This is a genomic window from Rhizobium sophoriradicis (assembly GCF_003939025.1).
GTDB classification, from domain to species: domain Bacteria; phylum Pseudomonadota; class Alphaproteobacteria; order Rhizobiales; family Rhizobiaceae; genus Rhizobium; species Rhizobium sophoriradicis.
On the sequence record NZ_RQIH01000012.1, the window covers coordinates 1 to 230,686 of the forward strand.

Here is a 230,686-nt window from a genome sequence, read left to right on the forward strand (position 1 = left end):
GCGATATCCGCTCCCACTGCTCGTCCCGAAGGATCAGACGATCCAAAACACCCATGACTGCCTCCAAAAGACAGTCTTGAATCTGATTTGCTCAGCCTTGGGAATCCCAAGAGTCCACACCGCCTAGGGTGGGGCAGCCCGTCGAGATAACCGGACAGCCGTGGCTCAACGCCGAGTCAGAACGGAGTTGGTCAAAACGCTGAAGCCGGCGCAAGGCCGGCCTCTTTCTTATCCCTATTGACGACGCTCAAGGCTGCTGCGGCGGCGCAGGCACCGCGTCCTGGCCCTGCTCCTGCTCCTGGTCTGGCTCCAGCCCCTGGTCTTGATCCGGAGCGTCCGGCCCCTTGACCATCTGGCCGTTGACCGTGACCGCGCCGTCGCGGCTGACGCTGATGTCCCAACGCGAACGACCGTCGGGATCGGTCTTGGCAAAGCCCTTCACCATCATGATGCCGAAGGAGACCTGGTTGAGATCGGGATCGGTCTTGGCAAGTTCCTGAACTGCCGCGATCGTCTTGTCGAGATCGCGCGCCAGGATCGTCGCCTCCATAGAATAGTCCTTTTCGGTGTCGACCCGGCCTTCGATCTTGCCCGTCATATCGACGTCATAAACATCCGACTTGGCGCTGATCTTCGGGAACTCCACCTTGAGAAGGCCGTCGCGGAAGAGCTTCTTCGCCATCTCCTCGCCGGTCTTCTCGGGTGCCTTGTCATTGAAATCCACCGCCATCAGGTCGTTGCCGAAGCTTGCGAAATCCAGGTTCGGAACAGCGACCTGAAAATCGAAATTGGTCGGCATGAATGTCGCGTAGTTTGCCGGCATTCGCGGCGTGTCGAGGCTGATCTCCTGCGCGTTCATGCCGAAGCCGAAACGCATGGCGTCGCTCGGGCCCTCAATGGCGAGGTTGTAGTTGAATGCCTTGGCGCCGCCCTTGCCCATCTCGTTCGTGACGGACAGGTCGTTGACCCCGATCGTCTCGCTGAACAAGGTCAGAAGCGGAAATGCTTCCTTCGCTATTGTCTTTATCTTGTCGGTATCTTCCGAGCTCAATTCCTTCTCATCGAGATGGTCGAGCATGAAGAAGACCATCTCGCGAATCTGCTTCGCCGGCAGGCCGTTCACCTTGGCATCGACATTGATTGAGCCGGCACGAATTTCGATGGGCGGCATTTGCAGGCCGGAAACCTGCTCGACAAAACCAGACATCGACGCGCTGCCGACAAAATCGATGCGTCCGTTGCCGCCTGCACTGTCCGTCGAACTCAGCTTCTGGTCCATGCTGGCGATGGCGGCATGAACTTCCTCGGTTTCAGACTTGCTGGCGACCTTGACGTCCTTGACCGCGAAGGTGCCTGAGCGCAGATAGCTGATTGTTGGGTCGAAAACACCGCTATAGACGATCGAAGCGATGGAATAGGTGAAATTCGTTGTTTTCTGATCCGGGTCTTTAAAATGGCCGGAGACGTTGAAACTGTCGTCACCTTCGATATTCCAAAGCCCATTGTCGAGCGGCGTGGCGAATGTCGAGAACGGGGTAAGACCGTTGATGGTGAAGGTCGCCGGATCGACTTTTGCAAGCAGCTTCGCCAGATCATAGATGATCTCGTAGCGCGTGCCCGCCGGATTGACGGTGATGAAGCCGCTCTTCGCCAGATCATCTGGAAGCAACTTTGTCAGAGTGTCCCTGACGGTGTTGGCGCCATCCTGATTGATCTCCACGGCCTCGGCCGTGGTAAAAACGCAAAGGGCAAGCAAGCTCGTTGCCGTGACAAGTTTGAGACGCATAGTCTGGTTTCTCCTCAGCCGCTTTTTGAGCGGCCATCCAAAGATGCGAAGCCCGGCGATGTCAAGCCAAGTGGCCCTGGACGGACGCGGTTTTGAAGTGATTTCATGAGGTTCGTATCTTTGAGCCGAAGCCCGGCCTACGCTTGTTGATGTCGCCGGGGCTCATTCCCAGCCATGGCCGGTGACGCCTGCGAGGGCGGCAGCCTCGCCGCAATCAGCAACTTGCGTTTCCGAGCGACTTATAATATAGGCCACCGGTCCGTGTAGACACCCTTGGAGGCAACGCGGATGAGGATGGGGAAACCCGCCTCTGGTTCGACGGAACAAGGCTTTTGCCCGCCGACGAACTCTCCAAATAACCTCGAAAGGAATAGCCATGAGCCAGGAAACTTACGAGCTCAAGGCCGAGGCGCGCGAACGGGTTGGTAAGGGGTCCGCCCGTGAACTTCGCCGCAACGGTTTCATTCCCGCTGTCATCTATGGTGACAAGCAGGCCCCCATTGCCATCGCTCTCAACACCAATGAGGTGACGAAGCGCATCCACGCCGGCGGTTTCATGACGACCGTCGCGACCATCGAAGTCGACGGCAAGAAGTACAAGGTTCTGCCGAAGGACTACCAGCTCGATCCGGTCCGCGATTTCACGATGCATGTCGATTTCCTCCGCGTCTCCGGCAACACTCAGGTGACCGTCGAAATCCCCGTTCACTTCATCAACGAAGAGAAGTCCCAGGGCCTCAAGGTCGGTGGCGTTCTGAACATCGTCCGCCACTCGGTCGAAGTTCATTGCCCGGCCGATGCGATCCCGGAATTCTTCGACATTGACCTCAGCGGCAAGAAGATCGGCGATAGTATCCACATTTCGGAAGTCACCCTGCCGAAGGGCGTGACCACGGTCATCGACCGCGACTTCACGATCGCGACCATCGTCGCTCCGGCTGCCGGTGTCGACGAAAGCGCCGAAGAAGGCGAAACCGAAGCCTGATCGCTTCACTCCATTTATAATACATATGGCCCGCCTCCCCCAGGAAGGCGGGCTTTTCGTTGCCCGCAGACCCCCGTTTCAGCAACATTTAACATATTCGTGAAAGCATGCCTCGTCAGCTGCGAAGAAGCCGGCCCGAACGCGCGACAGCAAATATGGCTGGCCTGGGGGAGTAAACGGAACCATGAACAATTCCGTTGAGAACAGGTTTTTTGGGATTGTTTGCGGAGCGCTGCTTGTTTTTGTCGCTCCTCTCTTTGTTCTCTTTCTTTTTCTTTCTTCGGAGCGGGCCGACAAGGAAATACGCGACCATATCTCGGTTCTTCTTGTCGCCAACGCCCAGGCGCTGGCAAAGCCCCTCTGGGACCTCGATGAAGAAAGCGTCACTCAGATCAGCGCGACGGTCGTTTCCCAGGGCGCCATCGTCAAGGTCGAAGTGCGCGACCAGTCAGGCCAGCTCGACGTCAGCCAGTCCACCATTCCCCGCTCCTTCGACGGCAAGCTCGTGCAGGTGTCGCGTGCCATCATCTACAACACCGTCGATGGCCCGAAGAATCTCGGCAGTATCAGCGTCTACTATCCCACTATCGGCCTGTTTTCCGGTCTGAAGCAGGAAGAGGTCGTCTTCATTTCGATCTTCATCTTCGCAGTTCTGACCGTTTTCGGCACCGCGTTGATCGGCAACCGCTTCTTCGTCATCCAGCCGCTGATGCGGCTGACGGCAGCGATCGAGGCCACCCGCCAGCTCGGCTCCCGCCATCACGTCGACTGGCAGTCGAACGACGAGATGGGACGGCTCGCCCGCAGCTTCAACGAGATGCAGACCAAGCTCGAAAGCGAGGAGAAGGAGCTGAAGCTCGCCCATCGCCGCGCCACCGATATCTACAATCTGACCCCCGCCATGCTCTTCTCGCTCGACGAGGAAGACCGCATCACCGCCGTCAGCGATTATTGGCTGCTTGCCACCGGCTATAATCGCGCCGCCGTCATCGGCCGCAACTTCGCCGATCTCGTCACGGCAAACACCCGCGACAAGTTCGTCAAGCGCCGCCGGGCCGAGAGCGGCATGGCGGTTACCGTCAAGTTCGTCTGCTTGGACGGCCGCACCATGGACGTCCTTATCATGGAATCGGAAGCCGGCGCCGGTGCTCAAGATCGCCTCTCCCTGTCGGTCATGACCGATGTGACCGAGCTCAAGGCGTCCGAGGACCGCAACCATCGCCAGGCAATCACCGATCACCTGACCGGGCTTCTCAACCGCCAGGGTTTTGAAGCCGTGCTCGACAGCAAGATCGCTGCGGCAGACGCCGCCGGCCAGGAGCTCGCCTGCCTCTTCGTCGATCTCGACCGCTTCAAGTGGATCAACGACAATATGGGCCATGCCGCCGGCGACAGGGCATTGATCGAGCTGGTTGCGCGCCTGAAGACCCATCTTGCTCCCTTCGACGAGGCGGCTCGTCTCGGCGGCGACGAATTCGCCATCCTGCTGCCGGCGAAGGACGCCGAAAGGCGCGCCAAGGCGATGTGCGAGCAAATCGCCTCGGTCTTCGAAACGCCATTTGCCCCGGACATGCATCTGAGCGCTTCGATCGGCATCGCCATCTATCCGCATCATGCCGCGACCGCAGCCGAGCTGCTGCAGAAATCCGACATGGCGATGTATGCCAAGAAACGCGACGGCAAGAATGGTGCGCAGCTCTTCGACAATGCCATGCTCGACCGCGCCCGCAGCCGCGCCGAAATCGAGGCCAATATCGAAGCCGGCCTCGTCGACAACTGGTTCGACGCTTTCCTGCAGCCGATCGTCAATCTGAACGGCCGCGGCATTGCCGGTTTCGAGGCGCTGATGCGCCTCAACCATCCGCAGAAGGGCCTGATGCCGCCGGCCGAGATCATCAGCGTCGCCGAAGAAACGGGAAAGATCGTCCGCGTCGGCAACGTCATCATGGAGAAGGCGATCGCCAACCTCGCGAAAATTTCCCGCATATCGGGCATGCAGGACACCTATATCGCCATCAACTTCTCGCCGCTGCAGTTCGAACCGGCGCTGCCGGCCCGGCTTGCCGCGATTGTCGGCCGCCACGGCATCCGCCCCGAACGCATCGTCGTCGAGATCACCGAAGCAGTGCTGATGCATGACAACCCTGAGATCCGCATGATCGTCACGGAGCTTCGCCGCTTCGGCTGCCGCATCGCGCTCGACGATTTCGGCACCGGCTATTCGTCGCTGAGCTACCTCAACCGCTTCCCTGTCGACATCATCAAGATCGACCAGTCCTTTACTCGCGCGATCAATGACGGCGACGATGACGTGCGCCAGAAGAGCCGCATGCTGATCGAAGGCATTACCACCCTCTCCCACAAGATGAACTGCACCGTCATCGCCGAGGGCATCGAGACCGAAGAGGAATGCCGCACGCTCCACCAGATGGGACTGGACTATGGCCAGGGCTACCTCTTCCATCGCCCGCAGCACGCAGCCAAGCTCATCGAGGAACTGATGATGCCGCAATCGGCCGTCGCGCGCGCCTCATAAACGAAGAACGAAGGAGATGATCCGATGAAAAAGCTCCTGCTTCTTGCATGCCTGGCGCTGCCCTGCGCCGCCCATGCGCAGACGATCAATTTCACGACCGAGGATTACGCCCCCTTCAACTATCGCGAAGGCAAGGAGATCAAGGGTGCGACGGTCGAGCAGGTCGAAAAGGTGATGGCCGCGATCGGCGTCGACTATACGATCGAGGTCTTGCCCTGGGCGCGCGCTTTCGGTCTCGCCCGCACGGCGCCGATGACCTGCGTTTTCGCCACCGCCCACAACAGCGCCCGCGACCCGCTGTTCAAATGGATCGAGCCGCTGCTGATCGATCGCAATATCCTGATCACCCGCAAGGGCTCGGGCGTCACCGCCGGCAATCTAGACGAGGCGAAGAAATATACGATCGGCACACAGCGGGAGGACTACACCGAGACGACCCTGAAGGAGAAGGGCTTCACCAAGCTCGACGTCGCCAGCGACTTCAACGCCACGCTGCGCAAGCTGCTGAGCGGCCGCGTCGATATGATGCCGATCTCCGAACTCTATTTCGACAAGCTGAAGGCCGACCAGCCAGTGGAGATGGTGACCGTGCTCTCGGCCCAGCCGATGGGCATTGCCTGCGAAAAAGGCTTTCCGGACGATCTGCGCGCCAAGATGCAATCAGCGCTCGACAAGCTGATCGCCGATGGCGAACAGAAAAAGATCTTCCTGAAATACGGCATGAACCTGTCCGACTGACGCAGCCAGACGGGCCGATGCCCTTTCCGCTTGACTTTGCTCCCATTTCCGGGTGGTGAACGCAGAACAACAAGCAAGGAATGACAGGCCATGCTGATCATCGCGGGTCTCGGCAATCCCGGCGCCAAATACGCCGGCAACCGTCACAATATCGGCTTCATGGCCGTTGACGCCATCCATCGGCGCCACAGCTTTTCGCCCTGGTCGAAGAAGTTCAGGGGCGAGATCGCCGAAGGCGAACTCGCCGGCGAGAAGGTGCTGCTGATCAAGCCGCAGACCTATATGAACCTCTCCGGCGAGGCGGTCGGCGAGGCGATGCGCTTCTACAAGCTCCAGCCGGCCGACCTTGTCGCGATTTATGATGAGCTCGACCTTCCCGCCGGCAAGGCGCGGCTGAAGACCGGTGGCGGCCATGGCGGCCACAACGGCATCAGGTCGCTGGACGCCCATTGCGGCAAGGAATACCGGCGGCTGCGCCTCGGCATCGGCCATCCCGGCGTCAAGGAAATGGTGCAGAACCATGTGCTCGGTGATTTCGCCAAGGCCGACAAGGTCTGGCTCGAACCACTTCTCGACACGCTGGCCGACAATGCCGACATGCTGGTGCGAAACGAGGATTCGCAGCTGATGAACAAGATCGCGCTGGCGCTCGGCGGCAAGGCCGAGGAAGAAAAGCCGCGCAAGGAAGGCAAGGACAGCGAGAAGAAGCTGGCAGGCCAGTCGCATATCCGCCAGGCCCGCAGCAGCAATCAGCCGAAACTCCCCGCCACCGGTCCCATGGCCGAGATGCTGAAGAAGATGTTCGGCAATAAGGGGGAATGAATCCGATGCCGGACCAGGACCTCGCCATCCGTCCCGCAACTGCCGGCGATCTTCCGGGATTGACCGTCCTCTACCGTCATTTGAACCCGACAGATCCGGTTCTCGACAAGGCCCTGGCCGAAGAGCGCTTCTCCGCCATCCTCGCCCAGCCCGGCATGACCCTATTCATCGGCTTTGCCGGCAATCTCGCAGCCGCCACCGTGACGATGATCGTCGTGCCGAACCTGACGCGAGGCGGCGCCTCTTATGCGCTGATCGAAAATGTCGTCACCCATGCCGACCATCGCCGGCGCGGCTATGCCGGTGCCGTCATCGGCCATGCGGTGGAACAGGCCTGGAGGGCCGGCTGTTATAAGGTGATGCTGCTCACCGGCTCGAAGAACCCCGCCACGCTGCGCTTCTACGAGAATTGTGGCTTCGTGCAGGACAAGACCGGCTATCAAATCCGCCGACTCTGAGCCCCGGCTATTCCTCGGGCTCCGTCGTGAACATCAACGGAAAGCCCATCTCCTTGGCAAGGTCGATGCCTTCCTTGGCCTTGGTTTCGGCGATATCCTTGGCGCAGACCACGACCACGCAGGAACCGAGCTTGTGCGCCGTCATCATCACCCGGTAGCCGGTCTCCTCGCTCATGCGGAAGACAACCTTCAGGATGACGATGACGAATTCGCGCGGCGTATAATCGTCGTTGACGAGGATGACCTTGTAGAGCTTCGGCTTGTCCAGCTTCGGCTTCACCTTGGTCTTCGGTTTTAGGGCAACGTCGTTGTCACTCATCGGAAAATCCACCCGTTGATGACATGGTCAGGAATCTTCAAAACAACTAATCATTGTCGATGACGAATTTTCGACGGTGCGCCGTGGCTGCCCTCCTCGATCAGGAGGAAATTGGCCGCCGGGTTGAGGCCGGATGTGCGGCCGGCAGGAGCGACCGTGCATCTGACGAAATCCGCAATGCATCGAAACCGCGATCGGCCTCAAAATAGGCCGGCGCCGTTCCTTGGGCAAGTGAGCAAGGTTAAAAGCTCGCTAAGACTTGACCATATTGCTCCTTTATCCCATAGGCACCAGCAAGAAATTCAAGAACAGCAGGTTTTAGCCATGGGCTTCAAATGCGGCATCGTCGGACTGCCGAACGTCGGCAAATCGACCCTCTTCAACGCGCTCACCAAGACGGCGGCGGCACAGGCGGCGAATTATCCCTTTTGCACGATCGAGCCGAATACCGGCGAAGTCGCCGTACCCGATCCGCGCATGCGCAAGCTTGCCGATATCGCCAAGTCAAAGGAACTTATCCCGACCCGCATCTCCTTCGTCGACATCGCCGGCCTGGTGCGCGGCGCCTCGAAGGGTGAGGGCCTTGGCAACCAGTTCCTCGCTAATATCCGCGAGGTCGACGCCATCGTGCATGTGCTGCGCTGCTTCGAAGACAGCGATATCACCCATGTCGAGGGCCGCATCAATCCCGTTGCCGATGCCGAGACGATCGAGACCGAGTTGATGCTCGCCGATCTCGAAAGCCTGGAACGCCGCACCGAGCAGACGCGCAAGCGTGCCACCGGCAAGGACAAGGAATCGATGGCGATGCTGCCGATCATGGAAGCGTCGCTGAAGCTGCTCAACGAGGGCAAGCCGGTGCGCACGCTGCTGCCGACGCTCGATGCCGAGGAGATCGCCATCCTCAAGGGCCTCAACTTGCTGACCTCGCATCCGGTGCTCTATGTCTGCAACGTCGCCGAAAGCGACGCCTCGACCGGCAACGAATTCACCGAGGCCGTCGCCGCCATGGCCAGGGAACAAGGCGCCGAAACCGTCGTCATCTCGGCGGCGATCGAGGCTGAGGTCGCTCAGCTTCCCGAGGATGAGGCCAAGGAATTCCTCTCCGCCCTCGACCTTGACGAGGCCGGCCTCGACCGGCTGATCCGCGCCGGCTACAAGCTGCTCCACCTCATCACCTATTTCACCGTCGGCCCGAAGGAAACGCGAGCCTGGACGATCGAGCGCGGCACCAAGGCGCCGCAGGCCGCCGGCGTCATCCATTCGGATTTCGAGCGCGGCTTCATCCGCGCCAACACCATCGCCTATGACGATTACATCAAATATAACGGCGAAGTCGGCGCCAAGGATGCCGGCAAGGCGCGCGACGAAGGCAAGGAATACGTCGTCCAGGACGGCGACGTCATCCATTTCCGTTTCAATACCTAAATAAAAGAGCGCTGCCGCCTTAACCCGGCGGCAGCCTGTTTGCGATGGCCGGCGGCAGTGTCCTGAGCACCAGCCGCCGAAGCGGCATCCAGCCGGTGCCGATGATTAATACGATTGCGCCGACAATGATCAGCGTGGTGAAGATGTAGGTGTCGACCGTGGCGCTTCCCTGCCGGAAGACGCCGAAGATCGCAACACCGAGCGACAGCAGTCCCGAAGTGACGAAGGCGCGGCGATCGATGATGAGACCGAGCAGCATCAGCGCCGCCACCGTCGCAACGACGACGGGTGTCCGCGACGACATGTTCGCGACGTCGACAATACGAGTATCTGCTCCGAACGACAGCAGGGAAACGGTGCTATAGAGCAGCGCCGGCGCCGCGCCGAGATGCAGCCAGAAAGCGATATCCGAACGCGTCGTCCGCCGCAGCCGGTCGCCGAGATCGAAATAGAGCGCCAGCGCAAACAATCCGACCGCGCAGATCAGGGCAACCAGCGCCAGCACGGCGGGATGATCGAGGAAAAACGCCGGATTGCCGCTTGCCCACTGTGCCAGGCGCAAAAGCAGGGTGAGGACGAAGGCAAGCACCGACATGATGCAGAGCGCCAGCGAAAGCGGTACGCGGTAGCGAGCATAATAGGCGCCGAGAATGATCGGGAAACCTGCGACGAACTGCGTCGCCTCCGCTCCGAAGGATGTTGCGGTCGGCGTCCACGGCGGGAAAAATCGCGACATCAGCAGGCAAGTCCAGCAGAACAGGGCGATCGTCAGGCTGACGGCCGGCAAAGCGAGCCGCTGGCGGCGCACCAGGATTTCCGAAAGGACGATGATCGCGGGCAGCACGGCATAAAGTGCAGAAAGCCCCCAGAGGCCTGCGAGCGCCACAACGACGCCGATGGTGATCAGCACGTCGTGAAAACCGCGCACGAAGCGCGGCGTCTCCGTGTCCGACCATGCCGGTCCGTCGGCGGCTGCCGGCTGCGGCTCGACAACCGCCACGCCGCGCTCGGTCAGGAAGGGCAGAAGCCGTCCGCCTGCCTCCGGCGAAATCAGCCCCTGGCGCGCAGCCTCGTCGAGTATAGACTTCAGTCCCGTCATGCCGGTTTATCTCCCCGGAATCATTGAGCTCACGCGGATGCTATTGTAAGCACTAGAGCATGATGCCGAAAAGTGTGAGCGGTTTTCGGGCGACACCATGCTCTAACTCTTTAATGTAGAACAGGATTCAGATTTCTAGGCCGATTCGGCCTAAAATCATTCTGTTCTAGGCCCTGCATATGGTGGAGGAGCGAATGTCGGCAGAAAAGTTTTTCTTCGAAGATTTCCCACCCGGCCAGCGCTTCGCCCTAGGTCCGAAGCCGGTGCTTGCCGAGGAGATCATCGAATTTGCCAGGGAATTCGATCCGCAGCCGATGCATCTCGACGAGGCCGCCGGCCGCGCCAGCATCCTCGGCGGGCTCGCCGCCTCCGGCTGGCATACGTCATCGATGCTGATGCGCATGATGGCCGACAGCTACATTCTGAACGCGCACTGCGAGGGCGCTCCGGGCATCGATCTGATGGAATGGCGAAAACCGGTGCTGGCCGGCGACACGCTGGACGGCCACTCGACCGTCCTCGAAGCCCGGCTGATGCGCTCGCGCCTTGGCATTGGCATCGTCAAGTTCCGTCATGTGGTGGAAAATCAGCGCGGCGAACTCGTCTGCCTTTCGGAGAATTCGGTCATGATCCGCACGCGCCCTGAAGACGGTATGGGTCCGGAGGTGTCGCGATGAGAATGTCCGAGCTTTACGCCGTCGGCGAGAAGGCCGAGATCGGCAGATACACTTTTACCGAGGAAAACATCATCCGCTTCGCGACACGTTATGATCCTCAGCGTTTTCATGTCGACAAGGAGGCCGCGAAAAATACCCTCTTCGGCGGCCTCTGCGCCTCCGGCTGGCACACCACCGCCGCTTGGATGCGAACCTTCCTCGCCTTCTGGCAAAGGCAAAGCGTCATGCTCGCCGAAAAGGGCCAGACGTCACCCAAGCTCGGCCCCTCACCCGGCTTTCAGAAACTACAATGGCTGCGGCCCGTCTTTGCGGGCGATGTCGTAACCTATTCCGTCGCCTTCCTCTCCAGCCGGCCGCTCGCGTCGCGGCCGGGCTGGCACCTCAACACGATCCTCTGCGAAGGCGTCAATCAGAATGGCGAGGCTGTGATGCGCTTCGAGAGCGGCGTCCTCGATTTCGACTGACGCCGCTGGTGCCGGGGTGAAGAAGGATCAATGCCCGGAGAATTCGACCAACGTGTGCACGACGACTCCGAGCTCTTCGAGCTTCCTGCGGCCACCGAGATCGGGGAGATCGATGACGAAGCAGGCGCCGACCACCTCCGCGCCGATCTGGCGCAGCAACTTCGTAGCCCCCACCGCCGTGCCGCCTGTGGCGATCAGGTCATCGACCAGGATCACCTTCTCGCCGGGCTGCACCGCATCGCGGTGCATCTCCATCTCGTCGACGCCATATTCGAGGCTGTAGGCGATGCGCACGGTATCGTGCGGCAGCTTGCCCTTCTTGCGGATCGGAACAAAGCCTGAGGAAAGCTGATGCGCCACCGCACCGCCGAGGATGAAGCCGCGCGCCTCCATGCCGGCGATCTTATCGATCTTCGTGCCTGCATAGGGCTGAACAAGTTCGTCGACCGCCCGGCGGAAAGCGCGGGGGTTGCCGAGCAGCGTGGTGATGTCGCGGAAAATGATGCCGGGCTTGGGGTAATCGGGAATGGAGCGAATGCTGGCTGCAAGCTCCGAAATCGTATTTTTGTCCATCGAAAGTCCATATCTGCGAGGCATGAAACCAAAGCGCGCCGCGTCAAACCTGATTCAAGCGACGCGCTTTAGCGCATTTTTTTTGCGTGCTGTCCCGAAAGCGTGGCACACCTCCGGGCGACATGCATTAGAGCATGACGCCGAAAAGTGTGAGCGAGTTCGACGACATCGTGCTCTAACTCATTCGTGTTTCACCCGCACCCTATCAATTGGCGGGAGCGGAACAAACAAAAAAGGCGGCTCGCAAGCCGCCCTTCGAATTCAGAATGGAACGCTCAGTGTTCCTTGTTGGCGTAGATCGAGCGCTTCGTCAGATAGATCAGCACCGTAAAGATCGCCAGGAAGACCATGACCATGAAGCCGGTGCGCTTGCGCTCTTCGAGATGCGGCTCGGCAGCCCACATCAGGAAGGCGGTGACATCCCTCGAATACTGTTCGACGGTCGCCGGCGCGCCATCGTCATAGGTCACCTGGCCATCGGAGAGCGGCTTCGGCATGGCGAGAACGGCAGCAGCATTGAAGTAAGGGTTATAATGTCCACCCTGCGGCACCTGGAAACCCGCCGGCGGCTCTTCATAGCCGGTCAGCAGTGCGTGGATGTAATCCGGGCCGCTTTCCTGATACTGGGTGAAGATGTCGAAGACGAATTGCGGGAAGCCACGCTCGACTGAGCGGGCCTTGGCGATCAGCGAAAAATCGGGCGGAGCCGCGCCATTGTTGGAAGCAGCCGCGGCTTCAGCATTGGGGAAAGGCGACGGGAAGTAATCGGAAGGAACCGCCTTGCGGGTAAACATCTCGCCGCTGGCGTTGGGACCATCCTGGACTTCATAATTCGCGGCGAAGGCCTTCACCTGCGCCTCGGAATAGCCGAGTTCGCCGAGCGTGCGGAAAGGCACGAGCTTCATCGAATGACAGGCTGCACAGACTTCCGTGTAGACCTTGAGGCCGCGCTGGAGCTGGCCCTTGTCGTAGTGGCCGAACGGACCGGCGAAAGACCAATCCTCCTCCTTCGGATGCTTCAGCGGATAATGCGGCGTCTCACCTTCGGCGTGATGGGCCGGAGCCGCACCGTTGGCGGGCGCCTCCTCGGCCAGAGCCGCGCCGCTGAGACCGGCAACGACAGCGAGCGAGAGAATGCTTGCAACAAGCGTTTTCATGTATCTGTTCCCTTCCGTCGCGCGCTTACGCATTGGCCGCTGCGCCGGCGGCAGCTGTCTTGTTGCGCTTCTCGAGCACCGCTTCGGTGATCGAGTTCGGGATGCGGCGCGGCGTCTCGATCAGGCCGAGCACCGGCATGGCAACCAGGAAAAAGGCGAAGTAGAGGAGCGTGCAGACCTGAGAGATCCAGACGAAGTCACCTTCCGCCGGCTGCGATCCGAGCCAGCCGAGGATGATCGCGTTGATCACGAACAGCCAGAAGCAAAGCTTGTACCAGGGACGGTAGACCGCCGAGCGAACCTTGGACGTGTCGAGCCAGGGCAGGAAGAACAGCACGATGATCGCACCGAACATCACCAGCACGCCGCCGAGCTTGGAGTCGATCGGGCCGATGTTGAAGGTGATCGAACGCAGCATCGCGTAGAACGGCAGGAAGTACCATTCCGGAACGATGTGGGCCGGCGTCTTCAACGGGTCGGCCGGGATGTAGTTGTCGGCATGGCCGAGGAAGTTCGGCATGTAGAAGACGAAATAGGCATAGACCAGCAGGAAGACCGATACGCCGAGCGCATCCTTCATCGTCGCATAGGGCGTGAAGCGCACCGTGTCCGTCTTCGTCTTGACCTCGACGCCCGTCGGGTTGGTCTGGCCGGTGACGTGCAGCGCCCAGATGTGCAGGACGACGACGCCGGCGATCATGAAGGGCAGCAGGTAGTGCAGCGAGAAGAAGCGGTTCAGCGTCGGCTGTTCGACGGCAAAGCCGCCGAGCAGGAACTGCTGGAGCGATTCACCGATCATCGGGAAGGCCGAGAAGAAGCCGGTGATGACGGTCGCGCCCCAAAAGGACATCTGGCCCCAGGGCAGGACGTAGCCCATGAAGCCGGTCGCCATCATCAGGAGGTAGATGACGACGCCGAGGATCCAGAGGATTTCACGCGGCGCTTTGTAGGAACCGTAATAGAGGCCGCGGGCGATATGCAGGTAGACGGCGACGAAGAAGAAGGATGCGCCGTTGGCATGCATGTAGCGCAGCAGCCAGCCGTGGTTGACGTCGCGCATGATCTTTTCGACGGAGTTGAATGCAATCATCGTGTCGGCGGCGTAATGCATGGCGAGCACGATGCCCGTCAGGATCTGCACGACCAGCATGACGGAGAGCATGGCTCCGAAGGTATAGGCATAGTTCAGGTTTCGCGGAACCGGATATGCCACGAAGCTGTCATAGACCATGCGCGGCAGCGGCAGGCGCGCATCGACCCATTTCTCGAAGCCGGTTGATGGTTCGTAGCTGGAATGGCCACTCATGAATCAGTCTCCCCTCAACCGATCTTGATTTTGGTATCGGACACGAATGAAAAGGTCGGGATCGCCAGGTTCTCAGGCGCAGGACCCTTCCGGATGCGGCCGGCCGTGTCGTAGACCGAGCCATGGCAGGGACAGAACCAACCATTGTATTCGCCGGCCTGGCCGAGCGGAACGCAGCCGAGATGGGTGCAAGTGCCGATCATGACGATCCAGTTTTCCTTGCCCGCGCCGCCCGAACGGTCGACACCCGTCGCCTGAGCTTCGGCGGGAAGGTTTGCATTGCGGGCAACAGGATCCTTGAGGTCGGCCAGCGGAACATCGGCTGCGGCCTTCACTTCCTCAGGTGTACGATTGCGGATGAAGATCGGCTTGCCGCGCCATTTCACGGTCAAGGACATGCCGGGCTCGAGGCTTGCGACATCGACCTCAATAGAAGCCAGCGCCAGCGTCGACGCATCCGGGCGCATCTGATCGATGAACGGCCACGCAACCGCAGCGGCGCCCACAGCACCCGCCATACCGGTGGTGAGATAAAGGAAATCACGGCGAGTGGGCTCTGTCGAAGCCTCGCTTGTCGTTTCGTGTTCGCTCACGGCTTAACCATCCTCTGCGCAATTATCGCGGAATTCCGCCCTGCCCCCTCTGCCGACGAATCGATCCAGACACAATTCGGCCATAGATTCCCCGGCAATCCGGCGCGTTCTAAGCTTGATCGCAAATTATGTCCAGCCTTGACAAGGGCACGAGGGCACAATGTCGCGGGAAATTTCCGATCAATTTTCTAAGGCAAACACCAGCTCGCGATTATGCTGCATTGCAACAAAAAAGCCGGCGTGATAGGCGCATCGGCAGCCAAGCCAGCGAGCCGGACCAAAGCGAATGAGAGACACGATTTTCTGCGTATTCAGCGTCCTCACCACGTTCGTCCTCGCCATTGTCTCGCTGCGCTACGTCACGAATTTCTATCTGCTTTCCCTCTTTTACAGCTTCCAGGTCCATCTGGCTGTGGCGGCAGCGGCCGCTTCCCTCGCAGCCCTCCTGGTCAAGCGGCACTGGTATGCGCTGCTGACGCTCGCCGTGTCGCTGGTCCTTGCCGTCCATGGCGTGGTGATGGCGCGCGAATTCGTCGAGGCCGCCGTCGAGGAGAGCCGCCCGGCTATCTTCCGGCTGATGTCCTTCAACATCGAGAACGATAATTTCGCAAACGGCCCTGCAATTGCCGACATGGTCATCGCCTCGGGCGCTGACGTCGTCAATATCCTCGAGGCCGAGCCGCTGCTGTCCGAACTGCCGCGGCTCCTGAAGACCTACCCCTATTACGTCGGCTGCGGCATCGGCATGGAGCAATGCGATACGCTCGTCCTGTCGAAGCGCCCGCTCATCGAGCCCCGCATCCGTAACCTCGGCCTCCTCTGGCGCAACCGGCTGACGATTTCGACCATCGATTTCGACGGCCGGAAGGTCAATTTCCTCGCCGCGCACCTGACCAAGCCCTATTACGACGAATTCCACGGCCTGGAAATTGCAGATCTTGCGGAGGTTATTCCCTCCCTGCCGGGACCGCTCGTGCTCGCCGGTGATTTTAACACTTCGATCCTGGCGCCTGACGTGCAGTCTCTTATGCGCAGCCAGGGCCTGGGCACGGTGTCGCTGGAACCCGCGACATGGCCGATCGCAGCAGGCCCCTTCGGCATTCCGATCGACCACATCTTCAGCAAAGCGCCCCTGCGGCTGAAATCGGTCCGCCGCATCGCCGACAGCTATGGATCAAACCATTTTGGCCTCATGGCGGAATTCGCCATCGACCCCTGAGCCGAGATCCTCGTCCGCCGCGAGGAAGCCGCCGGACTGCCGCGCCCAAAGTTCGGCATAGAGCCCGCCCTGGCGAAGCAGTTCGTCGTGGCTGCCCTCCTCGATGATCCGGCCGAGATCGACGACGATCAGCCGGTCGAGCGCAGCGATCGTCGACAGCCGGTGGGGGATCGCAAGCACGGTCTTGCCCTCCATGATCCGATGGAGATTGGACTGGATCGCTTCTTCCACTTCCGAATCGAGCGCCGACGTCGCTTCGTCGAGAACCAGGATCGGCGCGTCCTTCAGCATCACCCGGGCAATGGCGATGCGCTGCCGCTGGCCGCCCGACAATTTGACGCCGCGCTCGCCGACATGTGCATCGAAGCCTCTGCGGCCCTGCTGGTCCTGCAGGCGGGCGATGAAATCGATGGCTTCGGCGCGCCGCGCCGCCTCGATCAGCCGCTCCTCGCCGGCGTCCGGCCGTCCGAACAAGATATTGTCGCGCACTGAACGATGCAGCAGCGAAGTATCCTGGCTGACAACGCCGATCTGCATCCGCAGCGTTTCCTGGGTTACGGCCGATATGTCCTGGCCATCGACGAGGATGCGGCCCTCCTGGAGGTCGTAGAGCCGTAGCAGCAGGTTCATCAACGTCGATTTTCCCGCGCCCGAACGGCCGACAATCCCGACTTTTTCGCCCGGGCGGATGGTCAGGGAGAAGTTCTCGACGACCGGCTGCTGATCCTTGCCATAGCGGAAGGAGACATTCTCGAACCGAATGCCGGGCTGGCGGATCACCAAGCTTTTCGCATCGGCGCGGTCGACGAGCCCGAGTGGCTGGGAGATCAACTCGGCGGCATTCTGGATGGTGCCGAGATTGCGCATGATGCCGTTGAACTGCGTCATCAGCCGTCCGAGCAGGAAATTCAGCCTCAGCACCAGTGCCAGCGAGAATGCCACCGCACCGGAACTGACCATGCCGCGCAGCCAGAGATCTACGCTCAAGCCTGCCATCGTCACGATCATCAGGCCGGAGAGCAGCGCCATCGAGGCCCTGACCCCGGTGATGAACCGCGTGAAGCGCAGCACCGTATCCTGATAGATATCGAAGCCCTGGCGCATGTAGCGGTCGCTCTCTTCGTCGCGGGCAAACAGCTTCAGCGTCTGCATATTGCTGTAGGAATCGACCATCCTGCCGTTCAGCATCGATCCGGCTTCCGCCGTCTCGCGGGAATGATGGCGAATCCGCGGGACGAAGTGGCGGGCAAGCAGGCTGAAGGCGCATAGCCAGAACAGCACGACGGCGGCAAGGGAAAAGTCCAGCCGGGCGACCAGCACCAGCGTCGTGACCGCATATATTCCGACAAACCAGACGCTTTCCATCAGCGAGGTGACGAGATCGCCGGTTGCCTGGCCGGCCGACCAGACCTTGGTGACGATGCGCCCGGAAAAATCGCTCTGAAAGAACGACAATGATTGCCTTGAGACGTGGAGATAAGATTGCCAACGTGCTAGATTGTAGAAGCCCGGGGTGATCACCTGCTGATCGACGAGGGCAATCAGAAAGGCGACGACGAAGCGCACCAGCCCGATCAGGGCGAGCATGCCGAACAGTTCGCCGCCATGGGCCGCGAGAAGACCGCTCCAGCCGGCACCGGGCGTAATACTGGCGAGAATATCGACGAGGCGTCCGACGAACCAGAAAAGTGCGGCTTCGATTGCCGCCGATGCGCCGCCAAGTATGAGCATGGCGATGAACGGCATCCTCGTCTGGCCGATATAGAACCAGATGAAGCCGAGCGTTGCCTGCGGCGGCTGAAGATTGGCGCGCGGGCGGAACGGATCGATCCAGGTCTCGAACAGGCGGAAGATGGGTCGCAGAAACATGGAAGCGATATAGGCGGAATGGGCAGAGCGGCAAAGGGAATGATAAGGGGTCGCAATCTTATATTTTTGTAATGATCGGTAACATCGGCGGCATCGCCATTGATTGCTCGCCAACCGGTCACAATCTGACGATAGGATCGCGCTTCAACGGAGGGAAGGCCATGGAAACGAAAATGCTCGATGCGCATATTCCGCTTCCGCTCGCAGCAAGGTTGGATGCCCTGGCCGCCGACCTGGCGCTGCCGCGCGATCTGATCGTCGCCGAGGCCATCGCCGCCTGGCTCGACACCGAGGAACGCCGCCGCATCAGCACGCTGCGCACGCTCGCGGCCGCCAACACCATTGTGGTCGTCGAACATGACCGGGTGATTGACTGGGCTGACAGTCTTTGAACAGGGGAAACGGCGCCCTGTTCCCTATTGGCAAGTAGAAAACAGTTTAACAACTCAAAAGGCCCTCCCTGCTCTCCCAGGGAGGGCCTTTTGATCATTCCGCCGCCTCTTCCGCCTCTTCCGCATGATCGGAGAGGAAGCCGCCGGACTGACGGTTCCAGAGATCGGCGTAGATGCCGCCATTTTCGATCAGTTCGGTATGCGAGCCGGCTTCGATGATCCGGCCCTTGTCGAGCACGATCAACCGGTCCATCTCGGTCAGCGTCGACAGCCGGTGGGCGATCGCAATCACCGTCTTGCCTTCCATCAGCGCGAAGAGGTTTTCCTGGATCGCTGCCTCGACTTCAGAATCGAGCGCCGAGGTCGCCTCGTCGAGCACCAGGATCGGCGCATCCTTCAGGAAGACGCGAGCGATCGCGATGCGCTGCCGTTGGCCCCCGGACAGCTTGACGCCACGTTCGCCGACCTGCGCGTCGAGCCCTTGGCGCCCCTGCATGTCGACGAGCCCTTCGATGAACTCCCAAGCATTGGCGCGCTTGGCGGCCTCGATCACTTCGGCGTCCGTCGCCTCCGGTCGGCCGTAGGCGATGTTGTCGCGGATCGAGCGATGCAGTAGCGAGGTATCCTGCGTTACTACCCCGATCAGCGAGCGCAGGCTTTCCTGTGAGACGCCGGATATATCCTGGCCATCGATGGTGATGCGGCCGCCCTCCAGGTCGTAGAAGCGCAGCAGCAGGTTCATCAGCGTCGTCTTGCCGGCACCGGAGCGCCCGACGAGACCAACCTTCTCGCCCGCCTTGATGTCGAGCGACAGGTTGTCGATGATGCCCTTGCTCTTGCCGTAGTGGAAGCGGATGCGTTCGTAGTGGATTGCGCCCTTCTTCGCCGTCATGGCAGGCGCACCCGGCTTGTCGACGATGTCGTGCTGCTTGCTCATCATCTCCATGCCGTCGTAGACCGTGCCGATATTCTCGAACAGGGCCGAGACTTCCCACATGATCCATTGCGACATGCCATTGACGCGCATGGCAAGACCGATGGAGATGGCGATCGCACCGACCGAAATCGCACCGTTCAGCCAGAACCAGATCGACAGGCCCGAGACGACAAAGAGCGCGACGCAGTTGTTCACGTAGACGCTGATGTGGAAGAGCGTCACCTTGCGCATCTGCCTGTGCACGGTCTGCAGGAACTCGTCCATGCCCTGCTTGGCATAAACCTCCTCGCGGCCCGCATGCGAAAACAGCTTGACGGTGGCGATGTTCGTGTAGCTGTCGACCACGCGTCCCGTCATCATCGAACGTGCATCCGCCTGCTGCGCCGAGATCTTGCGAAGCTGCGGCACGAAATAAGAGACGATGCTGATATAGATGGCGAGCCAAACGAGGATCGGGATCATCAGTCGCCAGTCGGCGGCCGCAATGACGATGATCATCGTCAGGAAATAGCTGACGACGTAAACGAAGACGTCGAGGACCTTCATCACCGTTTCGCGCACGGCAAGCGAGGTCTGCATCACCTTTGTCGCGACACGCCCGGCAAACTCATTGGCGAAGAACGTCATGCTGTGGCGCAGCAGGAAGCGGTGCATCTGCCAGCGCGCCATCATCGGGTAATTGCCGAGCAGCATCTGGTGCATGATGAGGGAATCCAGGCCGGCCGCCAGCGGCAGGCCGACCAGCACCAGCACCGCCATCCAGAACAACTTGTGGCCTTCCGTCTGCAGGAAGGTGGCGCGGTCGGCATTGGTCAGCCAGTCGACGATGTCGCCAAGAAATTGAAAGAGCGCCACTTCGCCGACGGCGATCGACGCCGTCAGCAACGCCATCAGGCCGAGCCAGGGTGCTGCCGGCTTGCTGTAGTGCCAGCAAAAGGCAAAAAGACCTTTGGGCGGAGCGACAGGCTCCTCGCTCGGAAAGGGATTGAGTCGCTGTTCGAACCAGCCAAACATGAAATTGCTCCGAAACATCAGCGTCTCGGCTCCCGGCTTCGCGCCACCTGAGCGCACTGCAAGCACATATGGGAACCGAACGTTCAAGGGGCGAGGCTGAAACAGCCGCACAATGGATCAAAAGGGGATTTCAGGAAGAAACGCGCACTAGCGGCGCCATGTCGCCTTGATCGGCATCACGGCGGGAAAGCGCATAATGAGCAAAATATTCATGTCGGCCCTCCCTGCTGGCGATTGAAGACGTGCATCGATAACGCGAAAATCGCGAAATTTCCAGCCCCTTAATGGCGTAAATTGACCGTATCTGGGCCAAAATGCGCCCTGTTGCAGCAGAATGCCGGTTGCTTTAGGTGTCTCGCATCCCGACGAAACAAACGGCGCATCATGACCGACCTCAGACTGGCACTCTACCAGCCGGATATAGCAGGCAATACCGGCACGATCCTGCGTCTTGCCGCCTGCCTCGGCTTCGCGGTCGATCTGATCGAGCCCGCCGGCTTCGACGTTTCCGATCGCAACCTGAAACGATAGGGAATGGATTATATCGCCGCCGCCGCGCTGACCCGCCATGTCAGTTGGGATCGCTTCGAAGCATGGCGCGCCACGACCAGCCGCCGCCTGATCCTCGCTTCGACCAAGGCAGCGGATCGCTACTCCGATTTCACCTTCCGTTCAGACGACATCCTGCTTCTCGGCCGGGAAAGCGCCGGCGTCCCGGACCATGTGCATGAAAGGGCCGATGCCCGTATCCTGATCCCTATGGTCGAAGGCCAGCGCTCCATAAACGTCGCCGTCTCGGCCGCGATGATCGTCGGCGAAGCGATGCGCCAGACCGTCTGGACTTGAGCGCGGCCAGCGCGGAATGGGCCCAAGCCCCGGAATGCGTCGGAAATTGGCATTGCCAATCCGCCGGATCGGCCTATATTTATTAGCCGGGCAATCAAAAAATATCGCAGGACGGCTGCGATTTCAGCGGCTTGGAGAGGCGTCACTCAAGCCTGGTCTCGCCAACAGATGAAGGAAGAATAAAAACTAAAAATGGATTCCACGGTCATCATGATCAACCTGCTCGGCGCCGTCGCTTTGCTGCTGTTCGGCCTTGCGCAGGTCAAGGAAGGCGTAACCAGGGCCTTCGGCGCCCGGCTCAGAACAGGACTTGCGACCGGCACGCGCGGTGGTTTTCGGTCCTTTATATCAGGCCTAGTCGCAACCGTCGCTCTACAGAGCTCGACGGCAACAGCATTGATGACTGCCTCTTTCGTAGAGCGTGATCTGATCAGGCCGCGCATGGCGCAGATCGTCCTGCTCGGCGCCAATGTCGGCACCGCCATCACTGCCTGGATTGTCGCCACGGGGATTGAATGGCTCTCTCCTCTGCTAATCCTTGTAGGCATTGTTCTTTGCCGCAGCCGTTCCGGCACGAGCAGCGGCGGCGGTATCGCGCTTGTCGGGATCGGGCTGATGTTATTGTCGTTGCATCTGCTCGGCCTTGCGACGGAGCCGATGCGCACCTCTCCGGCTCTTGCCGCTTTCATCGGCCTGTTGGACGGCGCACTGCCCGTCGCGCTGTTGTTTTCGGCGGCACTTGCGTTCGTGTCGTCGTCGAGCCTCGCGGTCGTGGTCCTCATCCTGTCGCTCGCCTCCGCCGGCCTCATCTCCGCCGAGCTCGTCATCGTGCTGGTGCTCGGCGCCAATCTCGGCGGCGCAATCCCGCCCGTCGTCGCGACCTTGGGCGGCCCGGTTTCGGCCCGGCGCGTGACACTCGGCAATCTCGCCGTCCGCACGCTCGGCTGCCTGATCGCCTTGCCGCTGGCCGGCTATGGCGCCGACCTCATCCAGATGCTGCCCTTCGGCCCGGCTAAGCTGCCGGTCGACGCGCATCTCGCCTTCAATCTTCTGCTGGCCGCTCTCGCCTGGCCCTTCTCGAGACCGCTCTCCACTCTGATGACCCGGCTGGTGCCGGATCAGGCCGAGCCGGACACCGCCCCAAAATATCTGGATGCCCATGAACTTTCGACGCCTGTCATTGCTCTGACCAGCGCCACCCGCGAGGTGCTCGGCATCGGGGACCTCATTGAACGCATGCTGATGCGGGTCTCCGAGGCGTTTGAAGACAACGATTCATCCAAGCTTTCGGAAATTGCGGCCCTCGAAGAGCGTGTCGACAAGCTGCAGCAGGCGGTGAAGGTGTATCTCTCCAAGCTCGGTCGCGACGGCCTCAGCGACGAAAACGCCCGCCGCTCGATCGTCGTCATCGATTATGCGATCAATCTCGAACATATGGGCGACATCATCGAGAAGGGCCTGGCGGAACAGGTGGCGAAGAAGATTTCGCTCGCCCTGAAATTTTCCGAGGACGGCCACCAGGAACTAAGGAAGCTGTTCGATCTGACAATCGACAATCTGCGTGTCGCCCAGACCATCTTCGTCACCCGCGACTTCAATCTCGCGCGTCGGATGATGGAGACGAAGGTCGAGGTGCGCCGGATGGAAAAGCAGTCGGCCGAACATCATCTCGAACGCCTGCGCGACGGCCGTGCCGACAGCCTGCAGACGAGCTCGCTGCATCTCGACATGCTGCGCGACTTGAAGCGGATCAACGCCCATATCGTTTCGGTAGCGCATCCGATCATGGATGAAAGCGGCCTACTGATCGAAAGCCGCGTGCGGCCGGCAGCCGAGTGAGGGTCAATCGGCCGAAGGCAGGCGGCGCATCGTGAACTCGATCCGGTCGCCGTCGAGCTGGCGCCAGCTCTCCACCTCGGTCCAATAGGCCGCTTTCGGATATTCGTCGAACCATTCGCGCGCTTTGGCGCGTGCGTCGATCAAGCCGAGGCAATATGTCTGACGCACGAAATGGTCTTTCTTGCGGGTCGGATTTTCCGCCCGGTGTTTCGCCATTCTGCGCTTCAGGCCGTCGAAGGACGGAGGTCCTGGAATTTTCGCCATCAAACCTACCTCTGCAGAGGAAAGGTAGTATCGAAATCGCTGATTTGCGAGTCGAATCTTGGCTGCCATGCCCGTGCCCGCCGGCTTGGCGAGATGCGGCACCACCTGCTAAACCGGAGGTGCAATCAAGAATGAGCGAGTCGTTTCCCTAGCGGAGGTCGGCCGCTGGAGGCGCAAATGGAAAGACCGGAACTGCCGATCGGCTTGCCCGACGATATCGAGGAGAAGAAGGAGGCCGCCCGCAAGTGGTTCGAAGGGCTGCGCGATACGATCTGCGCCTCCTTCGAGGCTCTTGAAGACGCATTGGAAGGTCCGCTCTCCGATCAGGAGCCCGGCCGCTTCGTCGCCAAGGATTGGTCGCGCGAAAACGGCGCCGACGGCGGCGGCCGGATGTCGATGATGGAAGGGCGCGTCTTCGAGAAGGTCGGCGTCCACACCTCCACGGTGTACGGCGAATTCTCGCCGGAATTCCGTGCGCAGATACCCGGCGCCAAGGACGATCCGCGTTTCTGGGCCTCCGGCATCTCGCTGATCGCCCATCCCGTCAACCCCAATGTCCCGGCCGTGCATATGAACACCCGCATGGTGGTCACCACAAGCCGCTGGTTCGGCGGCGGCGCCGACCTGACGCCGGTGCTGTCGCGCCGCCGCACCCAGGAGGACGAGGACAGCCAGCTCTTCCACAAGGCGATGGAGATCGCCTGCCGCAATCACGCCGTCGCCGACTACCATGCCTACAAGGCCTGGTGCGACGACTATTTCTTCCTGAAGCACCGCAACGAGCCCCGCGGCATCGGCGGCATCTTCTATGACTGGCTGCATTCGAGCGAGGAAACCGGCGGCTGGGACGCTGATTTCGCCTTCACCCGCGATGTCGGCCGGGCCTTCGCCATGGTCTATCCGAAGATCGTTCGTTCCAACTTCAACAAGCTGTGGACGGAAGCCGATCGTGACGAACAATTGATCCGTCGCGGCCGATACGTCGAATTCAATTTGCTGTATGATCGCGGCACGATCTTCGGCCTGAAGACCGGCGGCAACGTCGAGTCCATTCTCTCCTCGCTGCCACCCGTCGTACGCTGGCCGTGAGACTGTGAGATCTCATCGATAAATTCGAACCGAGGGACCTTCATAAAAATTCAGTGAGTCCTAACTTTATATGTACGTGCGTAACAATCGGAGGAGGATTGTCATGACGACACAAAGCGGCTCGCCTGCGTCGACGGATGTCCAGGAAACATTCCGTGCCATCGACACACCCGAGTTCCTGATACGCATCGCCGAGAAGCTGCGGGCCAAGAGCGGCTCGGATCTGCCCCTGTCCTGCTTCATCGAGCAGGTCAAGTTACAGCTGGCCGGCGGAAAGTCGCCAGAGGAACTGCAGAACGACGCGGCCAACAGCAACACGCCCAGCCATCTCTCGGATTGCTACAAAGCCTGGGCGATGCCCGACTGAAAGACCTTCTCCGGTCGTCACCATCGCGCCGGCCGGAACCTTCCCTTCCTCCGTACATTTCATCAATCGCGCGCAAACGCGATGGCCGTTGTGTTTCAGACAGAGGAGAAGACCATGCGACTTTTCGAATGCGGAACGCTTGTTCCCGGCTGCGCTTGGCACACCCGGGCGGATAATGACGCGGAAGTGGTCCGCCGCGCCGTCGAGCACCTGAAGACCGCTCACGGCGAAACCACGATACGCGAAAACATGGTTGACAACATCAAGGCCCGCATCCGCGACGAAGCCACCGCCGCCTGACGGCCGGTGGCCGAGTCCTGGCACCAACGACGATAGCAGCGCCGCGTCCGCCGGACGCGACGACGGGTCATCTATTGCAAGCGTTCCCGCAACCTCGCGAGCAGTGCTGCTCGATCGGAAGCGAAATTCTCATCCACCCACTGATTTTCCAAGCTGCCAAGCAGTTCGCCAACGCGCGGGCCCGATGGGATGCCCGCCGCGATCACGTCTGCGCCATTCACCGGAAACTGCGGCTTTTTCCATTTCATGGCCCGATCTAGGAGCTTGCCGAGCCGCGCCGAGCGCGCCATCTCGCCGAGGTCGCCCTCGGCCTTCCCCCGTGCGACGCCAAGCGCCAGCTTCAGGCGCGTCATGATGCCTTCCGCACCGTTGCGGTAAAGCAGCTGCTCGAAGGCGGCCGACGACATTTCGTCGTTGACCGGTGCCGTCATCGCCCAGGCCTTGAGAGTGGCAGCTTCAGCATTCGAGAGCTTCAGCCGGGCCGCAAGCGCCTCCAGCCGCGCCGCGTCGGGCGGCACGATCGCGGCAAGCCGCAGCAGCGGATCGGGCGCCCAGCCGAGCGCCTTTTCGGTGGCGACCAGCGAAGGGATTGCATCGATCCCCCATCGTTCCGATTCCGGCAGGATCTCCGTCAGCACCGCCACCTGCCGCATCCAGAGCAGCGCTCGGCCGGGATCGGCGGCGCCAAGCAGTTTTCTGAGCTCCGACCAGACGCGTTCGGCCGACAGCGTCTTCAGTTTCGAACGCGCCGCCGCGCAGGCCCTCAGACCTTCGGCATCCGGGCGCCCGGAACCGTAATAGGCAAAGAAACGGAAGAAGCGCAGAATGCGCAGATGGTCCTCGGCGATACGCTTTGCCGCATCGCCGATGAAGCGGATGTTGCGCGTTTCTATATCTGCAAGCCCGCCGACGAGATCGACCACCTCGCCTCTCGCATCGGCATAGAGCGCGTTGATCGTCAGATCCCGCCGCTCGGCATCGGCCTTCCAGTCGGTGCTGAAAGCGACTTTGGCATGGCGCCCATCGGTCTCGACGTCGGTTCGAAGCGTCGTCACCTCGAAGGGCTTGCCGTCGATGACAAGCGTCACCGTGCCGTGCTGCAGGCCGGTCGGCACCGCCTTGATACCGGCCGCCATTGCCCGCTCGATCACGATCTCGGGCGTCAGCGTCGTGGCGATATCGATATCGCTGACCGGCAGGCCCATCAGGCTGTTGCGCACCGCCCCGCCCACAACCCGAGCTTCCCCGTTATCGGCCCCATCATCGTCGTTGAGAAGCGCAAGGATCCGGCCGAGCGCCGGGTCGCGGAACCATGCTTGGTCGGCAAGGCCGGTCATGCATAAAGCCTTTCATAGAGCGTGCGGACGATGCCGGCGGTGATGCCCCAGATCATCCTGGTTTCAAAGGGCATGCGGTAGAAATGCCGGTCGATGCCGTCGATGACCCGCTTGTCGCGGCTGTGATTGGCAGGGTTCATCAGAAAGGAAAGCGGCACTTCGAACACATCGTCCACCTCCGCCGGATTCAGCGTCAAATCGAAGCCCGGTGTCACGACACCGAGCACCGGCGTGATGCGGAAGCCCGTGGAGGCCAGATAGTTCGGCAGCCGCCCGACGGTTTCCACGAAGGAGCCGGGAAGGCCGATCTCCTCCTCCGTCTCACGCACCGCCGCCATTTCGGGCGAGATATCGGCGGGATCGATCGAGCCGCCGGGAAAGGCGATCTGTCCGGAATGTTTGCGCAGTGTCGCCGTGCGTTTGGTGAAGATCACCTGCGCCTCCTCGCCGTCGTCGACGACGGGCACGAGCACTGCAGCATCGCGCAGCTTGAAGGTCTCGACCTCGGCGACAATATCGGGGTTGAGGACATGGTCTCCATGATCGCGCCAGGCATGGTCGACCGGTCCGCCATTCTGATTGAGCGCACGGCGGCGGAATTCAGCTGCGGAAAACAGCGGATAACGGTGGGTGATCGCATCGTTCATCGGGAAAGCGCATCCAGTTCGTCGGCCGGCATCACCGGGAAGACCTCGCCGGCGGAGCGGATCGCAAACATCGCCCGCCCCCTCACGTCGAGGATCTCACCGAGTGCGACCAGTTCATACATCACTGCACGCGACACAAGCGCCTCCAGCCGCCCGCGCATATGCAGATAGGGTTTCAGTTCGGCATTGCCGCCTGCAATGGCGAAACGCAGCCGATGCTCTCCTCCCGCCTCCACGACATCGCCGACATTGGTGCGAAATGTCAGCACCTGTTTGCCTTGCCCCTCCGTCACGCTCATCTCCACAGCGATGAACGGCGCGTCGACGACCCTTATCCCGACCTTTTCCACAGGCGTTACGAGATAGGTCTTTTGGTCCTCGTCCTTCCTCAAGACCGTCGAAAACAGCCGCACCAAGGCTGGCCGGCCGATCGGCGTGCCCATGTAGAACCAAGTGCCGTCGGCCCTGATCTCCATGTCGATATCGCCGCAGAAAGGCGGATTCCACCGGTCGACCGGCGCAAGTCCACGTTTTTTACCGCTGTGTTCCTCGGACGCGCGCGAAATCAGTGCGGCAAGTCCCGCCGCATCCGTCTGTCCGCTGATTTCCTCGGCTGCCATTCTTCCGTCCCGGTTTGTCCTTAACGAAGTGAAGTCACGAGATAGTCATTCGCAACGAACTTGTCAGCCCGTCGCATCTCCATAACTCTATCGAGTATGAGGCAGATGTATAAGTCCGCCGATTCGCTGCCGAATGAATTCAGCCGTTGGAGATGCCCATGGGTATGATGAAGACCGAAGCCAGCCTCGATGAAAAGGCGATCGTCGCCGCCGCCGAGAAGGCGCTCTCCGATATCGCCGCCATCCGCACAGAAGTCTCTAAGGTGATCTTCGGTCAGGAAAGCGTCGTCGAGAACACCATTCTCGCCGTGCTCTCCGGCGGTCATGCCCTACTCGTCGGGGTGCCCGGCCTTGCCAAGACGAGGCTGGTGACGACGCTCGGCGAAGTGCTCGGCCTTGCCGCCAACCGCATCCAGTTCACGCCCGACCTTATGCCTTCCGATATTCTCGGCTCCGAAGTCATGGACCAGGACGACAGCGGCCGCCGCTCCTTTCGTTTCGTCAAGGGCCCGGTCTTCGCCCAGCTCCTGATGGCCGACGAGATCAACCGCGCATCGCCGCGTACCCAGTCGGCGCTCCTGCAAGCGATGCAGGAATATCATATCACGATTGCCGGCCAGCGCTATGACCTGCCGGCGCCCTTCCATGTGCTCGCCACCCAGAACCCGCTGGAGCAGGAAGGCACCTATCCCCTGCCCGAAGCCCAGCTCGACCGTTTCCTGCTGCAGGTCGACGTCAACTATCCCGAGCTCGCCGCCGAGCGCCAGATCCTGCTCGAGACGACAGGCCTCGGCGAAACCCGGCCGCAGGCGATCATCGATGCGCAGCGGCTGATCGAAATCCAGACCCTGGTGCGCCAGATGCCGGTTGGCGAGACGGTCGTCGACGCCATCCTTTCGCTGGTCCGCTCTGCTCGCCCCGGACAGGGCAATGCGTCTACGGACAAGAACGTCGCCTGGGGTCCGGGCCCTCGCGCCGGCCAGGCGATGATGCTTTGCGCGCGCGCCCGGGCGCTTTACGAAGGCCGTCTCGCCCCATCTCTCGACGATGTCTTGGCGCTGGCCGAACCCATTCTCCAGCACCGCATGGCGCTGACTTTCGCCGCCCGCGCCGAAGGCATGTCGGTGCGCGACGTCATCGCCGGACTGGTGAAGCAGGCAAAGGGATAAGGAAGCCGGACGCGTGGCATCTATCGGACAGATCGTCAACCCGACGTCAGGCAGCGATGCCCTTTCCCGCGCCAGGCAGCGGGCCGCGCTGATGCCGGACTGCCTGGTGGAAGCCAAGCGCATCGCCAACACGGTGATCGCCGGCTGGCATGGCCGCCGCAAGCGTGGTATCGGCGAGAATTTCTGGCAGTTCCGTCCCTATGCCGAGGGTGAGAGCCTGTCGCGCATCGACTGGCGCCGTTCCGCCCGCGACGACCATACCTATGTGCGCGAGCGCGAATGGGAGGCAGCGCATACGATCTGGCTCTGGTGCGACATGTCGCCTTCGATGATGTATAAGTCGAGCTACGGCAGCGCCTCCAAGGAAAGCCGGGCGCTGGTTGTCATGCTGGCGCTGGCCGAAATCCTGTCTCGCTCCGGCGAACGCATCGGCTGCCCCGGCATCATGGAACCCGCCTCCACCCGCAATGCAGCAGAACGCCTCGCCTCCGCGCTGATGCACGCGCCGCTGACCGGCGGCCTGCCGGAAACGGGGATGATCCGCGGCTGGAGCGACCTCGTCCTCATCGGCGATTTCCTCGACGACGCGCCGGCGATCATGGAGCGGCTCGGCCCGCTTGCCCGCCGCGGCCTGCGCGGCCACGTGGTCGAGATATCGGACCCCGCCGAGGAAATCTTTCCCTATAGCGGCCGCACCGAATTCACCGATCCCGAGACCGGCGCCAAGCTGATCTCCGGTCGCGCCGAACATATCCGCGAGGCCTATCGCAACGCCTACCTGGCCCGCAGGGAGAGCCTCGGCCAGTCGCTGCGCCATCTCGGCTGGACCTTCACGACCCATCGCACAGATCACCTCGCCTCCGAAGCGCTGGTCGCGGTGCACATGTATTTGTCCGGCATGCCGGCCAAGGCGACGCATGGAGGGCAGCTATGAACGCCCTTCCCTTCGCTTTCGCCTATCCCGCCATTCTCGGCGCCCTCATCGCCCTGCCGGTGATCTGGTGGCTGCTCAGGCTGACGCCGCCACATCCGAAGAGCGAGATCTTTCCGCCGCTGAAGATCCTTGCATCGGTGCTGAAGCGCGAAGAGACGCCGGCCCAGAGCCCCTGGTGGCTGACGCTGCTGCGCATGCTGCTCGCCGCCACCATCATCTTCGCGATCGCCGATCCGGTCTTCAATCCGCGCACCGGTTCGCTCGCATCGGGCGGCCCGCTCGTCCTCTTCGTCGACAACAGCTGGGCCGCCGCACCCGATTGGGAGCGCCGCGTCCAGACCGCCGACGCGCTGATAGACGATGCCGAATCCGCCGGCATGCCGGTGTCGATCGCATTTACCGCCGATCCGACCAACGACGCCGTGCCCGGCACCGCCGCGGCCGCCCGCGACAAGCTGCGCGCCGCCGAGCCGCGGCCGCTGGTGCCGGACCGCGAGCGCGCCTTCCAGGCGCTGCGCTCCGCCCTGAACGGCATCAAGCCTGGCACCCTCGCCTTTCTGACCGACGGCGCCGCCGCCAAGGCCGACGACGCCACGGTACGTCAGCTAGCCGAACTCCAGCCCACTGATCTGCGCCTGATCGAGGGGGACGCCGCTCGGACGATTGCGATCACCTCGGCCAACAATACGGCCGATGCCATGACCGTCAAAGTCACGCGCCTCAACCCTTCGCATGCCGCATCCGTAGCGCTGAACGCCGTCGATAGCCAGGGCCGCTCGATCGCCAACGGCAGGGTGGACTTCCGTCCGGGCCAAAGCGTGGCAACGAGTTCGATCACCGCCCCCTTCGAGATGCGCAACGATTTCGCGCGCATCAGCGTCGACAATGGCGCGACGTCAGGCGCGGTCCATCTTCTCGACGACGCATTCAAGCGCCGCCGTGTGGTGCTGCTGTCGGGAGCAAGCGGGGATGAGTTCCAGCCGCTGCTGTCGCCGCTCTATTATATCCAGCGGGCGCTGCAGCCCTATGCGGATCTGATCCAGCCCGGCGATTCCGATCTTTCGGTCGCCATCCCGAAACTTCTCGCCAGCAATCCCTCGATCATCATCATGGCCGATATCGGTCGGCTGCCGGAGGACACCTACGAACCTCTGACGCGCTGGATATCGAATGGCGGCATGCTCTTGCGCTTCGCCGGTCCGCGCATGGCGGCAGCACCTGCCGACGACCCGCTCATTCCCGTCATTCTGCGGCAGGGAGAACGGGCGCTCGGCGGCACATTGTCCTGGAGCGAGCCGCAGTCGCTGGCCGAATTTCCAAATTTCGGGCCTTTCTCGGGCATAGCGCGTCCTGCCGACGTCGTCGTCAAGCGGCAGGTGCTTGCCGAACCCACGCCCGATCTTGCCGAACGCACCTGGGCGAGCCTCGCCGACGGCACCCCGCTCGTGACGATGAAGCAGCTCGCATCCGGCCAGATCGTTCTGTTTCACGTCACTGCCGAAGCGACATGGTCGGATCTGCCGATTTCGGGTACTTTTGTCGACATGTTGCGTCATCTCCTCCAGATATCGCGCTCGGGCGGCGTGACCCCGGAGGCCCGCGGCAATGCGCGTGTGGCCGAGACTCTGCCACCGTTCCGCATGCTGACGGCCAAGGGCACCCTCGTCTCCGAGACAGGTTCAGCGCGGCCGCTCACTCCAAAGGCCGGAACGGTGCCGACGGCAAATTTCGACAATCCGCCCGGGCTTTATGGTTCAGAAGAAGGTTTCACCTCGTTGAACGTGCTGCCGGAGGAGGCCGAACTGAAGCCGCTCGACACGGCAGGGACGACTGCCGTGCGCGAAGGCTTGATCGGCGGCGAAAGCTGGTCGGCAAAACCCGCGCTCTTTCTCGCCGCCTTTCTGCTGCTGCTGGCCGACAGCCTGATCGTCCTCTTCATGAACGGCGCCTTCTCGCGCTTGCGCCCGGCTGTCCGCACCATGAGCGTGATCGCAATCGCGCTCGGCGCTGGCTTCCTGCTGCAGCCCGGCACGCTGCACGCCAACGACTCTCAACCCGGCGACGACCTCATCTTGCAGCGGCTCGACAACACCCACCTCGCCTATGTCGTCACCGGCGAACAGGAGGTGGACAATATATCCGAGCGCGGCCTCGAGGGCCTCACCCAGTTCCTGACCTTCCGCACGACGCTGGAGCCGGCGCCGCCCGTAGGCATCGACCTCACCAAGGACGAACTCGCCTTCTATCCGATCATCTACTGGCCGGTTTCGGCAACGGCGCCAATGCCGTCATCGGCGGCGATCAGCCGCATCGACGCCTATATGCGCAACGGCGGCACCGTGCTTTTCGATACGCGCGATCAGATCAGCGCATTGGACAATGGCGGCAACGTCAGCGCCAACGGCCAGAGGCTGCAGGCGATCCTCGCCAATCTCGACATTCCGCCACTCGAGCCGGTGCCATCAGATCACGTGCTGACGAAATCCTTCTACCTCCTGTCGAGCTTTCCCGGCCGTTACGCCGGCAGCCCTCTATGGATCGAGGCCCGGCAGGGCGGCGGCCGTGAAGCGACCGAAAAATCGGCAGCGACGGCCGACGGCGTTTCGCCGATCCTGATCACCGGCAATGATTTTGCCGGTGCCTGGGCGGTCGACGACAACGGCGTGCCGATGCTGCCGACCGTGCCTTCCGACGAAGGGCAGCGCGAATATGCCTATCGTTCCGGCGTCAACATCATGATGTATATGCTGACCGGCAACTACAAGACCGACCAGGTTCATGTTCCCGACCTCCTTGAACGGTTAGGACAATGAGATGACCTTCGACTTTTCACCTTTTCTGCCCTGGCCGGTTCTGGCCGCGCTGGCCGCCATCGGCGCGATCATCGCCGTCTTCGCGATCTGGCGTGGCATCCGCGGCGCCTGGATCAGGACGCTGGCGGCACTCGCCCTGCTGACCGCGCTCGCCAATCCGGTGCTGCTGCAGGAGGACCGGGATCAGTTGTCGACGATTGTCCCCGTTCTCGTCGACCGGAGCCAGAGCCAGCAGACGCCTGACCGGGTCAAGATGACCGACGATGCGCTGGCAGCCCTGAAGGGCCAGCTCGCCCGCTTTCCTCAGATTGAGCCTCGCTTCATCGATGTCGAAGGCGACGTGAATTCCGACGTGCCGTCGACGCGCCTGTTCGAGGCGATGGCGGCCAACATCGCCGATGTCCCGCCGTCGCGCATCGGCGGCGCCATCATGTTGACCGACGGCGAAGTCCATGATGTTCCGGCCGCCAATCAGGCGCTGGGATTCGACGCGCCAATCCATGGCCTCATCACCGGCAAGGCCAACGAATTCGATCGCCGCATCGAAGTCATCAAGGGGCCACGCTTCGGCATCGTCAATGAGGAGCAGCAGGTCGTGCTGCGCGTCTTCGACGACGGCCCGAGCCCCGGCGGCACCGCCGACGTCACGGTGAAGCTCAACGGTGATGAACTCGCCACCCTGCAGGCGACACCCGGCCAGGATACGCCCTTCTCCTTCAAGGTGCCGGGCGGCGGCAGCAATGTGCTCGAATTCTCGGTCGCAGCACTACCCGGCGAAGTCACCACCGCCAACAACCGCGCCGTCCACGTCATCGACGGCATCCGCCAAAATCTGCGCGTCCTGCTGGTCTCCGGCGAGCCGCATGCCGGCGAACGCGCCTGGCGGAACCTCTTGAAATCCGACGCCTCGGTCGATCTCGTCCATTTCACCATTCTGCGCCCGCCGGAAAAGCAGGATGGCACGCCGATCAACGAGCTGTCGCTGATCGCTTTCCCGACACGCGAGCTCTTCATCGATAAGATCAAGGATTTCGACCTGATCATCTTCGACCGCTATCAGGACCGGGCGAATGTGCTGCCGATGCTCTACTACGACAACATCGCCCAATATGTGGAGAACGGCGGAGCGCTGCTGATCGCCGCCGGTCCGGAACATGCAAGCCCGGAATCGATTGCGATGACGCCGCTCGCCTCCGTGCTGCCTGCAGAGCCGACGGGCCGGATGATCGAGAAAGCTTTTTACCCCCGCCTCTCCGAGGAAGGCCGCAAGCATCCCGTCACCCGCGGCCTGGACGGCTCGGGTGAGGACCCGCCGCATTGGGGGCGCTGGTTCCGCAGCGTCGACGTCGAGCGGCCGCAGGGCGAGACGATCATGCTCGGCGCCGACAACCACCCGCTATTGGTGCTGAACCGCGCCGGCCAGGGCCGCGTCGCCATGCTGCTCTCGGATCAGGGCTGGCTCTGGGCCCGCGGCTTCGAAGGTGGCGGTCCGAACGTCTCGCTCTATCGCCGCGTTGCCCATTGGCTGATGAAGGAGCCGGCGCTCGAGGAAGAAGCGCTGACAGCGCGCGCCTCCGGCCGGACCCTTGAAATCACGCGCCAGACGATCGGCGACAATCCGGGCAACGCCACCGTTCGCTATCCCTCCGGCAAGACCGAAACCTTGCCGCTGACCCAATCCGAACCGGGCCTCTATAAGGCAGAGAAGCGGATGGACGAGATCGGCCTCTTCGAAATCCACAATGGCAAACTGTCGACCCTTGTCCATATCGGCGCCGTCGACGCGCCGGAATTCAAGGCGATGATCTCGACGACCGATGTGCTGAAGCCGGTCGTCGACAGGAGCAAGGGCCTGGTGACCCGCGTAGCCAGTGGAAAGGGCGCAATCAGCGTGCCGCCGATCCTACCGGTCCGCGGCCAGGTTCGCGTCTCCGACAATGATCGCATGATGATCCGCATGACCAGCGAGACGGTCTTGAAGGGCATCAATACGCTGCCGCTCTTTGCCGGTTTTGCCGGCGTCGGCATACTGCTGCTCGCCTTTGGCGCCATGTGGTGGCGCGAGGGGCGCTAATCGCATGCGAGAATTCGAGTTCACCGCTGCGCCTTCGCCGGAGGAGCTTGCGGCGATCACAGATGCGCTTTCGGCCTTCAACAAGGCCGATGTCGGTCCCGCGGACCGGCGGCCGCTTGCCATCCTGATCCGCGATACGGACGGCAAGGTCACCGGCGGCCTATCCGGCTTTACCGCCTGGGGCTGGCTTTTCACCCAGATGCTCTACATCCCCGACACGTTGCGCGGCACTGGCATTGCGGGCAGGATCCTTGCACAGGCGGAGCAGGAGGCGAGAGCCCGGGGGTGCCGCGGCGCCTGGATCGACACGTTCAGCCCGCAGGCGCTGCGCGCCTATCTGCGCCAGGGTTATGAAGTCTTCGGGGAACTCGAGGATTTTCCCAAAGGCCGCACGCGCAGCTTTCTCCGGAAGATGCTCTGATCACCCGCGCCAGGCGATCACGCCCTTCAGCCGTTCATGCGCGCCCTCGGCGATCGGAACGACGAGCACACGACCGGGATCGACGGGGCCCGGGAAGGTAAGCGCATTATAGGCGACCTTCTCGAAGCCGAGCGGGCCATAATAGGGCGGATCGCCGACAAGGATGACGGCTTCCGAACCCTTGCGCCGCGCCGCTTCCACCGCAATCCGCACCAGTTCCCGGCCGATTCCCATATTCTTGTGCGAGGGGCGCACGGCAAGCGGGCCGAGAAGATGGCCTTTCACCGCGCCGGCCAGAACCGGCGTCATCCGCACGGAGGCGATCGTTTCACCGTCGTCGGCGCAGATGAAGGAAAGCGACAGGTCATGCGGTCCCTGCTCGCGAATGCGTGCGGCCGCCCGCGTGAAGCGGCCGGGGCCGAAGGCTTCTTCGTTGATGTGTTCGATGGCGGCGTCATGGGACGCGTCTTCAGTGAGGTAGACGAGATCGTGCTTGTACATGATGACAGAAACCGGATGGACAGATTGATGGGTCTCGAAAACGCCTTCGGCGTTCGGGAGCATCAGCGTCGTCGCGGGTTTCTGGAAATGAACATCAGTCAGAGATCCTAAAATCGTGAAAAGGCCGATAGCAGGAAAAATTTCCGTCGTCCAACGCAAAATGCACACCTGCAGCGCTCTGAATGATGCTGCGCGCGAACGGCGTGACGCACTGTTCAACCTTTATCACCTGCAAAGCCCCGCTATCTCAGGTAACTTCGGCTCCGACACGCAATCAAAGGAATGAAAATCATGGGAATGCTGGTGGACGGCGTCTGGCATGATGTCTGGTACGACATGAAGGAGAGCAATGGCCAATTCAAACGCCAGCCCTCACAGTTCCGCAATTGGGTGACGGCAGACGGCGCGGCCGGCCCCACCGGCAGCGGCGGCTTCCAGGCCGAGCCCGGCCGTTATCATCTCTACGTTTCGCTTGCCTGCCCCTGGGCGCACCGCACGCTGATCTTCCGCAAGCTGAAGAAGCTGGAGGAGCTGATTTCGGTTTCGGTCGTCGATCCGCTGATGGTCGAAAACGGCTGGGAGTTCAAGATCGGCGACGGCGCCACCGGCGATCACCTCTTCGGCGCGGCGACACTATGGCAGATCTACGTCAAGGCGAATCCACACTATTCCGGCCGCGCGACGGTGCCAGTCCTGTGGGACAAAAAAACCGGCACAATCGTCAACAACGAATCCGCCGAGATCATCCGCATGTTCAACAACGCCTTCAACGGATTGACCGGCTCGGAGGCAGATTTCTATCCGGAGGATCTGCGCGCCGACATCGATGCGATGAATGCCATGATCTACGACACCGTCAACAACGGCGTCTACAAGGCGGGCTTTGCCACCGCCCAGGAAGCCTATGCAGAGAATGTCGGTCAGTTGTTCGAAACACTCGACAGCCTCGACGAGCGCCTCGGCAAGGGCCGCTACCTCTTCGGCGACAGGCAGACCGAAGCGGACTGGCGTCTGTTCACGACGCTGGTGCGTTTCGACGCAGTCTATGTCGGCCATTTCAAGTGCAATATCCGTCGGATCGCCGACTACCGGCACCTGCCAGGCTACATGAGAGATCTCTACCAGACGGCAGGCGTCGCCGAGACGGTGAACCTGAATCACATCAAGCAGCACTATTACCGCAGCCACAAGACGATCAACCCGACCGGCATTGTCCCCGTCGGTCCGGCGCTCGATCTCGAGAGCCCGCATGGTCGTGCAAAGCCCGACGCGGCCTGAGGCCTTTCACCAACGATGGTCGGGCTGCTGCTCGCCGCGAAGTTCGGCGAGGCGGCGATATGTCGCCTCGGTCGTACCCTCGGGCAGGCTGTCGAGGGAAAAGAAGCCGCTATCGGAAATCTCCCAGTCTGGCGGACGCGGTGCCGTCTGCTCGACGGTTGCCCGGTAGAACACGACATGGTCGCGCCGGGTGGTTGTCGTGTTGAAATAGACCTGGATCAGCTGCGGCTTGCCGATGATCCTGAGGTTGCCCTCCTCGCGCAACTCCTTGGCCAGCGCTTCCTCGACCGTCTCGTTGCGTTCCAGCCCGCCGCCCGGCATATGCCAGCCGCCGACATAGCTGTGGCGGACCAGAAAAATCCGCCCCTCCGCATCGAAGCAGGCGGCTCTGACACCCATCGTCATGCCCCGGGCGAAGGAGAAATAGACATGCAGGAGGCGCAGGGCCGTCCTGATGTGAAGGGGCCGGTTTTCTTTATCCACCATCGCTCCGTTTCAGCTCTTCATCGCGCCGGATGTGTTTGATTTGTCAATAAGCTGGTCTATGTCTCGTAGCATGTTCAAGCTCGCCCATATTTCCGACGTCCATCTTGGGCCGTTGCCCCGTCTTTCCATTCAAGAGCTGTTTTCAAAACGCATAACGGGCTTTGTGAACTGGCATCGAAATCGGCGCAAGCACCTTTTCGGCAGCACGCTCGATCTGCTGCTCGATGACATCCGTGCCCATCAGGCCGATCATCTGGCCGTCACCGGCGACCTTGTCAATCTGGCGAGCGGCATCGAAATCCGGGCCGCGGCCGCCTGGCTGCGCGCGCTCGGCGATCCCGCCGAAACATCGGTCGTTCCCGGCAATCACGACGCCTATGTGCCGGGCGCCTATGAGAAATCGATGCGGGCCTGGTACGACTATGTCCGTGGCGATCTCGCCCCGGCGCAATGGCAGGAAGACCGGCATATCTTTCCCTATCTGCGCGTCCGCGACAAAGTCGCGATCGTAGGCTGCTCGACGGCGGTCGCCACCCCTCCCTTTGCCGCCTCCGGCTTCTTCGGCGCCCGCCAAGCCCGCGATACGGTGAACATGCTGCGCGCGGCCGGCGAAGCCGGTCTCTTCCGCGTCGTCATGATCCATCATCCGCCGATCCGCGGCGCCACGACCTTCTACAAGCGGATGATCGGCATCCGCCGCTTCGCCGCGGTGATTTCCACCGGCGGCGCCGAACTTGTATTGCATGGCCACACACACCTGAACACGCTGCACTGGCTGCGCGGCCAAGTGCAGCCGGTGCCCGTCGTCGGCATCGCATCGGCCTCGCAGGGACCCGGCAGCATCAAGCCGGCCGCAGCCTACAACCTCTTCTCGATCGACGGCTCTCCCGGTGCCTGGCAGCTAAGCGGCGAGCGCTTCAGCCTGAACCGGGCCGGCGACGCGGTGATTCCGGAAAGCGTTGATATTTTCGCGCCTTAGCGACTGATCCGGACTCCTTTTATTCAGCACTTGAATCGATCTGCGAAGACATCGGATCATCGTCGCAACATTTGCCATAGAGGTTTCTTACCCTCTTGGTATTTTCGGCGGTAAGCGTACAATCCGCGCAACTGCATCGCCAAACGGAGCCCGCTCATGATCTCCTCCTTCCATCGCCTTGGCAGAATCTCGCTGGCCGCCGGCTTCGCTTTCGGCATCGCCACGGCGGCCTTCGCGGTCGGCGGCGGCAACGACGACACCAACCCGCCGCCGAAGACCGAGACGACCAAGACCTGCACCGGCGGCAAGGTCTGGGACAAGACCAAGAAGGAATGCGTCACGCCGAAAAAGAACAGCTTCAACGACGACGATCTCTACAATTTCGCTCGCGAATTTGCCTATGCCGGCCAGTATGAGAACGCCATCACCGTGCTCAATCTCGCCCGCAACCAAAACGACCCGCGCATCCTGAACTATCTCGGCTATTCCAACCGCAAAGCCGGCCGCATGGAGCTAGGCATGTCCTATTACCGCAAGGCGCTTCAGGCCGATGAGAACTACATCCTCGCCCGCTCCTACATGGGCATGGCGCTGGCCGAGCAGGGAGACATCCAGGGCGCCCGCGTCCAGCTCGTTGAAATCCGCGATCGCGGCGGCGAAGACACCTGGGCCTATCGCGCTCTGCTGCGAAGCTTGAACGGCTATAAGACATATTGACGCAAGCTTTGCGGGCTAGATTACGAAAATTCCCTGGGAAAGGGGACTGCAAACGGCCGGTTGCTTGCGAAGTGGAGGAGAGTTGTTCCATAAAGCGCATGCATTACCGGCGACAATAAAGCCGGATTCGCGTCCGATCGCGGAAGCGTCGCCCGAGAAAACACTGTGAGTGCTCCTGGATAGACAATGCGTCAGCCCGCAACGACCATCGACCTCCGCCGCGATCTAGTCGGCCTTCTGCCGCGCCTTCGCCGCTTCGCAATCACGCTCGCGGGCGAGGCGACTGCGGCCGACGAACTTGTCCAGGCCGTCTGTCAGCGGGCTATCTCAAAGGGTCATCAGTGGAGCGGCGAAGGCCGGCTGGAAAGCTGGATGTATACGCTTGCCCGTCAGCAATGGGGCGACGACAGCCGCAAACGCAAGCCTAAGGCTTCCGTCCGCGGCAATGTCACAGATTTTAGAGAGGCCGCGCGCGAACGCTCGGCCTCGGTCGATCCCGACGCCATTCATCGCATGATCGCCGATATGCCGGACGGCGTCTCCTCGATCTTCCTGCTCGTCGACGTTGAAGGCCATAGCTACCAGCAGGCGGCCGACATCATGGGCATCCCGGCGGCAACCGTCGCCTCGCAGCTCGCCACCGCAAGGCTGCATTTCGCCGGCCTTGCCGGCACCCACCCGATCCACAGGTACTGAATTGCTCGATCTCAGGAAAATGTCGCTCGAAGCCCAGCTCACCGCCCTCCTCGATGGCGAAGTCTCGCCCGAACAGCGCCACGAACTGGAGCAGCGCCTGGCAAATGACGAGAATGCGCGCCGGCTGCATGAAAAACTGCGCCACGGCGCCGACTTCGGACGCCGCCGCCTCGACGACGTCCTGAAGGAGCCGGTGCCGCTCGCCCTCGTCCGCTCGATCAAGAGCACGCAGCCGCCGAAGACGCCGATCGCCCAGCGCGCCACGCGCCCGCAGGTGAAGCTGGCGCCGAGCGGCCCGCAGGCGCTGGCCGCCGCCCTCATCCTCTTCGTCCTCGGCTGCGGCATCGGCTACTTTGCAGGCACCGCCCCGGACGCAGACGAAATCGCAACCACGACCTCAACCTCAGCGCCGGCCAATACCAGCGACTGGCTCAGCGATGTCACCGCCTATCAACGCCTGCTGATCCGCCAGCCCCGTCACCTCGTCGAAGTGCCCGCCTCGCAGGCAGAGGAAATCTCCAGCTGGCTGACGACGGCCATCGGCGTGCCCTTCCGTGTGCCGGATCTCAGCGCCAAGGCATGGACCTTCCAGGGCGCCCGCGTCATTCTCGGCGACAACCGCCCTGTCGGCCAGCTCGTCTACTCCAATACCGACGGCGACATCATCTCCATCTGCTTCCGCAAGGACGCGCAGCCGCCCGAGACCGACGACTTCAAGGAAACGATCAAGGACGAGATCGGCCTCGTGACCTGGCACAATGCCGGCACCTCCTACGTGCTCGCTGGCCCCTCCGCCGAAGCGACCCTCGGCCAGCTCGCCATGGAAATCGCCACGGCGATCTGATGCGAGCTGTCTTCTGTGGCGAATGGTTACCGCTGGCGGAGATGAGGTGACACCATGGCAAAATCGACCATCAGTATCAGCCTCGCCACGTCTTTCAGGCTCCTCCGAGGTCGAATTATCTTGTGTGACGATAAGGCTTGCCCCCTCTTCTCCCCAGCGAGCGGGGAGAAGGTGGCCCGAAGGGTCGGATGAGGGGGCCGCACGGCACACCAGTCATTGCCCTTCGCTTGCGCTCAGCGCATTCGCTCCTGTCGTCGCTCCCCCCTCATCTGCCTGCCGGCATCTTCTCCCCGCCGGGGAGAAGCAGACTCGTGGCGACGTTTCGCCCCTCTGACACTTCGGTTGTCGTGTCGGAATGAGCCGACAGGATCGCCGACTGCATCCTCAGGCCGCGCCGTACCGAGACGATCGCGGCCTGAAGCCTATTTGATCAGGCCTTGCCGGCCTTCACCTCGAGCACCCGGTTGGCGGCCGAGACGATCGCCTCCAGCGAGGCCGCGACGATGTTGGTATTGATGCCGGCACCGAAGAGCTTGCCTCCTGGATACGAGGTCTCGACGTAAGAGATCGCCGCCGCGTTCGAGCCGTGCTGCAGCGAGTGCTCGGAATAGTCCTCGACCGACATTTCGATACCGAGGTAATGCGACAATGCATTGATGAAGCCGTCGATCGGGCCGTTGCCGCGCCCTTCGATACGCTTGATCTCGCCATTGTCCGATATCTCAGCCGCGACGACCCGCTGTCCCTTGCGCTCCGTATCAGGATAGGTGTGATGGTCGACGAACTTGAGACGAGCTTCGGGCTGCGTCACGTATCGCTCGATGAAGCGCTCGTAGATGCGCCTTGAGGGAAGCTCCTTGCCCTCGACGTCGGTGATGCGCTGGATGTCCTCTCGGAACTCGACCTGCAGATTGCGCGGCAGGTTGAGCCCATAATCCTGCTGCAGGATATAAGCGATGCCGCCCTTGCCGGACTGCGAGTTGATGCGGATGATCGCCTCGTAGGAGCGACCGACATCGCGCGGATCGATCGGCAGGTAAGGCACTTCCCAGACCGGATCGTTGGCGACCTGTGCAGCCTTCATGCCCTTGTTGATCGCATCCTGATGCGAACCGGAGAAGGCCGTATAGACCAGCTCGCCGACATAGGGGTGGCGCTCGGAGATCGCCATCTGGTTCGAATATTCGAACACCTCCTTGATGTGCTCGATGTGCGAGCAGTCGATGCCGGGATCGACGCCCTGCGTGAACATGTTCAGCGCCATGGTCACCACGTCGACATTGCCGGTGCGCTCGCCATTGCCGAACAGCGTGCCTTCGACGCGGTCGGCGCCCGCGAGCAACGCCAGCTCGGCAGCGGCAATGCCGGTGCCGCGGTCGTTGTGCGGATGCAGCGAGACGATCAGGTTCTCGCGGTTGTCGAGGTTGCGGCACATCCATTCGATCTGGTCAGCATAGACGTTCGGCGTCGCCATCTCGACGGTTGACGGCAGGTTTATGATGAGCTTGTTGTCGGGCGTCGGCTTCACCACCTCGATGACGGCGTTGCAGATCTCCAGCGCCACTTCGAGCTCAGTGCCGGTAAAGCTCTCGGGAGAATATTCGAACCGGTAGCCGCCGCCCGCCTTGGCGGCCATATCGGTGATCATCTTGGCGGCGTCGACGGCGATCTGCTTGATGCCCTGGACATCCTTGGCGAAAACGACGCGGCGCTGCAACTCGCTGGTCGAATTATAGAAATGCACGATCGGCTGGTTTGCCCCTTCCAGCGCTTCGAAGGTGCGGGTGATGAGTTCAGGCCGGCACTGCACCAGCACCTGCAACGAAACGTCTGCGGGAACATTGCCCTCCTCGACGCACCAGCGGGCGAAGTCGAAATCGGTCTGCGAAGCCGAGGGGAAACCGATCTCGATTTCCTTGAAACCCATCTCCAGCAGCAGATGGAACATGCGCGCCTTGCGGTCGTGGCCCATCGGATCGACGAGCGCCTGATTGCCGTCGCGCAGGTCGACCGAGCACCAGACAGGCGCCTTGGTGATTGTTTTCGTCGGCCAGGTGCGGTCGGGAATGCTTACCTGCGGATAGGGCCGGTATTTCAGCGCGGCATCGGGCATGCCCTTGGCACCTGCGGAGGATCGGCTGGTGGTGTTGTCCATTGTCTTGTCTCCTCGTCCCGGCATTTGTCCCGCCTCTTAGCCGATCGCATCGGGCTTGGCGATAAACAAATGCGGACCTTCGTCGGTCGTTAGGTCAGTTGTGAAAGTGAGTCGCGAGGAGCGATGGCCGGGCGGGCTTTCGGCCGCCGGGCGCTCCTCAAAGGACCCGGCAACCGCGCGTAAGGCCGAGGAGAAGAAGCGAGGTCAGGGCGCGCGAGACGTCACGCAGGGCGATTCGGCCGCGTGCAATCGTGTCGGAAATCTTGGCGCCAGAGCTCTTCATGGCCGCGCTTATAACCTCGGCCAGCAAAGCTGGCAAGCCCTCGCGACTCGCCGGCTTCCTCTACCCCTGCTGAGATCGATCTTTTGATATCTTCACCAGCCGCGACAGGGCGAGCATCAACCCGCCGGCGATCAATCCCCAGAAGGCGCCTGAGATGCCGCCGAAGGAGACGCCGGATGCCGTGACGAGAAAGGTGATCGCCGCCGCCTCGCGCGATTCGGGCGCCTGGAAGGCCGACATTGCCGAGGACGAGAAGGCGCCGACAAGCGCCAGCCCCGCCACCGCCTCGATCAGAACAGGAGGCGCCAAGGCAACGAAGGCCGTCACCGCGCCGGCAAGCAGCCCGAGGACGATGTAACCGACGCCGGCGATCAGCGACGCCCAATAGCGCCGCTTCGGATCCGCATGGGCGTCCTGCCCGGCGCACATGGCAGCTGTGATCGCAGCCAGATTGACCGCGTGGCCGCCGAACGGCGCCGAAAGCAACGAGAAGAAGCCTGTGACGGCAAAGAGCGGACCGGGCTTCGGATCGTAATGATTGACCTTCAGTACCGCGATGCCGGGAATATTCTGCGAGGCCATTGTGACGATGAAGAGCGGCAGCGCGATCGAGATGAAAGCGGCGAGGCTGAACACCGGCCGGACGAATTCCCCAGCCGGAACCAATGACTGTTGCAGCGAACTGAATGGACCGTCGGGAATATCGACACCGAAGGCTAGCACCAGCACGAATGCTGCGAGTGCCGCCGGCACTGCCCAGAGCCGCTTGAAGGCGCCGACGACGATCCAGGCGAGAACGATCGGCAGGCCGAACAGCGGATTGAAGCCGATTGCCTTCACCGGCGCAAAGCAGAGGCCGATCAACACGCCTGATAGCATCGCGTTGGCAAGCGGCGCCGGAATGGCGGCGACTGCCCGGCCAAGCGGCTTGAACAGCCCGGCGATGACGATCAGCACGGCGCAGATCAGGAATGCTCCGACCGCGGCATTGAAGCCGCCCTCAACCGACCCGGTACTTGCCAGCAACGCCGCACCCGGCGTTGACCAGGCGATGCTGATCGGCAAACGCGTCGCGGCGCTCAGCACGATCGCACAGACGCCCATGGAGATCGACAGTGCCATCAGTCCCGAGGCCGCCTGAACCTCTGTCGCGCCGACGGCCTGCAACCCATGCAGCACGACGGCGAAGGAGCTGGCGGAACCGACAAAAGCGGTGAGCAGGCCCATGAAAAGGGCCTGGACAGAAAAATCTTTGAGCATGCCGGACTCGCGAGCTGCGGGAATGGCGCATGGAGCATGATGGTTGCGCCACGCGCAAGTCCGGATTCGGGCCTTTCCGTCCAGCCGCTAGTCTTCGAGGGCCACCAGTCTTGCCTTGCCCGAAAAACAAACCGCCCTCGCCTGCGATCACAGGCAAGGGCGGCTCTCAATAGCTTCGACTCGGAAAACTTAGATATCGGCCTGCGACGTCACGATCCGCGAAACGAGGCCATAGTCCTTCGCCTCTTCGGCCGACAGCCAATAGTCGCGGTCGGTATCCTTGGCGATCTTGTCGAGCGGCTGGCCGGTGGCTTCAGCCATGATCTTGTTCAGACGCTCGTTCATCTTGATGATCTCGCGTGCCTGGATCTCGATGTCGGACGCCATGCCGCGCGTCCCGCCCGACGGTTGGTGCAGCAGGAAGCGCGTGTTCGGCAGGCAGAGGCGCTGCTCCTTCGGAGCGGCGACATAGATTAGCGCGCCGGCGGAGGCGACCCAGCCCGTGCCGATCATCCATACCTTCGGCTTGATGAACTTGACCATGTCATGGATGGAATCGCCGGATTCGACATGGCCGCCGGGCGAATTGACATAGATGCGGATGTCGTCGTCGCTGGCTGCGGCAAGCGCCACGAGCTGCGAGCAGACTTTCTGCGCCAGTTCCTGATTGATCGGTCCATAGATGAAGATCGAACGCGACTTGAAAAGATTCGCCTCCGTTTCCTTGCCGAGCGGCAGTTCCTTCGTCTTGTCGTCCTGTTCTTCGTCGTTCATTCGAACCTCTCGGAGATGAATTCGGGTTCCTCGCACATAGTGCGACTCAATGCCTAAAACAATGCGGGAAAAACACAAGGCACCGAAGCGGTGGAGATATCCTTAAGAAGCCGCGCGCCGTTCCGCAAGCCTTACTGAAATGTAACGGTGGAAGGCTTTGAAAAGCCTGAATCGCTTCCTACCTCACCCCTCACGCGGCAGAGCCGTACGAAATAACAGGAGACAAGACATGTCACCCGAAGAACGTCAACTGCTGACCGCCCTGTTCGACCGCGTGCGCACCGCTGCGGCCACGCCGCGCGACAGCGAGGCCGAGGCCCTGATCGACCAGGCGACGCGGCAACAGCCCTCCGCCACCTATTATCTGGCTCAGGCCGTGATCGTTCAGGAAAAAGGGCTGGAGGCGGCCGCCAACCATATCAAGGAACTCGAGGAACACGTCCGCCAGCTGGAAGCCGCCAGCAGTGAACACCGCCAGGCCGAACAGGGCGGCGGTTTCCTGAGCTCGATCTTCGGCAACACCCAGACGCAGCAGCCCGCCCCGGTTCCGTCCAGTCCTGCCAATCCCGGTCCCTGGGGCCAGCCCTCCCGCGGCTATGACGAACCCCGCGGTTATGACAGCAGCGCTCGCCAGCAGCAGCCGACCGGCCCCTGGAGCCAGCAGGCCTATGCGCCGTCGGCCGGCGGCAGCTTCCTGCGCGGCGCGCTCGGCACGGCAGCGGGCGTTGCCGGCGGCATGCTGCTCGCCAACTCGCTGAGCGGCATCTTCGGCAACCACATGTCCTCGCTCGGCTGGGGCTCGCCCTTCGGCGCCAATCCTTTCGGCAACGCCAGCGCGCCCACTGAGGAAACCGTCATCAACAATTATTTCGGCAATGACGACACCAGCCAGGCATCCGACAATGCCGGCAATAACAACGACGACGACAATCTGCAGCAGGCGGATTACGACAATGGCGACGACTACAGCGATGACTCGTCCGGGGATGATGTCACCGATGTTTGAGAACGAGCGCTGAAGCGTTAACGGCCAGCGGTCAGACAAGGACAGCGGCTGCCGCACCCTCGCCCGGCCCTTCGCTTGGGCTCAGGGCGTTCGTCGCTGCAATCGATTCACTGGATCGATTGCTCGGGCTTTGCCCGACCGCAGCTCACCCACGGCCACGATAGGTGGCAACACCCTGCTCCGGTAGCCACACGCCTTCCGGCGGCTGGCCCGTCTGCCAGAAGACGTCGATCGGGATGCCGCCGCGCGGATACCAGTAGGCACCGATCCTCAGCCACTTGGGATCGAGCAGCTCGACGATGCGCTTGGCGATATAGATCGAGCAGTCCTCGTGGAAGGCGCCGTGGTTGCGGAAGGAATGCAGGAACAGCTTCAGCGACTTCGATTCCACCAGCCATTCGCCCGGGATATAATCGATGACGATATGGGCGAAATCCGGCTGACCGGTCATCGGGCAGAGCGAGGTGAACTCAGGCGCCGTGAAGCGCACCACGTAGTCGGTGCCTGCATGGTTGGACGGTACTTTTTCAAGCACTGCCTCTTCCGGCGATTTCGCGGTTTCGGTCTGCTGGCCCAGCATCGACAGGCTGGAAACATCTGTATTCGGCATCATGCCTCCTTGACGACTTTGACGCGGATGCCATGGGCCTTTTCGCCCTCCGGCTCCACATGAATGGCTATTTTGGCGCCCTCATGCACTCTCCTAATGGCATCCTCAAGGCGGTCGCATATATCATGCGCCTGCCGCACGGACATTCCCTCGGGCACCACCATGTGAAAATCGATAAAAGTAACGGTACCCGCCCGCCTGGTTTTCAGATCATGCACGCCGATCGAGCCCGCCGCATGGGTGGCGATCGCCTGCTTGATCGCCTCCTCCTCCTGCGGCTCGACCGCCTGGTCCATAAGCCCGCCGATCGATTGCGAGATCACCTTCCAGCCCTGATAGAGAATGTTGACGGCAACAAGGATGGCAAGCACCGGGTCGAAGATCGCATAGCCGGTCGCCAGCGCCAGCAGCAGGCCGACGAGCACGCCGACGGAAGTGACCACATCGGACATGATATGCTGCCCGTCCGCGGCGAGTGCCGCCGAGCGATGTTTGCGGCCCGCCCGGATCAGCAGCCGCGCCCAGACAGCGTTGATAAGGCCGGCTGCCAGATTGATCGCCAGACCGAGCACCGGCGCGTCGAGCATGCGCGGCTCGGAGAGATAGCCAATCGCCTCGTTGACGATCAGCAGGGCGGCGACGACGATCAGCACGCCCTCCGTGACGGCAGACAGATACTCGGCCTTGTGATGGCCGAAGGGATGGTCGTGATCGGCCGGCTTCTGCGCATAGCGGATGACGAAGAAGGCGAGGAAGGCCGCGACGACGTTGACCGTCGATTCGAGCCCGTCCGACAGCAGCGCCACCGAGCCCGTCACCCACCAGGCCGCCATCTTCAGCCCCATGACGCCGAGCGACAGCGGGATCCCCCACATCGCCAGCTTCCGAACCGTAAGATTGCCGTCGTCGCTCATAACGTCCTCCTGCGGTTGCGAATGAATTGCAGGGTCTAAGCCATTGAAACGCAAAACCGCCCACGCGATGTCGCGCAGGCGGCCCAGTTGAGGGTGATATGGGCGATGATGAAGGATTTGTCAAAGAGAATGACGCATCCTTCACAGCTGTTACCGCCCGGCCTAGAACGCAGCTACAGCAAACTATACGGGATCAGAAGCGGGATCGGCGACAGGCTGCGGCCAGCGCAAGAGGGCGGCCTGGCCTGCCGGCGTCAGGGTGTAGATGCCCTTTTCGATGCGCTCGAACCATCCGTAGACGTTGTCGCGCAGGATTGAGCCGGCATTGGCCGCAAGCGCCTTCATCTCCCGCGGCCGCTGGAGCCCCTGCTCGAGAGCCGAGGCGCAGAGCAACGCTTGCTGGCGATAGGCGGTCATGATCGGTGCGCGCGAACCGCCGCCGACGGCCGGATCGCCACGGCGGCGTTGGTGCTCCCTGACAAGGCGCGAGCGCCGCTTCGGATTGGTGCGTGGCATCGGCGAGACCGAACTGACGATGATGCTGACCTCACCGCCATCGGAGACGCCGAGCATGCCGATGCCGAGGCGCCGGCAGAGGTCGCGGTAGCGCCGGTCGGTCTCCCGCCCTCGGCCTTTGGCGGAGACGCGGGCCGCGATCCAGACTTCGTCGCTCATCGACGCCCGGTCGACCACCTGAAGCAGCAGTTCGAGATTGAAGGAGAGCTTGAGTTCGCACACGACCACGACCGGCGGCTCGCTGTCGCTTAAACCCACGAGATCGCATCCGCCGACCTCACCCTTGACCACGTAACCGGCCGCCTCCAGGAAGGCTTTGACCGGCAGGTAGAGCGAGGTTTCCATCAGAAAATCACGCCTCAGGCGGCGTTGAGGTCGGCAATTTCGCCATGGCGTGCAAGCAATCGCGGCGAGGTAATGTCGCCGGTCTCCTCATCCACGATCACGGCATAGGCCGCGACGCCGACGAAACGCTCGGCCATCGCCGAGGCGATCTTTTCCGCGCTGACGGCATTCGATGCCTGGCGCATTTCGCCGGGCACGAGATTGCCGCGGTTCTTGCGGTAAGGGAGCACGATAAACTTCTCGGCATTGGCCACAGCGATAATTCCCGGTTGATCGTTCCGGAAATGTTCTGATTTGCCCGATAAAGTCAACCGCCCTTCCCGCTGGCAGGAAGGGCGGACAGAATGGCCGTCAGGCAGCCTTGGTCTTCACCTTGCGCGCCAGATGCGCCACGACATTCTCGATCATCCGCATGCCGGCATCGCCGCCGAGCGTCATGATCGACTCCGGATGGAACTGCACCGCGGCGATTGGCTCCTTGGCATGCTCGATGCCCATGATCGTGCCGTCCTCGCTCTCTGCCGTGATGATGAACTCGGCCGGCAGCGTCGAGGGATCGGCGAAGATCGAGTGATAGCGGCCGACCGTCACCTCCCTGGCAAGGCCGGAGAAGACGATGCCCGGCTCCAGCACGCGGATTCGCGAGGGCTTGCCGTGCATCGGCAGCGCCAGATGACGCAGTTCCCCGCCATAGGCTTCGGCGAGCGCCTGCAAACCGAGGCAGACGCCGAAGATCGGCAGGTTGCGCGCCCGCGCCTTCTTGATCGTCGCTTTGCAGTCGAAATCCTTCGGCGTACCGGGCCCGGGCGACAGCACGACCAGATCCGGGTTCAACCGGTCGAAAATCTCCTCCGGCACCGGCGTGCGCACGGTCGAAACCGTTGCCCCGGTCTGGCGGAAATAATTGGCGAGCGTGTGGACGAAGCTGTCCTCATGGTCGATGAGCAGGATGCTGACGCCCTTGCCGACGCTTGCGACGTCGCGCTGGATCTTGCCGGAATTGCCGGTCTTGGCGTCTCGGATGGCGGAAAGCATGGCAGAGGCCTTCAATTCGGTTTCGGCTTCCTCTTCCTCGGGAATGGAATCGTTGAGCAGCGTCGCGCCGGCGCGCACCTCGGCGATGCCGTCCTTGATGCGCACGGTGCGCAGCGTCAGGCCGGTGTTCATGTCGCCATTGAAGCCGACCATGCCGATCGCTCCGCCATACCATGCACGTGGGCTCTTTTCATGGCTCTCGATGAAGCGCATCGCCCAGAGCTTTGGCGCGCCGGTGACGGTCACCGCCCAGGCGTGGCTCAGGAAACCGTCAAAGGCGTCCATGTCGTCGCGTAGCCGCCCCTCGATATGGTCGACCGTATGGATGAGGCGCGAATACATCTCGATCTGCCGGCGGCCGATCACCTTGACGGAACCCGGTTCGCACACACGGCTCTTGTCGTTGCGGTCGACGTCCGAGCACATGGTCAGCTCGGACTCGTCCTTCTTCGAATTCAAAAGCTTCAGGATCTGCTCGCTGTCGGCGATCGGATCGTCGCCGCGCTTGATCGTGCCAGAGATCGGGCAGGTCTCGATGCGGCGGCCGGAGACGCGCACGAACATCTCGGGCGAGGCACCGACCAGATATTCCTGATTGCCGAGATTGATGAAGAAGGAATAGGGCGACGGATTGATCGCCTTCAGCCGCTTCGAAATGTCGGAAGGCTTGCTTTCGCAGCGCTCCATGAACTTTTGCCCCGGCACGACCTCGAACAGATCGCCCTTGCGGAAACTCTCCTTGGCCTTGGTGACGAGTTCGGCATATTCGCCGGGCCGATGGTCGCTCTTCGGCGGAATGGCAACCGTATGCTGGAAAGGCTCCGGCGCGATCTGCTCGGCCTTGCCCTCGGTTGTCACGCCGCCTTTCTCGAAATCATAGCGGTCGATCCAGGCTTTCGCGGCATAGTTATCGACGACCAGGATCTCGTCCGGCAGGTAGAGCACCATGTCGCGCTGGTCGGAGGGCCGCGTCAGCTTCAGATCGATCGCGTCGAACTGGAAGGCGATGTCGTAGCCGAAGGCGCCGTAGAGCCCGAGGCTCGCATCCGCCTGCGAATAGAAGAGGTCGGTGACGGCACGCAGCACCGTGAAGACCGTCGGCATCTTCGAGCGCTCCTCCTCGGTAAACACCCGGTCCGGCGTCTTGACGGAAAGGTCGAGGCGGCGGGCGGAGGAAGCGCCGAGCACGAGGTCGGGTACCGCCTTCAGCCGCTCGGTCACGAAGCCAAGAAGCACCTCGCCGCGTTCGTTGTAGGCTTCGATCCAGACGTCACGCCCGAAGGAAGAGATGCCGAGCGGCGGATCGACGACGGCGGTATCCCAGCGCGTATAGCGGCCCGGATATTCGTAGTTCGACGAAAACACCGCGCCGCGACGCTCATCGAGCTTGTCGACATAGGAAGAGACCGCGTCACTGTAGGGGATCGCCCGCCGCTGCCGCGTGACTGTTATCCCGCCCTTGGTCTCGTAGATTTCCGCACCATCATCCCGCAGGATCGTTACCATAGTTCCACTCCGTTATCGGGCCCGGACGACAGGCGGCGATAAAACAAAAACGCCGCCTCGAAGTTTCGGGCGGCTCACTCGTCGTCGTCTTTGGACACGATTGGTCGAGGCCGCCTCAGCGAGCCCACCACCAAACAGCAATGTTCAAAGACTTGATCATGGAAAATTGTTAGCCTGAGATCAGCCGCCGCGCAAGAGGCGATCGCACGAATGAAAAGGGCGGCCCGAAAGCCGCCCCTCCCCCAGCCTTGAAGGACATAACTGGCTCAAAAGGTCTTGGTGAGCGAGACCTTGAATGTGCGGCCCGGCTCGGAATACCACTCCCGCGGCTGCGACGCCGTCGCCGAGCTGAGATTGACGTCGCGCACGGCGAGCGCGTTATAGTGCTCCTGGTCGAAGATGTTGTAGACACCCGCTTGAACGCGCAGGCCCGGCAGCTGTTCCGGCGTCCACCAGCCGGTCAGATCCACAATCGCATAGCCGGGCGCATCGAAGGTCGAGTCGGCGGTGTTGCTGACGGGTGTATTGAGGTGGTCGGTCAGCATGCCGGCCGAAAGCGTCGAGGAAAGGTCGAAGCCGAAGGTCTCATTGCTCCAGCCGCCGCCGACGATCGCCTTGAACGGCGCCACCGAGCGCAGGCGCTGCGTGGTCTCCTCGTTCCTGCCATAGGCATAGGCAAGCGACGCATGCAGATTGATGCCGTTGTTGAACGTCTTGACGGCGCTGGCTTCGATACCCGAGATCGTCGCCGCTGCCACGTTCGTGTAATTGAACTCCGTGAAGCCGGTCGCGTCGACGCTCGTCACCGTCTCGATAAAATTCTGGTAGCGTGTGTGGAAAAGCGCGACCCTTCCGGTAACATCGCCCGTGTCAAAATTGGCGCCGACTTCGATGCCGCGGCCGATCTCCGGCTCCAGATCAGGGTTTCCGAGCTGGGCGTACCGGCCAGTGGGGTTGTAGAAGCGGCTGTAGAGTTCGTCGACGGTGGGCGCACGGAAGCCGACCGCCAATTGCATGTAGAGCTTTACATCAGGCGTCAGGTCATATGTCGCAAGGATCTTCGGCGACAGGGCGGCTTCCGTTCGGTCGCGAAGATCGCCGAAACGAGTAAGGCCGGTATTGTTGGAAAAGCCGCCGCCGGTCGAGGGATCGTAGTTGAACCAGTCGAAGCGGAAGCCGGGTGTCAGCGCAAAGCCGGTATTGCCGATTTCGATCTGGTCTTCGACAACTAGCCCAAGGTTCCGGCTGTCCACATTGGGCACTTCCGCCTGATTGTTCAGCGACGGGCAAGTCGTCGACGTGGGGCACAGAGCCCAGCTATATTGGCTCCAGCTGGAGACGCCGACATCGAGGCCAACACGAACGGAGTGGCTGAGGCCGGAATATTCGAAATCCTTCGTCGCCGTGCCGCTGAAGCCCCAGGTTTCGTTTTCGACCTCGTTGTTGCGGCCATAGGCAACATTGGCGGTCGTACGGCCCCCGCTGCCCGCCTCCTTCTTCAAATCCTGCCAATAAAGCGTGGCGCGCGCACTGCTGAAGAACGCGTCGGAAGACTGCGCTTCATAATCGTAGTCGAGCGATACGCGATCGCGGTCACGCTGTTCGCGACCGTCGTAATTGTCGATCATGAAATTGCGAGGGCTGGTTCCTCCCTGAAGGTGGCGCAGGTCGGTTTCCAGGTCGCGGCGGAAGCGTTCCGCCGTCAAGCCGATGCGATGACCGCCTTCCAGCTCCTGACGCAGCTTGAAGAGCAGATTGTTCTGATCGAAATCGGCAGGATTCGCCTCGGTGCGAAGAGCACCGTAAACGTCATTGTTGCCCATGTTCGCCCGCTCATGGCCCTTGCGGTAGCCGCCCTGAAACAGGATCGAGGTGCCGCCGATCTTCTTGGCAGCGGCAGCCGAGCCGGAAAAACTCCTGTCTTCGCTATCATAGGTCGACTTGACGATCGCACCCCAGTCGCGGCCCTCAGGGATCAGATCCTCCGGTTCCAGCGTATTGAGCACTATGGCGCCGCCGAGCATGCCCGAACCGCCCTTGCTCGAATCCGCGCCGCGCACGATATCGAGCGAAGAAAGCGAATCGAAATCGAAAGTGTCGCCGCCGCCATTGGCGTTAGCAGGCGCAAAAGCACCCTGACGCGAGCTGTTCGAAATATAAGGGATTGGAATACCGTCGACCGTGGTCAGGATGCGAGCACCGGAAAGTCCGCGCAGGTTGAAGCCCGCATCAGCGCGCGAATAGTTCACGCCCGCATCGACGCTGCGGCCGATATCGTCGAAATTGGTGACCTGCTTCTCTTCCAGCTGCTTGGCAGTGACCTCGGTCGCGAGCGGCGTATCGGCAACCCTGCCCGGCGCCACGCGTTTGCCCTTGACGACGATCTTCTGCAGCACGGTGCTGTCATCCGACGTGGCTTCCGGCGTCGTGACCGGAGCGCTTTGCGCGAAAGACTGCGAAACAGGAAGAACAGCTGCAACTGCCGTGCAGACCAATAGAACCGAGCGCCAATGCCGGACGATCATAACCTACCCTCTAAAAATGATTACCGGGCTGGCTGGTCGTGGCGCGTCGAACGCTCGATGGGCTGGCTGGGCTATTGCGGATAAGACGGAGGAGAAATCCGCCTTCTTTTTGCCGCATAAAAAACATGAGAAACATTGTCAACATAATAGACCAGTTTATGTTGAAGATCATTTTCAAGTTTTAATGATCTTCCAGGACGTTGCGCAATTGCAACGAAACCCGCCATAATGCGTTATCCCTTCCACTATCGACACCAGGGAATCGGATGCGTTGAGAAAACTTTCGATACTGGCGATCCTTCTCGCCGCTACCGCCTTTCTTGCTGGCGCCCGCCTGCCCCCGCATGGTCCCTTACCCCAACCTCGACCCGACACCGGGGCTGCAACCAGTCCTACTCCGCTTCCCGACAACACTGAACCACCCGCGCCGGCGGATGTGCCCGCGCCGCAGCCGAAGCCCGATGTGAAGGAGCCGGAGACACCGGCGGCTGACCAGCCATCGGCGCCCCAAACCGAACCAGGAAAGTCGGAACCGGCAAAGCCGGAGCCGGCAGAACCGATGCAAGGCCCGCCGCTGCCGCCGGGCGGGCTTAAAAGCCCGCAGACGCCGGCGGAGGAGAACAAGCCGCCTGCCGAGCAGACGCTCGAAGAGCAGCATCTGACGATCGAACCCGAAAGCGACACCGAACACGCAGTATGCACGGCCGAACTCCGAGCCTTGGGCGTCGTCTTCAAGGACACGCCGCGCATCGACAACGGCAACGGCTGTGGCATCGACAAACCGATCATCGTCTCCGAAGTCCTGCCCGGCATTGCGCTCAAGCCGGAGGCGACGATCCGCTGCCCGGCGGCACTCGCTCTCGCCCGCTGGCTGAAAGATAGCGTCATCCCGGCCGCCTCCGCCGCCCTGCCGGAACAGGGGCGCCTCACGACCGTCAACCAGGCAACGTCCTATATGTGCCGCCTGCGCAACGGCGCTGAAACCGGCAAGATCTCCGAGCATGCCCGCGGCAATGCCATCGATATTGCAAGCTTCCATTTCGAGAAAGGCGAAGACGTCGCCGTCCGCTCCCGCCGGGAGGACCCGACGCTGACCGGCGCCTTCCAGCGCACCGTCAGCGCCGCCGGCTGCATCTATTTCACCACCGTGCTGGACCCCGAAAGCGACGCCGCTCACGAGACCCATTTCCATCTCGATGTGATGGCAAGGAAGGGCGGCTATCGCTACTGCCATTGATCATTCAAGCGTCTGCGATTCCGCTTGAATCAGGTCGTCCAGTCACTAAACTTCAGCATGAAGAACCGGCGGAGTGCCTATCATGACCTTGTTGAGCTTCCAGATAAACGATTCAACGGTTTCCCGTCTGGATCGCCTTGCCGAGAAGCGAAAGCTTTCGCCGGCCCAGGTGGCGGCCATGGCGATCGAGGAATTCATCGAGCGCGAGGAGTGGCAGCTTGCGGAAATCGAAGCCGCAGTTCGCGAAGCCGATCAAGGTGACTTCGCCTCCGATGAGGAGGTCGCCGCCGTTCTGTCCAAATATGCTAGCAACCCTTCCAAAAAATGAGCCTGCGCATCAAATGGACCCACAGGGCGCTCGCCCGGCTTGATCATATCGGCGCGTACATCGCCCGTCACGATCCCGGCGCAGCGAGCAGGGTGATCATCCGTATCCGATCCATCGTGGAAAGCCTGCCGGATCATCCATTGATGGGAAAAGCTGGCCGCGTTGCGGGCACACGGGAGATGGTGCTAAGCGATATCCCCTATATTGTCGCTTATCGGGCGACAAAAAACGAAATCGAAATTCTGACAATCCTGCACACATCTCAGCGATGGCCGAAGAGCTTCTGAACGCTATTTCACATATTGGGCCAAGCTCCGAACGAGCCCTCCACGGATCAGAACAACCCCTCTATATAGCCCTGGTCGTTCAGGAAAATCCGCTCCGCCGATGGTGATTTCGGCAGGCCGGGCATCGTCATGATCTCGCCGGTAATGGCGACGACGAAGCCGGCGCCGGCCGAAAGCCGCACCTCCCGCACCGAGACGATATGCCCTTCCGGCGCGCCGCGCAGGTTTGGATCGGTGGAGAAGGAATATTGCGTCTTCGCCATACACACCGGCAGCTTGCCGTAGCCCTGCTCCTCCCAGCTCTGCAGCTGATCGCGCACCGCCTTGTCTGCCGTCACTTCGCCGGCATGATAGATCTTCGAGGCAATGATCTCGATCTTCTCGAACAGCGAAATATCGTCACCATAGAGCGGCTGGAATTTCGCCTGGCCCGATTCGGCCAGTTCCACCACCTTGTGTGCCAGTTCCTCGATGCCAGCCGAACCTTTCGCCCAGTGCTGGCAGAGTATCGCCTCGGCGCCGAGCCGGGAGACAAATTCCTTCACCGCCGCAATCTCTGCGTCGGTATCGGAGACGAAATGGTTGATCGCGACGACCACGGGAACGCCGAAACGGCGCACATTGGCGACGTGCCGGCCGAGATTGGCGCAGCCCTTCTTCAGCGCCGCGACATCTTCCGTGGCGAGCTCCTCTTTTTTCACCCCGCCATTCATCTTCAGCGCCCTGACGGTGGCGACGATGACCGCCGCATCCGGCTTCAGCCCGGCCTTGCGGCATTTGATGTCGAAGAATTTCTCGGCGCCGAGATCCGCCCCGAAACCTGCTTCCGTCACGACGTAGTCGGCAAGCTTCAGCGCCGTCATCGTCGCCGTCACCGAATTGCAGCCATGGGCAATATTGGCGAAAGGGCCACCATGCACGAAGGCGGGATTGTTCTCCAGCGTCTGCACCAGGTTCGGCTGCATCGCATCCTTGAGCAGCACCGCCATTGCGCCGTCGGCCTTTAGGTCGCGCGCATGCACCGGCGTCCTGTCGAAGCGATAGCCGATGATGATATCGCCGAGCCGCCGCTCCAGATCTTTCAGGTCGGTGGCGAGACAGAGGATCGCCATCACCTCGGAGGCGACGGTGATGTCGAACCCGCCTTGGCGCGGGAAGCCGTTGGCGACGCCGCCGAGCGAGGAGACCATGCTCCTGAGCGCCCTGTCGTTCATGTCCATGACTCGCCGCCAGGCGATGCGGCGGATGTCGATATTCTCTTCGTTACCCCAATAGATGTGGTTGTCGATCATCGCCGCCAGCAGATTGTGCGCCGAGGTGATCGCATGGAAATCGCCGGTGAAATGCAGATTGATGTCCTCCATCGGCACGACCTGCGCATAACCGCCGCCGGCCGCTCCGCCCTTGACGCCGAAGCAGGGACCGAGCGAAGCCTCGCGTATGCAGATGATGGCCTTCTTGCCGATCCGGTTCAGCCCGTCGCCGAGCCCGACGGTCGTGGTCGTCTTACCCTCGCCTGCCGGCGTCGGGTTGATCGCCGTGACGAGGATCAGCTTGCCATCTTTCTTGCCCGCCTGCGCCGCGATGAACTCGGCGCTGACCTTGGCCTTGTCGTGACCGTAAGGCGCGAGTTGCTCGACCGGTATGCCGAGTTTCGCCCCGATCTCGAAGATCGGCTTCTTGGCCGCCGCACGCGCGATTTCGATATCGGATTTGATTGACGGCATGGATGCTCCCCTCCCGAGCTCCGCGGCAGCGGAGCCGACATTTCCTCTTCATCGGGATAGCGAAATATCGGCAGGGTGTGAATAGCGCCGCGCCTTGCGGCTGCCACGCTCGGTGTTTATCTCGCGCATAACGATTGCCGTTCACAGGGTGAAAATATGAAGTCACTGGAACTCATCATCGAGCGCGTCATCCTGTCGAGCCGTTGGCTCCTCGTCGTCTTCTATATCGGTTTGGTGCTGGCTCTCGCCGTCTATGCCGTTTCCTTCGGCTATAAGTTCCTGAAGATCGCCTCCGGCGTCTTCGACCTCGACGAGGCCGAGATGATTCTTGCCATGCTCGGACTGATCGATGCAGCCCTCGTCGCCAGCCTGATCGTCATGGTGATGATCTCGGGCTACGAGAATTTCGTAAGCCGCTTCGATGAAGCAGGCGAGGCCGACAACGAGGTCTCCTTTCTCGGCAAGCTCGATTCCGGCAGCCTGAAGATCAAGGTCGCCTCCTCGATCGTCGCCATCTCCTCGATCCACCTGCTGCAGGTCTTCCTCAACGCCGACAAATATGCCGACGGCAAGATCATGTGGCTGACCCCACCTCGCCTTCGTCGCCTCCGCCGTCATGCTCGGTTTCCTCGAGAAGCTGATGAGCGTGACGTCGAAGAATGACCTGAAGGACAAGGGTTAGCCGCCCGAGGGGGCCGCAGCGGGCGCCTGGGCTGGCGGATGGCCATGGCAGACAGCCTCGGCCGGTGCATCCGGCGCGCAAAGCGGCATGCCGGGCCATTCGTTGTAAGCCAGCATGTCCGTCATCAGCCTCATGCGCAGTGCTTCCGCAGGCGGTACGATCTTGATGCTGTCGGGTGTGGCGCTCATCATTTGATCAATCACGTCGTCGTCAACGCCCATTTCCTTCAAATAGGCCGTCAAGGCAGCGCTGCTCTTCTTTCCGAGCTTGGTGGAACTGGTCTGCCCCGCCACCTTGCGTCCTACCTCTTTGCGAGAGATTTCCTTCTTCTTGCCGTTCACGATCTTGTATTCGATGCGGTAGGAAATGCGCATCCTGTTATAGATCGTCGTAATCTGGTGAACGCCGATCAAAGCCCATTGCGATGAGACGCGCGAGGTGCCACCGGCAAAGGCCAGCGGACAGGCGGAAAAGCAGTATGCACCGGCCGAATAGGTGTAACCGATCGAGCTGCCGTCCTTTGCGATAGCAGCGTCGCAGCGCGGATCAGCAGTTGGGCAACCTTTCAGCCGCGTGCCGCCGACCGCCGTTTCCAATCCGGCCTTGCGGATCATTCGGCCCATTGCATAGGCTGCATCGACATCGCCGCCCTCCGAACGGAAGACGACCGGCAGTTTTCGTCCGCTCGCCGCCTTGAGAATCTTCTTCAGTCGAGCCGGCGTATCGGAGGTTATTTGTCCCTCCGCCGATATCCATTCCGGACAGTTTTCCTGGCAAAGAAGACTGCGCACAATGACGAAGCGCATGGGCGGCTGCACAGCCTGCTTCTGTTGCTCGGCGGCCTGCGACGTTGCGGCCGCAGCCGGCAAGATCACAAGAAGAAAAGCAAGTAACGGCAGGAAAGACAGATATTTCAGACAAAAGCTATTCGCAAAGCGCACGATTAAACCGTCCCGGCTATACATGGTAATAGACTTAGCAACTGCATTGATCGGCAGCAAGGCGGATTTCGGCGCCCCTCGCCGCCCAGGCCTTTCGGCATGATTCTCTACCTGTCCGGCGTCGCAGATATCTACAGCTGTCCCGCATCAGTAGAAGTCAAAAATACCACAGCGCTACTAGCACAAGCGGCAGCTCAACCGACGCGCGCGGGATTGTGACTATTTCTTCACAATTTGAGTTAATCGGCCTGCGCAAGCGCGATAAGGACTAGCATCCGCCGGCATTTTTGTATTTGATAGCGTTAACATTGCGGCTGCCGGAGGCGTACAAATGTCTTACATGACCATCTCTGAAAGACAGTCGTTGCTTTCGGCGGAGCTTACGGTAGCAGGAACGCGTGGCCTTTTTGCCCAGGCGCTCGGCAGGGTAGCTACGGCCTTCGGATTGTCTCATGCGACGCTGATGCACGCCCCCTCCCCGGAAGACCTCCTGCTGAAGCCGCTGTTGATCGAGAGTTCGCTTCCCGCCGCCTATGTCCGCGATTTCGACCGCGCCAATATGATGCGTGGTTGCCCTTTCGGCTTGCGGCTGAGGGAATCGGCCGTGCCGCTGGCCTGGCACCTCAACGATGCCGTCAATGGTCAGGCCTTTCCCGCCGAACTGCGCGCCCTGATGCTGCACCATGCGATACCGGCGGGCGTTGCCATGCCGACCATTGCAGTCGACGGCCGCCGCCTGGTCTTCTGGTTTTGCGGCGAACGCGCCGCACTCGGCCAGAGCGAGGTCAACGAGCTGGCGATCATCATCCTCCACGCCCTCGACGCATATAACACCGTCAGACGCAACGAGGAAAGCGCCCATAATGCGCTGTCGGCGCGTGAACTCGAAGTCGTGCGCTGGACCGCACAGGGCAAGACCTCAATCGAAATCGGCCAGATCCTGGCGCTGTCGGACCATACGGTGAATGCCTACATGACGAATGCGATCAAGAAACTTGATTGCGTCAACCGCACCCAATTGGTAGCAAAAGCAATTCGATTGAAGCTGATCAACTGAGGATCAAACGAGAGTCAGCACGTCGTCCGCCCATATCGGCGTCACCGATGCGGATTCGTTCGGATGCTCGGTGCCTATCGCCTTTCAGTTTCCGGCCGCCTAACGATCGAGCACCGAACGGATTTCCACCAGGTTCGAGCGCACCCTCAAGATGTAGAAGCCCATGGTGGCGAGATGGCTCGGCATGATCCACCCATCCTCGCGCCCGTTCGAGATGATCGCCGGCTGGACGCGCAGCGCCGCCTGGAACTGCCGCATCGTGCCGCCCCAGACTGCGCCGAGATTGCGCTCCTGCACCACCTGCGAGAAATCCGACTGTGCGGCGGCAAGAATGGCGTAATAGGCGTAGAGCTGACCGTAGGCGAACCAGAACCGGTCGTCGGCGCGCGTATCGAACCAGCCGCGATTATGGTTCTCCGAGCGCTCGGCTAGCATATCTGAGGTGCCGCCGAGATCGTTGGCGACACGGTCGATGAACTGCATGAGATTGTCGGCGCGACCGTCGAAAATGACGTTGCAGGCGGAAAGATCGGTGTTGAATTTGCGCAGGCTGCCGATTGCCGAGCGGTAATAAGAGGGCGTCGGAGTCTTTGGCCCGAAAGGATTGAACCCGAAATACCAGCTATGTTCGTCGAACTGCAGATTGCCGCGCGCGCTCTGCAGATCATTGTTGATGCCCGACGTCCCACGCACGCGCCCGAGCGTATCGACGAGTTCCGCCGAGGTTCGCCGGACTGCCTGGTTGATGCCGCGCTGGAACGACGCCTTGTTGTCGAGGAAGGGCGTGTGATCCCAGTCGATCCCGAAGAAGCCCATCTTGTAGAGCAGCATGGAGGAGATCCATGCATTCTGATTGACGTTGAAATCGGTAAGATCCGCTGTGACGTCGACGATGGCAGAGCGCTGGCAGGTCTTGGCGGCGACCGCCACACTGCCCTCGGCGGACGGCAGTTCCTGCCCGGCGGCAACCTTGCGTTCGGAAAGCCGGTACTGATCGACGAAAGCGGTGTTGAAATTCGACCAGACCTGCGTCTGCCAGAAGAAATAGCCGTAGAGCACGACGAAGAGCGCGACGAACGCGATGATCGGCAACCGGATCAACCAACTCCGGCGCTGATACCAGCCATGCGCGGCGAGGAAGGGCCAGAAGGCCCAGGCAAAAAACAGGCGGGCCCAACGGCCGATCGTCTGGCCGATCAGCCTGAAAAAACCGGCTATCCGGTCAAGCATCGTCGTCTCCTGTCAGGCGAGGCGAACACTACAGCGCCGCGCGTCTTTTCAGACGCGCTAAGGACGCTGTAGCACTTTGAGTTGCTGCATAATTCCTTAAATCGATCCCGATTTAAGGAATTATGCAGTAGGACATCGCCGCCCCGTTGCATCCACATATGCGCTCGATGGGCCGAGCACAACACGAGCCCGTCGATTTTTACGAATGAAAGCAGCGCGAACCCCGCGCTTCACGGCTCAGGAGCGCAGAAAAGGCAGGCTGAAGCGAAAGGGCCGGCGGACCGTATCGATCAATGGCGCCCCTGGTGCTTCGGGCGATGGTTCGGCATAGGCGGGAAGCCGTCTCGCGACTTCGAGAGCGGCGCGGCCCTTGCGCCGCTCCAGATCCTGGGCGACCAGCATGCCCTTCTCGAACAAGCGGATCGGCGCGGCGATATCCGGAAAGAACTCCGGCTTGATCCTGGCCTTCATGCCCGGCCTGTCGGTATCGACCTGCGCCTGATAGATGATCAGCCGCTCTTCGACATCGATCATCAGCTTGTACAAAAGCACGTTGCAGACGGCGATCTGGCTGTTCATCGCATCGACGAAGGCCTGAAACAGGCTGATAAAGCGCTCCCGCCGCTGGCTGTCGTCGCGCATCTCGTGCTCCTCGGTGGAGATACGCTCGGCCTCCGCCTTCAGCGCCCGCCGCTCCGCCTCCATCTGCTCCCAATGCGCTCTGTTGCCGTAGACGCCGATGCGACCCTGCGTCGTCAGCGCCTTGGCGTTGAGCTCTTTCATCCTGAGACGGGCGATATCGATGGAATCGACCAGCCGGCGGCGGTGCTCAACGACGCTGACGAGATTATGTTCGGCCGCCTTGTGGCGTTCGACGAGCGCGGAGCGCTGTGTGGTGATCAGCCTTGCAAGCGCGTCCGATTTCACCAAAAGATCGAGCAGCCGCTCGATGACGGGCGCCTCGCGCACACGTTCGGTATACATCCGCCACATCCGCTGGCGCGACGTCCAGCCGGCCATTTTCTCGCGCATCGTCAATCCCCGGAAACTGTCGAGGTCTGCCGACACTTCCGCCGTCAGCCGGTCGAGGGAGAAGACGAGCTCGGCCAGCAGAGCGTCCAGCGCGGCGCCATCTGCGATATGCTCTTGAAAGCGCACATTCTGTTCGAGGAAGACCTCATCGGCCGAATGTTTTTCGTCGCTGTCAAAGGCACGGATGCAGGCTGCGCAATAGGCTCCATCGGCCGCGATCTTTTCGGCGAAGCCGCCCGCGGTTTCATAACGGCTGTCGAATGACGGGGCTTTGCGCACCTGATTTCTCCAGGGAATCTGCTGTCTGCAGGCTAGAGCATTTCCTGGCTAGATTGAAGCATTCTGCCGGAGCAGGTTTTCGTCAGGGCAGAGGCGATTGGCGATGGGCATACCCCAAGGTACGTCCGAGCCGATCGCCTCTGATCCTGGCGGAAGATGCCCGGCCCTTCGGGTTGGCTGAAACGGGCCGGCTGATCGACCGGCCGGCTTGGCCGTAGAGCTGGGCTACGACGCGCGCCGGCCGGTCGACCATCCGACTCCGTGTGAGCCAACAGACTGCTTCAATCTAACCAGGAAATGCTCTAGTCGCTTACGGCGACAAAGAAAACAGGCTCCCCCTCAGACCGGCTCCGCGATCCAGGCGCCGTTCATTTCGTCGTCCCAGTGCCTGCGGCAGAGCGAGACATATTTCTCGTTACCGCCGACATCGATCTGCGCGCCCTCGTGCAGCACCTTGCCGTGGGCGTCGAGCCGCACAACCATCGTCGCCTTACGGCCGCAATGGCAGATCGTGCGCACTTCGCGCATCTCGTCAGCGATCGCCAGCAACTCCTGCGAAGCCGGAAACAGTTTGCCCTGGAAGTCGGTCCGGAGCCCATAGACCATGACAGGGATGCCGAGCCGATCGACGACACGGGCAAGCTGCCAGACATGGACGGCCGTCATGAAATGCGCCTCGTCGACGAAGACGCAGGAAATCGGCGCCCCGTCGCCGCACAGTCCGGCGATGAGCTTGAACAGATCTTCGTGCGGCTCGAAGGGGATGGCGCTCGCTTCCAGCCCGATCCTCGAGCCGATGACGCCCCGGCCGGCGCGCTCGTCGAAGGCCGCAATCAGCTGCACCGTACGCATGCCGCGCTCCTGATAATTGTAGGAGGCCTGCAGCAGCAGCGTCGACTTGCCGGCGTTCATCGTCGAATAGTTGAAATAGAGTTTTGCCATCCGATGTCTCCTTGCTCAGCTTATTGAAAGCTCACAACGGCAAAGAAAAGCCCCGTGACGGCGCTAATCACAGGAATCCATGCAAAAACACCCCTGAAAGTCACCAAAACGCGGCGCTGCGAAAAAATCGCCGACGTCGCAATCAAATAGGTCGATACGCCGCAAACGCACTGAGGTCGCTTGTCAAACTGGGTTATTGGTGATTGGCTTGGGGACCTAAAGACTGGGAGTCTAAAATGAAAACAACAAGCACATTCAAACTCGTCACCGCGACCGCCGTCGCCGCCCTCTCCGTTGCGACCGCCGCCTTCGCCGCCGACCCTGACAGTTGCTCCACCGTCCGCTTCTCGGACGTCGGCTGGACTGACATCACCGCCACCACCGCCACCGCATCCGTCGTCCTGAAGAGCATCGGCTACCAGACCGACGTCAAGGTTCTCTCGGTGCCGGTCACCTATACCTCGCTGAAGAACAAGGACATCGACGTCTTCCTCGGCAACTGGATGGAAACCCAGGAAAAGGACGTCCGTCCCTATCTCGACGACAAGTCGGTCGAATCCTTCGGCCCGAACCTCGTCGGCGCCAAGTATACGCTCGCCACCAACGCCAAGGGTGCGGAACTCGGCATCAAGGACTTCAAGGATATTGCCGCCCATAAAGAAGATCTCGACGGCAAGATCTATGGCATCGAGCCGGGCAATGACGGCAACCGCCTGATCATGGACATGATCGAAAAGGACACTTTCGGCATGAAGGGTATGGAGGTGGTCGAATCCTCCGAACAGGGCATGCTCGCCCAGGTCGCCCGCGCCGACAAGGCAGGCAAGCCCGTGGTTTTCCTCGGCTGGGAACCCCACCCGATGAACACCAACTTCAAGCTGACCTACCTGAGCGGCGGTGACGACATCTTTGGCCCCGACTTCGGCGGCGCCAAGGTCTTCACCAACGTTCGCGCTGGCTATCTCGAAGAATGCCCGAATGTCGGCACCATGCTGAAGAACCTGAAGTTCTCCCTCGACATGGAGAACCAGATCATGGGCAAGATCCTGAACGATGGCGAAGAGCCTGAAGCAGCCGCTTCCGCATGGCTGAAGGCCAATCCCTCCGCGCTCGAGCCCTGGCTCGCGGGCGTCAAGACCCGCGACGGCCAAGGCGATGCGCTCGCAGCCGCCAAGGCCGGTCTCGGCCTTTGATGATATGAATGGGGCGGCTTTCCGCCCCGTTTCATTTTGTCCGATTGTTGATTTTTTCTGGATAGGCGCGAACCTTGAATTGGATCACCGACTTTAAGATTCCCATCGGCCCCGGGGCCAAATCCTTCGTGGACTGGTTGACCTCGAATGGCGAGTGGTTCTTCAACCAGCTGGCATTCCTGCTGTCGAGCGCCATAGACGGCCTGCTCTTCCTGCTGCAGAAGCCTCACCCGCTGATCGTCATCGCTGCCATCACCGGCATAGCCTTCTGGCTGCGCCGGTCGATCGCGGTTGCGGTCTTCACCTGTTTTGGGCTGCTGCTCATCGTGAACCAGGACTATTGGAAGGAGACGACGGAGACGCTCGCCCTGGTGCTCGCCGCCACCTTCGTCTGTATGGTGATCGGTATCCCGCTCGGCATTGCCGCCGCCCGCCGCCCCTGGGTCTATGCCGCCATGCGCCCGGTGCTCGATCTCATGCAGACGATCCCGACATTCGTCTATCTGATCCCGGCGCTGATCCTCTTCGGCCTCGGCATGGTGCCGGGCCTGATCGCAACCGTCATTTTCGCAATTCCCGCCCCCATCCGGCTGACGCGCCTCGGCATCATCTCGACGCCGCCATCCCTCGTTGAAGCCGCTGTCGCCTTCGGTGCGCGGCCGATGCAGGTGCTGCGCAAGGTCGAGCTTCCCTTTGCCGCGCCGCAGATTATGGCGGGCCTCACCCAGACCATCATGCTGTCGCTGTCGATGGTGGTCATTGCCGCGCTTGTCGGCGCTCCCGGACTTGGCGTGCCTGTCGTGCGTGCGCTGAACACCGTCAATATCGCGAAAGGCTTCGACGCCGGCTTCTGCATCGTCATCCTGGCGATCATTCTCGACCGCATATTCCGCGCAGGGGACGAAGGAGACGGCGCATGACGGCGATAGACTTTAAGAATGTCAGCATCATCTTCGGCGACCGGCCGGAAACGGCGCTTGCCATGGCCGACCAGGGCAAAACGCGCGATGAGATCGGCGCCGCAACCGGCCTCGTGCTCGGCGTCGCCAATGCCTCACTGACTATCGAGGAAGGCGAGATCCTCGTGCTGATGGGCCTCTCCGGCTCCGGCAAGTCGACGCTGCTGCGCGCCGTCAACGGACTTGCGCCCGTGGTGCGCGGCGATGTTTCGGTCTCGACCTCCACCGGCCCCGTCAACCCTTACCGATGCAATGCCAAGGCGCTGCGTGGCCTGCGCACCCACACCGTCTCCATGGTGTTCCAGCAGTTTGCCCTTCTGCCCTGGCGCACCGTCGCCGAAAATGTCGGCTTCGGCCTTGAACTTGCCGGCATGCCGGAGACCGAACGCAAGCAGCGTGTCGGCGAGCAGCTCGAACTCGTCAACCTGACGAAATGGGCCGACCGTAAGGTCAACGAACTCTCAGGCGGCATGCAGCAGCGTGTCGGTCTTGCCCGCGCCTTTGCCACCGGCGCGCCGATCCTGCTCATGGACGAGCCTTTCTCGGCGCTCGACCCATTGATCCGCACTCGACTGCAGGATGAGCTCCTGGAGTTCCAGCGGCGGCTGAAGAAGACAATCCTGTTCGTCAGCCACGATCTCGACGAGGCCTTCCGCATCGGCAACCGCATCGCCATCATGGAGGGCGGCCGCATCATCCAGTGCGGAACGCCGCATGACATCGTCAGGAACCCCGCCGACCAGTATGTCGCCGATTTCGTACAGAACCTCAATCCGATCAACATGCTAACTGCCGCCGACGTCATGCAGCCTGGCCTCGGCCAGACGGCCGCCGGCATGAGCGTCAGCGCCACGGCCCGCGCAGCGACCCCGCTCGTCGATGTTCTTGATGCGCTTGCCCGCCAACCGGGCAGTATCGGCATCGTCGAGAACGGCGCCATCGTCGGCACCGTCTCGGCTCAGGATATCGTCGCCGGCCTCACCCGCCATCGCCGCAAGCAGGACGCTTGATGTTTTCAATCCGCTTTGCCACATAGCGGATATGAAAGATCAGCCCTCGCCCATACGCGAAACCGACGATGAAGCCCGCAAGCTTGCCCGCGTGCTGTTGCGCTCCGCACGGCACGCGGCCATCGCCGTTCTCGATCCCGAGACCGGTTTTCCCTTCGCCAGCCGCGTCTTGCTCGCCACCGATATCGACGGAGTCCCGGTCATCCTCGTTTCGAGGCTTTCGGCACATACGAAGGCGCTGGCAAAGGACCCACGCGCCTCGTTGCTCACCGGCGAGCCGGGCAAGGGCGACCCCCTCGCCTATGGTCGGCTGACGACCCAATGCATGGCGGAGCCGGTCGAGAATGGTCATCCGTTCCACGAGCGCATCCGCACGCGCTTTCTCGATCGCCATCCCAAGGCAAAACTTTATATCGATTTTCCCGACTTCCTCTTCTTCCGTCTCAAACCGGAGCGGGCGAGCCTCAACGGCGGCTTCGGCCGCGCCTACCATCTCGACGGACGAGACCTCATCATCCAATCGCCGGCAAACGAGGAGATCGCCGCCAAAGCGGCCGAAACAGTGCGAGATTTAGTAGAGCGCCATCCCGACGTGGCAGCGATGCTTGCAGTGCGCCTAAATGCCCCGGAATCGGCTTCTTGGCGCATCTGCGGCATCGATCCGGCGGGTTTCGAGATCATTTCCGGGGACTTATTGGTGCGATACGAATTCGAAACTCTCGCTGTGGATTCCGATCACATTTGTTCAAACATATCTAAAATAGCATACTCGATACCTTAAATTTAGGTATATACAATCTTCGAGCCCAATTGCTAGTTTTGGCCGCCAGCTCGGCAGACGGCCTGTCCCCGACAGATGATGTACGTTTTGCATTAGGAAGATAACAATATGGAAACCCTTGATTTGGCTGACCACACGAATGTGGCGGCAGCGCTATTGTCAGCTATGGCCAACCCTAAAAGATTGCTGATCCTGTGCAGCCTGGTAAAGGGCGAAGTCGCGGTCGGCGTGCTTGCCGCACAAGTCGGCCTCAGCCAGTCGGCTCTTTCACAGCACCTTTCGAAACTGCGCGCGCAGAAGCTGGTCAAGACCCGCCGCGACGCCCAGACTATCTATTACTCAAGCACATCTGAGCCGGTTATGAAGATCCTGGCGACGCTGGAAGACATCTACCTCGTTCCGAGCAGAAGCAGATCCGCGGCCTGATGATAGCGCTGACATGACCATCGGCTACGCCGGTGGCGCACGGGAAGCCTCCCGGAAGCCACGGCAACGATATTTCAGCACGTGAACCTTAACGGCACGACCGGCAAATCTCGCGATTTGCCGGTCGTTCCTTTTGGCGAGTTCTTTCTGAGCTGAAGCATGTGAGGTGTTGACGCGTTGAGATGCCCTGATAATTTGACCGGGCAGTAAAAATTCGGGCGACAAGCCCCTTCGGGAACGGCCGACGACGGCCAGGAGAACAGCATGTCCAACCGCCTCAATGCACCGAACGATCTTCGCGCCTTCTGGATGCCGTTTACGGCAAATCGCCAGTTCAAGAAGGAGCCGCGGCTGTTCGTCGGCGCCAAGGACATGTATTATACCACCCATGACGGCCGCCAGGTATTGGACGGCACCGCCGGCCTCTGGTGCGTCAACGCCGGCCACTGCCGTCCGAAGATCACCGAGGCGATCCGCGAGCAGGCGGGCGAACTCGATTACGCCCCTGCCTTCCAGCTCGGCCATCCCAAGGCCTTCGAATTGGCGAACCGTCTGGTCGACATCGCCCCGGAAGGCATGAACCATGTCCTCTACACCAATTCCGGCTCCGAATCCGTCGAGACCGCGCTCAAGGTGGCCCTTGCCTATCACCGCGTAAAGGGCAACGGTTCGCGCTTCCGCCTGATCGGCCGCGAGCGCGGCTATCACGGCGTCAATTTCGGCGGCATTTCCGTCGGCGGCATTGTCGCCAACCGCAAGATGTTCGGCACGCTGCTCACCGGTGTCGATCACATGCCGCACACCCACCAGCCCGGCAAAAACAACTTCACTCGTGGCGAGCCCGAGCATGGCGGCGATATCGCCACCGAGCTGGAGCGTATCGTCACACTGCATGACGCCTCGACGGTCGCCGCCGTCATCGTCGAGCCGGTGGCCGGCTCCACCGGCGTCCTCATCCCGCCGAAGGGTTACCTGCAGAAGCTGCGCGAGATCTGCACCAAGCACGGCATCCTGCTGATCTTCGACGAAGTCATCACCGGTTTTGGCCGCCTCGGCGCCCCCTTCGCCGCGCAATACTACGACGTCAAGCCCGACATGATCACCACCGCCAAAGGACTGACCAATGGGGTCATCCCGATGGGCGCCGTGTTCGTCACCTCCGAGATTCATGACGCCTTCATGAATGGCCCCGAGCACATGATCGAGTTCTTCCACGGCTACACCTATTCCGGCAACCCCATCGCGTCTGCCGCAGCCCTCGCCACGCTCGACACCTACAAGGAAGAGGGCTTGCTCACGCGTGCCGCCGAACTTTCCGACTATTGGGCAGACGCGCTGCATTCGCTGAAGGACTGCCCCAACGTCATCGATATCAGGAACACCGGCCTGATCGGCGCAATTGAACTCGACCCGATCGGCGGCGAGCCCACCAAGCGCGCCTTCACGGCTTTCCTGAAGGCCTATGAGAGCGGACTGCTGATCCGCACCACCGGCGACATTATCGCGCTCTCCCCGCCGCTGATTATCGAAAAGCACCATATCGACGAGCTGTTCGGTAAGCTCAGGACGATCCTTCAGAACAACATCTGAAGACCCGCCGGAAGGTCCGCCCAAGGCCCGCGGACAATACTCTCGCGGGTCTTTTCGCCTGAAGATGCAAAGCCTCAGCTTACAGAGGCGACGGAAAGGCAGATCGCGAATTTTTTCAAGAGCTGGCGATCGAAATGCCCTTCAGCGCCGAGCATCCATTTCAGTGCCTCGCTGGCGCTCCATGGCGCCTTATACGGCCGCACCGAAGTGATGGCGTCATAGACATCGCAGATCGTGGCAATCCGCGAATGAAGGCTCACCTCGCTGCCGGACAAGCTGCGCGGATAACCTTTGCCATCGATGCGCTCGTGATGATTGAGGCAAACGTCGAGAACGATCTCCGACATGCCCTCCTGCCGCGACAGGATCGCATGCCCTTTCTCCGGATGGCCCCGGAGCAAGCTGATCTCATCCCTTTCCAGCGGCCCTGCCTTGTTGAGGACTTCAAGCGGAATTTCAAGCTTTCCGACGTCGTGCAGCAAACCCGCGGTGCCGAGCATCTGGATTGTATGTTCATCGAGCGCGAGATGGCGGCTGAAAAGGATCATCAGCGCGCTCACCGAAATGGAATGCAGGAAGGTCACTTCGTCTTTTGATTTCAGGCGGGTGACGCTGAGGAAAACCGAAGGGTTCTCATCCATCGACTTGGAGACCGAAGAAATCACCGGCGTCAGGTGATCGACGCTCACTCCGTCGCCGTTGCGCAGCCGCCCGAAAGCCTCTTCCAGCAACTGGACGGATTTCTGGACGGTCTCGCGCGCCGCCTGGATGTCGATCTCGATGTCACGGGCCGGCAGCCCGTTGGTGTCGAGCCCCTTGCTCGTATTGATGACGACGCTGACGGTGCCGCATTTACGAATTTTTGCGGCATCGACTTCGCGCCGCAGGGAAAATCTGCGCTTGGACAAAAGCGGATCCTGCCACAGGCCCTCGACAGCCTCTACAAACATTCCGATACGCACCTGACCGGCATCGATACGCTTGAGCATCCAGATCTCTATCTATGTAATTTTTATGCAGTCTCTTTTATGCGCCGTATTTGAGTATCGTGCGATCCTACTGTCATTGGCCAAACTAACGGTTAATGGGAAAGCTAAAGACAACCTTATGGAGGTGGTTTCGTTCGGCGAAGGCCCTGGCCTTTGGCGACCTCGACTCTGAAAAATCCCTGAAAATGTTGGAAATGATCCGATCAAGCCGCGTTTTCGGTCGGATAGACCGTATTTTCCGTCCATATTGTTATGAACTTGCGCAATCTCATCAAAATTCCTAGAAATCTCGCTATGAGCTTCCTCGAGTCAAACATGGCCGGCGGGCTCGCTGATCGCGCCGTTACCGTTCGTCCTTGGCACGGCCCCGAAGGGCCGTTGAATGATCGGGTAAACCGGCGCGGCGCCTCATCGTGGGTCGAAGACCCCATCCAAGGAGACAGACAATGACTCTCAAGACATTGACGGCGACCCTCGTCGCGTCACTCGCCTTTGCACCGCTTGCGCATGCCGATATCACGATCGGGCTGATCGCGCCGCTGACCGGACCGGTCGCCGCCTATGGCGATCAGGTGAAGAACGGCGCTCAGACCGCCGTCGACGAGATCAACAAGAAGGGCGGGATTCTCGGCGAGAAGGTCGTCCTCGAACTGGCCGACGATGCCGGCGAACCGAAGCAGGGCGTTTCCGCCGCCAACAAGGTCGTCGGCGACGGCATCCGCTTCGTCGTCGGCCCGGTGACATCCGGTGTCGCTATCCCGGTATCGGACGTCTTGGCTGAAAATGGCGTCTTGATGGTCACCCCGACGGCAACCGCCCCCGACCTGACCAAGCGGGGCCTCACCAATGTGCTGCGCACTTGCGGTCGCGACGACCAGCAGGCGGAAGTCGCCGCCAAATACGTGCTGCAGAACTTCAAGGACAAGCGCATCGCCATCGTCAACGACAAGGGCGCCTATGGCAAAGGCCTCGCCGATGCCTTCAAGGCGACGCTGAACGCCGGCGGCGTTACCGAAGTCGTCAATGACGCGATCACGCCCGGCGACAAGGATTTCAGCGCGCTCACCACCCGGATCAAGTCCGAGAAGGTCGATATCGTCTATTTCGGCGGCTATCACCCGGAAGGCGGCCTGCTGGCCCGCCAGTTGCATGATCTCTCCGCCAACGCGATGATCATCGGCGGCGACGGCCTCTCCAACACCGAATTCTGGGCGATCGGCACGGATGCGGCGGGGGGCACGCTGTTCACCAATGCGTCGGACGCCACGAAGAGTCCAGACTCCAAGACGGCTGCCGATGCGCTCGCCGCCAAGAACATTCCGGCCGAGGCCTTCACGCTGAACGCCTACGCTGCCGTCGAAGTGCTGAAGGCCGGAATCGAGAAGGCCGGCAGCGCCGAGGATGCCGCAGCCGTCGCCGCCGCCCTGAAAGACGGCAAGGAGATCCCGACCGCCATCGGCAAGGTCACCTACGGCGAAGCCGGCGACCTGACCTCGCAGAGCTTCTCGCTCTACAAGTGGGAAAGCGGCAAGATCGTCGCGGCCGAATAAGCCACGACATGAAAGACTGCGATCGGGCGCCATTCGGCGCCCGGTTTCGTTTGTAGGCATCGCATGTCGCGGCAGATCGGTTATAAGTTTCGGAATCGGTTGCAATGTGAGCGGTGCCATGACCAGCAGACTCGAACGTCTCATCGACCAGGGTGTAGGCCGCGTGCCCGCCGACATCGTGCTGAAGGGCGGCAGCTTCTTCGATCTCGTCACCGGCGAAGTCGTCCGCTCCGACATCGCCATCGGCGCCGACCGCATTGTCGGCACATCAGGCACTTATGTGGGTGAAACCGAGATCGACATATCCGGCCGAACGGTCGTTCCCGGCTTCATCGACACGCATCTGCACATCGAATCCTCGCTCGTCACACCGCATGAATTCGACCGCTGCGTCCTGCCTTATGGCGTTACCACGGCGATCTGCGATCCGCACGAGATCGCCAATGTGCTCGGCACCGCCGGCATCGAATTCTTTCTGCAATCCGCGCTCGAGACGATCATGGACATCCGCGTCCAGCTCTCTTCCTGCGTGCCGGCGACCCATCTCGAAACGGCAGGCGCCGACCTGCCGATCGAACGCCTCCTGCCCTTCCGCCATCACCCGAAGGTCATCGGCCTTGCGGAATTCATGAATTTCCCCGGGGTGATCCACAAGGATCCGGTTTGCATGGCCAAGCTCGATGCCTTCCAAGGCGGCCATATCGACGGTCATGCACCGCTTCTTTCCGGCAACGACCTCAACGGTTATCTCGCAGCCGGCATCCGCACCGAGCACGAATGCACGACCGCCACTGAGGCGCTGGAAAAGATCCGCAAGGGCATGCATATCCTCGTGCGCGAGGGCTCCGTGTCGAAGGATCTCGCCGCACTGATTCCCATCATCACCGAGCGGCTTTCACCCTATCTCGCGCTCTGCACCGACGACCGCAATCCGCTCGACATCGCCGAACAAGGCCATCTCGACCACATGATCCGCACGGCGATCGCCAACGGCGTCGAACCCCTGGCGATCTATCGCGCCGCCTCGATCTCCGCCGCCCGCGCCTTCGGCCTGCGGGATCGCGGCTTGGTGGCGCCGGGCTGGCGCGCTGATCTCGTGGTTCTCGACAGTCTGGAAGGTTGCCGCGCCGACATGGTCTTCTCGGCCGGCCGCCGCGTCAGCGACGCGCTCTTTTCCACGCGCAAGCCGGTCGCCCCGATCGGCCTCGACAGCGTCAAGGCCCGCCCGGTCAACGCCGCCCATTTCGGTGTACCGGTCGCCGAAGGCGAGACGCCGGTGATCGGCGTCACGCCTGGCAAGATCATCACCGAGCATCGCCGCTACCGGCTGCCCGTCAAAGGCAACGAGACGGCGGTCGACCTTGCCAACGACATCATCAAGGTCGCCGTCATCGAACGCCACGGCAAGAACGGCAACCACGCCAACGGCTTCGTCCAGGGCTTCGGCCTGAAGAAGGGCGCGATCGCCTCTACTGTCGGCCATGACAGCCACAATATCTGCGTCGTCGGCGTCAGCGAGGATGACATGGCGCGCGCCGCAAACCGCCTCGGCGAAATCCAGGGCGGCTTTGTCGTCGTGGAGGATGGCAAGGTCACCGGCGAAATCGCCCTGCCCATCGCCGGCCTGATGAGCCTTGAGCCTTACGAAAATGTCCGCGATACGCTGCACGATCTGCGCAAGGCCGCCTTCGCGCTCGGCGCAACCCTGGAGGAACCCTTCCTCCAGCTCGCCTTCCTGCCGCTGCCCGTCATCCCGCACCTGAAAATATCCGACCGCGGCATGGTCGATGTGGACAAATTCGCGCTGATCGGGTGAGAGTATTATTGGCAAATTCCGCAGCAGCGCCTATTTTTCGGTATTTCTGGAGCTGATCATGACAAAGCTGGAACAGATTGAAAAATCCGTGACCGTCGACAAGCATGAGTTCGAGGCCTTTTCCGCTTGGTTTGAAGCCCTTCAGGCTGAACGCTGGGATCGGCAGATGGAAACAGACGCAGCAAGCGGCAAGCTCGATCATTTCGCGGAGAGGGCCTTGGCCGATTTTCGTGCCGGAAAGACAAGACCGCTTTGAAACACCACGCAACTCCCTCCTTCTGGGAGGCCTATGACGGCTTGCCTGAGCAGGTGCGGAAGCTGGCCGACGAAAATTTCGATCTGCTCAAACAAGATCCCAGACATCCATCCCTGCATTTCAAGCGCGTCGGCCGCTTCTGGTCGGCACGTCCTGGAGAGCTTTAGCCGTCAGGGATGGCGACGACGTCGTCTGGTTTTGGATCGGCTCTCATGCCGATTACGACAAGCTTCTGAAGTAACCCGTCAAACCCGCGCACAGAACCCGTCCAGCGCCGCAAGCTTCACCGTGCCCGCGCCTCCCATCGCTTCAAAGCCCGGCATCTCGAGCGATTGCCTGACCAGCATACCCTCAGGCAGGCGAAATTCCGCCGGTTCGCGCGTCAGGTTGAAAACGAACAGCAGTTTTTCCCCGCCCTTTTCGCGGGTGAAGGCGAGCAGGTCCTGGTTGGTGCCGACAAAAGTCATTTCGCCGTCGATCAGCGCTGGGTGGCTCTTCCGGAAGGCGAGCGTCCTGCGGTAGTGGTGCAGCACCGAGTCGTAGCTGTCCTCCTGCGTATCCACGGAAAGCGCAGCCTGCTCATAAGGCACCGGCAACCAGCTCTTTTCCGCCGAGGTGAAGCCCGCATGCGCCTTGCCGGCTTCCCAGGGCATCGGCGTGCGGCATCCGTCGCGGCCCTTGAACGCCGGCCAGAAGCGGATGCCGTAGGGGTCGCGCAGATCCTCGAAGGCGAGCTCCGCCTCCGGCAGGCCGAGCTCCTCACCCTGGTAGAGGCAGATCGAACCGCGCAGCGCCGCAAGCACCGAGATCGCCAATTTGGCGATGACGGGCCGCTCATCCGCCGTCAGCGCAAAACGGCTGACATGACGCATGACGTCGTGGTTTGAAAAAGCCCAGCAGACCCAGCCATCGGTCACCACCTCCTGGAACGCTTCGACGCAACCGCGAATATGCTCGGCCGTGAACTCCGGTCCGAGCAGGTCGAATGTGTAGCACATGTGCAGCTTGTCGCCGCCGCTCGTATAGGCGCCAACCGTCTTTAGCGAACGCGCCCCATCGCCGACCTCGCCGACAGTCGTGCGATCCTCGTACTGGTCGAGCAGCGCCCGCAAGCGCTTGAGGAAATCGACATTTTCCGGCTGGGTCTTGTCGTAAAGGTGGTTCTGCATGCCGTAAGGATTGCTGTCTGGGGCATCGAGGCCGGCGTCATCCTCGTCGGGCTCATGCGGTGGATTGCTTCTGAGCTGCTTGTCGCAGAAATAATAATTCACCGTATCCAGCCGGAAGCCGTCGACGCCGCGGTCGAGCCAGAACTTCACCGTCTCCAGCACCGCATCCTGCACTTCTTCGCTGTGGAAGTTGAGGTCCGGCTGCGAGGTCAGGAAGTTATGCTGGTAATATTGCCGGCGTACGCCATCCCATTCCCAGCCCGGCCCGCCGAAGATCGACAGCCAATTGTTCGGCGCCGTCCCATCCGGCTTCGGATCGGCCCAGACATACCAGTCCGCCTTGGGATTGGTCCGGCTCGACCGGCTCTCGACGAACCAGGGATGCCGGTCCGATGTGTGCGAGATCACCTGGTCGATGACGACCTTGATGCCGAGCCGGTGCGCCTCCGCCATCATCTCGTCGAAATCGGCGAGCGTCCCGAAGATCGGGTCGACGTCGCAATAATCTGACACGTCATAGCCCATGTCGGCCATTGGCGACTTGAAGAAGGGCGAGAGCCAGATCGCATCGACACCAAGACTGGCGATATGCGGCAGCCGGAGGGTAATGCCCTTGAGGTCGCCGAGGCCATCGCTGTTGGTGTCTTGAAAGGAGCGCGGGTAGACCTGATAGATCACCGCGCCGCGCCACCAATCTGCATTCCCGCCTGCCTGCAATGCCATCGGCTACATCTCCTGCTTCGTTTGCGCTCGCAACACTAAAGCGGACGGGGCAAAAGACAACCACGTGAAGCCTGGAGCAGCGGCCCAAAACGGTCCGCGACAGTTCGTCGCGATCCGGCAAGAGGAGGGCGCATATAGGCTTGTCCACAACCGGAATCCGGCCTCCGGATTTGGGGTTGCAACGCAAAGCCTTTGCGATAAGGTGCGCACTGACCTGCACGTAAGAGGTCAAATGTCGGGAACAGATGTCTAATAAAGGCGCAAAGCCTAGAAAGGTGGACCCACGATGAACCAGTTCACGAAAAAAATTCTCGCCTCCGCAATGCTTGGCACATTGCTGGCGTTTTCGGCGCATGCGGCCACGCTCAACATTCACAATGGTGGCGATCCGCAGTCGCTCGATCCGCAGAAGCTTTCCGGCGATTGGGAGAATCGTATTGCCGGCGACATTTTCGAAGGCCTCGTCACCGAAGACGCCAAGGACAATCCGATTCCCGGCCAAGCCGAAAGCTGGACCATTTCGCCGGACGGCAAGGTCTACACCTTCAAGCTTCGCGACGGAATCAAGTGGTCCGATGGCCAGCCGGTAACGGCAGGAGACTTCGTCTTCGCCTTCCAGCGCCTCGTCGACCCGAAGAACGCCGCCGATTATGCCTATCTGCAGTTCACCATCAAGAACGCCGAAAAGATCAACAAGGGCGAAATCACCGACCTCAACCAGCTCGGCGTCAAGGCCATCGACGACAAGACGCTCGAAATCACACTGGAAAATCCGACCCCCTATTTCATCAATGCGCTGATGCATTACACGGCTTACCCGTTGCCCAAACACGTCGTCGAGGCCAAGGGCCAGGATTGGGTCAAGATCGGCAACATTGTGACCAACGGCCCCTATAAGCCGACCGAATGGGTTCCTGGTTCGCATGTTACCACCGTCAAGAACGACCAGTGGTACGGCACCAAGGACCTGAAGATCGACGGCGCCAAGTTCTTCGTTCTGGAGGATCAGGAAGCCGCGCTGAAACGTTACCGTGCCGGCGAATTCGATATCCTCACCGATTTCCCGACCGACCAGTACGAATGGATGAAGAAGAACCTGCCGGGCCAGGCGCATGTCGCCCCCTTCTCCGGCCTCTATTATTATGTCGTCAATTCGCAGAAGCCGCCCTTCAGCGACAAGCGCGTCCGCCAGGCGCTGTCGATGGCGATCAACCGTGAAGTGATCGGCCCGCAGATCCTCGGCACCGGCGAACTGCCGGCCTATTCCTGGGTTCCGCCGGGCACCGCCAATTACGGCGAGCCGGCCTATGTCAGCTGGAAGGACCTGCCTTATAAGGACAAGGTCGCCGAAGCCAAGAAGCTGCTCACTGAGGCCGGCTTCGGTCCGGACAAGCCGCTTCGCGCCGTCCTCAGCTACAACACCAACGACAACCACAAGCGCATCGCCGTGGCGATCGCCTCCATGTGGAAGCCGCTGGGCGTCGATGTCGAGCTCGTCAATGCCGAAACCAAGGTGCATTACGACCAGATGCAGCGTGGCCAGGTCGAAATCGGCCGTGCCGGCTGGCTCGCCGATTACAACGATCCGGACAACTTCCTGAACCTCTTGGTAACAGGCGTGCAGATGAATTACGGCCGCTGGAGCAATCCCGACTACGACAAGCTGATCAAGGACGGCAACGCCGAAACCGATCTGAAGAAGCGCGCCGAGATCTTCAAGAAGGCCGAGCAGCTGGCGCTTGATGAGTCCGCCGCCCTGCCGATCTACTACTATGTCTCGAAGAATGTCGTGTCGCCGAAGGTCGAAGGCTTCGTCGACAACATCCAGGACATCCACCGCACCCGCTGGCTGTCGATGAAAGAGTAAGGGAAAACGGTCCTTCCCGCCCCGCGCGGGAAGGACCGGCCCACGACCATGATTAAATACGCCCTCCGTCGATTGCTATCGACGATCCCCGTTCTGTGGATCGCCGTCACAGCCTGCTTTTTTGTTTTGCGCCTTGCCCCCGGCGGCCCGTTCGATGGCGAAAGGCCATTGCCGCCGGTGATCCTGAAGAACCTTGCGGCCCACTACAACCTCGATAAGCCGCTGATCCAGCAGTACCTGATCTATGTCGGCGACCTGCTGCGGGGCGATCTCGGCCCCTCCTTCGCCAGCGAGGATTTCACCGTCGCTCAGCAGATCATGATCGGCCTGCCCTATACCTTCACCATCGGCACGGCAGCCTTTCTGATCGCCATCATCGTCGGCGTGGCCGTCGGCTGTCTTGGGGCGCTCTACCAGAACAAGGCGCCGGATTATATTCTCGGCGCGCTCATTCTGGTTGGCGTCGTGCTGCCGAACTTCCTGATCGCGCCGATCCTGCAGCTCATCTTCGGCATTCACCTCGCCTGGTTTCCGGTCGGCGGCTGGGGCGATGGATCGCTGAAGTTCCTGATCCTGCCGATCGTCGTTCTGGCCCTGCCGCATGCCGGCCGCATCTCGCGCATCACGCGCGGCTCGATGATCGAGGTGATGAACCAGAACTTCATCCGCACCGCCAAGGCCAAGGGCATCGGCCCGCGGCTGACCGTCATGCGCCACGCGCTGAAACCGGCCATGATGCCCGTCGTTTCCTATCTGGGTCCGGCGGCAAGCTATCTGCTCACCGGCTCGCTGGTCGTCGAAAGCATCTTCGGATTGCCCGGCATCGGCCGCTATTTCGTCAACGCAGCCCTGAACCGCGATTACGGCATGGTTCTCGGGACGGTCATCTTCTACATGGTGCTGATCGTGTTCCTGAACCTTCTCGTCGACATCGCCTATGCCTGGCTCGATCCGAAAGTGAGAAACCGATGATCCTCAACCCCGCAAAACGCGAGCTGCTCGCCCAGGAGCTTCTCGAAGCGGAAGGCCTGGCGCCCGAAGGCCGCTCTCTCACCAGGGATGCGCTGCGCCGCCTCGGACGCAACAAGGCCGCCGTTCTGTCGATCGCCGTCTTGGCGCTCTTGATCCTCGCGGCCTTCGTCGGCCCCTGGTTCATCCCTTTCAACTACGAGGATCCCGACTGGGCCGCTTTCCGCATCCCGCCCTCGATCGAGACCGGCCATTATTTCGGCACCGACCCCAACGGCCGCGACCTCCTTGCCCGCGTTCTCTACGGCACCCGGATCTCGCTTGCCGTGGCGCTGACGGCGACCGTCGTTTCCGTCGTCATCGGCGTGCTCTACGGCGCGATATCGGGCTACATTGGCGGCAGGCTGGATGCGATCATGATGCGCTTCGTCGATATCATGTATGCGCTTCCATACATCCTATTCGTCATCCTCCTGATGGTGATCTTCGGCCGCAACGTCTACCTGCTCTTTGCCGCGATCGGCGCGCTGGAATGGCTGACCATGGCCCGCATCGTGCGCGGCCAGACGCTGTCGATCAAGCATCGAGAGTTCATCGAGGCGGCCCGTGCCTCGGGACAGCGGCCGTTCAAGATCATCGTCAAGCACATCATTCCGAACCTGGTCGGCCCGGTGGTCATTTTCGCGGCGCTGACCGTGCCTGAAATCATCGCCACCGAAAGCTTCCTTTCCTATCTCGGCTTCGGCGTGCAGGAGCCGCTGACCTCGCTCGGCACGCTGATCGCCGAGGGAACCGACGCCATGGAAAGCATGCCCTGGCTGCTGATTTTCCCCGCCAGCTTCCTCGAGGCCCTGCTGCTCAGCCTGCTCTTCATCGGCGACGGCCTGCGCGACGCGTTCGACCCGAAGGATCGCTAAGCATGCCCCACGAAACACAAAAAGACATCCTGCTCGAACTCAACGACTATTCGATCACCTTCGCGACGCCTGACGGCGAGGTGAAGGCGGTTTCGAATATGAACCTCACCGTCCGGCGCGGCGAGCGCGTCGCGATTGTCGGCGAGTCCGGCTCCGGCAAGAGCCAGACCTTCCTCGGCATCATGGGTCTGCTGGCCAAGAACGGCGCCACGACGGGACAGGCACTGCTCGAAGGCAAGGACGTCCTGTCGCTAAAACCGCGCGAACTCGACCAGATCCGCGGCAAAGACATGGCCATGGTCTTCCAGGATCCGATGACCGCGCTCAATCCGGCGCTGAAGATTTCGAGACAGCTGACGGAACAGCTGGAGGTTCACCGCGGCCTGACGGCACGCGCCGCATCGGACGCAGCGCTGGACATGCTGAAACGCGTCGGCATTCCCGACCCGACCCGGCGCTTCCACCTCTATCCGCACGAACTGTCAGGCGGCATGCGCCAGCGCATCGTCATTGCCATGGCGCTGCTCACCAAACCGAAGCTGCTCATCGCCGATGAGCCGACGACGGCGCTCGACGTCACCATCCAGGCGCAGATCCTCGATCTCTTCAACGATCTGACCGCAGAAATGAACACGGCGCTGATCATGATCACCCACGATCTCGGCGTCGTCGCCGGCCTTGCCGACCGCGTCGCCGTCATGTATGCCGGCCGCATCGTCGAGGAGGCGCCGGTCGACGAGCTCTTCGACAACCCGGCCCATCCCTATACGGCGGCGCTGCATGCCTCCATCCCGCGACCGGATCAGGATGTCGACGACCTCGTCGTCATTCCCGGCCGCCCGCCGAACCTGCAGCACCTGCCGAAGGGCTGCAATTTCTCGCCGCGCTGTTCGCAGGTCCAGAACGATTGCATCGACCGTCCACCGCCGCTCGAGACGCTGGCACCGCGCCACTGCGCCGCCTGTTACCACCCGTTCCCGCGTCGTGAGGAGTTGCTGAACCATGGCTGAGCGATCGCTGCTGAGGGTCGAGAACCTGACGACCCAATTCGAACTGCCGGCAAAAGGCCTGTTCAAGCCGCCGGTCTTCCTCACGGCCGTCAACAATGTCAGCTTCGATCTCGCCGAAGGTCGCACGCTCGGCATCGTCGGCGAATCCGGCTGCGGCAAGTCGACACTCGGCCGCTCCATCCTGCGGTTGTTGAAATCGCAAAAGGGCCGCATCCTCTGGCAGGGCCGCAATCTTCTCGACCTCAGTGAAGAGGAGATGCGCGCCGCACGCCGCGACATGCAGATCATCTTCCAGGATCCGATCGCCTCGCTCGATCCGCGCATGACCGTCGGCGACATCATCGCCGAGCCGCTCACCGTCTTCGAGCCGAAGCTTTCGAAGGCCGAGCGCACCGAACGGGTCCGCCAGATCATGAGCGCCGTCGGCCTGGTGCCGGAGATGATCAATCGCTATCCGCATGAATTTTCCGGCGGCCAGGCGCAGCGCATCGGCATTGCCCGCGCCGTTGTCACCAATCCGAAGCTGATCGTCTGCGATGAGCCGGTTTCGGCCCTCGACGTCTCGATCCAGGGCCAGGTGATCACGCTTCTGCGCAAGCTGCGCAAGGAGTTCGGCTTGACGCTGATCTTCATCAGCCACGACCTGTCAGTCGTGCGGCTGATCTCCGACGATGTGCTGGTGCTCTACCTCGGCCGTGTGGTGGAGGCGGGCGACTGCGCCACCGTCTTCGACCATCCGGCCCATCCCTATACGCAGGCACTCTTTTCGGCGGCGCCGATCCCGGATCCGAAGCTTGCGCGCCTGCGCACCCGCATCCGCCTGCAGGGCGATCCGCCCTCGCCGCTCAACCCGCCGAAAGGCTGCGTCTTCTCGCCGCGCTGCTGGAAGGCGACCGACATCTGCCGCACTGAAATGCCTGCGATCGAGGAGGTTCGCCCCGGCCAGAAGGCCGCCTGCTACCATATGGACAGGCCATAATGAAGCGATGACCGCATGAAGCGGTCTTCGCTTCGATGACAGATCTCGCCCCTAATACGTCATCCTTTTTGGGAGTGAACTGTTCCGAAAACGGACTTATTTCGGAATCTATAGTCTCCGATAACAAAGATTTAGATGCGGATATGCTATCCCTTCTTCGCCCAATCATGGGCGGGGGAACGCATACATGAAATCGAAAGTCTCTGGATTGATCGCGCTTGCCGCCGCGATCATCGCCGCCTCAGCCGTGCCGTCGCGCGCCGAAGATCTGAAATTCCAGCTCACCAACGGGACCAGTTCCGTCCTGACGCGCTTCTACAGCTCGCCGACCGGCGTCAATAGCTGGGAAGAAGATGTCTTCGGCGAGAATGTCCTCAATCCGGGCGAGACCGTCAACATCACCATCGCCGACGGCCGCACCGTCTGCAAATACGACATGCGCTTCGAGTTCGACGAAAACTCGGACCTCGACACGACCGAGGATACGCAGGACCTTTGCGCGCTCGGCAGCTACACCATCCACGAATAATCAACCTTCGCCGGTACCCGCCTTCGCCTTGTCCGCGAAGGCGGGCTTTTCATTTCCGGCGATACCGGCGCCCACAACATCAATGCTTGTCACTCCGCCCGGCTCCGCGTATCAGCGGATGAAACGTCAATTCAAAGCGATAGAGCGGCCTGTCGGATCAGTGGCGCTCATGCCGGGAGGACAAGGTGAGCGGAAGACGGTTTCTATCGATCGGTGAATGCATGGTGGAGCTCTCGCAGGCCGGTGACGGACTGTTGCGCAAGGGCTTTGCCGGCGATACTTTCAACACCGCCTGGTATGCCCGCGCCTGCCTTGGCCCCGACTGGTCGGTCGATTATTTCACCGCCCTCGGCGACGACACCATGTCGGACGAGATGGTCGCTTTCATCGACAAATCAGGCATCGGCACGAGCCTGATCCGGCGCATCAGGGGCAGGACGCCCGGCCTCTATATGATCAGTCTGAAGAACGGCGAGCGCTCCTTCAGCTACTGGCGCGACAGCTCGGCCGCCCGCAGCCTTGCCGCCGATCCCGACCGCCTGCGCGAAGCGGTGGAAGGCGCCGACCTCGTCTATTTCTCCGGCATCACCCTAGCCATTCTGCCGCAAGAGGATGCCACGACACTGCTCGCCGAAATCCGCCGCGCCAAGGCGGCCGGCAAGCTTGTGGTCTTCGACCCGAACATCCGTCCTCGCCTCTGGTCGAGTTACGACGTGATGCATGCGACGATCAGCGAAGGCGCCCGCTCTTCCGTGCTGGTCATGCCGAGTTTCGACGACGAAGCCGCGCATTTCGGCGACGATTCCATCGAGGCGACGATTCAACGCTATCGCGCCCTAGGCGCTGCCAATGTCGTCGTCAAGAACGGCGCGGACGGCGTTCGCTTGAATTTCGCCGGCGAGGAGACCTTCGTTCCGGCCGAGAAAGTGGAGACAGTGGTCGATACGACCAGCGCCGGCGACAGTTTCAACGGCGCCTTTCTCGCCCGCTATCTGGAAACCCGGGACGCGCCGGCCGCCGCCAGCTTCGCCGCGAAAGTGGCGGCCCGCGTCGTCAGCGAACACGGCGCATTGGTGGCAAGGGAAAAGCTCGGATTGAGCGGGCGCTAAGCCCGCGCATGACGACCACCATAGGAACGCCATGCGCGGGCGCTCCCCGCGGTATCGGCGTTACCGCCGCAGGTATCAAGCAATCAGGACTTCGTCGGCCGATCGGACTCGCGAACCGCCTCGTCATGATACCAGCAGCTGTCGAGCGCCGCGTCGCAGACATCGGCTGCCTCGCGCTCCATCAGCCGGGCGCGTTCGAACCGGCTGGGGGTCCGCGCCGGCTTGACGGGGAACTGGTAGATCATTGCGGATTCACGATGGAAACCGGTGGGCATAAGATCGCCTCCATTCCGTTCGGCGCATCAACATTCGACATCGCGACCTTAGCACGATGCACATAGTTTACGCAAATTGCACAAAATATATGCATGCATATATTGTGATTGATCGATATGCTGTCCCCGCGGCGAGCGTCCGCCTATTTGTTCAACACTTCATCACCTCGGGCTAACGCCGGAATTTTCATCCGGTTCCAAAGCCCAAAAATCCGTTTTCGCGCTGAAAGCGGGCATTTCGGTCACAGAGAATGCGTGTCGGGCGGCTGATGTGCATATTTTCTTGTCAAGACAGCCGAACTGGCACGCTATGTGCTTTTAAAGGTGCATCCCCTGGCGGTTGGATGCGCTTACGCGCGGAGATCGTCTCCGGATTTGCTCACCTTCGTAGCATTGAGAGAGTCACGATGACAAAATATAAGCTCGAGTATATTTGGCTCGATGGGTACACTCCGGTACCGAACCTGCGTGGCAAGACGCAGATCAAGGAATTCGACGCATTCCCGACGCTGGAACAGCTTCCGCTCTGGGGCTTCGACGGTTCGTCGACCATGCAGGCCGAAGGCCGTAGCTCCGATTGTGTGCTGAAGCCCGTCGCCATCTATCCCGACCCCGCCCGCACCAACGGCGTTCTGGTCATGTGCGAAGTCATGATGCCCGATGGCGTCACACCGCACCCGAGCAACGCCCGCGCCACCATCCTTGACGATGAAGATGCGTGGTTCGGCTTTGAGCAGGAATATTTCTTCTACCAGAACGGCCGTCCGCTCGGCTTCCCCGAGCAGGGCTACCCGGCTCCGCAGGGCCCCTACTACACCGGCGTCGGCTATTCGAACGTCGGCGACGTCGCCCGCGAAATCGTCGAAGAACATCTCGACCTTTGCCTGGCTGCCGGCATCAACCACGAAGGCATCAATGCCGAAGTGGCCAAGGGCCAGTGGGAATTCCAGATTTTCGGCAAGGGCTCCAAGAAGGCCGCCGACCAGATCTGGATGGCGCGCTACCTGCTGCAGCGCCTGACGGAAAAATACGGCATTGACATTGAGTATCATTGCAAGCCGCTCGGCGACACCGACTGGAACGGTTCGGGCATGCATTGCAATTTCTCGACCAAGTACATGCGCGAAGTCGGCGGCAAGGCCTATTTCGAAGCGCTGATGGCGCAGTTCGAAAAGAATCTGATGGACCACATCAACGTCTACGGCCCGGACAATGACAAGCGCCTGACCGGCAAACACGAAACGGCGCCGTGGAACAAGTTCTCCTACGGCGTTGCCGACCGCGGCGCTTCCATCCGCGTGCCGCACTCCTTCATCAAGAACGACTACAAGGGCTATCTGGAAGATCGCCGCCCGAACTCGCAGGGCTGCCCCTACCAGATCGCTTCCCAGGTTCTGAAGACGATCTCGGAAGTTCCTCTCTCCGGCTCGGCTTCCGCTGCAGCTTAACCTCCCAAGCGGCGCCGGTCCCGGACCGGCGCCGTCATTCTTTCTGCCTGAGAAACATGATCGGCCGCTGACATATTCGCGGCGAACGCGCCGCTAAACGCCTGCAAATGCTGGGATGCGGCTGTAATATTTCCATCATGGTCATGCCTCAAAATAGGCAGGCGGGAATCGCCGTTCCGGAACCCCGCTATGGGGCTGAGCGTTGTCATATCACTGCGACGCGGATGGAAATCACGACATGCTGCAACGTCCGGCAAACACTTATAGCGGCGAGAGCTGGGCCAATGCCGCGGCCGCCGGAAATCTGCCGGAACGGCTGGTGATCGTCACCGACGCCTGGCACCCGCAGGTCAACGGCGTCGTTCGCTCGATCGAGAACACCAATCGCGAACTGGCGAAGATGGGCGTCGAGGTGTCGATGGTCACGCCGGAGCGCTTCAACAGCATCCCCTGCCCGACCTATCCCGAGATCCGCCTGTCGATCGCCAGTTACCGCCGCGTCGCGCGCGAGATCGAAAAGCATCATCCCACCTATGTGCACATCGCCACCGAAGGTCCGCTGGGGCTGACCGCCCGCCGCTGGTGCCTGCGCAAGGGCATGCCCTTCTCCACCAGCTATCACACCCGCTTTCCGGAATATGTTTCCGCCCGCCTGCCGATCCCGCAGAGCTGGCTCTATGCCTTCGTGCGCTGGTTCCACAATGGCGGCGCTGGCTGCATGGTCGCGACACCGAGCCTTGCCCGCGATCTGTCGGCCCGCGGCATCAAGAACCTGATGCCCTGGACCCGCGGCATCGACGCCACGCAATTCCATCCTATGCCGCTCGAACAGGAGCCATTCGGCCTCCCTCGCCCGATCTTCATGACGGTTGGCCGTGTCGCGCTGGAAAAGAACCTGCCGGCCTTTCTCGATCTCGACCTGCCCGGCTCGAAGGTTGTCGTCGGCGATGGCCCGGCACGCGCCGAACTGGAGCAGCGCTATCCGAATGTGCATTTTACCGGCGTAAAATTCGGCGAGGACCTGGCCAAAATCTATGCCCAGGCCGATGTCTTCGTCTTTCCCTCGCTCACCGACACCTTCGGCAACACCATCCTCGAGGCGCTGGCATCGGGCGTACCGGTCGCCGCTTACCCCGTCACCGGTCCGCTCGACATCATCGGTGAAGAGAGCGAGGTCGGCGCGCTGGATTCGGACTTGCGCACGGCCTGTCTGGCCGCCCTCTCCGCCTCGCGCGAAAGGGCGCGCGCGCTTGCCATGCAATATTCCTGGGAAGCGGCAACGCTGCAGTTCATCAACAATATCCGCGCCGCCAATGGCGTCATCACGCCGAAATGGAAGAAGGCTTGGCAGTTTGCCAAGTCGCTTCCGAGAAGCCGAAAGCCCGGCGAAACCGCCGGGCCACTGCCGTCCGCAGATTGAAGCAATTCCAGCAAATTTGAAGCGGTTAGCTGAAATCGCGTGGAAAGAACGCTGATCGATTTACTTGTGCAAGGCGTTATGCAGCGTGTCGTTCGCGACCTTGATTGCACTGCGGACCGCTGGCGTTTCGGTGATCGCATTCAGCAGTAAAAAATCGTGGATCGTACCGTTGTAGCGGATCGAGGTGACCTTGACGCCGGCCTGGCTAAGCTTGCGGCCATAGGCCTCGCCTTCGTCGCGCAACACATCGTTTTCATCGGTGATGATAAGGGCCGGCGGCAGGCCATTGAGCTGCTCGAGCGATGCCTGCAGCGGTGAAGCCGTCGGTTCCTTGCGCTTGGCCTCATCAGGCAGATAGGCGTTCCAGAACCACTTCATCGCTTCCTTGGTCAGCCACGGGCCATTGGCGAACTCATTATAGGAACCATTGTCGAAATTGGCGTCGGTGACGGGATAGAAAAGCACCTGCTGGTCGATAACGGGGCCGCCGCGCTCCTTGGCAAGCAGCGTCACCACGGCCGCCATATTGCCACCGACGCTGTCACCCGCGACCGCAAGCCTGCCGGCGTCGACATTGAATTCCTTGGCATGTTCGGCGACATATTTGGTCGCGGCATAGGCCTGTTCGATCGCCACGGGATAGCGGGCCTCCGGCGAGCGATCGTAATCAACGAAGACGACCGCGGCATCGGCGCCATTGGCAATCTCGCGCACCAGCCGGTCATGCGTGCCGGCATCACCCAGCACCCAGCCGCCGCCATGGAAGTAGAGAATAACCGGCAGCGTACCCTTGGCATGTTCCGGGCGGACAATGCGCAGCTTGATGCTGCCGGTCGGGCCTGATTTGATCACCTTGTCTTCTTCCTTGGCCGCCAGCTTCTTGACATCGCCCTTCTGTGCACCCGCCAGTACATTGCGGGCATCGGCCGGTGTCAGCGTGTAGATCGGCTGGCCGCCGGCCAGGCTATCGATGAACTTCTGCGTTGTCGGCTCGAGCACCGGGTCGGCCAGTGCGCCGACGGCGGAAGCTGCCAGGAGTGCTGCTGCGGAAACTGCGGTCTTGATACTCGACATTGTCTTGTCCTCTCAGTTTTTGAATGTTCGTCCTGAACACAGCTTTTATATCGCGCACGATCATTTGTCGCACAACCTGAATTTTGGCATGCCTGCCATGCATAAAGATCGCTTCCGATTATTTGCCGCACGATATAATATCAGCTGCTTTCGGAGATGCCCCATGCAGGATCCGCTGAAGCTCGACGTTTTCATCTGCTTTGCCGTCTATACAGCGAGCCACGCGCTGAACCGCGTCTACAAGCCGCTTCTTGACACGCTCGGCCTCACCTATATCAGGCGCGAACGCAGCCGCGAGGACGAACGCGTCGTCGTCATTCGTCTGAGCGAAGCCGGCATTCGCCTTAAGGAAAAAGCGATCGGCATTCCTGGCTGCATCGCGGAAGCGAGCGGCCGTGACGCGGCGGATCTCACCCGGCTCCGGGCCGAGATCGTGGCGCTGCGCGAGGCGCTGAATGGAAGCGTGGTTTAGGTTCAGACGATCGTGATAGGTCGGGCCGTGTGGCACCCCCCTCTGCCCTGCCGGGCATCTCCCCCACAGTGGGGAGATCGGCTGGGGGCGATGACCTCCCCCAACGACGAGCGTCACAGTCCGAGGAAACGGTAGATGGGCGCGAAGTTGGGGCCACTTGTCGATCCCCCCTTGTGGGGGAGATGCCCGGCAGGGCAGAGGGGGGTGCCTCAACCACGACGCAAACGGATATTCCTCAAAGCACCAACAGGCGCCCTACGTCCGCCTCTTCTTGCCTTCGTACGGATTCTCAGCCGAACGGAAATGGATGCGGATCGGCACGCTCGGCATGTCGAAATCGGCGCGCAGCCCATTGATCAGATAGCGCGTATAGGATTCCGGCAGCGCGTCGGAACGGGTGCAGGAGATCATGAAGGCCGGCGGGCGGGCCTTGACCTGGGTCATGTATTTCAGCTTGATGCGCCGGCCGGACACGGCCGGTGGCGGATGCTGGATCTGCTGCGTTTCCAGCCAGCGATTGAGCCGTGCCGTCGAGATGCGCTTGTTCCAAACCTTGTCCGTGTCGATGATCGACTGCATCAGCTTGTCCAGTCCCCAGCCGGTCTGGCCGGAGATCGGCACCGCGCGAATGCCGCGCGCCTGCGGCAGCAGACGGTCGGTCTTTTCGCGCAGGTCGGCAAGCACCGCCTGCCGGTCCTCGATCATGTCCCACTTGTTGAAGGCGAGAACGGCGGCGCGCCCCTCGCGCAGCACGAGATCGACGATCTGCAGGTCCTGTTTCTCGAAGGGGATCGTCGCGTCGAAGACGATAACGACCGTCTCGGCAAAACGGATGGCGCGCAGAGCATCGGCGACTGAAAGCTTCTCCAGCTTCTCGGTGACCCGGGCCTTACGGCGCATGCCTGCGGTGTCGAACATCTTGATGGTGCGGCCGCGCCAATCCCATTCAACCGAGATGGAGTCACGGGTGATGCCGGCCTCCGGCCCGGTCAACAGCCGGTCCTCGCCGAGGAAACGGTTGATCAGCGTCGACTTGCCCGCATTCGGCCGGCCGACGATCGCCACCCTGAGCGGCTTGGTGTCGTCATAGATCGGCTCTTCGTCCTCGCCGTCGGTCTCGTTTTCACCCGGCGGAATATCAACATCGGTAACCGCGACATCCTCTTTGGCATAGGCGCGGTCCTTGCCGATCGCCTCGACGATCGCGTCGCGCAGGTCGAGCATGCCCTCTCCGTGCTCGGCCGAAATCGGCGTCGGCTCGCCAAGCCCCAGTGTATAGGCGTCGTAGAAGCCGCTGTCGGAGCCGCGCGCTTCGGATTTATTGGCGACGAGCACCACCGGCTTGCCGCGCCGGCGCAACATTTCGGCAAGAGCGGTATCAACAGGCGTCAGCCCGTTCTTGGCATCGACGACGAAAAGTGAAAGATCGGCCTCATCGATCGCCGCCTCCGTCTGGGCGCGCATCCGGCCCTGCAGACTTTCCTCGTCGGCCTCTTCGAGGCCGGCCGTATCGATGATGGTGAAGTTCAGGCCCATCAGCCGCGCTTCGCCCGGCCGACGGTCACGGGTCACGCCAGGCGTATCATCGACGAGCGCAAGCTTCTTGCCCACCAGGCGGTTGAAAAGCGTCGACTTGCCGACATTCGGACGACCGACGATGGCGACCGTGAAACTCATTCTTTTTCCTTAAAACTCAGCCCTGCGCGGCGGGCGCCTTGCCGGATGCGGTAATGAGATCAAGCATCATCTGGGCGCGATTGGCAACAGGACGCGGGCTTTCGGCGTCGTCGACAATCGACTGGAACCATTGCCGCGCCTGCGCCATGTTGCCGGCTTTATAGGAGGCCAGACCAAGCGCTTCACGCGCCGAATGGCGGAAGGCATTGCCCGGCACCGCCATTTCCTCAACCGCGGCCGAAACCTGCTCATAGGAGCCGTTCTCGATCAGCAGCCAGCCGGCACGCATCCTGGCGGCGTCGCGCACGGCGGCCGGCACACTATTGTCCTTGCCGATCTCGTTGAAGGCGGTGATCGCCGCGCCGGCGTCGCCCTTCTGCGCCTGGACGGTTGCGGCCCGCATGCGCGCCAGCACCGGATAGGCGCCATGGCCTTCCTTCTCCAGCTTGCCGAGCGCGGCCAGCGCCTCATCGTTCTTGTTCTCGTCGGCAAGCTTCATCGCCGCCAGGAACTGATCGCCGGCGCCGGAGGAGCGGGTATCGTCCCAATATTCAAAGAGAACCTTGCCGGCGGTGCCGACGACGATCAGGACGGCAGCGACGATGATATAGCGGCCGAACCGGCGCCAGACGCCCTTCATCTGGTCGGACCGCAATTCCTCATTGACTTCACGGATGAAGCTGTCGTCGTTGAATGCCATTCTTATCTCCGGCCGCGGCAATACCCATAGGCTGTGCGCTACGCACATGCCGGGCCTTCTACCCCATTTTGCCGCGGTTGTAAGGGGGATATGAAAGATTCGTTACATCACAAGCGGCGAAACGCCGATCAACCATTCGTGCAGCTTCCAGATGATCAGCGCCCAGGCAACGACGCCGATGAAAACACCATAGAGATCGTATTTGGCCGAGACGAAGGGGCCCAGCGTGATCTCGCCTGCGCGCTCGCGCCGCTTCAGGGAGATGCGCAGGATGACGCCCCAGGCGAGAAAAGCGGCAAACAGCAGGACGGACGATGTCTCGCCATTGGCGAGCAGATGCGCCAGCGCCCAGATCTTGACCGACAGAACCATCGGATGTTTCGTTTTGGTGGCAATATGCCCCGCCGGCAGCAGCGAGGCGACGAGACAGATCATCGCGATCAGCATCAGCGTGATCGCGATATGCGCCGTCCAAACCGGCGGGTTGTAAAGCATGCCGGTTACCGTGCGCGCCTGCCCGAACCCGTAGATCAAGAGGATCAGCGTGGCGAGACTCGCGATCGAATAAGCGGCCCGCCAACCCTTCTCGCCGAGGCTTGCGATCATCGACTGGCGAAAGCCCGGTGCCACCACCCGCACCAGATGCACGCCGAGGAAAAGTATGATGCCGATGATAAGCAATGTCATTGCGGGTCCCTTCCGTGCAGTTTGTCATGGCTTAGCGGCTGACGGGAAAAAATACCAGTTGAGACCGCAGCTTCGCCGCAATTCTATCCGAGGGAAACCGCGATCAAATTGTCGCGGTGTCCATGTCCCGTCTTCTCCTCTCCACCTGCCTGACGGCTTCGTTCCTCCTCCCTGTTATCGCCGAGGCGGCTGACCGGCCGAAACAGCTCGTCATCATTTCCTTCGATGGCGCCCACGACAATGCGCTCTGGCTGAAAAGCCGCGAGATGGCGGCGAGAAATGGCGCCCATTTCACCTATTTCCTCTCCTGCACCTTCCTGATGAACGAGGCGGCGAAGAAGGCCTACCAGGGGCCCCACCAGAAACGCGGCAAATCGAATGTCGGCTTCGCCCAGAGCGACGACGAGATCCGCGAGCGCCTCGGCAATATCTGGCACGCCCATCTCGAGGGTCACGACATATCCAGCCATGCCTGCGGTCATTTCGACGGCCGCCTCTGGAGCGAGTCCGACTGGTCGGCCGAATATGCGACCTTTCATGCAACTCTGAAGAACGCCTGGAAGAGCGTCGACCTCGACGAGCCGGCCGGCTGGCAGGACCTTGTCGATCACGGCATCAAAGGCTTTCGCGCCCCCTATCTCTCGGCAACGGCAGGCGCCGATATGATCGCCGCCGAAAAGAAGGCCGGCTTCACTTACGATGCAAGCCTCGTCACCAAAGGTCCGGCCATGCCAGTCGAAGAAGACGGCATCATCCGCTTCGGCCTGCCGCTGATCCCCGAAGGCCCGAGCGAGAAGCCGATCATCGGCATGGACTACAATCTCTTCGTGCGGCACTCGAAGGGCGAGGAAGACAGCGCGGATTCGAAGGAATTCGAGGATCGCGCCTATTCAGCCTTCTCCCAGGCCTTCGACCGCCAGTACAACGGCAACCGCATCCCCCTTCAGCTCGGCTTCCACTTCGTTGAAATGAACGGCGGCGCCTACTGGCGCGCGCTGGACCGTCTGGTCAGCGACGTCTGCCACCGCGCGGACGTTGCCTGCGTCAGCTATTCCGAAGCGATCCCGATGATCGAGGCGCGAGGGAAACTGCAGCAGACGTCGGGTTTGTGACCGACGCGTTTATATTACCGGGACGGCGTTCCCTGCCGCCGCCTCATCCGGCCCTTCGGGCCACCTTCTCCCCGCTCGGGAGAAGAGAAAGGCGTGGCGAGGTCGCGGTTTCCCCTTCTCACCAGCGGGAAGAAGGTGCCCGTTAGGGCGCATGAGCGAGCCGCACGGCACAGCGGGCATTCAAGCCACGACCCCACCCGTCTAGCCTCACCCATCAGCCATCAACATGAACAACGCCAGTTTCCCGCTCCAGATAATGCTGGTCGATCGCCGGCAGAGGTTCGTCGTCGATAGCAGCCTCGAAGGCCTTGAGGCGCTTGTGGATGGAGAGTAGTTCGATGATCGTCGTCCAGGAGTTCACCAGATACTGGAACGAGTTGCTGACCTGGCCGAAGGCGGTCGAGATCTGCTGGAAAATGCCGTAGGTGATCGTGCCAGCAACGATCGTCGGGACCAGCATGAAGACCACGAAAAGCGCGTCAGCCTGAATGTAGAAATAGCGGGCGACGTTGAAATACATGTAGTGGAAATACATGCGGAAATAGTTTCGCCGAACATTGTTGAAGAGCTCCCTGACCGTCAGCGGTTGCGCCCTCTCCGCATGATCCTCGCCGTAGACGAGTTCCTTACGATAGGCGGCTTCGACGCGTTGATTCCGGAAGTTCAGGCCCGGCAGCTTGATACCGGCAACCGCCAGGAGCAGCGTGCCGAATGCCGACCAGAAGAGCGCCAGCCAGAAGAGCGAATTTGCTAGAGGGCCGATGACCGGCAGTTCGGTCACGTAGTGCGAGAGGGCCAGAAGAATCGGAAGAAAGACAACGAGCGTCATCACTGAGTTGATGAGGCTGATGCCGAGACCTTCGAGCGTGCTCGAAAAGCGCATCGTATCTTCCTGAACGCGCTGCGAGGCGCCTTCAATGTGACGCAGCTTTTCCCATTTCGACATGTAGAAGTCGTTCATCGCCGCGCGCCAGCGGAAGATGTAGTGGCTCGTAAAGAAGTCGGTCATGATCGACACGAACATGCTGAGGAATGCGATCTGACAGAAGACCCACATCAGGCTGTAAAAATTATCGACAGAAATGCCCGGCTGCTTCGACAACGCGTTCTGGAGAAGATCGCCGAAGGGCCGGCGCCAGTTGTTGATCACGACCGTGATCTGGACGCCGAAATAGGTAACGAAAATGATGAGCGCCGACCCCCAGATCGACCACAGCTTCCAAGGATGGTTTCGCGCTATCAGATGCCATGCGCCACAGAAGATCACCGCCGAGAGGAAGAAATAGCTGTAGAACCAGACATTCTCGGGCAGCAGGAAGAAAGAAAGGTCAATCGGCTGCTGCTCTTCCGCAACCGGCACAAAGCCGAGCGACGCGCCAAGGCCGGATGCGAAAAAATACCAGCCGAAGATTGAAATCAGCGTCCACACGACAAGCGAAATGAAGAAAGGTTTCGGCTGGGGAAAAAAGGAATGAAACACGGGGGGCTTTGCTTTCCTGAACTGGGAGTCTCGGGAGTGTCGTCGAACACTGATTGTGCCGGAAACTAAGGCAGTTCGAAGGAAGCAGCAATGGCTTCGACCCATTGTTACGCAGATGTAATGGGTTAAGCGATTTTCCTGATGACCGGCATCACCAGCGCCGCACAGACCAGAAGTGCAGCGGCGGCGATCACCGTCGGGACGGTGAAACTGCCTGAGCGTTCGGCAATCCAGCCGGCAACAACAGGCCCGACGATCTGGCCGAGCCCGAAGGCGGCGGTCATCATCGCCAGAATTCGCCGCGGGCTTTCCGGTGAAAGCTTGCGGCCGATCTGCAGCCCGTAAGCGGTGATCGCCAGGAAGGTCGCGCCGAACAGCGCGCCGCCGATCAGTGGTGCGACCGAAGGCGGCAGCGCCACGGTCGCAAGCACACCGGCCGCTTCAATCACAAGCGCCGCGATATAGACGCCGCCAAGCCCGAGTGGCCTCACCAGCGGCTTCCAGGCAAACAGCGCCACCGCCGCCGTCAAGCCGGCGATGAACCAGCAGAGGAATTCAACGAAGGCTCCCGTTGCCGAGAGTCGGGCGATGGTGACGAGGAAGGTCGCCGTGATGACATAGCCGAATCCGAACAGGCCGTAGGACAGGGTCACCAGTACCATCGGCCGGCTCCAGTTGAGCGCCGGCTCCCTGCCTGCGCGCGCCGATTGCGCCGGTGCCGCGGGCAACAGCAGGAAAACGACGACCAGGCTGATTGCACAATAGATTGCCCCGCCGATCCAGTCGGCGCGCCAGCCGCCCGGCCCGTCGTGAAAGCCGAGGCCGACCAAAAGCACCATTACCGAGGACAGCGCGATCCCCGCCCCCGGCCCGCCGAAATGCGCCGCCTGCACATGGTCGTTACCGGCCGCCGCCCCGTGACTGAGCACGATCGACGAGGTGAAAACCATGGCAAAGGCGCTGGCGAGGCCGGCGAGAAAGCGGATGACGGCGAAGACCGCGACGGAATCGGTGGTGGCCATGGCGGCAAGCAGGATTGCGGTGGCAAGCAGCGCCGAGAGCGCCACCAGCCGCTCGCGCCCCGCCGCCCAACCATAGGCCGCAAGCACGGCGCCGACGAGATAACCGACGAAATTCGCCGAAGCGATGAAGCCTGCATCCGCTGCCGAAAGCGGCACGCCGCTCATCATCCCGGGCAAGATCGGCGTGTAGGAGAAGCGCCCGAAGCCCATGGCCGCCGCCATCGCAACAGCGCCGGCAACGGCGGTGGCAACGAGGTTCGGCTGGGAGCGAGGCGGGCGGGAGAGCATGCAGCGCTTATCGCGCCGCAGTCGCTGCACCGCAAACGACTATTTCTGATCGATCGATCAATTTCCGGAAAGCTAAATAAATCGACCGCTTCCCTAGCTCACCGCACTCAGTCGATCTCGGCCAGGGGCGAAACTGCTGGTGCATTCAGGACCGTTCCATCCACCGCGAAGTGCGATCCGTGGCATGGACAGTCCCAGCACCGTTCCAGGGAGTTCCAGTGCACGTGGCAGCCGACATGCGTGCATGCGGCAGATCGCCTGTGCAGCGTGCCATCGTCGCTGCGGAACGCCGCGATCTTGGTCATTCCTTTGCGGACGATAGCACCTTCTCCCGGTCGCAGCCGATCGACAGACTCGACTTCGCCGGGCGCGACATACTCGGCGAAATTCTTGATCATTGTCGCGTTCTCGGCAAGGTAATTGCCGACGGCGCTCACCGTCTTCCGGGACGGCTCGTAAAGTTCCCGCCAGGGACTGTCGCCGCCGAGAATGGCCTCGGAGATCAGGAGTGAGGCCACCACGCCGTGGGTCATGCCCTCGCCGGAATCTCCGGTGACCACAAATAGCCGTTCGTTGCCGGGATTGCGGCCGATGAAGGCGGCATAGTCGATTGTCTCCATAACCTGCCCGGACCATCGGTGGGTTTCGGCCCCGAGATCGGGCACCAGTCCTCTGATCCAGGATGTCAAAGCGGCGAAGCGATCGTCAGCGTTGTCGGCGGTGCCCGTCTTGTGGTCCTCGCCGCCGACGATAAGGAAATCGCTCTCGTCATCGCCGGGATGAAGGCGGACATAGTGGTAGGGGTCCTCGGTGTCCCAGTAGAGACCATCCGGTACGATGCCGCGCGCAATCTCGAACGCCATTGCGTAGGTTCGATAGGGCGCCTGCTTGGTAATGGAGTGCGACCCTATCGTTGATTGGCGAGTTGGTCGCCACGATGGCCCACCTGGCGGTCACGGTGAGGCCGGAGTTCGTTCCCACGCGCACCCCGCTGTCGGATTCCTCAACCTTATCGACGATCGTCTCGCTGTAGAGGGTGCCGCCGCGCGCCCGAATTCCGGCCGCCAGACCGCCAAGATATTTGAGCGGATGGAATGTCGCCTGATCCGGATAACGCAGGGCGGGCGTGTCCGCATGCCCGGAAAGCGGCAACCCCGCGACTTCCTCGACCGCGATGCCTATCTTCAGGCCCGCCTCGAGCTCACGCCGGAGATCGGCTTCCTCCCCTCCAGCGGCGGGAAAGAGAAAGCCGTCGAGCCGACGGAAGTCGCAGGCTATGTGTTCCGCGGCCTGGATCGCCTCGATGCGGGCGATCGCCGCCGAGTGGCTCTGAAAATAGAGCCGCGCCAGCTCCTCGCCACGCAAGCCGATGAGTTCCGAAAAGTAGTCGTCGCATACCGACGCAAGGTGTGCAGTTGTGCGGGCCGTCATGCCGCCGCCGATCCGGCCTCGGTCGAGGACTGCAACCTTTTGCCCCGCGGCAGCCAGCTCGTACGCGATCGACATGCCTGCAATTCCAGATCCGACTATGACGACGTCGAAGTCTTCGTTGCGGGCGAGAGGCGCTGCGTCGGGCGCGACCTCGATGCCTGACCAGAGAGACACGGTCCGTTCGTCGCTCGCATTCATGGCGGAGTTTCTCCTAGTCCTATCCGCGGTAAATGGGCGGATGAACCGAATGTTCCGGGCGGAGCCTCAGACCCGGCAGGAGCCAGGGACTCCACGATTATTTTAGCATTCTATAATATACCGTTGAGAGTTGTTGTCATTGACGCAAATCGAGTGCTCATGCCGAATACGTCGGCTGCTATGCTCTCAGGGCACCGCAGTTCTTTTCCGAAAAAGGCGACCTCACCAAGTATTTGAAGTCGCTCCAACCAACTCCATGCGTGACGGCAGTGTGGTTTCCTACGCCCGCCCGTCCGGCAAGGTCAAAATCACCGGTCCGTTCCGCGTCGCTACCACCGTGTGCTCATATTGCACGGTCGGCGCCTTCGGATCGGCATAGAGGGTCCATGCATCGTCGCCGCCCTCGGCCCATGTCGCGCCGAGCGAAAGGAACGGCTCGACCGTAAAGACGAGACCGTCCGTCATGACGCGCTTTTCCGAAGGGTCCGGCCAGGTGGAGAGCTCGGCCGGCTCCTCGTGCAGCGAACGGCCGACGCCGTGGCTCGCCAGATTGGCAACCAGCGTATAGCGGTTCCTCTGGGCGAAAGCGCCGACGGCGGTGCCGATCTTTCCCAGCGGCTCACCCGATTTCACCTGGTTGAGCCCGACCCAGAGCGCCCGCCTGCCGTCGCGGCACAGCCGTTCGATCTTCGGCTTGACCGGCGGCATCGCAAAGGAAGCGCCGGTATCGGCGAAGAAGCCATCCTTCTCAGCCGAGACGTCGATATTGATCAGGTCGCCGGCCTGGATGACGCGTGGCCCTGGAATACCGTGGGCGATTTCTTCGTTGATGCTGATGCAGGTGGCGCCAGGAAACTGGTAGCAGAATTCCGGCGCCGAGCGCGCGCCGGCATCCTCAAGCACCTTGCGGCCGATCCGGTCGAGCTCCAGCGTCGTCATGCCTGGTTCCATCGCTGCCGCCATCACCTGGATGGCGTTGGCGCAGATCCGGCCGATCTCCTTGAGCTTTGTCAGTTCATCGTCGTTTGCGATAACCATTCGTCTCTTCCGGCCTTGCGCGGGCGCGGCGCGGCCGCCTCAAGCCGTGGCTTTCGCCCCTTCGCCCCTTTCAGTCAATGCCTTTCTGACGATCGGGGCGACTTTCGTCCCGTAGAGCTCGATGCCGCGCATGATCTCAGCATGCGGCATCAGGCCGATCGCCATCTGCAGCAGGAAGCGGTCGTTCCTGAAAAGCCTGTGATGAGCGATGATCTTTTCTGCGACCGCCTCGGGATCGCCGACAAAAAGCGCGCCGTTCGGCCCACGCGACAGATCGAACTGCGCCCGGCTGGTCGGTCCCCAGCCGCGCTCGCGGCCGATGCGGTTCATCACTTCCGCCTGCGGCCCGTAAAACTGCTCGGCGGCGGCCGCGGTCGTATCGGCGATGAAGCCGTGAACATTGATGCTGGTCTTCAGCTTCGCCTGATCCTGGCCTGCGCGCCGCGCCGCCTCGCGGTAGAGATCGAAAAGCGGCGCAAAACGGCGCGGCTCGCCGCCGATGATGGCGAGCGCCACCGGCAGTCCGAGCGCGCCGGCGCGCGCCACCGATTGCGGCGTGCCGCCGACCGCAACCCACAACGGCAGCGGATCCTGCAGCGGCCTCGGATAGACGCCGCGTCCGCGGATCGGCGCGCGAAGCTCGCCCTCCCATTCCACCGTCTCGCTGTTGCGCAGCGCCAGGAGCAGATCGAGCTTCTCTTCAAAAAGCTGGTCGTAATCCTCAAGGTTATAGCCGAACAGCGGGAAGGACTCGATGAAAGAGCCCCGCCCCGCCATGATCTCGGCCCGGCCGTCCGAAATAAGATCGAGCGTCGAAAACTGCTGGAAGACGCGCACCGGATCATCCGAGGAAAGCACGGTGACGGCGCTGGTCAACCGGATGTTTTTGGTCTTGACGGCCGCAGCCGCCAACGCCACCGCAGGGGCTGACGCCGCATAATCCGGCCGGTGATGTTCGCCCAGCCCAAAGACATCGAGCCCGACCTGATCGGCCAGCTCGATCTCCTCGATAAGATGTTTTAGCCGCTCGGCCCCCTCCGCTCCCTTGCTGCGGGAGGGATTGGGATTGACGTCGGCGAAGGTGTAAAGGCCAAGTTCCATGGTCGCATCCCGTTGTGTTCTGCCTGGAAATAAGGATCGGCGAGCGGCAGCGCAAATACAAACTCTGGAACGGAATGTTCGAGAGTTTCGATAGTGCGGCGTCCGATAGCCGCGTAGGAAAGAGTCTTTGCGCCGTGGACACGGCGCTGCTGGATTCCTGTGACAGGCACAGGAATGAGGGAGCAAGGGGATCAACCTGCGCTCCATATCCTCTATCATTCAAAGCGTAATATGCAGAGCCAGATCAGGGCGAAGAGGGTCGTTTTGGAGCACTGCGGACACCAAGAACTCCCTCATTCCTGTGCCGGTCACAGGAATCCAGTAGTCGCGCGTCCGCGCGACGAGAGAATCTTCACAGACCCAGCAGGTGAAACGAAATCTCCTCCCATTCAGGATTCTCCCGCTCGATCAAATTGAGCTTCCACTGCCGCGGCCATTTCTTGATTGTCTTCTCTCGCGTGATCGCGGTCGTCAACAAATCATGCTCCTCGAACCACACCAATGTCTTTACGCCAAACTTCCACGTAACGCCTGGCGTCAGTTCGTTCTGATGCTCGTATAGCCGACCTGCAAGGTCACGCGTCACGCCAGTATAGAGCGTGTCATTGCGGGCAGATGCGAGGATGTAGACGTAACCCCTCATGCCGGTAGATTGGCACAGGTAGCATCCCGCGTCGACAGCAACACCTGCCCACCCGAATCCCTATTCCAATCTGAAATTCAACGACTTCCAAGCCTCAACGGAATCATCTTCCAAGCTGCTTCACATCGCACGCGAAGCATGAGGGCGGCGCGGCCTCCACCACGCAGCCCTCGCCGCTTCACATCCTCGCCAGCAGTTCCGCCAGCTGATCGGCAGCCTTTCCCCATCCCGCGTGGAATCCCATCTTCTCGTGCTCTTCCTTGTCCTCGGCGCGCCAGTGCAGCGCCTTGGCCGTATACTTCGTTCTGCCATTGCCGAGATCTTCGAGCAGGATGACGCCGGTGAAGAAAGGTTTTTCAGCGGGCACCCAGGCGCTGGTATAGGCGTCGGTGAAGACGATCTTCTCGTTCTCGACGATCTCGAGATAAACGCCGTGGTTCGGATACTGATTGCCCTCGGGATCTTGCATGACAACGACACTGGAGCCGCCGGGGCGCACGTCGAGCGTCGCTTCTGCAACACCCCAGGGGCTCGGGACGAACCATTGTTTCAGCAGATCGGGATCGGTCCACGCCTTGTAGATCTTCTCGCGCGGGGCGTCGAATTCGCGAACCAGGGTGAGTTCATGTTGCGTGCTTGCGGTCATTTCGACATCTTTCCATTTGAGTGAAACTTGTTTCCTGTCAGGTTGTTACAAGGACGTGTCGAACTTCGCCGTTCCGACAGCGCGCCAATTTTTCCTGATTTAATTTGCGATCGGCTGCGTGGGCTCTTCCTGCATCTTGTCGATCTGCCGGCGGATATGAGCCGCCTCGGCCGCCGAATGGGCAAGCGCGATGGCATGGTCGAAAGCCTCGCGCGCCTGGCGGGACAAGCCAAGCTGCTTCAGCAGGCCACCCCGCAAACCGTGATAGTAGAAATAGCCGCCGAGCTTCTCGCCAAGCGGATCGATGAGATCGAGCGCCTGCTGCGGCCCGTGCAGCTTGGAAACAACGACCGCGCGGTTAAGCGTCACGACAGGCGAAGGCTGCACCCGCTCCAGCGCGCGGTAGAGCAGATCGATCTCGACCCAGTCAGTATCCTCGGCACGTTTCGCGCGGGAATGGATGGCGGCAATGGCCGCCTGAAGCTGATACGGGCCGGGCCGGCGGTGCCGCAGCGCCTTGTCGAGCAGCGCCAGGGCCTCGTTGATGAAGGGCTGGTTCCAAAGTGAGCGGTCCTGATCTTCAAGCAGCACGATTTCCCCCTCGGCGCTGAAGCGCGCCGGCCGGCGCGAAATCTGCAGGAGCATGAGCGCAAGCAGCCCCATCAGTTCCGGTTCCGCCGGGAAAATGTGCAGCATCAAGCGCGCCAGCCGGATCGCCTCGTCACTGAAGGTTGCGGCCTCCTGCTTAGGGTCGGCCTGACTGTAACCCTCGTTGAAGATGAGGTAGATCATCGTGCTGACGATTGAAAGTCGCTCGGCCCTTTCCTCAGAGCTCGGCGTTTCGAACGGCACCCCTGCCTTGGCGACACGCGCCTTGGCCCGGGTGATGCGCTGCTCCATCGCGCTTTCCGAAACCAGGAAAGCGCGCGCGATCTGCTGCACGGAAAGGCCGGACACGATGCGCAGGGCCAGCGCGATCTGCTGGGTGGCCGGCAGATCCGGATGGCAGCAGATAAAAAGAAGCCGCAGAATATCGTCGCGATAATTGGAATCGTCCAGCCGCTCGGCGATATCGCTTTCGGCATCCTCGGTATCGGAAATGACATCCTCGTCCGGCAGCGCCTGGAGCTTCGTCCGCTTGCGCACCGCATCGATACCGCTGTTGCGGCCGACGAAGATGAGCCAGGCTGTCGGATCGCGTGGCGGTCCTTTCTCCGGCCATGTACGGATCGCCCTCAGGCATGCCTCCTGGAACGCCTCTTCCGCGGTATCGAGATCGCGGAAATAGCGCAGCAGCGCGCCAAGCGCCTTCGGGCGCGCCGAGGCAAGCGCAAGGTCGATCCAGGCAATATCGGTCATGACGCAGCATCTCCCGGCCTGAAGACGTAGAACGGCCGAATTTCGTAAGAGGTGGAACCGGGATTGACGGATGAAAGCTGCTTCGAGAAGGCGACGGCCTCGTCGAGGCTTTCGAAGTCAACCACATAGAAGCCGAGAAGCGCCTCCTTCGTTTCCGCAAAAGGCCCGTCGATGACCAAGGGCTCGTCCTTGCCTTTGCGCACGGTAGTCGCCGCCGTCGTCGGCATCAGCCGGCCGACAGGGCCGAGCTTGCCGGCTTTCGCCAGCGGCTCCTGCACGGCGTAAAGTCTCTCCATGACGGCAGCCTCTTCCTCCTCGGTCCAGGCGAAGACGGTTTCCTCGTGAGCGTAACAAAGGATTGCATAAAGCATCGGGTCACTCCTCTTTCCGAATGACGAAGGAGTAACCGCTTAGCCGACAGGTCGCATCAAAAAATTATCAAGAAAGAAGCGCTGATAGCCAGGCCCGACCCGCGCACACAAGGCAGCGCTATCGCGCGGTTCCGATTGCCTCACCCGTCGCTCAGGGTCCGCCGGACCGCATTCTTCCAACCCTTGAGCTTGGCCGCCCGCACCTTCTCATCCATATCGGGCTCGAACCGCCGGTCGCGTTTCCACGTCGCAGAAAAGCCGTCCCTGTCCGGCCAGACCCCTGCCCGGCTGCCGGCGAGCCAGGCGGCACCGAGGGCCGTCGTCTCGAGAATCACCGGGCGGTCGACGGGGGCATCGAGCAGGTCGGCGAGGCGCTGCATCGTCCAGTCCGAGGCAACCATGCCGCCATCGACGCGCAGTACGGTATCGTCGCCGCTGTTCTTCCAATCCTTCTGCATGGCCTCGAGCAGATCGCGGGTCTGGTAGCAGACGGCTTCGAGCGCGGCCCGCGAAAGCTCCGCCGGGCCGCTGTTGCGCGTCAGCCCGAAGATGGCACCGCGCGCCTTGGCGTCCCAATGCGGCGCGCCCAGCCCGGTAAAGGCGGGCACGAGATAGACTTCTTGCGTCGGATCAGCCTTTTCGGCAAGCGCATTGGTCTCGGCGGCGCTGCCGATGATCCCGAGCCCGTCCCGCAGCCATTGCACCGCTGCACCGGCGATGAAGATCGATCCCTCGAGCGCGTAGGTCGTCTCACCGTTCAGCCGATAGGCGATGGTGGTCAGCAGCCGGTTTTTCGAGCGGACCATATCGGCGCCGGTATTGAGCAGCGCGAAACAGCCGGTGCCATAGGTCGATTTCAGCATGCCCGGTGCAAAACAGGCCTGACCGATGGTCGCGGCCTGCTGATCGCCGGCAACCCCGAGAATCGGGATCGCGGCGCCGAAGATATCGGCGTCGACCGTTCCGAAATCGGCGGCGCAATCCTTGACTTCAGGCAGCATGGCGGCCGGCACCCTGAGAATATCGAGCAGATCCTCGTCCCAGCTATTTTCGGCAATATTGAACATCAGCGTGCGCGAGGCGTTGGTCGCGTCGGTGACGAAGCTCTTGCCGCCGGTCAGGCGCCAGATCAGGAAGGCGTCGATCGTGCCGAAGCAGAGATCGCCTCTGGCGGCGCGCGCCCTGGCGCCCTTGACGTTGGCGAGCATCCACGACAGCTTCGTGCCGGAAAAATAGGGATCGAGAATAAGACCGGTCTTTTTCGTGAACAGCCGCTCCAGATCCTGCCGTTTCAGATTGTCGCAATAGCTCGCCGTGCGGCGGTCCTGCCAGACGATCGCGTTGTGGATCGGCCGGCCGGTCTGGCGCTCCCAGACGACCACCGTTTCGCGCTGGTTGGTGATGCCGAGCGCTGCAACATCCCTCGCCGTAATCCCTGCGTCGCGCAATGCCATGTTGACGGTGGAGACGACCGAATCCCATATCTCCTCGGGATCGTGCTCCACCCAGCCGGAGCGCGGATAGAGTTGGGTGAATTCCTTCTGGCTCTTGCCGGCAACATGCATGTCGCCATCGAAGACGATCGCCCGCGTCGATGTCGTTCCCTGATCGATCGCCAGAACATATCCACTCATCAAACCCCTCCTCAAACATATCATTATCGTTGCAAATCAATAGGACACGGATACGGATGAGAAAAGCCAATAAAGCGGAATTGCCAGCCTGCCGACTTTGGGCATAACCTCGCCGGCGACGCTGCAACGCAGCATCCGCCCCAGGGAGAAAAACATGAGCAGATCAGTCGTCGTCACCGGCTCCACCAGCGGCATCGGTCTCGCGATCGCCACCGCCTTCGCCGAAGCGGGTGACAACATCGTCATCAATGGCTTCGGAAATGCCGATGAAATCAAGGCGATCGTCGAACGGCTTGAATCAGTATCCAAGGGACGGGCGATCTACCATCCGGCCGACATGACCAAGCCCGCTGAGATCGCCGACCTGATCGAAACGGCGGCGAAGAGCTTCGGCACCGTCGATATCCTGGTCAACAATGCCGGAATCCAGCATGTCGAGAAGATCGAGGATTTCCCGATCGAAAAATGGGACCAGATCATCGCCATCAACCTTTCGAGCTCCTTCCACACCATGCGCGCCGCGATCCCGCTGATGAAGGCCAGGAAGCATGGCCGCATCATCAACATCGCCTCGGCGCACGGGCTGGTCGCCTCCCCCTTCAAATCCGCCTATGTCGCGGCAAAACATGGTATATTAGGCCTGACGAAGACGGCGGCGCTGGAGCTTGCCGAATTCGGAGTGACGGTCAACGCCATCTGCCCCGGCTACGTGCTGACGCCGCTGGTCGAAAAGCAGATACCCGATACCGCCCGGGCCCGCGGCATGACCGAGGAGCAGGTGAAGAGCGAGGTCATCCTCAAGGCGCAGCCGACGCGCGAATTCGTCAAGGCCGAAGAGATCGGCGCATTGTCGCTCTACCTCGCCAGCGATGCCGCCCGGCAGGTGACCGGAACGCACATCTCGATTGACGGTGGCTGGACGGCGGCATAACCATTTGGAAAAACAACCGGGAATATCATGAACGACAGCATCCGCTTCATCCTGAACGGCGAGGATATCGCGCTCACCGATGTCGGGCCGACCGAGACGCTTCTCGATTTTCTGCGGTTGAAGCGGCGCCTGACCGGCACCAAGGAAGGATGCGCCGAGGGCGATTGCGGCGCCTGCACCGTGCTCGTCGGGCGGCTCGCCGACGGCAAGCTCGCCTATGAAGCCGTCAACGCCTGCATCCGATTCATGGGCTCGCTACACGCCACCCATGTGGTGACGGTCGAACATCTCGCCGGCCGGGACGGCGCGCTGCATCCGGTGCAGCAGGCGCTCGTCGACTGTCATGGCTCGCAATGCGGCTTCTGCACCCCGGGCTTTGTCATGTCGCTCTATGGACTGTGGCTGACGAAGGAAAATCCCGGCCGCCGCGAGATAGAAAAGGCGCTGCAAGGCAATCTCTGTCGTTGCACGGGTTATGAGCCGATCGTCAAGGCCGCCGAGCAGGTGAGCCTGACGCGGCCGAGCGCGCTCTTCGATCCGCTGCAGCGGACACGATCGGAAATCATCGCGCGGCTCTGGGCTCTGCAGGCGAGCGGCACCATCCGGATTGCCAGTGGCGAAGGCCGGTTGATCGTTCCGGCGTCTGTTCAGGCTCTGGCGGAAGTCCTCTCTGAGGAACCCGAGGCGGCCGTCGTTGCCGGCGCGACCGATGTCGGCCTCTGGGTGACGAAGCAGATGCGCCGGCTGAGCCCGGTCGTTTTCATCAATCATCTGAGCGAGCTGCAGTCGGTCACGGAAAGCGAAGACGGCGTCACCATCGGCGCCGGTGTCAGCTATACCAAGGCCTTCGAAGCGATTGCCCGGAAAATTCCGGCGCTCGGACGGCTGATCGACCGTATCGGCGGCGAGCAGGTCCGCAACATGGGCACGATCGGCGGCAATATCGCCAACGGTTCGCCAATCGGCGACAGCCCGCCGCCCTTGATCGCACTCGGCGCGACGCTGACGCTGCGCTCGCTGGAAGGCCGGCGCAAGATGCCGCTCGAAGATTTCTTCATCGCCTATGGCAAGCAGGACCGCAGGCCCGGCGAATTCGTCGAGAGCGTATTCGTGCCCTATCCCAAGCCCACCAGCCACTTTGCCGCCTACAAGATCACCAAGCGGCGCGACGAAGACATCACCGCCGTGCTCGGCGCCTTCCTGCTGACGCTCGATGAGGCCGACGTGGTCACCGACATCCGCATCGCCTTCGGCGGCATGGCGGCAACGCCGAAACGCGCCCGAACAGTCGAGGCTGAACTGATCGGCAAGCCATGGACGGAAGCGACGATCGACGCCGCCCGCCCCGCCTTCGACAGCGACTACCAGCCGCTGACCGACTGGCGCGCTACGGCCGAATACCGGCAACTGACGGCGAAGAACCTGCTGACGCGGTTCTATCTGGAAACCGTGGGCGCGCCGGCGGAGCTGAAGCGGTTCGAGGAGGTGGCGTGATGGATTGTTTCGCTAGCCAGCCTCCGGCAGTCACCACTTTGCCCCTCACCCTAACCCTCTCCCCGCCTGCGGGGAGAGGGGACGTGCCCTGCGAGAAGTGGCGAGAAACGGAGACGGCGCGGCATGTCCCTTCTCCCCGCAAGCGGGGAGAAGGTGGCGGCAGCCGTATGAGGGGCCACCGTCAAAACGGTGCCGGCAACCAAGGACGCCGCTAATGGACAAGTCCACCTTCGAAGACCCCAAAGTCGTCATCTCCGGCCCCATGCACGGCTCGCTGCGCCATGATTCAGCGCATAAACATGTCACCGGAAGCGCCGATTATATCGACGATATTCCCGAACCCGCCGGCTTGCTGCACGGCGCGCTCGGCCTCTCCGACCGGGCGCATGCCGAAATCATAGGCATCGATCTTTCCGCTGTCGCCGCCTATCCCGGCGTCGTCTGGGTTTTCACCGGCAAGGACGTTCCCGGCGTCAACGACACCAGCTCCAACGGTAGCCATGACGAGCCGCTGCTCGCTGAAACCTTAGTGCAGTTCCACGGTCAGCCGATCTTTGCCGTCATAGCCGAGACGCGCGACGCGGCGCGCCGCGCCGCGCGGCTGGCGAAGATCGACTATCGCGACCTCCCGCACTGGCACGATATCGACGGCGCCCTTGCCAATGGCGGCCCCTTAGTGATCACCCCGATGACGCTCCTCCGCGGCGAGCCGGAAACGGAAATGTTGAATGCCGCCATGCGGCTGAAGGGCCAGATGCGCATCGGCGGACAGGAGCATTTCTATCTCGAAGGCCATATCGCCGTGGCGATTCCCGGCGAGGACGACGAGGTCACCGTCTGGTCCTCGACGCAGCATCCGAGCGAGATCCAGCACATTGTCGGCCACGTGCTCGATATCCCGTCGAACGCGGTCACCGTCAACGTGCGCCGTATGGGCGGCGGCTTCGGCGGCAAGGAAACGCAGGGTAATCAGTTCGCAGCCCTTGCCGCGATCGCCGCCAAGAAGCTCGGCCGTGCGATTAAATTCCGCCCGGACCGCGACGAGGATATGAGCGCCACCGGCAAGCGTCACGATTTTCTGGTCGATTACGACGTGGGCTTCGATGCCGAAGGCCGCATCCACGCCGTCGACGCCACTTACGCGGCCCGCTGCGGCTTCTCCTCGGATCTGTCGGGACCGGTAACCGACCGCGCCCTCTTCCATGCCGATTCCAGCTATTTCTATCCGCATGTGCATCTCCAGTCGAAGCCGCTGAAAACGCACACGGTCTCCAACACCGCCTTCCGCGGCTTCGGCGGCCCGCAGGGCATGCTCGGCGCCGAGCGCCTCATCGAGGAGATCGCTTATGCCCTCGGCAAGGATCCGTTGGATATCCGCAAGCTGAATTTCTACGGCCAGCCGGGCTCCGGACGCACGCTGACGCCCTACCATCAAGAGGTCGAGGACAATATCATTGCCCCCGTCGTCGAAGAGTTGGAGAACACGTCAGACTACCGGGCGCGACGCAACGCCATCATCGGCTTCAACCGCGACAGCCGCTATATCAAGAAGGGCATTGCCCTGACGCCGGTGAAATTCGGCATTTCCTTCACCATGACCGCCTTCAACCAGGCCGGTGCGCTCGTCCACATCTATCAGGACGGCTCGATCCACCTGAACCATGGCGGCACCGAAATGGGCCAGGGCCTCTATACCAAGGTCGCGCAGGTGCTGGCCGACAGCTTCCAGGTCGATATCGACCGGGTGAAGATCACCGCGACGACAACCGCCAAGGTGCCGAACACCTCGGCCACCGCCGCCTCCTCCGGCTCGGATCTGAATGGCATGGCGGCCTATGATGCCGCCCGCCAGATCAAGGAACGTCTGGTCGCCTTTGCCGCCGAGAAATGGGAAGTGGCGCCTTCCGACATTGTCTTCCTGCCCAACCGGGTGCGGGTCGGTGAAATCGAGATCCCCTTCCCCGATTTCATCAAGCAGGCCTATTTCGCCCGCGTCCAGCTGTCTGCCGCCGGCTTCTACAAGACGCCGAAGATCCACTGGGACCGCAAGGCCGGCCGCGGCACGCCTTTCTTTTATTTCGCCTATGGCGCCGCCTGCACCGAAGTCTCGATCGACACGCTGACCGGCGAATATCTGATTGACCGCACCGACATCCTTCACGATGTCGGCCGCTCGCTGAACCCAGCAATCGACCTCGGCCAGGTCGAGGGCGCCTTCGTGCAGGGCCTGGGCTGGCTGACGACGGAAGAACTCTGGTGGGATGACAATGGACGGCTGCGCACCCATGCGCCGTCCACCTACAAGATCCCGCTCGCCTCCGACCGCCCGAAGATCTTCAACGTGCGCCTCGCCGAATGGTCGGAGAACGCGGAGGCCACCATCGGCCGCTCCAAGGCCGTCGGCGAACCGCCCTTCATGCTGGCGATCTCGGTGCTGGAGGCGCTGTCGATGGCGGTCGCCAGCGTGGCGGATTACAAGGTCTGCCCCAGGCTCGACGCCCCGGCGACGCCGGAACGGGTGCTGATGGCGGTGGAGCGGATGAAGCGGGTGTAGGATGGCGGCGAAATATGTCCGATCCCGAAGACATTAGGAAAAGACGTCCCGGCAAAACTCTGCAAGCTCGCAAATTACGTCAAACCGAAACTGAAGAGGAATATCGGCTTTGGGGCGATCTGCGAAATCCACAGTTGAATGGCTATAAGTTTATGCGACAAGCCCCACTTGGGGCCTACATCGCCGACTTTCTATGCCGCGAAGCGCGACTGATTATCGAAATCGATGGATTTCAACACGCCGACAATATGTCCGACATTACTCGGACCTTGTGGCTAAACCAGGCTGGATATTCAATCCTCCGATTTTGGAATCATGAAATAACCCAGGAGCGAAGAGCAGTCCTCGACACGATCCTTGCCGCACTTGAAAGGCGAATAGTCCAGCGCGATGATATCCTCCGCTTCTATCCTGCGATCATTCGTACCGGGAAATTGAGAACGTAATGCGCTTGAACCAAGCCCCCTCATCCGACCCTTCGGGCCACCTTCTCCCCGCTGGGGAGAAGAGGGAACAAGGCTTTTGCGCATCGCTCAAGCAAACCGCTGAACCTGCAGAAACTACATGTAAAAGCGTAGATGGGATCGACAAAAGCGCGGCATTCTCCCTCTTCTCCCCAGCGGGGAGAAGGTGGCCCGAAGGGTCGGATGAGGGGGTCTTCGCGGCATACTCCATAGGTCACGGAGCGATCCCATGACCGACCTCCCCGTCTTCCTCGCCGCCCACCCCGACGCAATCCTCATCGACATCACCAGCACGCAAGGCTCCACCCCACGCGAGGCCGGGGCCTTCATGCTCGTCTCGCCAACCGCGCTGTGGGGCACGATCGGCGGCGGACAGTTCGAATTCATGGCGATCCACAATGCACGGGAGATGCTGGCGGGAACCGGCGGCGCGACCAGCATGGATATCCCGCTCGGCCCCGAAATCGGCCAGTGCTGCGGTGGGCGTACACAATTGCGGTTCCGCCGGCTGACGCCGACGTTGAAAGACGAGCTCGACGCCACACGCGAGATCGAGCGCCTGCCCGAGGTGCTTCTCTTCGGCGCCGGCCATGTCGGCCGCGCGCTGGCCGCAGCTCTTGCGCCGCTGCCGCTGTCGGTAACGGTGGTCGAAACCAGGCAGGAAGAGCTCGCCAATCTGCCGGCTGCGACGAAGACCCGCCTGGTGCCGATGCCGGAGGCGCTGGTGAAGGATATACCGGCCGGCGGCGCGGTCGTCATCCTGACGCACGACCATGCGCTGGACTTTCTCATCGCCCGTGAAGCGCTGGCGAGGGAGGATCTCGCCTATACCGGCATGATCGGTTCAGCGACCAAACGCGCCACCTTGGCAAGCTGGCTTTCCCGCGAAGGCGGCGAACGCGCCTGGATGGAGCGATTGACGCTGCCGATCGGCGGCTCGGCGGTCAGGGACAAACGCCCCGAGGTGATCGCCGCAATGACCGCCGCCGAAATCCTGACGGCGCTGGCGGCCTATCGCTTGCAGGCGTCCTCGTAGAACGGATCGCGGCCGTCGAGGAAACCAAGATCACGCTTGATGCGATCAGGCGCAGCATCGAGGTCGAGGCGGGGCAGCTGGCCGAAACGGCCGACCAGCAGTCCGGCAACACGCTTGAACACACCCACGCTTGGCTGCGAGCGCTTTTCGTCGATAGCAAAGCAATCCATGACATCACCTCGTCAGTTTGATGGTATGGGTTGCAGTTTGCCGCCAAAAATGCTGCAATTCCAAATCGAACTACCGTCTGCGTGCATCAAGAGAACTTATCCATGAAGCTTTCGAAACAGTTTCCGCTGAATGCGCTGCGCGTCTTCGAGGCCGCCGCCCGGCTCGGTAGTTTCACCAAGGCCGGCGACGAGCTCGGCATGACGCAGACGGCCGTCAGCTACCAGATCAAGCTCTTGGAGGAGAATGTCGGCGAGCCGCTCTTCCTGCGCCGGCCCCGACAGATCGCATTGACGGAGACCGGCGAACGGCTGGCGCCGAAGGTGACCGAAGCCTTCGCCATGCTGCACGACGCGATGGCGACGGCGCGCGACAGTGTCGAAGGCACGCTCGCCATCAGCTCTACCCATACGTTCGCGTCAAAATGGCTGGCGCCGCGCCTCGGCTCCTTCCATTTGAAGCATCCGGCGATCGCCGTGCGCTTTCAGGCGAGCTCTGATATCATCGACTTTTCTCGCGAGCAGATCGATGTCGCCATCCGCTGGGGCGACGGCAATTGGCCGGGTCTGACCCTGCACCGGCTGATGGGGCTGGAGTTCACACCGATGCTGAGCCCGAAGCTGGCGGAAGCGGCCGGCGGCATCAGGGAGCCGCGTGATCTCCTGAAATTCGATCTCTTCGATGCCGGTGACATCTGGTGGAAACAATGGTTCGAGGCAGCCGGCGTCACCGAGACGGATCTTGATCGCCGCCCGCGCAATCAACTCGGCTCCCAGGCGGTGGAAGCCGACGCGGCAATGTCGGGACATGGCGTCGCCATCCTCAACCCGGCCTTCTATGCGGCCGAAATCGCGCTCGGCCGGCTCTATCAGCCCTTCGAGTTGACCCGCAGCGACGGCAAGGCTTACTGGCTTGCCTATCCCGAAAACCGCCGTAACCTACCGAAGATCAAGGCCTTCCGCAACTGGATCCTGGAAGAGATGAAGGCGGCCGGCCATTAGATCATCACAGGGACCCGGTTCACCAGCCGGGTCCACTGTAGTGATACTCGTCTCAAAATCCCATCTCCGGCGCATAAAAACAGCGCGGCGTATCCTCGTTCGGAAACAGACAGAGATGATAGTCGTTGTCGCCGGATTGCATCGCCTTCGTCATCGGCAGCAGGAAGACATGCGCGTGCGTGACCAGCCGGTGGTCGCCCGGCAGCAACGTTACGCGATATCCGCCCGGCGTCACCGCCACGCTTTTCGAAGGGATCATCTGGCAGTCGCCATTATGACTGTCGCCGTTGCAACAATAGGGGTCATAACTCCACCCCGAGGGTGCGTCGTGAGCCGTCGCCAGCGACGCATATGCAATCATCACACACGTCAAAATGCTGCGCATGGCATCTTCTCCGTCGATGAATGCGCCGCCGCTGATCCACTGTTCTTATTTCATTCCGGCGGCCTTAAACATAACTGTAACCGAATTGTCATGGTTTCAAGACCTGCTGCATGAGCAGACCGAGTATAAGCCGGAGATAATGCACAGCCTTCTCGGCATCTTTTAGGCACAGGAGCATATCGACGATGCGGACACGATCGGCAGCTTCGACAAAACCGCCGATGAGTTGATCGCTGTAGAGCGCGGTGATCATATCATTATTGCCCGCGTTCCCCACCGTTGCCGAATTGGCGTCCTGTGCGGCTCTTCAATCTCCTCTTCCCTCCCCGTCAAAATTTCCGCAAAGTCGCGAGTCGGAGGAAGTTAGGGGAATTCGATGTATGAATATGCCATAGCATGGGAATGGCTGGCCTTCGCGGCACGCTGGTTCCATGTCATCACCGCGATCGCCTGGATCGGATCGTCTTTCTATTTCATCGCGCTTGATCTCGGACTGGTGAAACGGCCGCATCTGCCGCCCGGCGCTTATGGCGAGGAATGGCAGGTCCATGGTGGCGGCTTCTATCATATCCAGAAATATCTGGTGGCGCCGGCGCAAATGCCCGAGCACCTGACCTGGTTCAAATACGAAAGCTATTTCACCTGGATCTCCGGCTTTCTGATGCTCTGCATCGTCTATTACGGCGGCGCCGACCTCTTCCTCATCGACCGGCATGTGCTCGACATCAGCCCGCCGGTCGCCATCGCGATCTCGCTGGCATCGCTGGCGTTCGGCTGGCTCGTTTATGACCTCCTCTGCAAATCCCCGCTCGGGCGCAACACCTGGGGGCTGATGGCGGTGCTCTATGTCGTGCTCGTCTTCATGGCCTGGGGCTATACGCAGCTTTTCACCGGCCGCGCCGCCTTCCTGCATCTCGGCGCCTTCACCGCGACGATCATGTCGGCCAATGTCTTCATGATCATCATCCCGAACCAGAAGATCGTCGTCGCCGACCTGATCGCCGGCCGCACGCCCGACCCGAAATACGGCCAGGTCGCCAAGCAGCGATCGCTGCACAACAACTACCTGACCCTGCCCGTCATCTTCTTCATGCTGTCGAACCACTATCCGCTCTCCTTCGGAACACAGTTCAACTGGGTGATCGCCGCGCTGGTCTTCCTGATGGGCGTCACCATCCGCCACTGGTTCAACACCACCCATGCCAGGAAAGGCCGGCCGACCTGGACCTGGATCGTCACCGTCATCCTTTTCATCCTGATCATGTGGCTTTCGACGGTGCCGAAGCTGCTGACCGGCGAAAGGGATACGGCGGCGGTGGCGCCCGCCTTCCAGCAATTCGCAAGCGATCCGCATTTTCCCGCCGTCAAGCAACTGGTCGCGACACGCTGCTCCATGTGCCACGCCGCCGAGCCCGTCTATGAGGGCATCGTGCGAGCACCGAACGGCGTCGAGCTCGAAAACGACGCTGATATCGCCGCCCATGCCCGTGAAATCTATATACAGGCCGGCCGCAGCCATGCCATGCCGCCCGGCAACATCACCGATATCACGCCGGACGAACGCAAGCTGCTCGTCGCCTGGTTCGAAAGCGCAGTCGAAGGCAAGAAACAATGACGACGACACTCCTGCGCGGCCGCCTGCTGTCCTTTCATCGGGCGCCGCTGAGCCTGGCCGACAGCCAGAGCTATCTCTACCAGGAAGATGGCGGCCTGCTGATCGAAGACGGGCTGATCGCGTCGGTCGGCACTTATGCCGACGTGAAGGCGAAGGCAGCCGCTGACGTGGTGGAGATCGACCACCGCCCGCACCTCATCCTGCCCGGCTTCATCGACATGCACCTGCATTTTCCGCAGATGCAGGTGATCGCCTCCTATGCCGCCAACCTGCTCGAATGGCTGAACACCTATACCTTTCCCGAGGAATGCCGTTTCGTCGAAAGCGCACATGCCGAGCGGATCGCCACGCATTTCTACGACGAACTGATCCGCCACGGCACGACGACGGCGGTCGCCTATTGCTCCGTGCACAAGACCTCCGCTGACGCCTTCTTCGCCGAGGCGATGAAACGCAATATGCGCATGGTCGGCGGCAAGGTGATGATGGACCGCAACGCCCCGCAGGGCCTGCTCGACACGCCCGAGATGGGCTATGACGAGACCCGCCAGGTGATTTCGGACTGGCACGGCAAAGGCCGCAACCACGTCGCCATCACCCCGCGCTTCGCGATCACCTCCACGCCGGCGCAGATGGAGGCGACATCAGCCCTTGCCCGCGAATTTCCCGACCTGCACATCCAGACGCATCTTTCGGAAAATCACGACGAAATCAAATTCACCTGCGAGCTCTATCCCCAGGCGATCGACTATACCGACATCTATGCCCGCTACAGCCTGCTCGGCCCGAAAAGCCTCTTCGGCCACGCCATTCACCTCTCCGAACGCGAAGCCGATGTCATGAGTGAGACGGCTTCGGTCGCCGTCCATTGCCCTACTTCGAACCTCTTCCTCGGCTCCGGCCTGTTCCCGCTGAAGGCGCTGGCGCGGCGCGACAAGCCGGTGCGCATCGGTGTGGCGACCGATATCGGCGGCGGCTCCAGCTATTCGATGCTGAAAACCATGGACGAGGCCTATAAGATCCAGCAATTGCTCGGAGAACGGCTGAACCCGCTGGAAAGCTATTACCTGATGACCCGCGGCAATGCCGAGGCGCTGTCGCTGGCCGACCGGGTCGGCACGCTGGACCCCGGCACCGACGCCGATCTCGTCGTCCTCAATGCGGCCGCGACCCCGGCCATGGCGCTGAAGCTGGAAGCGGTGAAAACCCTGCCCGAGGAACTTTTCCTCCTGCAGACGATGGGCGACGACCGGGCGGTCGCCGAAACCTATGTGGCCGGCGTCGCGTCAAAAAAGACCCTCCAGGCGAACTTGCAAAAATCCGCCGATCTTCCCATAATTTCATGAGGAGAAACCTCATGGACCTGACTGTTTCATTGCCGGATGAACTGGCGAGCTACATCAAGAGAAAGATCGAATCCGGCGGTTACAGCTCTTCGAGCGACGTCGTGAGCGAAGCCCTGCGGCTGCTTGAGGAGCGCGATAGTGCAAACACCCGCGAGGCCGAACGCCTGCGGATTGCGTGGCACGTTGGAATGGAAAGCGGAGATTTCGCCCCTCTGGACATTGATGCCGTGAAGGCCGAAGGGCGCCGGCGGTTTGCCGCATCCAAAGCCTGATCGATGGCCGCAGTTTTTTATTCGAGCCGAGCCCGCTCGGACATGCTGGACATTTGGCTGTGGATCGCCAGCAGCAGCGGCCAGACCATGGCCGATACCATCATCGACCGCATCGAACAGCGCGTTTCCTCTCTGGGACGACATCCACAAATTGGTCCGAAACGACCGGAAATCGCCAGGGATGCCCGGGTGCTGGTGGTCGAAAGATGGCTCGTGCTCTACTCCTGCGACCGCGACGACGTTCGTATCATACGCATCATCGACGGAGCGAGCGACCTTCGCGATATCGCATGGGAGGAATGATCCCACTATCCGCCATCGGAGCCGGCATCGATCTTCGAATTTCCCGTAACGCTCCCGCGATTTCCATGTTACGCCGGATCGCCGAATTCAGATGTGAAGGTTCAATTCATGGCCACTCCGCTCACGATCGCCGATCTGAAAGAACTCGCACGGCGCCGCGTGCCGAAAATGTTCTTCGATTACGCGGATTCGGGCGCCTGGACGGAGTCGACCTATGCGGCGAATGAGAGCGATTTCAGCCGGATCAAGCTACGGCAGCGGGTGATGGTCGACATGACTGACCGCACGCTTGAAACGACGATGATCGGCCAGAAAGTGTCGATGCCGGTGGCCTTGGCGCCGACCGGCCTGACCGGCATGCAGCATGCCGATGGCGAGATGCTGGCGGCGCGGGCAGCCGAAGAGTTCGGCGTTCCCTTCACACTGTCGACCATGAGCATCTGCTCGATCGAGGACGTCGCATCGGTGACGACGCGCCCCTTCTGGTTCCAACTCTACGTGATGAGGGACAAGGATTTCGTCCTCGGCCTGATCAACCGCGCCAAGGCCGCCAAATGCTCAGCGCTGGTGCTGACGGCCGATCTGCAGATCCTCGGCCAGCGCCACAAGGACCTGCGCAACGGCCTGTCGGCGCCGCCGAGATTCACCCCGAAACATCTCTGGCAGATGGCGACCCGGCCCTTCTGGTGCCTGGATATGCTGAAGACCAAGCGCCGCACCTTCGGCAATATCATCGGCCATGCCAAGAACGTCTCCAACATCACCTCGCTCGCCGCTTGGACGCACGAGCAGTTCGATCCGCGGCTCTCCTGGGCCGACGTCGCCTGGATCAAGGAACAATGGGGCGGGCCGCTGATCATCAAGGGCGTGCTCGACCCGGAGGACGCCCGGGCAGCCGCAGACACCGGCGCCGATGCGATCGTTGTCTCCAATCATGGCGGCCGCCAGCTCGACGGCGCCCCCTCCTCGATCAGCATGCTGCCTTCAATCGTCGATGCCGTCGGCGACCGTATCGAAATCCATCTCGACGGCGGCATCCGCTCCGGCCAGGACGTGCTGAAGGCCGTGGCACTCGGCGCGAAAGGCACCTATATCGGCCGCCCCTTCCTCTACGGGCTCGGCGCCATGGGCAAGGAGGGCGTCACGCTGGCGCTCGGCATCATCCGCAAGGAGATGGACATCACCATGGCGCTCTGCGGCAAACGCGACATCAACGACGTGAACACGTCGATCATATCGAGGCAAGGCTGAAGCAGAGGTATCGGCGAAAACCCGCCACACACCCAATATGCAATTCAGGCTGGCGGCGGGGCATGGCTCGCATTGACCTGAAGGATCGCGAAAATCACGAGATAGAGGGCGAGCGCCAAACGCTGCTGCCAGACGATGCGGCGCGATCCGGCAATCCGCTTCTCCAGGCCAGGCGGCGTCGGGTCAGGCTTGCGAAGCTGCATCCGGAACAGCAGGTCGTCGACGGCGGCAAGACCGGCGGCCTCTGTCTCGTGGCTCGCCGCGAGGCGAAACAACAGCGCATCGAAGAGGAGATGGATCGCCAGCGCAAGCACAATCCCGCAGCAAACCAGCATCAGGAGCCAGCTGAGCGTTGGGGCGAAACCTCCATATCCCCCGGTGATCGGGCCGGCGATCAGCGGCAACAGTGCTGTCAGCCCGCAGAACAGTGAATTGCGGCGGAGATCTCGCGCCGCCGCGGAGGCCGCGATTTTCCACGGCGTCATTGCACGCCCTCCTTCGCAGCATGGATACTTTCCACCGGCAGATAAATACGCCGCCCGGCGCGTTCGATCAGTTGCAATGCTTCGGCTGGGTTTTCGCAACGGCGGCTGGTAACCAGCCAACCTACGATGACGCAGGCGCTCCGCTGAAAACCCAGCGCGCAGCAGACGAGGACCGGTCCCTGGTGCCGCGCAGTCTCGATGACATCAGCCGCGGCTCGCGCCTGGACCTTGTCGAGGCCGGTAAGATCGAGGGCGGGAAAACTGCACCAGCGTGCAAGCGTCCCGTTCGGGCGCTGCAGTTCGCCGGTGATGTCGATCACAGTGGCAAAACGGTTGGCCTCGTGGCGACGCGGAAAACGGCCGAGATGGACGCCATCGGCGATCGCCACGGATGCCGGCATTTTGCGCGTCCAGAGCCAAACATTGATGACAGCGCCGAGCCGATAGGGTGCCAGCAGCCAGCGGCTGGCAAGCGCGGCCCGGCCATCGGCACGTTTCAGGAATATTTGCGGCCCGGCGCCGAGATATCCGACGGCGACGATCGCCAGCGCAACGGCCGGCCAGAGCAACAGAAGTGCAGCGGGCGATAGAGGAGTACAGAACACTGTGAGGCCGAGAAACGCGACGGCACCGCACAAATAGCAGAGGCCGAGACGGCGCGACTTCGGATCGCCGCTCAAAGCGAAATTCGCAAGAGGGGAACCGGCATCACGCGGAAAAAGCCAGGCGGCAAACAGACCGAGCAGCATGCCGGTCGGTATGTCCATGACGTGATGCTGCCACGTCGTCAGCACGGAGGCGCCGATCAGGAAGCACCAGAAGTGCCAGAGAAGCCGCGCCCGGCGCGGCAAGCGGCAGCGCAGATGATCCCAGATCACCAGCAGCAGCGCGACGTGCAGCGACGGGGCCTGGTTGAACGGTTTATCGAAACCGCCGAGGACGGCGAACATGAAACCGGGGAGACCGCTCGTGGCCGGCCGGACGAAGATTGCTTCGAGCGGAAACGCGATAAAGCAGGCGATCGCTATGATCTGGATCGTCAGATAACGCCTCGCGAGCATATCCACATCGCGCGGCGTCGTGTTGATGAACAGGCAGAGCGCGTAGAACAGGTTGATCGACCAGTATGGGATGATCGTCCATGCCAGGAACGGAATGGCGCTTTCCCATCCAAAGGCGATGTTCGGCACATGAGCGCGCTGCGATGCCAGCCAGTTGGCACCGCCATAGGTCAGATAGAAGAACGGCGCCAGGAAGACGAGCCAGAGCGCCGCCCGCTTCGCGACCGGCCCTGCCTGGGAAAGAGTGGAACCTGCCTGCCCCAACGGCTTGCCCTCAAATTCTTTCCGCCAGCGAGACGGTGAAAATGCCCCACTGGTCGATGCGCTGTTCGATCTTGCGGAAACCGGCTGCGGCGACCAGCTGGTCCATTTCTTCCTGCGTCCGCCGCCGCATCACCCATGCTTGGCCGCCGCGGTGGGAGGTCAGGGCGCGGGCAATCATCTCCAATTGCGGATGCCATGGCTGGTTGGTGTAGACAAGCAGACCACCGGGCCGCATCGCGCGGGCGATCCCGTCGAGCGAAGCGGCAATCATCCCATTGTCGGAGAAAAGCTCGTAAAGGCCGGAGACGATTGCGAGATCCGGAGCCGGCGTGATTGCAGCCAGCCCCTCGCCGTCAAAGGCATCCTGCTGGCGAAAGCTGACGAAATCACCGAGGCCGCGCGTGGCAATGCTGTTGCGGCCGGCATCGACATTGATGGGGAAATAATCCTGCAATCGCGCACTATCGGGACGCACGGCAGCCGCCTCGATCGCGTCAAGGACATAACGGCCGTGCCCGGCCGCGATGTCGAGCACATGGGTGCTGCGGTCGGCTGCTTTCAAACGCTGCAGCCCCTCCTCGATCAGTTCCTGCAAATGCAGCTTGCGCTGCCTGATGCCGCGCCAGCCGATCGCCTCGAGGAACACCTTGTCGATCAACCGCCCGCCGGGACCGAGTCCCCGCGGCTGGTTCTCATAGACATAATCGAGCGTCGAGCCGGAATCGAAACCGGTCTTGACTCCCGCCTTTATGCCGTCCGACACCAGCGCACCGAGCCTGATGTTGAGACGGCTGAGCGCCCAGTAGATGCCGCGTGGGGACGTGGCGTCGAGAGGGCTCGCGAGCCGGTCAGCCTCATCCTTGGTATAACTCTGGATATGAGCGGTAGTAAGGTCGGCAGGCGCCCGGGGCTCGGAAAACCGCGCATCGATAAAACGGCGGACCTCGGCGAGCGCAATCGCGCGATCCTTCTCACCGAGTGTGTCATGGTAGAAACCAGGAAGCACATGCCGCTCCTTGATGCGGCTGCCGAGATTTTCGTAGAACCGGTGCTGCGGCGCGTGTCGCACCACCCAGTCACTGCCGGAGATCAGCAGCTGGGTCGGAACGGTGATGGCGCGGGCGTCGTCGACGACGCGGGCTGCCGCTTCATAAAGCTGCAACAGAATGTTGGAGGCAATCGGCCGGGTAATCAACGGGTCGGCTTCAAAGGAGGCGATGCGCTCGGGATCGTGGGTCAGAAACCTGGCCTTGACGTAGGAATTGACGAAGAACGTCCCCTTGAGCTTTTCCCAGAGCGCAATGCCTTGCCTGGCGAAAGGCACATAGAGCTTGACGCTGAAGGCCGGTGAGGCGAGCACGAGCGCACGGATCAGCGGCGCATAGTCGTGCACCCAGGAGGTGGCGAGGACCGCGCCGACACTCTGCGCAATGACGGCAATGTCTGTAACGGCAGTCCCGCTTGTCTCGCTGACATGGCGGACGAAGCAATCGAGATCACGCACCGACGCAGCGAAGGATGGCGAATAGCCGCGTTCTCCCGGTGAACGCCCGTGGCCGCGTGCGTCCCAGGCGTAGAAGGCAAAATCATCGAGACCGAGCTCGGTGGCGAGATGCGCGACCCGGCCGCTATGCTCGTGGCCGCGATGGAGAAGAATGATTGCGCCCTTCGGCGCAGCGCCGGTCGCAGGCCACGTCCGATAAAACAGTCGCGTGCCATCGTGCGACACGAATTCGGATTCACGCATCGGCCTGGCCGTCAAGGACGGTTGCCAACTGTCGGCAGCTTGCAGCACGGTCTACTCCAATTCTGATCGCTTGATGGGTTGCAACTACTGGCGGAACAATGATTTGCATTCATTGCAAAAGTCTAGTCGCAAATGTAAGCCCTATACGCGAGCCGATATGAAGTATCCGCTTCCCCACAAGGACGACGTTCTGCACTGCCGGGGCCGGGATTGATTTTCTGATGCCACGAAACTCCACCGAGGTAGCATGTCTGTTTATCAATTGAAGTCCCGGTTCCAGAATATCCTTCGTCCTCTGGTGCGCGCGATGGCGGCGCGAGGCGTCACGGCTAATCAGGTGACTTCAGTTGCCGCCGCCGTCTCGGTTGCACTTGGTTTTTTTCTGAGCGTTGTTCCGCTTCCGCAGCTGTTCCTGCTGGTGCCCGTCTGGTTTCTCCTGCGCATGGGCCTCAATGCTATTGACGGCATGCTCGCGCGCGAACATGGGCAAAAGAGCATTTTGGGCGCCTATCTCAACGAGATCGGCGATGTCGTGTCGGATACTGCCCTGTATTTGCCGTTTGCGCTGATCGATCCGAACGGCGCGATGCCGGTCATGGCGGTGATTTTCCTCTCGGTGCTGACGGAATTTGCCGGCGTATTGGGTCAAACCGCCGGCGCCAGCCGGCGTTACGACGGGCCACTGGGCAAGAGCGACCGTGCGGTGCTTTTCGGCGCGCTCGGAATCTTTGTCGCCGTTGGTGGCACGTTTGCAGCATGGACTATGTGGCTTTGGGCGGTGGTGGCTCTGCTTCTCGTATGGACCATCATCAACCGTATCAGCGCCGGTATTCGCGAGGCGCGCACCGCCGCCCGATAGGAAGCGGAGCCGATCTGCCGCCTGTTTCCTCTGACAACGCTATGCGGGAACTGCGTCGAACGCAGCCCTCTTGCGAGTTGCTTGGCAAGCACATCTTCTGGTCCCTCCCGCCTGTTAACCGCACCTTAAATAAAGGTTGTATTGTTCTGGCCCCCTATTGAAAGCACAAAAGCGGTGCTTTATGTTTTTGTCCATGGCATCCACGAGCAAAACATCGCATCCCTCACTTTTGCGCTACATGCTGGCGCCTGACGATCAGGCCCGGCAGGCGCTCGACGACACCATTGTCGCCTATCGCAGGATGAACGACATCCTGACCGATCTCATCGACGACAAAGCGGGCGCCAATCTCGTCGTCCTGCATGATCTCGCCTATGAAACCGTTCGCGAGCAGACGGGCCTGCCAGCCCGGCTGGTGACGCTCGGCCTTCGTGATTTCGCCGCCAACAGGGGCGTCATCCCGGAACCGCTGCAGCTGCCGCTCGACGACAAGCTCTTCGCCATCAAAGGCCCCTCGGACCTGACCATCGCCACGGTGCACGGACGCGTTGCCGTGCCCTTCGATGTTGCCGGTTACTCCAGGGGATGGGAGAGTATTTTTCCCGCATACCTTGTAGCGAACCATGATCGCTACGAGATTAACATCGGCGTCACGCCGAATTCCGCTCGGATGGAGGAAAACATGACGAATGAAGGCATTCTTTCACGCATGGGTCGCCTGATCGCGGGTATCGCGAACGCAGCGATCGATAAAGCGGAAGGCGTCAACAAGATCGCGGTGATCGAACAGGCGATCCGCGAGATCGATGCGGCTGCGGAGGAAGCCCGCACCGACCTCGGCAAGGCACGCGCCGAGGAATACCGCATCCAGAGCCGCAAGGACGAAATCGTCGAAGACATGAATGCGCTCGATGAGAAGATCCGCCTCGCGGTCTCCTCCGGGCGCGACGATCTGGCAAAGGCCGGCGTCGCCCGTCAGATCGATCTCGAATCCCAGATCGCCGCGCTCGACAAGGCGCTGGCCGATGCGAGCGAGCAGGTGGACGAGGGCCAGAAAGCCTTGCAGGCGGTGCTCGCCACGCGCCGCGAGGCCGACGCTCGCCTGGCCGATTTCAAGCGCAGCATCGCCAGGCACCCCGAAGAGGCTCTCGCCGGCCACAACAGACCGACGCCGGGCGCGGATGCCGCCCGCGCCGCCGCGGCGGTCTCACGTCTGACCGGCGTTCCATCAGCCGAAAACGCCCATAGTTCCGAACTGGACGAACTCGACCGATTGCACCGCGAGCAGGCGATCGAAGCCCGCCTTGCGCGTTTCAAGGCGGATAACCGGTAAATCAGATGGGACTTTTTCTCGCTCCTGAATGCCTTCCTTTTGCGATCGCCGCCGCCGTGCTTGCCGGCCTGACCGTGATCGAGATGCTCGCGACCGTCATGGGTTTTTCGATCACGGAGCTTCTCGGAAAACCGGATCTCCACGGCCATGACGGCATTGCCGGCTACCTCTCCTGGCTTAATGTCGGCGGCGTTCCCCTGCTTATTCTCCTGATGATGGCGCTCGGCTTCTTCGCCATTGCCGGCTTTGCCGTACAGGCGGTCGCCGGCGCTTTCTGGGCTCCGCTGCCCGCCGCTGTCGCCGTCGTTCCCGCCTTGACGGTCACCTTCCCCATGGTCAGGGCATCGAGCCGGACGGTGGCGCGGATCGTCCCGCACGACGAGACTTATGCCGTCGATCTCGATACGCTCATCGGCCGCACCGGAGAAGTGTCCCTCGGCCCGCTCGATCAGGGACTGCCCGGTCGCATCCGGATCAAGGACCAACACGGGAACTGGCATGTTCTGAGAGCCAAGGCTGCCAAGGGCCAGGACCCGTTGAAGATCGGCACGCAGGTTCTTCTCGTCGATCGCAAGGCTGATGTGTTTATCGCCATTCCCGCACTCGCCGATCCGGCCGGAGCGGACAATCAATCTTTCAGGGAGCAGCCATGATGTACGACATTCTTCTACCGGCCGGCATTAGCATCGTTCTGATCTTCGGCATCGGCTTTGTCCTCGCCTCTCTCTACACACGCTCCAGCCGTGACGAGGCCTATGTCCGCACCGGTCTCGGCGGTCAGAAAGTCGTGCTCGACGGCGGCTCCGTCGTCCTGCCGATCTTCCACTCGATCGCCAGGGTGAACCTGAAGACGCTGCGCCTCGAAGTCCGCCGCGGCGAAGGTGATGCGCTGATCACCAAGGACCGCATGCGCGTCGATATCGGCGCTGAATTCTATGTGCGCGTGAAACCCGACGGCTCCTCGATCGCGCTTGCCGCGCAGACGCTCGGCAGCCGCACCAACGATGCCGAGGCGCTGCGCATCCTGATCGAAGCTAAATTCGTCGACGGCCTGCGCTCGGTGGCGGCGACGATGAACCTCGACGCGTTGCAGGAGCAGCGCATGGATTTCGTCAAGGCGGTGCAGGAAGCCGTCGGCGCCGATCTCCAGTCGAACGGTCTCGAGCTCGAATCCGTGTCGCTGACCCGCCTCGACCAGACCGATATCAAGCATTTCAACGCCAACAACTTCTTCGACGCGCAGGGTCTGGCGGCACTGACGCGCATCACCGAGAGCCGCAAGAAGGAGCGCAACGAGATCGTCCGCGACACCGAAGTCGCCATTGCCCAGAAGGACCTCGAGGCTCGCCAACAGTCGCTCGCCATCGAACGGACGAAACGCGAGGCCGAACTCAGCCAGGAACGCGACATCGCCAACAAATCCGCCGCGACGCGCGCCGAAACCGCCCAGCAGGAGCAGGCGGCAAAACGCGCCGAAGAGGAAGCCCGTATCGCCTCTGAACAGGCGATCGCCGAACGCGAGGCAGCCGCCAAGCAGGCGCGCGAAAGCGCGAACATCGATGCGGCCCGCGCCGTCCAGCAGCGCGATACCGAAGCCAAGCGCGACCTTCAGATCGTCGCCCAGGAAAGCGCCATCGCCGTTGCCAACAAGAGCCGGGAAGAGTCCGAGGCGAAAGCGGCTGCCGAAACGGCCCGCGCCACCGCGATCGCTGCAGAGGAAAAGGTCGGCACGGCCAAGGCGATCGAGATCGCCGAGCGCGAAAAGCAGATTGCCGTGATCGACGCACGCAAGAAGGCCGAAACCGAAGCGACCGCCGTCACCGTCGGCGCCGAGGCCGAGAAGCAGGCTGCGATCGACCAGGCGGAAGCCATCAAGACGCTCGCGACCGCAGAAGCGGACGCGGCCATCATCAAGGCCAAGGGCATTCTCGAAACCGGCCGGGCTCAAGCCGAAAGCGAGGCCTTGCTCAACGAGGCCCGCAACAAGCTCAGCCAGACCATCATCGAGTTCGAAATCACCCGCGAGCGCATCCGCATCATTCCCGAAGCGCTGGCCGAGGCGGTCAAGCCGATCGAGAAGATCTCCGACATCAGGATTTTCGACACCGGCGGCATGCTCGGCCGCAGTGGCGCGAACGGCGACAGCGGTATCGGCATGGGCGACGGCCTGGCGGGTCAGTTGCTCGCCTACCAGGCCAACAAGCCGATCCTCGACAAGCTGTTGAAGGAGGCGGGCTTCGAAGGCGATAACGCGATCTCATCCCTGCTTGGCAATCTTGATGGCGCCAAGCCCGCGGCCCCACACGTCGTTCCGGCCGCACCCGCCGCCCCCGCGCAGGCGGCTATCGCCGCTGCACCTCCGAAGGAGTAATCCGCTATCGCGCGCGAAGGCGGCCGGCTACCGCAGCCAGCCGGTCGCCAGCGCACTCGCCCAGTCTGGCCGGCGGTTTTGAGCCGCCAGCCTCGATATCGCAAGATTGTCATAGGCGACGTTGCGGAACTGCCACGTCCATCCCGCAGACGTCTTTTCCAGGATGGCATAGCCGGCCAGAGGATGGCCGGCTTCGACCCTGTGGTAGCAGGGCTGATCGTCGTCATAGGCAGGGCAGCCGACGCTACCGGGGTTGACGATCAGCCGGCCGTCGGAGAGACGGACGGCGCGAGGAATGTGCGTGTGCCCGCAAAGGATCAGAGGCAGGTCTATGCCCTCAGCCAACGCCTCGATCGCTTCGATCGGCTTCGGGAAAACGATACCGTCCGGCGAGACTGACTCCAGCCAGTAGAAGTTGTCGTCTTTCGGCGTTGCATGGCAGAGATAGGCCTCGCCGCGATAGACGGCATCGAATGGCAGGCTGCGCAGCCAGTCGAGCTGGGATGGCGACAATTGCCGATAGGCGGCGGCATCCGAGGCATGCATGGAAGCCGGATCCTGCTCAATGAGATAGCGGTCGTGATTGCCGCGCACCGACGTCAGGCCGAGCGGCATCAGCAGATCCGCCGTCCGGCCGGCCTCCAGCGGACCGCTGAAGACATCGCCGAGATTGACGATCTCCTCGACGCCTTCGGCGCGAATATCCGCAAGCACCGCCTCGAGCGCCAGATGGTTGCCGTGGATATCGGCGATCGCGGCAAATCTCATCTAGCTACCTCGATAGGTGGAGTAACCATAGGGTGAGATCAGCAGCGGCACATGATAATGCGCCGTGACGTCGGCAATGCCGAAACGGATCGGCACCAGATCGAGGAAAGCCGGATGCGGCAGGGGCGTGCCGCAGGCTCTGAGATAATCGCCGGCGTGAAAGACCAGTTCGTAGGTTCCCACGTGGAAATGTTCGCCTGATAGAATCGCGCCGCCATCGATCCGGCCGTCGGCATTGGTCTTGACCGTCTTCAAATGCCTGCGGATCTCGCCCTCGAGCTGGAAAAGGTCGATCCTGAGGCCTGCTGCCGGCTTGCCGAGGGCGGTGTCGAGAACATGCGTGGTCAGTCCGGTCATGAGGCTGGCTCTTTGATGACGAAGGGGATTTCGAAGAAGAATTCCTCCAGATTGTTGCCTGGCCCGTCGCGATCGACGACCAGGAAATCTGAGGTCTGGCCAAGCGCCATCAGCGGATGATGCCAGACGTTGCGGCGGTAATTCACCCCCTGGTCCCCGCGCGCGAGAAACACCTGCGGCCGGCCGGGGCGCCCGCCTTCATCCTCTGAAACGACGACGAGGAAGGGCCGGCCGGAAAGCGGCGAGAAGCTCTGGCTGCCGAAAGGATGACGCTCCATCATATCGACATCATAGGGAAAGCTGCGCGGCTGGCCGCGAAACAGATTTATGATGACGCGCGCGCCCTCGCCCGCCGCCTCGGCTGCGGCCAGCGCATGAAAACGCTCGGTCGTGCCGCCATTGATGAGCCGCATCGAGGCTGGATCGGCTTCGATCACCTCGCCGAACGGGGCGAAGGTCGATCTGGTCAATGGACGGATGTCGAGAAATTCGGGCAACGGCTTCACTCGCCTTCGGCATGCCAGTGACGAATGGCATCGATCTCGACAAGAAGTTCCGGCAGCGTGCGATAGGTTGCCTCCCAGATGTCGGAGGGATCAAGGGCGAAGACGTCTTCGAGGATACGGTTGCCGGTACCGCAGATTTTCGTCCACGGCAAAGTGGGATGCTCGGTGGCAAATTCCGGATGGGCTACGAGCAGGCGGGATGCAGCCGCGCCGATGGTGAAGTGGCAGAAGGCAACGGCCTTGAAAGTGAGATTGTCCTCGGCGAAGGCCGCCTCATCCATTCCGCCGACAAAATACAATGCTTCGGCGGCCGCCTTCTGCATTTCATTGAGATAGTCGATAGCACGCGGCTCGCTCATTCACCCTCCGGCAACATCGATGTCAGGCGCAGCAGTGCGATCCGTTCGACCTGCGCCGTTGCGGTCGCGAATTCTTCATCCGGGCCATTGCCGATCCGGGTCTCGAAGGCCGAAAGGACGTCGTCCTTGCCGAGCCCTTTAACGGCGATGATGAAGGGAAAGCCGAATTTTTCGACATAGGCCGCATTGAGTTCGCTGAAGCGGGCATGCTCGGCCGGGCTCAGCCGGTCGAGACCGGCTCCCGACTGCTCCTTGCGGCTGTCCTCGGTGAGTTCGCCTGCGATCGCCAGGCGCCCGGCGAGATCCGGATGGGCTCGGAGCACGCCGAGACGCTCTTCTCTGCTTGCCGCGCGGAAGACGGCGGCAAGCGCCGCATGCACGCCTGATGCCGTCAGCGGCTCTATTACGCTGCACTTGTCATAGGCACGCTCAGCGATGAAAGACGAATGCTCGAAGACGCCGCCGAAGCGGGAAACGAAATCCTCGCGCGACAGCATCAGAGCGCGTCCGGCTGATGGTGCTTGTGCCAATGTTCGGCAATCTCGATGCGGCGCGGAATCCAGACCTTGTCGTGCTTCAGCACATATTCGATGAAGCGCTTCAGCGCCGCCGCCCGGCCGGGCCGTCCGACAAGGCGGCAATGCAGGCCGACCGACATCATCTTCGGGCTGCCCGCCTTGCCTTCCTCGTAAAGCGTGTCGAAGGCATCCTTCAGATAGGTGAAGAACTGATCGCCGGCGTTGAAACCCTGCGGCGTGGCAAAACGCATGTCGTTGGTTTCGAGCGTATAGGGAACGATCAGGAATGGTTTGCCGTCGATGCCCTTGACCCAGTAAGGCAGGTCGTCGGCATAAGAATCGGAGGAATAGAGGAAACCGCCCTCCTCCTGCACCAGTCGAAGCGTATTGTCGGAGGGCTTGCCCTGATACATGCCGTAAGGCCGCTCGCCGGTCAGTTCGGTGTGCAGGCGCACGGCTTCGAGAATATGCTTGCGCTCGAGATCCTCGGGGAAATCCTTGTATTCCAGCCAGCGGTAGCCATGGCTGGCGATCTCCCAGCCCGCCTCCTTCATCGCCGCGACGGCTTCCGGGTTGCGGGCCATGGCCAGCGTCACGCCGTAGACGGTCGCCTGCACCTTGAGATCGGTGAACATCCGCCAGAGCCGCCAGAAGCCGGCGCGCGAACCATATTCGTAGATCGATTCCATATTGAGATTGCGCTGTCCCGGCCAGGCAGCGGCGCCGACGATCTCCGACAGCAGGTTTTCGGACGCGGGATCGCCGTCGAGGATAGAGCTCTCGCCGCCCTCCTCGTAATTGATGACGAACTGCACGGCGACGCATGCCTCTTCAGGCCACTTCGGGTCGGGCGTCTGGCGCCCATAACCGACGAGATTGCGCGGATAAGTCTCGGATACCATCAAATCACCTTCTGAAAGGACGGGGAACGGTATCATCCGCAGCCGGAATGTCGAGACGGAAACTGCGCGGCAGAATTTATCTTTTCGTCACAATCACTTAGCTCGACGCATCGTCAAGCGATCCTGCGCGCGCTAACCTTGCCCATGGGGTGCAGCGAGTGGACGCGGAAGGGACCGCCAGTGCCCTCTTCGATCATCAATGCCACGTTCGAGACCATCACCGGCTCCTTCAGGACGGGCTCGAAGATCGTTCGCAGCGCCGCTTCGATGCGGGGCATGTCGATCGCGTTGATCGAGCCTGTCACCGGCATATGGAAGCGGAACTCGTCCATGACATAAGGGTTGCCCCAACGATGCAGATTGGCGAATTGCGCCGCCGATAATCCATCCGGATCGCTGCGCTCGATGTCGGCCTCGCTCAGCGGCGCCCGGTAGCGATCGAACTCCTGGACGATCGCCGAAGCCAGATACTGGATCTGCTCACAAGGAGCGCTCGGCATCAGGCTGTAGAAACTGCCGAGCCGGGCAATTTCGAGACGTGAAATCTGGAAGGGAGCGAATGTCCCGGCAAAACGCATGAGATCGCGCAGGAGTTGCGATTCGGACATATCGCCGGACAGATGGAACGGCGCTTTCAGAACGCCGTGGAAACCATAACGCCGCGGCACCGCGGTATGAAAGGCGATCTCGTGAATGCCGAGGCCGCGGACGGCCGGAGGCTCCAGCATATCGCCGGAAAATACGTTTCGACCGAGCCAATTGGCGGCCACAAGCGACAGCGGGTCGCTCGCCGGAGGCGTGAAGCAAATGGCATAGCGCATGCAATTTCCTCCATCAAGAAGTGAGCGCCGATGAAATTGGGCGCTGCCGATGCGCAAGCAGATAGGTGATTTGCATGACAGAATAACGAAACGCAGCTGTATCCAATTCGCGTCTAACGTGAAGCCACAGCGATATGACTTGAAATCGCAAAGCTTTCCGGCAGCAAAAAACCGCAATCTGTATCGTCTGCGATACAAACTGCCGCCTCCGCCAGCCGGTGGGCAAGACCGAAGCTGACCTTGAAACCGCCGGTCAATGCGATGAGCCGCGGGTGGTCGGGATGGCGGCCGATCATCGGATCGCGGTCGATGGCTTTCGGGCGAAGCCCCGCCCAGCGTTCGACGATCGGCGCGTCGCGAAGGATCGGAACGATGGCGCGCGCCGCCTCGATCAGCGCGTCGAGCTGGGCATCGGTGGAAACGGGATCGTCGAAGCGGTTCTCGCTGGTACTGCCGATCGCCGCATGCCCGCCCTCATGCGCGACGACGTAGAGACCGTCGAGGAAGATCGTCGGCAGCGCCGGATCGATCTCCGCCTTCAATAGCGCCGCTTGCCCCTTGACCGGCTGGCCGAGAGGCTGTTTCAGCCCCGGCGTCAGATCCTGCAGCAGGGGAAAAGACCGATGGCCGGCGGCCAGGATGCAGCGGCCGAAGGTGACGGTTTTGCTGCCTATCGCGGCCGTGCCTCGGTCCGGATCGAGATCGGCAACATCGGCGTTTTCCATGATGCGCACATGTTTTGCTTGCTGCAGGAAGGCGACGAGCACTGAGATCAGCGAGCGGGGAGCGACGCGGCCGGCAAGCGTGTCGTGCACAAAGCCGCTCTCGCCGGCAGAGGCCTCGACCCAGCCGTCTACATCGGGCCTGTCGAGCACATGCCAGTGGAACCGGCGCTCGCCTGCCCGCCAGTGGCGCTCGGCGTCCTCGGAATGGCCGCGGGCTATACGGTTGAGATGCGGTTTCGGCAGCGGGATCAGTCGTCCGGACCTGTTGTAGCCGGCGGAAAGCCCTGTTGCCGCTTCGAGCGCCGCGATTTCGGCTTCGAGCGAGACCAGCGCATCGAACTGGAACTGCTTCTTCTGCGACCAGCGGTCCGGCATATGCGGCATCAGCGCCCCGAGCAGGCCGCCGCTCGCACCTCTGCCCAGCCTGCCGGCGTCGGCAAGAAGGGTGCTGATCCCGCGCCGCTCGGCATGGACGGCCGCCCAGAGGCCCATGATGCCGCCGCCGACGATCAGCAGGTCGCAAGAAGATTGACCGGACGCCGGCACAGGACTATCGGCTTTTTCCATGACAGACGTGAACCCAGATCAGATTGGCGCTGGCGCGCCGCAGCCGCTCGAATGGCGCGACGGCGATATGCCCTATTCCACCGCCTTTGGCGATCATTTTTATTGCCAGACGGATGGACGGCTGGAATGCGGCCACGTCTTCCTCACCGGCAACGGCCTGCCGGAGCGCTGGAGCGGTCGGCAGACATTCGTGATCGGCGAACTCGGCTTCGGCACCGGCCTGAACTTCGCCGAGACCTGGCGGCAATGGAAGCAGCATCGCGCCGCCGGCCAGCATCTGCATTTCATCTCCTTCGAACTCCATCCGATGCACGGCGAAGAGATCGGCCGGGCGCTCTCGCACTGGCCGGAGATCGATGCCGAGCGCGAAGCGCTGACCGCGGCCTGGCCACAAGCGCCTAATGGGACCGTCTCGCTCGACCTCGACAACCAGACGCGGCTCAGCGTCGTCTGCGGCCCGGCCCTCGACGGCGTCATGACGGCGAAGCCGGGCTTCGACGCCTGGTATCTCGACGGCTTCGCCCCGTCGCGCAATGGCGACATGTGGTCGGAGGAACTGATGCGGCGCGTCCATCAAAAGACCACGCCCGGCGGCACTTTCGCCACTTACGCCGCGGCCGGCTTCGTACGCCGCAATCTCGTCACTGCAGGTTTTGCCGTCGAGCGCCGCCACGGCTTCGCCGGCAAACGTGAAATGCTATGCGGCGTGAAGGCGGCCTGCGCCTAGAAGCCGAGCGCCTAAAATCAACGTTTTGTAATGGCGATTTCCCATATTCATCCTATCGCAAAGATTGCAATTGGCGTTAAGACGGTCTATCGGCAAATCGAATTCGAAGGGCCCGACATGGAGAATATCGTTCCAAAGACCGTGCGACGACGCTGAAAAGCTCTCAAGCTTCAGCGAACCTTCAGCCGTGCAGTCAAAGGGAACGACCCATGTCCATAAAATCGGCAGCGCTTGCCGCACTCGCCTCCGCATATAAACTGAACGGCCTCGGAGCTGTCCCATCCGTCATCCGGTCAACAAAGCCTGAATTCGGCGACCTCCAGTGCAATGAGATGATGCGGCTCGCCAAGGCGACTGGTAAGAACACGCACGACCTAGCCGCCTCCGTCGCTGCAGCAGCGCGCAATGACGTCTTCGACGAGGTTTCCGTCGCAGGTCCGGGTTTCGTGAATTTCCGGTTATCGAACGAGACCATTGCCGCGGAGGCATCAGCGATGCTGGGAGATCCCGCGCTTGGCGCGGAGAAACAGCGGCCAATCCGTACCGTCATCGACTTCGGCGGCCCCAATGTCGCAAAGGCGCTGCATGTCGGCCACCTCCGGTCATTCGTTATCGGTGAAAGCCTTCGCCGCATCTTGTCCGAGATTGGACATGACGTGATCTCGGACATTCACCTCGGCGACTGGGGTCTCCAGATGGGCAAGCTCCTGTACGGCGCTGCCATCGCTTCCGGCTGGCAGCACGGAGATCCCGTGCCTTTCATCAAAGACTTCTCCTTCGACGAAATGTCCGTCGAGGAGCTCGGAATACTCTACAAGTCCGGCAATGCGGCTAGCGAGGACGAAACCGCGCTTGCCGTCGCCCGATTGCTCACGAACATGCTCCAGGACGGCCATCCCATCCTCACGGCTGCGTGGAAGCGCATGCGGGAGATTTCTCTCGAAGCGGTGTCAGCCACGGCCGAACAGCTCGGCGCGCATTTCGACCTGCTTCTGGGCGAAAGCGACGCCCACTCCGAGATCGCTCCCATGCTCGATGACCTCGTGTCACGTGGGCTCGCCCGGGAGAGCGATGGAGCGCTGGTCATCGAGGTCTCCGGCGAAGAATTGCCTGACAACGCCCCGCCACTTCTACTCCGGAAGAGCGATGGTGCCGCGCTATATGGCACCACGGATCTGGCGACGCTGCGGCGGCGGGTGCGGGACATCGGCGCGCAACAGATCATCTACTGCACCGACGACCGCCAAGCGCTTCACGTCGGAAGCGTTTTCTCGGCTGCACGGGTGGCAGGATATGCCAACGGGATTGAGCTGAGACATGTAACCTTCGGTACCGTCCGGGGATGGAATGGAAAGCCGTTCAAAACCCGGGACGGTTCCGCGGCGGCGCTCGGCGAGATGATCGAGCTGGCGCTTGCGAAGGCCGCCGAGAAAGTAAAGGACAAGGATTCAGCAACTGCAGTCGGCCTCGGCGCGCTGAAATTCACCGACCTCTCCATCCCGAGAAAGACCGGATACGTCTTCGATATCGACAGGATGACCTCGTTCGAGGGGAGGACGGGGCCTTACCTGCAGTACGCATACGCGCGGATCTGTTCGATCCTCAACAAGGCGGCCTTAGCAGGCATCGTTCCAGGCGTCACCATCTCGGTCAGTCATCCGTCGGATCGGGCGGTGCTGGTCGAATGCCTCTGGTATCCCCATTCCTTATCCGAGGCTGCCCGGCGGCTTGAGCCGTTCGAGATCGCCGAGCGGGCATACCAAGTGGCCGACACCTTCAGCCGCTTCTACACGGACTGCGAGGTGCTGACCGGAGAAGATCCGCCTGCACGTCTCGCCACCTGCAAGTTGGTAGCGCAAGTGATCGGGAAGTGTCTTGAACTTCTCGGAATGGAAACTGTGCGGAGGATGTGACCGATGCCACCTGTCCGTGAATTGCGAAAGATCAGTAGCTCGTACGTCCCGGCTGCTGGTCGTCCTTGCCGAGCCACTGCCGGATCTTTTCTTCCAGCAGTTCGGGGCTGATCGGCTTCGACATGTAGTCGTCCATCCCGGCGTCGAGGCAAGCCTCCCGGTCGCTTTCGAGCGCATGGGCGGTGACGCCGATGATCGGCACACGCTGGCCCTGCCCCTTTTCCCTTTCGCGGATCGTCCGGGTTGCCTCATGGCCGTTCATGACGGGCATCGAGACATCCATCATGATGATGCGCGGCGTGTGGCTCTCCCAGGCCGCGACTGCCTCCAGCCCGTTATTGACAACAAGGAAGGAAAGCCCGGTTCCCTGCAGGATCTGGGTGAAGACGATCTGGTTGACCTCGTTGTCTTCGGCGACGAGCACGTCGACGAATTCCGCCGCCCGCTTCTGCGACGCAGCCGCAGGCACCGGCGCCGGCACGGCCGTTTCGGCCTGCAACCGGGTGATTTCGGCCTGCGAAGCCTGCTTCACGCGCCGGACGCGAACCACCTCGACGACGGTGTTACGCAGCACGTTGGCGCGCGCCGGCTTCATCAGATGCGCCTGGCCGTTCAGCGCCGCGAACTCCTTTTCCGTGCCCGAGATATCCATCGACGTCAGGAAAATGATCGGCAGCTCGACAAAGCGGGGATCGGCGCGGAGCCGGCGGGCGACATTGGCGCCGTTCACGTCGGGCATGTGATAGTCGAGTATGACGGCATCGACGGTAACACCGAGATCGGCCGCCGCCTCCAGGATCGCAAGGCCGGTCTCGCCGCCTTCGGCAGCGACGCCGTCGAAGCCCCAGAGCGAAAGCTGCTCGGTGAGGATGCGCCGGTTGACCTCATTGTCGTCGATGACGAGGATGCGCGCGCCCTGCACGTTGATCGGCAGCGGCTTCGGCTCGAGGTGGGCGGCCGCTACCGCGAAGGGCAGTTTGACGGTGAAGACCGAGCCCTTGCCCCATTGGCTCTCGACCTTGATATATCCGCCAAAGAGGTCGACGAGCCCGGCCGTGATCGCAAGTCCGAGGCCTGTTCCCTCATGCCGCCGGGTCGAGGAAGCGTCGACCTGCGAGAACTTGTCGAACACCGATTCCAGCTTTTCCTGAGGAATACCGATACCCGTATCTTCGATCCGGATATTCGCCATGATCTCGCCGCCGACGACGGTCTCGAAGCCGACATCGACGAAGACATGGCCACGCTCGGTGAACTTGACGGCGTTGCCGACAAGATTGGTGACGATCTGGCGGAAGCGGCCGGCATCGCCGATTACAGCAGCGGGCAGATCGGGTGCGGCCCGCACCAGCAGCTCGATGTTCTTCTCGGCGGCATGCGAGGAGAGAAGCGTCGCCACGTCCTCCACCGCTTCAGTAATATCGAAAGCCGCTTTGCGCAGCGTCATCTGTCCGGCATCGATCTTCGAGAAATCGAGAATGTCGTTGATGATCGTCAGCAGCGCATTGCCCGACTTGACGATGATGTCGATGAAGGTTTTCTGGCGCGTATCGAGATTGGTCTTGGCCAGCAGCTCTGCCATGCCGAGCACGCCGTTCATCGGCGTGCGGATCTCATGGCTCATATTGGCGAGGAATTCGGATTTAGCGCGGTCGGCAGCTTCGGCGCGCGACAGCAGCTCACGCAATTCCTCCTCACGGCTCTTGAGCTCGGTGACATCGGTAAACAGCGCCACCCAATGCTGCCCGGTGCTGACCGTCGCATCCATATTCACCCAGCGCTCGCCGGCGACATGGAAGACGGTGGAGATCGGTTGCCTGGCCGCGATATTGGCGCGCCACTCCTGCAGGATTTCGGCCGCCGCATCGTGAAAATCGCCACGCGCCGCGCAAAATTCGAACATGCCGAGCCAGCCCTGGCCGGCCGCGATATAATGCGCTGGGATCTGCAGGATATCGGCCATCGCCTCGTTGGACATCCTGATGATGCCGTCCTGGACGATCGCAAGCCCTTGCGACATGGCGTGCGTGGCATCGCGCATCATTTCGCCGACCCGCTCGAGCGCGGCGCGGGTCTCGTGAATTTCCTTCTCCCGCTCGCGCACCGCCGAAATATCGGCATAGGTCAGCAGGATGCGGTCGTTGGAAATGCGCCGGCTGTCGAAGATAACGGATTTGCCGCCCGCCCAGCCGACCTCGATCGGCTCCGGCTCCTCGGCTTCGAACAAGTGCTTGCGAAAGGCGTAGAGCTCTTCCGGTGTTCGCGTCCCGTCGTAGCGCCCGAGTTCGTAGTTCCGGCGAATGACATCGATGAAGGGGCGCCCGTCGAAACGATCCTCGCGCGGCAGCTCCCAGATGCTGTAGAATTCGTCGTTGACATAGAGAATCCGATGGTCGTTATCGAGGATCAGCACGCCGATCGGCAGCGAACGCAGGATGCTCTCGATATCCCGATGCAGCACTTCTTCCTGCTTGCGCGAGGCGATCAGCGCCTTCTCGCGCTCCTTGAGCGGCGAGATGTCGGAAAAGGAGCCGACGACATAGGTTCGTCCATCCGCGGTGATGACGCGGTTGACGCGCGAGATGACGGGATAGACGTGGCCGCCCTTGCTCGGCATCTCGCTCTCGAGCTCCACCGAAATGCCATTCCTGAGCGCCAGCAGGTTTTCCTGGTAGATCGGCTCAGCACCTTCCGGCCCGAACATCTCGTGTTCGGTCATTCCCAGATACTCGGAGCGGGCGCGGCCGCTGAAGGTCTCGTAATATTTGTTGGCATAGATCAGGCGATGCTTGTCGTCGCGTACGAAAACGGCAACCGGTAGATCTTCCAGCACTGTGCGCAGCGCGTCGAGTTCGCTGACGCTGTCACCCCAGGCCGAATCGCCGGCGGGCGCAGGAGGTGCGCCCTTGCGATGAGCGGCGTTGACAACCAGCGGGCGGCCGTCTGCGGCGAAGATGCCGATCGGGTAATCGAGCTTTTCCAGCGCCTCGCGCACCTGGGCGAAATCCGCGTCGACTCCGGAATCGTTTACAGTCCGAGAGCTCCCGCCGTTAGCCCTGTTGCCAGTGGCGCGGCGCTCACCGGGTTCGAACATGCCGAGCACATAGATCCGGTCCGGCGACGGCGAGAAGCTTTCGATCTGAATGCGCTCATGGGTAAGGTTCGCCGCGTCGAAGCAAATGGCGTTCTCCTCGGTGCCGAACACAAGTGCGCGGCGTTCCTTGTCCTCGCGGTGCTCTTCTTCAGGGCGATCGAAGAGTTCGCGGCTTCGCCTGCCGATGAAATCGGAAATCTCTCGGCCGAGGAATTTCGCATAAGCCTCGTTGACGGCGACATAGCGCAACTCGCTGTTCTTGACATAGGCCGGGGTATCCAGATCAGCGATCCGGCGGCAAGCCAACTCCAATATGTCCCCGGCTGATTTCAAGAAATTGTCGCTCCCGCAATAAATGAAATATCAACGACAAAGACTATAACGCCAAGGCTTTTAACAAGGTTTTAACCATAAATTTGCAAAGCGCAATTTTGCGAACCAGCTCACCTATCTTGAGACAGCTCATATGGGCAGCCCTGCTCCAGGCGGCTGAAAGGGCCCCACCAGCAAGCTGCGATCCTGCAACCCCCGGATCGTTTCCTGCCACGTCCGCTCCATTGAAATCATGACGAAAATTTAATCCTCGAAGCGCTTGCGCGGCCATCGCTCCGCCGCGATCCGGGCAGAGTCTTGAAATGGCTTTATGGAAGCCAGTCCAAATTGAGGAAAATACCATGTCCGTTCTTCATAAGACCATGGCGACGGGCCTGACCGCGCTGATCCTTGCCGGCGCCTCGCTCGCTACCGCCACCACTGCCGATGCCCGCCCGCGCGATGCCTTCTGGGGCGGCCTCGCCGCCGGGGTCGTCGGCGGCGCTCTCCTGTCGGAGGCCGCCCGCCCCGCCTATCCGGTCTATCCGACCTACCCTGTTTATCGGCCCTATCCCGTCTACCGGACCTATTACCGGCCGCACTATTGTCATATCGAATGGCGGCACGATCGCTGGGGCGAGCCTTATCGCGTCAAAGTATGCCCTGAATAGAGCCCCCGCATCCGGCGCCGCTTGACCTCCCGGCGGCGTCGGTCCAAACCTCCCGCAGAGGGAGGATCAGAATGCCGGAACCGCTCAAGAACCTGCTGCATGACGCGTTGATTGGCGATATGGCCGATCGCCTCGCCGCCAACGCGCCCTCCTTCGAGAAGGCCCGGTTCGTGAAGCTCGCGACCGACGGCCTCGTGGCGCTGGAGCTGATGGAACGCTCGGCGCTGATCCGCGACGCGCTTTTCGCCACGCTTCCCGAGGATTTTCCTGAAGCAGCCGCCATCCTGAAGGCAAGCCTGCCTGCGTCAGGCAGGCCCGGTCTGACCGGCTGGATGCTGCTGCCGGTCAACCAGTTCATTGCCGCCCGCGGCCCCGATCATTTCGAACTCAGCCTCGATCTCCTCAAGGCGCTGACACCGCATTTCACCGCCGAATACGGTATCCGTCCCTTCATCCATCGCGACCAGCAGCGGGCGCTTGCCATCATCTCCGGCTGGATCGGCGATCCCGACCAACATGTGCGCCGGCTGGCGAGTGAGGGAACGCGGCCGCGCCTGCCCTGGGCCATGCGCCTGCCGGAGCTCATCAAGGACCCGGCGCCGATCCTGCCGATCCTGACCGCCCTGATGGATGATCCGGAGGATTATGTCCGCCGCTCGGTCGCCAACAGCCTAAACGATATCGCCAAGGATCATCAAGATCTGGTCGCCGCCTTCATTGCCTGCCATATTAAGGGTGCCTCTTCCGAGCGGCGCCGCCTGCTGAAGCACGCTTCGCGCACGCTCCTGAAGAAGGGCCATACGCAGGCGCTCGCCAATTTCGGGTTCGCCGCTGCCGCGTCGCTCCAATGCGAACTGCGCCTGGTTAAAGGGGAGGTGATGTTCGGCGAAGGGTTGGATTTCGCAATCCGAGTGACCAATGGCAGCAAGGCCGCGCAATCGGTGATGATTGACTACGCCATTCACCATGTGAAGGCTGATGGCTCGCTGTCGCCGAAAGTATTCAAGTGCAAGACGATCATGCTTGCGCCCGGGCAGAGCCAGGCGATCGAGCGCTGCCACGCTATGCGGCCGATCACGACGCGACGCTATTATCCCGGGCAGCATCGCATCGCCATCCTTGTCAACGGTGCGGAAAGCGCGTCGGAAAGCTTCATCCTGAAAATGCCGTCGTCCAACCCGGGCTAAGGCTTTTTGTGCACCGCACTTGACTTTCCACGCGAGATAGCCCAAATGCGGCTCAGCTTTCACCCTTCCGGCCGCCGCGTGAGCGTGCCCCTGCTCAAAAATACGAAACGCAGGAAGAAGGGACAAAAGCGCATTTCGATAGAGCGCCGCACTCCCAAGAGCGGCCAGAAGCGCTGGAAAGCTTTTTCCAACTCACAAGTTCCCACTTCACGCGGGGTTCTTGACGCCAGAATGAAACCGGATCGCATGGTGCGTTCCGGCCATAGTCATTGTGGCGCCCCGAAAGGTTATGCCTTGACTAATTTTGAATCGCTTGGTGTCTCCAAGCCGATCGTCGCCACCTTGTTCCAGCTCGGCATCGAAACGCCGACGCCGATCCAGGAACAGGCCATCCCCCTCCTCCTCCAGGGCCGAGACCTGATTGGCCTTGCCCAGACCGGCACCGGCAAGACCGCCGCCTTCGGCCTGCCGCTCATCGAAAAGCTGCTTGCCGACGAGCGCCGCCCTGACAACCGCACGACGCGGACGCTGATCCTGGCGCCGACCCGCGAACTGGTGAACCAGATCGCCGACAATCTGAAGAAGTTCATCCGCAAGTCGCACCTGCGCGTCAACGTCGTCGTCGGTGGGGTCTCGATCAACAAGCAGCAACTGCAGCTGGAGAAGGGCACCGATGTCCTGGTCGCCACCCCGGGCCGCCTGCTCGATCTCGTCAATCGCCGCGCAATCACCCTGACCACGGTGCGCTATCTAGTTCTCGATGAAGCCGACCAGATGCTCGATCTCGGCTTCGTGCACGATCTGCGCAAGATCGCCAAGCTGGTCCCGAAGAAGCGGCAGACGATGCTGTTTTCGGCCACCATGCCGAAGGCGATCGCCGATCTCGCCGGCGAATATCTCGTCGATCCCATCAAGGTCGAAGTCACGCCTCCGGGCAAGGCTGCCGACAAGGTCGAGCAGTATGTGCATTTCGTCGCCGGCAAGAACGACAAGACCGAACTGCTGCGCAAGTCGCTGACCGAAAACCCCGATGGCCGAGCCATCGTCTTCCTGCGCACCAAGCACGGCGCCGAGAAGCTGATGAAGCATCTCGACAATATCGGCTATTCCGTCGCCTCGATCCACGGCAACAAGAGCCAGGGCCAGCGCGAGCGGGCGCTGAAGGCCTTCCGCGACGGCAGCATCAAGACACTGATCGCCACCGACGTTGCCGCCCGCGGCATCGACATCCCGGCCGTCAGCCACGTCTACAACTACGACCTGCCCGAAGTTCCCGACGCCTATGTTCACCGCATCGGCCGCACGGCGCGCGCCGGCCGCGACGGCATCGCCATTGCCTTCTGCGCCCCCGACGAAGCCAAGCTGCTGCGTGATATCGAGCGCCTGATGGGCATCGACATCGCAGTCGCAAGCGGCGAACCGCCGGCCAACATCGGCAACAGCGGCCCCCGCCGCGGCAACGGCAATGGCAACAACCGCAATCGCGGTGGCGGCCAGGGTCGTGGTGAGGGTCGCGGCGAAGGCCGTGGCGACGCCAACCGCTCGGAACATCGCGGCAGCCGCCAGGAACGCCGCCCGCGTCCCGAGCGGACCGGCCGCAACGAGGATTTCCGCGGCCAGCGCCGCGGCGAAGCGGCCCCAGACCTCGGCCCCGACAACGACCTGGTCTCGACCTCCGACTTCCGTCCCTCGGCAAAGCCGCAGCGGCCCGCGCATGGCGCCCATGCCAATGGCGAGCCGAGCGGTCATCACCGCGGCAATAACCGCCACGCCCACGGCCGCCCGGCCCGCAAGCACGGTGAAGACCGCGGCCAGCACCAAGCCCAGGGCGGCGAACCGCGCCGTGAGGGCGCTGGCGGCAACCGCCGCGGCGGCTCTGGCTCCCGCAATGGCGGCCAGCGCCGCGAACGCGCCTGAATCAGCGGTTGATTGAAAAGTGTAAAGGCCGGGGAAACCCGGCTTTTTGTCTTCTAGGCTTCCACCGGCCGGCGGCGTTCGACCGCCTTGCGGTTGGTCAGATAGACGCCGACGACCACGATCACCGTGCCGAGAATCAGCGGCACGGTCAGCGGTTCCCCGAAGGCGATGAAGGCTTCGAACGCGACGGCAGGCGGCATCAGATAGATCAGCGAGGCGGCACGGGAGACCTGCCCCCGGCGGATCAGATAAAGCAACAGCCCGACGCCGCCCATCGACAGTCCGAAGACCGACCAGATCAGCGCGGCAAAGGCCTGCGTTGTGCCATCGAAATGTTGATGCTCGAAGATCAGCGAAAGTGGCAGGGTGAGAATCAATGCCCCGACATATTGCAGCGTCGCGATCGACCTGAGATCGCCGGATTGCAGGTGCTTCTTCTGGTAGAGCGTGCCGTAGGTGACGGCCCCCATGGCGAGGAGGTTGATCGCCAGCGGCAGCGCGGCATGCTTCAGATCGGCAGTTGCCGGATCGAGGAACTTCGGCGAAATGGCGATGGCAATGCCGATGAAGCCGAGGACAAGGCCGACCTTCTGCATCTGCTGCAACCGCTCGCCGACGAGGAAGGGAGCCGCCATCGCCGTCAACAACGGCTGCAGCGCCGCGATGATCCCCGATATGCCGGCCGGCACACCATTGGCGATCGCCCACCACAGACCGGCGAGATAAAAGCCGTGGAGGAAGAAGCCGGAATAGATGGCGCGAAGCCAGGTCGCCCGGCCTTTCGGCCATTGCGCTTTGGTCACCAGGCAAAAGGCGAGGAACGCCAAGGCCGACAGCGCGTAACGTATTGAAAGGAAGGTGAAAGGCTCGGAATGCAGCGCCGCATATTTCGCCACCACCCAGCCCGTGGACCAGAGCAGGACGAAAACGGCGGGGGCGAAGCGGTCGAGGGACATGGGGCTGCTCAGCGGAAAAGAGTTCGCCGTGCTGATAGCTGCAGCCGACGGTCGCAGTCAAAGGCGAAGCGTTGATGCTTATTTGAAATTTCGCTGATGGTGAGGACGCCGACCGGCCGGAAGATGATACTTTCAACATGACGAACAAGCCTGTCGGAAGCTCGCCAGCATGCTGCAGCAGTGAGGATTCGCCGGCGCTCCCCCACACTCCACCTCATCCTGTGCTCGTCACAGGAATCCAGTGCGCCCAAGTCCTTGGGCGCGGGAGACTCCCTTCACGCGGACGCGCGGTGAATGGATTCCAGGCTCAAGGCCTGGAATGACGGAGGTTGGCGGTGTTGCCGCCAAACGAGCCGTTGACGTTTCGGACCGCAGGCGGTGATCCCGCCCGTTATAGCGCCGCCTTCGACCAGCGACCGGCCTCGTACGCTGCGCCGACGGCGAGTTTGGCGCAAGTGCAACCCTCACCCTCCGTCATTCCAGGCCTTGAGCCTGGAATCCACGTCTCCACCCTCCGTCCTGCTCGGCCTTGAGCCGAGCATCCACACCGCATCCTCCAGCGACAATAGACAGGTCGCATCTTCTCTTGCTCCCTCCTGTGCTCGCCACGGGAATGAGCGTGTGGTGAGGCCATGCTCCCTGATCTCTGTCGAACTAAAAACAACCACATGCTCACTTTTCACGCAGGTCTCAACGGCAAGACCATCGGCCACTCCACGCCCCACCCCTCGAACACCCGATTTCCCACCCCTTTTCCCGCAGCGCAAAATCTTTTCCCCGAACTGCGCATGGTTCTTGCATTGCAATTTGCGTTGTATTCAAATGAACAAAAAAGGGGAGCCGCACCTTTGGCATTTGACGAAATGATTACCGGGGACGAAAGTCCTCGCCCGCCTTATGAAAAATATTTCGAGTGGTACAATAGCCAAGACCGGTCGCATCTGATTGCCAAGTCCCGCGATGCGGAAAACATCTTCCGGAAGACCGGCATCACCTTCGCGGTCTACGGCCACGCCGACAGTTCCGAAAAGCTCATCCCCTTCGACATCATTCCCCGCATCATCTCCGCCCGCGAATGGCGCAAGCTCGCCCAGGGAATCGAGCAGCGGGTGATCGCCCTCAACGCCTTCCTCGACGATATCTACCATAAGCAGGAGATCATCCGTGCCGGCCGCGTCCCGCGCGAGCTGATCGAGCACAATGTCGCCTTCCTGTCGGAGATGATCGGCTTCTGTCCGCCCGGCGGCGTCTACACCCATATCGTCGGCACCGACATCGTGCGCACCGGCGAGGATCAGTTCTACGTGCTGGAGGATAATGCCCGCACCCCTTCCGGCGTCAGCTACATGCTGGAAAACCGGGAAACCATGATGCAGATGTTCCCGGAACTCTTCCATGAGAACAAGGTGCAGCGCGTCGAAGACTATCCCTATCTGCTGCGCCAGAGTCTTGCTTCGCTTGCGCCTCCCGGCTGCACCGGCAAGCCGCGCGTCGCGGTGCTGACGCCCGGCATCTATAATTCGGCCTATTACGAGCATTCCTTCCTCGCCGACATGATGGGCGTCGAACTGGTCGAGGGCTCTGATCTGCGCGTCATCGACGGCAAGGTGAAAATGCGCACGACTCGCGGCTACGAGGCCATCGACGTGCTCTACCGCCGCGTCGACGACGACTTCCTCGATCCCCTGACCTTCCGAGCCGATTCCGCGCTCGGCATCCCCGGCATCATGGACGTCTACCGCTCCGGCAATATCACCATTGCCAACGCGCCCGGCACCGGCATTTGCGACGACAAGGCGATCTATTCCTACATGCCGGAGATCGTCGAATTCTACACCGGCAGCAAGGCGCTGCTCGAAAACGTGCCGACCTGGCGCTGCTCGGAAGCATCAAGCCTGAAATACGTGCTCGAGCACCTGGAGGAGCTGGTCGTCAAGGAAGTGCACGGCTCCGGCGGCTACGGCATGCTTGTGGGACCGACGGCGTCGAAGAAAGAGCGCGCCGATTTCGCCGAAAAACTGAAAGCCAAGCCGAACAACTACATCGCCCAGCCGACGCTGTCGCTCTCCACCGTACCGATCCTCGTCAACAAGGGCATTGCGCCGCGCCACGTCGATCTGCGCCCCTATGTGCTCGTCTCCGACAAAGTTCAGATCATTCCGGGCGGGCTCACCCGCGTGGCGCTGAAACAAGGCTCTCTGGTGGTCAATTCCAGCCAGGGCGGCGGCACCAAAGACACCTGGGTATTGGAGGACTGATGCTCGGAAGAACTGCAAACGGCCTCTACTGGATGTTCCGATACATCGAGCGCGCCGAAAATATCGCCCGCCTGGTCGACGCCGGACTGCGCATGTCACTGACCCGCAGCAGCGCCGGCGACGACAACTGGGATGGCGTGCTGCAAAGTGCTGGCGTGCGCGAGGCTTATGACCAGGGCCACGCGAAGCTGACGAATGCCGATGCGATCGATTATCTCCTGCGCGATCGCGCCAATCCGTCGAGCGTCATGTCCTGCATCGAGTCCGGCCGCAACAATGCCCGCATGGTGCGCACCGCGCTGACGCGCGAGACCTGGGAAGCGACCAACGAATGCTGGATCGACCTGAAGTCGCTGCTCGAAAAGCGCGTCAAGCCGGCCGAGATGCCCGAGGTGATCGACGCCATCAAGCGCCGCGCCGGCCTGATCCGCGGTGCCTTCCACGGTTCGACGCTGCGCAATGAGCTCTATAACTTTGCCCGCATCGGCACCTTCATTGAGCGGGCCGATAATACCAGCCGCATCCTCGACGTGAAATATTACGTGCTGCTGCCCTCGGTCTCGGCGGTCGGCTCCTCGCTCGACAATGTGCAGTGGGAATCGATCCTGCGCTCGGTCTCCGCCCACCGCGCCTATAGCTGGGCCTATGACGGCGAATACCGCGCGATGAACATTGCCGACTTCCTGACGCTGAACGTCCAGATGCCGCGTTCGCTCGCCTATTGCTACGAAAAGATCGTCAGCAATCTCGGCTATCTCGCCCAGGATTACGAGGCACGGCTGCCTGCCCACGATACCGCCGATGCGATTCGCACCACGCTGCAGACGCGGGCGATCCGCGACATCATGGATCAGGGCCTGCACGAATTCCTGGAGGATTTCGTCTCGCGCAACAACCAGCTCGGCGCGGAAATTTCCGACGGCTACCGGTTCTATGTTTAAGCGGATCAGACCATGAGACTGAAGATCAGCCACCTCACCGAATACCGCTACGACGAACCGGCGCAGTTCTCGCTGCAGCGCCTCAGGCTGACGCCGCCGACATCAGCTGCTCAGAAGGTGCTCGGATGGTCGTTGAACGTCGAGGGCGCCACACCCGAGGTGGAGTATGACGACCAGTACGGCAACCACGTCAATCTGGTCTCGCTGGAAGGCGCGCAGCACGTGACGCGCATCTTGGCCGAGGGCGAGATCGAGACGGCGGACAATAATGGTGTCACCGGCCCGCACACCGGCTTCTGCCCGCTTTGGCTCTTCCTGCGCGAGACGCCGCTGACCAAGGGCGGCAAGCTGGTCAAGGAACTCGTCAAGAGCGTCGGTGGCGACAACGAGCTTGCCCGCATGCATGCGCTGATGGCGGCAATCCATGAGACTGTCGACTATAAGCCAGGCACCAGCAACGCCGCGACGACGGCCGAACAGGCGCTGGAGAAGAAGAGCGGCGTCTGCCAGGACCATGCGCACATCTTCGTTTCCGCCGCCCGCGCCCTGCACGTCCCGGCCCGTTACGTCTCCGGCTATCTGATGATGGAGGAAAAGATCGAACAGGCGGCGACCCATGCCTGGGCCGAGGCCCATATTCCCGGCCTCGGCTGGGTCGGCTTCGATCCCGCCAACGAGATCTGCCCGGACGCCCGCTACGTCAGGATCGCCTCCGGCCTCTGCTACCGCGACGCCGCGCCGATCTCCGGCATGCGCATCGGCACGCCGGGCGAAACCCTGTCGGTCACCGTGAAGGTGGAAGATAGTGGGCAGATGCAAAGCCAGAGCCAGAGCTGAGGGCTCCGCGAAGGCTGCAAACCAGCTTCGGCTCGTCCGGAAACTTAACCGCTGCGCTCAAGCGGCGGGCGTTCCTGGCCCATCGAACGTGTTTATGAAGGAAAGCAGGCTGCAGCGGGTCGCATTTCGACCCGCCTGCGTCGCGCCTTCCGCCGCAAACGGCCTGCGATCTGCACGTCTTTCGAATAAGGATGAACACCGCATGGCGCCTAAGTCCCGATCAGCTAGCCCGCAGCAAGAGCCTGCAGGTGGCCGCGCGCACCGTAGCTGAGGATCGCCTGATCGGCTGTAAGCAGCGGGACACGATGGAAACGGGCCGTGGCGACGATGATGCGGTCGGCGGGGTCGGCATGAAACTCGCCGGGCAGCCTGACGCTGTCTACCGCGATGGACGGCTCGATCGGCGCAAGCTGGAGTCCGGGCAGAGACAGCGCGCTGTCGACCCATCGCCCGACTTCGTCGCCAAGCGCCAGGCGCCCCTTCTGCACCAGCATCGCGATTTCCCAGGGTGTGATCGCCGACACCAGGATCCGGCTTTTCCCAATCATCTCGTCGATGATGCGTCGGGCTTGCGCGCCAAGACGGGCATCGTCCTGCATTGTCCAGACGAGAACATGCGTATCGATGACGATCAACGGAGGGAGTCCCAATCTTCCGGTTCAACGACCGGAGACAGCGGATCGTCATAGTGCACAACGCTGCCCTTCATCGCCCCGATGATGCTCTTGCGGCTGCCGGTGTCAGGTGCCGGCGAAAGCACCGCCACCGGTTTGCCCCGCTTGGTGATGACGATGGATTCATCGTCGTCCCGCATCTGATCGATCAGATTCAGGCACTTCGCCTTAAATTCAGCCGCACCGATGACCTTGGACATGACCATATCTCCTGTACACTTGTACAAGATATAATACCATATCGGTATTGAACAAGGGCAAAGGAAAAGGCGGGGCTCTCACCCCGCCTTTTCAACGATCCAATTTCGGATGCGTCCCTACTCAGTGGCTGTCCTTGCCGACCGCGTTTCCGCGACATCCCTTGAGGAAGTCGAGGTCGGCGCCGGTATCGGCGCCTTCGACATGCTGCTGGTGCAGGTAGGCATAGCCCGATGTGGGCAGATCGTGGTTCGGCTGCCATTCGGCAAGCCGCCGCGTCAGTTCCTCATCTGATATGTCGAGATGCAGACGGCGGTTCGGCACATCCAGTTCGATCATGTCGCCGTTCTTCACGACCGCAAGCGGTCCGCCGACTGCGGCTTCCGGAGAGGTGTGCAGCACGACGGTGCCATAGGCCGTTCCGGACATGCGGGCGTCTGAAATGCGCACCATGTCGAGGATGCCTTTCTTGAGCACCTTCGGCGGCAGTCCCATGTTGCCGACTTCGGCCATGCCGGGATAGCCCTTCGGCCCGCAATTCTTCATCACCATGACGCAGGTCTCGTCGATGTCGAGATTGTCGTCGTTGATCTTGGCCTTGTAGTCGTCGATATCCTCGAACACGACTGCCCTGCCCTTGTGCACCAGGAGATGCGGCGAGGCAGCCGAAGGCTTCAGCACCGCGCCCTTTGGCGCGAGATTGCCGCGCAGCACGACGATGCCGCCCGACGAGGTCAGCGCCTTTTCGGCAGGCAGAATGACGTCTTCGTTCCAGTTGACGACGTCCTTGACCTCGTCCCAGACGGTTTCGCCGGAGACCGTCAGCGCGTCCTTGTGCAGCAGCCCGGCTTCGCCGAGGCGCTTCAGCACGACAGGCAGGCCGCCGGCATAGAAGAATTCTTCCATCAGGTATTTGCCCGACGGCATCAGGTTGACGATGGTCGGCACGTCGCGGCCGCAGCGGTCCCAGTCGTCGAGCGAAAGATCGATGCCGACACGGCCGGCGATGGCGAGCAGGTGGATAACGGCATTGGTCGATCCGCCGATCGCCGCATTGGTGCGGATGGCGTTTTCGAAAGCCTGCTTCGTCATGATCTCGGACGGCTTCAGGTCGTCCTTGACCATCTGCACGATGCGGCGGCCGGTGAGCTGCGCCATCACCTTGCGGCGGGAATCGACGCCGGGGATCGCGGCATTGCCTGATAGCGCCATGCCGAGCGCTTCGGCCATCGACGCCATCGTCGAGGCGGTGCCCATCGTGTTGCAGGTGCCCGACGAGCGGCTCATCGAAGCTTCGGCTTCGAGGAACTCGGCCTGCGTCATCTCGCCGGCCTTCACCATCTCGGAGAACTTCCACAGATGGGTGCCGGAGCCGACGCGCTCGCCGCGGAAATAGCCGTTCAGCATCGGTCCGCCGGTGACGACAATCGACGGCAGGTCGCAGGAGGCCGCACCCATCAGCAGCGACGGCGTGGTCTTATCGCAGCCGACCAAGAGCACGCAGCCATCCATCGGCTGGCCGCGGATCGCTTCTTCCACCGCGAGCGCCGCGAGGTTGCGGTACATCATCGCGGTCGGGCGGAAGGTGTTTTCGGAGGCCGAGAATACCGGCACCTCGAGCGGGAAACCGCCGGCTTCCCAGACGCCCGCCTTCACCTTCTCGGCGAGCTCTCTCAAATGACCGTTGCACGGGGTCATATCCGACCAGGTGTTGAGGATGCCGATCACCGGCCGGCCATCGAACAGGTCGTGCGGATAACCCTGGTTCTTAAGCCAGCCGCGATGATAAATCACGTCGCGGCTCGTGCCGCCGTACCATTCCTGCGACCTCAGCCGGCGCGGCCATTCCGCTTTCTTTTTCATTTTCTCTGTCCTTCAGGTGAATTGCCGGGCCGATTCGTACAGCCCGGGTCATCGGATATGTCTCAAGCCAGCGTGTAGGCGGTCTTGACCACGGTAAAGAATTCGCTCGCATACTTGCCCTGCTCGCGCGGACCATAGGACGAACCCTTGCGGCCGCCGAACGGCACGTGGAAGTCGACGCCCGCCGTCGGCAGGTTGACCATGACCATGCCGGCCTCGGCATTGCGCTTGAAATGCGTCGCATGCTTCAGGCTGGTCGTGGCGATACCGGCCGAAAGGCCGAACGGCGTGTCGTTGGCCGTCGCCAGCGCCTCGTCGTAGTCCTTGACCCGGATTACCGAGACAACGGGCCCGAAGATCTCCTCGCGCGAAATCCGCATCTGATTAGTGGCTTCGGTAAACAGCGTCGGCTGCAGGTAGAAGCCGGGCGTCTCGCGGGAAATGACCTCGCCGCCGAAAGCGAGCTTGGCGCCTTCCTTTTTGCCGATCTCGATATAGTCGGTATCGGTCTTCAGCTGCCGCTCGTCGACAACAGGGCCGATATGGGTGCCGGCCTTCAAAGCGTTGTCGACGACCAGCGTCTTCAGCTTCTCGGTCAACGCGGCGACGAACTTGTCGTGAATGCCTTCGGTAACGATCAGGCGCGAGGAAGCGGTGCAGCGCTGGCCGGTCGAAAAGAAGCCGGAATTGGCGGCGGCTTCGACGGCGACGGAAAGGTCGGCGTCGTCGAGCACGACCATCGGGTTCTTGCCGCCCATCTCGAGCTGGAACTTGCGGTTATGCTCGATGGAGGCGGCGGCGACGCGCCGGCCGGTGCCGGTCGAACCGGTAAAGGTGATGCCGGCAACGTCAGGGCTTTCCAGCATCGCCTGGCCGACGACCGAGCCCTTGCCCATGACGAGGTTCAAGACGCCCTTTGGCAGGCCGGCGCGGTTGAGGATGTCGACGATCGCCCAGGAACAGGCCGGCACCAGCTCGGCCGGCTTGAAAACGATGGTGTTGCCGTAGCAGAGCGCCGGCGCGATCTTCCAGGCTGGAATGGCGATCGGGAAATTCCATGGCGTGATGATGCCGATGACGCCGAGCGCTTCGCGGGTGATCTCGACGCCGATGTTCGGACGCACCGACGGGATGACCTCGCCGGCAAGCCGCAAGGCTTCGCCTGCGAAGAATTCGAAGATCTGCGAGGCACGGATGACTTCGCCGGTGGCTTCCGGCAGGGTCTTGCCTTCTTCGCGGGCGAGCAGCGCGCCGAGCTCGTCCTTGCGCGCCATGATCTCGTCGCCCGTCTTCTTCAGGATGACATGACGTTCCCAGATGCCCGAGCGCGACCAGGCCGGAAAGGCGGCCTTGGCAGCGGCGATGGCGTTCTTGGTATCCTCGGCGCTGCCGTCGGCATAGAGACCGACGACTTCGTTGGTGTCGGACGGATTGATGTTCTTCGTCGCGTTCGTGCCGACCCATTCGCCGGCGATCAGGTTTTGATAAATGGTCATGGGCTCAACAAGCCTCCTTTACCGTTTACAAACACGGCCCGGCCGCGGACGCGGACCCGGCCTCGAAAATCAGAGCTGCTTGACGGAAATCTCTTCTTCGGCCGCTACCTTCAGCGGATTGCGCAGCGGCAGGCCGAATTCGGCGACTTCGATCTCGAAGAGGTCGCCCTCTTCCGTCTTGATACCGTCGGCGAAGGATAGCGTCGCCGTGCCGAACATATGGACATGGACATCTCCCGGAACCCGGAAGAGGCCGTATTTGAAATGGTGATATTCCAGATTGGCGAAGGTGTGAGACATGTTCGCCTCGCCCGACAGGAAGGGCTTTTCGAAGATCACCTTGTCGCCGCGCTTGATGCGTGAGGTACCACGGATGTCGTCGGGGGCCGCACCGATGCGGATTTCCGGACCATAGGCGGCCGGGCGCAGTTTCGAATGGGCGAGGAAGAGGTAGTTGATCCGCTCGGTGACGTGGTCGGAAAACTCATTCGACAGGGCAAAGCCGATCCGGAACGGTGTTCCGTCTTTGGCGATGACGTAGATGCCGGCCATTTCAGGCTCTTCACCGCCGTCGAGCGCAAAGGAGGGCGAGACGAGCGGTGCGCCGGGGGCAGCCGCGCCATAGCCGTTGCCCTTGTAGAACCATTCCGGCTGCACGCCCTTTTCGCCCGCTTTCGGCTTGCCGTTCTCGAGACCCATCTTGAACATCTTCATCGAGTCGGTCAGCGTTTCCTCGGCCGCCTCGGTGGTTTTCTTGTGCATGGAATCGCGGGTGGCGGCGGAGCCGAGATGCGTGAGGCCCGTGCCGGTCAGATGCAGATGGGCGGCGTCCGGATGGGTGATCGGCGGCAGGAAGCGGCCTTCCGCATAGGCTTTCTCAAGATCGACGGCATCGCCGTAGCCATGCGCCTCGATGACCGCGGCCAGCGACTTGCCGCCGTCGGCGGCTTCCATTGCCAGCGCATAGACGCTGCCGGCGTTGTTGACCGTTCTCGCAGCGCCGCCCTGCTCGCGCACGGCGACGACGATCTCTCCGTTGGCACCCTTGATCTGGGAAATAAGCACGACTTTGATCCTTCTCGTTTCCGCGAAGACAGAAAAGCTCCGCCTGTCCGGCTCCCTCAGGAGCCGGAATCCATCATTCATATGACTGCGAATGCCGGGGCTGGCGCCTTTTGAGCGCTCAGCCCTTGTTCTTGTTGTAGACGTCGAAGAACACGGCGGCGAGAAGCACCGCACCCTTGACCATCTGCTGGAAGTCGATGCCGAGGCCGACGATCGACATGCCGTTGTTCATGACGCCCATGATGAACGCACCGATGACTGCGCCGGTGATCTTGCCGACGCCGCCGGATGCCGAGGCGCCGCCGATGAAGCAGGCCGCAATCACGTCAAGCTCGAAGCCGACGCCGGCCTTCGGCGTTGCCGAGTTCAGGCGGAGAGCGACGATCATGCCGGCAAGGCCCGCAAGCACGCCCATGTTGACGAAGGTGTAGAAGCTGAGGCGCTGCGTGTTGATGCCCGAAAGCTTGGTCGCCTTTTCATTGCCGCCCATGGCATAGATGCGGCGGCCGATCGTCGTGCGCTTGGTGACGAAAGCATAGATCGCGATCAGCACCAGCATGACGACGAGAACGTTCGGCAGGCCCCTGTAGCTGGACAGGAGATAGCCGAGCCACAGAATGGCGACAGAAACGACCAGGTTCTGGGCGATGAAGAAGCCCATCGGCTCGACGTCGATCCCGTGGCTCTCGTTCACCCTGCGGCGGCGCCATGCGAGATAGAAGAGGATGACCGGCAGGATCACCGTCAGGATCAGCGAGGTCGACTGGACGGGCGTGCCGAAGACGTCGATCATGTCGCCCGGCAGGAAGCCGGTGCTGATGACCTGAAATTCCTTCGGGAACGGGCCGATGTTCTTGCCGTTCAGCACCGTCAGCGTCAGGCCGCGGAAGACGAGCATGCCTGCGAGCGTCACGATGAAGGACGGAATGCGGTGATAGGCGATGAAATAGCCCTGCGCCGCGCCGATGATGCCGCCGACGATAAGACAAATCAGACCGGCGACCCAGAAATTCATGCCCCATGTCACGGTGAAGATCGCCGCGAGCGCGCCGACGAAGGCGACGATCGAACCGACCGAAAGGTCGATATGGCCCGCCACGATGACGAGCAGCATGCCGAGCGCCATGATGACGATGAACGAATTCTGCAGGACCAGGTTCGTCAGATTAACCGGCTTGAAGAGGATGCCGCCGGTGTAGAACTGGAAGAATACCATGATCGCGACGAGCGCGATGAGCATGCCGTATTCACGAATGTTGCCGCGGATGTAGTCGGCAACCGAAACGACGTTGCTTTCTTCGGTTGCTGGGTTGACCGGAGTCATTGTCTCTTCTCCCCTGAGCGCATGATAGCGCGCATGATGGTTTCCTGGCTTGCTTCTCCCTTCGGCAGTTCGGCAACGATGCGTCCTTCGTTCATCACGTAGATGCGGTCACAAGTGCCAAGCAGTTCGGGCATTTCCGATGAGATCATCAGAACGCCCTTTCCATCGGCGGCAAGCTGGTTGATGATAGTATAAATCTCGTACTTTGCGCCAACGTCGATGCCGCGGGTGGGCTCGTCGAGGATCAAAATCTCGGGATCGGAGAACAGCCACTTCGACAGCACGACCTTTTGCTGGTTGCCGCCGGAAAGATTGACCGTTTCCTGGAAGATGCCGTGCGAGCGAATGCGCAGCTTCGACCGGTAATCGGTCGCGACCTTCATCTCCTTGATGTCGTCGATGACGCTGTTGTTCGAAATTCCGTCGAGATTGGCGAGCGTCGTATTGTGCAGGATCGTGTCGTTGAGCACGAGGCCAAGCTGTTTGCGGTCCTCGGTGACATAGGCAAGACCTGCATCGATCGCCTTGCGCACGGTACTGACATCGACGGCCTTGCCGTCGACGAAGACCTCGCCGCTGATCTTGTGCCCGTAGGACTTGCCGAAGACACTCATGGCGAATTCGGTGCGGCCCGCGCCCATCAGGCCGGCAATGCCGACAACCTCGCCCTTGCGGACATTGACATTGATGTTGTGCAGCACCTGGCGGTCGCGGTGATGCTGGTGGTAGGCGTTCCAGTTCTTCACTTCGAAGATCGTCTCGCCGATCGGCACCGAGCGCGGCGGATAACGGTCGGCAAGGTCGCGGCCCACCATGTTCTTGATGATGATGTCTTCGCTGATCTCGTCGGCGTGACAGTCGAGCGTCTTGACGGTCATGCCGTCGCGCAGCACCGTGATCTGGTCGGCGACCTTGCGGATCTCGTTCAGCTTGTGGGAAATGATGATCGAGGTGATGCCCTGATTGCGGAACTCGATCAGCAGATTGAGCAGCGCGTCGGAATCCTTCTCGTTGAGCGAGGCTGTGGGCTCGTCGAGGATGAGCAGCTTCACACTCTTCGACAGCGCCTTGGCGATCTCGACGAGCTGCTGCTTGCCGACGCCGATATCGGTGACCAGCGTATTCGGGGATTCGCGCAGGCCCACCTTCTGCAGCAGCTGCTTCGTGCGGTTATACGTCTCTTCCCAGCTGATGACGCCCTTCTTGGCGTTCTCGTTGCCGAGGAAGATGTTTTCGCCGATCGACAGCAATGGCACGAGCGCCAGTTCCTGGTGAATGATGACGATGCCGATTTCTTCGGAATCCTTCAGGACCTTGAAGTGGCGCGTCTCGCCTTCATAGACGATGTCGCCTTCATAGCTTCCTGTCGGATAGACGCCTGAGAGCACTTTCATCAGGGTCGATTTGCCGGCCCCGTTTTCGCCCACCAATGCGTGGATCTCACCCTGGCGAACCTTGAGGTTCACGTTCTCCAGCGCCTTGACGCCCGGGAACGTCTTGGTGATGCTCCGCATTTCGAGGATGGTATTGTCCATAGTCAAAGTTCCAGCGCCTTGAGCCGCCGAGCGGCTTGGCGATCATAAAATCGAAGGCCGGAACCCGCAAGCACGCGGGCTCCGGCCTCGTGTTTAACTTACTTCAGCTTGTCTTCGGTGTAGTAACCGCCGTCGACCAGGATCTGCTTGTAGTTGGTCTTGTCGACCGAAACCGGCTTCAGCAGATAGGACGGAACGACCTTGACGCCGTTGTCGTAGGTCTTCGTGTCGTTGACCTCGGGCTCCTTGCCGGACATGACGGCATCGACCATGGCAACAGTGACCTTGGCGAGTTCGCGGGTGTCCTTGAAGACCGTCGAGTGCTGTTCGCCAGCGATGATCGACTTGACCGACGGGACTTCGGCGTCCTGACCGGAAACGATCGGGAGCGGCTGGTCAGCCGAACCGTAGCCGACGCCCTTCAGCGAGGAGATGATACCGATCGAGAGACCGTCATAGGGAGACAGGACGGCATCGACCTTGGCGTCGGTGTAGTTGGCCGAGAGCAGGTTGTCCATGCGGGCCTGAGCGGTTGCCGCATCCCAACGCAGGGTGCCGACCTTGTCCATGCCGGTCTGGCCGGACTTCACGACGAGCTTGCCGGAGTCGATGTAGGGCTGCAGGACCGACATTGCGCCATCATAGAAGAAGAAGGCGTTGTTATCATCAGGCGAACCGCCGAAGAGTTCGATGTTGAACGGGCCCTTGCCATCCTTGAGGCCGAGGGCGTCAACGATGGAGGTTGCCTGCAGAACGCCGACCTGGAAGTTGTCGAAGGTGGCGTAGTAATCGACGTTGGCCGAGTCGCGGATCAGGCGGTCGTAAGCGATGACCTTGATGCCGGCATCGTGAGCCTTCTGGAGAACGTCGGAAAGCGTCGTACCATCGATCGAAGCGATGACGAGAACCTTGGCACCCTTGGTGACCATGTTTTCGATCTGCGACAGCTGGTTCGGAATATCGTCGTCAGCATACTGCAGGTCGGTCTTGTAGCCGGCGGCCTCGAGCTGCTTGACGATGTTGTTGCCGTCGTCGATCCAGCGAGCGGAGGACTTCGTCGGCATTGCGATGCCCACGAGCCCCTTGTCCTGCGCCATGGCAGGCATAACGAACGAAGCGACGCCGAAGGCAGCCGCAGCCATCAATGAGATAATGGATTTCATTTCTCTCTCCCTTGTTAATAGATCAGCGGACGAAAAATCGCCCGCCCGAAACTGTGGCAGGTTCCGTATTGGATAGTTACTTCAGATGGTGAGAAACGAAGTAGGTCTCCTCCACGATCTCACACGTGTTGAGTGCCAACCAGCACACGGCGGCAAACTGGTATGGATTCCTATAACTGTCAAATAGAATAAGTGGTAATGTGCATAACAATTTTGGTATATCGTTAAAAAGTATTACTTTTGATGGAGCGCAGTGGGGAGGCTGCAACCATGACGATCGTTTCAGAGCCCATTTCCATGGATCACGTCGATATCCACAGCGACAATTTCGGTGATGACGGCCTTTTACGGGCAGGACTTAAGCTGAATCACCTGCGCATGATCGTCGCAATCGAAGATAGCGGACAGATTTCCGCAGCTGCGGAAGTCCTCAACATTTCGCAGCCCGCCGCATCGCGCATGCTGTCCGAAATGGAGGCGATCACCAAGACGCAGCTTTACGAGCGCGTGGCCCGCGGCGTGGTGTTGACGACCTTCGGCGCGGCCCTTGCCAGGCGAGCAAGAAAGATCCTGCTGGAGCTGCGCGAGGCGAGCCGCGAGATCGGCGAATTGAAAAGCGGCAAGGGCGGTTCGGTCTTTATCGGCGCGGTAACGGCGCCGGCCATGAGCCTGGTGGTGCCGGCGATCAACAGGGTGCGTAAGGCCTATCCCGGCATCGAGATCAACATCCAGGTGGAAACCAGCAACGTGCTCGCCCGCGAGCTGCTCGCCGCCCGCCACGACTTCATCATCGGCCGCATCCCCGACGACCTCAACCCGCGCTTGTTCGAGGTGACGGAGATCGGCATCGAGCGGGCCTGCCTGATCGTGCGCAAGAGCCATCCGCTCTTAAAGCACAAGGTGAGCAGCCTTGCCGACGTCAGGGGTTACGACTGGGTATTCCAGCCGCCGGGCACGCTGCTGCGCCGTACGATCGAGGATTTCTTCCTGTCGCAAGGCGTGGCGCTGCCTGAAAATATCGTCAACACCTCCTCGCTCTTGCTCACCTGCGCCATCGTCTGCGAGACTGACGCGATCGCCCCCGTCGCCGTCGACGTTGCCCACTTCCTGGCGAGCCAGGGCGCCAAGGCCTCCGACGTGCGTGTGCTGCCGATCGATTTCGACATCAACGTCAAGCCATACAGCCTGATCGCGGCAAGCGAACGGGCGCTGCCGCCGAGCGCAAGGCTGCTCTACGACATCATCCTCGAGGAAAGCCGGAAGCAGGCGGGATAAGCCCGCAAGCCCTGCGCCATCTTCTGCACCTTTAATGCGCGTCGGAAGAATTCCGGAAAAGTGCCCAGCGGTTTTTGCCTCCGGAAATTGCGTGAAAAAATTAGAACACGTCCGTCGCTCGAAGACGGAAATGCTCTTGAGGAAGCGGGATGCTGTTCGGACAGTCGATATTTCAATCAGTTCTCGAGCGGCTGAAGGCAGAGGACGAGACGGCCGAAGATGAGGCCGGATCGCCAGCCGCCCATCGCGTCTCCGGCCTCGGCACCGGGCTTGCCTTCGATGTGATGCAGGGTGTCTCCGTCGCTTCGCAACGGGTCGGGGAGGCTTATTTCGACAATCTCGATCTCGACGCCGCCGGACTCACGGAGAAACCGGAGCCTGTGCCGGACCCCGAGCCCGTCATGCCGGAGCATCTGACCCGCACGACGCTGCAGGAGGTTGCCGCCGAACTGGCGATCTCGGCGGCCGATACGCCGCTGACGCTCAGTGAAAAGCGCCGCGCCTTCGCCCGGGCCAATCACCCCGACGGCGTCGCCCTGCCCTTTCGCGACAATGCGACGAAGCGGATGATGCTGGCCAATCTCCTGATCGACGAGGCGCTGCGGCGAGTCGGTCGCTGACCAATCTTAGTCTACCTGCCCGTCCTTCGACGGCTTTTCCGCGGCTGGCGCCGCGGGCTCTTCGTCGTCATCAGCGTCAGCCACGGCTGCAGGCTCGGCGACCTCGGGCTGCGGATTGAAGCTCCAGAACAGCATATAATAGGCATAGGCACCCGCCCCGGCCGAGATGACGGCCCAGAAGGGATCGCCGCCGATGATCTCGACCGTGGCCCAGCCGAAGCAGACGGCAACGATGGCAATCCGCACCCAGAGGCGCCGGTATGCAGGATGGTTCGGATCGATCAGTTGCATCTGTGCCCCGCGGTCGGATATGTCACGCATGCCCCCGGCATGCCTCGCACGGCCCACGGCCTGTGCCGCGCTTGTCTTTAGTTCGAATCTTGCAAATGTGAAAGAGCCGCGGGCTTGACGCGACGCAGAGAAGATGGAATGAAAATTCCAGTTTTTCGGTAATTCGGTTTATTTGTTCCGAATTCAAGGGAGGTTGAAATGACAGTGAGATTCGGTCTTCTCGGCGCCGGCCGCATCGGCAAGGTTCACGCCAAGGCCGTCAGCGGCGACGCCAATGCGACGCTGGTTGCGGTGGCGGACGCCTTTCCGCAGGCCGCCGAAGCCATCGCTTCGGCCTATGGCTGCGAGGTCCGCACCATCGAGGCGATCGAGGCCGCTAAAGATATCGACGCAGTCGTCATCTGCACACCGACGGACACCCATGCCGACCTGATCGAGCGTTTCGCCCGCGCCGGCAAGGCGATCTTCTGCGAAAAGCCGATCGATCTCGATGTCGCCCGCGTCAAGGCCTGCATCAAGGTGGTGGAAGAGACCGGCGCCAAGCTGATGGTCGGCTTCAACCGCCGCTTCGACCCGCATTTCATGGCGGTTCGCAAGGTCATCGACGACGGCAAGATCGGCGATGTCGAGATGGTGACGATCACCTCGCGCGATCCCGGCGCCCCGCCGGTCGACTATATCAAGCGCTCGGGCGGCATCTTCCGCGACATGACGATCCACGATTTCGACATGGCCCGCTTCCTGCTCGGCGAAGAGCCGGTCTCGGTGCTGGCGACCGCCGCCGTGCTGGTCGACAGGGCGATCGGCGATGCCGGCGACTATGACAGCGTCTCGGTGATCCTGCAGACCGCCTCCGGCAAGCAGGCCGTCATCTCCAATTCCCGCCGCGCCACCTATGGCTACGACCAGCGCATCGAAGTGCATGGCGCCAAGGGCATGGCGGCCGCCGAAAACCAGCGCCCGGTTTCGATCGAAGTCGCCAACGGCGACGGCTACACCCGCCCGCCGCTGCATGATTTCTTCATGACCCGCTACACCGAAGCCTACGCCAACGAAATCGCCGCCTTCATCGCCGCGATCGAGAAGGGCACGAAGATTTCGCCCTCCGGCGCCGATGGTCTTGCAGCGCTGGCACTCGCCGATGCTGCGGTGCAATCGGTCAAGGAAGGCAAGCTCATCAAGGTTGGCTGACGGCCCTCTCCCGACCGCCAGTCATGCATGAGATGGCCGGGCATATGCCCGGCCGTTTTGCGTTTGATGGTAGCGACGGCGGTGTGGATGCTCGGCTCGAAGCCGAACGGGGCGGAGGGTGCAGCCATGGATTCCAGGCTCAAGGCCTGGAATGACGGAGGGTGAGGGTTGCGGTCGCGCCAAATTTGCCGTCGGCACACCGGATGAAGTGTTACTTGTTGGAGCAAGAGGAGATGCGACCTGCCAATTGTCGCTGGAGGATGCGGTGTAAATGCTCGGCTCAAAGCCGGGCAAGCGGAGGGCGGCGCCGTGGATTCCAGGCTCAAGGCCTGGAATCCACGGAGGGTGGGAGTTAAGTTTGCGCCAAATTCGGCGTCAGGCGCAGCGGATGGGCGTCGCGGCGCAGAGTCGAAGGCGGCGCTAAAACGGGCACCGAAAGCACGACTCGCCGTCCGAACCGCCGACGGCTCGTTTGGCAGTAGCCCGCCACAACCTCCGTCATTCCAGGCCTTGAGCCTGGAATCCACGGCCGCAGCCGGTCGAGCCGGGCAGTTGTGCAGTTGTTTGGACCCTTTTGAAAGACCCCTCCCCAACCCCTCCCCACAAGGGGGAGGGGCTTATCAGCGGCAGCCCCTCGGCCCAAAGCAACGCAGCTTCGTACCGTGGCAAGGGACGTAAAGTGCGGCGGGTGCGACACGGTAGCCCCTCCCCCTTGTGGGGAGGGGTTGGGGAGGGGTTTTGCGCTACTCCCCGCCTTGAACACCCGAGACTACAATATCCTGGTCGATCACTGACAGTGCCCGGTTGAGGTGGCCTTCGAAGACGAGGATGGGCTCTTCGGCGACAATGCGGATTTCCGGCATGCCTTCCATGCGCACGATGTGCGACTGGCCGAGGCCCTCTTCGATACCCTGGCGCAGCAGGTCGTAATAGCGGGTGCCGGGGCCGGTGATGGCGATGGGCATGCGTTCGGTGAGGCTGAGCATGCGCGACAGGCCGTTGCCGAGGGCGAGCCCCGCCTGGCGGAAGGCGAAGGCGGAGGTGCGGTGGCCCTGGCGGGCCTTTGCGGCGATCTTGTCGAGTTCGGCGACGGGCACGAATTTGGCGGGGATCGTATCGAGCGGCACTTCGAAGGCGCTGCGCAGGATGGCGTAGAAGCCGGCATAGGCCTCGATGCAGCCGCGCGTGCCGCAGCGACAGAGGCCGCCACCCGCCATGTGCAGCATATGGCCGAAATTCGGCGCCGAGACCTCTTGGCCCGTCTGCCCTCCCCGCCGGACGATGCCGAGGCCGATGCTGTGGCCGAGCGAGAGCGCCGCGAGCGAGCGGAAATCGGCGCCCTTGACGATCTCCTCGCGCGCGCCAAGTGCGGCGGCGACCAGCAGTGTCTCGTTGTCGAGGATGACCTTGGCCTGCCAATCCGGCCGCAGCGCCGATTCGAAATCGATCTGGTCGCTGCCGAAGATCGGCGACCAGACGAGCACCGGCTCGGTGGAAGCGACCAGGCCCTTGCTGCTGATCGAGATCAGCAGGACTTTTTCCTGGGTAATGCGGGAGCGATCGAGAATGCGCGAAAGGCCGGCGCGCACGCCTTCCATGAAGCGGGCAGCGCCTGAGGGATCATGCGAGCGCTCCTCGCTGAAGCGGTCGATCAGCTTGCCGGCATAATCGACCAGCGAATATTGCACGGCATCCGAGGAGATGATGACGACGATGAGATAGCCACAATCGCGCCGTTGCCGGAGCAGCACGCGCGGCCGGCCGCGGCCGCTTGCCGCCTGCTGCTCGGATTTTTCGATGATCTGGGCGCGTTCCAGATCGGCCGTGATCGCCGAGATGGTGGCCGAGGAAAGGCCGGTGAAATCGGAAATTTCGGTATGGGCGAGCGCGCCGTGGCGGCGCAGCACGGAGAGCACGAGCACGCTGTTTCTCTGCCGGACCAGTTCCGTGCTCGACTTGGTCAGCATGAATGCCGCCCTCTCCTCCTGATCTAATTCAATAGTTTAGAGCATGATGTCATCCGAAAACCGCTCACACTTTTCGGCATCATGCTACTTACTCCGCCCCCGGTTTCCACTGCATCTCCGGCCGCCGCCGCGCAAGGGGCTGAGGCCGAAAGTCCAGTGTTGACAGCTGAAAAAATCTCTGACATCAAATTTCTCGACTGTCGAGAAAATAATCCGAACTTTCCTCGACAGGCGTATCGCGGTGGCCGGAGGAAGCATGGGCTGGGCCGGTCGCAACTCACTCGGGAGGACATTATGAAGTCTATTTTGAAATTAATGGCGGGCGCTGCCATTCTCGTTTCCGTGCACACCGCCGCCATGGCTGCCGATCTCGTCGTCGGCGTTTCCTGGTCGAATTTCCAGGAAGAGCGCTGGAAGACCGACGAAGCCGCCATCAAGAAGGCTCTCGAAGCCAAGGGCGCCAAGTATATTTCCGCTGACGCGCAGTCTTCAGCCGCAAAGCAGCTGACCGACGTCGAATCGCTGATTTCGCAGGGCGCCAACGCGCTGATCATTCTCGCCCAGGATTCCGACGCTATCGCTCCGGCCATCGAAAAGGCCGCCGCCGAAGGCATCCCGGTTGTCGGCTATGACCGCCTGATCGAAAATCCGGCCGCCTTCTACATCACCTTCGACAACAAGGAAGTCGGCCGCCTGCAGGCCGAAGGCGTCTTCAAGGCGAAGCCGGAAGGCAACTACGTCTTCATCAAGGGCTCGTCCTCCGACCCGAACGCCGACTTCCTGTTCTCGGGCCAGCAGGAAGTGCTGAAGGCCGCGATCGACGCCGGCAAGATCAAGAATGTCGGCGAGGCCTATACCGACGGCTGGCTGCCGGAGAACGCCCAGCGCAACATGGAGCAGTTCCTGACCGCCAACAACAACAAGGTTGACGCCGTTGTCGCCTCCAACGATGGCACGGCCGGCGGCGCAATTGCAGCGCTCGACGCCCAGGGCCTCGCCGGCTCCGTTCCGGTTTCCGGCCAGGACGGCGACAAGGCGGCGCTGAACCGCATCGCTCTCGGCACGCAGACGGTTTCCGTCTGGAAGGACAGCCGCGAACTCGGCAAGCGCGCCGCCGAAATCGCTCTCGAGCTTGCTGGCGGCACGGACATGAGCAAGATCGAAGGCGCCCAGGCCTTCAAGGGCGGCCCGAAGGGCGTGGAAATGCAGTCGGTCTTCCTGAAGCCGCTTGCCATCACCAAGGACAATCTGAACGTCGTCATCGACGCCGGCTGGATCTCCAAGGCTGAAGCCTGCCAGGGCGTCAAGGCCGGCACGGTCGCCGCCTGCAAGTAAGCAAGCTTCGAACGAAATGCCGACGCCGCAGCGGAGAGACCGCTGCGGCGCCGGATGCGGATGCGAACTCCAAGGATGCAGTTCCTCCGCCCCGCCGCACCATCGCGGATTTGCATTCCCTGCCGGAAGGGTGTCGCGACGCCAGGCGACCGGTTTCCGGAAGCATCACGATGGGCAGTTGAAGAACAGACGATGACGCCGCCCACAACTCGGGCACGCTGGCGCAGCCGTCCAAACACAATGGGGGAACGGCAAACCCATGGCCGAAATGGTAAAATCCACCACATCAAGCGGACCGCGAACGGCGGAAGCCAATCCGGTGACCCGCTTCTTCCGCGCGACCGAAATCGACACACGCCTGCTCGGCATGATCGGCGCGCTCGTCATCATCTGGATCGGTTTCCACATCATCACCGGCGGCCTGTTTCTGACCCCGCGCAACCTCTGGAACCTCTCGGTCCAGACGACCGACATCGCGATCATGACGACGGGCATGGTGCTGATCATCGTCACCCGCAACATCGACCTGTCTGTCGGATCCGTGCTCGGCCTCTGCGGCATGATCATGGGCGTCACCCAGGCCAAGATCCTGCCTGAGTATATCGGCTTCGACAGCCCCTTCACCTGGGTGATCACGCTGCTGGTCGGCCTGATTGCCGGCGGCCTGATCGGCACCTTCCAGGGCATGATCATCGCCTTCCTCAACGTGCCCTCCTTCATCGTCACCCTCGGCGGCCTGCTGGTCTGGCGTGGCGCGACCTGGCTCGTCACCAGCGGCCAGACGGTTGCCCCGATGGACCAGACCTTCCGCATCATGGGCGGCGGCGCCGAGGGCTCGATCGGCGCCACCTGGAGCTGGATCGTCGGCATCGTTGCCTGCCTCTTCGTCATCGCCAGCATCGTCGGCTCGCGCCGGCAGCGCCGCCGCTTCGGCTTCCCACGCCGGCCGATCTGGGCCGAGTATTTCCTCGCGACGCTGAGCTGCGTGCTGATCCTCGGCGCCGTCTCGATCGCCAACAGCTATTACTGGCCGATCAACATCGCCAAGAAATATGCCGAGACCAACAATATTCCCTGGCCCGAGACCGGCCTGGATATCCCCTACGGCATCGCCGTGCCGGTGCTGATCGCCATCGTCGTCGGCATCATCATGACCTTCATCGCCACAAGGCTGCGCTTCGGCCGCTATGTCTTCGCGATCGGCGGCAACCCGGAGGCGGCCGAACTCGCCGGCATCAAGACCCGCTGGGTGACGGTGCGCATCTTCGCGCTGATGGGTGTTTTGGCCGCTATCGCCGCGGCGATTTCCACCGCCCGCCTCAACGCCGCCACCAACTCGCAGGGCACGCTCGACGAGCTCTACACCATCGCCGCCGCCGTCATCGGCGGAACGTCGCTGGCGGGCGGCACCGGCACGATCGCCGGCGCCATGCTCGGCGCGCTCGTCATGCAATCACTGCAATCCGGCATGGTTCTCGCCCATGTCGACACGCCGCTGCAGAGCGTCGTCGTCGGCACCGTCCTCGTCGTCGCGGTCTGGCTCGACACCGTCTATCGCGCCCGTGCCAAGTGAGAGGAGCCTCAAAATGACTGATCACCGCACTCCCCTCGTGGAACTGAAAAACATCTCGATTTCCTTCGGCGGCATCCACGCCGTGGACAATGCCTCGGTCGATCTCTACCCCGGCGAAGTGGTCGCCCTGCTCGGCCACAATGGCGCCGGCAAATCGACGCTGATCAAGATCCTCTCCGGCGCCTACAAGCGCGACAGCGGCGAGATCCTGATCAATGGCGAGCCGGCCGACATCCGCAATCCGCGCGACGCCAAGAAATACGGGATCGAGACGATCTACCAGACGCTCGCCGTCGCCGATAATGTCGACGCCGCCGCCAACCTCTATCTCGGCCGCGAGCTGAAGACCCGCTGGGGCACGCTCGACGACGTGGCGATGGAGGCCTCGGCGCGCGAAGTGATGGGGCGGCTCAACCCCAACTTCAAGCGCTTCAAGGAGCCGGTGAAGGCGCTTTCGGGCGGCCAGCGGCAATCGGTGGCGATCGCCCGGGCCATCCTCTTCAACGCCCGCATCCTGATCATGGACGAGCCGACGGCGGCACTCGGACCGCAGGAAACGGCGCAGGTGGGCGAGCTGATCAAGCAGCTGAAGAAGGAAGGCATCGGCATCTTCCTCATCAGCCACGACATCCACGACGTCTTCGACCTCGCCGACCGCGTCTCGGTGATGAAGAACGGCCAGCTGGTGGGCCACGCCCGCACCGAAGACGTGACCAAGGACGAAGTGCTCGGCATGATCATCCTCGGCAAGGTGCCGCCCAAGGCCATCCCCGGCCCCGGCGCCATGCAGATCTGACCGCCGTAAGGCGCCCTGCCCCTGACAATCCCGCTCCGCCGCCCGCAAGGCCGGCGGAGTTTTTTATGGGGTTCGCGAGGCTGACAGATAAAAATACCCGCCAAATCGCAAGCATCGGTATTTCTGAGAATTTCGCGATTGAAGCCGGCCGCAAGCTAGGCTAAGAACCACCCATCGGACAGGCGATTCAAACCGCCTCAGGCATGCACCCGTAGCTCAGCTGGATAGAGTGTTGGATTCCGATTCCAAAGGTCACAGGTTCGAATCCTGTCGGGTGCGCCATATTTCCAACGTCCTGATATTGGTCTTCTCTCGTCCTCGCGCATGCTGCAAAAAGCTAACCCAGTCTTAGCCCAGTAGCGCACGCCCCCATGCGCAAGTCCTGCCACTAGGTCGCCAAAGCTCGCATCAACCTAGCTTTGATAGATAGCCACGTAGACTTGGCCTGTTTGGTCTGACGCTTCTGATTGCAGGCGAAACAAACAAGATGAAGATTTTCGAGGCGACTAGTTCCGCCCTGGCTCGCCGGCTTGATGTGATCCCATGTGGCCAGGTTTGGAACCGTCGCGAGCCTGTTGCGCTTGCGATCCTTGTTATGCCATCCAGGCAAAATCATAGCGGCCTCGCAAATACCGCATTGCCCAGCCTGAATCTCGAATGCTTTCCGCTTGCGACCGTGTCTGTACTTCGTGATTTTGCTCAAGATAGTTGCCCGACTGCAATGTCTGGTTGATTTAGCAAAGTCGCAATTCGGATCGCTGTCAATTCTCCTTAAGTGGATACCTCCCGGCTGGCGAATGTCGCAGGGGGCTAAGCCCGGCTAGGCAACGAGTCTCGAGGGGAGGTTCTAGGCATGCATTGGACCCGGGGAGGCAGCGCGGGGGAACTCGCCGCCGCGGCCACGCGGGATGGTCTCTAAGATATCTGCCCCCATCGATACTTGCTTACACTCCAAGCAAACAAGTTGCCACCACATTGGCTTCGATCCGCGCATTGCTTCTTCTAAATATCGCGCTGGCTACTTCAAGTCGGAGAGGGAATCCAATCGTCCATGGAAGGCTCCGCAATGCTGATTTACAACAGCGCAAAAAATAAAAATTGAAATCGGCCCCGCCCGCCAATTTTTTATCAGGCCACACTGTTCTCCCTCCAACATCTCTGTGTTAGGCAGCCCAAAGCGCCTCTCTTGCGCGCGACAACCTTACGCTCTCGATATCGGAGGCAGGCGCTGGCATTGAAGGTTTACCGACCAGAGATCGATGGCTTAAGGGCCATCTCGGTGACCGCGGTTATTCTTTATCACGCCGAGTTCACGGTTGCCGGCCACACCTTGCTGCAGGGCGGATACATCGGCGTCGATGTGTTCTTTGTGATCAGCGGCTTCCTGATTTCCCAAATTTTGCTGACAGAAATCGAAGCAACCGGGCGCATCGATTTCCTTAAATTCTATACGCGGCGTGCGCGGAGAATTCTGCCTGCCTTGTTCGCAGTCATCTTCGCGACAATGCCGTTTGCCTATTACCTTTTATTGCCGTCAGAACTGCTGGATTACGCGAATTCCATCGGTTCCTCGCTCCTGTTTGGATCGAATATCTATTTCTATTTCACTGCGGCCCAGTACGGCGAGCCGGATACCCTTCTCAAGCCTTTTCTTCACACCTGGTCGTTGAGCGTCGAAGAGCAGTTTTATATCGGCTTTCCGCTCTTATTGCTGATCACGCGCCGGTATTTGAAATCAAGATTTTTGCCGTGCGTGTTGCTCATGGCAGCCTTAAGCTTCGTATTCTGTGTCCTCACGATGCGGTATGATCAGCAACAGGCCTTCTACTCGCCGCTCACCCGGGCCTGGGAACTCCTGGCCGGAACACTTCTCGCCTATTACGAGGTGAGGCGCGGACGCGCGCGCCCTCGGCCGTTGCTCGCGGCGGTCGGGCTTGTGCTCGTGCTTGGTTCCCTCATCTTGTTCAGGAAGGACACAGTTCATCCTGGCCTGTTCACGGTCATCCCCGTCGTTGGGACATGTCTGGTGCTTGCATTCGCCAGTCATAAGCATGCCGTCGGGCGCCTGTTGGCTTCTCGGCCCGCGGCGCTCACCGGGATCGTCTCCTACTCCCTATATTTGTGGCATTACCCGGTCTTCGCCTTCGCGCGGCTGACAAGCCTGGATTTCGACAACGGCGATAAGCTCGTTGCCGTTGCGGCGACCGCCGTGATCGCGGTCGTCAGCTTCGTCGTCTTTGAAAAGCCCATTCGCTACACCAGAAGAAACCGCGCTTTCTGGATCTCCCTCGGCACATCCGTTGCAACCATCATGGCTGCTGTTGTGTCGGCGATCACTATGGCCGGTTTTCCTCACAGATTGGATCAGGTCTATCCATCTATCGCGCGGACGAACGAGGACCGACTGGAAAGCACATTTCTCGGCTTGAACAACAACATTCAGGCCGGCAAGCCGGTTATCTTCATCATCGGGGATTCGTACGCGAGGAACTGGTCAGTCGCGCTGAAAAATTACATTGATACCGACCGATATGAAGTCGTGGCGCTCAGCTATTTGAACTGCATGGCGGAGATCAAGGACGATAGTGTTAAGGCCCCCTCACGCGCCAGCATTTACGACAAATACTGCATTCCCTTTGAAAAATATATCAATGACAAGTCATTGCTCAGGCGAACGAAAGCGATATTCCTCGCGAGTCACCGGCCTTTTGAATACACCGTCAACCCGTTCAGGTTTGAGCTTCTTTCCTGGATGAAAAGCCATTCAGACGACGCTAAAATTTTCGTTTTCGGAAATTATTTCCAGCTGGACCGATCGCACACCTGCCTGGGGCTGATGTTTCGGACAAAATCTGACGCCTCTACCTGCATGCGATTGGCATCTTATCCGGCCGCCAACCAGCCGGTAGAGCAGATGCCGTTTTTCCCGTCCGGTCTTGCATTCAACTACATCGATATCATCAAGCTTCACTGCGATTACGACAAGCAGGGGTGCCTGACCAGCAGCGGCGGTGTTCCGTTCATGACAGACTGGGGCCATCTGACAGCGGAATTTCTGATAACCTTGCTTGGTGACATTCTGGAAAAGAGAGCCGACGACCTGCGGGGCAGCGGGCTCCTGGATTTCCTGGTATTGCCGCAGGCCATACAAGCCGGACGAACGGCAAGTTCTCAGCCGAACGCCGGCCTCACGTCTTCCGCTTCTCCATCAGAGTAGACGGTCACCCGTGTCACTGGCACAAAACATCATCCATCTTTCAGGGCGGACCCTTTTTGTCTAGCCTCACCACCATTGAAGAGATTTCGTCAGGATAACAATCAATACGATTCCGAAGAGCGCGAGAATCGCAAATGGCCCTTCCGCTGCCGCCTCGACCAACAACGGTATGCGTAAAAATATTCGATTTTTTTTGGACACCATCTCACTGCTCTGCTTGTTTGATGATTTCGACAATGCAGGACAAATTAGCGTTGCGCAGTATCTATTTGGCGCAACGAGACCTTGGTATCCGTCAGCGGGATGAGCGCACCGTTCTCATCGAACATACGCGACCACCGCTCGGTTTCACGCTCGAACTCGCCTTCGGCAAACCACCGCTTTACAGTGCTGGGAGCTACCCTCAGTAAACCTGCCAGCATCCTCAGCGTCGGAGTGATTCCTCGGGCCTTGAGCTGTCCGCCCATGATCGCAGCGCGCATCCTCTGCTCGTGCGCCCGCGACGCCTGTTCATACTCGGGGTTAGATCCGCATAACCGTTCCCGGATCAATACAATCAGATCTCGTGGTACTTCAAGATTGTCAGTCCAGCTCAATGCATCGAGAGAGCAGCAGATGATCCAGTCGATGAGTTTGTCTGGAATGGCAAGTCCTCGTCGAGTTAAATGAGTTCCGCCTCCCTTCGACAGCTTGCGTCTCTCGATCATCTTCTCCATCAACTGCAAAGATAGCTCGCTGATTGCAGAAGGGTCTGCATCCATTGCTCCAGCTACAAGCTCCGGATCGATGGCAAACCGGCGCAGTTCCGATTCCATAAAGAAAAGTTGGTCAATGCCTCCAATCACACCGACTTCGATTTCAGCATCCGGGTTTTCCCGCCGCAGTTTGATGTAGTTCTCAATCGAAGGATCATTTTTGTATGCCTTCGAATAAATATTGAAGCCGCCGGTGATATCGCTGCCATATCCACTTTCAGGCATAACATTGCTCGCAAACGTGGGTTCATTCGCCATATGAAGCTTACTTCAATCCAGGAACGATCCCATAAGGTAATTGTCCTCCGCAATCGCGATTGTTCGAGATATGAGCCGCCGCTGAAATCTTTGGCCTTTGTACTCCACAATCTATTTGCCGCCAGCGTTGGAAACATCCTGTTTTTCATCCTCGCTCATTGGGATAATTCCGGCCAACTTTAGGCCGCTGCTCCAGTCTGCGATCTCAGCTTTTGCCTTTTCCAGATCATCCGCATCCTCAACTTACCGAACTTCGGCATCCGCTCGTTAGCAATTTGTTGACTATAAGCTGGCTTTACTGAGCCTGATGGATGCGGAGTTTCCCGCCCGTCGTCGAGTGTTTGGTGTAAGACGGGATTGTTGGTGTTGAAGTACCAAGTGGAAGAATTGTGGAGCGGAATCGCCGCACTCCTGTCGCGTGCAAAACGTGTTGCAGCGCAGACCATTCTGCCGGCCCTGTTTGCGCTTCCCGCGCTTGTCGGCTCCGCATCATTCGCCTCAGCAGAAGATCGCGCCCTGAAGCTGTTCTTTACCCATACGGGCGAGAAGGCGACGATTACCTATAAGCGGGATGGAAAGTTCGATCCCAAAGGCCTTGCCCAGATCAATCGGTTTCTGCGCGACTGGCGGAGGAACGAGCCGACCCGGATGGATCCCCGGCTGCTCGACCTGGTCTGGGAGGTGTATAAGCGCAGCGGCGGCAGGGATTACATCCACGTCGTTTCGGCCTATCGCTCGCCTGCCACCAACAACATGCTTCGCAACCGTTCGCGCAGCACCGGTGTCGCCAAGAAGAGCCAGCACATGCTGGGCAAGGCGATGGACTTCTACGTTCCCGGCGTCAAGCTTGCGACGCTGCGTGCAGTTGCCATGCAGATGCAGGTCGGCGGTGTCGGCTATTATCCGACCTCGGGATCGCCCTTCGTGCATGTCGACGTCGGCAATGTCAGGGCCTGGCCCCGCATGTCGCGGCAGGAACTCGCGCGAATATTCCCAAATGGGCGGACGATGCATCTTCCGGCCGATGGCCGGCCGCTGCCGGGATATAATCAGGCGGTTGCCAACCACAGGAAACGCGTCAGCTCCACCTCGATAGAGATCGCCAGCACCGCTGGAGAAGACGAAGATGCGGGAGCATCGCCGAGCGGCGGCGGCACGAACAGCAAGCTCGTGACGGCGCTTCTGCCAACGCCGAAAAGCCGGGCATTGAATGCGCTGGCGGTGCAGACCGGCGCGGGCGAGCCGGATGACAAAGGCGCCGCTCCGGATGTAGCGCCCTTCCGCATCCCAGTCCCGGCGATGCGCCCGCCTGCCCTTGCGCATGACGCGGACGCGGACAACGAACTCAAGACTGCCTCGATCGGCCCGATCGCCGCACTTCCGGAGAGACCGACCTCGGCATTGCCTGTTCACGCCCGCTTCCATCCCCGCCTTGTTGCATCGGAGACCGGCAGGCCGGGCGCTGCCCTGATCGCCTCGCTGCCGATGACCGCCTCCTGGGAAGAAGCAGATTTCCTCGGATCGACCTCCGAGGCGGCGCTGATGAAATGGGCGCTGCATTCTCCCGGCGAGGCGATGGGATTGAGCATGCCTCGTATCTCGCCCCGCACGGTTCATCGTGAGGCTGACGTCGCGATGTCGAGCGAGGATGTCACCCCGGTCGCAGCCAGAGGCCCGTTCGATGCCAGCCGGTTTACATCGCCCCCGGAGGGCTGACCGCATTCATCGGGTTGATGGGCTGCGCCCGTGGCAAAACCTTCAAGTGTCGCCCTCCACCAGCCGGTAGGTAGAAAGCTTTCGAGGGAGATGGCGGCGGGCGGCAAGTTTAGTTCGGTGAGGTCGTATGGGCCGCAGGATGCCCTCGCTTCGTCCGATAGCGTACGGGAACCTGGCGGAGCGCTCCTCGTTATGATCGCGGGATCGCACAGGTGGCCCCAGTTTTGGGTCCGTCCGCTCTTCCTTCCTGAGCGATCCCGTCCTTTCCCCTCAATTGCCCCGCTTCGGCGGGGCATTCTTTTGCCTGGTCCAGCCGGCTTGCGGTCAGTCGCAGACAATACCGTAGACTTCGCGATATTGCTCCAACTGTTCTTTCGGACCTGATAACAACAGCGGGCAAGCGGTGTAGTTTCCCTTTATTTTCCCATTCTCGACATAGAGCCAGTCGAAGATATCCGCCTTCTCGAACGCGACGCGATCCCCTTGTTTGATGTTGTGGATGTATTCCGGCCTGTCGCCGAGGAGACCGGTGAAACGATCACCTGAGGCCTCGATCTGGTAGACCCACATGAATTCCACATCCGGCGCCATCTGATCGGTGGTCAGGACCACGCTCTTGTCCTTGTCCTTGAAACCAAGCTTGAGGCTGTAATTTTCGGTTCCCGCCGGTGGATTTTGCAGTTTCTCGAGGAAGCCGTCCAACTCCCCTATCGATTTCTCATGGGCTTTGGCCATGGCCGGATCGCCGGGCTTAATCAGCTGGATGTTTGGATTGTCTTGGGCCAGCGCGCGTTCGGCGGGAATGGAGAGTACAAGCATGGAGAGGAGTGAAATGACACTGCGCAACATTCGAGATGCCCTAATTCGTCGTGACTATACGACGCAACATAGCTATCTCTGGTTGATCTTCAATAGCGGCTTGATGCGACGGTGGCGCCGCTGTTAAAGCGCGTCGGATCAGAAATTTGATTCATGCGAGGCGCTTTAGGCCGTTGTTTTTATGCATGTCGTTGTCCCGGAACCGCTGCACACTTCCGGGCGACATGCATCGGCGTCGGATGGTGGGGAGAATGGCATTGGTTACCGACGAGTGGATTGAACTGTGGGTCATGTTCTGCGCGGCCGGCGGCTTTTGCGCCTACAGCTGGCATTGGTGCATCCGGTCGATCATCTTCTACCGCAAAAACGGTTATGATTTCAGCCAGGATTTCGGCCCCAGAATTTATTGGTCCGCTCGTGGAGGTGATGATCGCCTGTTGGCGAGGCCGAGAGCGAAGTTCCTGATCGCCATGCCTTGTTCCGTGCTGGCAAGCTCTTTCATGCTGCTCTTCACGGTTCTGGCCCTGGTGGGGATTACCAAACCTTGTCTCGATTGCCGTCCATAACGCTCGGCTGATCACTCCAAAGGCAAGCCCTATACCCCCATCGAATGACTGGCGTTCCCTTCGGCTTGAGCGTTTACTGGATCGATCCGGCGGAGGAGGCAAACCATGGCCATGTATCTCACGCGCTTCAGCTACACGCCCGAGACCTGGGCGCGCATGATCGAAAAACCCGAGGATCGCCGCGAGGCGGCGCGGAGCTACATTGAATCCGTCGGCGGAAAGCTCCACGGGTTCTGGTACGCCTTCGGCGAGCATGACGGATGGAATTTGTGGGAGGCGCCCGACAATGTGTCGATGGCGGCTGTCACGCTCGCGATCGGTGCGGGAGGCGCGCTCAGCTCTATCGAGACGACTGTCCTCCTCGACGTGGAGGATACGATCCGGGCCTTGGAAAAGGCGAAGTCGATCCGGTATCGCCCGCCGGCAGCCTAGGCGGTACGATGTCGGGCGAGAAGTTCAACAAGCCGGACTGTGAGGAAGACCCCGCCGCTGATCGACGCCGCCGTGGCGTGCTCGCCAAGAGACCGGGTGCGTCACTTGCTGATTTCGGCGAAGGCGTTCTGTGACGGCCTGGCAGGAAGCCTGGGGAAATCTCAGTGAACAACTGAAATTACTAAAATTCCAGATTCCTCCGCAGCGCGAATGAGTGCGGCACGGGCTAGCTTGGACGGGACATTGCCCTGAATGGCCTCCAGGCATGTTTTCACCGCCGCGATATATTGCTCGCCATCGTCCGACGGCCAGGCGCCAATCAGCGCGTCTGCAACGTCGCTGAGCGACCGGACCCGTCTGTGTTTTTCCCGCCCTCCCATCACAAGCATGAGAGGAACGAAGTCTTCGCTTCGATGCCAATCCACGATACCAGCCGTTTGCATTGCAAATACTCTCCTTGTCTCCCGGAAACCTTCTCGCTTGCCATGCACCTCCACCGCCCGAGATGGATCAATACTTTATGAGGAAGGGTCTGAGCGGAGCTCAGCAACAACGACGAATCCTCCCTGATGCCCTTTCAACAAGGACGGGCAGAATTTAACTCAGATGCCCGCGAGGGGAAGCGGGACCTAAGTCGGACTGGTCGTCCTCGGGATCCGCTCTCATATCTATGTGAGGCAATGTGAATATCCGCGGGAGGGGCGGAACAGGAGGAGGTTATGAAATTCGGTCCCGCCAATCACGAAGAGCGCTGCTCGGAAGGCCACAGTTCGGCATCGACCATCGCAACGATCGAAGCCGCGCTTTCGGCCGATCCTGATATCGACAGCTCTGCCATCGAGATCAGGATGCTCGGGCCGGTAGTGCTGCTCGAAGGCTTTATATCCAAGATCGAAGACCGCGAAAAAGCGATCTCCATCGCAGCAATGATCGTCGGCTGGGAAAATGTCCACGATCGGATGCTGAGCCGCTTTCCCATGCAGGGGTGAACGGCTGTCGGGCCGGGTAGGACCAAGGTCCCGGGTGCCCCCGTCTGAAGTCCCAGCGCAGGAACACTTCCTCCGTCCGACGGTTTGGCCCACCAGCGGTGCAAGCCGTATCAACAGGAGGAAACTGATGAATATCAAAGTAGTAGGAATTGCCGCCGGCCTTCTCTTGGCGTCGACATCTGCCTTTGCTCAATCGTCGACGGTCACAGGTGCGGCCGGTGGCGCTGCAACAGGGGCGATTGTCGGCGGCCCGGTCGGCGCTGCCGTCGGTGGCATCGTCGGCGGTGTCGCAGGCAGCGTCATCGATCCGCCGCCGCAGCAGGTGGTGACCTATGTTCAGCAGGCTCCTGCCCCAGCCGAACGCGTCGTGGTGGAAAAGGTTGTCGTCGGAGAGCCTTTGCCGGAAACGGTCGTCGTGACGCCAGTGCCTGATGATCCGAAATATGCATACGCGATCGTCAACGATCAGCGTGTGATCGTCGAACCCTCCTCCCGGAAGGTTATCCAAGTCATCGAGTGACCAACGGCGGCCAGAGCCGCCATCCCAACAATCAGGGCACGCATGCGACGCATGAGAATGCGCGCGGGATCGCGTGTCGAACCGAACCTCGGAGATTGATGATGAAGAGCAACCGTCTCACCATGCTCGTGGCAGCGCTGTCACTTGGCGTATCGCCGCTTGCGACATTGCCGGTCGCTGCCCAGCAGGGCACCAACACCGGCAGCCAGGCCCAGCCCAGTTCGCCAGCTGGAACGGATGCCGGAGCGCAATCCGGCTCCGGCGCTACCGGGGCGCAATCCGGCACCGGCGCTGCCGGCGCCGACTGCGTCCCCGACGCCTCGGGAGCCTGCCCGGGCCAGTCAACGCAGCAGCAATCCGGCCAAGGCTCCGATACGCAGAAGAGCGCTGAGCAGCCTGCGACCGACAAGTCTTCGACGAGCGCAAGTGCCTCCGGCAGGGCCTCTACAGAAACCAAGCCCGGATCACAGGACGCCAGCGGCGGTGCCACGACCGAACAGAAGCCCGCAGCCCAGTCCGGCAGCACCGACAGCACGAAGAGCAGCACGCAGAACGCCACGCCTGCAGAGGGCACCGGCAGCGGCACCACCACACAAAGCGGCGATGCGGCCAAGGGTTCGACCGACCAGAACGCGACGACGACAAACAAGAGCTCTTCCGCAACCACCGTCAACATCTCCGTCGAGCAGCAGACCGAAATTCGAACGGTGGTGAAGGAGGTCAATGTTGCGCCGGTGAAGGACGTGGATTTCACCGTCTCCATCGGAACGACGATCCCGAAGAAGGTCCGGCTTGAACGGCTGCCGCCCCGCGTCGTGAAGATTGTTCCGCAGTATGAAGGCTACCAGTTCTTCATTCTTGCAGACGGCCGGATCGTCATCGTCGATCCTGATGCTCTGACGATCGTCTACATCATCGAAGTGTAAGCGTTCAGACTCGCTTGCTTGCCTGTCCGGCGTCCCTGTTCGCCGCCGGACGGGCAAAGGCTTGTCGAGATGCGCCTACTCGCTCTGCCTGAAATTGCGGATCCGGTCGAACAGCACCGCCAGCACGATCGCCCCGCCGATAAACGTGCCCTGCCAGAAGGCGTTGATGCCGAGCAGGCCGAGGCTGTTGCGGATCACCTCGATCAACGCGGCGCCCACCAGCGCGCCGAAGGCGGTACCGATGCCGCCGGCCAAATTGGCGCCGCCGATGACGGCGGCGGCGATGACCTGCAGCTCCATGCCGGCGCCGATATTGGTAGTGACGGCGCCGAGCCAGCCGGTCTGGACGATGCCGGCAATGCCGGCCGAAAGCGCCGAGATCATATAGACGGCGACCTTGATGCTGCGCACGGGCACGCCGGTGAGTGTGGCGGCATGCTCATTGCCGCCGATGGCGAAGACATAGCGGCCGAAGCGCGTCCAGCGCAGCACGAAGCCGGTCAAGAGCGCCAGGATGACCATATAGAGGACCGGGTTGGCGATGCCGAGAAACCAGGCGCCGCCGCCGAGCGCCAAGAGCTTGTCGTGGTCGGGGCCGAACTGGAAGACGACGGTGTTGTTGGAGGCGACCATGGCGAGGCTGCGCGCCACCGACAGCATGCCGAGCGTCACCACGAAAGGCGGAAAATCAAGATAGGCGATCATCACGCCGTTGAAGGCGCCGACGAGAAGCGCCGTGCCGATCGCCGCCGCGATGCCGATCTCGATGCCGTAGCCGGCATGCATGGTGACCGCCAGCACCATGCTGCAGAGGCAGAGGACGGAGCCGACCGACAGATCGATGCCGCCGGTGATGATGACGAGCGTCATGCCGAGCGCGATGATGGCGACGAAGGTGACATTGCGGGTGATATTGTAGAGGTTCTTCGCCGTCGCGAAGGAATCGGTGGCCACCGAGAGGAAGAGGCAGGCGAGAATGACGGCGATCAGCACCCAGAAGGTCTGACTGCCGACGAACTCCGACAGCCGGCTTCGCTCTCTCTGTGCAATTGTCTGGTCGAGGGTGACTGCCATCGTTGACCTTCTTTTCTGCCGTGAACCAAGCTGCGCCGATCAGACTTGTTCGATGGCGCCTGTTATAAGACCCGTCACTTCCTCCGGCGAACTTGCCGCGATCGCTTTGTCGGCGACCTTGCGGCCGCGGCGCATGACGATCACCCGGTCGGCGACGGTGAAAACGTCGGGCATGCGGTGGCTGATGAGGACGACAGCGATGCCGCGGCCGCGCAACTCGCGGATCAGGTTGAGGACTTCGGCCACCTGGCGCACCGAAATGGCCGCGGTCGGCTCGTCCATCAGCACGATCTTCGCCTCCGACAGCATGGTGCGGGCGATCGCCACCGCCTGCCGCTGGCCGCCCGACATTTGCTTGACGAGATCGCGCGGGCGGGTTTCCGATTTCAGCTCCTTGAAGATCTCGCCGGCGCGGCGGTACATCGTCTTGTAATCGAGGATCTTCAGGGGGCCGATGCCGCGCCTGAGCTCGCGGCCGAGGAAGACGTTGGCGGCTGCGGTCAGATTGTTGCAGAGCGCCAGATCCTGATGGACGATCTCGATGCCGTGCTGGCGCGCCTCGACCGGGCGGTGCATGACGATCTCCCTGCCCTCGAGTCGCATCGTGCCTTCGCTTGGCCGGAAATTGCCGGCGATCATCTTGACCAGCGTGCTTTTTCCGGCGCCGTTATCGCCCATCAGGCCGACGACCTGGCCGGCTTCGAGCGCAAACGACACGTCGTTGACCGCCTGGATGGCGCCGAAATGTTTCGAGATATTGGTGAGTTCGAGAACCGCTGCCAGCCGACCATCCTCCCCGCAAGCTGCAGGCTCGCCATCACCGCGGTTGCCCGCCTGGCGCCTGCAATCCCGCTATTGCCGATCTCCTCCCGGCAAAGCGATTATGTTCATTTACGCAAATGCTTGGAGAGCCGTCAATCAATTGTCCGTGTGAACGGCCCGCCGCTGCAAAAATCTACTTCGCCGCGCAAATACTGATTGACGCCGGAAACGGGTGGATATTAGCTGTTGCTGGGAGAGAGAGCATGCTGATCCTTGTCACCGGGGCTACGGGCAAGGTCGGGCGGCGCTTCATAACTGGGCTGCTTGACGAGCCGAGATTTTCCAAAGCACACATCCGCGCGCTTTGTCACAATCGCGCGCTCGAAGAGACCGACCGTTTGTCTGTGGTCAAGGGCTCGATCGCCGACAGCGCCGTCGTGGCGGCGGCGATGGAGGGCGTCACCCATGTGCTGCACCTCGCCACCTGCAAGGAGACGCCGGACGAGGTGATCAACGTGACGGTCAAGGGGCTGTTCTGGCTGCTCGAGGCCTTCCGCTCCAGCCCGACGGCGCAGCAGTTCATCCTGATCGGCGGCGATGCCGGCATCGGCCATTTCTTCTACCGCCATGACGGGCCGGTGACCGAAAAGACGCCGCATCGCGCTTATCCCGGCTGCTACGCACTCTCCAAGGTGCTGGAAGAGGTGATGCTCGAGCAGTTCGCCATCCAATACGGCATCAACAGCTGCTGCTTGCGCGCGCCCTGGATCATGGAGAAAGACGATTTCAAATATACGCTCTCCTTCGGCGACGACGTTTTCGGCGGGCCCGACTGGAAAAGGCTGGTGCCGCCGGCCGATGCCGAACGCTATGCCCGCGACGGCACGGTACCGCTGCTGCGCGATGCCGACGGGCGGCCGCTGAAGCGCAATTTCGTCCATGTCGACGATCTCGTCTCGGCGATCCTGGCGGCGCTCGACAATCCGCGCGCCCGGGGAGAGCTCTTCAATATCGCGATGGATCAGCCGGTCGATTACGGCGAGGTGGCCGCCTATCTCGCCCGCACGCGCGGGCTCGGATCCGTCGACATCGCCAGTGAATTTCACTCGAACTGGATGGACAACAGCAAGGCGAAGTTCCTGCTGGACTGGCGCCCCGTCTATGATTTGGAAAAACTCATCGATTCAGCCTGGGAATACCGGCGTTCAAGGGAGGAGCCTCGGATCGTCTGGTATCCCGGTTGATAACAGCGCGGGCGATGTGCCCGTCTTTTCAAAAGGGAGGAAGTTATGAGGAAGGCATTATTGCTGGCTGCTGCTGCAGTCCTGGCGCTCGCGGCCGGGCAGGCCATGGCCGCCAAGAAGCAGCTCGTCATCGTCGTCAAGGGCCTCGACAACCCGTTCTTCGAGGCGATCAACCAGGGTTGCCAGAAGTGGAACAAGGAAAACGCCTCGGCCGAATATGAGTGCTTCTATACCGGTCCGGCATCGACCTCGGATGAGGCCGGCGAGGCGCAGATCGTTCAGGATATGCTCGGCAAGGCCGATACGGCGGCCATCGCCATCTCGCCCTCCAACGCCAAGCTGATCGCCCAGACGCTGAAGACGGCCAATCCGAGCGTGCCTGTGATGACGCTCGATGCCGATCTTGCGGCGGAAGATTCGGCTCTGCGCAAGACCTATCTCGGCACCGACAATTACCTGATGGGGGCGCGGATCGGCGAATATATCAAGAAGGCCAAGCCGAACGGCGGCAAGATCTGCACCATCCAGGGCAATCCCGGCGCCGACAACATCCTTCGGCGCGCTCAGGGCATGCGCGATACGCTGAGCGGCCAGAAGGGGCTCGCCGCCCTGAAGGGCGAAGGCGGCTGGACGGAGGTGGCCGGCTGCCCGGTCTTTACCAATGACGACGGCGCCAAGGGCGTGCAGGCGATGACCGACATCCTCGCCGCCAATCCCGATCTCGACGCTTTCGGCATCATGGGCGGCTGGCCGCTGTTCGGCGCCCCGCAGCCCTATCGCGACCTGTTCAAGCCGATGGCTGACAAGATCGCCAAGAACGAGTTCGTCATCGGCGCCGCTGACACGATCGGCGAGGAAGTGGCGATCGCCAAGGAAGGCCTGGTGACCGCGCTGGTCGGCCAGCGGCCGTTCGAAATGGGCTACAAGGCGCCGACGGTGATGATGGACCTGATCGCCGGCAAGCCGGTCGAGGATCCTGTCTTCACCGGACTTGACGAATGCACAAAGGACACGGTCGACACCTGCATTCAGAAGTGATGCCGGTTAGCGTCAACCGCTGCCCTTACCCTAACCCTCTCCCCGTTCTGACGGGGAGAGGGAACGTGCCCTGCGCGGAGTGGGTGGGAACCGAGAGGGCGCGGATATCCCCTTGGCCCCGTTTACGGGAGAAGGTGCCGGCAGGCGGATGCGGGGCTGCGGCGAGCTCTGCGCGGGCACCCCGGACATCACGCTTGCGCAAAGATCCAATCGGAAAAGGCGCGCATGGCTGACGTGACCGGCCGTGACTGCAGCCGCGTCAGCCAGTAGCTCCCGAGCGAGATTGCGGTGGCGAAAGGCTGCACGATCGCACCCGAGCAGAGGTGCCGTGAAAACATCATTGGCGGCGCCAGCGCCACGCCAAGCCCCTGGAGCGCGGCCTCCATCATGCCGACCGAGGAATCGAAGACGATGCCGGCATTGACCTGGGCGGTCGGCGGCACGCCGGCGGCGGCAAACCAGGTGCTCCATTCATCCGTGCGGTAGCTGCGCAGCAAAGTTGCGCCGGCAAGGTCTGCCGGCGACCGCAGATCCTCTGCCAGTGTGGGGATGCAGAGCGCCGAGAGCGGCGCCTCGAACAGGCGTTGCGCCTCGGTGCCGTGCCACGAGCCGCTGCCGAAGCGGATGGCAAAATCCAAGCCCTCAGCGGCGGGATCGACGCGGTTGTTGTTGGTCGAAACCCGAACATCGATGAAGGGATGTCGGCGCTGGAAATCCGCAAGCCGCGGCAGCAACCAGCCGACGGCGAAGGTGCCGACGACGCCGAGGAACAAGAGCTCGCGCACCTGCCCGGCCTCGATCCGGTCGAGCGTCGTCGCCATCTGGTCGAAGGAGGCGGTCACCGTCGGCAGCAGCGCTTCGCCCTCCGCGGTGATCTTCAAGCCGCGGGGCAGGCGCTGGAACAGCGCCACGCCCAACCGCCTCTCCAAGCCCTTGACCTGCTGGCTGACGGCCGCCTGGGTGACGCAGAGCTCGATTGCGGCGCGGGTGAAACTCAGATGCCGTGCCGAGGCTTCGAAGGCCCTGAGGCCGTTCAGCGGGAGGAATGGGCGAACCATTGGATTGTCTATCAAGCCCTAGAAATTCTTGCAGCTGCTGCGAGATATCATCGTTTGTCGTTGGAAAACAGCGCCGCTAGACGCCTATTCGGGCGCGTTTGCGCTCGCATGCGACCCCCTGGCGATTTGGAGGATGACTGTGAGAAACCTTGGCATAAAAATTTGCTCGGCCGCTGTGATCTCGGTATGCGGCTGCGGAGGCGGCTTTGCAGCCGACGAGGCTGATGTGAGAGCGATCGCGGATGCGGCGATCAAGCCGATCATGGAAAAATACGCCATCCCCGGAGTGGCCGTCGGCATCACCGTCGATGGCCAGGATCTCGTCTTCACCTATGGCGTCGAATCGAAGGAGACGGATAGACCGGTGGCGCCGACCACGCTCTTCGAACTCGGCTCAATCAGCAAGACCTTCACCGCGACGCTCGCCTCCTACGCCGAAGCGACGGGAGACCTCTCTTTGTCCGACCCGGTGGCCAAACATCTTCCCGCCATGCAGGGAAGACCGTTCGGCGATATCGCCCTGATCGATCTCGCCACCCATACGGCCGGCGGCTTTCCGCTGCAGGTGCCCGACGAGATCAAAAGCGAAGGCGAGCTGATGGAGTTTCTGGCCGCCTGGCGCCCCTCCTACCCGGCGGGAACCCAGCGCAGCTACGCCAATCCGAGCATCGGCATGCTCGGCTTCATCACCGCAAAAGCCATGCGTGGCGATTTCGCCGATCTGATGGAGAGCCGGCTGTTTCCCGCGCTGGGATTGACCAGCACCTATCTGACAGTGCCGAAGTCGCGGCAGGGCGATTACGCCCAGGGCTATAAGCGTAGCGGCGAGCCGGCCCGGCTGACGCCGGGGCTGCTGTCTGCCGAAGCCTATGGCGTACGGTCGACCGCCGGCGACATGATCCGCTTCGTCGGCGCCAATATCGGCCTGGCCAAGCTCGACGGGAAACTGCAGCAGGCGATCGACAAGACCCACACCGGCTATTTCAGCGTCGGGGCGATGACCCAGGATCTGATCTGGGAGCAATATGCCTATCCCGCCACCCTGCAGAGCCTGATCGAGGGCAATTCAGCGGCGATGCTGAAGACCATCCCTGTCGCTGCGCTGCAACCGCCGATGAAACCGCGTGGCGATGTTTGGATCAACAAGACCGGCTCGACCAACGGCTTCGGCGCCTATGTCGCCTTCATCCCCAGCGAGCGGCTCGGTATCGTTATCCTGGCCAACAAAAACTATCCCAATGAGGACCGGGTTGCCGCGGCCTATCGGGTATTGACGGCGCTTGCGGCCGATTGACCGAAAACAGCGTCACGGACGCGGGAGCAGGCTGGCTGCCGGATCCTGCGTCCATTCGAACCGATCCGCTATCCGATTGAGGGTCGGACTTTAGCCCGATGCGCGCCTTCGACGGTGTGATAGAGATTTGCCGTGAAGAATATGCTGCGGTGCAACAGGGCCATAATCTCGCCAAATACACTGCGAAAATCGAGGGGCGGCAACACGTATATACCCAGGGTCGCTGCCCTGTCTCCCAACAGGGATAATACTACCCAGGGTAATGGGAATTAACAATTAAGATTAATAGGCGAGTATTTTTTTAGAATTCTTCGAGGTAATTGCCAGTTCTTGAAGGTGATGCTAATGAATACTCACCTTTTCTTAAGTCAAGAGGCCCAATCCAGTGAAAAACGTATTGATATCTGGCGGAGCAGGGTTCATCGGTTCGCATCTATGCGATCGGCTTTTGCTTCGAAATGACGTTCAGAAGCTCGTCGTTGTTGATAATCTCTGGACAGGACTTTTCGAGAATATTTCGCACATCAGGGATCCCCGCTTTCACTTCGTGAAATCGGACGTCGAGACGCTGCAGACCTCGGAGAAATTCGACGAGATCTACCATCTCGCCTCGCCGGCCTCGCCGCCCTGGTACATGAAGGAACCGAAGCGGACGATTTCGGCGAACCTGCTCGGCGCCTTCCGGCTTCTCGACCTTTTGAAGAAGGGCGGGCGTTTCGGTTACACCTCCTCCTCGGAAATCTACGGAGACCCTCTGGTGTCGCCGCAGCCGGAATCCTACAAGGGTCAGGTCGACTGTACCGGGCCGCGCTCGTCCTATGACGAGAGCAAGAGATGCACGGAAGCGCTGCTGTTCGAGATGCAGCGCACCAAGGGGCTGAACGTCAAGGTCATCCGCCCCTTCAATATTTATGGTCCCCGCACCCGGCCCGACGACGGCCGCGCCGTCTCCAACTTCGTCACCCAGGCGCTTTCGGGCCGCCCGATCACCGTGTTCGGCGACGGCAAGCAGTCGCGCAGCTGGGGCTATGTCGATGACATCGTCGACGGTTTCGCCCGTTATTTCTGGATCAACGAAACCGACTACAAGGGGCCGCTGAATATCGGCAACGACCGCGAGATTACCGTTCTCGAAGTCGCGAAATATGTTTCCAAGCTGGTCGGCGGCGTGCCGATCGTCTTCGAGCCATCGCCGCCGCAGGATCCCACCAACAGGCGGCCGGACCTGACGAGAGCCTACGCCGTCATGCCCGAGTGGTCCTGCAAGGTCAGCTACGAACAGGGCGTGGCGATGACGCTCGACTGGTTCAGAGAAAAGATAAAAGTGGGGGCGGCGTAATAGCCACCCGGATTTCAAGCCCCTTCCCGCATTCCGGGCGCGGCTTTGCGCCGGCCTGTGCTCGTGATGCGTTGAGAGAGTAACGATGCAGGAAATCATTCCGTCCGATCTGGCGACTGTCAATTTTCCCGTACCGATTCACTATCTCGATCTCGCCTCGCATCAGCCGGATGCCGACGCGGCGCCGATCTCGGCCGGGCTCGTGGTTTTTCTCGCCGACGGCCTGCCCGTCGGACAGGCCTATGTCGACAGGCCCGAGGCCGCGGCCGAGCTTGCCGGGCGTGTCGTGCGGCCGGATACGCTCGCGCATGCGCGTCAGGTCGCGCAGACGGCTCTTCAAAATCGCGACGTCAGCATTCTGATCTGCACCAAGGACCGGCCGGAAGAGCTGCGCCGGTGCCTCGCCTCGATCCCCGAGCAGTCGCTGACGCCGGCCGAGATCATCGTGGTCGACAATGCCTCTTCAGGCGACGCGACCCGCCGGGTGGTTGAAGAAGCAGGCGCCACCTATGTGCGCGAAGACCGGGTCGGGCTGGATTTTGCCCGCAATGCCGCCATCCGCGCGGCGAAAACCGAATTCGTCGCCTTTACCGATGACGACGTCGTTCTCCACCAGCGATGGCTGGAGAACCTGATGAAGGCGTTCGACCGGCCGGAAATCGGCTGCGTCACCGGGCTGATCCTGCCCGGAGAACTCGCAACGCCGGCGCAGTTCATCTTCGAAAAACACTGGGGTTTCGGCCGCGGTTACATCAGGCAGGATTTCGGCCGGGATTTCTACGACAGTCACAGGCGATACGGCGCGCCGGTCTGGACGATCGGCGCCGGCGCGAGCCAGGCTTTCCGCCGCAATGTGTTCGACGAGATCGGCCTGTTCGACGTCCGCCTCGATATGGGGGCGGCCGGCTGTTCGGGCGACTCCGAATATTGGAACCGGCTGCTGCATCACGGCCATGTCTGCCGCTACGAGCCGACCGCGGTTTCCTGGCACTTTCATCGTAAGGATATGCAGGGGCTGGCCAGGCAGATCCGGCAATATATGAGCGGCCATATCGCCGCGCTGCTGGTGCAGTATCAGAACACCGGCAACGGCGGCAACCTTCGGCGCATCCTCATCTCCTTCCCGAAATACTTCGCCGGCAGGTTGCGCAAACGCCTGCGCAAGGGTGCCACCTCGCATGATTTCTTCCTGAAGCAGGAGATGCTCGGCAGCGTCAGCGGCGCGCTCTACGTCCTGCGCCGCTGGAAGATGCGCACATGGTGACAGTTGTGGCGCCCGAAATTTCCTTCCTCATTCCTGCTTATAACGCCGAGGACACGCTTGCCGAAGCGCTGGCCAGCCTGCAGCGGCAGACGAAATCGAACTGGCAGGCGGTGGTGGTCGACGACGGTTCGAGCGATCGCACCTGGGAGCTGCTCGAGGTAATTGCCGCAGCCGACAGCCGCATTGTCGCCGCCCGCCAGGCCAATGCCGGCGCCGCGGCGGCCAGAAACCATGCCGCCCGCCTGGCCGCAGCCCCCCTGCTCTGCATGCTCGATGCCGACGACTGGCTGGATCCGGCCTTCATCGAAACCATGCTGCCGCTGGCGGAGGATAGATCGCCACTCGCCATTGCCTATTGCTCCTACCGCCGGGTCGCCCCGGACGGCCGGCTGATGCCGGTGGAACAGGCGCCGGTGCTCGCCGGCGATGCCGCCAGGCGCGAATTCTCGTCCTTCTGTGCGCTCGCCATTCATACGGTGGTCTTTCCCAAAAGCCTCTTCGAGCGGGTCGGCGGCATGGATGAGCGCCTGCAGACCTGCGAGGAATGGGATCTCTGGCTGCGCATGGCCTTTGCAGGCGCAGAATTTCGCCGTGTCGACGCCTGCCTGGCCTTCTATCGCATGAAGCCGGGCTCGCTTTCCGGCGATCCGGTGAAACTGGTGCGTGACGCCATTTGCGTGACGACGAAGGCCGAGGCGCTGCGCCTGCAGCACGGCTTGCCGGCCGAGGGGCCGGAGACCGGCTGGATCACGCCGGCCGTCAGCCGATTGCGCATGCTCGTCTGGGTCGTCGCGGCCAAGCACGATCCGAACCTGGATATAGCGGCCCTCGCCGCACTGCTGCCGGACATCCCGGATGCCGCAGGCTATGAAAGCTTTTTTGCCGGCGTGATCCTGCACGGCCTGCAGACCGGCCTCCTCCCCGACCGGGCAGACGATCTCATCGATGCGCCCGAGCAATGGTGGCCGACTTTCCATCTGCTCGTCCAACTGATCCAGCGGCATTCCCTCCCCGGCACCGGCCGCAAGATCCTCGAAGCCGCCGCCTGGCAGTTATCCGCCGGCAACCTGCGGCGATCCTTCACGCTCGGCACGATCCAGGTGGTGAGCGTCGAACTCGGCGCGCTTTCCAGGGTCGCCAGGGCCGAACAGGCCGATACGCTGATCATGCACGGCTTTTCCGGCGACGAGCATGTCGGCACCTTCGTCGGGCCGCTCTGGGGCGATCTGTCGATCCGGGCGCAGATCCGGCTGATCCTGCAGGAGATGCAAGCCGGAGAACATCTCGAGCGGCAGCCCGCCCTTGCTTATGCCGCCGCCTGGACAAGGGAGGCGCTGCGCGGCTACCGAGCCTTCGGCGGCCTCATCATCCGCAGCGGCCGGCGGCGCGGGCGGCTCGAACGGCTGCTGGCGCGGACCGGCCGCAATGCCGTCCTGGCCCGGGCGCCGGGCGACGGACAGGATAATGACGCCCGCCTGTCCAATATCCTGCGCGATCTCGAAGGCGACCTGCCGCCGGCGCGACGTGCTGCGGCCGCGGCCCCGGCGAAGGAAGAGCGGCCTCCCCAGGCTCAGTCGCCAGAAGACTATTGGGAGCAGATTTTCGAACGCCCGGATCCGTGGAATTACCTCTCGGTCTACGAGCAGGTCAAATATGCGCAGACATTGAGCCTGATCCCGCAGGGGACCGAATCGGCCCTGGAACTTGCCTGCGCCGAGGGGATCTTCACCGAGAAGCTGGCGCGCGCAGTCGGCCGGGTGACGGCCACGGATATTTCGCAGCGGGCGGTCGACAGGGCGGCAAAGCGTTGCCGCGATCTCTCCAATGTCGAGCTCCGGGTTCTCGACTTCGTCGGACAAGAGCTTCCACCCGATCAGGATCTCATCCTCTGCTCGGAAGTGCTTTACTACATGAAGGATGAGGAAATGCTTGCCGGTGTCTGCCGCAAGATGGCGGCAGCGCTAAGACCGGGAGGCTGTCTGATCACCGCCCATGCGCATCTGCGCCAGGACGAGCCCGGACGAACCGGCTTCGATTGGGGCCATCCCTTCGGGGTCGGGACGATCAAACGGGTTCTGGCCGAACAGGCCGGGCTTGCCCTCGACGAGACGATCGACACCGAGCTTTATGCCATCCACCGCTTCCGCAAAGCGGCCGCGGCCGATCCCATCCTGCGGGTCGAGCCGCACGGAACGCCGATGGAAGTCGATGTGGCAAAGCACATCATCTCAGGACCGGCGGGCGTCGCGCGCGAGGCCGCATGGGCAACCGAGGTGACGACCTCCATCCCCATCCTGATGTATCACCGGATCGCCGAGGACGGCCCGGCCGCGCTGCGGCGCTTCCGCACGCCGCCGGAAATGTTCCGCAAGCAGATGCAATTCCTGCGGCGGCACGGTTATTACGCCGTGACAGCGCCTACGCTTGTCAATCTTTGGCGCAGCGGCAAGCCGATCCAGGGCCGGCCGGTCATGCTGACCTTCGACGACGCCTATCTCGATTTCCGCACCAACGCCTTCCCGATCCTGGCCGAGAATGACTTCAGCGCCGACGTCTTCGTCGTCACCGATAAAGTCGGCGGCCGCTCGGACTGGGACTGTGCCCACGGCGAGCCGGCGCCGCTGATGGCGTGGCCGGATCTGCAGGAACTGCAAGAGAAAGGCATCAGCTTCGGCTCCCATCTCGCCTCGCACACGCCGGCGACCGCGATGGAGAACGACGCCTTGCTCGCCGAAGCCCTGCGGTCGCGCCATGCGCTGGAAAGCCGACTGGGCAGCCCCGTGGTTTCCATCGCGCTGCCCTACGGCGCCACCGACTTCAGGGTGCCGGGCATTCTTTCCCTTGCCGGTTACACGATCGGCCTCACCACACGCGCCGCAACAGCCGGCTTTTCCGACAATGTCTTCGGCCTGCCGCGCCTCGAAGTCCGCGGCGACCGACCGCTTGAAGCCTTCCCCGCACTGATGGGCCTGCCCGGAGCCATTATCGGATGACAATCATCACCACCGCAGCGACCCCTCTGATCACCGTCGTCATTCCGGCCTACAACGCCGAAAAGACGCTTCTCGAAACCTTGCAAAGCGTCTCGAACCAATCCTACGGCAAACTCGAAATTATTGTGGTCGACGACGGATCGCGGGACGGCACCTTCGCGCTTGCGAGCGACTATAGCCTCACCGATCGCCGTGTCCGGGTTCTCCGGCAGGCCAATGGCGGCGTTGCCCGCGCCCGCAACCACGGCATCGGCGAGGCGCGGGGCGCCTATGTGGCGCCTATCGATGCCGACGACGTATGGCATCCCGAGAAGATCGAACGGCAGCTGCAGTCGCTGCAAAAATTTCCCGGCGGCCACGGCGTCGCCTACAACTGGTATGCGGCGATCGACGAAGACGGCGTCATTTTCGGTCATTCACGCCCGGTCCTGCATGAAGGCAACATCTTCGAACCGCTGCTGCGGGAAAACTTCATCGGCAATGGCAGCACGCCGCTGATGCCGCGCGCCGAGGTTCTGGGCTGCGGCGGCTACGACGCCGGGCTGCGCGACAGCGGCGCCGAGGGCTGCGAGGATCTGAAGCTATATCTCGCCTTGGCCGAGCGCCTGCCCTTTGCGCTGGTTCCCGATTTCCTCACCGGTTATCGCTTCACCCGGGGAAACATGTCGAGCAACGCCTATCGAATGCTGAAATCCCACGCCCTGGTGATGGCGCCGATCATCGAGCGCTACCCGCATCTGAGGCGCGATATCGAGACCGCCAAATTCAACACGACGCACTGGTATTTCAACAAGGCCCTTGCGAACCGCGACTATCTCCAGATCAAGAAGCTGGCGCCGATGATGATGCAATGTGGCCCGCAGCTGATCGTCCATGGCCTGCGGCAGAGCTTTCGTCTGGCGAAACGCCACGGCCTGCGCATTGCAAGACAGATCCTGCGAAAGCCTTCGGCCCGATCGAAAACCCACTTTGCGGGTGCCGCCGTTCCTGAGGCCGGCACGCGGTTCAGCGATCGTTTCATGCCGTTTGGGCGGCGTGCTCAGCCCGATATCGTCGCGGATGGCCGACAATGAATAGGTTCCGGACATCCGCCTCCCGGCCGGGCGGCGCCTACAACATGGTCATCGCGGCCCGCTACCGCGAGCTTCTGCAGCTCGTGCCGGCGCTGCGGCTGAAGATGACGGTAATGATCATCCTCGGCATTCTCACCGGATTTTCGGAGATGGTCGGCATCACCTTTCTGGTGAGCCTCGTCTTTGTTCTCGGCCAGCAGGGCGCAGCTTCCGGCTCCGCCGCTGCCGGGCTTCCGGCGTTTTTCGGCGGCGTCGATCTCAGTCTTTCCAAACCCGTGCTGATCGGCATCCTTATCGCCTCCATTCTGCTGCGCATTCTTCTCGGATTCGTCAATTCGCTGATCACAAGCGCGATCAACCACAAGATCAGCGATCGCATGCGCGACCGTCTCTACGCCAAGATCCTGACCATCCCGTTCCAGCGCTTTCAGCACTATGAGCGCAGCGATCTGATCAATGTAATCGCCACCGAAGCCTATGCGGTATCCTCGGCACATGCGAGCCTGGTGCGTCTGGGTGTCAATTTCGGCACGATCGTCATCTTCGGAATCGGCATGCTTGTCATGGCCTGGCCGATCGCCTTGCTTGGGCTAGCCTTCGGCTTCATCCATAACTTCGCCTTGGGGTTCTTTGCCGGCGCCTATCGACGCCTCGGCGCTTCGGCGCTGGCCGCCGTCGAAGCCTTGACGCAGCTGAGCTGGACCACGCTGCAGACCTTGAAGGCGGTCAAAAGCTTCGGCCTCGAACAGCGCCACCAGCAGCTCTTCGCGACACTTTCCAGCGAAGTCGGCCGGACCTGGCGCCACTCGGACTGGATGGGAGCGGTGACCTCCCTGCTAAGCGAAATCCTGACCTTCGGCGTCATCCTGACGATCATCCTGTTCTCGGAATTCCTGCCGGTGGATTTCAAGGCAGCGCTTTCGGCCACCATCCTTCTTTACAGGCTTCAGCCGCATATCAAGGGATTCGACTCCCAGATCCTGCGCCTTTACGAGATGGAAGCGTCGCTGCAGAACGTGCTGGCGCTGCTTTCCGAAAAGGACGACGCCAAGCAGGCCGCCAAAGGCCTGCCGGTCACTCGCCTGGCGGAAGCCATCGTCTTCCACGACGTCTCCTTCACCTATGAGCAGGCGAACGCGCCGGCCGTTCAAAACCTAAACTTCTCCATCAAGGCAGGCGAAACGACGGCTCTGACCGGGCCAAGCGGCTCCGGCAAAACGACAATCCTGAATATGATCCTCGATCTTACCCGGCCGACGCGAGGCAGGATCACGATCGACGGCAGGGACCTGGCCGATGTCGACCGCGCGAGCTGGCTGCACCTGCTCTCGGTCTCGGGCCAGGATGTCGAACTGATGGAAGGCACGGTCTTCGACAACATCCGCTTCCGCCGCGATATCTCCGATGAGGACGTCAGGTGGGCCGCCGATGTCGCCTGCGCCACGGAATTCATCGAAAATCTGCCGGAAGGCTTCGACGAATGGCTGGGCGACGAGGCGGTGCGGCTTTCAGGCGGACAGCGCCAGCGCATCGGCCTGGCGCGCGCGCTGGCCGGCCGGCCGCAGATCCTGCTCCTGGACGAGGCCACCAGCGCGCTCGATGAAAATACCGAGATGCGGGTGTTTTCGGCAATCAAGGAAGATGCCGGCCGAACGCTGATCGTCGTCAGCCATCGCCCTGCGGTCGCCAGGATGATGAAGAACCAGATCGATCTTCGCCCGCCAACACTCGCATCGAAGCTCGGGTGACGGCGATGGAGATGTCGACCACGGCAGAAATTTTAGTGGCGGTCGTGATCCCCGCTTTCAATGCCGGGGACTACATTGCCCAGACGCTGCAATCTGTCATCGATCAGACCCACAAGGCGCTGGAGATCATTGTCATCGACGACGGCTCGACCGACGAGACCGCCTCCATCTGCCGCCGCTTCGCCGCCACCGATCCGCGGATCCAGCTTCTGTCGACGGAAAACCACGGCGTCGCCGCGGCGCGCAATACCGGGATCGCAGCATCGAAGGCCGGCTATCTTGCCTTCCTGGATGCGGACGATCTCTGGCATCCGACCTATGTCGAAAGAATGCTGTCGGCGCTCCATCCGCTGCCCGAGGCCTGGGGTGCGGTCTATGCCCTGCACCGTTTCGTCGATTCCGAGGGATATTGCACGCGGTCCGGCTCGTCGCTCAGCGCCCGGGAATCCATTCTCATGCGCCATCTCGTCTTCCGCTTTGTCGGCAATGGCAGCGGCTTCATGGTGCGCCGCGCCGTCATAGACAAGATCGGCGGCTACGATCCGAGCTATGCCAATCAGGGAATCGGCGGATGCGAAGACTTCGATTTCGAACTCCGCACCGCCGAGCATTTCAAGATCGAGGCGGTGCCACTCGGCCTGGTGGGCTACCGCGTTCACGCCGCGGCCATGTCTGCCGACAGATCCCGAATGGCGCAATCGCTTCTGGCCGTCTATGAGCGATGCGTCGCCCGCAATCCGCAGCTTCCCGCTTTCGTCGTCAGCTGCGCCCGCGCCTCGGCCCACCTTTATGCATTCTCTAAATTTGCGGCTTTGAAAGATTGGCACAGCGCCGCGACCTCGCTCAAGCACGTCTATCGTCATAGCCCAATGCTTGCTGCCAGCGTCATCATTAAGCTGATCTTTTCAAAAGCGACGAGAGCCGCAAACAGGGTGCTGTCCAAAGCCCGGCCGCCCAAGCGGCAAAAGCAGCCTGATTTCAAGAAATTCGAGGAAATAGATCCTGTTATGCCGCTGGTTGGCGGATGGTCTCGTTTCCGGACGAAGGCCTTGTTCCGGCGCTTGTCGGAGATCGACCGTTGTGGCGGAGATTGCGCTGCGATCTCGAAGAGATAGCCGGTTGTAAAGGCCGGCACCTCCGCTCCGTTGGCAACTATTCTTGCTTTTTCAGTACAGATCGAACACCGCGACAAATGTTGGTCGAAGCGGAAATGAAAAAACTGTGGGAAACCGAGGTCAACCAATAATAAGCTGCGACAATATCAAGCTAAACTGCAATGTTAGCTTCGCACAGTGCAAGAAGTCTTACGAGAGGACCCGTCATCCACCCCGGCGGGTCCTCGACTTCGTTTGACGGCAGAGCAACGGTCATGATCGCTGCATCACTCCCGCGCCGACGACAATATGCGATGGGTCTTCGGAGACGACCCGGATGATCGGCAAGCAAGGACCGGCCTCGCGGTGCCGCCGAATGTTTCCGCTTCGCGACGAAATTGCCGACAGCAAGCCGCTGTCATAAGGATGATATTGACACTATATAGAGATATATAAAGCTCATCTTTATTGAGAACAGCAAACACTTCTTGCCGTCATTAACCATAAATAACTTAATATCTCAAAATCTACACTTATATACAACCTTTGTCTGAAATATATATTTTTACCTTTTGATAAAATTTTAATTTAATCGTATTTCCCGATTAACGTTATTTAATAAATTCCTCCACGGCATTGGCTTACATTGCTGTCGAAAACATGAAAAATAATCAGCTTCTTTCCCGCCTTGCCTTCGCCGCAGCGCCGCGGCCGGACAACACTCCGGGAGAAGCCGCTGCAACGAGACCCAACAATCCCCGGCATCGGCCGCCATCGCAGAATGGGCAGCGCAATTCACCCGTCGACAATGGCGATCGTGAAGCCGAACAAGCTTTAATAACCCAATAAATCAAAGGATTATAATTGGTGATCACGCTGCGGACAGAACCGTCATTGGCGCGCCTTCGACCGTCTATTTCAACCGCGCCAGGTGGTCCGAGACCGTCCAAAGCGAAGACCAGCAGCGCAAGAAATACCACGTTCGATCGATTGAATCCTGACAGGAAATAGTCAATCCGTCCGCACGAAAGACTTCGCTCAATTCAACACGGCGCAATGTTCTCTAACAGACCAAATCTGTGTCGAAATGGTCGCACCTCGTCATTGAATTAACCTTTCATAAAGCATTTGCTTGCTCAACTTATAATTTGTGTCATGGTCACTGCAAGTAGTGAGGAGCCGACCTGATGAGTGATATGGCATCGCAGATTCCGGAATTTGGTTATGATGAACGCGTGATGATCTGCCGGAAACAGATCGAGAAGGCGGTTTATCAGTTCATTGCAAACACGAAGGTCGAGGGGTGCGATCCGGCGGAAGTCGCAATGGCCATCGCGGACATTGCCGACGATTACATTTTACTGCTGGCCCAGAAGCGCAATTTGACCCATTGAGATAGCGATCGGCCGGCCCGGCCGATCATCAGACGAGCGCTGAAATCAACCTCGCCGCCGTCTCCCCGCCCGGAGACAACGTCAACGAAATCGCTTACCATTCGTTTCGACCATCTATTTGCGCCTCGAATACCATTCGAATAAGCGACAGCCCAAAGACCCCCGGATTTACCAAACCACGATCCAAATCGATATCTGAACAGATCGATGGCGGGGCCCGCCTATCCAGCAACACGCATCCATTGCCGCAGAGACACCAGTGCCCTTGATCGCCCTTTTCCTGCCGGGCGCCTCAAGACGCGCGCGGAGAGAGGGCGGCCTTTTTTGCCGGTGTTGCCGCCCCGGTCAATCGGCCGGGTCCAGCGCGCAAAGCAGGCCATGGACGGGTATCGCGGCCAGTCTTTCGCGCTTGATGTCAACCCGCCAGGCCTTAACCACGTTCTCCGATCGAAAGTTGCCATCCGGCTGTTCCACCATCCTGCCGAGCGCAAAGACGGAGTCCTGAGGAAACCGGCTCGACGAGCAATAGCTTGGCTGCAGAAGTTCGTGGCGAGGGCTGGGCTTGGCAATCGTCACCTGATCGATCGTGCTCCAGACGGGAAGGTTTCCATCCCTGCCGGTCTGGCGCTGCAGCACCAGCAAGAGCTTTGCGCCGCATTTGAGCTCGGCTGCCGAATAGGCCGGGCCTCCCGCCATTCCGGCCAAGGCCGTTCCACTGACTTCCACGCAGCCCTTCGCAGCGGGAGGCGTCGATTTTCCCCGCGCCTCGCTGGCATGGCTGGCGGGCGGGATCAGAGCGAGAAGAGCGGCGATCGCAGGAAGAGATCGTGACATGTTTTTCCCGCCTTTCACAGAGCAGCTGAATTTCACGCGGCCCCCCTCGACCCGGAAGCGAAGACCGTAGCCTTGATCGGAGATGAGTCAATATCCTGCGATTTACGCAGCTGCGGCCGCGGTGGTTGGCGGCCGACCTCGTCGTTGGAGAGCTCCGAAAGCTAAAGCGCGTCATATCAAATTTGATTGACGCAACGCGCTTTAGCTCTTTGTCTTTATGCATTTCGTTGTCCCGGAACCGCTGCACAGTTCCGGGCGACATGCATTGGACTAATGTCTTTTTACGCTCACTTGCGGAACCGGGGAGCTCAATTCAGCCAGATCCCTGGTCAGTCCCTCCCCGACTTCCTGCTTCACCGCCTCGAGAGCAAGATCGAGGCAATTCGTCGCGAATGGCAGTTTGACATCCTGAGCAACCTGTCGCGCATAGGCGATCATTCGCGCCAGAGCGAGCAGTTCCTCCAGACCCTCTTCCGTCCTGAGGTCTGTATTTATGTTAGCAGCCGATGTCACGCCCATGCCCATTTCTCCAACGTATTGAAGGAACAATACGCGGGCTGGCGTGGCCAAGCCCGTGAAAAAAGCGTGACACAACTCCCGGTGACGATTACCGATTTCGATTCACAATGCGAGCCGTGTAGGAAATGCGGTCTCGTGCAATTTCCAGGACAGGTCGGCATTCACGCGAATATCGGCGGTTGCCTGCACTGCTTTTAACAACTCCAGCGCATCGATGCGCTTTTGATCGACGGAATGGGCGACAAGGGCCGTCAATAGTTTCGCACGTTCCGGCGCGGCTATGCCGGCGCATTGCTCGACGATCGCCCGCCACGTTCGCCTCTTGAAGAAAACCGCGCTCGCGGCATTTTCAAGCTCGCGGCGCACCCCTCCTAGGAGCAGTTCATTCCTTTCCATGGCGTCGAGCGTGGCGCTGACATTGACGAGCGGTATCGTCAGCGGTTTGCTGCCCAACGCGCTCGGCGCGTGTACGAGCGCGACGGCGGCATCATCGACCAGCCGGCCTGAGCGGTAGTCTTCGAAAATACGGCCGATCCCGATCATGCCGAACGAATGGCATTCTGCAGCCCGCAGCGCGCCCATGCTGGCCGCCCCCAGCACCGTTACACCATGGGACAGAGCGTGGAGAATTTCCTTATGCCAGACCGGCGCGGCATATTCGAAGCCGCCATCGATCAGTCCGATGACATTGGCACCCTGTTCCGCCGCAGCCAAAACATCCCCCTGCGTCGCAGGCTGCAGGACGCGTATCGCCTCGCCGGCAAGTGCGGCTGCGTCGGGAAGACTGGGACCTGCGAAAATAACCTTCAAAAGCCGATCGCCCTCGCCAGCGCCCTTGTTCCCAACCGCCGAGCACGCTCCCCCTCCGGATTTTCGAGCGCAGGAATAACGACCTTGACGACGCTGAAGGGAAGCGTGTCCTCGCTGAGGCGTACGGCTATGACCGAACCGATCCCTTTTGTTCGCAAAGCCTCCAGCACATGCTGCAGCATCTGCGTGAGATTCCCTAGCCGATGTTCCGGCGCCGGGCGTGGCGATCCGGGAACTGCGTCGAAGGCTCGCCGCATCAGCGGCGGCAAGGATCGCGTAAAGGTGGCTGGCGAAATATCGTCCCTCGCTCCGCTGATGTAGGTGAGCCGCGATTGCACGGCTTCCGTTACCGCTCGAATGGCCGCGCGCACCGGAGAGGGATGGGCCCCCGTGCCGCCGGTCACCTCGACAAGGCGGAAGTCCCTGCCGCCGTGGGGATCCCGCGGGTCTGGAACGCAATCCCCCGGGCCCAGCATGGCGGTGTAACAGGGAATGGCGATGTCGCTGGTGATATCGAAGAGCCTGAGCGCCAATCCGGACGCGTCGATCTTGTCGATCAACCCGTCCAGGGCGCCATCCTGGAAACCGCGGGGATCGACGCAGCCGGCATAACGATCCGCTTCCGTGCTGACTTGCCACAGCACATGCGCGTCCCGCTCGATCCGCTCGAGCACACCGTGAAAGATCGCTTCCTGGATGTTGTTTCCCGAGGCCAGGCCGTCCGATGACATCCAGTACCGGGCATCGCGCGTACGGTCGAGCACCACCGCTTCAAAGGGGATGTAAATCTGCCCGCCGCTGAGCATATCGATGCCGGCCACCCAATCCGTCTCCTCGTCTGGCCCGAGGTCGGGTTTATGGATGGCGATCAAGCAGTCCAGCCTATCGATCTTGTGTCCCATCGCCCGCAGGCTGGACGCGCTGCCGCGGAACCGATCTACGAAAGGTTCGCCGGCAACGGCCCGTTCCAGGGCTTCCATGACGGTGGACACTTTGGCATCGACATCGGTCAGGCCCTTTCCCTGAGCAATGACGATCGATCGCGAATTCGGGGTATATGCGCACCAGACGGGGATTCCAATATCGTCGAGCCCGGTATGTCGCGCCACCCTTGTAATGCCGAATCTGGCCAACAAGGGCTCGACGCGGGAAAGGGTTTCCCGCGGCGATATGATCCTGTCGGAATATGTCGATTGATCCGTCAGATGCCGGCTTAGCCGTCGAAGTGACCGGAAAGGGCAACCTGCGCCGACGAAACGGCGACAGCCAGATCGACGCCCTTCACGATAATGCCGCCGGCTTTGCGCAGGTTGCTCGCAGTCGCCAAGTCCCCCGTCGGATTGAGCGGCGTAACCGTGCCCGCGTCGAGATCGACGAGCCAAAGACCAGTCTCGCCCGGTATTCCTATGATAACAACTTTCGTCATGTAAATGCCCCTCAGCTATTGTTAAAAACCGGCCCTCAACAGGCCCTCTCGATAGAGCTCTTTTTGCCACTGTTCCTTCATGGGAACAATGGCGAGCCACTTCTCGACGTCGAACACCGGGTTGATGCTTTCGGCGCGTTGCCGATGGAAGAGTGCCCGTTTCCGATCGCCGATCATTGCGCAACTGGCCGCGGCAATACGATGGGCCGGCGCTTTGTCTTTCATCGCCTCGACATAGGCGATGGCCTCCTCATACTGTTCCAGAAAGAAACTGGCTCCGGCAGCGCACCACAGATAGGCGTCGGGTGCGATCGGATTGAGCGAAATTGCTTTTCTGATCTTTTCGAGCGCGTCGCCGGGGCGGGATGCATGCACGAGCGTGTCGGCATGGCTGTAGATGACATCGGCAAAATGCGGGCTGAGCTCTTCCGCCAGATGAAGGGCCTCGACGCTGGCATCGACATCGCCGAGATAAAGTTTGGTGACGCCAAGCTCACGATGGCCTGCCGCCGATTCCGGATCCCGCTCGATCGCCCGAAGCGCATTCTGCTCTGCCAGATGCAGCAGCTCGTTGTTTCCTTGCGCCGTGACGAGCCATTCGCTGGTGAAGGTTCTTGCCAGTCCCGTAAACGAGGCGGAGAAATCCGCCTTATACGACAGCGACTGCTTGAACGCCTTCCTTGCCCGGCGAATATGCGGCAATGTCAGCTTGCTCATCAAGCTAGAGCCGACGAGGTAGGCGTGGTAGGCCCCGGGATCGGCCTCGAAACGCAACCGCTCCTCCTCGTTTTCAGCCAGCTCGCGGGCCACCGACTCGGTCAACTGCTGGGCGATCACCCGCCTGTGGCGCGGCAATGTAGCGCGCGTCATCGCAAAGCGGTTGGCCCAGATGATCTCATCCGTGGGAAAGTAGATCAGCTGCGCGAACAACCCCTCTTCCGAAAGTCGAGTGTCCAGAAGATAGGCGATCGAGTGCCGTGCGACCACCGCAGCCTTCTCGGAGTCGCGGCGGATCTGGCCGGCCGTATGCGGCGCGACGATGGAAATGTTTCGAAGTGCGCACAATTCTATGGTGACGTCTTCGATCAGGGCGTTGGCAAGGGCAAGTCCGGCATCGGCATGCTTGGCTGTCGGGGGAAGCAACACCAGACGAGGCAGGATCAGCGGCGCCGCCGATATGCGTTCGATGTTGGCCGGCTGGCTGCCAGGCTCGGAGCGCTTCACCTCCACCCTTGGATGGCCGTCGTCATTTGCCGATCTCTCGGAAAACGATGAGCCGCGGGATATCTGGTGCAGCAGCGCCCTCACCTGCTCGTCATTCGGATCCCGCTCGAGGACTTGCAGGGCGGCGCTCGAAACGATGCGCGCCGCGCCGGGCTTCTGCACTTCGGGCAGCGCCTCCAGCAATGCCTGCCGCAATTGCAGCGCCTGGGCGTCTCGCTGCGCCCTGATCCACGCATCGATCGGCTTTGTCGCAGGCTTGATATTTCCGATGAAACCGCGCTGGGTCAATTCGGCGATCGCCTGCAGCCGATCCAGCGGCGTACCGCCGGCCCGAAAGACATCCAGATCGCTGCAAACCACCTGCGTGTTGAGGCGAACCGTCGTGGCGGTGAAATCGAAGGCTATTTCGGCGCGGCCACCGTCCATTTCGCGGATGCGCGACAGCATTTTGCGCAGATTGAGCCGCGCCAATTCCGGCTCGACGTCGCTCCAGAGAAACTGCGCCAGTTCATAGCGGCTGAGCTCATGGCTTGCCCCGGCATAGAGATGGGCCATCATCAACAGACCTTTGATCGGATAGCGAACCAGCTCGCCATTCGTCTCGGTCAACCGCAGATCGCCAAATGTCTGCAGATGAAGCACGATCCATCCTCAGTTGTGCGCCACCGGATCCTGCAGCTCGCTGTCGATGTCGGGCAAGCCCGTAACCGCCAGGCTTTTGGCCAGTGCCACCAGTTTTTGCCTGATATTCGGATCCTCAATGGCGATAAACGCCTTGTTGAGCGCCAGTCCTTCCTTCGACGACAGGAATTTGTTCAACTCGCTCGTCTCACCTTCGATCGGTCCGGCACCGCCGTTCTCGAAGAAAAAGCCGACGGGCACGCGAAGGATCTCGGAAATGCGCTGAAGACGGCTGGCGCCGATACGATTGGTTCCTTTTTCGTATTTCTGAATCTGTTGAAAGGTAATGCCCAGAAGTTCAGCCAAACCATGCTGGGTCATCCCGAGCGTCTTTCGCCGAACTCTCACGCGGTTGCCAACATAGACGTCGATCGAATTCGGCGATTTGGCCTTCATGAAAACAAGTCTCCCGCTTTATCAGCACGCCCGCTGTATAATGGAGAATTTGCGCAAGAATGCAACTAAAAGTAAATATTTTGTAAGGATTTTTTTCAGCGCTGCACACAGTACAAACAACCTGTGGATTACCGCAGGCGCGTACAATGACAGCTATATAAGGAGTACATTATCGCGCAAGTCAGAGCGAAGGCGGATCGTCAAAATCTGCCTGCCGCCCTGTCTTCCTAAAGAGGCTTTTCAGCCACGGCGATCATCGACTTGGCAAGAGCAGGTATCCTTCCGACATATTCGAAACGAATACTGTGGAATCCGGCATCAAGCAGCAGCGTGCTCAGGGTGTTTCTCGACCAGAACTTGATATGTCCATGATCCTTCAGCGGCATGAAGTGATCATCCATTTTCCCAAGCGCTGCCAGGGCGACATTCTTCAGATAGCCATGATAGGGCGTCGATACCACGGCGATGCCGCCAGGCTTGACCAGATCATACATTGTCGAGGTGAAGGCCTTGGGATCATAGACATGCTCGACCACCTCCAGGCTGATCACAGCGTCGAAGGTGCCGTATTCCCCGGAAAGCTCGTCATAGGCCGAACCGACATTCAGCGGCAGCCCGGGATATTTGACATTGGCTTTGGCGATGCCATCGCTTGAAGGATCGACGCCGACGACGCAATATCCCTCTTTCGCAAGAGCTGCGGCCGCCCCGCCCGTGCCGCATCCCAGATCGAAGACATCGGCCTTCGCCGAGCCCGCAAAATGGCCTTCCAGCACCCCAAGCACAGTTGGCAGGATGTAGGAATGCGCGGTTGTCGGTTTAGCGTGGATATAGGTGGTCGCGTCCAGTTCGACGGACATATCCTCTCCTTTCTGCAAGTTCGCGGCAGACCCTATAGAAGAATACGTCGAAAATTGGGTAAAACCCGGCAAAACTGGATGTCCATCAAGAATATAACCGGTAGTTTTTAAATAAAAATCTTAACCTTTGCGCGAAACATGAAACAAAGATGGCAGCAGCAACGGATGGCTGCACGCACTGAGATTGGATCTGAACCGGTCACTCTGAAATCTCGTCGACATAAGCAAGAAAAACCGGAAGAGGCCGAGAAGCATAGGAGACTGCATTGACCGTTTTGCCTGTCACGGCCGCGGATCATCCGCGATCTTGGCTGCGGCCATAGCGGCCGGTGCATTTGAGAGTATCAAGATCGGGAAATTCAAGCCGCTTCCGGCAGATCTGAAGCGCGCGCTTCTTGCCGATGACACGCCCGACGCGGCAGAATGCCGAACAGCAAGCCAAAGATATTTAACGGATGGATGTATACTGCTGTATCAAGACAGCCCGATCGAAACCCTTCTCGCGTATTCGGAGAAGATAAGCTTGCCCGACAATCCGTCGCCCGTATATGCGAAACAGCCTGTGAGAAAACCGCGGATTCCCGTGGTCTTCTGGTTGCTGCTGACGATTTCCCTGTCGCTCATCATCGGAACCGTGCTTCTTTCCAACGACATGAAGCACTTGAGGACGATCGATCGCTATTTCGGCCTCGATCTCTTTTCATATGAGGTCAAGCCACCGCCACCGAAGGCGCTTCCCCGCCCGGCACCACCGGCCTCCGTCAGGCTTCCCTTACATGCCTTCGCACCGCCTATGGCGCAGACCGCATCAACCTTTCTGCGGACGTGGCGCATCTCAGGAGCGGCAATGTGCGCTGCCCTGCGCGACGCCGGCATCCAAACCAGCGATTGGGCGGCAGCGAACTTCAACGCCGCTACCTTCGAATGTTTTTTCGAACACAGCGGCAAACGTGAAAATGATCAACTTCCCAGTTCCATCTTCGTCATTGTTCGCGGCGACGCAGCCGGCACGATCAACAACATGCGCGTGAAGATCATCAATCCAGAGACCGACCAGAACGGCCAGCTCGACCCGAGTATCCTGCGGATTTTCGAGGTCATGCTCAGCCAACCGCAATGGTTGGATTTTCATGAGGCGCTGAACGCAATCAAGAATCTGAGGGAGATCAAGGAAGACGGTTTCGGCGCCAGCATCACCTTCAGCCGCGAAGTGCTCAACCCGGAACGCTACAATTTTACGCTCTCGCTGAATGCGGCCTCGGGCCCCCAACAGAGAACGAGAAATTATTTTTCCGACAGAACCTGGCTTCCATCGCCGGAGCCGACGGCTGAGACCGACCCCGCGCAATCGGCGCCGGCATCAGCGCAATAAAACGGGAATGAGCAGCTGCGGACGCAGGTCGAGGCCGCCCGCGTGACCTGTCTGTCAGGCATGCGACCTGCGTCGTCGTGACGCCGGGCCAGAATTTGGTAAAGCTCTTTTCAAAACTGTCCCCGCCCGGTCGTTCGCTGCCGTAAAAAACCAAGGCTGCGCACTGTAGGTCATCGAGACGAGAGAAATCGTTTCGAAGGGTCGCCATAAAAAAACGGCATTTTGAAATGCCATATGAAAAACGCTCATTACGCAGCTGAACCAATCTTCCATCACGAGCGTCCTCCGGGAAGATCTATCTCTTGGCACAGACTGAAAAGCCTAGCGGATACAGTATTCGCTCCAGGGAAAGTAAGAGGTTGCATCACTCCGCCAAAGCAAACGCAACTCGGTACGGAACCGCCGCAAACCGACCCGGCTGCCGCAAGTTCGGTCCCGGACATGAGAAAAGCCCACAGCGAGGATTAGAATGAACAGAAGACGTTTCCTCGCTTCGCTTCCGCTCGCGCTGTCTTTTGTTCAGGCGGGCGCGGTCCTGGCCAAGGCGCCGGCGGAACCAGGGCTGCGCGCCCTTGCCGACAGCAAATCGTTACGGTTCGGATCGGCAATCGACCTGCAAAATATTGGCGATCCAGCCGCCTGTGAGCTCTATGTCGACAATGTCAATTCCATAACGCCGCGCAACGAATTGAAGTGGAAAGCGACGGAAAAAAGTCCCGGCGTTTTTTCCTTCGGTGGCGCCGACAGGATGGTTGCATTCGCACGAAAAAACAACATGAGGGTTTATGGGCATACGCTGATCTGGTATCGCGCCCCGGATTGGGTGTCTGAGATCTCCGACGCGCGAGCCCTCCGGACGGTCATGAACCGTCATATAAAACAGGTTGTCGCTCGCTATAAGGGCTCCGTCGATGCCTGGGATGTGGTGAACGAGCCGTTGGAATATGATGCGCCCGACCTCAGAAATTGTGTTTTCCGACGCCTTCTCGGCGACGATTACATTCGCATGAGTTTCGATATGGCGCATGAGGCCGATCCGGCTGCGACGCTGGTACTCAACGAAACGCATCTTGAGAAAAAATCCGACATTTTCGAACAAAAGCGCGTGCACATTCTCAAAATCGTCGAGAAGCTCGTCGCCAGCAAGACTCCGATCAACGCGGTTGGGCTGCAGGCGCATTTCCGCCCGGGTCTCGACCGGATCGATCCGGAGGGAATGGGGCGTTTTTGCGCGGCTCTGAAGGATATGGGTATCGGTGTCTATATCACCGAACTCGATGCTTCCTGCCACTTCCTGAAGCACGACCAAGGCTTCACGCCGGCCGCCTACGCCGATATTTTTCGTGACGTGATCACCGTGGCGGCCGAACGCGGCGACTTGAAAGGCGTCACCGTATGGGGCATGTCGGAAAAATACGGCGAGCCCGATGAAACGGAGACCGATGCCGATGCAGCCTGCACAAAGCGCATTAATCTCTACGATGAAAACAACGCGCCGCGCAGTTCAGCTGATGGCATCCGGCGGGCAATAGAGGCGATGTGATGCGCAAGACAACGGAGACGTCGACAGATTCATGAAAAAGGCAGTTATTTATGTGGAAAAATTTCTGCCTGCCAGCCAGGCATTTGTCCTCAATCAAGCGGTAGCGTTTCGTTCGTTCGAGGCGGAAATTCTTGCCGGTACGCGAATTTCCTCGGCCCACACAAAAAAATCCACTGTTAAGGTTCACGACATCCGCCGGTCCCCGATCGCGCGGGCCGGTGAACTGCTGTTGAAAATTCCACAGGTCGGCCTGCCTTCGCTCTTTCCCGCGATCGGCCGGGCCGATCTGGTTCACGCGCATTTCGGCAAGAACGGCTACGTCATCGGTCCCTTGGCGCGGGCCGCCGGCAAGCCGCTCGTCACAACGTTTCACGGCTTCGACGCCACCTATCGCGGCGATCCGAAAAAACCGGGCGGCTTCAATCAGGTGCGCTTCTTCGCCAAGGGCCGGAGCGAGATGGCCGGTTGGAACAGCTGGAACATCGCCGTTTCCGATTTCATCCGCGACCGGCTGCTGGCGCTCGGTTTCCGTGCCGACCGCGTCTATCGCCACCACATCGGCATCGATCTCGATCTCTTCAAAATGGAACCTCGCCCCCGAAAAAAGGGACTGGTGGTTTCCATCGCCCGTTTCGTCGACTATAAGGGCCACCGCTTCATGATCGACGCGCTGTCGCGTGTGGCGGCGACCGGCACGCCGGTCGAATTCGTCATGGTGGGTCAGGGACCGCTGAAAGAGGAAATCGAGGCGCTAGCGCGTCGTTCCTTGCCAAGCGTCACGATCCATGAAAATCTGTCGCAGACTGAGATAAGGGATCTGCTGGCCAGTGCAGAGCTTTATCTCCACGGCAGCGTGACCCTCGACAATGGTCACGCAGAAGCGTTCGGCCTCGCCAATCTTGAGGCCGAGGCCGTCGGCACTCCGGTCGTCGCATTTCGCTCGGGAGGCGTGGGCGAAGCGATCGAGGAGGGGAAAACTGGCTATCTCGTGGAGGAGCGGGATGTCGCGGGAATGGCGGAAGCGGTTGGAAAGCTGCTCAACGACCAGGCCCTGTGGACAACCTTCAGCGCGCGGGCACCGCTTCTGGTGGCCGAGCGCTTCGACATACGTCGACAAACGGGGATGCTCGAGGACTATTACAGTTCCGTGCTAGACGAATTTTCCAGCCGGGGTCGGACTTGATGGTGCAGATAGGAAAGAAGCCGAAGTGGGGACTGAACGTATTTCGGCCGCTGCGGAACGGAATCGTCAGGGCCAAGTGGCTCTACTATACGAAATTCTGGGGAATGGACATCGATCCGACGGCAAGCTTTTCCTTAAGCGTGCGCTTCGATAAGACCAACCCGAAAGGCTTGCATATCGGCGCTGAGACCTATGTCGCCTTCGAAGCCGCGATCCTGACCCACGACCTCACGCGCGGCCTCTATCTGCACACGAGGATCGGCAAACGCTGCTTCATCGGCGCCCGCAGCATCATTCTGCCCGGCGTCGAAATCGGCGATGAGTGCGTCATCGGCTCGGGCTCGGTGGTGACCAAGAGCGTGCCGCCGCGCTCGCTCGTCGCCGGCAACCCGGCAAAGATAATCCGCAGCGACATCAAGATCATTTCGCGTTACGGCCGCATGGCGAGGAATGAGTCATCGGATGCATTTAAGGCAGCAGGCGAATAATTGAAGCTTTCCAGATTAGGCGCAGTGTCTCCGAGGAATGATATGACAGGTATTAAAATCACCGTGTTGTTTTCTACCTACAATGGTGCAAGGACGCTTCCGCGCATGCTGGATGCACTCTGCGCCTGTACACTTCCGCCAGGTCGTTGGAAGATCGTCGCGGTCGACAACAACAGCACGGACGATACGGCCAAGATTCTGGACTCTTACAAGGACCGTCTCCCGCTCGAGGTGTATTTTGAGCAGAAGCAGGGGAAGGAAAGCGCGTTGGCGCTGGGGTTTCGCCACTTGGAGGGCGACCTCGTCGTTTTAACGGACGACGACGTCATTCCGGATCCGGATTGGCTCGACCAATTCATCCGCCTCTCTGAAGAACAGCCGGAATTCAGCATATTCGGAGGACTTATTTTACCCGAGTGGGAAAGCCCGCCAAGATTTCCGTGGCTTCTGAAGGATAATCGCGCAGCCATCCTCTATGCCCTGAACGAGAGCCTCGAGGAAGGCCCCACCTTAGCCGGATATATTTTTGGTCCAAATTCAGCGTTCCGCCGCGCCATTATCGGATCAGGCTATGTGGTGCACGATAATCTAGGGCCAAATGCATCGGTTAAACAGTATCCAATGGGGCAGGATACCGCCTTCGCAATGCGGCTGGAGGGCGCCGGGGCAAAAGCCTACCATTCCCGCCGCCCAAAAGTCCGTCACATCATTAAGTCAACCTATGTCGAGGAAGACTGGGCAATAGCGCGCGCCGAGCGCTATGGAATGGGTATGGTGGTGCTCCGCTCGGCGCTCTTCGATAGAAAACGAAAAATCGCTGGCGTTCCAGCAAGCACTGCCCTTCTCTGGCTCGCAATGGCACCTGTCTGTTCGCTGTTTCGCAGACTGCCTTCTGGTGAAACACGCTTTAGGTTGCTTTGGAAACAGTCCCTACGACAAGGCATCTTACATCAATTTATAAAGCAGCGCGGTGCTCGCGCCCATGCGTCTGAACTGGGGGTTCGCGCCGGTGGCTAAGCATTTTGAAGAGGATGGCTTTAGTACCGCTAGCCACGTCGAAGCCGACAACTAGGCTGAAGGGCCTGGCTCACAACCACGCCGCAGAACCAATATCATAGACGAGGAATAACTTGAAAGTTACGTACTTCTCTCTGTCTTTTCCCGAGCTGACACAAACCTTCGTCTTTAACGAGATGAAAGCTCTCGGGAATCTAGGCGCCGATATTGACGTTGTCGCTTTGAGCCGACCGATCGACAATATATCGACTTTGCCAGAAAATTATGGATTTGCCGATCGCATTCGATATGTGACAGCGGTTAAGAGACGCTCAGTCCGGATAGCAATCATGGCAAAGGGGGCGGCTGAGCTTCTCTCACGCGGAAAAATACGCGCGCTTTGGCGCCTCCTCACTTCTCGTGACGGTGAGATCAATTTGCCGATCTCATTGAAATTCAGTATCGCCGCCAAACTTCGATCAGACGGCGCAACGGCGAAAGTCATCCATTGCCACTTCGGACCGGCGGGACGCGTCGTCGCGCATCTGAAAAGGCTCGGGCTCATTGACGCTCCAATAACGACTGTTTTTCATGGGTATGACCTCACACAATATATGGACGGTCGATCCCCGCGGGTCTATCGCGAGCTTTTTGAACAATCTGACCTCTTGATTCCGATCAGCGATCTGTGGCGCAGCCGCTTGATCGACCTTGGGGCCCCCCCGGAGAAAGTGAAGACGATCCGCCTTGGGATCGATTGCGAGGCGTTTGGCTGCAAGGCCAGAAGCATCGTCCCGGGTGAGAAAATACGCCTTATAACAATCGGGCGAATGACAGAGAAGAAAGGACATCGTTTCACTATTGAGGCTTTTTCTCAGCTTGTGTCTCGACGGCCAGATCTGGATCTATCGCTCGACGTCATTGGCAGCGGACCGCTGCTCGACGACATGCGCAACCTCGCTCAGGATTTGGGGTGTGCAGACCGGATTCATTTTCACGGCGGCATGGCTCACCAAGAGATCAGACGACTTTTAGGTCAAGCACATATCTTTGTACTGCCAAGCGTTACGGCTGCCGATGGGGATATGGAAGGCATACCCGTGTCAATCATGGAAGCTATGGCAATGGGAATTGCCGTTATCAGTACCCAACACAGCGGTATTCCAGAACTAGTCAGTCACAAGCAATCAGGTCTGCTCGTACCAGAAAGCGACACGGAGGCTCTATCGCGCGCGATGGAGCAATTGATCATCAGTCCTCACCTAATCCAAGCGATGGGATTGCAGGGGCGTCGGATTGTCGAAGAAGAATTCAACGAAGAAAAGCAGACACGCGCACTGCTTCAATCATTCAACCGCATCACTGAGCAACCGGGGTCTCGTTCCATGGACCGACTGACGGTGCAAGAATGACGACGTCAGATGATTGTGTAGAAGTTTCTGTCATCATAGCTGCCTTCAATTGCGCCAGCTTTATTCGGCGTGCGATTATGTCAGCTTTGACTCAGGATCACCCCGCCCTTGAAGTCATTGTTGCGGACGATTGTTCCACCGATGATACAGTCGACGTTGTCCGCCAAATGATGGCTTCTGACAACCGCATTAGGATTACTCGTCTCCAAAAAAACAGCGGCCCCTCGGCCGCCCGCAACGAGGCTATTAGAGCTGCTAGCGGAAAATGGATAGCGGTTCTTGATGCCGATGATGCTTATGCGCCTGGACGGATAAGCCGACTGGTTGAAGCTGCCGAAAGGCACTCTGTGGATTTCGCAGCCGACAACTTCCTTTATTTTGATGCCCAATCCGGAGAGATGGGGAAGCCCGCCCTGTCCACGACTCCAAAAGAGGAACTGGTCGATCTTCATGCTTTCCTACGTCAAGCGCGCCCTTACGCAACAGAAGCTGACTATGGGCTTTTGAAACCACTCTATCGGCGTTCATTCCTCATCGAACACGATATAGCTTACCCAACAGAGCGGCGGCACGGAGAAGATTTTCTTATTTACGTCAACATTCTTCTGCACACGGGCCGCATGCTGCTTTTGAGGGAACCTGGCTATATCTATACGACCAGATCCTCAGGATGGAGCCGCACGGTAGTCGACTATCGGGATCAGGTTGAAGCGACAGCCCGCCTGATGAAAGACCAAAGGGTCGCAACCGACAAATCGGCAAGGCACCTTCTTTTAGCGAGGAAAAAGGCACTCCTCCGCTTATCCACAGAGCGAGCATGTCACCACCATATGGTATCAGGAAACCATGTCACTCTAGTTCGCGCTATATTTGGCGATTTTTCGAACGCGGATATTCCCCTGAGAATTCTAACCCGCGCGATCACCAAGAAAATCGCAAACAAATTCAAGAACGCATAGGACCCTCTCCATGGACGTATTCTATTTCAAAGATCCGAAGTTCAATTTTGGAGACGATCTGAATGCTTATATCTGGAAGGAGGTTTTGCCGAAAAATGTCTTGGAATCACCAGATCTAACCGTCGTTGGCATTGGAAGCATTCTCACCTCAGAGCGCCTGGAGAAGTTTGTCGGCGGCGACAGGAAAATAGCGGTTTTAGGTACCGGAGTATCTTACGGAACGCCCCCGTCCGATATGTCCGCCTGGTGCCTGGCGGCGGTCAGAGGCCCCCTATCGGCTGCGGTCTTGGGTCAGCCGAATCTCTCGGTCACTGACGGGGCAATCCTGCTGGCCCTGACCCAGAATCTCTACACAAAACAGGACAAGCCTGAAAAAATCATATTCATGCCGCATAGATCGTCACTTCAAAGAGGTTCGTGGGAACCGATCGCGACGGAACTGGGCATGGAATATGTCAGCCCCCAAACAGATACACTCGAGATTTTGAGGAAGTTCGGCGAGGCAAAGCTGGTCATAACTGAAGCCATGCATGGCGCTATCGTCGCAGACACAATGAGAATCCCGTGGATTCCCGTTACGATTCATCCTCACATTGATGAATTCAAATGGAAAGACTGGACGTATTCAATGGGCCTTGATTACAGACCGATATCACTGCCGTCGATAAGCGCAGATGATTTTATTTACTACCAAGGCCTTCGCGGGAACATGAAGAAATTCGGCATCCACGGCACAGATACAATTCGGCCGGGGCAAGATAGGAAAATGTACTTAGATTACCTAAGCCGCCGATTTTCGCCGAGCTATGAACAACTACACCATCTTACGAAGAGCATACAGCATACTAGAAAGGCAGTTTCAAAATTTGCTCGAATTACTAAACCCTTATGCAAAGCTAACGCGAGGCGGGCGTTGGGACAGGCTATGAAATCTCCTCAATACTTAAGTGGACAGGCTTTGTTCGACGAGAAGCTTCTAAGGATGCAAGAGGCGATCAGGACAGTCGAAAAATTTGTGTCTTGAGCAAGGGCTCGTTGTTCAATTGGAGAATGCAAACTTGGCTGGCCAGAAGAACGAAAAAATCGGGGCAAAAGCGCTAAATGCGTCGGCGATCTTGCTCTTTGGTGTGATTTATAATCGCACTGTTTTCCTCGCGACGACCGTCGTCCTTGCTCGCCTTCTATCCCCGGAGGACTTCGGGCTGGTTGCATTGGGAACGAGCCTTTTAACGATTCTGCTTGCAATAACGGAATTATCCCTCGGCAGCGCACTAATTCATCAAAAGGAAATCACGGACGATGATTTCCACACAGCCTTTACCTTAGGGGCGATCAGAGGCGTCTTGCTTGCAGCTGTTATGGTGGTAAGCGGCTACATAATGGCCGAAGCTTACGGTGATGAGCGGCTAATCGGTGTATGTGCGGGTTTGGCAGTTCGACCGTTGCTAACGGGCCTCGGAAGCCCGAAGTACATCATTTACTCTAAAGAATTGAGCTTCGGGACAGTCGCCTTCCAAGAGGGGCTCAATTTCACGATACAATTCATCGTATCCGTCGCATGGGCCTATCTAACCGACAGCTACTGGGCAATCGTCGCGGGAGCGGTAGCAGCGAGCGTTGTCGGAACGGCCATGACGTTTATGGCGTCACCTTACGTCCCAAAAATTTCCTTCCGATCGCTATCCAAGCTTCTACACTTTTCCATATGGCTGACGCTGAACCAAGCCGTATCAGCTGTAGGCAACCGATTTGATAACTTCCTGGCCGGCGGGTGGCTCGGAATCGCCACCTTTGGCGCCTATAACGTTGGAAACAATACTGCAGGCTTGATAACTCAATCAGCAATTTTGCCCCTACAGCGCGTTCTATTCCCGAGTTTTGCGAAAATATCCGATGACAAGCAACGCGTTCAGAGCGCGTTTCAACGGAGCCAGTCCTCACTTTTCGCGATCGGCATGGCTGTCGGCGCTGGCCAAGCTTTGGTTGCCGAGCCCTTTGTGTATCTTGCTCTGGGACCGCATTGGCCCGTAGCGGTACTCGTAATTCAGGTTATCGCTCCGATCTTGGGCTGGCAGATTGTCTTTGGCCCGGCAAATGCGCTCGCTTCCGCCCTTGGCGAGACAAAGATGCTCTTCAACAGGACGCTCCTTCTCCTGATGTTCAGAGTGCCAATTGTGTTTATCGGCTTATATTTCTATGGGCTGCCCGGCTTGCTCATATCCAGAGCAATATCTGGTGGGGTCGTTGTTTCCATCGTCAATATCTATGTAGTTAAGAAACTCACCGGATTGACATTGTGGGATCAACTTAGCGTCACCTGGCGTTCGTGGGTCAGTGGCCTTGCGATGACAGCGGTCGTTCTGGGATTGGGCGCGAACTCCGCACCGATTTCCAGTCACCTTGATGCGGCCTATGCGTTGGCGTGGATGATTTCTGTTGGTGGAATTGTCTATTGCGGCGTTCACGTATTTCTATGGGTAGTTGGGGGTCGTTCAGAGATCGGCATTGAAGCCGAGATCGCGAAGGTTCTTACGAAAATATACCAACGCTATCGGAAAATACCTCAAAGATTGCCGCTTTGATGTGGGCAGCAGAGCGTTTCGGCGGGCAAAACATGCGGCTTTTCTCTTTCGACCTCACCACAAGGATTGGTAAATGATGTCGGATCTCTTCGTCAGCGTACTCTTTTCATCCTACAACGGCGCCAGCCGCCGGTTGCGCCACACTTTGGATTCCTTATTGAGGCAGGAGCTTCCTCATGATCAATGGGAACTAATTGCCGTTGACAACAACAGCAATGACGACACGTTTGATCTTTTGAAATCTTATAGCGACAAGCTGCCCATCATCATCCTGCAGCACCCCACGCCGGGTAAGTCGGGGGCGCTGAACCTGGCTCTGGACCGGGTGAAGGGCGATCTCATCGTCTTTACGGATGACGATGTTCGCGCCGAACCCAACTGGCTGAAGGCGATCGTCGATTGCGCCCTCGCCCATCCGGGTTATGGCGTCTTCGGCGGCAGAATCGTCCCCGATTGGGAAAAAGAGCCTAAAGACCCTTTTATCGAATGGATTCCGATGGGATCCACCTTTGCGATTGTCGATGAAACACAAAGCGGACCGTGTGATCCGACAAAAGTCTGGGGTCCGAATACGATCATCCGGCGGGAGCTGCTTGGAACGAGCGTGCGCTATCGCGAAGATATCGGTCCTCTTCCGGGAAAGATTTTTGCCATGGGCGAGGATGCCGAAATCATCATTCGCCTCGCGGCAAATGGCGTCAAATCCTATAGATGCGCCGAAGCCGTGGTTCATCACTGGATACCGGCATCCAGCGTCACTGAGGATTGGGTGCAGAAAAGAGGTGAGCGGCTTGGCTACGGCATGCCGGCGCTCTTTCCCGACGAGGTGCCCGGAGGTGTCAGATTAAGCGGAGTTCCGCTTCCAACCTGGATCGAAAGCGCGCAATGGGCCTTCCGTGCAGCCCTGCTTTATCTCCTGCCGCGATCGAAGACGCGTTTTTGGGCGATCTGGAAATATTACTATATGCGCGGCTACCGCGCCGGAATTCGCCGATACGCGCCTGGGACCCTGGCGCGGTAATCGATTGGCCAGCTGCATGCTTCCTTAAATCAGAAACAATTAGAGGATAAGTCATGCGGCACCTCAAAGCATTACAGCGTCCTTTGCGCGTTTCAAAAGACGCGGCGCTGTCGGAGACGGTAATTTGAAACTCTCGGTGCTGATCAACAATTTCAATTATGGGCAATTCCTGCGCCCATGCATCGACAGCGTTCTGTCGCAGAACTATCCGGACTTCGAGGTCATCGTGGTCGACGACGGCTCCACGGATGATTCCAGGGAGATCCTCGCTTCCTACGGCGCGCGCATTCGGTCCGTGCTGAAGGAAAACGGCGGCCAGGCCTCGAGCTTCAATGCCGGTTTTGACGCGGCGAGCGGGGATATCCTCTTTCTCCTCGACGCCGACGACGCATTCCTTCCCGGCAAACTGGCGCGCATTGCCGAAATCTATGACCGCAACGAGATCGACTGGTGCTTCGACCGTGTGACGACCAAAGAAGACGACCAGCCTCCCGTGGAGCTGCAGGTGACGCTGTTCGACAAGCGGGAGACGTTGCGCAAAGGCGGTTTTCCTTCGCTTCCGGTGCCGACATCCGGCTTGAGTTTCCGCCGCGCCCTGCTGTCTCAGATATTGCCGATGTCCGTGGCGACGGATGTCGTTCTCAGCGACAATTATATCAAGTTCGCGGCAGCATATCTCGGCCGCGGCGCCATCGTCGAGACGCCGCTGACATTCCAACGCATTCATGCGTCGAACCGCTACACGGGCACGAGCAGGGCAAAGACGCTTCGCCCGCGGATCATGATCGCCACCGGGCTGGAACTGGCGCGCCGTTATGACGGGCTGCAGGCGCTCGGCAAGAGTCTGGTGGCCGGCGGTATTGCGCAAACGACATCGCTGCTCAAGCTCCGCAGCGAAGCCCGAAACACCGTCGCCGGCGGTCCCTTCGGTCAGGATGCCGCAACCGAAGTGGCCTTGATGGCCGTGCGCAAGCGACTGGGAAATATGTTGCGCGGAGGACAGTCATGAACCGGCAAGACACCTTCCCGCATTCATCGGCTAAAGCCGATCAGCCAGGCATGTCGGCGTTGAACATCGCCGTCGGTGTGCTGACCTACCGGCGGCTGGACGGGATCGCCAAGCTGCTAGATGTGATGACACGCCAGACCAGGCATCCGGCTCGCCCCTATCATTTGACCATGGTAATCGTCGACAATGATGCGGCCGGCAGTGCAAGAGCCACGGTCGAAGGCTTTGGCCAGACGGGCGCCTATGATCTGATCTATGTCGTCGAGCCGAACCAGGGCATACCCTTTGCGCGCAACCGCGCCATGGATTCAGCTCCTGACGGCACCGACCTCTTCTGCTTTCTCGATGATGACGAATGGCCGGTCGATGGCTGGCTCGATGCGATGCTGGAGACCCGGGAGAAAAACCGCGCCGACTGCGTCTACGGCCCCGTCCAGCCTGTCTATCCCGACAACCCGCCGGAATATTTCATCAAGGCGAAGGTTTTCGAGCGCAAGAAGAACAAGGACGGTCAACGCATTTCCTATGCGGCCTCGAACAACGTCATGTTCGATTATCCGCTGATCCGCTCGTGGAATCTGCGTTTCGAAGAGAAGATGCGCTTCACCGGGGGCACCGATTATCTCTTCTTCAATCAGGCCATTCGCCGCGGTATGCAGGTTTTCTGGGCTGACAAGGCACTCGTCTATGATATCGTTCCTGCCAGCCGTATGACCTGGAAGTGGGTATTGCAGCGGCAATACCGGCTCGGCAACACTTTCGCCGTCAGTGAGGTCCTGCACGGCAATCTCAAGCGCCGGCTCTATCGCGCCGCCTATGGCGCCTCGAGAGTGATGCTCGGGCTGGCCATGCTGCCGGCAATCGTGATTTCACCCTATTGGGGCATGCGGGCGCTCACCCACGTGCTGCGCGGCGCCGGCATGGTCAACGGCATCCTCGGACATGCATACCAGGAATATAAGCCCAATGCCGCCCTCTGATACTGTTTGCAGGAGCGTCCTCGGATGAGTGTCAGCCCTACCTATGTTCGAGACGGAGATATCGGCCTGCGGCCGGCCACCCGCGCACGGCCGCGCCACGGCATAAAAAAGGAGACGCTCGTCCGTCTGCTCCTGACGGGCATATTCTACCTCGCACTGCTCCGGGCCACCGGCATGTGGTATGGTTATCCTGCGAATTTCGACGAAGGCGTGTCTGTTGATCCGCTTCCTCAGAAGCTGATGCTTTATTCGCTGATCCCGTTGATCGGCCTTTATTGTCTTCTTGAACCGAACCGCTTCCTCGCCTTTTTCCGCGGCATTTCACCCCTTGTCTGTGCCGTGATCTTTGCGATCGTAGTGTCATTCGCCGGTTCGCTCGATTTCGGCGCCTCCGTTCGCGGCGCCGCGGCCGTCGGTCTGCTGGCGCTCGGTCCCCTGCTCTTTCGACTGCGCTACGGCAACGAGGAAACCCTACGTCTCCTTGCCAATTTTGCCGTTTTCTCCGCCTTCGCAAATGTCCTCTATACGGCCGCCTTCCCGCGTTTCGGGATCATGGGCGGCTCGCTGGCTGGCGCCGTGAAGGGGCTGTTTTATCACAAGAATACAATGGGACAGTTCTGCGCGATCTGCTTTATCGTGCTTATTTCCCATCGCCTGCCCTCCCCCAGGCTGCGCTACAGCGGCTTGCTGAGAAGCTTCGCCATCCTGCTGACCCTGCTCCTTGTCGTGGTCTCCTTGTCGTCGACGGCCGTCGTCATGGTGGCGATCGGTCTCGCGACGATTTTCGGCCTGAAGATGATGGAAAGCGTCAGGCACAGCATGGCCCGCGCTTTCATCGTGCTCTTCCTCTGCCTCCTCATCGGCGTCGCCGGATCGATCGCCTATCTCGGCGTCGCCCAAGCCGTCGCGGAAGCTTTCGGCAAGGACCTGACGCTGTCGGGCCGCTCCGATATCTGGGAACAGGTGATCCCGCTGATCTACGACAGGCCGATCTTCGGCTATGGCTTCGCCACGTTCCGGCAGGCCGACATTGTCGAGGAATATGTCCGTCTCGGCCACACCGTCCGCTCGCTGCACAACACCTACCTCGAGATTTGTCTCAACATCGGTATTCCGGGCTTTCTCTGCTGGATCGCTTTCCTGTTGACGCGGATCTTCAAGAAGATTGCCGCGGTCTACAAGAGCCATCAGCTTCAGACCGTCCAGGCGAAAGAGGTCGCCCTGATCCTTCTTGTCATGATCGGCGCGATGACCGAAGCGGGAATGATGCTCGCGCCGATCGGTCTATGGCCGGTCCTCGTCTCCGTCTTGCCCATGACGACGGAACCCATTGTCCCGCCGCGTCGGCGGCGGCTTCTCTCGAGAAGATCGGCCGGGCGGCGGAGATTCGACCATTCACAACCCGTTTCAGGAGAGTAGGCAATGACCAGCGCCCCAATGGCCGTGCCGGAATCGAAGAGAGCCACGGTCAGCGTCGAACGCGAAAAGTTGCTGGATATCGAGCGCGGCAAAGGCCTCGGCATCCTGCTGGTCGTCTACGGCCACCTCGTCATGCAGGGCACGCTTGGCGAACAGGCATGGTACCAGGCGACGAAAGCGGCGATCTACACGTTCCACATGCCCTTCTTCATGTATCTCAGCGGCTTCGTGTTCTTTTTCACCGGCGCGCACAACGCGCTTGACCGGAACTTCGGCGCGTTCTTCGCCAAGCGGTTTGACCGGCTGCTGATCCCGTTTATCGTGATGTGCCTGATCAACGTCTTCGGCAAGCAGTTCGCCGAGATGTTCATTCACGTCGACGATGGCGTCAGCGGCTTCTGGCAGGGGCCATGGGCGGTAATTTCGAACAGCCCGAACAACCCGACCATTTCGATCTGGTACCTTCTGGTGCTTTTCGTCTATTCGGTGCTGACACCCATCCTGTGGCGGCTGAGCGGCCGGCAGATCGGCATCCTTTTCCTGTTCTCGCTGGCGATCTACTTCATCCCCGCTTCGGAGAGGTTTTATGTCGCGCGAATTCTAAGCTATTTCGTATTCTTCGCCGCCGGCATGCTGAGCTGCAAATACTCCGCCTACGCGCTCAATATATTCTCCAAATATATCGTCGTCTGGCTGATCGTTTTCGCGGCCGCGCTTTATATCGGCCGGAGCTTCCCCTATTGGCTTCTTCTATGTGGGGCGGCGTCGATCCCGTTCCTGCATGCTCTGGTCAGATTGCCGATTTTCGAAAACGACAAGATCCTTCTCTGGTTCGGCCAGAATTCGATGGTGATCTATCTGCTCAATACGATCTTCATTGGAATAGCCAAGGGTGTCTATGTGAAGATCCTGCCCTATCACGGGCCATGGTTTGCATTCATGATCGCTATATTGATGATATCAGGAACATTATTGCCGATTTTGGCCAAGATGGCGCTTCAGGCAGTGCCGATGGCGGGATCCGTTTATAAGTATGTCAGGTGAGCCACTGCCCCGAATTGAGATTTTCCCGACCCATGCGCTCGACCTGCCGGCCAATGATGTTAGAATTCGATTAAACTGCCGTGCTACAGCCACGGTTTCGGTGGAATGGTCTTGCCTCTAATCATCGGTCAAACATAGGAGAAGCCTGTCTATGGCTGAGAAAAAATTGAAGGTTCTCGCTGCGTCGTCAGGGGGCGGCCATTGGGAACAGCTGATGACCATGCGCAGCGCCTTCGAGGGCTGCGACATCATTTTTGCTACCACCATCCCGGGACTGCTTTCCAAATACGACATTCGGGACGGACTGGTCCTTCCCGATTGCAGCCGCGATTCGATCACCATGTCGATCCGGTGTTTTTTCAGCGCTTTCGCCATAGTCATCAGGCACAGGCCTGACGTCATCATCTCCACTGGTGCCGCGCCCGGGCTTTTTTGCCTGCTTGCCGGCAAATTGACAGGCAAGCGCACGATCTGGATCGATAGCGTCGCCAATGTCGAGAAACTGTCCCTTTCGGGGAAACTGGCCGGCCATATTGCCACGCTCTGGCTCACGCAATGGCAACATCTGTCGCGGCCGGACGGCCCGCATTACGCAGGAGCTGTCCTTTGATCCTGGTCACCGTCGGAACCCAGCTGCCGTTCGACCGCCTCGTCAAGGCGGTCGATGCCTTCGCCAAAGAGTTGCCCAGGCCGGTTCTGGCGCAGATCGGCAAAGGCACCTACACGCCTGAGAACATGAAATGGATCAAGAATATCGAACCTGCCGACTTCGACAGGATGTTTCGCGAGGCGAGCGTCATCGTTTCTCACGCGGGCATCGGCACCGTGCTCACGGCGAAACGTTTCGGCAAGCCGATTATCCTCGTTCCCCGCAAGGCAGCCCTTGGTGAACACCGAAACGATCATCAGCTGGCGACCGTCAGCCAGCTCGTCGACCGGCCGGGCATCTATGTCGCGCATGACGATGACGAACTGAAAGATTATCTCCTGCAGGACCTCAGCAGTCCCTCTCATGAAGATCCGTCCGATGTCGGCCGGACGTCGCTGGTCAACTATTTGAAGGGTTATCTCGCGGCAGGCTGAGCCCGCGACCGGCCGCAGACGCCGTTGGGAAGGCGGAGATTCATTCTCCGCAATCGCGGCCGGCAATGTGTCCGAGGAGTGCTGGCACGATGATCCTCGTAGCAGCTTCCGGCCGCGGATGCGCGCCGTCGGGAATTGCGGCGGCCCGATCGTCCGCGCTTAGGCGCTCCCAGCCCGGCCGGTTGTCGACGAACTCCAAACCGCGCTTCTGTGCCTCCGCCTGATGGGCCGAGATATAACTGCCGACGAAGGGACGGATCAGTCCCCGCAGTCCCGAAAACGGGTTCATCGCCATGAGGATGATCCGCGCGCGCGGCAGGCGCCGATGAAGCTGATCGAGAATGTCGCCGATATTCTTCCGGCTTTGCGCCAGCGACACGAGCCGGTGCAATGTTGCGTCATTGGCGTAGAGCTCGATCAGAATGATATCCGGCTCTTCGGCAACGACGCGGTCCAGCTGGCTCAAAGCCCAGGCCGACGTCTCGCCGCTCTTGGCGACGCTGTCGACCCTGACCGGTCTCTGCAGGCAGGCGGCAAGCTTTGCCTCCAGTCCGGCCTGCCATCCCCCGCGCGCCGTCAGCGATGTTCCGAAAGCCACGATTTTCACCGGCGGAAGGTCCTCGGCATCACTCTCCCCGGTCGATGAAACCATGACGAGGCAGGCCAAAAGCAGAACCCACGCCCATGCCAGTCGCCTCTCCGTCGGCACCGCTCGCCAAAGCCGCAAACATATCATGAAGAGACCCTATCGCGGCGGGAGCTATCCGTCACGCGCCGGGATGGCGCCAAGGCAAGCTTTGCCCCAGCCGAATGGGCAAAGCTGACCTCAGCGGCTGCGTTATGCAGCAGCGGCGCGCGGAAGCCGCCGATCATTCCTCACGGAAGACGTGCTGCATCTGATCGGTCAGCGGCTTGGTGAGATAGGAGATGACGGTACGATCGGCAATCTTGATAAAGACCTCGGCCGGCATGCCGGGATAAAGCTTGATCGACTTCAGCTTCGCGATACTTTGCGCCTCCGGCTTGACGCGCAGGGGATAGTAGCTGATCCCGGTTCGCTCATCCTTGACGGTATCGGGCGCAATCGAGGTGATCACCGCCCGCACGTCCGGCGTCGTGCGCTGATCAAAGGCGCTGAAACGCACATCGACGGATTGCCCGACATGGAGCTGGTCGATATCGCGGGTGGCGACCTTCGCCTGGACGGTCAGATCGTCGTTTTCGGGAACGACGAGCATCAGCGTCTGGCCCGGCTCAATGACGCCGTTGATCGTATGAACGGCAAGTTCGTGGACCCTGCCGCTCAATGGCGCGGTGATATCGAGACGGCGGAGCTGATCGAGCGCGGTTTCACGGCGCTCTTCATTTTCGGCGATCTTCGCCTCGACATCGGTCAGTTCCTTGGCAATCTCCGAACGGCGATCCTCGTCCAGCTGGATCGACTGGCGATCGATTTCGATCGCCTTGCCTTCGGCCTCCGCCTTTGCGGCGATTTCCTGACCGCTATTGCCCTGAAGGTCGGCGCGTGCACGCTTGAGCGCATTCAATCGCTGAAGTGTGACCAGTCCCTTCTTGTAGAGCGCATCGACGCCTTCCAGTTCCTGTTCGATCAGGCTGAGGGAATCATTGGTGGCGTTGATCTGAACGACCAGACCCTTGATCTGCTCGGCCAGCTGATCCTTGCGCGACGCCAACTGGCTCTTCATTCCGACGAGCGCCGACCTGCGGCTGTCAAACAATTTCTGTTCGCCGTCGAGAAGATCCTGTGCGGCATTTCTGGACGCCGCCTTGTTGGATGCGGCAGCGCTGGATGTCATCAGATCGCTGATGTTTTCCTCGACCTTGAACGAATCGGCGCCGATCCGTTCAGCCTTGAGACGGGCACGACGCGCATAAAGCTGCGCCAGCGTGCTTTCGACGATCGAGAGCTGCGCTTTCGTCGTCGTTCCATCGAGCCGTATCAACACCTGTCCAGCCGACACATGGTCGTTTTCGGCGACCAGGAGTTTCGACACAATGCCGCCCGTGGGATGTTGGATCTTCTTGACGTCGCCGTCGACGATGACCACGCCTTCGCCGATGACGGCGCTGGAAAGCTCGGTCGTCGCCGCCCAACCGCCTATGCCGCACACCAGCGCGAGAGACAGTGCGCCGACAACGGCGACGTGACGGTTGAGGGACCGCTTTGATTCATTGGTGATTTTGCTCATCATCGTCCTTCCGGCCTATTCGGCCGCATTACCTTCGACCACGACCTTGAGCTGAGCCACGCGTTCCGAAATCGAAGTGCGCGTCGCCTCAGGCCGGCTGACCCGCGCCAGAACTTCTTCCTTGGGGCCGAATGCGATCATTCTGCCCTCCTGCATCATCAGCACGAAGTCGCATACGGCGAGAACGCCGGAGCGATGCGCGATGACGACGACGATGCCGCCGCGTGCCCGCACGCTCATGATCGCAGCGCTCAGCGCCCGCTCGCCTTCCTCATCGAGATTGGAATTCGGCTCGTCGAGCACGACCAGGAACGGCTCGCCGTAAAGCGCTCTCGCAAGGGCGATACGCTGTCTCTGACCGGCCGAAAGCGCCGCACCGCCCTCGCCGATTTCGGTCTCGTAACCGTTCGGCAGACGCAGGATGAGATCATGAACGCGCGCAGCCCTCGCCGCCGCAACCACGGCCTCCGGCGACATCTCCTTGGCGAAGCGGCAGATATTCTGCGCGACGGTGCCGGAGAAAAGCTCCACGTCCTGCGGGAGGTAACCGATATGGCGGCCAAGGGCGTCGCCGTCCCACTGGTCGAGTGCCGCGCCATCTAGGCGAATGGAGCCCCTCACCGTCGGCCAGATGCCCATCATCGCCCGCGCCAGCGACGACTTGCCCGAGGCGCTGTAGCCGATGACGCCGAGCGCGCTGCCTGCGCGCAGACCGAAGCTGACATCGGAAATGACCAGCCGCTGGCCGGACGGCGGTCCGCTGGCCACACCCTCGACCGTGACCTGCTTGGAAGGCGCCGCAAGCGTCAGCGGAGCCGGGATCTCCGGAATTGTCTTCAGCAGATTCGACAGCCGGCCCCAGCTCTGCTGGGCGGACACGAAACCGCGCCAATTTCCGATCGCCGCTTCCACAGGCGCCAGAGCCCGGGATGTCAGGATCGAGCCGGCGATGATGATGCCCGAAGAGGCCTGCCCCTGAATGACGAGGATGGCGCCGGTCGCCAACGTTCCCGATTGCAGAGCGATACGGAAAATCTTCGACAGCGTCGCATATCCGTTCCCGACATCCGATGCCTGCCGGGTGATTTGCCGGTACTCGCCGTTCCTGCGATCCCAGATCTCGGCCATGGTACCTGCCATGCCCATGGCGTGGATGACCTCGGAGTTGCGGATCGAGCTCTGCGCAAAAGCGTTGCGCATATTGGCGGCTTCCGACTGCTGCTTAGAGAGTGTACGCGTACCCTGGTTGGTCAGGAAAGTCAGGATGGCGAGCACCAGCGATCCGCCGATGGCGATATATCCGATCGCCGGATGGAACAGGAAACAGATGACGATATAGAAGGGAAGCCAGGGCAGATCGAACATCGCCGTCGGACCCATGCCGGACAGGAAGGTTCTGATCTGATCGAAATCGCGAAGGGGCTGCAGCCCGTCGCCGCCGATCTTGACCTTCAGCGGCGCCTTGATGAGCGCCCGAAACACCCGCCCGTTCATCATCTCGTCGAGCGCACCGGCAACACGAACGAGCATTCTGCTCCTGAGAACCTCAAAGGCTCCCTGAAAGGCGTAAAGCGTTAACGCAAGAATCGCCAGCGCGGCGAGCGTCGGTATGCTTTTGCTGGGAATAACCCTGTCATACACCTCAAGCATAAAAAATGAACTTGTAAGGTAGAGGATATTGATAAGCGCGCTGGCTATGCCAATGAAGATCAGCCCGCTTTTGCATTTCCGCAAGGCTTTGGACGGTTCATTGACGTCAGCTGTTGAACTCTGAAACACGAAGCAATCCTCTCCTGCCGCACGCGGACGCAGCGAATACGCCGGTCCGCACTGCAGTTGCAGGCCCCTCAGGCCCGATCATTGACATGGCTGCCCTCGGACTCGGCACCCTCGCCGAACCCGTTGGCACGCTCCTACACTACTACATGAATCCCACCGAAACGTGACCGAAAATACAAATTTATCACGAACAATTTCAGAGGCCCTAACTTTAACGGTACGATAAACATGCCGTCGCAAGCAAGTGAAAAGCGCAAGTCGCCCAATAAGGGTCCAAAGCGGCGAAAGCGTGGCGCGTTAGCTTCGGTATCTACTACCATGTTAACTATAAATGCAATCTATAGTTCGATTTATCTGGCCATGGCGGAACATTTTGCCGCTCTCATCGGTCCGGCAGACGGAACCCGTCCCAACTTGGACGGCAATCGAGCGGCCTCGGCGGGGACATGCCGGGGCCGCCTCAACCTCAGGAAAGCAAGTGCGAGCTCTGGCTGCTGTGGAATGTGTCGACATTGATGGAGACGCTCAAGCTGTCGGCGTCAATATGGGAGGCGCCATCGGAGATCTTGTATAGGAAGGATTCGCTGACCTTGCCGCTGAGGCCGACGAGTTTGGCGGCATCGACCGTGTAACTGTAATCGCCATCCTTCTCCACGTGAATGACGCCGTATTTCCCGGTCAGCGTCAGCCCGTGCTTGTCGACCGCGCTGTCGCCGAACCGGCGAAGCAGTATCGTGCCGTTGCTCGCACGGTCGTTCTCAAGCAGGTTGCCGTGAAAGGCGCTGCCGGTATCTTCCGTGATCTTCAGGCTGTCATGGACGGCGACAATCTTTTGGATGGCGGCTGGCGGGGTGGCGACCAGCGGTTCCGTGACAGGCGCAGGAGAGCTGACCTGCGTATCGCCGGTCGTACTGCCGGCGGCGCTGTCGATTGCGGCCTGCGCTTGCTCGAGCGTCTTGCTTTCGCCCATGGTGAACGTGTTCTGGGCGGCGATTGTGGCGGGCATCGTCAGCGTCTGCACGGCGCTGTCGATGATATTGTCGTAGAAGGAGCCCGATGCCGGCTTGTCGACCTTCAGCGCCGACGACGACAGATCGTCGAAAACATTGTCATGGATGACGATATTCTCGCGGATATAGGCGGGATTACCGATCGCACTGATCAGCACGCCGTAAACGCCCCCGTGCAGATAATTGCCGCTGATATCGTAGTTTATCGCGTTGCCCTGATCGCCGAGGCCGATGCCGTAGGACCAGCTGTAGCCGCCATATCCCGAGATGTCATTGTCGTGGATGGCGATGTTCGTGCCCGCCTGCGCACTTAGCCCGAAGCCGCCGCCCACCAGCGTATTGCCCTCGACCACGGCGTTCTGCGCCCGGATCAGCACCAGCACACCCTTGGCGCTGTTGGTTTCGGTCTGCTCCAGATGGTTGTCCTTGACCAGGATATTGCTGCTGTCGTTGAGCTGGATGGCGTCGGCAGCGCTGCCCTGGCTGTTGGTGACCGTATTGTTGACGAGGGTCACGCCCTTGACCTTGTCCATCCAGATGCCGTCGGAATGCACGCCGGTCAATGTGCTGTTCTCGATGGTGATGTTCTGGCTGCTCTGGAAGCTGACCGACCCCGGCTTCCCGGAAAGGCCGGTATTCGACACTTCGACATTGCGCACGGTCCAGTTCGAGACATTGCCGGCATAGATCGCGTTGGCGCCGGTATCGGCGATCTTGATGTTCTCGATGATGATATTCGACGCCTTGGAGCCGTGGATCCCGTCATTGCTGCTGCGAATGACCGGCGCCTCACCAATGCCATAGCTGCCGATGGTGATCGGAGCGCTGACGCTGCCGGAGTATTTCAGGTCGAACTGTTCGTTAAACACGCTTCCGGCGGCAAGCAGCACGCTATCGCCCGGATTTAACCTCAGGGCTTCAACAGCAGCCAAAGTCGCGAAGGCTGAACTCTCACCGGTTCCGTTGTTACTGTCGGATCCTGTTAGTGAATTCACGTAATAGACGGTCATGCTGCGATCTCCCAAGGTAATGGAAAATCTTCTAACCGCCGACCTCTCTCCGGCTGCTAAAATGAAACACTAAAATGCGTGATATCTGGCAATAATTCTTGCGCCATCAATATAAACAGCTTGGTGTACCAATTATACTTCATCGCGACAAGGTTGCAGCCTCACCGCGGCAAGCCGGCTTACTGGGCCGGATGCAGTTGCCAAGCTCGGATCCCGAGCAAGCAGGACTTCGGCTGACCTACGCCGCGCGAGGACAGCGCTCACGGAAAATCCCTGTATGATGGTAATATGACAGGCATTGCCTCCGGGAATCTCCGCCGGAACTTGCAGAAATAATCCATAATCCAAAGTGATTACACGCTGCCTGCACAACAGAATAAAGCATCATCCGTTTTAACTACCCTTGATCCTGAATAACGATTCTTTCAGCGAGAAGAAAGCGGCACCGCAATATGACAACTCGAGACAATCACTTATTGTTAAAGCAACATTATCTAAGTCTTTCATTGCGTTATGCGCATTGTACGTGTGTCATTATTGATAAAATACACCTATAAAGGTGAATCAGTTGTTAACCATACGCTTGACTCCCTGTATTAAGATATACTTAATCGGGCAGCCCGCTGAAGTCAAAGATGACCGGCGGAGATCAATTTGAAGGAGAGAGGCACATGGCTATTCACGCAACCGACGATACTGCAACATTTCTGGAAACCGATGTTATTTCGGGTAACCTGCTCAGCAACGATACATCTGACGGCAATCTTTTTCTGCGCGCCTTCGACCAACAGAGCGTCGGCGCCAAACAGCCCGGCCAGGTCACCACGATCCAGGGTGATTACGGCACCTTCTACGTCAAGGCCGACGGCAGCTACACCTATGTGCTGAGCGATGCCGCCAAGATCGGCTTCGCCAACGGCGAGCTGCTTCAGGAGAAGGTTTCCTACAAAATCTCCGACGGCGCCGGCCACACCGATATGGGCCTGTTCACCCTCAACATTCAGGGCGTAACCCAGGTCAAGCCGGTCGCGGTCGACGACCATTATAGCTTCAGCGAAGGCGATCTGATCAGCGGCAACGCGCTGGCCAACGACATTCCGGGCGACAATGGTCAGCTTTTCCTCCGCCAGTTCGACGGCACGAACGTCAACGGCAATAGCGGCGCCATTACCGATATTCTCGGCACCTATGGCACGTTCCACGTCAAGGCGAATGGCGAGTTCACCTATGAGCTGACGCAGGATATTGCGCCCGGCGATCACGTCACCGAAACCGTCCAGTACTACAAGATCTCCGATGGCCAAGGCCACACGGACGCCGGCATTCTGACGCTCAACATTACCGGCACCGACGTCGTTTCCGGCGGCGTCGAAGTCTGATCATCGACAACCATCAAGAAACAACGCCCGCGGCACAAGCAGCGGGCGTTGTCGCCTCGATGGCGACGAAAGCTGATACCGTGTCACCCAGCTTCTTCAGTCATGGGCCACAGACCGCTTCAAGGCGCCGACTTTGATTGCCGAAGCTTTGCAGCCGTAATCACCGGCTGCAGCGCTGCCGAAACCGCGCCGTCGCCCCTTCCCCGACACTTGCCCAGATCCGATCGAAGACCGGACGGAGCTGCGGGCTGATGGCTTTCATGGTGGCATTGACCCTGCAGCGGTCGCCGAGTTTCAACATCGTCGTCAGATCGCCGTCAACGGCGCTGCTGGCCGCCGAAAGTGTTGCATCGGTGAAATCGTTCCAGAAATAAAACCGGGTCAAAACGATCGACTCATCATAGGGCGCGAGAGCGACCGAACGTTTCATCATTTCTGCAATCGCAAGCGGCTCTTCGGCAATTGTCGACTGAACGGCGGCGAGACGAAGCCAGAAATTGCTGTTGGTCGGCATGCAGGAGAGCGCATATTGGAGGTAGCGGCGGGCATTCGAGGCCGCGGCAACCCAGGCGTCGTAGTTGATATTGACATTCTGCCGATCGAGCTGCGCCAGAACCAGCGTGACCCCGGCGGCGACAATGTCCGATCGGCAATAATGTCCGTCAACCACGGCGATGGCGCGCGCCGCATATCTGGCCGCGATGTCATCCGTGACGGTGTCGCCGCGCTCGATCCTTTCGGCAACGATCGAGATGCTGGCGGTTCTGATCGAAGCATACAGTTCTCGGCCGGCCAGCACCGCGAAGACCGCGGTGACGATAAGGAAAACGATCCTTGCAGGTGAAAGAAGCCGACCGGCGAGCATCACTCGGTATAGTATCGCGAATAACGCTTATAGTAATATTCGCTGGAGCCGAATGTCCGGTAGAGCTTCATCTGCGACGGATCGACCTTGGTCAATATCGCGCCGACGCATTTGGTGTAGAGATCCGGCTCGGACAACAGAGTCGATTGAACCACCTTGCGCGAGGTTTTGCCCCACTCGATCACGAATACGACGGCATCGAGCTTCGGGTTAATGGCGCGCGCGTCGACGACAGGAGCGAGCGGCGGCAAGTCGACGATAATGTAATCGAAGCTCTGGCGCGCCATTTCAAGCAGCTGATCCATGCCACGCGAGGCCAGCAACTCCGAAGAGTGCGGAACGCGATATCGCGCCACCGTTGGCAGGAATGCAAGCTTCGTTTTGGGATCGAGAAGAATAAGATCCTTGAGCGGGCGGTTGTCGACGATTGCTTCAAGCAAGCCGGCTTCGGCATGGCGGCCGATCGCCCGGGTCGCTCCGGGATTTCGCATATCGCCGTCGATCAGCAGGCAACGCGCGCCCTGCATTGCCAAGAGCTTGGCAAAGTTGATGGCTGTCGTCGACTTGCCCTCGCCCGGCAGGCTCGACACGACGCCGATGACCTTGCAGCGCTGATCGGCCGCGCTGATATCGATGGCGATCTTCGCGCTTCGAAGCGTCTCGGCGAATGCCGAAAGCGGATGCTCCTCGACATAGGTCGTCGTCTTGCCGCCCCTGGCGATGCTGCGCGGATTGCCCGGATCGACGAGGGTCGGATCCTCGACGTTGTTCTCGATCAGCGGCATGACACCGAGAGACTCGACGTCGAGCATGTCCTTGACATCGTCACCGGTGCGGAAGAAGCGATCGCGGAATTCGCGGAAAGCGCCGATGCCGCTACCGAATGCACATCCCAGGAACATGGCAAAAGCGACAACGAGGCTTCTCTTCGGCGCGCTCGGCTTCGTCGGCGTCTCCGCGATTGTGATGATACGTGCGGCGGTAATTGGGAAGCTCTGCTGCTGGATTGCCTCCTGATATCGCGTCAGGAAGTTCTGATAGAGATTCTTATAGGTATCGCGCGTCCGCTCGAGCTCACGAAGCTGAACCTGCGTCTCGCCCGCCGTTGCGGCCACGCCCGTTGCCTGGTCAACGCTGTCGCGCAGCGATTTCTCGCGCGATTGCGCAACCTGCAGCTCGCTCTGGTAGCTCTCGGCGATACGATTGAGTTCGTCGAACATCAGCCGTTCATATTCGGCCATTTCGGCGCGCAGCCGGACGGCCTGGACGTGGTCCGGACCCAGCCGTGCCTCGATCTCGGCCTCCAGCTTCGACGCTTCCAGATATTTCTTGCGAAGATCGTTCGAAATCGAGCTGTCGAGCACGTCGGTCACGATCGCATCGGTCTGCTTGGCCTGGATGATCGACTTGATGCGGGCGTATTTCGCCTCGGCCTGGGCCGTCGCGGCCTGGGCGGTGATCAACTGGCTGTTGAGCTCGGAGAGCTGCTGTTCGCTGAGCAGCGTGCCGGATCCTGACTCGACAAGCCCATGCTCGCTGCGGAATTTCTGCACCGCGAGGTCGGTGTCCAGCGCCTGTTGCCGAAGCTCTTCGATACGCTCCTGCAGCCACTCGCCGGCCCGGCGTGTCGCCTCATATTTGGAATTGAGCTTGTCGACCATGTAAACGTCGGCGATCGCGGCTGCGATTTCACGCGCTAGGTCCGGCGATTGCGAGGTGTAGCTGACATCGAGAACGTAGGATTTGCCCACGCGTTCGACATCGATATTGCCCGCGACCGTTTCTGCGGCCGCTCTCCGTTTCGCTTGCGGGTCGGGCGCGACAGCCGCGTCATCGGCAAACCAGGAACGAAAATTCATCAGGGATTTCAGCGTCGCGACAGAAAAAAGCGAGTTCTTCGGTGCGTTGAATACCGGGTCATCGACCAATTTCAGCTTGTCGACGACCGCGTAGGCGATCGTGTCCGACTTCAACAGCTCGACCTGGCTGAGAACGGTGCCTTCGTCGTCGTCCAGCTGGCCGAACGCGGCGAGCTGATTGATGACCTGATTGTCGCTGCGGTCGATCAGCACGCTCGTGTCGGCCGTGTAAACCGGAACGGACGTGAGAACATAGACGATGCCGAGAATGGCAAAGGCGAAAGCACAAGCCGCAACGATCCGCCACTGCCGGCGAGCAATGGCAATGAGCTTGTCGAAATCGATGAAATCAGCTTCGTTTCCCGTATCGCGGGAGGGGTCGATACGCGGCGTAAGTTTATCTGGCGACAGCAATTTCGATCTCCAACAAAGGCGTCAAGCGCTAAGATCTACAGGCAAATCCAGCTATTGTGTGACGGGCACACTCTGACTCGTCGATTGCGTCGGGTCGGTTGACGACTGCCCTGCCCCGCCCGTGCTGATCAGTGTCGTCGTTGAGGTCGACGAACTATCGCCGTCCCCCGCAGTCGAAACCTGCAGCGTGCCGGCAGTTGTGGCGCTGCCCTCAAACGGCGTACCGTCATCCGCCCCGGGACCGGTGCGGCCGATCGATCCGTCATTGCCGATACCCGATGCTGCCGCAGCCGCGCTTGCGCCCGGACCGAGTGCCGCTGTGCCGCCTTCAGCGAGAACCTTCGCAAAGGCCGCCAGCAGCGGCGCAAGGTTAGGATCGGCAGTGGCCGCCTCGGCGACCGCTTTTTCGATCGCGAGCTTGAATTGCGGGTCCGAGACCTGGCAGCTGTTGGCCGCCCGTCCAAGACCGGCGCCGATCGCCGCCATCTGGGCGGCATTGGCCTTCTTGGCCTGCTCGATCACCGGCGACAGGGCGTCGTCGCTGCTTCCGACCAATGCGCGTACACGCGATGACAAAACCAATGGATCGGACATGTCGAGCAGCACGGCGGGATTGGCCGTAAATCCGCTGATGTCGACCGGCGTTAGATTTGCCGGCCCCAGGCAAGCAGCCGCAAGAGCGCTTGAAGTCATGCCGGCAAAAGCCGCGATGATAATTCCGCTATAAGCAAGCCGACGATAAACAGCTGACCTTGCCATACCCACAATTTCCTTCATCAAATCCGCTAGCCGATAGGCCGCCGGCCTCGATCACTAACGATCGCCGCCGGCCCGCCCATTTCAATCAACGTCCGAGATTGCGCACTGCGTTGCGAGTATCGTTCACGTCATGCGACACGCCGGCGACAGTGGACGATACCGAGTTTACGATGTCAAGGAACTTGACCAATTCAACAGAGTCCGAATTGGAGATATAGATAACGTCCTTGTCTTCCATCTTGAATTGCTGAACAGCAAACAAGGTCGCCGGATCGCGAAGATTGGCGCGAACGATCACCGGAACCGTATCGCCCGCAAACCTGGTCGTATCGACATGCATCGCGGCAACCGTCTTCTTGGGGACAAGGCGATAAAGCAGGATCTGAGCCGGATCCGCGCGGTCGTCGCGCAGGCCACCCGCCTTGGCGATAGCCTCTCCAAGGGTGAGGTCTGACTCCTCGAAATCGAAGCGGCCGCTGACGCCGGCGGCGCCGAGCGCAAGATAGGTACGGCGCTCATGATCGACCGAGATCGTATCATCCGGCGCGACATAGATATTCTCCGCCGGGTTTTTCAACAGCGTGTTGTAAGCGACGGTTGCTGTCTTGCCGCGGCGCTGCAGCGTCACATTCGTTTCGATATTGTTGGTCGTCAAACCGCCTGCAGCGGAAATGACATCGAGAACGCGCTCACCGGCCGGGCTGATCGTGACGCGCTGAGGACTGTTAACGTCACCGAGCACGGCCACCTGACTGGAGCGGCTGGTCGTTGTCGTAATAACCACCTGCGGCTCGATCGCGCGGCTGGCCAGCCGATCTTCGACGTCCTGCTCCACGGTCTCCTTGAGGCGACCTGCGGCCGGAACGCGACCAGCATAGGGGATCGTGATCGTTCCGTTTCTATCGATGGTCTGCTCCGGCAGAGAGATGTAATTGCCGGGTCGGCTGCCGGCATCCGACGGAATGAACAACCCGCCGGACTGAGCTTCGAAGATAGCAACCTGGACGACGTCGCCATAACCAAGCGGAATTTCAGGCGCCCCGCCGCGACCACCGCCAAATCCCTTGAAGGAGGTCGGCTGCGGAGAGGAGAAATATGGCAGGACGTTCTTGCTGAGATCAACCAAGGCGTAGTCGATACCGACGCGACGCTCCTTCGTTGTGACCTTCACTGCCGCGCCTCGATCAACATCTTTGTGATCGGGACCGGATCTTGGCAACGACGTGCAGCTTGCCAATATAGTCGTTAGCGCTACAACAATGGCGACGCGTGTACTACCGATAGGAAAACAACCCATAGAATAACCTGTGTTGACGCCCCTGAAGCTACTGCCTCGCAATCTTACAAAATACAAGACAATCCCTGACCAATAATCACTGTAGGCGGATTAACATTTCTCTAACTGTGGCAGGCTGGCAACGCCAAGCCCTTCACCAAGCGAATACGCTGCAATCCGGCTTCTCTTTTGCCGGCAACGCCCTGAAGGCTGCCCCCGCTATAAAATCTCTTGCGTTTCAGAGTCAACAGCGCGTTACCCCACAATCGGCATTTTCGAAAAACCTTCACGAAACCATCTGTTCAATCATCGACCGCTGGCCGGCCGCACATATTGCCGTTCCGCTTCGCCGCCGTTACGTCCAAGGCTGATGGTGACAACGGCACTGAGGAAAGCGGCGAAAAATACCGCAAAGCCTGGAATCTGCAGCGAAAAATCCACCGCGGCATGAAGGGCGACCAAAACCGTCGCCGCCAGTCCAAGAAGAACATAATGTCTCAAGCGGCGCCGTTGAGCGATCCCCCGCCAGAACACCCTGGCAAGCACCGCGAAGGCAATGATCGCCGCGATCGGAAATAAAATCCCGAGGCCTAGAAATCCTTCCAGGTAGAAATTATGGGCGCGATCGAAGATCCCGAAAATGCCGCAGGCCGGATCGCGATAGGCTGAAAACACGGTGCGGAAAGTGCCAAGACCCGTTCCCGTCAGCCAGTGATCCGAAATGGCACGCCAGATGCCCGGCAGGATGCAAAAGCGATCGTCATCCTCAAGACGCCGTTGTTGCGCGCGCAAAATCGCCTGGCCGGCAAACATGCTCAGCAACAGGAGGACGAAGGTCATCGCCGAAAGAAGCTTCACTATCGACCGCCATCTTGGCGTCGGTCTCATATGGCGCCTGGAGTTGTTCCAGGAGATGACGAGCCAGGGAAAGTAGATGAGAGCGGCAACACAGGTCGCGAATATCCCAGCGCGTGATCGGCTCAGCATCAACGCGGTGAAACATGCGCACAAGAGCAGAATGTAGATCCACACTCTCAAGAGAAGAACGTTTCGGCCGGGCTCGCCGGGCGGATGGTTCAAATAGGAACGGGCAAGGTCCCTGACCAGGGTCAGCATGAGCAGCGTCCCTAGCCCGAGAAAAGTCGCGGCGGTATTGCGGTTGACGAACACGGCCGTCAGGCTGTCGAGGTAGGCGTGTTTTTCGATGACAATCAGGACGTTGGGAAACATCGAAAATTGCATAAGACTGAAAACCGCGATTGCGCCCGCCGTGAGCCCCAGGCTGGCAAGAACTCTCCGCGCCCGTTGATCGGTGTCGCACAACACCAGTCCGGTCAGGAAGGTCACGAAAGGCAGAGCCACCCAGAGAATCGAGGCGAGCGTGTCGGCCGGCTCAACGGAGATCGCCGCGTATTGAACGCCCGCCAAGTCACGCGCGGCGCTCCAGGCAGGGTTTGCCAGCCAATTGGCTGGCAGTTCGATTGTCTGGACGAACGTCCACCCCGTCAGCACGACCAGCAGAAACAGCGCGATGCTGAACACCCATCCGGCCTGCCTCGGCTCTCCAAATAGCAGTCCCGCAATAATGGCCAGGGCAAACATCCCGATCGCCGCGAAGGCGAAAGGAAACGGCGTGACGCTTCCGAACGGAATGAGCGTCAATATTACCAGGCCAATGAAGGCAAAGAGGATCGTCTCCCGTAAGACCTGCGCGTTGATGAGTTTGGATAACATTTGGTTCGCTCACCAGCAGCGCAACGAGAGAGATACAACCATTACGGTTAATATACTCGTACTAACATAAGTTGCATATCAAACGCTTGCGTGTTAAAGTGCAACAGAATTCCACATCGTTTAAAATTGTCGCGAAAGGCTTAAGCCAATCGCGACCAGCCCCGATTATGCTCCGTCAAGCAGCAGAAACGGGACAGACGTTCTGTGCCCAATACTTGGCAGATCACTAATCCGCCATGCCATTGACTGAGAAAAAAGGCAAGCCTGATCTCAATCGGTTGCCCTGAAAGGGGATTAAGAGATGAAGAAGACGTTCGTTACACTTCTGGCGCTGGCTTTTACAGCAGCGAATGCCTGCTCTGCATTTGCCGCCGGCCCCGCAGGTTTCGCTCGCGGCCTGACCAGCACTTCGGCAGTGAGCTTTATCTCTGAAAAAGGAACGATCATCCCGCCTTTCGCCCAGGTGCTGTTCTGCGCCCAGAACCCTGCCGAATGCCGCGACAACAATGGTTTGTCGGTCCTCGCGCTGACGGACAAGGATATGCTGCAGTTGAAGGATGTGAACAACTCCGTCAACCGTACGATGATCGGCAGGAACGATCCCCGCAACGAACTTAACGGTGATGTCTGGAAGGTGAATGTCCGCAGCGGCGACTGTGAGGATTTTGCGCTGACCAAGCGCAGCCGGCTGATGGCAATGGGCTGGTCGTCGCGCGCTTTGCGGATTGCGACGGCGTACACGCCCTCCGGCGAAGGGCACGCCGTTCTTGTCGTCAGAACCGACAAGGGCGACCTGGTGCTCGACAACAGGAAAAGCAGCATCAAGAACTGGCGCGATACCGATTTGCGCTGGGACAAAATCCAATCGGATACCGACCCCTACGTCTGGTATCGCCTGTAAAAACGGGCGCGGCTGGAGCAAGTCCGGCAAGGCTGTGAAGTGCCTGAGCCGCCGCAATGCCTACATCTAAATAATAAAATCCACCCGTTCCGGGTTGAAGTCGAGCCGCTCCGATGCGCGGCTCGACTTGTCATATCTTCCACACAAATCTATGTTTTTGCTGTCGACAGGGCAGCCGGCGCGGGTCGCAGCGCCCTGAGTTGGAATTCCGATTTGGGCCACCAGGCGATCTTCGATGTTGTCTTTTCGGCCAGATTCAGTATGACGGGGCCCATGCTGCGACGCAGCATGACGTTCTACTCTAATGATTTGAGGGAAATATGCGCATCACGATGATTGGATCAGGCTATGTCGGCCTCGTTTCAGGCGTTTGCTTTGCGGATTTCGGCCACGACGTCATCTGCGTCGACAAGGATCTGAGTAAGATCGAGGCCCTTCGCGAAGGCCGCATTCCGATTTACGAGCCAGGTCTCGATCAACTGGTCGCCGAAAACACCAGCACCGGCCGCCTGTCCTTTTCGACGGATGTCGGCGAAAGCGTTCGTGGCGCCGACGTCGTGTTCATCGCGGTCGGCACGCCCTCCCGCCGGGGCGACGGCCATGCCGATCTCTCCTACGTCTATGCGGCTGCACGCGAGATCGCCACCTATGTGGAAGGCTTCACCGTCGTCGTCACCAAGTCGACGGTGCCGGTTGGCACGGGGGATGAGGTCGAGCGCATAATCCGCGAAACCAATCCAACAGCCGATGTCGCTGTCGTTTCCAATCCCGAGTTCCTCCGCGAGGGCGCGGCGATCGAAGATTTCAAGCGCCCCGACCGCATCGTCGTCGGCCTGAACGACGACCGGGCCCGCGAAGCCATGACCGAAGTCTATCGTCCGCTTTATCTCAATCAGGCGCCGCTGGTCTTCACCTCCCGCCGCACCTCCGAACTGATCAAATATGCTGCCAACGCCTTCCTCGCGATGAAGATTACCTTCATCAACGAGATCGCCGATCTCTGTGAGCGGGTTGATGCAAATGTCCAGGACGTTTCGCGCGGCATCGGTCTCGACGGCCGTATCGGCGCCAAGTTCCTGCACGCCGGTCCGGGTTACGGCGGCTCGTGCTTCCCCAAGGACACGCTGGCTCTGGCCAAGACCGCGCAGGATTTCGACGCGCCGGTCCGTCTCATCGAGACGACGATCTCGATCAACGACAACCGCAAGCGGGCGATGGGACGCAAGGTGATTTCGGCGGTCGGCGGCGACAT

At 60.7% G+C, this 230,686-nt stretch carries 210 protein-coding genes, 1 tRNA gene and 5 pseudogenes (1 of these 216 cut by a window edge); 119 read left to right on the top strand and 97 right to left on the bottom strand.

Features of this window, described 5'->3' with window-relative positions; genetic code table 11:
- Positions 1–247: 247 nt before the first annotated feature.
- A complete protein-coding gene (locus tag EFR00_RS20270) occupies positions 248–1,786 on the bottom strand; it encodes a hypothetical protein (protein ID WP_009996001.1) in 1,539 nt (512 codons plus the stop codon).
- 376 nt (positions 1,787–2,162) lie between these two features.
- Between EFR00_RS20270 and EFR00_RS20275 the strand changes: the two genes are divergently transcribed.
- From EFR00_RS20275 to EFR00_RS20295, 5 genes are all read left to right on the top strand, one after another.
- The gene (locus tag EFR00_RS20275; RefSeq protein WP_009996000.1) at positions 2,163–2,771 is read left to right on the top strand and encodes a 50S ribosomal protein L25/general stress protein Ctc; all 609 of its coding nucleotides are present in this window, start codon (positions 2,163–2,165) and stop codon (positions 2,769–2,771) included.
- A 184-nt stretch (positions 2,772–2,955) separates the two neighbouring features.
- Positions 2,956–5,307, top strand: a complete 2,352-nt coding sequence (locus tag EFR00_RS20280) for an EAL domain-containing protein (RefSeq protein WP_077990032.1) — start codon at positions 2,956–2,958, stop codon at positions 5,305–5,307.
- A gap of 24 nt (positions 5,308–5,331) precedes the next feature.
- Positions 5,332–6,045 carry a substrate-binding periplasmic protein gene (locus EFR00_RS20285; RefSeq protein WP_009994643.1) on the top strand — a complete coding sequence of 238 codons (714 nt, stop codon included), beginning with the start codon at positions 5,332–5,334 and terminating at the stop codon, positions 6,043–6,045.
- Positions 6,046–6,135: 90 nt separating this feature from the next.
- Positions 6,136–6,867: an aminoacyl-tRNA hydrolase gene (gene pth, locus EFR00_RS20290; protein WP_077990031.1), complete on the top strand. Its 732-nt coding sequence runs from the start codon at positions 6,136–6,138 to the stop codon at positions 6,865–6,867.
- On the top strand, positions 6,864–7,325 hold the full coding sequence (locus EFR00_RS20295) for a GNAT family N-acetyltransferase (RefSeq protein ID WP_009990780.1): 462 nt from the start codon (positions 6,864–6,866) through the stop codon (positions 7,323–7,325). The genes pth and EFR00_RS20295 overlap by 4 nt, the downstream gene beginning before the upstream one ends.
- 7 nt (positions 7,326–7,332) lie before the next feature.
- Here the strand turns inward: EFR00_RS20295 and clpS are convergent, their stop codons facing one another.
- The gene (clpS, locus tag EFR00_RS20300) at positions 7,333–7,644 is read right to left on the bottom strand and encodes an ATP-dependent Clp protease adapter ClpS (RefSeq protein WP_004680128.1); all 312 of its coding nucleotides are present in this window, start codon (positions 7,642–7,644) and stop codon (positions 7,333–7,335) included.
- A 324-nt stretch (positions 7,645–7,968) separates the two neighbouring features.
- Here clpS and ychF point away from each other — a divergent pair, with 324 nt between their 5' ends.
- Positions 7,969–9,072, top strand: a complete 1,104-nt coding sequence (ychF, locus tag EFR00_RS20305) for a redox-regulated ATPase YchF (protein WP_077990030.1) — start codon at positions 7,969–7,971, stop codon at positions 9,070–9,072.
- A gap of 19 nt (positions 9,073–9,091) precedes the next feature.
- On the opposite strand, the gene EFR00_RS20310 is transcribed toward ychF, so the two are convergent.
- Positions 9,092–10,171, bottom strand: a complete 1,080-nt coding sequence (locus EFR00_RS20310; protein WP_077990029.1) for a hypothetical protein — start codon at positions 10,169–10,171, stop codon at positions 9,092–9,094.
- Between the two features lie 194 nt (positions 10,172–10,365).
- Here EFR00_RS20310 and EFR00_RS20315 point away from each other — a divergent pair, with 194 nt between their 5' ends.
- Positions 10,366–10,848, top strand: a complete 483-nt coding sequence (locus EFR00_RS20315; RefSeq protein WP_077990028.1) for a MaoC family dehydratase — start codon at positions 10,366–10,368, stop codon at positions 10,846–10,848.
- The gene (locus EFR00_RS20320) at positions 10,845–11,312 is read left to right on the top strand and encodes a MaoC family dehydratase (RefSeq protein WP_077990027.1); all 468 of its coding nucleotides are present in this window, start codon (positions 10,845–10,847) and stop codon (positions 11,310–11,312) included. The genes EFR00_RS20315 and EFR00_RS20320 overlap by 4 nt, the downstream gene beginning before the upstream one ends.
- Positions 11,313–11,339: 27 nt before the next feature.
- On the opposite strand, the gene EFR00_RS20325 is transcribed toward EFR00_RS20320, so the two are convergent.
- From EFR00_RS20325 to petA, 4 genes are all read right to left on the bottom strand, one after another.
- Entirely contained in the window at positions 11,340–11,885 is a 546-nt protein-coding gene (locus EFR00_RS20325; protein WP_077990026.1) for an adenine phosphoribosyltransferase, read from the bottom strand.
- Between the two features lie 275 nt (positions 11,886–12,160).
- Positions 12,161–13,042: a cytochrome c1 gene (locus EFR00_RS20330; protein WP_038690380.1), complete on the bottom strand. Its 882-nt coding sequence runs from the start codon at positions 13,040–13,042 to the stop codon at positions 12,161–12,163.
- 25 nt (positions 13,043–13,067) lie between these two features.
- Complete coding sequence (locus tag EFR00_RS20335) at positions 13,068–14,348, bottom strand: cytochrome b (protein ID WP_038690382.1); 1,281 nt, start codon at positions 14,346–14,348, stop codon at positions 13,068–13,070.
- Positions 14,349–14,362: 14 nt separating this feature from the next.
- Positions 14,363–14,941 (bottom strand): ubiquinol-cytochrome c reductase iron-sulfur subunit, encoded by a 579-nt coding sequence (gene petA / locus EFR00_RS20340; RefSeq protein ID WP_009982651.1) that lies wholly within the window; start codon positions 14,939–14,941, stop codon positions 14,363–14,365.
- A gap of 286 nt (positions 14,942–15,227) precedes the next feature.
- Between petA and EFR00_RS20345 the strand changes: the two genes are divergently transcribed.
- Positions 15,228–16,160: an endonuclease/exonuclease/phosphatase family protein gene (locus EFR00_RS20345; protein ID WP_077990025.1), complete on the top strand. Its 933-nt coding sequence runs from the start codon at positions 15,228–15,230 to the stop codon at positions 16,158–16,160.
- Here the strand turns inward: EFR00_RS20345 and EFR00_RS20350 are convergent.
- Positions 16,116–18,029 (bottom strand): ABC transporter ATP-binding protein, encoded by a 1,914-nt coding sequence (locus EFR00_RS20350; RefSeq protein ID WP_077990024.1) that lies wholly within the window; start codon positions 18,027–18,029, stop codon positions 16,116–16,118. The genes EFR00_RS20345 and EFR00_RS20350 overlap by 45 nt on opposite strands.
- A 161-nt stretch (positions 18,030–18,190) precedes the next feature.
- On the opposite strand from EFR00_RS20350, the gene EFR00_RS20355 reads away from it, so the two are divergent.
- The gene (locus tag EFR00_RS20355) at positions 18,191–18,421 is read left to right on the top strand and encodes a CopG family transcriptional regulator (RefSeq protein ID WP_077990045.1); all 231 of its coding nucleotides are present in this window, start codon (positions 18,191–18,193) and stop codon (positions 18,419–18,421) included.
- A 94-nt stretch (positions 18,422–18,515) separates the two neighbouring features.
- On the opposite strand, the gene EFR00_RS20360 is transcribed toward EFR00_RS20355, so the two are convergent.
- A complete protein-coding gene (locus tag EFR00_RS20360; protein ID WP_077990044.1) occupies positions 18,516–20,372 on the bottom strand; it encodes an ABC transporter ATP-binding protein in 1,857 nt (618 codons plus the stop codon).
- A gap of 384 nt (positions 20,373–20,756) precedes the next feature.
- On the opposite strand from EFR00_RS20360, the pseudogene EFR00_RS20365 reads away from it, so the two are divergent.
- Positions 20,757–21,218: pseudogene (locus tag EFR00_RS20365) on the top strand (tRNA (cytidine(34)-2'-O)-methyltransferase).
- Between the two features lie 192 nt (positions 21,219–21,410).
- Complete coding sequence (locus EFR00_RS20370) at positions 21,411–23,057, top strand: Na/Pi cotransporter family protein (protein ID WP_077990023.1); 1,647 nt, start codon at positions 21,411–21,413, stop codon at positions 23,055–23,057.
- 3 nt (positions 23,058–23,060) lie between these two features.
- Here the strand turns inward: EFR00_RS20370 and EFR00_RS20375 are convergent, their stop codons facing one another.
- Positions 23,061–23,321, bottom strand: coding sequence for a hypothetical protein (locus tag EFR00_RS20375; RefSeq protein WP_038690394.1), 261 nt, complete (start codon positions 23,319–23,321; stop codon positions 23,061–23,063).
- 177 nt (positions 23,322–23,498) lie between these two features.
- On the opposite strand from EFR00_RS20375, the gene hemF reads away from it, so the two are divergent.
- From hemF to EFR00_RS20390, 3 genes are all read left to right on the top strand, one after another.
- Positions 23,499–24,410 (top strand): oxygen-dependent coproporphyrinogen oxidase, encoded by a 912-nt coding sequence (gene hemF / locus EFR00_RS20380; RefSeq protein ID WP_077990022.1) that lies wholly within the window; start codon positions 23,499–23,501, stop codon positions 24,408–24,410.
- 103 nt (positions 24,411–24,513) lie between these two features.
- A complete protein-coding gene (locus EFR00_RS20385) occupies positions 24,514–24,777 on the top strand; it encodes a hypothetical protein (protein ID WP_038690398.1) in 264 nt (87 codons plus the stop codon).
- 114 nt (positions 24,778–24,891) lie between these two features.
- A complete protein-coding gene (locus EFR00_RS20390) occupies positions 24,892–25,077 on the top strand; it encodes a DUF1059 domain-containing protein (RefSeq protein ID WP_010029983.1) in 186 nt (61 codons plus the stop codon).
- 71 nt (positions 25,078–25,148) lie between these two features.
- Here EFR00_RS20390 and EFR00_RS20395 read toward each other — a convergent pair whose 3' ends face one another.
- The 3 genes from EFR00_RS20395 to EFR00_RS20405 are packed head-to-tail and all read right to left on the bottom strand — an operon-like array spanning position 25,149 to position 27,681.
- A complete protein-coding gene (locus EFR00_RS20395) occupies positions 25,149–26,414 on the bottom strand; it encodes a CCA tRNA nucleotidyltransferase (RefSeq protein ID WP_077990021.1) in 1,266 nt (421 codons plus the stop codon).
- The gene (locus EFR00_RS20400; RefSeq protein WP_077990020.1) at positions 26,411–27,061 is read right to left on the bottom strand and encodes a CoA pyrophosphatase; all 651 of its coding nucleotides are present in this window, start codon (positions 27,059–27,061) and stop codon (positions 26,411–26,413) included. Before EFR00_RS20400 ends, EFR00_RS20395 begins: the two co-directional genes overlap by 4 nt.
- Entirely contained in the window at positions 27,058–27,681 is a 624-nt protein-coding gene (locus EFR00_RS20405; protein ID WP_077990019.1) for a DUF1285 domain-containing protein, read from the bottom strand. The genes EFR00_RS20400 and EFR00_RS20405 overlap by 4 nt, the downstream gene beginning before the upstream one ends.
- A 158-nt stretch (positions 27,682–27,839) precedes the next feature.
- Here EFR00_RS20405 and EFR00_RS20410 point away from each other — a divergent pair, with 158 nt between their 5' ends.
- Genes EFR00_RS20410 through EFR00_RS20430 form a run of 5 tightly spaced genes read left to right on the top strand, consistent with a single transcriptional unit; the run spans position 27,840 to position 35,092 of the window.
- On the top strand, positions 27,840–28,850 hold the full coding sequence (locus EFR00_RS20410; RefSeq protein WP_038690406.1) for an AAA family ATPase: 1,011 nt from the start codon (positions 27,840–27,842) through the stop codon (positions 28,848–28,850).
- A gap of 13 nt (positions 28,851–28,863) precedes the next feature.
- Positions 28,864–29,784, top strand: coding sequence for a DUF58 domain-containing protein (locus EFR00_RS20415; RefSeq protein ID WP_009992953.1), 921 nt, complete (start codon positions 28,864–28,866; stop codon positions 29,782–29,784).
- On the top strand, positions 29,781–32,597 hold the full coding sequence (locus EFR00_RS20420; RefSeq protein WP_077990018.1) for a DUF4159 domain-containing protein: 2,817 nt from the start codon (positions 29,781–29,783) through the stop codon (positions 32,595–32,597). The genes EFR00_RS20415 and EFR00_RS20420 overlap by 4 nt, the downstream gene beginning before the upstream one ends.
- 1 nt (position 32,598) lies before the next feature.
- Positions 32,599–34,671 (top strand): hypothetical protein, encoded by a 2,073-nt coding sequence (locus EFR00_RS20425; RefSeq protein ID WP_077990017.1) that lies wholly within the window; start codon positions 32,599–32,601, stop codon positions 34,669–34,671.
- Between the two features lie 4 nt (positions 34,672–34,675).
- Positions 34,676–35,092 (top strand): GNAT family N-acetyltransferase, encoded by a 417-nt coding sequence (locus EFR00_RS20430; RefSeq protein ID WP_009992075.1) that lies wholly within the window; start codon positions 34,676–34,678, stop codon positions 35,090–35,092.
- Here the strand turns inward: EFR00_RS20430 and EFR00_RS20435 are convergent, their stop codons facing one another.
- Positions 35,093–35,656: a GNAT family N-acetyltransferase gene (locus EFR00_RS20435; RefSeq protein ID WP_077990043.1), complete on the bottom strand. Its 564-nt coding sequence runs from the start codon at positions 35,654–35,656 to the stop codon at positions 35,093–35,095.
- A 228-nt stretch (positions 35,657–35,884) separates the two neighbouring features.
- On the opposite strand from EFR00_RS20435, the gene EFR00_RS20440 reads away from it, so the two are divergent.
- The gene (locus EFR00_RS20440; RefSeq protein ID WP_077990016.1) at positions 35,885–36,871 is read left to right on the top strand and encodes a glutathione S-transferase family protein; all 987 of its coding nucleotides are present in this window, start codon (positions 35,885–35,887) and stop codon (positions 36,869–36,871) included.
- Between the two features lie 6 nt (positions 36,872–36,877).
- On the opposite strand, the gene EFR00_RS20445 is transcribed toward EFR00_RS20440, so the two are convergent.
- Positions 36,878–37,357, bottom strand: coding sequence for an NUDIX domain-containing protein (locus EFR00_RS20445; RefSeq protein WP_009991784.1), 480 nt, complete (start codon positions 37,355–37,357; stop codon positions 36,878–36,880).
- 70 nt (positions 37,358–37,427) lie between these two features.
- Between EFR00_RS20445 and EFR00_RS20450 the strand changes: the two genes are divergently transcribed.
- The 4 genes from EFR00_RS20450 to EFR00_RS20465 all read left to right on the top strand — a co-directional run bounded on the left by EFR00_RS20450 (position 37,428) and on the right by EFR00_RS20465 (position 40,593).
- Positions 37,428–38,336 carry a metallophosphoesterase family protein gene (locus tag EFR00_RS20450; RefSeq protein WP_077990015.1) on the top strand — a complete coding sequence of 303 codons (909 nt, stop codon included), beginning with the start codon at positions 37,428–37,430 and terminating at the stop codon, positions 38,334–38,336.
- A gap of 156 nt (positions 38,337–38,492) precedes the next feature.
- Positions 38,493–39,053, top strand: coding sequence for a tetratricopeptide repeat protein (locus tag EFR00_RS20455; RefSeq protein ID WP_077990014.1), 561 nt, complete (start codon positions 38,493–38,495; stop codon positions 39,051–39,053).
- Between the two features lie 186 nt (positions 39,054–39,239).
- Positions 39,240–39,749, top strand: a complete 510-nt coding sequence (locus EFR00_RS20460; protein WP_077990013.1) for an RNA polymerase sigma factor — start codon at positions 39,240–39,242, stop codon at positions 39,747–39,749.
- Position 39,750: 1 nt separating this feature from the next.
- Entirely contained in the window at positions 39,751–40,593 is an 843-nt protein-coding gene (locus EFR00_RS20465) for an anti-sigma factor family protein (protein ID WP_077990012.1), read from the top strand.
- Positions 40,594–41,023: 430 nt separating this feature from the next.
- On the opposite strand, the gene leuA is transcribed toward EFR00_RS20465, so the two are convergent.
- The 3 genes from leuA to EFR00_RS20480 all read right to left on the bottom strand — a co-directional run bounded on the left by leuA (position 41,024) and on the right by EFR00_RS20480 (position 45,065).
- Entirely contained in the window at positions 41,024–42,748 is a 1,725-nt protein-coding gene (gene leuA, locus EFR00_RS20470) for a 2-isopropylmalate synthase (RefSeq protein ID WP_077990011.1), read from the bottom strand.
- Between the two features lie 343 nt (positions 42,749–43,091).
- Complete coding sequence (locus tag EFR00_RS20475) at positions 43,092–44,291, bottom strand: benzoate/H(+) symporter BenE family transporter (RefSeq protein WP_077990010.1); 1,200 nt, start codon at positions 44,289–44,291, stop codon at positions 43,092–43,094.
- A gap of 189 nt (positions 44,292–44,480) precedes the next feature.
- Complete coding sequence (locus EFR00_RS20480) at positions 44,481–45,065, bottom strand: ATP-dependent Clp protease proteolytic subunit (RefSeq protein WP_009993209.1); 585 nt, start codon at positions 45,063–45,065, stop codon at positions 44,481–44,483.
- 229 nt (positions 45,066–45,294) lie between these two features.
- Between EFR00_RS20480 and EFR00_RS20485 the strand changes: the two genes are divergently transcribed.
- The gene (locus tag EFR00_RS20485) at positions 45,295–46,071 is read left to right on the top strand and encodes a DUF2076 domain-containing protein (RefSeq protein ID WP_077990009.1); all 777 of its coding nucleotides are present in this window, start codon (positions 45,295–45,297) and stop codon (positions 46,069–46,071) included.
- Between the two features lie 145 nt (positions 46,072–46,216).
- Here the strand turns inward: EFR00_RS20485 and queF are convergent, their stop codons facing one another.
- The 6 genes from queF to EFR00_RS20515 all read right to left on the bottom strand — a co-directional run bounded on the left by queF (position 46,217) and on the right by EFR00_RS20515 (position 53,492).
- On the bottom strand, positions 46,217–46,681 hold the full coding sequence (gene queF / locus EFR00_RS20490; RefSeq protein WP_039621288.1) for a preQ(1) synthase: 465 nt from the start codon (positions 46,679–46,681) through the stop codon (positions 46,217–46,219).
- Positions 46,681–47,595: a CDF family cation efflux transporter EmfA gene (emfA, locus tag EFR00_RS20495; RefSeq protein WP_077990008.1), complete on the bottom strand. Its 915-nt coding sequence runs from the start codon at positions 47,593–47,595 to the stop codon at positions 46,681–46,683. The genes queF and emfA overlap by 1 nt, the downstream gene beginning before the upstream one ends.
- 183 nt (positions 47,596–47,778) lie before the next feature.
- Positions 47,779–48,456, bottom strand: a complete 678-nt coding sequence (locus EFR00_RS20500; RefSeq protein WP_009992877.1) for a DUF2161 domain-containing phosphodiesterase — start codon at positions 48,454–48,456, stop codon at positions 47,779–47,781.
- Between the two features lie 14 nt (positions 48,457–48,470).
- Positions 48,471–48,710 (bottom strand): hypothetical protein, encoded by a 240-nt coding sequence (locus EFR00_RS20505; protein ID WP_077990007.1) that lies wholly within the window; start codon positions 48,708–48,710, stop codon positions 48,471–48,473.
- 97 nt (positions 48,711–48,807) lie between these two features.
- Complete coding sequence (locus EFR00_RS20510; protein WP_077990006.1) at positions 48,808–50,997, bottom strand: anthranilate synthase; 2,190 nt, start codon at positions 50,995–50,997, stop codon at positions 48,808–48,810.
- 266 nt (positions 50,998–51,263) lie between these two features.
- Positions 51,264–53,492, bottom strand: coding sequence for a TonB-dependent hemoglobin/transferrin/lactoferrin family receptor (locus EFR00_RS20515; RefSeq protein WP_245345074.1), 2,229 nt, complete (start codon positions 53,490–53,492; stop codon positions 51,264–51,266).
- A gap of 265 nt (positions 53,493–53,757) precedes the next feature.
- On the opposite strand from EFR00_RS20515, the gene EFR00_RS20520 reads away from it, so the two are divergent.
- The 3 genes from EFR00_RS20520 to EFR00_RS20530 all read left to right on the top strand — a co-directional run bounded on the left by EFR00_RS20520 (position 53,758) and on the right by EFR00_RS20530 (position 55,374).
- A complete protein-coding gene (locus EFR00_RS20520; protein WP_342635100.1) occupies positions 53,758–54,759 on the top strand; it encodes an extensin-like domain-containing protein in 1,002 nt (333 codons plus the stop codon).
- A gap of 82 nt (positions 54,760–54,841) precedes the next feature.
- Entirely contained in the window at positions 54,842–55,087 is a 246-nt protein-coding gene (locus EFR00_RS20525; protein ID WP_009984547.1) for a CopG family ribbon-helix-helix protein, read from the top strand.
- Positions 55,084–55,374: a type II toxin-antitoxin system RelE/ParE family toxin gene (locus tag EFR00_RS20530; protein WP_077990003.1), complete on the top strand. Its 291-nt coding sequence runs from the start codon at positions 55,084–55,086 to the stop codon at positions 55,372–55,374. Before EFR00_RS20525 ends, EFR00_RS20530 begins: the two co-directional genes overlap by 4 nt.
- A 47-nt stretch (positions 55,375–55,421) precedes the next feature.
- On the opposite strand, the gene EFR00_RS20535 is transcribed toward EFR00_RS20530, so the two are convergent.
- Complete coding sequence (locus EFR00_RS20535; RefSeq protein ID WP_077990002.1) at positions 55,422–57,101, bottom strand: formate--tetrahydrofolate ligase; 1,680 nt, start codon at positions 57,099–57,101, stop codon at positions 55,422–55,424.
- A gap of 156 nt (positions 57,102–57,257) precedes the next feature.
- Between EFR00_RS20535 and EFR00_RS20540 the strand changes: the two are divergent.
- A pseudogene (locus tag EFR00_RS20540) lies at positions 57,258–57,783 on the top strand (TIGR00645 family protein).
- Between the two features lie 11 nt (positions 57,784–57,794).
- Here the strand turns inward: EFR00_RS20540 and EFR00_RS20545 are convergent.
- A pseudogene (locus EFR00_RS20545) lies at positions 57,795–58,724 on the bottom strand (COG3904 family protein); the annotation flags it as partial.
- Positions 58,725–59,055: 331 nt separating this feature from the next.
- On the opposite strand from EFR00_RS20545, the gene EFR00_RS20550 reads away from it, so the two are divergent.
- A complete protein-coding gene (locus tag EFR00_RS20550) occupies positions 59,056–59,781 on the top strand; it encodes a helix-turn-helix transcriptional regulator (protein WP_077990000.1) in 726 nt (241 codons plus the stop codon).
- 99 nt (positions 59,782–59,880) lie between these two features.
- On the opposite strand, the gene EFR00_RS20555 is transcribed toward EFR00_RS20550, so the two are convergent.
- From EFR00_RS20555 to EFR00_RS20580, 3 genes are all read right to left on the bottom strand, one after another.
- Positions 59,881–61,011 (bottom strand): DUF2333 family protein, encoded by a 1,131-nt coding sequence (locus tag EFR00_RS20555; RefSeq protein WP_077989999.1) that lies wholly within the window; start codon positions 61,009–61,011, stop codon positions 59,881–59,883.
- Between the two features lie 237 nt (positions 61,012–61,248).
- Entirely contained in the window at positions 61,249–62,322 is a 1,074-nt protein-coding gene (locus EFR00_RS20565) for a hypothetical protein (protein WP_077989998.1), read from the bottom strand.
- 339 nt (positions 62,323–62,661) lie between these two features.
- Positions 62,662–63,264, bottom strand: a complete 603-nt coding sequence (locus EFR00_RS20580; RefSeq protein WP_009996176.1) for a thymidine kinase — start codon at positions 63,262–63,264, stop codon at positions 62,662–62,664.
- Between the two features lie 236 nt (positions 63,265–63,500).
- Between EFR00_RS20580 and EFR00_RS20585 the strand changes: the two genes are divergently transcribed.
- The 6 genes from EFR00_RS20585 (at position 63,501) to aptA (ending at position 69,223) form a co-directional block, all read left to right on the top strand.
- A complete protein-coding gene (locus EFR00_RS20585) occupies positions 63,501–64,457 on the top strand; it encodes a choline ABC transporter substrate-binding protein (protein WP_010057129.1) in 957 nt (318 codons plus the stop codon).
- 74 nt (positions 64,458–64,531) lie between these two features.
- Positions 64,532–65,377: a choline ABC transporter permease subunit gene (gene choW / locus EFR00_RS20590; RefSeq protein ID WP_039621311.1), complete on the top strand. Its 846-nt coding sequence runs from the start codon at positions 64,532–64,534 to the stop codon at positions 65,375–65,377.
- Entirely contained in the window at positions 65,374–66,426 is a 1,053-nt protein-coding gene (gene choV, locus EFR00_RS20595; protein WP_077989997.1) for a choline ABC transporter ATP-binding protein, read from the top strand. Before choW ends, choV begins: the two co-directional genes overlap by 4 nt.
- 31 nt (positions 66,427–66,457) lie before the next feature.
- Entirely contained in the window at positions 66,458–67,207 is a 750-nt protein-coding gene (locus tag EFR00_RS20600; protein WP_077989996.1) for a HugZ family pyridoxamine 5'-phosphate oxidase, read from the top strand.
- Positions 67,208–67,315: 108 nt separating this feature from the next.
- Positions 67,316–67,633 carry an ArsR/SmtB family transcription factor gene (locus EFR00_RS20605; protein WP_038690464.1) on the top strand — a complete coding sequence of 106 codons (318 nt, stop codon included), beginning with the start codon at positions 67,316–67,318 and terminating at the stop codon, positions 67,631–67,633.
- Between the two features lie 264 nt (positions 67,634–67,897).
- Entirely contained in the window at positions 67,898–69,223 is a 1,326-nt protein-coding gene (gene aptA, locus EFR00_RS20610) for an omega-aminotransferase AptA (protein WP_038690466.1), read from the top strand.
- A gap of 74 nt (positions 69,224–69,297) precedes the next feature.
- On the opposite strand, the gene EFR00_RS20615 is transcribed toward aptA, so the two are convergent.
- On the bottom strand, positions 69,298–70,212 hold the full coding sequence (locus EFR00_RS20615; protein ID WP_077989995.1) for an HD-GYP domain-containing protein: 915 nt from the start codon (positions 70,210–70,212) through the stop codon (positions 69,298–69,300).
- A 446-nt stretch (positions 70,213–70,658) separates the two neighbouring features.
- On the opposite strand from EFR00_RS20615, the gene EFR00_RS20620 reads away from it, so the two are divergent.
- The 3 genes from EFR00_RS20620 to EFR00_RS20630 all read left to right on the top strand — a co-directional run bounded on the left by EFR00_RS20620 (position 70,659) and on the right by EFR00_RS20630 (position 73,834).
- Positions 70,659–71,762 (top strand): branched-chain amino acid ABC transporter substrate-binding protein, encoded by a 1,104-nt coding sequence (locus EFR00_RS20620; protein WP_039621320.1) that lies wholly within the window; start codon positions 70,659–70,661, stop codon positions 71,760–71,762.
- A gap of 118 nt (positions 71,763–71,880) precedes the next feature.
- Complete coding sequence (gene ade, locus EFR00_RS20625; protein WP_077989994.1) at positions 71,881–73,578, top strand: adenine deaminase; 1,698 nt, start codon at positions 71,881–71,883, stop codon at positions 73,576–73,578.
- Between the two features lie 58 nt (positions 73,579–73,636).
- Positions 73,637–73,834 (top strand): hypothetical protein, encoded by a 198-nt coding sequence (locus EFR00_RS20630; protein WP_077989993.1) that lies wholly within the window; start codon positions 73,637–73,639, stop codon positions 73,832–73,834.
- Positions 73,835–74,079: 245 nt separating this feature from the next.
- Here the strand turns inward: EFR00_RS20630 and bglA are convergent, their stop codons facing one another.
- Positions 74,080–75,726, bottom strand: coding sequence for a beta-galactosidase BglA (bglA, locus tag EFR00_RS20640; protein WP_077989992.1), 1,647 nt, complete (start codon positions 75,724–75,726; stop codon positions 74,080–74,082).
- A gap of 286 nt (positions 75,727–76,012) precedes the next feature.
- Between bglA and EFR00_RS20645 the strand changes: the two genes are divergently transcribed.
- From EFR00_RS20645 to EFR00_RS20675, 7 genes are all read left to right on the top strand, one after another.
- The gene (locus EFR00_RS20645) at positions 76,013–77,593 is read left to right on the top strand and encodes a peptide ABC transporter substrate-binding protein (RefSeq protein ID WP_038690475.1); all 1,581 of its coding nucleotides are present in this window, start codon (positions 76,013–76,015) and stop codon (positions 77,591–77,593) included.
- A gap of 48 nt (positions 77,594–77,641) precedes the next feature.
- Complete coding sequence (locus EFR00_RS20650; RefSeq protein WP_077989991.1) at positions 77,642–78,565, top strand: ABC transporter permease subunit; 924 nt, start codon at positions 77,642–77,644, stop codon at positions 78,563–78,565.
- Positions 78,562–79,479: an ABC transporter permease gene (locus EFR00_RS20655; protein ID WP_077989990.1), complete on the top strand. Its 918-nt coding sequence runs from the start codon at positions 78,562–78,564 to the stop codon at positions 79,477–79,479. The genes EFR00_RS20650 and EFR00_RS20655 overlap by 4 nt, the downstream gene beginning before the upstream one ends.
- A 2-nt stretch (positions 79,480–79,481) precedes the next feature.
- The gene (locus tag EFR00_RS20660; protein WP_077989989.1) at positions 79,482–80,489 is read left to right on the top strand and encodes an ABC transporter ATP-binding protein; all 1,008 of its coding nucleotides are present in this window, start codon (positions 79,482–79,484) and stop codon (positions 80,487–80,489) included.
- A complete protein-coding gene (locus EFR00_RS20665) occupies positions 80,482–81,468 on the top strand; it encodes an ABC transporter ATP-binding protein (protein WP_077989988.1) in 987 nt (328 codons plus the stop codon). Before EFR00_RS20660 ends, EFR00_RS20665 begins: the two co-directional genes overlap by 8 nt.
- 187 nt (positions 81,469–81,655) lie before the next feature.
- The gene (locus tag EFR00_RS20670; protein ID WP_038690483.1) at positions 81,656–81,997 is read left to right on the top strand and encodes a hypothetical protein; all 342 of its coding nucleotides are present in this window, start codon (positions 81,656–81,658) and stop codon (positions 81,995–81,997) included.
- A 185-nt stretch (positions 81,998–82,182) separates the two neighbouring features.
- On the top strand, positions 82,183–83,106 hold the full coding sequence (locus EFR00_RS20675; protein WP_009990246.1) for a sugar kinase: 924 nt from the start codon (positions 82,183–82,185) through the stop codon (positions 83,104–83,106).
- 83 nt (positions 83,107–83,189) lie between these two features.
- Here EFR00_RS20675 and gstI read toward each other — a convergent pair whose 3' ends face one another.
- Positions 83,190–83,381, bottom strand: coding sequence for a glutamine synthetase translation inhibitor GstI (gene gstI / locus EFR00_RS20680; protein WP_077989987.1), 192 nt, complete (start codon positions 83,379–83,381; stop codon positions 83,190–83,192).
- A gap of 407 nt (positions 83,382–83,788) precedes the next feature.
- Between gstI and EFR00_RS20685 the strand changes: the two genes are divergently transcribed.
- Complete coding sequence (locus tag EFR00_RS20685; protein ID WP_038690487.1) at positions 83,789–84,829, top strand: glutamine synthetase beta-grasp domain-containing protein; 1,041 nt, start codon at positions 83,789–83,791, stop codon at positions 84,827–84,829.
- A 238-nt stretch (positions 84,830–85,067) separates the two neighbouring features.
- Positions 85,068–86,249 (top strand): glycosyltransferase family 4 protein, encoded by a 1,182-nt coding sequence (locus EFR00_RS20690; RefSeq protein ID WP_077989986.1) that lies wholly within the window; start codon positions 85,068–85,070, stop codon positions 86,247–86,249.
- A gap of 60 nt (positions 86,250–86,309) precedes the next feature.
- Here the strand turns inward: EFR00_RS20690 and EFR00_RS20695 are convergent, their stop codons facing one another.
- Positions 86,310–87,323, bottom strand: coding sequence for an alpha/beta hydrolase (locus EFR00_RS20695; protein ID WP_077989985.1), 1,014 nt, complete (start codon positions 87,321–87,323; stop codon positions 86,310–86,312).
- 163 nt (positions 87,324–87,486) lie between these two features.
- Between EFR00_RS20695 and EFR00_RS20700 the strand changes: the two genes are divergently transcribed.
- Positions 87,487–87,795, top strand: coding sequence for a MarR family transcriptional regulator (locus EFR00_RS20700; protein WP_077989984.1), 309 nt, complete (start codon positions 87,487–87,489; stop codon positions 87,793–87,795).
- A 255-nt stretch (positions 87,796–88,050) separates the two neighbouring features.
- Here EFR00_RS20700 and der read toward each other — a convergent pair whose 3' ends face one another.
- The 3 genes from der to EFR00_RS20720 all read right to left on the bottom strand — a co-directional run bounded on the left by der (position 88,051) and on the right by EFR00_RS20720 (position 90,859).
- Positions 88,051–89,472, bottom strand: a complete 1,422-nt coding sequence (gene der, locus EFR00_RS20710) for a ribosome biogenesis GTPase Der (RefSeq protein WP_077989983.1) — start codon at positions 89,470–89,472, stop codon at positions 88,051–88,053.
- A 16-nt stretch (positions 89,473–89,488) separates the two neighbouring features.
- A complete protein-coding gene (locus EFR00_RS20715; RefSeq protein ID WP_077989982.1) occupies positions 89,489–90,172 on the bottom strand; it encodes a tetratricopeptide repeat protein in 684 nt (227 codons plus the stop codon).
- A 102-nt stretch (positions 90,173–90,274) separates the two neighbouring features.
- Positions 90,275–90,859, bottom strand: a complete 585-nt coding sequence (locus tag EFR00_RS20720) for an NnrU family protein (RefSeq protein WP_077989981.1) — start codon at positions 90,857–90,859, stop codon at positions 90,275–90,277.
- A 122-nt stretch (positions 90,860–90,981) separates the two neighbouring features.
- On the opposite strand from EFR00_RS20720, the gene EFR00_RS20725 reads away from it, so the two are divergent.
- Positions 90,982–91,971: a polysaccharide deacetylase family protein gene (locus EFR00_RS20725; RefSeq protein ID WP_077989980.1), complete on the top strand. Its 990-nt coding sequence runs from the start codon at positions 90,982–90,984 to the stop codon at positions 91,969–91,971.
- A gap of 214 nt (positions 91,972–92,185) precedes the next feature.
- Here EFR00_RS20725 and sbmA read toward each other — a convergent pair whose 3' ends face one another.
- From sbmA to glpK, 10 genes and pseudogenes are all read right to left on the bottom strand, one after another.
- Positions 92,186–93,451, bottom strand: coding sequence for a peptide antibiotic transporter SbmA (gene sbmA, locus EFR00_RS20730; protein WP_038690551.1), 1,266 nt, complete (start codon positions 93,449–93,451; stop codon positions 92,186–92,188).
- Positions 93,452–93,576: 125 nt separating this feature from the next.
- Positions 93,577–94,761: a YbfB/YjiJ family MFS transporter gene (locus EFR00_RS20735; protein ID WP_038690553.1), complete on the bottom strand. Its 1,185-nt coding sequence runs from the start codon at positions 94,759–94,761 to the stop codon at positions 93,577–93,579.
- A 107-nt stretch (positions 94,762–94,868) separates the two neighbouring features.
- Positions 94,869–96,390 (bottom strand): annotated as a pseudogene (locus EFR00_RS20740) (FAD-dependent oxidoreductase).
- 279 nt (positions 96,391–96,669) lie between these two features.
- Entirely contained in the window at positions 96,670–97,428 is a 759-nt protein-coding gene (map, locus tag EFR00_RS20745) for a type I methionyl aminopeptidase (protein WP_009994976.1), read from the bottom strand.
- 39 nt (positions 97,429–97,467) lie between these two features.
- Positions 97,468–98,529, bottom strand: coding sequence for an LLM class flavin-dependent oxidoreductase (locus tag EFR00_RS20750; protein ID WP_077989979.1), 1,062 nt, complete (start codon positions 98,527–98,529; stop codon positions 97,468–97,470).
- A gap of 352 nt (positions 98,530–98,881) precedes the next feature.
- Positions 98,882–99,172: a GIY-YIG nuclease family protein gene (locus EFR00_RS20755; protein WP_009993626.1), complete on the bottom strand. Its 291-nt coding sequence runs from the start codon at positions 99,170–99,172 to the stop codon at positions 98,882–98,884.
- A gap of 178 nt (positions 99,173–99,350) precedes the next feature.
- Complete coding sequence (locus tag EFR00_RS20760; RefSeq protein WP_009993625.1) at positions 99,351–99,818, bottom strand: SRPBCC family protein; 468 nt, start codon at positions 99,816–99,818, stop codon at positions 99,351–99,353.
- A 99-nt stretch (positions 99,819–99,917) separates the two neighbouring features.
- Positions 99,918–101,177 (bottom strand): RNA polymerase sigma factor, encoded by a 1,260-nt coding sequence (locus EFR00_RS20765; protein WP_077989978.1) that lies wholly within the window; start codon positions 101,175–101,177, stop codon positions 99,918–99,920.
- On the bottom strand, positions 101,174–101,548 hold the full coding sequence (locus EFR00_RS20770; protein ID WP_077989977.1) for a YciI family protein: 375 nt from the start codon (positions 101,546–101,548) through the stop codon (positions 101,174–101,176). The genes EFR00_RS20765 and EFR00_RS20770 overlap by 4 nt, the downstream gene beginning before the upstream one ends.
- 140 nt (positions 101,549–101,688) lie before the next feature.
- Positions 101,689–103,182 carry a glycerol kinase GlpK gene (glpK, locus tag EFR00_RS20775; RefSeq protein ID WP_077989976.1) on the bottom strand — a complete coding sequence of 498 codons (1,494 nt, stop codon included), beginning with the start codon at positions 103,180–103,182 and terminating at the stop codon, positions 101,689–101,691.
- Positions 103,183–103,336: 154 nt separating this feature from the next.
- On the opposite strand from glpK, the gene EFR00_RS20780 reads away from it, so the two are divergent.
- From EFR00_RS20780 to xdhC, 5 genes are all read left to right on the top strand, one after another.
- Positions 103,337–104,113 carry a 3-hydroxybutyrate dehydrogenase gene (locus tag EFR00_RS20780; RefSeq protein ID WP_077989975.1) on the top strand — a complete coding sequence of 259 codons (777 nt, stop codon included), beginning with the start codon at positions 103,337–103,339 and terminating at the stop codon, positions 104,111–104,113.
- A gap of 27 nt (positions 104,114–104,140) precedes the next feature.
- Positions 104,141–105,607 (top strand): xanthine dehydrogenase small subunit, encoded by a 1,467-nt coding sequence (gene xdhA / locus EFR00_RS20785; protein WP_077989974.1) that lies wholly within the window; start codon positions 104,141–104,143, stop codon positions 105,605–105,607.
- A gap of 214 nt (positions 105,608–105,821) precedes the next feature.
- On the top strand, positions 105,822–108,161 hold the full coding sequence (gene xdhB / locus EFR00_RS20790) for a xanthine dehydrogenase molybdopterin binding subunit (RefSeq protein WP_077989972.1): 2,340 nt from the start codon (positions 105,822–105,824) through the stop codon (positions 108,159–108,161).
- A gap of 14 nt (positions 108,162–108,175) precedes the next feature.
- Positions 108,176–108,607, top strand: coding sequence for an endonuclease domain-containing protein (locus tag EFR00_RS20795; protein ID WP_009983735.1), 432 nt, complete (start codon positions 108,176–108,178; stop codon positions 108,605–108,607).
- Between the two features lie 247 nt (positions 108,608–108,854).
- Positions 108,855–109,661 carry a xanthine dehydrogenase accessory protein XdhC gene (gene xdhC, locus EFR00_RS20800; RefSeq protein WP_077989970.1) on the top strand — a complete coding sequence of 269 codons (807 nt, stop codon included), beginning with the start codon at positions 108,855–108,857 and terminating at the stop codon, positions 109,659–109,661.
- On the opposite strand, the gene EFR00_RS20805 is transcribed toward xdhC, so the two are convergent.
- Positions 109,637–109,831: a hypothetical protein gene (locus EFR00_RS20805; protein WP_009995628.1), complete on the bottom strand. Its 195-nt coding sequence runs from the start codon at positions 109,829–109,831 to the stop codon at positions 109,637–109,639. The two genes, xdhC and EFR00_RS20805, sit on opposite strands and share 25 nt — an antisense overlap.
- Positions 109,832–109,933: 102 nt before the next feature.
- Between EFR00_RS20805 and gcvA the strand changes: the two genes are divergently transcribed.
- On the top strand, positions 109,934–110,830 hold the full coding sequence (gene gcvA / locus EFR00_RS20810; protein ID WP_077989969.1) for a transcriptional regulator GcvA: 897 nt from the start codon (positions 109,934–109,936) through the stop codon (positions 110,828–110,830).
- 52 nt (positions 110,831–110,882) lie between these two features.
- Here gcvA and EFR00_RS20815 read toward each other — a convergent pair whose 3' ends face one another.
- Together EFR00_RS20815 and EFR00_RS33100 are read right to left on the bottom strand one after the other, a co-directional pair.
- Entirely contained in the window at positions 110,883–111,215 is a 333-nt protein-coding gene (locus EFR00_RS20815) for a hypothetical protein (protein ID WP_038690579.1), read from the bottom strand.
- A gap of 88 nt (positions 111,216–111,303) precedes the next feature.
- Entirely contained in the window at positions 111,304–111,468 is a 165-nt protein-coding gene (locus tag EFR00_RS33100; protein ID WP_009995631.1) for a hypothetical protein, read from the bottom strand.
- Positions 111,469–111,591: 123 nt separating this feature from the next.
- Between EFR00_RS33100 and puuD the strand changes: the two genes are divergently transcribed.
- From puuD to EFR00_RS20840, 5 genes are all read left to right on the top strand, one after another.
- Complete coding sequence (gene puuD / locus EFR00_RS20820) at positions 111,592–112,830, top strand: urate hydroxylase PuuD (RefSeq protein WP_077989968.1); 1,239 nt, start codon at positions 111,592–111,594, stop codon at positions 112,828–112,830.
- Positions 112,827–114,176 carry a guanine deaminase gene (guaD, locus tag EFR00_RS20825; protein ID WP_077989967.1) on the top strand — a complete coding sequence of 450 codons (1,350 nt, stop codon included), beginning with the start codon at positions 112,827–112,829 and terminating at the stop codon, positions 114,174–114,176. Before puuD ends, guaD begins: the two co-directional genes overlap by 4 nt.
- Before the next feature lie 11 nt (positions 114,177–114,187).
- On the top strand, positions 114,188–114,448 hold the full coding sequence (locus EFR00_RS20830; protein ID WP_009984773.1) for a type II toxin-antitoxin system ParD family antitoxin: 261 nt from the start codon (positions 114,188–114,190) through the stop codon (positions 114,446–114,448).
- 3 nt (positions 114,449–114,451) lie between these two features.
- Positions 114,452–114,751, top strand: a complete 300-nt coding sequence (locus tag EFR00_RS20835) for a type II toxin-antitoxin system RelE/ParE family toxin (protein ID WP_077989966.1) — start codon at positions 114,452–114,454, stop codon at positions 114,749–114,751.
- 108 nt (positions 114,752–114,859) lie between these two features.
- On the top strand, positions 114,860–116,002 hold the full coding sequence (locus EFR00_RS20840) for an alpha-hydroxy acid oxidase (RefSeq protein ID WP_077989965.1): 1,143 nt from the start codon (positions 114,860–114,862) through the stop codon (positions 116,000–116,002).
- Positions 116,003–116,046: 44 nt separating this feature from the next.
- Here EFR00_RS20840 and EFR00_RS20845 read toward each other — a convergent pair whose 3' ends face one another.
- The 3 genes from EFR00_RS20845 to EFR00_RS20855 are packed head-to-tail and all read right to left on the bottom strand — an operon-like array spanning position 116,047 to position 119,607.
- Positions 116,047–116,487 (bottom strand): hypothetical protein, encoded by a 441-nt coding sequence (locus tag EFR00_RS20845; RefSeq protein ID WP_009995788.1) that lies wholly within the window; start codon positions 116,485–116,487, stop codon positions 116,047–116,049.
- A complete protein-coding gene (locus tag EFR00_RS20850) occupies positions 116,484–117,812 on the bottom strand; it encodes a phosphatase PAP2/dual specificity phosphatase family protein (RefSeq protein ID WP_077989964.1) in 1,329 nt (442 codons plus the stop codon). The genes EFR00_RS20845 and EFR00_RS20850 overlap by 4 nt, the downstream gene beginning before the upstream one ends.
- 10 nt (positions 117,813–117,822) lie before the next feature.
- Complete coding sequence (locus tag EFR00_RS20855; RefSeq protein WP_077989963.1) at positions 117,823–119,607, bottom strand: bifunctional alpha/beta hydrolase/class I SAM-dependent methyltransferase; 1,785 nt, start codon at positions 119,605–119,607, stop codon at positions 117,823–117,825.
- A 199-nt stretch (positions 119,608–119,806) separates the two neighbouring features.
- On the opposite strand from EFR00_RS20855, the gene EFR00_RS20860 reads away from it, so the two are divergent.
- The 4 genes from EFR00_RS20860 (at position 119,807) to EFR00_RS20875 (ending at position 124,122) form a co-directional block, all read left to right on the top strand.
- On the top strand, positions 119,807–120,418 hold the full coding sequence (locus EFR00_RS20860; protein ID WP_077989962.1) for a CDP-alcohol phosphatidyltransferase family protein: 612 nt from the start codon (positions 119,807–119,809) through the stop codon (positions 120,416–120,418).
- Positions 120,419–120,611: 193 nt separating this feature from the next.
- Positions 120,612–121,751: a PspA/IM30 family protein gene (locus EFR00_RS20865; RefSeq protein ID WP_183738551.1), complete on the top strand. Its 1,140-nt coding sequence runs from the start codon at positions 120,612–120,614 to the stop codon at positions 121,749–121,751.
- A gap of 5 nt (positions 121,752–121,756) precedes the next feature.
- Complete coding sequence (locus EFR00_RS20870; protein ID WP_077989960.1) at positions 121,757–122,404, top strand: OB-fold-containig protein; 648 nt, start codon at positions 121,757–121,759, stop codon at positions 122,402–122,404.
- The gene (locus EFR00_RS20875; protein ID WP_077989959.1) at positions 122,401–124,122 is read left to right on the top strand and encodes a flotillin family protein; all 1,722 of its coding nucleotides are present in this window, start codon (positions 122,401–122,403) and stop codon (positions 124,120–124,122) included. Before EFR00_RS20870 ends, EFR00_RS20875 begins: the two co-directional genes overlap by 4 nt.
- Positions 124,123–124,149: 27 nt before the next feature.
- Here EFR00_RS20875 and EFR00_RS20880 read toward each other — a convergent pair whose 3' ends face one another.
- The 8 genes from EFR00_RS20880 to EFR00_RS20915 all read right to left on the bottom strand — a co-directional run bounded on the left by EFR00_RS20880 (position 124,150) and on the right by EFR00_RS20915 (position 129,645).
- On the bottom strand, positions 124,150–124,890 hold the full coding sequence (locus EFR00_RS20880; protein ID WP_077989958.1) for a metallophosphoesterase family protein: 741 nt from the start codon (positions 124,888–124,890) through the stop codon (positions 124,150–124,152).
- Positions 124,891–125,247, bottom strand: coding sequence for a hydroxyisourate hydrolase (gene uraH, locus EFR00_RS20885; RefSeq protein ID WP_077989957.1), 357 nt, complete (start codon positions 125,245–125,247; stop codon positions 124,891–124,893).
- The gene (locus EFR00_RS20890) at positions 125,244–125,744 is read right to left on the bottom strand and encodes an ureidoglycolate lyase (protein ID WP_077990042.1); all 501 of its coding nucleotides are present in this window, start codon (positions 125,742–125,744) and stop codon (positions 125,244–125,246) included. The genes uraH and EFR00_RS20890 overlap by 4 nt, the downstream gene beginning before the upstream one ends.
- A 5-nt stretch (positions 125,745–125,749) precedes the next feature.
- Positions 125,750–126,112 (bottom strand): HepT-like ribonuclease domain-containing protein, encoded by a 363-nt coding sequence (locus EFR00_RS20895; RefSeq protein WP_009988784.1) that lies wholly within the window; start codon positions 126,110–126,112, stop codon positions 125,750–125,752.
- Positions 126,109–126,609 (bottom strand): 2-oxo-4-hydroxy-4-carboxy-5-ureidoimidazoline decarboxylase, encoded by a 501-nt coding sequence (gene uraD / locus EFR00_RS20900; RefSeq protein ID WP_009988786.1) that lies wholly within the window; start codon positions 126,607–126,609, stop codon positions 126,109–126,111. The genes EFR00_RS20895 and uraD overlap by 4 nt, the downstream gene beginning before the upstream one ends.
- The gene (gene puuE / locus EFR00_RS20905; RefSeq protein ID WP_077989956.1) at positions 126,609–127,532 is read right to left on the bottom strand and encodes an allantoinase PuuE; all 924 of its coding nucleotides are present in this window, start codon (positions 127,530–127,532) and stop codon (positions 126,609–126,611) included. The genes uraD and puuE overlap by 1 nt, the downstream gene beginning before the upstream one ends.
- 113 nt (positions 127,533–127,645) lie before the next feature.
- Positions 127,646–128,353, bottom strand: coding sequence for a DUF1045 domain-containing protein (locus EFR00_RS20910; RefSeq protein ID WP_009989298.1), 708 nt, complete (start codon positions 128,351–128,353; stop codon positions 127,646–127,648).
- Positions 128,354–128,466: 113 nt separating this feature from the next.
- Positions 128,467–129,645: an NAD(P)/FAD-dependent oxidoreductase gene (locus tag EFR00_RS20915; RefSeq protein WP_077989955.1), complete on the bottom strand. Its 1,179-nt coding sequence runs from the start codon at positions 129,643–129,645 to the stop codon at positions 128,467–128,469.
- Between EFR00_RS20915 and mnmC2 the strand changes: the two genes are divergently transcribed.
- Both mnmC2 and argS read left to right on the top strand, forming a co-directional pair.
- A complete protein-coding gene (mnmC2, locus tag EFR00_RS20920) occupies positions 129,644–130,372 on the top strand; it encodes a tRNA (5-methylaminomethyl-2-thiouridine)(34)-methyltransferase MnmC2 (protein WP_077989954.1) in 729 nt (242 codons plus the stop codon). The genes EFR00_RS20915 and mnmC2 overlap by 2 nt on opposite strands.
- Positions 130,373–130,581: 209 nt before the next feature.
- Positions 130,582–132,285, top strand: a complete 1,704-nt coding sequence (gene argS / locus EFR00_RS20925; protein WP_077989953.1) for an arginine--tRNA ligase — start codon at positions 130,582–130,584, stop codon at positions 132,283–132,285.
- 31 nt (positions 132,286–132,316) lie between these two features.
- On the opposite strand, the gene EFR00_RS20930 is transcribed toward argS, so the two are convergent.
- Both EFR00_RS20930 and EFR00_RS20935 read right to left on the bottom strand, forming a co-directional pair.
- Positions 132,317–135,712, bottom strand: a complete 3,396-nt coding sequence (locus tag EFR00_RS20930) for a response regulator (protein ID WP_077989952.1) — start codon at positions 135,710–135,712, stop codon at positions 132,317–132,319.
- 43 nt (positions 135,713–135,755) lie between these two features.
- Positions 135,756–136,055 (bottom strand): hypothetical protein, encoded by a 300-nt coding sequence (locus EFR00_RS20935; protein WP_125461987.1) that lies wholly within the window; start codon positions 136,053–136,055, stop codon positions 135,756–135,758.
- On the opposite strand from EFR00_RS20935, the gene EFR00_RS20940 reads away from it, so the two are divergent.
- The 3 genes from EFR00_RS20940 to EFR00_RS20950 all read left to right on the top strand — a co-directional run bounded on the left by EFR00_RS20940 (position 136,054) and on the right by EFR00_RS20950 (position 139,466).
- Positions 136,054–136,362, top strand: coding sequence for a hypothetical protein (locus EFR00_RS20940; RefSeq protein ID WP_009991478.1), 309 nt, complete (start codon positions 136,054–136,056; stop codon positions 136,360–136,362). The genes EFR00_RS20935 and EFR00_RS20940 overlap by 2 nt on opposite strands.
- Positions 136,363–136,433: 71 nt before the next feature.
- Positions 136,434–137,549, top strand: a complete 1,116-nt coding sequence (locus EFR00_RS20945) for a DNA alkylation repair protein (RefSeq protein ID WP_077989951.1) — start codon at positions 136,434–136,436, stop codon at positions 137,547–137,549.
- A gap of 246 nt (positions 137,550–137,795) precedes the next feature.
- Positions 137,796–139,466 carry a DEAD/DEAH box helicase gene (locus EFR00_RS20950; RefSeq protein WP_077989950.1) on the top strand — a complete coding sequence of 557 codons (1,671 nt, stop codon included), beginning with the start codon at positions 137,796–137,798 and terminating at the stop codon, positions 139,464–139,466.
- Positions 139,467–139,519: 53 nt separating this feature from the next.
- Here EFR00_RS20950 and EFR00_RS20955 read toward each other — a convergent pair whose 3' ends face one another.
- On the bottom strand, positions 139,520–140,422 hold the full coding sequence (locus EFR00_RS20955) for a DMT family transporter (protein WP_009987817.1): 903 nt from the start codon (positions 140,420–140,422) through the stop codon (positions 139,520–139,522).
- Positions 140,423–141,270: 848 nt separating this feature from the next.
- On the opposite strand from EFR00_RS20955, the gene EFR00_RS20965 reads away from it, so the two are divergent.
- Genes EFR00_RS20965 through EFR00_RS20975 form a run of 3 tightly spaced genes read left to right on the top strand, consistent with a single transcriptional unit; the run spans position 141,271 to position 144,458 of the window.
- Positions 141,271–142,680, top strand: a complete 1,410-nt coding sequence (locus EFR00_RS20965; protein WP_077989949.1) for a circularly permuted type 2 ATP-grasp protein — start codon at positions 141,271–141,273, stop codon at positions 142,678–142,680.
- Positions 142,680–143,621, top strand: a complete 942-nt coding sequence (locus EFR00_RS20970; RefSeq protein ID WP_077989948.1) for an alpha-E domain-containing protein — start codon at positions 142,680–142,682, stop codon at positions 143,619–143,621. Before EFR00_RS20965 ends, EFR00_RS20970 begins: the two co-directional genes overlap by 1 nt.
- 12 nt (positions 143,622–143,633) lie before the next feature.
- Positions 143,634–144,458, top strand: coding sequence for a transglutaminase family protein (locus tag EFR00_RS20975; RefSeq protein ID WP_077989947.1), 825 nt, complete (start codon positions 143,634–143,636; stop codon positions 144,456–144,458).
- 224 nt (positions 144,459–144,682) lie between these two features.
- Here EFR00_RS20975 and EFR00_RS20980 read toward each other — a convergent pair whose 3' ends face one another.
- From EFR00_RS20980 to chvE, 8 genes are all read right to left on the bottom strand, one after another.
- Complete coding sequence (locus EFR00_RS20980) at positions 144,683–145,093, bottom strand: type II toxin-antitoxin system VapC family toxin (protein WP_077989946.1); 411 nt, start codon at positions 145,091–145,093, stop codon at positions 144,683–144,685.
- The gene (locus EFR00_RS20985; protein ID WP_009983681.1) at positions 145,090–145,332 is read right to left on the bottom strand and encodes a type II toxin-antitoxin system Phd/YefM family antitoxin; all 243 of its coding nucleotides are present in this window, start codon (positions 145,330–145,332) and stop codon (positions 145,090–145,092) included. The genes EFR00_RS20980 and EFR00_RS20985 overlap by 4 nt, the downstream gene beginning before the upstream one ends.
- Before the next feature lie 121 nt (positions 145,333–145,453).
- Positions 145,454–147,193 (bottom strand): L-arabinonate dehydratase, encoded by a 1,740-nt coding sequence (araD, locus tag EFR00_RS20990; protein ID WP_077989944.1) that lies wholly within the window; start codon positions 147,191–147,193, stop codon positions 145,454–145,456.
- Between the two features lie 62 nt (positions 147,194–147,255).
- Entirely contained in the window at positions 147,256–148,689 is a 1,434-nt protein-coding gene (locus EFR00_RS20995; protein ID WP_038690636.1) for an aldehyde dehydrogenase family protein, read from the bottom strand.
- A 69-nt stretch (positions 148,690–148,758) separates the two neighbouring features.
- Complete coding sequence (gene araD1, locus EFR00_RS21000; protein ID WP_077990041.1) at positions 148,759–149,754, bottom strand: AraD1 family protein; 996 nt, start codon at positions 149,752–149,754, stop codon at positions 148,759–148,761.
- Positions 149,755–149,872: 118 nt separating this feature from the next.
- On the bottom strand, positions 149,873–151,078 hold the full coding sequence (mmsB, locus tag EFR00_RS21005; RefSeq protein ID WP_038690640.1) for a multiple monosaccharide ABC transporter permease: 1,206 nt from the start codon (positions 151,076–151,078) through the stop codon (positions 149,873–149,875).
- Entirely contained in the window at positions 151,075–152,613 is a 1,539-nt protein-coding gene (gene mmsA / locus EFR00_RS21010) for a multiple monosaccharide ABC transporter ATP-binding protein (protein WP_077989943.1), read from the bottom strand. The genes mmsB and mmsA overlap by 4 nt, the downstream gene beginning before the upstream one ends.
- Positions 152,614–152,711: 98 nt before the next feature.
- Positions 152,712–153,776, bottom strand: a complete 1,065-nt coding sequence (gene chvE, locus EFR00_RS21015; protein WP_009994172.1) for a multiple monosaccharide ABC transporter substrate-binding protein — start codon at positions 153,774–153,776, stop codon at positions 152,712–152,714.
- A gap of 270 nt (positions 153,777–154,046) precedes the next feature.
- Here chvE and EFR00_RS21020 point away from each other — a divergent pair, with 270 nt between their 5' ends.
- The gene (locus EFR00_RS21020; RefSeq protein ID WP_039621449.1) at positions 154,047–155,051 is read left to right on the top strand and encodes a LysR family transcriptional regulator; all 1,005 of its coding nucleotides are present in this window, start codon (positions 154,047–154,049) and stop codon (positions 155,049–155,051) included.
- A 149-nt stretch (positions 155,052–155,200) separates the two neighbouring features.
- Positions 155,201–155,671, top strand: a complete 471-nt coding sequence (locus EFR00_RS21025) for a hypothetical protein (protein ID WP_077989942.1) — start codon at positions 155,201–155,203, stop codon at positions 155,669–155,671.
- A gap of 6 nt (positions 155,672–155,677) precedes the next feature.
- On the opposite strand, the gene EFR00_RS21030 is transcribed toward EFR00_RS21025, so the two are convergent.
- On the bottom strand, positions 155,678–155,962 hold the full coding sequence (locus EFR00_RS21030; protein WP_077990040.1) for a hypothetical protein: 285 nt from the start codon (positions 155,960–155,962) through the stop codon (positions 155,678–155,680).
- A gap of 198 nt (positions 155,963–156,160) precedes the next feature.
- Between EFR00_RS21030 and iolG the strand changes: the two genes are divergently transcribed.
- Positions 156,161–157,153, top strand: coding sequence for an inositol 2-dehydrogenase (iolG, locus tag EFR00_RS21035; RefSeq protein ID WP_077989941.1), 993 nt, complete (start codon positions 156,161–156,163; stop codon positions 157,151–157,153).
- Between the two features lie 743 nt (positions 157,154–157,896).
- Here iolG and EFR00_RS21040 read toward each other — a convergent pair.
- Positions 157,897–159,120 (bottom strand): ROK family transcriptional regulator, encoded by a 1,224-nt coding sequence (locus EFR00_RS21040; protein ID WP_077989940.1) that lies wholly within the window; start codon positions 159,118–159,120, stop codon positions 157,897–157,899.
- Positions 159,121–159,414: 294 nt separating this feature from the next.
- On the opposite strand from EFR00_RS21040, the gene xylF reads away from it, so the two are divergent.
- The 4 genes from xylF to EFR00_RS21060 all read left to right on the top strand — a co-directional run bounded on the left by xylF (position 159,415) and on the right by EFR00_RS21060 (position 163,106).
- Positions 159,415–160,455 (top strand): D-xylose ABC transporter substrate-binding protein, encoded by a 1,041-nt coding sequence (gene xylF, locus EFR00_RS21045; RefSeq protein WP_077989939.1) that lies wholly within the window; start codon positions 159,415–159,417, stop codon positions 160,453–160,455.
- Between the two features lie 259 nt (positions 160,456–160,714).
- Positions 160,715–162,028: a sugar ABC transporter permease gene (locus tag EFR00_RS21050; protein ID WP_039621458.1), complete on the top strand. Its 1,314-nt coding sequence runs from the start codon at positions 160,715–160,717 to the stop codon at positions 162,026–162,028.
- A gap of 13 nt (positions 162,029–162,041) precedes the next feature.
- Entirely contained in the window at positions 162,042–162,824 is a 783-nt protein-coding gene (locus EFR00_RS21055) for an ATP-binding cassette domain-containing protein (RefSeq protein ID WP_038690657.1), read from the top strand.
- A 205-nt stretch (positions 162,825–163,029) separates the two neighbouring features.
- A tRNA-Arg gene (locus EFR00_RS21060) sits at positions 163,030–163,106 on the top strand.
- A gap of 106 nt (positions 163,107–163,212) precedes the next feature.
- On the opposite strand, the gene EFR00_RS34250 is transcribed toward EFR00_RS21060, so the two are convergent.
- Entirely contained in the window at positions 163,213–163,440 is a 228-nt protein-coding gene (locus tag EFR00_RS34250; protein ID WP_225881417.1) for an HNH endonuclease, read from the bottom strand.
- Between the two features lie 618 nt (positions 163,441–164,058).
- On the opposite strand from EFR00_RS34250, the gene EFR00_RS21070 reads away from it, so the two are divergent.
- A complete protein-coding gene (locus tag EFR00_RS21070; protein WP_077989937.1) occupies positions 164,059–166,041 on the top strand; it encodes an acyltransferase family protein in 1,983 nt (660 codons plus the stop codon).
- A gap of 248 nt (positions 166,042–166,289) precedes the next feature.
- On the opposite strand, the gene EFR00_RS21075 is transcribed toward EFR00_RS21070, so the two are convergent.
- On the bottom strand, positions 166,290–167,054 hold the full coding sequence (locus EFR00_RS21075; RefSeq protein WP_077989936.1) for a hypothetical protein: 765 nt from the start codon (positions 167,052–167,054) through the stop codon (positions 166,290–166,292).
- A 363-nt stretch (positions 167,055–167,417) separates the two neighbouring features.
- Here EFR00_RS21075 and EFR00_RS21080 point away from each other — a divergent pair, with 363 nt between their 5' ends.
- Complete coding sequence (locus EFR00_RS21080) at positions 167,418–168,770, top strand: peptidoglycan L,D-endopeptidase MepK (protein ID WP_077990039.1); 1,353 nt, start codon at positions 167,418–167,420, stop codon at positions 168,768–168,770.
- 324 nt (positions 168,771–169,094) lie between these two features.
- On the opposite strand, the gene EFR00_RS21085 is transcribed toward EFR00_RS21080, so the two are convergent.
- A complete protein-coding gene (locus tag EFR00_RS21085) occupies positions 169,095–169,619 on the bottom strand; it encodes a YegJ family protein (protein ID WP_077989935.1) in 525 nt (174 codons plus the stop codon).
- A gap of 221 nt (positions 169,620–169,840) precedes the next feature.
- Here EFR00_RS21085 and EFR00_RS21090 point away from each other — a divergent pair, with 221 nt between their 5' ends.
- The 3 genes from EFR00_RS21090 to EFR00_RS33925 all read left to right on the top strand — a co-directional run bounded on the left by EFR00_RS21090 (position 169,841) and on the right by EFR00_RS33925 (position 170,721).
- Positions 169,841–170,155 (top strand): hypothetical protein, encoded by a 315-nt coding sequence (locus tag EFR00_RS21090; RefSeq protein WP_225882528.1) that lies wholly within the window; start codon positions 169,841–169,843, stop codon positions 170,153–170,155.
- 105 nt (positions 170,156–170,260) lie between these two features.
- Entirely contained in the window at positions 170,261–170,587 is a 327-nt protein-coding gene (locus tag EFR00_RS21095; protein ID WP_077989933.1) for a GYD domain-containing protein, read from the top strand.
- Between the two features lie 8 nt (positions 170,588–170,595).
- Entirely contained in the window at positions 170,596–170,721 is a 126-nt protein-coding gene (locus EFR00_RS33925) for a hypothetical protein (RefSeq protein ID WP_281040129.1), read from the top strand.
- 27 nt (positions 170,722–170,748) lie between these two features.
- On the opposite strand, the gene EFR00_RS21100 is transcribed toward EFR00_RS33925, so the two are convergent.
- The gene (locus EFR00_RS21100; RefSeq protein ID WP_077989932.1) at positions 170,749–171,030 is read right to left on the bottom strand and encodes a DUF982 domain-containing protein; all 282 of its coding nucleotides are present in this window, start codon (positions 171,028–171,030) and stop codon (positions 170,749–170,751) included.
- A gap of 276 nt (positions 171,031–171,306) precedes the next feature.
- Here EFR00_RS21100 and EFR00_RS21105 point away from each other — a divergent pair, with 276 nt between their 5' ends.
- The 3 genes from EFR00_RS21105 to EFR00_RS21115 all read left to right on the top strand — a co-directional run bounded on the left by EFR00_RS21105 (position 171,307) and on the right by EFR00_RS21115 (position 173,022).
- Positions 171,307–171,576: a BON domain-containing protein gene (locus tag EFR00_RS21105; protein WP_077989931.1), complete on the top strand. Its 270-nt coding sequence runs from the start codon at positions 171,307–171,309 to the stop codon at positions 171,574–171,576.
- A 127-nt stretch (positions 171,577–171,703) separates the two neighbouring features.
- Positions 171,704–172,096: a DUF1236 domain-containing protein gene (locus tag EFR00_RS21110; protein WP_039621471.1), complete on the top strand. Its 393-nt coding sequence runs from the start codon at positions 171,704–171,706 to the stop codon at positions 172,094–172,096.
- 101 nt (positions 172,097–172,197) lie between these two features.
- Positions 172,198–173,022 (top strand): DUF1236 domain-containing protein, encoded by an 825-nt coding sequence (locus EFR00_RS21115; protein ID WP_077989930.1) that lies wholly within the window; start codon positions 172,198–172,200, stop codon positions 173,020–173,022.
- 75 nt (positions 173,023–173,097) lie between these two features.
- On the opposite strand, the gene EFR00_RS21120 is transcribed toward EFR00_RS21115, so the two are convergent.
- Together EFR00_RS21120 and EFR00_RS21125 are read right to left on the bottom strand one after the other, a co-directional pair.
- Positions 173,098–174,096, bottom strand: a complete 999-nt coding sequence (locus EFR00_RS21120; protein WP_010049335.1) for an ABC transporter permease — start codon at positions 174,094–174,096, stop codon at positions 173,098–173,100.
- A 39-nt stretch (positions 174,097–174,135) separates the two neighbouring features.
- Positions 174,136–174,774, bottom strand: coding sequence for an ATP-binding cassette domain-containing protein (locus EFR00_RS21125; protein ID WP_406549797.1), 639 nt, complete (start codon positions 174,772–174,774; stop codon positions 174,136–174,138).
- A gap of 66 nt (positions 174,775–174,840) precedes the next feature.
- Here EFR00_RS21125 and EFR00_RS34255 point away from each other — a divergent pair, with 66 nt between their 5' ends.
- The 3 genes from EFR00_RS34255 to EFR00_RS21135 are packed head-to-tail and all read left to right on the top strand — an operon-like array spanning position 174,841 to position 177,140.
- A complete protein-coding gene (locus EFR00_RS34255) occupies positions 174,841–175,074 on the top strand; it encodes a hypothetical protein (RefSeq protein WP_406549795.1) in 234 nt (77 codons plus the stop codon).
- Between the two features lie 47 nt (positions 175,075–175,121).
- Positions 175,122–176,102, top strand: coding sequence for an NAD-dependent epimerase/dehydratase family protein (locus EFR00_RS21130; RefSeq protein WP_086156338.1), 981 nt, complete (start codon positions 175,122–175,124; stop codon positions 176,100–176,102).
- 45 nt (positions 176,103–176,147) lie between these two features.
- Positions 176,148–177,140: a sugar-binding protein gene (locus tag EFR00_RS21135; RefSeq protein ID WP_009996771.1), complete on the top strand. Its 993-nt coding sequence runs from the start codon at positions 176,148–176,150 to the stop codon at positions 177,138–177,140.
- Positions 177,141–177,328: 188 nt separating this feature from the next.
- On the opposite strand, the gene EFR00_RS21140 is transcribed toward EFR00_RS21135, so the two are convergent.
- Complete coding sequence (locus EFR00_RS21140) at positions 177,329–178,198, bottom strand: LysR family transcriptional regulator (RefSeq protein WP_077989929.1); 870 nt, start codon at positions 178,196–178,198, stop codon at positions 177,329–177,331.
- 133 nt (positions 178,199–178,331) lie between these two features.
- Between EFR00_RS21140 and ampC the strand changes: the two genes are divergently transcribed.
- From ampC to EFR00_RS21180, 8 genes and pseudogenes are all read left to right on the top strand, one after another.
- Positions 178,332–179,492, top strand: a complete 1,161-nt coding sequence (gene ampC / locus EFR00_RS21145) for a class C beta-lactamase (protein WP_183738553.1) — start codon at positions 178,332–178,334, stop codon at positions 179,490–179,492.
- Positions 179,493–179,877: 385 nt separating this feature from the next.
- Positions 179,878–180,831 (top strand): NAD-dependent epimerase/dehydratase family protein, encoded by a 954-nt coding sequence (locus EFR00_RS21150; RefSeq protein ID WP_038690677.1) that lies wholly within the window; start codon positions 179,878–179,880, stop codon positions 180,829–180,831.
- An 85-nt stretch (positions 180,832–180,916) separates the two neighbouring features.
- Positions 180,917–182,095 carry a glycosyltransferase family 2 protein gene (locus EFR00_RS21155; protein ID WP_077989927.1) on the top strand — a complete coding sequence of 393 codons (1,179 nt, stop codon included), beginning with the start codon at positions 180,917–180,919 and terminating at the stop codon, positions 182,093–182,095.
- Positions 182,089–185,088 (top strand): trifunctional glycosyltransferase/class I SAM-dependent methyltransferase/polysaccharide deacetylase, encoded by a 3,000-nt coding sequence (locus tag EFR00_RS21160; protein WP_077989926.1) that lies wholly within the window; start codon positions 182,089–182,091, stop codon positions 185,086–185,088. The genes EFR00_RS21155 and EFR00_RS21160 overlap by 7 nt, the downstream gene beginning before the upstream one ends.
- Positions 185,085–186,165 (top strand): annotated as a pseudogene (locus EFR00_RS21165) (glycosyltransferase family 2 protein). Before EFR00_RS21160 ends, EFR00_RS21165 begins: the two are co-directional and overlap by 4 nt.
- Positions 186,158–187,909: an ABC transporter ATP-binding protein gene (locus EFR00_RS21170; protein ID WP_077989925.1), complete on the top strand. Its 1,752-nt coding sequence runs from the start codon at positions 186,158–186,160 to the stop codon at positions 187,907–187,909. The pseudogene EFR00_RS21165 and the gene EFR00_RS21170 overlap by 8 nt, the downstream one beginning before the upstream one ends.
- A gap of 5 nt (positions 187,910–187,914) precedes the next feature.
- Positions 187,915–189,024 (top strand): glycosyltransferase family 2 protein, encoded by a 1,110-nt coding sequence (locus EFR00_RS21175; RefSeq protein ID WP_179363796.1) that lies wholly within the window; start codon positions 187,915–187,917, stop codon positions 189,022–189,024.
- A 1,166-nt stretch (positions 189,025–190,190) separates the two neighbouring features.
- Positions 190,191–190,397: a hypothetical protein gene (locus tag EFR00_RS21180; protein WP_004676311.1), complete on the top strand. Its 207-nt coding sequence runs from the start codon at positions 190,191–190,193 to the stop codon at positions 190,395–190,397.
- Between the two features lie 345 nt (positions 190,398–190,742).
- On the opposite strand, the gene EFR00_RS21185 is transcribed toward EFR00_RS21180, so the two are convergent.
- The 8 genes from EFR00_RS21185 to EFR00_RS21220 all read right to left on the bottom strand — a co-directional run bounded on the left by EFR00_RS21185 (position 190,743) and on the right by EFR00_RS21220 (position 197,147).
- Entirely contained in the window at positions 190,743–191,231 is a 489-nt protein-coding gene (locus EFR00_RS21185) for a hypothetical protein (protein ID WP_164519046.1), read from the bottom strand.
- A 270-nt stretch (positions 191,232–191,501) separates the two neighbouring features.
- Positions 191,502–191,750, bottom strand: a complete 249-nt coding sequence (locus EFR00_RS21190; protein ID WP_077989924.1) for a hypothetical protein — start codon at positions 191,748–191,750, stop codon at positions 191,502–191,504.
- A gap of 102 nt (positions 191,751–191,852) precedes the next feature.
- On the bottom strand, positions 191,853–192,560 hold the full coding sequence (locus EFR00_RS21195) for a TfuA-like protein (protein ID WP_077989923.1): 708 nt from the start codon (positions 192,558–192,560) through the stop codon (positions 191,853–191,855).
- Entirely contained in the window at positions 192,557–193,732 is a 1,176-nt protein-coding gene (locus EFR00_RS21200) for a YcaO-like family protein (protein ID WP_077990037.1), read from the bottom strand. Before EFR00_RS21200 ends, EFR00_RS21195 begins: the two co-directional genes overlap by 4 nt.
- 41 nt (positions 193,733–193,773) lie before the next feature.
- Entirely contained in the window at positions 193,774–193,986 is a 213-nt protein-coding gene (locus EFR00_RS21205; protein WP_077989922.1) for a hypothetical protein, read from the bottom strand.
- A gap of 21 nt (positions 193,987–194,007) precedes the next feature.
- Positions 194,008–195,852, bottom strand: coding sequence for an AfsR/SARP family transcriptional regulator (locus EFR00_RS21210; RefSeq protein ID WP_077989921.1), 1,845 nt, complete (start codon positions 195,850–195,852; stop codon positions 194,008–194,010).
- A 9-nt stretch (positions 195,853–195,861) separates the two neighbouring features.
- Entirely contained in the window at positions 195,862–196,287 is a 426-nt protein-coding gene (locus EFR00_RS21215) for a helix-turn-helix domain-containing protein (RefSeq protein ID WP_038690697.1), read from the bottom strand.
- A gap of 227 nt (positions 196,288–196,514) precedes the next feature.
- On the bottom strand, positions 196,515–197,147 hold the full coding sequence (locus EFR00_RS21220) for a class I SAM-dependent methyltransferase (protein WP_077989920.1): 633 nt from the start codon (positions 197,145–197,147) through the stop codon (positions 196,515–196,517).
- A 523-nt stretch (positions 197,148–197,670) separates the two neighbouring features.
- Between EFR00_RS21220 and EFR00_RS21225 the strand changes: the two genes are divergently transcribed.
- The 16 genes from EFR00_RS21225 (at position 197,671) to EFR00_RS21305 (ending at position 214,238) form a co-directional block, all read left to right on the top strand.
- Positions 197,671–198,519 carry a DUF6030 family protein gene (locus tag EFR00_RS21225; RefSeq protein WP_077990036.1) on the top strand — a complete coding sequence of 283 codons (849 nt, stop codon included), beginning with the start codon at positions 197,671–197,673 and terminating at the stop codon, positions 198,517–198,519.
- A gap of 469 nt (positions 198,520–198,988) precedes the next feature.
- Positions 198,989–200,062 carry an endo-1,4-beta-xylanase gene (locus EFR00_RS21235; protein ID WP_077989919.1) on the top strand — a complete coding sequence of 358 codons (1,074 nt, stop codon included), beginning with the start codon at positions 198,989–198,991 and terminating at the stop codon, positions 200,060–200,062.
- A 31-nt stretch (positions 200,063–200,093) separates the two neighbouring features.
- Positions 200,094–201,245, top strand: coding sequence for a glycosyltransferase (locus EFR00_RS21240; protein WP_039621504.1), 1,152 nt, complete (start codon positions 200,094–200,096; stop codon positions 201,243–201,245).
- Positions 201,245–201,733, top strand: a complete 489-nt coding sequence (locus EFR00_RS21245; protein WP_009983921.1) for an acyltransferase — start codon at positions 201,245–201,247, stop codon at positions 201,731–201,733. Before EFR00_RS21240 ends, EFR00_RS21245 begins: the two co-directional genes overlap by 1 nt.
- A 42-nt stretch (positions 201,734–201,775) precedes the next feature.
- Positions 201,776–202,750: a glycosyltransferase gene (locus EFR00_RS21250; RefSeq protein WP_077989918.1), complete on the top strand. Its 975-nt coding sequence runs from the start codon at positions 201,776–201,778 to the stop codon at positions 202,748–202,750.
- A 113-nt stretch (positions 202,751–202,863) separates the two neighbouring features.
- Entirely contained in the window at positions 202,864–204,141 is a 1,278-nt protein-coding gene (locus EFR00_RS21255; RefSeq protein WP_077989917.1) for a glycosyltransferase, read from the top strand.
- Positions 204,138–205,100, top strand: coding sequence for a glycosyltransferase family 2 protein (locus tag EFR00_RS21260; protein ID WP_009996573.1), 963 nt, complete (start codon positions 204,138–204,140; stop codon positions 205,098–205,100). The genes EFR00_RS21255 and EFR00_RS21260 overlap by 4 nt, the downstream gene beginning before the upstream one ends.
- Before the next feature lie 10 nt (positions 205,101–205,110).
- Complete coding sequence (locus tag EFR00_RS21265; protein ID WP_009996572.1) at positions 205,111–206,124, top strand: polysaccharide pyruvyl transferase family protein; 1,014 nt, start codon at positions 205,111–205,113, stop codon at positions 206,122–206,124.
- Positions 206,125–206,158: 34 nt separating this feature from the next.
- Positions 206,159–207,682, top strand: a complete 1,524-nt coding sequence (locus tag EFR00_RS21270; protein ID WP_009996570.1) for a lipopolysaccharide biosynthesis protein — start codon at positions 206,159–206,161, stop codon at positions 207,680–207,682.
- Positions 207,683–207,758: 76 nt separating this feature from the next.
- On the top strand, positions 207,759–208,703 hold the full coding sequence (locus tag EFR00_RS21275; protein WP_077990035.1) for a glycosyltransferase family 2 protein: 945 nt from the start codon (positions 207,759–207,761) through the stop codon (positions 208,701–208,703).
- 124 nt (positions 208,704–208,827) lie between these two features.
- Positions 208,828–209,712 (top strand): glycosyltransferase family 2 protein, encoded by an 885-nt coding sequence (locus tag EFR00_RS21280; RefSeq protein ID WP_009996567.1) that lies wholly within the window; start codon positions 208,828–208,830, stop codon positions 209,710–209,712.
- Positions 209,709–210,692: a glycosyltransferase family A protein gene (locus EFR00_RS21285; RefSeq protein WP_077989915.1), complete on the top strand. Its 984-nt coding sequence runs from the start codon at positions 209,709–209,711 to the stop codon at positions 210,690–210,692. Before EFR00_RS21280 ends, EFR00_RS21285 begins: the two co-directional genes overlap by 4 nt.
- Positions 210,693–210,716: 24 nt before the next feature.
- Positions 210,717–212,111, top strand: coding sequence for an O-antigen ligase family protein (locus tag EFR00_RS21290; protein WP_077989914.1), 1,395 nt, complete (start codon positions 210,717–210,719; stop codon positions 212,109–212,111).
- A 3-nt stretch (positions 212,112–212,114) separates the two neighbouring features.
- Positions 212,115–213,155 carry an acyltransferase family protein gene (locus EFR00_RS21295; protein WP_077989913.1) on the top strand — a complete coding sequence of 347 codons (1,041 nt, stop codon included), beginning with the start codon at positions 212,115–212,117 and terminating at the stop codon, positions 213,153–213,155.
- Positions 213,156–213,306: 151 nt separating this feature from the next.
- On the top strand, positions 213,307–213,765 hold the full coding sequence (locus EFR00_RS21300) for a glycosyltransferase family protein (protein WP_009994998.1): 459 nt from the start codon (positions 213,307–213,309) through the stop codon (positions 213,763–213,765).
- Positions 213,762–214,238 carry a glycosyltransferase gene (locus EFR00_RS21305; protein ID WP_009994997.1) on the top strand — a complete coding sequence of 159 codons (477 nt, stop codon included), beginning with the start codon at positions 213,762–213,764 and terminating at the stop codon, positions 214,236–214,238. The genes EFR00_RS21300 and EFR00_RS21305 overlap by 4 nt, the downstream gene beginning before the upstream one ends.
- A gap of 40 nt (positions 214,239–214,278) precedes the next feature.
- On the opposite strand, the gene EFR00_RS21310 is transcribed toward EFR00_RS21305, so the two are convergent.
- From EFR00_RS21310 to EFR00_RS21325, 4 genes are all read right to left on the bottom strand, one after another.
- Positions 214,279–214,974 (bottom strand): SGNH/GDSL hydrolase family protein, encoded by a 696-nt coding sequence (locus tag EFR00_RS21310; RefSeq protein WP_039621523.1) that lies wholly within the window; start codon positions 214,972–214,974, stop codon positions 214,279–214,281.
- A gap of 133 nt (positions 214,975–215,107) precedes the next feature.
- A complete protein-coding gene (locus tag EFR00_RS21315) occupies positions 215,108–216,448 on the bottom strand; it encodes an HlyD family type I secretion periplasmic adaptor subunit (RefSeq protein WP_077990034.1) in 1,341 nt (446 codons plus the stop codon).
- A gap of 15 nt (positions 216,449–216,463) precedes the next feature.
- Entirely contained in the window at positions 216,464–218,227 is a 1,764-nt protein-coding gene (locus EFR00_RS21320) for a type I secretion system permease/ATPase (RefSeq protein ID WP_077989912.1), read from the bottom strand.
- Positions 218,228–218,693: 466 nt separating this feature from the next.
- Positions 218,694–220,247, bottom strand: a complete 1,554-nt coding sequence (locus EFR00_RS21325; RefSeq protein ID WP_077989911.1) for a right-handed parallel beta-helix repeat-containing protein — start codon at positions 220,245–220,247, stop codon at positions 218,694–218,696.
- Between the two features lie 671 nt (positions 220,248–220,918).
- On the opposite strand from EFR00_RS21325, the gene rapA2 reads away from it, so the two are divergent.
- A complete protein-coding gene (rapA2, locus tag EFR00_RS21330; RefSeq protein WP_077989910.1) occupies positions 220,919–221,626 on the top strand; it encodes a calcium-binding lectin RapA2 in 708 nt (235 codons plus the stop codon).
- Positions 221,627–221,786: 160 nt separating this feature from the next.
- Here the strand turns inward: rapA2 and EFR00_RS21335 are convergent, their stop codons facing one another.
- The 5 genes from EFR00_RS21335 to EFR00_RS21355 form a co-directional block, all read right to left on the bottom strand.
- On the bottom strand, positions 221,787–222,491 hold the full coding sequence (locus tag EFR00_RS21335) for a hypothetical protein (RefSeq protein WP_077989909.1): 705 nt from the start codon (positions 222,489–222,491) through the stop codon (positions 221,787–221,789).
- On the bottom strand, positions 222,491–224,764 hold the full coding sequence (locus EFR00_RS21340) for a polysaccharide biosynthesis tyrosine autokinase (protein ID WP_077989908.1): 2,274 nt from the start codon (positions 224,762–224,764) through the stop codon (positions 222,491–222,493). Before EFR00_RS21340 ends, EFR00_RS21335 begins: the two co-directional genes overlap by 1 nt.
- Positions 224,765–224,815: 51 nt before the next feature.
- Positions 224,816–225,523, bottom strand: a complete 708-nt coding sequence (locus tag EFR00_RS21345) for a hypothetical protein (protein WP_009989013.1) — start codon at positions 225,521–225,523, stop codon at positions 224,816–224,818.
- A gap of 85 nt (positions 225,524–225,608) precedes the next feature.
- On the bottom strand, positions 225,609–226,820 hold the full coding sequence (locus EFR00_RS21350; protein WP_077989907.1) for a polysaccharide biosynthesis/export family protein: 1,212 nt from the start codon (positions 226,818–226,820) through the stop codon (positions 225,609–225,611).
- 285 nt (positions 226,821–227,105) lie between these two features.
- Entirely contained in the window at positions 227,106–228,533 is a 1,428-nt protein-coding gene (locus tag EFR00_RS21355) for an O-antigen ligase family protein (protein WP_077989906.1), read from the bottom strand.
- A gap of 301 nt (positions 228,534–228,834) precedes the next feature.
- On the opposite strand from EFR00_RS21355, the gene EFR00_RS21360 reads away from it, so the two are divergent.
- Both EFR00_RS21360 and EFR00_RS21365 read left to right on the top strand, forming a co-directional pair.
- A complete protein-coding gene (locus tag EFR00_RS21360; protein ID WP_009982573.1) occupies positions 228,835–229,434 on the top strand; it encodes a transglutaminase-like cysteine peptidase in 600 nt (199 codons plus the stop codon).
- Between the two features lie 320 nt (positions 229,435–229,754).
- Positions 229,755–230,686 carry the 5' portion of a UDP-glucose dehydrogenase family protein gene (locus tag EFR00_RS21365; protein ID WP_039621541.1) on the top strand. It continues 397 nt past the right edge of the window, so 932 of the gene's 1,329 nt are visible here — the first part of the coding sequence; the start codon lies at positions 229,755–229,757; the stop codon falls past the right edge of the window.

Excerpts from the sequence above, each read along its gene's own strand:
- EFR00_RS20270 (WP_009996001.1), bottom strand. The coding sequence starts at position 1,786 with ATGCGTCTCAAACTTGTCACGGCAACGAGCTTGCTTGCCCTTTGCGTT.
- EFR00_RS20275 (WP_009996000.1), top strand. The coding sequence starts at position 2,163 with ATGAGCCAGGAAACTTACGAGCTCAAGGCCGAGGCGCGCGAACGGGTT.
- EFR00_RS20280 (WP_077990032.1), top strand. The coding sequence starts at position 2,956 with ATGAACAATTCCGTTGAGAACAGGTTTTTTGGGATTGTTTGCGGAGCG.
- EFR00_RS20285 (WP_009994643.1), top strand. The coding sequence starts at position 5,332 with ATGAAAAAGCTCCTGCTTCTTGCATGCCTGGCGCTGCCCTGCGCCGCC.
- pth (WP_077990031.1), top strand. The coding sequence starts at position 6,136 with ATGCTGATCATCGCGGGTCTCGGCAATCCCGGCGCCAAATACGCCGGC.
- EFR00_RS20295 (WP_009990780.1), top strand. The coding sequence starts at position 6,864 with ATGAATCCGATGCCGGACCAGGACCTCGCCATCCGTCCCGCAACTGCC.
- clpS (WP_004680128.1), bottom strand. The coding sequence starts at position 7,644 with ATGAGTGACAACGACGTTGCCCTAAAACCGAAGACCAAGGTGAAGCCG.
- ychF (WP_077990030.1), top strand. The coding sequence starts at position 7,969 with ATGGGCTTCAAATGCGGCATCGTCGGACTGCCGAACGTCGGCAAATCG.
- EFR00_RS20310 (WP_077990029.1), bottom strand. The coding sequence starts at position 10,171 with ATGACGGGACTGAAGTCTATACTCGACGAGGCTGCGCGCCAGGGGCTG.
- EFR00_RS20315 (WP_077990028.1), top strand. The coding sequence starts at position 10,366 with ATGTCGGCAGAAAAGTTTTTCTTCGAAGATTTCCCACCCGGCCAGCGC.
- EFR00_RS20320 (WP_077990027.1), top strand. The coding sequence starts at position 10,845 with ATGAGAATGTCCGAGCTTTACGCCGTCGGCGAGAAGGCCGAGATCGGC.
- EFR00_RS20325 (WP_077990026.1), bottom strand. The coding sequence starts at position 11,885 with ATGGACAAAAATACGATTTCGGAGCTTGCAGCCAGCATTCGCTCCATT.
- EFR00_RS20330 (WP_038690380.1), bottom strand. The coding sequence starts at position 13,042 with ATGAAAACGCTTGTTGCAAGCATTCTCTCGCTCGCTGTCGTTGCCGGT.
- EFR00_RS20335 (WP_038690382.1), bottom strand. The coding sequence starts at position 14,348 with ATGAGTGGCCATTCCAGCTACGAACCATCAACCGGCTTCGAGAAATGG.
- EFR00_RS20345 (WP_077990025.1), top strand. The coding sequence starts at position 15,228 with ATGAGAGACACGATTTTCTGCGTATTCAGCGTCCTCACCACGTTCGTC.
- EFR00_RS20350 (WP_077990024.1), bottom strand. The coding sequence starts at position 18,029 with ATGTTTCTGCGACCCATCTTCCGCCTGTTCGAGACCTGGATCGATCCG.
- EFR00_RS20355 (WP_077990045.1), top strand. The coding sequence starts at position 18,191 with ATGGAAACGAAAATGCTCGATGCGCATATTCCGCTTCCGCTCGCAGCA.
- EFR00_RS20360 (WP_077990044.1), bottom strand. The coding sequence starts at position 20,372 with ATGTTTGGCTGGTTCGAACAGCGACTCAATCCCTTTCCGAGCGAGGAG.
- EFR00_RS20370 (WP_077990023.1), top strand. The coding sequence starts at position 21,411 with ATGGATTCCACGGTCATCATGATCAACCTGCTCGGCGCCGTCGCTTTG.
- EFR00_RS20375 (WP_038690394.1), bottom strand. The coding sequence starts at position 23,321 with ATGGCGAAAATTCCAGGACCTCCGTCCTTCGACGGCCTGAAGCGCAGA.
- hemF (WP_077990022.1), top strand. The coding sequence starts at position 23,499 with ATGGAAAGACCGGAACTGCCGATCGGCTTGCCCGACGATATCGAGGAG.
- EFR00_RS20385 (WP_038690398.1), top strand. The coding sequence starts at position 24,514 with ATGACGACACAAAGCGGCTCGCCTGCGTCGACGGATGTCCAGGAAACA.
- EFR00_RS20390 (WP_010029983.1), top strand. The coding sequence starts at position 24,892 with ATGCGACTTTTCGAATGCGGAACGCTTGTTCCCGGCTGCGCTTGGCAC.
- EFR00_RS20395 (WP_077990021.1), bottom strand. The coding sequence starts at position 26,414 with ATGACCGGCCTTGCCGACCAAGCATGGTTCCGCGACCCGGCGCTCGGC.
- EFR00_RS20400 (WP_077990020.1), bottom strand. The coding sequence starts at position 27,061 with ATGAACGATGCGATCACCCACCGTTATCCGCTGTTTTCCGCAGCTGAA.
- EFR00_RS20405 (WP_077990019.1), bottom strand. The coding sequence starts at position 27,681 with ATGGCAGCCGAGGAAATCAGCGGACAGACGGATGCGGCGGGACTTGCC.
- EFR00_RS20410 (WP_038690406.1), top strand. The coding sequence starts at position 27,840 with ATGGGTATGATGAAGACCGAAGCCAGCCTCGATGAAAAGGCGATCGTC.
- EFR00_RS20420 (WP_077990018.1), top strand. The coding sequence starts at position 29,781 with ATGAACGCCCTTCCCTTCGCTTTCGCCTATCCCGCCATTCTCGGCGCC.
- EFR00_RS20425 (WP_077990017.1), top strand. The coding sequence starts at position 32,599 with ATGACCTTCGACTTTTCACCTTTTCTGCCCTGGCCGGTTCTGGCCGCG.
- EFR00_RS20430 (WP_009992075.1), top strand. The coding sequence starts at position 34,676 with ATGCGAGAATTCGAGTTCACCGCTGCGCCTTCGCCGGAGGAGCTTGCG.
- EFR00_RS20435 (WP_077990043.1), bottom strand. The coding sequence starts at position 35,656 with ATGCTCCCGAACGCCGAAGGCGTTTTCGAGACCCATCAATCTGTCCAT.
- EFR00_RS20440 (WP_077990016.1), top strand. The coding sequence starts at position 35,885 with ATGGGAATGCTGGTGGACGGCGTCTGGCATGATGTCTGGTACGACATG.
- EFR00_RS20445 (WP_009991784.1), bottom strand. The coding sequence starts at position 37,357 with ATGGTGGATAAAGAAAACCGGCCCCTTCACATCAGGACGGCCCTGCGC.
- EFR00_RS20450 (WP_077990015.1), top strand. The coding sequence starts at position 37,428 with ATGTTCAAGCTCGCCCATATTTCCGACGTCCATCTTGGGCCGTTGCCC.
- EFR00_RS20455 (WP_077990014.1), top strand. The coding sequence starts at position 38,493 with ATGATCTCCTCCTTCCATCGCCTTGGCAGAATCTCGCTGGCCGCCGGC.
- EFR00_RS20460 (WP_077990013.1), top strand. The coding sequence starts at position 39,240 with ATGCGTCAGCCCGCAACGACCATCGACCTCCGCCGCGATCTAGTCGGC.
- leuA (WP_077990011.1), bottom strand. The coding sequence starts at position 42,748 with ATGGACAACACCACCAGCCGATCCTCCGCAGGTGCCAAGGGCATGCCC.
- EFR00_RS20475 (WP_077990010.1), bottom strand. The coding sequence starts at position 44,291 with ATGCTCAAAGATTTTTCTGTCCAGGCCCTTTTCATGGGCCTGCTCACC.
- EFR00_RS20480 (WP_009993209.1), bottom strand. The coding sequence starts at position 45,065 with ATGAACGACGAAGAACAGGACGACAAGACGAAGGAACTGCCGCTCGGC.
- EFR00_RS20485 (WP_077990009.1), top strand. The coding sequence starts at position 45,295 with ATGTCACCCGAAGAACGTCAACTGCTGACCGCCCTGTTCGACCGCGTG.
- queF (WP_039621288.1), bottom strand. The coding sequence starts at position 46,681 with ATGCCGAATACAGATGTTTCCAGCCTGTCGATGCTGGGCCAGCAGACC.
- emfA (WP_077990008.1), bottom strand. The coding sequence starts at position 47,595 with ATGAGCGACGACGGCAATCTTACGGTTCGGAAGCTGGCGATGTGGGGG.
- EFR00_RS20500 (WP_009992877.1), bottom strand. The coding sequence starts at position 48,456 with ATGGAAACCTCGCTCTACCTGCCGGTCAAAGCCTTCCTGGAGGCGGCC.
- EFR00_RS20510 (WP_077990006.1), bottom strand. The coding sequence starts at position 50,997 with ATGGTAACGATCCTGCGGGATGATGGTGCGGAAATCTACGAGACCAAG.
- EFR00_RS20525 (WP_009984547.1), top strand. The coding sequence starts at position 54,842 with ATGACCTTGTTGAGCTTCCAGATAAACGATTCAACGGTTTCCCGTCTG.
- EFR00_RS20530 (WP_077990003.1), top strand. The coding sequence starts at position 55,084 with ATGAGCCTGCGCATCAAATGGACCCACAGGGCGCTCGCCCGGCTTGAT.
- EFR00_RS20535 (WP_077990002.1), bottom strand. The coding sequence starts at position 57,101 with ATGCCGTCAATCAAATCCGATATCGAAATCGCGCGTGCGGCGGCCAAG.
- EFR00_RS20550 (WP_077990000.1), top strand. The coding sequence starts at position 59,056 with ATGTCTTACATGACCATCTCTGAAAGACAGTCGTTGCTTTCGGCGGAG.
- EFR00_RS20555 (WP_077989999.1), bottom strand. The coding sequence starts at position 61,011 with ATGCTTGACCGGATAGCCGGTTTTTTCAGGCTGATCGGCCAGACGATC.
- EFR00_RS20580 (WP_009996176.1), bottom strand. The coding sequence starts at position 63,264 with ATGGCAAAACTCTATTTCAACTATTCGACGATGAACGCCGGCAAGTCG.
- EFR00_RS20585 (WP_010057129.1), top strand. The coding sequence starts at position 63,501 with ATGAAAACAACAAGCACATTCAAACTCGTCACCGCGACCGCCGTCGCC.
- choV (WP_077989997.1), top strand. The coding sequence starts at position 65,374 with ATGACGGCGATAGACTTTAAGAATGTCAGCATCATCTTCGGCGACCGG.
- EFR00_RS20600 (WP_077989996.1), top strand. The coding sequence starts at position 66,458 with ATGAAAGATCAGCCCTCGCCCATACGCGAAACCGACGATGAAGCCCGC.
- EFR00_RS20605 (WP_038690464.1), top strand. The coding sequence starts at position 67,316 with ATGGAAACCCTTGATTTGGCTGACCACACGAATGTGGCGGCAGCGCTA.
- aptA (WP_038690466.1), top strand. The coding sequence starts at position 67,898 with ATGTCCAACCGCCTCAATGCACCGAACGATCTTCGCGCCTTCTGGATG.
- EFR00_RS20615 (WP_077989995.1), bottom strand. The coding sequence starts at position 70,212 with ATGCTCAAGCGTATCGATGCCGGTCAGGTGCGTATCGGAATGTTTGTA.
- EFR00_RS20620 (WP_039621320.1), top strand. The coding sequence starts at position 70,659 with ATGACTCTCAAGACATTGACGGCGACCCTCGTCGCGTCACTCGCCTTT.
- ade (WP_077989994.1), top strand. The coding sequence starts at position 71,881 with ATGACCAGCAGACTCGAACGTCTCATCGACCAGGGTGTAGGCCGCGTG.
- EFR00_RS20630 (WP_077989993.1), top strand. The coding sequence starts at position 73,637 with ATGACAAAGCTGGAACAGATTGAAAAATCCGTGACCGTCGACAAGCAT.
- bglA (WP_077989992.1), bottom strand. The coding sequence starts at position 75,726 with ATGGCATTGCAGGCAGGCGGGAATGCAGATTGGTGGCGCGGCGCGGTG.
- EFR00_RS20645 (WP_038690475.1), top strand. The coding sequence starts at position 76,013 with ATGAACCAGTTCACGAAAAAAATTCTCGCCTCCGCAATGCTTGGCACA.
- EFR00_RS20650 (WP_077989991.1), top strand. The coding sequence starts at position 77,642 with ATGATTAAATACGCCCTCCGTCGATTGCTATCGACGATCCCCGTTCTG.
- EFR00_RS20655 (WP_077989990.1), top strand. The coding sequence starts at position 78,562 with ATGATCCTCAACCCCGCAAAACGCGAGCTGCTCGCCCAGGAGCTTCTC.
- EFR00_RS20660 (WP_077989989.1), top strand. The coding sequence starts at position 79,482 with ATGCCCCACGAAACACAAAAAGACATCCTGCTCGAACTCAACGACTAT.
- EFR00_RS20665 (WP_077989988.1), top strand. The coding sequence starts at position 80,482 with ATGGCTGAGCGATCGCTGCTGAGGGTCGAGAACCTGACGACCCAATTC.
- EFR00_RS20670 (WP_038690483.1), top strand. The coding sequence starts at position 81,656 with ATGAAATCGAAAGTCTCTGGATTGATCGCGCTTGCCGCCGCGATCATC.
- gstI (WP_077989987.1), bottom strand. The coding sequence starts at position 83,381 with ATGCCCACCGGTTTCCATCGTGAATCCGCAATGATCTACCAGTTCCCC.
- EFR00_RS20685 (WP_038690487.1), top strand. The coding sequence starts at position 83,789 with ATGACAAAATATAAGCTCGAGTATATTTGGCTCGATGGGTACACTCCG.
- EFR00_RS20690 (WP_077989986.1), top strand. The coding sequence starts at position 85,068 with ATGCTGCAACGTCCGGCAAACACTTATAGCGGCGAGAGCTGGGCCAAT.
- EFR00_RS20695 (WP_077989985.1), bottom strand. The coding sequence starts at position 87,323 with ATGTCGAGTATCAAGACCGCAGTTTCCGCAGCAGCACTCCTGGCAGCT.
- EFR00_RS20700 (WP_077989984.1), top strand. The coding sequence starts at position 87,487 with ATGCAGGATCCGCTGAAGCTCGACGTTTTCATCTGCTTTGCCGTCTAT.
- der (WP_077989983.1), bottom strand. The coding sequence starts at position 89,472 with ATGAGTTTCACGGTCGCCATCGTCGGTCGTCCGAATGTCGGCAAGTCG.
- EFR00_RS20715 (WP_077989982.1), bottom strand. The coding sequence starts at position 90,172 with ATGGCATTCAACGACGACAGCTTCATCCGTGAAGTCAATGAGGAATTG.
- EFR00_RS20720 (WP_077989981.1), bottom strand. The coding sequence starts at position 90,859 with ATGACATTGCTTATCATCGGCATCATACTTTTCCTCGGCGTGCATCTG.
- EFR00_RS20725 (WP_077989980.1), top strand. The coding sequence starts at position 90,982 with ATGTCCCGTCTTCTCCTCTCCACCTGCCTGACGGCTTCGTTCCTCCTC.
- EFR00_RS20735 (WP_038690553.1), bottom strand. The coding sequence starts at position 94,761 with ATGCTCTCCCGCCCGCCTCGCTCCCAGCCGAACCTCGTTGCCACCGCC.
- map (WP_009994976.1), bottom strand. The coding sequence starts at position 97,428 with ATGGTTATCGCAAACGACGATGAACTGACAAAGCTCAAGGAGATCGGC.
- EFR00_RS20750 (WP_077989979.1), bottom strand. The coding sequence starts at position 98,529 with ATGGAACTTGGCCTTTACACCTTCGCCGACGTCAATCCCAATCCCTCC.
- EFR00_RS20755 (WP_009993626.1), bottom strand. The coding sequence starts at position 99,172 with ATGAGGGGTTACGTCTACATCCTCGCATCTGCCCGCAATGACACGCTC.
- EFR00_RS20760 (WP_009993625.1), bottom strand. The coding sequence starts at position 99,818 with ATGACCGCAAGCACGCAACATGAACTCACCCTGGTTCGCGAATTCGAC.
- EFR00_RS20765 (WP_077989978.1), bottom strand. The coding sequence starts at position 101,177 with ATGACCGATATTGCCTGGATCGACCTTGCGCTTGCCTCGGCGCGCCCG.
- EFR00_RS20770 (WP_077989977.1), bottom strand. The coding sequence starts at position 101,548 with ATGCTTTATGCAATCCTTTGTTACGCTCACGAGGAAACCGTCTTCGCC.
- glpK (WP_077989976.1), bottom strand. The coding sequence starts at position 103,182 with ATGAGTGGATATGTTCTGGCGATCGATCAGGGAACGACATCGACGCGG.
- EFR00_RS20780 (WP_077989975.1), top strand. The coding sequence starts at position 103,337 with ATGAGCAGATCAGTCGTCGTCACCGGCTCCACCAGCGGCATCGGTCTC.
- xdhA (WP_077989974.1), top strand. The coding sequence starts at position 104,141 with ATGAACGACAGCATCCGCTTCATCCTGAACGGCGAGGATATCGCGCTC.
- xdhB (WP_077989972.1), top strand. The coding sequence starts at position 105,822 with ATGGACAAGTCCACCTTCGAAGACCCCAAAGTCGTCATCTCCGGCCCC.
- EFR00_RS20795 (WP_009983735.1), top strand. The coding sequence starts at position 108,176 with ATGTCCGATCCCGAAGACATTAGGAAAAGACGTCCCGGCAAAACTCTG.
- xdhC (WP_077989970.1), top strand. The coding sequence starts at position 108,855 with ATGACCGACCTCCCCGTCTTCCTCGCCGCCCACCCCGACGCAATCCTC.
- EFR00_RS20805 (WP_009995628.1), bottom strand. The coding sequence starts at position 109,831 with ATGGATTGCTTTGCTATCGACGAAAAGCGCTCGCAGCCAAGCGTGGGT.
- gcvA (WP_077989969.1), top strand. The coding sequence starts at position 109,934 with ATGAAGCTTTCGAAACAGTTTCCGCTGAATGCGCTGCGCGTCTTCGAG.
- EFR00_RS20815 (WP_038690579.1), bottom strand. The coding sequence starts at position 111,215 with ATGCGCAGCATTTTGACGTGTGTGATGATTGCATATGCGTCGCTGGCG.
- EFR00_RS33100 (WP_009995631.1), bottom strand. The coding sequence starts at position 111,468 with ATGATCACCGCGCTCTACAGCGATCAACTCATCGGCGGTTTTGTCGAA.
- puuD (WP_077989968.1), top strand. The coding sequence starts at position 111,592 with ATGTATGAATATGCCATAGCATGGGAATGGCTGGCCTTCGCGGCACGC.
- guaD (WP_077989967.1), top strand. The coding sequence starts at position 112,827 with ATGACGACGACACTCCTGCGCGGCCGCCTGCTGTCCTTTCATCGGGCG.
- EFR00_RS20830 (WP_009984773.1), top strand. The coding sequence starts at position 114,188 with ATGGACCTGACTGTTTCATTGCCGGATGAACTGGCGAGCTACATCAAG.
- EFR00_RS20835 (WP_077989966.1), top strand. The coding sequence starts at position 114,452 with ATGGCCGCAGTTTTTTATTCGAGCCGAGCCCGCTCGGACATGCTGGAC.
- EFR00_RS20840 (WP_077989965.1), top strand. The coding sequence starts at position 114,860 with ATGGCCACTCCGCTCACGATCGCCGATCTGAAAGAACTCGCACGGCGC.
- EFR00_RS20845 (WP_009995788.1), bottom strand. The coding sequence starts at position 116,487 with ATGACGCCGTGGAAAATCGCGGCCTCCGCGGCGGCGCGAGATCTCCGC.
- EFR00_RS20860 (WP_077989962.1), top strand. The coding sequence starts at position 119,807 with ATGTCTGTTTATCAATTGAAGTCCCGGTTCCAGAATATCCTTCGTCCT.
- EFR00_RS20865 (WP_183738551.1), top strand. The coding sequence starts at position 120,612 with ATGGCATCCACGAGCAAAACATCGCATCCCTCACTTTTGCGCTACATG.
- EFR00_RS20870 (WP_077989960.1), top strand. The coding sequence starts at position 121,757 with ATGGGACTTTTTCTCGCTCCTGAATGCCTTCCTTTTGCGATCGCCGCC.
- EFR00_RS20875 (WP_077989959.1), top strand. The coding sequence starts at position 122,401 with ATGATGTACGACATTCTTCTACCGGCCGGCATTAGCATCGTTCTGATC.
- EFR00_RS20880 (WP_077989958.1), bottom strand. The coding sequence starts at position 124,890 with ATGAGATTTGCCGCGATCGCCGATATCCACGGCAACCATCTGGCGCTC.
- uraH (WP_077989957.1), bottom strand. The coding sequence starts at position 125,247 with ATGACCGGACTGACCACGCATGTTCTCGACACCGCCCTCGGCAAGCCG.
- EFR00_RS20895 (WP_009988784.1), bottom strand. The coding sequence starts at position 126,112 with ATGAGCGAGCCGCGTGCTATCGACTATCTCAATGAAATGCAGAAGGCG.
- uraD (WP_009988786.1), bottom strand. The coding sequence starts at position 126,609 with ATGCTGTCGCGCGAGGATTTCGTTTCCCGCTTCGGCGGCGTCTTCGAG.
- puuE (WP_077989956.1), bottom strand. The coding sequence starts at position 127,532 with ATGGTATCCGAGACTTATCCGCGCAATCTCGTCGGTTATGGGCGCCAG.
- EFR00_RS20910 (WP_009989298.1), bottom strand. The coding sequence starts at position 128,353 with ATGCGCTATGCCATTTGCTTCACGCCTCCGGCGAGCGACCCGCTGTCG.
- mnmC2 (WP_077989954.1), top strand. The coding sequence starts at position 129,644 with ATGACAGACGTGAACCCAGATCAGATTGGCGCTGGCGCGCCGCAGCCG.
- EFR00_RS20915 (WP_077989955.1), bottom strand. The coding sequence starts at position 129,645 with ATGGAAAAAGCCGATAGTCCTGTGCCGGCGTCCGGTCAATCTTCTTGC.
- argS (WP_077989953.1), top strand. The coding sequence starts at position 130,582 with ATGTCCATAAAATCGGCAGCGCTTGCCGCACTCGCCTCCGCATATAAA.
- EFR00_RS20940 (WP_009991478.1), top strand. The coding sequence starts at position 136,054 with ATGTCCGTTCTTCATAAGACCATGGCGACGGGCCTGACCGCGCTGATC.
- EFR00_RS20935 (WP_125461987.1), bottom strand. The coding sequence starts at position 136,055 with ATGGTATTTTCCTCAATTTGGACTGGCTTCCATAAAGCCATTTCAAGA.
- EFR00_RS20945 (WP_077989951.1), top strand. The coding sequence starts at position 136,434 with ATGCCGGAACCGCTCAAGAACCTGCTGCATGACGCGTTGATTGGCGAT.
- EFR00_RS20950 (WP_077989950.1), top strand. The coding sequence starts at position 137,796 with ATGGTGCGTTCCGGCCATAGTCATTGTGGCGCCCCGAAAGGTTATGCC.
- EFR00_RS20955 (WP_009987817.1), bottom strand. The coding sequence starts at position 140,422 with ATGTCCCTCGACCGCTTCGCCCCCGCCGTTTTCGTCCTGCTCTGGTCC.
- EFR00_RS20970 (WP_077989948.1), top strand. The coding sequence starts at position 142,680 with ATGCTCGGAAGAACTGCAAACGGCCTCTACTGGATGTTCCGATACATC.
- EFR00_RS20975 (WP_077989947.1), top strand. The coding sequence starts at position 143,634 with ATGAGACTGAAGATCAGCCACCTCACCGAATACCGCTACGACGAACCG.
- EFR00_RS20985 (WP_009983681.1), bottom strand. The coding sequence starts at position 145,332 with ATGTCCAAGGTCATCGGTGCGGCTGAATTTAAGGCGAAGTGCCTGAAT.
- araD (WP_077989944.1), bottom strand. The coding sequence starts at position 147,193 with ATGAAAAAGAAAGCGGAATGGCCGCGCCGGCTGAGGTCGCAGGAATGG.
- EFR00_RS20995 (WP_038690636.1), bottom strand. The coding sequence starts at position 148,689 with ATGACCATTTATCAAAACCTGATCGCCGGCGAATGGGTCGGCACGAAC.
- mmsB (WP_038690640.1), bottom strand. The coding sequence starts at position 151,078 with ATGACTCCGGTCAACCCAGCAACCGAAGAAAGCAACGTCGTTTCGGTT.
- mmsA (WP_077989943.1), bottom strand. The coding sequence starts at position 152,613 with ATGGACAATACCATCCTCGAAATGCGGAGCATCACCAAGACGTTCCCG.
- chvE (WP_009994172.1), bottom strand. The coding sequence starts at position 153,776 with ATGAAATCCATTATCTCATTGATGGCTGCGGCTGCCTTCGGCGTCGCT.
- EFR00_RS21020 (WP_039621449.1), top strand. The coding sequence starts at position 154,047 with ATGACGATCGTTTCAGAGCCCATTTCCATGGATCACGTCGATATCCAC.
- EFR00_RS21025 (WP_077989942.1), top strand. The coding sequence starts at position 155,201 with ATGCTGTTCGGACAGTCGATATTTCAATCAGTTCTCGAGCGGCTGAAG.
- EFR00_RS21030 (WP_077990040.1), bottom strand. The coding sequence starts at position 155,962 with ATGCAACTGATCGATCCGAACCATCCTGCATACCGGCGCCTCTGGGTG.
- iolG (WP_077989941.1), top strand. The coding sequence starts at position 156,161 with ATGACAGTGAGATTCGGTCTTCTCGGCGCCGGCCGCATCGGCAAGGTT.
- EFR00_RS21040 (WP_077989940.1), bottom strand. The coding sequence starts at position 159,120 with ATGCTGACCAAGTCGAGCACGGAACTGGTCCGGCAGAGAAACAGCGTG.
- xylF (WP_077989939.1), top strand. The coding sequence starts at position 159,415 with ATGAAGTCTATTTTGAAATTAATGGCGGGCGCTGCCATTCTCGTTTCC.
- EFR00_RS21050 (WP_039621458.1), top strand. The coding sequence starts at position 160,715 with ATGGCCGAAATGGTAAAATCCACCACATCAAGCGGACCGCGAACGGCG.
- EFR00_RS21055 (WP_038690657.1), top strand. The coding sequence starts at position 162,042 with ATGACTGATCACCGCACTCCCCTCGTGGAACTGAAAAACATCTCGATT.
- EFR00_RS34250 (WP_225881417.1), bottom strand. The coding sequence starts at position 163,440 with ATGATTTTGCCTGGATGGCATAACAAGGATCGCAAGCGCAACAGGCTC.
- EFR00_RS21075 (WP_077989936.1), bottom strand. The coding sequence starts at position 167,054 with ATGGCGAATGAACCCACGTTTGCGAGCAATGTTATGCCTGAAAGTGGA.
- EFR00_RS21085 (WP_077989935.1), bottom strand. The coding sequence starts at position 169,619 with ATGTTGCGCAGTGTCATTTCACTCCTCTCCATGCTTGTACTCTCCATT.
- EFR00_RS21090 (WP_225882528.1), top strand. The coding sequence starts at position 169,841 with ATGGCATTGGTTACCGACGAGTGGATTGAACTGTGGGTCATGTTCTGC.
- EFR00_RS21095 (WP_077989933.1), top strand. The coding sequence starts at position 170,261 with ATGGCCATGTATCTCACGCGCTTCAGCTACACGCCCGAGACCTGGGCG.
- EFR00_RS33925 (WP_281040129.1), top strand. The coding sequence starts at position 170,596 with ATGTCGGGCGAGAAGTTCAACAAGCCGGACTGTGAGGAAGACCCCGCC.
- EFR00_RS21100 (WP_077989932.1), bottom strand. The coding sequence starts at position 171,030 with ATGCAAACGGCTGGTATCGTGGATTGGCATCGAAGCGAAGACTTCGTT.
- EFR00_RS21105 (WP_077989931.1), top strand. The coding sequence starts at position 171,307 with ATGAAATTCGGTCCCGCCAATCACGAAGAGCGCTGCTCGGAAGGCCAC.
- EFR00_RS21110 (WP_039621471.1), top strand. The coding sequence starts at position 171,704 with ATGAATATCAAAGTAGTAGGAATTGCCGCCGGCCTTCTCTTGGCGTCG.
- EFR00_RS21115 (WP_077989930.1), top strand. The coding sequence starts at position 172,198 with ATGAAGAGCAACCGTCTCACCATGCTCGTGGCAGCGCTGTCACTTGGC.
- EFR00_RS21120 (WP_010049335.1), bottom strand. The coding sequence starts at position 174,096 with ATGGCAGTCACCCTCGACCAGACAATTGCACAGAGAGAGCGAAGCCGG.
- EFR00_RS21125 (WP_406549797.1), bottom strand. The coding sequence starts at position 174,774 with ATGGGCGATAACGGCGCCGGAAAAAGCACGCTGGTCAAGATGATCGCC.
- EFR00_RS34255 (WP_406549795.1), top strand. The coding sequence starts at position 174,841 with ATGTTTCGAGATATTGGTGAGTTCGAGAACCGCTGCCAGCCGACCATC.
- EFR00_RS21130 (WP_086156338.1), top strand. The coding sequence starts at position 175,122 with ATGCTGATCCTTGTCACCGGGGCTACGGGCAAGGTCGGGCGGCGCTTC.
- EFR00_RS21135 (WP_009996771.1), top strand. The coding sequence starts at position 176,148 with ATGAGGAAGGCATTATTGCTGGCTGCTGCTGCAGTCCTGGCGCTCGCG.
- EFR00_RS21140 (WP_077989929.1), bottom strand. The coding sequence starts at position 178,198 with ATGGTTCGCCCATTCCTCCCGCTGAACGGCCTCAGGGCCTTCGAAGCC.
- ampC (WP_183738553.1), top strand. The coding sequence starts at position 178,332 with ATGACTGTGAGAAACCTTGGCATAAAAATTTGCTCGGCCGCTGTGATC.
- EFR00_RS21155 (WP_077989927.1), top strand. The coding sequence starts at position 180,917 with ATGCAGGAAATCATTCCGTCCGATCTGGCGACTGTCAATTTTCCCGTA.
- EFR00_RS21160 (WP_077989926.1), top strand. The coding sequence starts at position 182,089 with ATGGTGACAGTTGTGGCGCCCGAAATTTCCTTCCTCATTCCTGCTTAT.
- EFR00_RS21170 (WP_077989925.1), top strand. The coding sequence starts at position 186,158 with ATGAATAGGTTCCGGACATCCGCCTCCCGGCCGGGCGGCGCCTACAAC.
- EFR00_RS21175 (WP_179363796.1), top strand. The coding sequence starts at position 187,915 with ATGGAGATGTCGACCACGGCAGAAATTTTAGTGGCGGTCGTGATCCCC.
- EFR00_RS21180 (WP_004676311.1), top strand. The coding sequence starts at position 190,191 with ATGAGTGATATGGCATCGCAGATTCCGGAATTTGGTTATGATGAACGC.
- EFR00_RS21185 (WP_164519046.1), bottom strand. The coding sequence starts at position 191,231 with ATGTCACGATCTCTTCCTGCGATCGCCGCTCTTCTCGCTCTGATCCCG.
- EFR00_RS21190 (WP_077989924.1), bottom strand. The coding sequence starts at position 191,750 with ATGGGCGTGACATCGGCTGCTAACATAAATACAGACCTCAGGACGGAA.
- EFR00_RS21205 (WP_077989922.1), bottom strand. The coding sequence starts at position 193,986 with ATGACGAAAGTTGTTATCATAGGAATACCGGGCGAGACTGGTCTTTGG.
- EFR00_RS21215 (WP_038690697.1), bottom strand. The coding sequence starts at position 196,287 with ATGAAGGCCAAATCGCCGAATTCGATCGACGTCTATGTTGGCAACCGC.
- EFR00_RS21220 (WP_077989920.1), bottom strand. The coding sequence starts at position 197,147 with ATGTCCGTCGAACTGGACGCGACCACCTATATCCACGCTAAACCGACA.
- EFR00_RS21235 (WP_077989919.1), top strand. The coding sequence starts at position 198,989 with ATGAACAGAAGACGTTTCCTCGCTTCGCTTCCGCTCGCGCTGTCTTTT.
- EFR00_RS21240 (WP_039621504.1), top strand. The coding sequence starts at position 200,094 with ATGAAAAAGGCAGTTATTTATGTGGAAAAATTTCTGCCTGCCAGCCAG.
- EFR00_RS21245 (WP_009983921.1), top strand. The coding sequence starts at position 201,245 with ATGGTGCAGATAGGAAAGAAGCCGAAGTGGGGACTGAACGTATTTCGG.
- EFR00_RS21250 (WP_077989918.1), top strand. The coding sequence starts at position 201,776 with ATGACAGGTATTAAAATCACCGTGTTGTTTTCTACCTACAATGGTGCA.
- EFR00_RS21260 (WP_009996573.1), top strand. The coding sequence starts at position 204,138 with ATGACGACGTCAGATGATTGTGTAGAAGTTTCTGTCATCATAGCTGCC.
- EFR00_RS21265 (WP_009996572.1), top strand. The coding sequence starts at position 205,111 with ATGGACGTATTCTATTTCAAAGATCCGAAGTTCAATTTTGGAGACGAT.
- EFR00_RS21275 (WP_077990035.1), top strand. The coding sequence starts at position 207,759 with ATGTCGGATCTCTTCGTCAGCGTACTCTTTTCATCCTACAACGGCGCC.
- EFR00_RS21285 (WP_077989915.1), top strand. The coding sequence starts at position 209,709 with ATGAACCGGCAAGACACCTTCCCGCATTCATCGGCTAAAGCCGATCAG.
- EFR00_RS21290 (WP_077989914.1), top strand. The coding sequence starts at position 210,717 with ATGAGTGTCAGCCCTACCTATGTTCGAGACGGAGATATCGGCCTGCGG.
- EFR00_RS21295 (WP_077989913.1), top strand. The coding sequence starts at position 212,115 with ATGACCAGCGCCCCAATGGCCGTGCCGGAATCGAAGAGAGCCACGGTC.
- EFR00_RS21300 (WP_009994998.1), top strand. The coding sequence starts at position 213,307 with ATGGCTGAGAAAAAATTGAAGGTTCTCGCTGCGTCGTCAGGGGGCGGC.
- EFR00_RS21310 (WP_039621523.1), bottom strand. The coding sequence starts at position 214,974 with ATGATATGTTTGCGGCTTTGGCGAGCGGTGCCGACGGAGAGGCGACTG.
- EFR00_RS21315 (WP_077990034.1), bottom strand. The coding sequence starts at position 216,448 with ATGAGCAAAATCACCAATGAATCAAAGCGGTCCCTCAACCGTCACGTC.
- EFR00_RS21325 (WP_077989911.1), bottom strand. The coding sequence starts at position 220,247 with ATGACCGTCTATTACGTGAATTCACTAACAGGATCCGACAGTAACAAC.
- rapA2 (WP_077989910.1), top strand. The coding sequence starts at position 220,919 with ATGGCTATTCACGCAACCGACGATACTGCAACATTTCTGGAAACCGAT.
- EFR00_RS21335 (WP_077989909.1), bottom strand. The coding sequence starts at position 222,491 with ATGCTCGCCGGTCGGCTTCTTTCACCTGCAAGGATCGTTTTCCTTATC.
- EFR00_RS21345 (WP_009989013.1), bottom strand. The coding sequence starts at position 225,523 with ATGGCAAGGTCAGCTGTTTATCGTCGGCTTGCTTATAGCGGAATTATC.
- EFR00_RS21350 (WP_077989907.1), bottom strand. The coding sequence starts at position 226,820 with ATGGGTTGTTTTCCTATCGGTAGTACACGCGTCGCCATTGTTGTAGCG.
- EFR00_RS21355 (WP_077989906.1), bottom strand. The coding sequence starts at position 228,533 with ATGTTATCCAAACTCATCAACGCGCAGGTCTTACGGGAGACGATCCTC.
- EFR00_RS21360 (WP_009982573.1), top strand. The coding sequence starts at position 228,835 with ATGAAGAAGACGTTCGTTACACTTCTGGCGCTGGCTTTTACAGCAGCG.